This is a genomic window from Pseudomonadaceae bacterium SI-3, assembly GCA_004010935.1.
Classification (GTDB): domain Bacteria; phylum Pseudomonadota; class Gammaproteobacteria; order Pseudomonadales; family Pseudomonadaceae; genus Stutzerimonas.
In genome coordinates this window covers 3500760-3731445 of record CP026511.1, presented here as the reverse complement: position 1 = coordinate 3731445, position 230686 = coordinate 3500760, and the positions used below count along the sequence as shown (strand labels likewise).

Genomic DNA, 230686 nt, shown 5'->3' with positions numbered 1-230686 from the left:
GGTCCTGGCTGGTGGCCATTGGCAACACATTGGTGCCATCGACCATGACGATGAAGCTGGCTTCCTCGCCGTCGAGAAATTCTTCGATCACTACCCGTGCGCCCGCATCACCGAACGCGTTGCCGGAGAGCATGTCGCGCACGGCTTCTTCCGCTTCGGCCAGGGTCATGGCGACGATCACGCCTTTACCGGCCGCCAGGCCGTCGGCCTTGATCACAATCGGCGCGCCTTTTTCTTGCAGATAGGCAAGTGCCGGTTGGACTTCGGTGAAATTCTGGTAGTCGGCGGTAGGAATGTTGTGACGGGCAAGGAAGTCTTTGGTGAACGCCTTAGACCCTTCCAGTTGTGCTGCAGCAGCGGTTGGGCCGAAGCAGTCGAGCCCGCGCGAACGGAACAGATCGACGACACCTTTGACCAGTGGCGCCTCGGGACCAACGATGGTGAGCTGCACGTTCTGCTCGGCGAAGTCTGCCAGTTGTTCGATGGCGAGTACGTCGATTGCGACGTTTTCACACTTCGCTTCAGTTGCCGTACCAGCATTGCCAGGCGCGACGAAAACTTTCCCTACGCGTGGATCCTGCGCGACCTTCCAGGCCAGGGCGTGCTCGCGGCCGCCGCTGCCGATGATTAAAACGTTCATACTCGAGTCTCTCGTCTGAGAGCAGGAAGCCGAAGCAGGAAGCAGGAAGCAGTAGGCTTCAGTCTTCCAGCTTCAAACTTCGAGCTTTTAGTGCCTGAAATGGCGCATGCCGGTGAACACCATGGCGATGCCGGCTTCGTCTGCAGCCGCAATCACCTCGGCGTCGCGCATCGAACCACCTGGCTGGATTACCGCGGTAATACCGGCTTTGGCGGCGTTATCGATGCCATCCCGGAACGGGAAAAACGCATCGCTGGCCATCACCGCACCGGGCACCTGCAAGCCGGCATGCTCGGCCTTGATCGCTGCGATCCGTGCGGAGTTGACCCGGCTCATTTGTCCGGCACCGACCCCGACTGTCTGCCGATTCTTGGCGTAGACGATGGCATTGGACTTGACGAACTTGGCGACTTTCCAGGCGAAAATCAGGTCGTGGATTTCCTGTTCGGTCGGGGCGCGCTGAGTGACGACCTTCAGGTCGGCTTCGCTGATCATGCCAATGTCGCGGCTCTGTACCAAAAGACCACCGTTGACGCGCTTGAAGTCCCAGCCCGGCGCACGATCGGCCGGCCACTGGCCGCATTCGAGCAGGCGTACGTTGGCTTTGCTTGCGACCACTTGGCGGGCTTCGGCCGATATGCTTGGTGCAATGATCACCTCGACGAACTGCCGTTCGACGATGGCTTTTGCCGTTTCGCCATCCAGCTCCCGGTTGAAGGCAATGATGCCGCCGAATGCCGACTCGCTGTCGGTCGCATAAGCCAGTTCATAGGCCTGACGGATGCCGCCCTCAGCATCCGGAACGACGGCGACGCCGCACGGGTTCGCGTGTTTGACGATTACGCAGGCTGGCTTGACGAAGCTCTTCACGCACTCAAGCGCCGCGTCGGTATCGGCGACGTTGTTGAACGACAATTCCTTGCCCTGCAGCTGGCGGGCGGTGGCAACGCAGGCTTCGTCAGCGGTCTCGACGTAGAAAGCCGCAATCTGATGTGGGTTCTCACCGTAGCGCATGTCCTGCGCCTTGACGAACTGGGTGGTGAACGTCCGCGGAAGCAGGCTGCGTCCCTCGGTCGACAGCGTCTCAGCGCTCTGGTCGACGGTCCCCAGGTAATTCGCGATCATGCCGTCATAGGAGGCCGTGTGTTCGAAGGCCTTGAGCGCCAGGTCGAAACGCTGCGCATAGGTCAGGCCGCCGTTTTTCAGGTTGTCGATGACGTGTGCGTAATCGTCGGCGTTGACGACGATGGCAACATCCTTATGGTTCTTTGCGGCGCTGCGGACCATGGTCGGACCACCGATGTCGATGTTCTCGATGGCGTCCGGCAGCGTACAGCCAGGCTTAGCGACGGTAGCTGCGAAGGGATACAGGTTGACTGCGACCAGGTCGATCGGGTTGATGCCATGCTCGGCCATGACTGCGCTATCCATATCACGGCGGCCAAGGATGCCCCCGTGAATCTTTGGATGCAGCGTCTTGACCCGACCGTCCATCATCTCCGGAAAGCCGGTGTAGTCGGCTACTTCGACGGCGGCGATGTCGCTGTCGCGCAGCAGCTTAAAGGTGCCGCCGGTGGACAGGATCTCGACGCCCAGAGTGACGAGTGCGCGGGCAAAATCAACGACGCCGGTCTTGTCGGACACGCTGATCAGCGCGCGGCGGACGGGAAGGCGGGTGCTTTGGTCGGTCATGGACATTTCCTAAGAGCTACAGGCTGCAAGCGGATAGCTCTTAGGAAGACGGCTTGCACCGTTCCATCGGAGCTCACCGCCAATCAGAGAAGGTCGTACTGCTTGAGTTTCTTACGCAGGGTGCCACGGTTCAGGCCCAACAGCTCCGAGGCCTTGGTCTGGTTGCCCTTGACGTAATTCATCACGGTTTCCAGCAGTGGGGCTTCCACCTCGGAAAGCACCAGGTTGTAAACGTCCGTAACGTCCGCGCCTTCTAGGTGCGCGAAATAGTTATGCAACGCCTTCTCCACACTGCCTCGCAAGGTCTGACCTGCTTCGCTCGGCGTATTAAGGTGTTGCTTGAGGTTCACGTTGTCGCTCACGGATGTTGTTCCAGTTAACAAGGTTTCGTTCAACAGCGTCATGCAGCCACCCCTTTTCCTTCCCCCGAATCAGGGCGTGTACGGCGTTCGGCGAAAAATCCCCGAACGCTGGCGCATTGCGCATCCCTGTCTTCCAAACCGTTGAACCGGCCGCGGTAGTCCTGCGCGCCGGGTAGTGTTGCCAGGTACCAACTGACGTGCTTACGGGCGATACGTACACCCATCACATCGCCGTAGAACGCATGCAGTGCCTCGAGATGCTGCAGCAGAATACCCTCGATCTCTCCCAGCGTCGGAGGTGCCATCAGCTCGCCTGTCGCGAGGTAATGGTTTATCTCACGAAAGATCCACGGCTTACCCTGCGCGGCCCGGCCAATGAGCAGTCCGTCCGCACCCGTCGTGTCGAGTACCTGGCGGGCTTTTTCTGGTGTATCGATGTCGCCATTGGCAAATACCGGTATCGAGACGGCCTGCTTGATCGCCGCGACGGTCTCGTATTCCGCGTCACCTGTGTAGAGATCGGCACGCGTGCGGCCATGAACGGCCAGCGCGGCGATCCCGGATTGCTCGGCAATTCTCGCCACCGAGAGCCCGTTCTTGTTCTGCCTGTCCCACCCAGTACGAATTTTCAGGGTTACTGGCACATCAACCGCAGCGATCACAGCCTCGAGTATTTGCGAGACCAGCTTTTCATCTTTCATCAACGCCGAGCCGGCGGCCTTGTTGCACACTTTCTTGGCTGGGCAACCCATGTTGATGTCAATAATCTGCGCGCCCAGTTCGACATTGCGAGCGGCCGCTTCGGCCAGCATTTGTGGGTCGCCGCCGGCGATCTGCACTGAGCGCGGTTCTGGATCCCCGTCGTGCAGCAAGCGCAGGCGCGATTTGCGGCTGTTCCACAAGCGCACATCGCTGGTCACCATTTCCGACACCACCATGCCAGCGCCCAGACGTCGGCATAACTGGCGGAACGGCTGATCGGTCACGCCGGCCATGGGCGCAAGGATCAATCGATTCGGAAGGATATAGGGGCCGATGCGTACCGCTGACATGAAGATTCCCTGCTTGGAGCCTGCTTGTTAGGTCGATCGGGACAGCAAAAAAGGGTGTGCATAATACCCGCTACGGATGACGGGTTAAAGGCTGTTCTGAACAAAATCTGAACAGCTCCGAGCTTATAACCAGCGGTAGCATGCCGCCCCGAAAAAGGGCGGCGGCAAAGGCCACTTGTCGTCTCAGGCTGTGCGGTCGTTAATCGGGTGAGCGAAACGCGAGGCTGTAATTTACTGCCGTAATGCCCGGGTCGAGAATATCCAGCGCAATGTGGATAGGAATCTGCGAAGGCATTTCCCGCTGCCCGGCGAGCTCTCCTGAGAGGTATTCGCCGGGCTTGAAGGTACGCCGCGCAAGTGTCTGGCCCTGAATGTCGGCGAAGCGCACTTCCAATAATGGGAACGGCTGGGCAAAGGGTGCGCGGTTGTAGATGATCGCATCGACCACCAGCGCCCCCGCGAAGTCCGGGTGGCTGCGTACCACTAGATTGCTGCTCTTGATCTGGCTGATGTCGACTCTGGGCGGCAACTCGCAGCCAATAGCAGGACAGATTTTCTCCAGCCAAGGACGGTACTCATCTTGTCTCGCGAGCTCGTCGAAGTTATAGGCCGCATACTGCGCTGCTAACCCAAGCAGGGCGATCAGGTTCAATAAGCCCCAACCCAACCAGCGGCCCCAGGGGCGCCGGCGCGCCTGCCAATCGAGTTGCAACGGCTCATCGTCCAGTTCGAACAGTCGCTCACCACGGCCGTATTCTCGCTCGGTGCTGACTCCGTTTCGGCCCGCCAGCGCAGCCTGCGCACTGTTTTCATCGGAATCGAACGGCCGGTCGAGCAGTGGCTCGGTGCGTCCCGCTGAGTTGAGCTGGCTGATCAATGGATCAGTAGTGCTTGCCAGCGGGCTCGGCGGGGCAGGGTGTTCGGTGCTCACTGGGGTGAAGTGAATATCCGAGATATCGGTGCCGGGCTCGGCGATATGTTCTGGCTCCGCCTTGAGCGGCTCGTTGCGTGTTTGGGGCGCTGATTCCGCGCTCAACAGCTGCTCGGCCCACGCTTCGTCGTCATCAATTGAATGGTCGGTGTGTTCGCGGTGCTGCTGTTCACCAGGTTGCGGTTCAAGCTCCAGGAATTCGCGGGACAGTTCCAGCTCCTGGCGCTCAAGCTTTGCCAGCTCTTCATCAAGATCAAGGCTGTCCAGATCCAGATCGTCATGGATCCAAAACGTGTCGTCTTGATCTACAGGTTTGTCTGGCAGCGCTTGCGCTTTTGGCGCGTCGCTGGCGGCGGAGAGGCGAGTGGCATCTGCGCTCGCGTCGATGTTGCCAGTCGTGTCAGCTTCTTGCAGGTAGCGGGCGGCGTTGAAGAGCTCCATGCACGCACCGCACCGCACCACACCCTGGGCAGCGGCGAGCTGGGTGCGGCTGACGCGGAAGCTGGTCTGGCAATGGGGGCACTGGGTGACGAAGCTGGTCATGCGTTGGTCCGGCCTAAATGGCCGTAGTCTAGCGCATGCACGCCAGTGAGCTGCAGTGGAGAACGGCCGAGTTGAGTGCTCGGCCAGAGACTTTAATCACAGCCGACGGGTGCCGGTAATTCGCACCCAACCGTCCTTGTGCGCGGTCGCGTCAAGCTCGAATTGATCTGCATAGGCGGCACGGACCTCTTCAGCCTGCTCGGCCAATACTCCCGACAGGGCCAGACGGCCGCCGGGCTTGACCCTTTCGATGATGCGCGGTGCCAGTGCCACCAGCGGGCCGGCGAGGATGTTGGCGACCACCACGTCAGCCTGGCCATCGGGAAGCTGCTCGGGCAGATAGAGCGGGAAGCGTGCTGGGTCGATGCCGTTGCGCCCGGCATTGTCACGCGATGCCTCGAGCGCCTGTACGTCGATGTCGGTTCCCACCGCTTGCTTCGCCCCTAAAAGCAGGGCAGCAATGGCCAAAATGCCGGAGCCACAGCCGAAATCCAGCACGTCCAAACCATCTAGCGGCTGCGCGTCCAGCCACTCCAGACAGAGCGCCGTGGTCGGGTGAGTGCCGGTGCCAAAGGCCAGGCCGGGATCGAGCAACAGATTCACTGCGTCCGGCTCTGGAGCAGCATGCCAGCTCGGCACGATCCACAGGCGACTGCCGAAACGCATTGGGTGGAAGCTGTCCATCCAGCTGCGTTCCCAATCCTGGTCCTCGATCCGTTCAAGCTGGTACTCGGGCAACGCGCCGCCCGTTAGGAGCTGCAGGTGGGCCAGGAGGTTGGTTTCGTCGGTATCGCCTTCGAATAGCGCCAGCAAATGTGTGTGCGACCACAGCGGAGTGGTGTTGAGATCGGGCTCGAATATTGGTTGATCTTCGGCGTCCATAAAGGTTACGGACACTGCGCCAACGCCCAATAGTGCGTCTTCGAGGGCTTCTGCCTGTTCCGGTGAGATGGCGAGACGAAGTTGTAGCCAGGGCATTGGGGCCTCTCGGAGCGAACGGCCGGGATAGCCGGCCGGGGAAAAGTCGAAATATTACTGGAGCATGCGTGCAGCTTCCATCCGGCTGAAGCCAGAAACGACAAGGGCTGCCAATCGGCAGCCCTTGTCGATGTCAGCACTGGATCAGTGCTTGTCCATTCCCAGCTTCTTTTCCAGGTAATGGATGTTCACGCCGCCTTTGCAGAAGCCGTCATCACGGACCAGATCCCGGTGCAGCGGGATGTTGGTCTTGATGCCGTCGACAACGATTTCGTCCAGAGCGTTGCGCATGCGAGCCATGGCTTCTTCGCGTGTCGCGCCGTAGGTGATCAGCTTGCCGATCAGCGAATCGTAGTTCGGTGGCACCGAATAACCGCTGTACAGGTGTGAATCGACCCGGACGCCATTGCCGCCAGGCGCGTGGAAGTGCTTCACCTTGCCAGGGCTGGGCAGGAAGTTCGAGGGATCTTCGGCGTTGATCCGACATTCCAGGGAGTGCCCGCGAATGACCACGTCTTCCTGCTTGATCGACAATTTGTTGCCGGCAGCGATGCTGAGCATCTCCTTGACGATGTCGATGCCAGTGACCATTTCGGTTACCGGATGCTCTACCTGAACGCGCGTGTTCATTTCGATGAAGTAGAAGCGACCGTCTTCGTAAAGGAACTCGAAGGTACCGGCGCCGCGGTAGCCGATCTCGACGCAGGCATCGGTACAGCGCTTGAGTACTTCGGCACGTGCTTTTTCGTCGATATAGGGGGCAGGTGCTTCTTCCAGAACCTTCTGATGGCGGCGCTGCAGCGAGCAGTCGCGGTCGCCCAGATGCACAGCGTTGCCCTGTCCATCGGACAGAACCTGAACTTCGACGTGGCGCGGATTGCCCAGGAATTTCTCGAGATAGACCATCGGATTGCCGAACGCCGCGCCCGCTTCGGTACGGGTCAGCTTGGCCGACTTGATCAGGTCTTCTTCCTTGTGGACCACGCGCATGCCGCGCCCGCCACCGCCGCCTGCTGCCTTGATGATCACTGGATAGCCGACTTCGCGTGCGATGCGCAGCGCTTCGGTTTCATCTTCCGGTAGCGGTCCCTCTGAACCCGGCACCACAGGCACGCCTGCTTTGATCATGGCTTCCTTGGCAGAGACCTTGTCGCCCATCAGGCGAATGGTTTCCGCTTTAGGACCGACGAAGGCAAAACCGGATTTCTCCACCTGCTCGGCAAAGTCGGCGTTCTCAGCCAGAAAGCCATAGCCGGGATGGATCGCGGTGGCGCCGGTCACTTCTGCGGCGGCAATAATCGAGGGGATGTGCAGGTAGGAGTTGGTGGCGAGGGCCGGGCCGATGCAGACGGACTCGTCGGCCAGGGCCAGGTGCATCAGCTCTCTGTCTGCGGTCGAGTGAACTGCAACGGTCTTGATCCCCAGCTCTTTGCAGGCTCGCAGAATCCGCAGGGCAATTTCACCGCGGTTGGCGATTAGTACTTTTTCCAACATCGCTGGTTCTCCGCGGTTCAAACGATGGTGAACAGCGGCTGGTCGTATTCGACCGGCTGACCATTCTCCACCAGGATGGATTCGATGGTGCCGCTGGTTTCGGCCTCGATGTGGTTCATCATTTTCATCGCTTCGACGATGCAGAGGATGTCGCCTTTCTTAACGCTCTGGCCAACTTCGACGAAGTTTGCCGATTCCGGCGACGATGCGCGGTAGAAGGTGCCTACCATCGGCGAACGGACCACGGTGCCGTTTAGCTTCGGCTGCACCGGTGCGGCGTCGGCGGCTGGCGCTGCAGCAGCAGGAGCGGCTGCCGGTGCTGGCATCGGTGCCTGGGCGTAGTAGGGCTGCTGCATTGCAACCTGCTTGCTGTGACGGCTGATGCGAACGGACTCTTCGCCTTCGTGAATTTCCAGTTCGTCGATACCGGATTCTTCCAGCAGTTCGATCAGTTTCTTGACTTTACGAATATCCATGAAGCGGTGACTCCCAAGTAGGTTCAAAGGGCATTGCTGCTCGCTTCTTCGAGGCCGGGCGCGTGTCGCGCGCGGTCCTGTCAGGAAGCAGCGAGTTGTTCCAGGGCGGCCTCCAATGCCAGGCGGTAGCCGCTGGCGCCAAGGCCGCAGATCACCCCTACCGCGACATCCGAGAAGTAGGAGTGATGGCGGAAAGGTTCACGCTTGTGCACGTTGGACAGGTGCACTTCGATGAATGGGATGCTCACCGCTAGCAGCGCGTCACGTAAGGCGACGCTGGTATGTGTGAAAGCGGCGGGATTGATCAGGATGAAGTCCACGCCTTCACCGCGTGCGGCATGGATGCGCTCGATCAGTTCGTACTCGGCATTAGATTGTAGGTGCAACAGGTGATGGCCGGCGTCGCGGGCTCGCTGCTCCAGATCCTGATTGATCTGAGCCAGTGTTATGGCGCCATAAACGCCAGGTTCGCGAGTGCCAAGCATATTCAGATTCGGGCCGTGGAGGACCAGAAACGTCGCCATGAGTATTCCTTGTTGTTCTATCCAACCAGCCGCTTGGAGCGCGTCGGTCGGTGAGGGGAAAAACTATGCCCGAAGCAAGGGCTGACTGTCCAGTCATGTCTTGATCGGCGTAAATGCCGACATTATGACTGGAGATTGCCGCAGGGAATCGTCTAGAGAGAGGCTTCTGCGCGGTCCAGTCGTTCAGCAAACTGGCTGGCATCGATTTCACCAACGACCCTGACGTCGGTCAGTTCATTGCCGGCGCGATCGAAGAATAGAACCGCAGGCGGTCCGAACAGCTTATAGCGATCCAGCAAGGCCCGTTGTTCCGGGTTACTGTCCGTAATATCGAAGCGAACCAGGCGGTAGTCTTCCAAGCGGGGTGCAATTTGAGGGGCGGCGAACACTTCGCGCTCTATCACCTTACAGCTGATGCACCAATCGGCGTACCAGTCGAGCATCAACGGCTGGCCGGCTGCTTGTGCCGCTTTGAGCTGGGCGTCGAGTTCATCTGGGGTGGTTATCGTGCGCCAGGCTTCAGTTTCGCTGGCCAAACTGTTGCCGACGGCGGACGTCGAGCGGGGCAATGGGCGAAGCGGATCGGAGCCACCTTGCAGCGCACCGACCCAAGCCGCCAGGGCATAGACCAGCAGGACCAAGCCCAGTAATTGCGCCAGTTTTTGTTGGGGGGTCTTGAGACCGAACTCCAAGGTGCCAAGGAACAATGCCGTGCCGGCAGCGAGCAAACCCCACAGTGCCAGCGCCAGCGGACCTGGCAAAACCCGCTCGAGCATCCATACCGCGACTGCCAGCAGCAGCACACCGAACACGTTGCGCACCGTGACCATCCATGGTCCGCTCTTGGGGAGCAGGGCGCCGCCGCCAATGGCGAACAGAATCAGCGGTGTCCCCATTCCCAGGCCGAGGGCAAACAGTTTGAGTCCGCCACCCAGCGCATCGCCACTGGCGCTGATATACAGCAGAGCGCCAGCAAGCGGTGCCGAGACGCATGGCGAAACCAGCAGGCTGGAGACAGTGCCGAGCAGTGCGGCACCGACGAAGGAGCCGCCCTTGGCGTTACCCGCAATACGCTCGAGGCGGTAGCCCATGGCCTGCGGGACGCGCAGCTCGAACAGTCCGAACATGGCCAGGGCAAAGGCGACGAAAAATAGCGCGAACGGCACTAGGATCCAGGGAGATTGCAGGCGTGCCTGCAGATTCAGCTCGGCTCCGAACATGCCCATGAGCGCCCCGAGCACGGCGAAGCCGGCCGCCATGGGCAAGACGTAGGCGAGCGATAGGCCAAAGCTGCGCATCCCGCCGATCTGTCCGCGCAACACGACCCCGGACAGAATCGGCAGCATCGGCAAAACGCATGGTGTGAAGGTCAGCCCCAAACCCGCGAGAAAGAATAACGCCACCGAGCGCCAGGAGAGACCTGCACTGGCATCGGTCTGACTGTCTGGAGGCGATGCTTTGGGCGGCCCTGTCGGCGCGCCACCAATATCGAGAGATTCGGTTTCCGGCGGATAGCACAAGCCTTTGTCTGCGCAACCTTGGTAAGTCACCTGCAAGGTAAAGGGTTGGTTCTGCGGATTGCGAATCGGTAGCTCGACGTCGAGCACGCCGTAATAGACTTCGACTTCGCCGAAATAGTCATCGGTCTTCTGCTCGCCGGCTGGAAGATTCGCCTCGGCGATCACAACCCCAGGCGTATCGGTCCTGAATTTGAACTGGTGCCGGTAGAGGTAATAGCCTTCCGCCGCAACGAAACGCAGTTTCACCAGCTCCGGCGAGGCGTCGATCAGGTTCAGGCGAAACGCCTCGCGTACCGGCAAGAAGTCCGCGCTGTTGTTCAGGCCTCCAAGCGTCACGCTAGGACGGCTATCAAACAGGCCTGCGGCGGCAGGGAGGGCGAAGAACAGGAGCAGCAGACTCAGCAAACGGCGCATGGTCATCTCACAGGAAGCAGTGACCGCATGATACCCAACGCGGCCAATCGTCGCTCGTACGCAACGTCGCACTAGCGCACGTTCTGTAACCAGATGGTGCCGTCCTGCTCGATGCATGGCAGCGCTCGCAATGCCTGTCCTGCACAGGGGCCGGCTACGCACTCGCCACTATCGATGAGAAACAGGGCGCCGTGGGTGGCGCACTGGATCAGGCTGCCGCTGCTGTCGAGGAACTGGTCCGGCAACCATTCCAGAGGGATTCCGCGATGTGGGCAACGATTCTGATAAACGTAGAGTGTGCCCTCCTTGCGTATTGCCAGCAGGCGCTGCCCTTCTCGCTCGAAACCCTTGCTCTGGCCCTCCGTCACCTCAGAGGCATCACACAGTCGAATCATCCGGACCTCCTTATTTCGAGAGAATTATCACTCAATCAGCAGTCGCTGGGTTGGCTAACGGCTGATAGCGCTGGCGGAGCCGGTGGCTGGCTTTTATTCTTCTGCTCAAATTTCAACTGGCGAAACTTTTGATGAGCCCAGTGCTATCCGCACGCCCGCTGTTTATTTCGCTGGGACTCGTGTGGCTGATCGCGTTCTGGTTGTCGCTGTCGCTTGGGCCGGTCACTCTACCGCTGGGCGATACATTAAAAGCCTTGCTGCAACTGTTTGGCTTATCGATTGCGGGCGAGGGCGCTGACCATGCCGCTCTGATCCTCGGACAGATACGCTTGCCACGCGCCTTGCTCGGTTTGAGTGTTGGGACGGTATTGGCATTGTCCGGCGTTGCCATGCAGGGGTTATTTCGCAATCCATTAGCTGACCCGGGGCTGGTCGGTGTTTCCAGTGGTGCCGCACTAGGCGCCGCCGCCACCATCGTTGGTGGTGAGCTCGTTGGCGGAATCTCCCCGCTGCTGGAGCCTTATCTGCTGTCAATCAGTGCGTTCCTCGGTGGCCTGGGTGTCACCTGGCTGGTTTATCGGCTCGGTCGTCGGGACGGGCGCACCCATGTCGCGACGATGCTGCTCGCTGGCATTGCACTGACCGCTCTTGCTGGAGCGGTGATCGGGCTCTTCACCTACGTAGCGGATGACAAAGCGTTGCGTACGTTGACCTTCTGGAATCTCGGCAGCCTCAACGGGGCGAGCTATGCACGGCTCTGGCCGCTATTGCTGGTGACTGTGGCGGTGACGCTCTGGTTGCCTCGCCGTGCGCGGGCACTGAATGCGCTGCTGCTGGGCGAATCGGAGGCACGTCATCTGGGCTTTGACGTGGAACGACTCAAGCGCGAACTGGTGTTTTGCACAGCGCTCAGTGTCGGCGCTGCTGTAGCGGCGGCGGGCATGATCGGCTTCGTTGGGCTGGTGGTTCCACATTTGGTGCGGCTGATGATCGGGCCCGACCACCGGTTACTGTTACCGGCTTCGGCGTTGGCTGGGGGGAGTCTGTTGCTGCTCGCCGATCTCCTTGCCCGGCTTCTGCTGGCACCTGCCGAGTTGCCGATCGGTATCGTCACTGCATTGCTGGGCGCGCCTTTCTTTCTTTACCTGTTATTGCGGCAGCCACAGTGATGCTCAGTATTCGCGGAGGCTCAGTCCGACGAGGCGCTTCCGTCATCCTCGCTGACGTAAACGTGGCTTTGGATGCAGGTGAAGTCTTAGGGGTGCTGGGACCAAACGGAGCAGGGAAGAGCACCCTGCTGGCCGCGTTGAGTGGCGAGCTGCCAGTAGGTGTTGGCGAGGTGCTGTTGCATCAGAAGCCGCTGCACGGCTGGAGTGGTCCGGAGCGCGCACGCTGTCTAGCGGTTCTGCCGCAAAGTTCAAGCTTGAGTTTCGGTTTTCGCGTCGACGAAGTGGTCGGCCTAGGTCGGTTGCCACATGAAAGCGGTCTCGAAGCCGACCGGGCTATCGTCTCGGCTGCACTGGGTGCTGCAGATGCGCAGCATCTGGCCCAACGCAGTTACCTGTCGCTGTCGGGAGGCGAACAGCAGCGCGTGCACCTAGCCCGGGTGCTTGCGCAGCTATGGCCCGGGCGTACCGGGCAAGTATTGTTGCTCGACGAGCCTACTGCCATGCTCGATCCATTGCATCAGCACAGCATCCTGCACGCGATCCGCCAGTTCGCCAGGCTGGGCGGCGCGGTCCTGGTCATCCTGCATGATCTCAACCTTGCAGCACGCTACTGCGATCGTCTGGTGCTGCTGGCTGACGGACGTGTACATCTGAGCGGTACGCCCGAACAGGTGTTGCAGTCTGAGCCACTGAAGTCGGTGTTCGGCCTCGATGTGCTGATCCAGCGCCACCCGGAAAGAGACCACCCGCTCGTTATTGCTCGCTGAGGATTGATGTATGCGATTGCTATTGCCCCTGTTCGTGATCCTGCTCACCGCCGCTTGTCAGTCAGTACCAGCCTTGCCAGCCTGGCAAAGCCCAGAGGGCCTCGAGCATCCCGACCTGGGGCGGATCGTCGATCTGCGAAGCGGCGAACAGATTTCGCCGAGACGATTGCTCGACGAGCTAGCCAAGGTCGATCAGGTATTGGTGGGGGAGCGCCATGACAACCCGGACCACCATGCGCTCCAGCTTTGGCTTCTCCAGGCATTAGCACAGCGCCGAGCGCAGGGCAGTCTGCTGCTGGAAATGCTCAACCCGGATCAGCAGGACAAGGTCGCTAAGGTGCAAGCACTGGTTGACCGTGGGCTGTGGCCAGCTGACCTGCCTGCTGCGCTGGACTGGCAAAAAGGTTGGGAATGGCGGTTGTACGCCCCGCTGGTCAAGCATGCGTTAGCTCATCCCTATCCTTTGCTATCGGCCAATCTCGACCGTGAGGAAATCATGCGTGTCTACCGCCGTATACCAACGCTCACCGGTGCGGCCGCTGACAAGAACGTGCAGGGGGTCTTGCTCGCACAGATTCGAACGTCCCACTGCGACCTGCTGCCAGAGAAGCAGCTACCCGCCATGCTGGCAGTCCAGCAGCAACGCGACTTGCGAATGGCTGAGCAGCTGGATGCCGCGCCGAAGCCGGCAATGCTAGTGGCAGGTGCTTTTCATGTCCGGCGTGATCTCGGCGTGCCTTTGCATCTCTCGAGTCGCAGTGGCAACCCCGCGACGCGAGTAATGATGTTCGCAGACGTGGGAGACAGGGTGTCCGCCGATCAGGCCGATTTCGTCTGGTTTACCCCGGCTCAGCCGCAGCAGGATCATTGCGTCGAACTTCGTAAGGCAACCGAGTAGCTGGGAATAAAGCTTCAGCGGAGCTAGTAGTTTCGCGGGCAAAAAAAGACCCGGCAAGAGCCGGGTCAAAACCGTGATTAGCCTGATGAGGAGATAACCTGAAAGGCCGACTGCCCGTCCTTTCAGCTTACCGGCTGATCTCGCGACCAGTGGTGCTAATAATAACAATTCTCATTCGTTAGTCAACAGCCGAACTCAAATAAAATTTTCTACCAAGGTAATGGGATCTACGCGCTGGCGGTGAGGGGCATACGCAGCTGCGTAACCTCTTTGTTCAGCAGATCGATGCGCCTGGCCATGCTTTCGATCAGGCTGTGCGCAATCTTGGGGTTGCTCTGCATCAGGCTGAGAAATTGGTCCTTGGGGATAAGCATAACGGTGCAGGCGACAGTGGCGACGACGGTCGCGCTGCGCTTCTCTTGGGTGAATACGGCCATTGCCCCAAAGATCTCATCGCGCTGTACGTCGCCGACTTTCTGTCCGTCAACAAGCGCGTCGGCATGGCCTTCGATGATGATGAACACGTTGTCCGCATCATCGCCCTGTCTAATCAATTCCTCGCCCGCGGCGAAATGCTGAAACCCTGTGGTTGGGTGTATCTCGGGTTGCTTGAGTCGCGCTAACGCATCTGACAACAGCGCTGTCTGCCCAATCAGGTACTGGGTGAAGAGCTCCTGCCGCCGCTGATCCGCATGAATATGGCGAAACACCGCACTACGTGCATAGGGAACCAGACGAATCGATTCATCGCTGCGATAACGACACAGCGGCAGTTCGATTCCTTGGCGTAGTCCGAGCAGGTCGCCTTCCTGCATGTAGAACAATGGTCTTTCATCGACCAGTGCATGCAACAGGCCGCTCTCGATGACGAATAGGTGCTGCTCGGGTAGGTCTACCGCCAGGTCGTCGGAACCCTTGATCTCGATAGGTGGTGCAGAAGGGGTGAGCCCTTCAAGCAGTTGCGCGGGGATCCCCTGCAAACGGTTGATCAGTTGATCGGCATAGGCCGGTTGTTCCCCGAGTAGATACATGTCGGCAATCCTTGGACAAGCGGGCTCACAGAGGTGGAGCGATGCGCGTGCTCACCATAAGGCCGCGCTTGACGAGAGTAAATCGCGCCGAGCGGGCATTGTGAGCTAGCTCTTGTCTCGGTAATCACAGCGGGCCAGGTGCTGGTTCAGCTCGGTTTTCAGGGTGTCCGGCAGTTCCTTCCAATTAATGTCTCGCAACGCCCCTTCGATGGCATAGAGCAACACTCTCGAGGCGCTGAATCCCCGTGACTTAACCGCCTGGTAGGCACTGACCGCGCCGAGTCGACGCAGGTCATCGGCCGTGTGGATGCCCGAGGCGTGCAGCCATTGCGCGGATGTCTTGCCAAGATTTCTCAAGGTCAACAGTTCGTCGTGCATGATTGCTCCTATCGGCCTGGGTAGCCGGCGAGGAAATGAAGCGGCCAGCGAACCCGGCGCTGGTGTTCCGGATTTCCCCATAGACGCTTGAACTCAGATTCGAGTGAAGTGACCGGATCTTGGCCATGGGTCTGCTGCCACTGCTTCACCGCCGACCAAGTGCGCAGGTAGCCAAGCAGCTGTGGCAGGTTCCAGTGGGCTTCGAGGGCAAATTCTGGAGGTTGGAAGGTTGTGAATGGTGCTTGGATATCTCGATAGCCCGCATCGACGCTGGCGCGTCCTGGTGGCCAGTAGCCGCTCAGGGTTTCGCCATGCAGCTGCTCGATCATGGCATCCAGCGGCGGTTCGATACGAAGCAAGCTGTAGCACCACGCGCAGAACAGCCCATCTGCTGACAGCACTCGCTTCGCTTCGTCAAAGAAGGCTGGCGTAGCGAACCAGTGCAATGCCTGTGCGACCACAATCAAGTCGGCCACGCTATCGCGCAGCGGCAACTGCTCAGCTTGCGCAGCGAATCGCTCCGCAGATCGCCAGTCGGTACTGCCGGTCAGTTGGCCAGGGCTGGCATCGCACGCCACAACTCGGTCGAAGTGGTCGATCAATCCCCGTGTAGCCTGGCCAGTGCCAGACGCAACGTCGAGTGCGCAGCTGGGCACCGAGCACTGTTCGGCGAGCCAATTGAACAGGCTGCTCGGATACGTGGGGCGGAACTGTGCGTAGTCGTCAGAACGAATTGAAAAGAGCTGGACGCTATCACCCATGACAACGGTCCAGCGATACCAATGGCAGAACACAGTGAGACATGGCCGACTTCCGCTGACAGACATGTTCAGTATAGAAGCACCGCTGGGTTCTGCCTTCAGCGGTGCCTGGATGGTGCTTTTCCGTACAGGGAGCGTTGTCCTCCCGGGTGTCAGAGACCCGGCAGGCGCTGCCGAATTGCGCTAACCAACGCGTCAAGGCTCCCCGCTTCGGGTGTATTGATCTGCCGGTTAAGCAACTGCTCACTCTCGCTCAGCGGTTCGCGAGATGACTGTTGAGCCTTGATCACAGCCATCGTGGCATCGGACGGATCGCCGCCCTCGGCCTGGCGCTGGGTGAGCCACTGTTCGATGACGGCGTCGGGCGCCTCGCAGCTCAGGATCATAAAGGGTACGCCGGTAGATTCTGCAACTTGCCAGGCCGCTTGACGATACTGATGCTTCAGGTAGGTCGCATCAATGACCACCGAGAAGCCGGCGCTAAGCGCGGTCTCGGCTAGCGAGTGCAAACGCTGATAGGTGGCATCGCCAGCCTCGGTATTGTAGATGCCGGCATTTACCTCAGACGCCAGGGTCTCTGGTTGCTGACCGTAGAGCCGTTTGCGTTCGACATCCGAACGTATACGGATAGCGCCCAGAGCCTCTACCAGGCGCAGCGCAACCTGGCTCTTGCCAACCGCCGATACGCCGTGAGTGATGGCAAGGAAGCGGGAGGGGATAGCGCTGTAGCTTTCGGCCAGATTGGCGTAACTACGATACTGGCGCAGGACGATCCGGCGCTGCACGGCGTCCTCTTCCTGGTGCAGCCGAAATAGGCTGACCTTCGCCCGAACAAGCGCTCGGTAAGCCTTATAGAGGTTGAGCAGTTGCAGCGCGGCGTAGTCGCCAGTGCGTTCCAGCCAGCCGTTGATAAAGCGCCGTGCCTGACACTTCAACCCTCGATCTTCTAGGTCCATCGCCAGGAAGGCTGCGTCGGAAGCGATGTCGATCAGGCGAAATGGCTCGTTGAATTCGATGCAGTCGAACAGCACCACCTCGTTTTTAATGATGGCGGCATTGCCCAAATGCAGATCGCCGTGGCATTCACGAATGAAGCCTTGTTCGCTGCGTTGTTCGAGCAATGGCTGCAAGCGGGTGATGCTGGTTTCGGTCCAGTCCAGCAGGGCATCGAGTTGCTGCAGGTCTGCTTGCTCGGTGAGCAAAGGGCGAATCTGCTCGAAGTTCTGCCGCATCGGCGCGACGATCCCTTCGGCGCTGTTCAGCGCATGATCTGCAGCCACCTGCGGAATGCTCAGGTGGAACCCGGCGATTTGCTCGGCGAGGGCATCAATGTGATTGTCCGTCAGCTCACCCCGTGCCTGTACCTCCGCCATCAGCTGCGTTTGTGGGAACTCACGCATTTGCAACAGGTATTCGATGGGTTCGCCATTCCCCCCGATTTCCGGTTGTTCGACGCCGCCAGTGACAGGCAGAACCTGGAGATACACATCCGGCGCCATACGCTGGTTCAGGCGCAGCTCTTCCTCGCAATAGTGCTTGCGTGCCGCGAGGTTAGTGAAGTCGAGGAAGCCGAAGTCAACCGGCTTCTTCATCTTGTAGGCGTACGCGCCAGTAAGGATGACCCAGGAAATATGGGTCTCGATGACTTTAAAGCCGTCGACCGGGTGGGGGTACAGGGCCGGATTCTGCAGTGCAGCAATCAGTGCTTGGCTCACGGTCACTCCTTGTAGGTTTGTTGGACGGGCGTGTGAGCGCTTCGGGAGCCAGTTCACACAGTCAAAAAACGCTCCATTATGTCCATCCTCGGTAAGCGTGCAAACCGCCAAGAGGCCGTCTTCGGCGCAAATCAAAGTGCGTATAATGCGCCGCCATGACTAAATCACGCTCGTCTCGCTCCCGTTCCAAACGCCGTTCCGGTGCTTCGCGCCCCTGGCTAGGCTGGATTATCAAACTCTCCATCGTCGCGCTGGTACTGCTGGCTGGCGTCGCGGTATATCTCGACGCGGTGGTGCAGGAGAAATTTTCCGGCAAGCGCTGGACGATCCCGGCGACGGTTTATGCCAGGCCGCTGGAATTGTTCGTTGGGCAAAAGCTCGACAAGGATGACTTTCTCAAAGAGGTCGATGCGTTGGGCTATCGCCGAGAGAAATCGGTGAGTGGACCGGGAACCGTGTCGGTCGCCAGCAATGCGGTCGAAATGCATACTCGAGGTTTCCGCTTCTATGAGGGTGCGGAAGAGTCCCAGCGGATCCGTGTGCGTTTTTCTGGAGACTTCGTCGCAGGGCTTGCGTACATGGACGGTGGCGAGCTGCCGGTAGTACGTCTCGAGCCACTGGTCGTGGGCGGGCTATATCCTGCGCACAACGAAGACCGCATTTTGATCAAGCTTGATCAAGTGCCGCCATATCTGGTTGAAACACTGGTTGCTGTCGAAGACAGGGAGTTCTTCGATCATTTAGGCGTGTCGCCTAAATCCATTGCGCGTGCCGTCTGGGTAAACCTTACTGCTGGGGAGGTTCGCCAGGGCGGCAGCACTCTGACACAGCAGCTGGTGAAGAACTTCTATCTCACCAACGAGCGCAGCCTGAGTCGTAAGGCTACCGAAGCCATGATGGCGGTGCTGCTTGAGCTTCACTATGACAAGCCAGAGATCCTCGAAGCCTATCTGAACGAGGTTTTTCTTGGTCAGGATGGTCGTCGCGCCATTCACGGTTTCGGTTTGGCAAGCCAGTATTTTTTTGGAAGGCCACTGGCAGAGCTCAAGCTCCAACATGTGGCCCTGTTGGTCGGCATGGTCAAGGGGCCGACTTACTACAATCCTCGCCGCCATCCTGAGCGTGCCTTGGAGCGGCGTAATCTGATCATTGATCTGTTGGCTGAGCAGCAGGTAATCAGCCCGGAGGAAGCTGCCCAAGCGCGGCAAGCGCCGCTTGGCGTGACGCAGCGTGGCAGCCTGGCTGACAGCTCATACCCGGCATTTCTTGACCTGGTTAAGCGGCAATTGCGAGAGGACTATCGCGACGAGGACCTTACCGAGGAGGGACTGAGGGTTTTCACCAGCTTTGATCCGATCATTCAGTCCAAGGCTGAAAAGGCCATGACGGATACGCTTAAGCGTCTGGGCAAGGCAGCCGAGGGCGTTGAAGGCGCGATGCTGGTCACCAACCCGGAAACCGGCGAGCTGCAGGCCATGCTGGGTAGCCGCCATCCAGGCTTTGCCGGCTTCAATCGGGCGCTGGATGCATCGCGTCCGATTGGCTCGCTGATCAAGCCGGCGATCTATCTCGCTGCGCTGGAGAAGCCCAGTCAATACACCCTGACTAGCCTGCTGGAGGACGAGCCGTTCTCGGTCAAAGGAACCGATGGCAAGGTGTGGAAACCACAGAATTACGGGCGTACCGCTCATGGCACGGTCTATCTCTATCAGGCCCTGGCCAACTCCTACAACCTATCGACCGCGCGGCTTGGCTTGGATTTAGGCGTGCCGCATGTGCTCAATACGCTGGCGCGCCTGGGCGCGTCGCCCGACTGGCCGGCTTATCCATCGATGCTGCTGGGCGCGGGCGGATTGCGCCCGATCGAAGTGGCCGGGGTTTACCAGACGATAGCCAACGGCGGCTTCAACACCCCGTTGCGGGCCATTCGCAGTGTCGTCGCGGCCGATGGCGAACCCCTTAGTCGCTATCCGTTCAAGATTGAACAGCGATTCGATCCAGGTGCTATCTACCTGACGCAATACGCCATGCAACGAACGATGCTCGAAGGCACAGGGCGTTCTGTCTACAATCAGGTCCCGAAATCGCTGGCGCTGGCAGGCAAGACTGGCACTACCAATGATTCGCGTGACAGCTGGTTTGCGGGCTTCAGTCAGGATTTGCTCGCGGTAGTCTGGTTGGGGCGCGACGACAACGGCAAGACCTCGTTGACCGGCGCCACAGGTGCGTTGCAGGTGTGGGCTGATTTCATGCGTCGTGCCGATCCACTGCCCCTGCAAATGCCCGTACCGGATAACGTGTCCATGGCCTGGGTCGATGCACAAACCGGCGAGGGGACGTTGGAAAACTGCCCGGGCGCCGTAGAGATGCCCTACATCCGCGGCAGCGAGCCTGCACCGGGGCCGGGTTGCGGTATGCAGGCCCCGGCTGAATCGGTCATGGATTGGGTTCGTGGCTGGTTGCCATAGGTGGCGGCTGGCCGGTTGGTTTATCAAGAGGTTTGAACTGTGAACAAGCAATGGATGATCGTATTGGTGGCGGCGGTGCTACTGCCGGGCTGCGCCTCGGTCAAGCGCGGCGCAATACCCGTCGTTGATTCGGGGGCGCCGGTATCGGAGGAGGCTTCTGCACGTCAGCCCAACCGCCGGGCTAATGCACCTGCGGCTACCGCGCAATCTGTCCCTGCGGACTCGGGCGTGATGGTCATGGTGCCGCAGCAAAGCTCCGAGCCGTTGCAAACTTTTGGTGCACCTGATGGCGCCTTCTCTGGAGGCTCTGCGCAACCGCCTGCAGGCGGGACTGGCCAGTGGACGCCGCCCGCTCAGTCCGCGCCGATGCCCGCCCCGGTCCAGCGACAGCCAATGCCCAGCGGAATCCCGTCAAGCAGTGGGACCTTGTCAGCAGACGAGCAGCTTGATGGGCCGGTGCTGGCACTGCTCACCACTGCGCAGCAACAACAGGGCGGAGGTGACCTCAACGGAGCTGCGTCCAGTCTCGAGCGTGCTCAGCGAATCGCCCCGCGCGAACCTCAGGTGCTCTATCGTCTGGCTCAGGTACGCCTGGCGCAAGGGGATGCCGTTCAGGCTGAACAGCTTTCTCGGCGCGGGCTGAGTTATGCGAGCGACAGGCCAGCCCTGCAGGCCAGTCTCTGGGAGCTGATTGCCCAGGCACGTGAGCGTCAGGGAAATGCTGCTGGCGCTGCTCAGGCACGCGAGCGGGCCAAGGTCTCGATGTGATGGACAATCGGGTGCCTGCGTTGGCTGACCAGTTGCTACTGATCGAGCGCGAGCTTCGGGTGCTTGGGGTTTGGGCGTCGTCGCCGCCTGCGCCTGAGGCGCTCGCCAGTCAGGAGCCGTTCTGCGTCGATACACTGGCGTTCGATCAGTGGTTGCAGTGGATTTTTCTGCCCCGCATGAAACACATTCTGGAGCAAGGCCAGCCGCTTCCGGCTGTGTCGGGGATTCTGGCGATGGCCGAAATGGTTTATCAAGATCAGCCGCAGCGCGTGGTCGGGTTGTTTGAGGCGCTTGAAACTTTCGATCGGTTGATCAGTGGGGGCGAAGGCTAACCAACGCCCGCTGATAGGCAGGCGTTGATTGCTGTGGTCAGTTGCAGTTGTCGGCAATTTTCTGTTTTGTTTCGCCAATGCGCGCCTGGCGCTCCTCTTCGTTCAGGCGCCGATTGCCACCTTCTTCTTCTACACGCACGCGCGGATTGTTCTGCAGTTGCGCTAGGTTGGTGCGCAGCGTAGTGCAATATCGCTGCCGCTCGGCCTCCTGCTCTGCAACCTGTTGCTTCACCTTGCGATCAATGTCGCGCTGTTCAGACTCGCCTGATTGTTCCAGCGTGGCGCTTTCGGTCACGGCTGGCTTTGGCGGGGCGACGGCCGTATTGAGCGTTTCGGCCGGCTGGCCTTGGGGCGGCTGTGCTCCAAAATGTGTAACGCCTTCAGCGTCGACCCACTTGTAAACCTGGCCGGCCATGATGCTGCTGCTCAATGCAAGCAGCAGGCCGCCTGCGAGAATGGTCAAACGCATGCTTTTCCCTTCAGTGGATGCAAAACCAAGCCGGTACTATACGCAAAAGATAGGGGGCTTCATTCTGCGCTGGATCACAGCTGAATACAGCCGAAGGGCAACAGCAGACTTGACTTGGCCAAGCCTAATCCGAACAATTCCATGCTTGCTGTTCTGAGGGGCCGCCGCAAGCGAGCCCTTCGCTCAATCATGAGGTGCATACCCGCGCCGACCTGCAACACCCGCAACGCGTTACCTCGCGCTGGGAGGGGCGCCCCGCAACACTTTGGGGCTTCCCTAATACTCGCTTTGACAGTAGCTGACGTAGTCGGCGACCACCGTCGCTCATGCACTGCTTGGCAGTAAACCTAATTCTGGCCGGTCCGACGCGGAGCGGCTATCTGGCGTTCTAGAGGTGAACAACGTGGAACTTTTATCCGGCGCTGAAATGGTCGTCCGCTTTTTGCGCGACGAAGGCGTTAAGTACATCTACGGTTATCCCGGCGGCGCCTTGCTGCACATCTATGATGCGCTGTTCAAGGAAAAGGAAGTCACGCATATCCTTGTTCGTCATGAGCAGGCTGCCACTCACATGGCCGATGGGTATGCGCGTGCCACTGGTAAGGCCGGGGTAGTACTGGTTACCTCTGGTCCAGGCGCGACCAATGCCATCACCGGCATTGCAACTGCCTATATGGACTCGATCCCGATGGTGGTTATATCAGGGCAGGTTGCCAGCAATATGGTTGGCACCGATGCCTTCCAGGAAACCGACATGATCGGTATTTCCCGCCCCATCGTTAAGCACAGTTTCATGATCAAGCATCCTTCGGAAATTCCCGATGTGATGAAGAAAGCGTTCTACCTGGCTCAGTCCGGCCGTCCCGGTCCTGTCGTTGTCGACATCCCTAAGGACATGACCAACCCGGCCGAGAAGTTCGAATACGTCTATCCGAAAAAAGCCAAGCTGCGTTCATACAGCCCGGCGGTGCGTGGACATTCCGGGCAGATTCGTAAGGCGGCCGAGCTCCTGCTGGCGGCCAAGCGACCGATCATCTATGCCGGGGGCGGCGTGATCATGGGTGGCGCATCTTCGCAGCTCACTGAGCTGGCCAAGATGCTCAATCTTCCGGTCACCAACACACTCATGGGGTTGGGCTGCTATCCAGGCAGCGACCGTCAGTTCGTCGGCATGCTGGGTATGCACGGTAGCTACACGGCAAACCTGGCGATGCACCATTCCGATGTGATCCTGGCCGTGGGTGCACGCTTCGACGATCGCGTGATCAACGGCGCGACCAAGTTCTGCCCGAACGCCAAAATTATTCACATCGACATTGATCCAGCTTCCATCTCAAAGACCATCAAAGCGGACATTCCGATCGTCGGCCCGGTCGATAGCGTGCTCACCGAGATGGTCGCTATCGTCAAGGAGATCGGCCAGACACCAAACGCCGAGACTGTCGCCAGTTGGTGGAAGCAGATCGAGGAGTGGCGCGGCAGCCGTGGCCTGTTTCCCTACGACAAGGGCGACGGCACTATCATCAAGCCTCAGGCGGTTATCGAAACTCTGTGTGACGTAACCAAGGGCGACGCTTACGTGGCGTCGGACGTGGGTCAGCACCAGATGTTTGCCTGCCAGTACTACAAGTTCGACAAGCCGAACCGCTGGCTGAACTCCGGTGGCCTTGGAACCATGGGCTTCGGATTTCCAGCTGCGATGGGCGCAAAGCTGAATTTTCCTGAAGCCGATGTCGCCTGTGTAACGGGTGAAGGCAGCATTCAGATGAACATTCAGGAGCTGTCGACCTGCCTGCAATACGACCTTCCTGTGAAGATCATCAATCTCAACAACGGTGCGTTGGGCATGGTTCGCCAATGGCAGGACATGCAGTACAACAGCCGCTACTCGCACTCCTACATGGAGTCGCTGCCTGACTTCGTTAAGCTGGTCGAGGCGTATGGGCATGTTGGGATGCGCATCACTGAGCTGAAGGATCTAAAGCCAAAAATGGAAGAGGCCTTTGCCCTGAAAGACCGTTTGGTCTTCTTGGACATTGCGGTCGATACCAGCGAGCACGTCTACCCGATGCAGATCAAAGACGGCGCCATGCGCGATATGTGGCTCAGCAAGACGGAGCGGACCTGATCATGAGACACATCATTTCTCTGCTGATGGAAAACGAACCAGGTGCATTGTCTCGTGTGGTCGGACTGTTCTCGCAGCGCAACTACAACATCGAAAGCCTGACCGTAGCACCAACCGAAGACCCAACGCTGTCCCGGCTAACGCTGACGACGGCGGGTCACGAGGAAGTGATCGAGCAGATCACCAAGAACCTCAACAAGTTGGTCGAGGTCGTCAAGCTGGTCGACCTATCCGAGAGCGCTCACATCGAGCGCGAGCTCATGTTGATCAAGGTGAAGGCAACCGGAGCGCAGCGTGCCGAAGTCAAGCGTACGACCGACATCTTTCGTGGGCAGATCGTCGACGTGACCTCCAACGTCTATACCATCCAGCTGGCCGGTACGACCGACAAGCTGGACAGTTTCATCCAGGCCATCGGTACGACATCGATTCTGGAAGTGGTGCGCAGCGGTGTCACGGGTATATCTCGCGGCGACAAAGTGCTGAGCATCTAATACGACTTATCGAATGGCCCGACCGGCCAGCAACAGGGGTAATTCCATGAAAGTTTTTTACGATAAAGATTGCGACCTTTCCATTATCCAGGGCAAGAAAGTCGCCGTTATTGGTTACGGCTCTCAGGGCCATGCTCATGCATGCAACCTTAAAGATTCCGGCGTAGATGTAACCGTTGGCCTGCGTGCCGGCTCCCCGTCGGTAGCCAAAGCCGAAGCCCACGGCCTGAAAGTGGATAACGTAGCCGCCGCTGTTGCCGCTGCTGACGTCGTTATGATTTTGACGCCCGATGAATTCCAGGGCCGCCTGTACCGCGACGAGATCGAGCCGAACCTGAAGAAGGGCGCTACGCTTGCTTTCGCGCACGGCTTCTCCATTCACTACAATCAGGTCGTACCGCGTGCCGACCTCGACGTGATCATGATTGCACCAAAGGCACCGGGCCATACCGTTCGCTCCGAGTTCGTCAAGGGCGGTGGTATTCCTGATCTGATCGCGATCTACCAGGACGCTTCCGGTAACGCGACGAACGTCGCTCTTTCGTACGCATCGGGCGTCGGCGGCGGCCGTACCGGCATCATCGAAACCACCTTCAAGGACGAGACCGAAACCGATCTGTTCGGTGAGCAGGCTGTTCTGTGTGGTGGTTGCGTCGAGTTGGTCAAGGCCGGTTTCGAAACACTGGTCGAAGCCGGTTACGCGCCGGAAATGGCTTATTTCGAGTGTTTGCATGAGCTGAAGCTGATCGTCGACCTCATGTTCGAAGGCGGTATCGCCAATATGAACTACTCCATCTCCAACAACGCGGAGTACGGCGAGTATGTGACCGGTCCGGAAGTCATCAACGCCGAATCCCGCGCCGCGATGCGCAATGCGCTGAAGCGTATTCAGGACGGCGAGTACGCCAAGATGTTCATCACCGAAGGCGCTGCAAACTACCCGTCGATGACAGCCTATCGCCGTAACAACGCTGCCCATGGCATCGAAGTGGTCGGTGAGAAGCTGCGTTCCATGATGCCGTGGATCGCAGCGAACAAGATTGTCGACAAGAGCAAGAACTGATACCTGGTTTTGCTTGAAAGAACGCGGCCTAGGCCGCGTTTTTTCGTTATGGCGCGTGTCTCTGGTATAAACCGATGCTTGGCTGAGGGGTGAACCCGCTGTGCCAGGGCCTGTCGAAATTATTCAAACCTGCTGTAAGGTGAATTTGCATGAGTGAGCATCCCGAAGAGCCGAACAAACCCATCGAACCGGAAAGTCTTCTGCCAATTGACGAGCACATCGAAGAGAGCCAGGACGCCGAAGGTCGTAAGGTTCGCCATCGTGGTATCTACCTGCTCCCTAACTTGTTCACGACGGCCAATCTGTTTGCCGGTTTTTTCTGCATCATCACGGCAATCAACGGCAACTTCTATGTCGCTGCTGCCACCGTCTTTGTCGCGATGGTGCTGGATAGCCTGGACGGCCGAGTCGCGCGTCTGACCAACACCCAGAGCGCATTCGGTGCGGAGTATGATTCGCTGTCGGATATGGTCGCTTTCGGTCTAGCTCCGGCCGTACTCGCCTATCAGTGGGCACTCTCCAGTCTCGGAAATGTCGGGTTGACCGTCGCCTTCATTTACGTGGCCTGCGCAGCCTTAAGGCTTGCGCGCTTCAACACCCAGATAGGCAAGGTTGATAAAAAGTGGTTCATTGGCTTGGCGAGTCCTGCCGCTGCAGGGGTCGTGGCTGGCTCGGTCTGGGCGGTTTGGGCGCTTGATGAGCCAGGGGTCCGCGGTCTCGATCTGCCATTGGCGGTGATCATGTTGTTTGCGCTGCTGGTTGCTGCTGCGGGCCTGCTGATGGTCAGCAACATAAAGTACTACAGCTTCAAGGATCTCGATCTGAAAGGGCGGGTGCCCTTTGTGGCGATACTGATCGTAGTCCTGGTGTTTGCCGTGGTGTTCAGTGATCCGCCGCGTATTCTGCTTCTGATCTTCCTCGCCTATGCCATTTCTGGACCGGTACAGTTTCTGATGCGTCGCCGCAAACGCGCCGAAAGTTGATTTTTGAAATGATCCGCTGTCTAGTGCTTCTTCATACAGCCTCAGACAGCGGAGTACATCATGCTTATCAGAACGCCGCGTCGCAGTGATTGTCTCGAATCAGAGGTAACCCCGGAAGCGCTCTATCTAAACCGTCGACGGTTCATGCAAGGAGCAGCTTTCTCCGCTGCGGCCGCTGGGCTGCCTGCGTTCGCTCAAGCCGACCCTCGCTACGCAGACGTGGAGCCGGCTAATGCTCCCGCGTGGTTTGACGAAAAGCTACGTCAAGCAAAATGGGGCGCGGTAACGGTTAAAAACGAAGCCATCACCCCTTATCCAGACGCTACGCATTACAACAATTTCTACGAGTTCGGGCCGGATAAAGGCGATCCGGCGCGGCATGCGTCACAGCTTGTTACTGAGCCTTGGGTAGTAACTGTCGATGGAGAAGTGGCAAAGCCGGGGAAGTATTCGATCGAAGACCTTGTTTCAGACGCCGCGCTTGAAGAGCGAATCTACCGCCTGCGTTGCGTCGAAGCCTGGTCGATGGTTATACCTTGGCTCGGCGTTTCTCTGGCTGACTTGATCAGTCGGTTGGAGCCCACTTCCGACGCTAAGTATGTTCGTTTTGAAACCTTGGCGCGCCCCGAACAGATGCCTGGCATGCGTACTGGGTTTTCCCTCATCGATTGGCCCTATGTCGAAGGTTTGAGAATGGACGAGGCCATGCATCCGCTGAGCTTGATCGCTATTGGTATGTATGGACGCGTGTTGCCAAACCAGAATGGTGCGCCATTGCGTCTTGTAGTGCCCTGGAAGTATGGATTCAAAAGTATCAAGTCTATCGTTCGGATCAGTTTCGTTCGTGAGCAGCCTGCGACCACGTGGGAATCGATGGCTCCTCAAGAGTATGGTTTCTACGCTAACGTCAATCCCAATGTTTCCCACCCTCGCTGGTCTCAAGCTCGTGAGCGACGATTGCCAGGGAGCCTGTTTAGCCCGAATGTGCGTGAGACTCAGATGTTCAATGGGTACGAGGAAGAAGTCGCGCACTTATATGCAGGGATGAATCTGAGAAAGAACTATTAATGCGCTATCCCTGGTTGAGGTTGCTGCTTTTTTGCTCCGTTGCCAGCGTGCCGTGCTATTGGCTCTATCTCGCCGCGACCGCCGCGTTGGGTCCGGATCCCGGCAAAGTGTTGGTTGATAATCTCGGGCAGGGCGCGTTGGTTCTTCTTCTAGCCTCACTGGCGATGACGCCTCTACGAACCCTGACAGGATGGTCTGGCTGGATCGCGTTTCGACGGCAGATCGGGCTGTGGGCATTCGGTTACGCCGCGCTTCATTTAGCTGCTTATCTATATTTCCTGTTGGGTTTGGAATTCAGCGAGTTTGCTGCTGAGCTGGTTGAGCGTCCTTACATCGCTTTGGGTGCTATCGCGCTGGTCGGCCTGTTAATGCTCGCAATGACCTCGACGCGCTGGAGCATGCGCAAACTCGGTAAGCGCTGGAAGAAGCTGCACCGCATCGTCTATCCGACGCTGCTAGTCGTATTGCTTCATATGCTTTGGGTCGTGAGATCCGATGCCGGCCAGTGGAGCCTCTACGCAACAGTCGCAGCGGTTCTGCTTGCTGCACGTGTACCGTCTGTTGAAAGACGGTTGGTCAGAACTAGCGCGGTGTGGCGTGGTGAGCAGGCGGCGAATAAACGCCAAAACAACGGTTGACGTGAGTTTCTGAGTGCCTATAATGCGCACCTTCTCCGGCGCAGGTCTTTAGCGAAACCTCTTGTAAATCAAGAAGTTAGCGAAAATAAAGGGTTGCACGGATGGCGAATTCGAGTAGAATGCGCCGGGCTGGCAGGGTGGTGGTTGAGTCCTGTTGGTGGCTTCGGTCAGGTTGATCGGAAGCGGTTGAAAGAGGTGGTTGACAGCGGTTTTATACGCTGTATGATTCGCCTCCCGCTGACGAGAGACGCTAGGTTGATCGGAAGCGCAAGCGGTTGAGAAGAAAGAAAAACTTCTTCAAAAACAGCTTGACGGGACACAAGGCTGCTGTAGAATGCGCGGCCTCGGTTGAGACGAAAGACTTGATCGAAACGCTCTTTAACAACTGAATCAAGCAATTCGTGTGGGTGCTTGTGAGGTAAGACTGGTAGTCAGCAAGATTATCAGCATCACAAATGCTCAACGAGAAATCATTGAGTGCTCTTCTTGAGGGTAACCTTTAGAAGAGATTGCGATTGCTGAGCCAAGTTTAGGGTTTTCTCAAAACCCATGCAGTATTGAACTGAAGAGTTTGATCATGGCTCAGATTGAACGCTGGCGGCAGGCCTAACACATGCAAGTCGAGCGGATGAGTGGAGCTTGCTCCATGATTCAGCGGCGGACGGGTGAGTAATGCCTAGGAATCTGCCTATTAGTGGGGGACAACGTTTCGAAAGGAACGCTAATACCGCATACGTCCTACGGGAGAAAGCAGGGGACCTTCGGGCCTTGCGCTAATAGATGAGCCTAGGTCGGATTAGCTAGTTGGTGAGGTAATGGCTCACCAAGGCGACGATCCGTAACTGGTCTGAGAGGATGATCAGTCACACTGGAACTGAGACACGGTCCAGACTCCTACGGGAGGCAGCAGTGGGGAATATTGGACAATGGGCGAAAGCCTGATCCAGCCATGCCGCGTGTGTGAAGAAGGTCTTCGGATTGTAAAGCACTTTAAGTTGGGAGGAAGGGCATTAACCTAATACGTTAGTGTTTTGACGTTACCGACAGAATAAGCACCGGCTAACTTCGTGCCAGCAGCCGCGGTAATACGAAGGGTGCAAGCGTTAATCGGAATTACTGGGCGTAAAGCGCGCGTAGGTGGTTTGTTAAGTTGGATGTGAAAGCCCCGGGCTCAACCTGGGAACTGCATCCAAAACTGGCAAGCTAGAGTATGGCAGAGGGTGGTGGAATTTCCTGTGTAGCGGTGAAATGCGTAGATATAGGAAGGAACACCAGTGGCGAAGGCGACCACCTGGGCTAATACTGACACTGAGGTGCGAAAGCGTGGGGAGCAAACAGGATTAGATACCCTGGTAGTCCACGCCGTAAACGATGTCGACTAGCCGTTGGGATCCTTGAGATCTTAGTGGCGCAGCTAACGCATTAAGTCGACCGCCTGGGGAGTACGGCCGCAAGGTTAAAACTCAAATGAATTGACGGGGGCCCGCACAAGCGGTGGAGCATGTGGTTTAATTCGAAGCAACGCGAAGAACCTTACCAGGCCTTGACATGCAGAGAACTTTCCAGAGATGGATTGGTGCCTTCGGGAACTCTGACACAGGTGCTGCATGGCTGTCGTCAGCTCGTGTCGTGAGATGTTGGGTTAAGTCCCGTAACGAGCGCAACCCTTGTCCTTAGTTACCAGCACGTTATGGTGGGCACTCTAAGGAGACTGCCGGTGACAAACCGGAGGAAGGTGGGGATGACGTCAAGTCATCATGGCCCTTACGGCCTGGGCTACACACGTGCTACAATGGTCGGTACAAAGGGTTGCCAAGCCGCGAGGTGGAGCTAATCCCATAAAACCGATCGTAGTCCGGATCGCAGTCTGCAACTCGACTGCGTGAAGTCGGAATCGCTAGTAATCGTGAATCAGAATGTCACGGTGAATACGTTCCCGGGCCTTGTACACACCGCCCGTCACACCATGGGAGTGGGTTGCTCCAGAAGTAGCTAGTCTAACCTTCGGGAGGACGGTTACCACGGAGTGATTCATGACTGGGGTGAAGTCGTAACAAGGTAGCCGTAGGGGAACCTGCGGCTGGATCACCTCCTTAATCGAAGACTTCAGCTTCTTCATAAGTTCCCACACGAATTGCTTGATTCACTAGCGAAAAGCGATTGGGTTTCGACCCGAGAGAGACGATTGGGTCTGTAGCTCAGTTGGTTAGAGCGCACCCCTGATAAGGGTGAGGTCGGCAGTTCGAATCTGCCCAGACCCACCAATTGTCATGGGATGTGGCCGATCTGTAGATGGGGCCATAGCTCAGCTGGGAGAGCGCCTGCTTTGCACGCAGGAGGTCAGCGGTTCGATCCCGCTTGGCTCCACCATTATTCTCACCATCGCTTGAAAGCACAGAAATGAATAGATTCCTTAGGGAGTGTATTGATTTCTGGTCTTTGCGCCAGTAACTGTTCTTTAAAAATTTGGGTATGTGATAGAAGTAGATTTGAGTGGTCACTTTCACTGGTGATTATTCAAGTCAAGGTAAAATTTGCGAGTAAAATTGCGGATTTTCGGCGAATGTCGTCTTCACGTTATTAGACAATAACCAGATTGCTTGGGGTTATATGGTCAAGTGAAGAAGCGCATACGGTGGATGCCTTGGCAGTCAGAGGCGATGAAAGACGTGGTAGCCTGCGAAAAGCTTCGGGGAGTCGGCAAACAGACTTTGATCCGGAGATGTCTGAATGGGGGAACCCAGCCATCATAAGATGGTTATCACACACTGAATACATAGGTGTGTGAGGCGAACCAGGGGAACTGAAACATCTAAGTACCCTGAGGAAAAGAAATCAACCGAGATTCCCTTAGTAGTGGCGAGCGAACGGGGACTAGCCCTTAAGCTTCTTTGATTTTAGCGGAACGCTCTGGAAAGTGCGGCCATAGTGGGTGATAGCCCTGTACGCGAAAAGGTCTTAGAAGTGAAATCGAGTAGGACGGAGCACGAGAAACTTTGTCTGAATATGGGGGGACCATCCTCCAAGGCTAAATACTACTGACTGACCGATAGTGAACTAGTACCGTGAGGGAAAGGCGAAAAGAACCCCGGAGAGGGGAGTGAAATAGATCCTGAAACCGTATGCGTACAAGCAGTGGGAGCCTACTTTGTTAGGTGACTGCGTACCTTTTGTATAATGGGTCAGCGACTTATTTTCAGTGGCGAGCTTAACCGAATAGGGGAGGCGTAGCGAAAGCGAGTCTTAATAGGGCGTCTAGTCGCTGGGAATAGACCCGAAACCGGGCGATCTATCCATGGGCAGGTTGAAGGTTGGGTAACACTAACTGGAGGACCGAACCGACTACCGTTGAAAAGTTAGCGGATGACCTGTGGATCGGAGTGAAAGGCTAATCAAGCTCGGAGATAGCTGGTTCTCCTCGAAAGCTATTTAGGTAGCGCCTCGTGTATCACTGCTGGGGGTAGAGCACTGTTTCGGCTAGGGGGTCATCCCGACTTACCAAACCGATGCAAACTCCGAATACCAGCAAGTGTCAGCACGGGAGACACACGGCGGGTGCTAACGTCCGTCGTGAAAAGGGAAACAACCCAGACCGTCAGCTAAGGTCCCAAAATCCTGGTTAAGTGGGAAACGATGTGGGAAGGCTCAGACAGCTAGGAGGTTGGCTTAGAAGCAGCCACCCTTTAAAGAAAGCGTAATAGCTCACTAGTCGAGTCGGCCTGCGCGGAAGATGTAACGGGGCTCAAACCAGGTACCGAAGCTACGGGTTCAACGTAAGTTGAGCGGTAGAGGAGCGTTCTGTAAGCCTGTGAAGGTGAGTTGAGAAGCTTGCTGGAGGTATCAGAAGTGCGAATGCTGACATGAGTAACGACAATGGGAGTGAAAAACTCCCACGCCGAAAGACCAAGGGTTCCTGCGCAACGTTAATCGACGCAGGGTGAGTCGGTCCCTAAGGCGAGGCTGAAGAGCGTAGTCGATGGGAAACGGGTTAATATTCCCGTACTTCTAGTTACTGCGATGGGGGGACGGAGAAGGCTAGGCCAGCTTGGCGTTGGTTGTCCAAGTTTAAGGTGGTAGGCAGAGGTCTTAGGTAAATCCGGGATCTTAATGCCGAGAACTGATGACGATCCTTCTTTTAGAAGGAGAAGTGGTTGATGCCATGCTTCCAGGAAAAGCCTCTAAGCTTCAGGTAACTAGGAACCGTACCCCAAACCGACACAGGTGGTTGGGTAGAGAATACCAAGGCGCTTGAGAGAACTCGGGTGAAGGAACTAGGCAAAATGGCACCGTAACTTCGGGAGAAGGTGCGCCGGTGAGGGTGAAGGGTTTACCCCGTAAGCTCATGCCGGTCGAAGATACCAGGCCGCTGCGACTGTTTATTAAAAACACAGCACTCTGCAAACACGAAAGTGGACGTATAGGGTGTGACGCCTGCCCGGTGCCGGAAGGTTAATTGATGGGGTTAGCGCAAGCGAAGCTCTTGATCGAAGCCCCGGTAAACGGCGGCCGTAACTATAACGGTCCTAAGGTAGCGAAATTCCTTGTCGGGTAAGTTCCGACCTGCACGAATGGCGTAACGATGGCGGCGCTGTCTCCACCCGAGACTCAGTGAAATTGAAATCGCTGTGAAGATGCAGTGTATCCGCGGCTAGACGGAAAGACCCCGTGAACCTTTACTATAGCTTTGCACTGGACTTTGAATTTGCTTGTGTAGGATAGGTGGGAGGCTTTGAAGCGTGGACGCCAGTTCGCGTGGAGCCAACCTTGAAATACCACCCTGGCAACTTTGAGGTTCTAACTCTGGTCCGTTATCCGGATCGAGGACAGTGTATGGTGGGTAGTTTGACTGGGGCGGTCTCCTCCTAAAGAGTAACGGAGGAGTACGAAGGTGCGCTCAGACCGGTCGGAAATCGGTCGTAGAGTATAAAGGCAAAAGCGCGCTTGACTGCGAGACAGACACGTCGAGCAGGTACGAAAGTAGGTCTTAGTGATCCGGTGGTTCTGTATGGAAGGGCCATCGCTCAACGGATAAAAGGTACTCCGGGGATAACAGGCTGATACCGCCCAAGAGTTCATATCGACGGCGGTGTTTGGCACCTCGATGTCGGCTCATCACATCCTGGGGCTGAAGCCGGTCCCAAGGGTATGGCTGTTCGCCATTTAAAGTGGTACGCGAGCTGGGTTTAGAACGTCGTGAGACAGTTCGGTCCCTATCTGCCGTGGACGTTTGAGATTTGAGAGGGGCTGCTCCTAGTACGAGAGGACCGGAGTGGACGAACCTCTGGTGTTCCGGTTGTCACGCCAGTGGCATTGCCGGGTAGCTATGTTCGGAAGAGATAACCGCTGAAAGCATCTAAGCGGGAAACTTGCCTCAAGATGAGATCTCACTGGAGCCTTGAGCTCCCTGAAGGGCCGTCGAAGACTACGACGTTGATAGGTTGGGTGTGTAAGCGCTGTGAGGCGTTGAGCTAACCAATACTAATTGCCCGTGAGGCTTGACCATATAACACCCAAACAATTTGATGTTTGTGTGTCAGACGGTTGAAGTCGACAACAAACCGAAAAGACGCAACGCTCGCAAAGCGAAAGCAACACCGAAACACCATCACATACCCAATTAGGGGAAGCGACTCAACACCGACTCCCCAACCGAATTGCTTGACGACCATAGAGCGTTGGAACCACCTGATCCCATCCCGAACTCAGTAGTGAAACGACGCATCGCCGATGGTAGTGTGGGGTTTCCCCATGTGAGAGTAGGTCATCGTCAAGCTTCTACACCAAACCCCCGATCTTCGTAAGAGGATCGGGGGTTTGTCTTTGGGGGACGAAAAAGTTAACCCTCGTACCACCGTTTACCCCACATGACCCTGTAACTGCTGCCAATGCGTTCAGACTTCAGAACTGGCGAGCCATCGTGGGTCCTCACATTCAATGATGCGACTTCGACAGCTCCGGTGAGACACTCTGCCCGGAGGCATCACAGTGTCGAAGGCTCACGCCGCGTGGCAGGCACAATTATCATGATGCTGGGCGCTGGGATCGGTATGGGGCTAGCCGGTGGTTCTAAATCTGAGCGCTCACGCTGTGGCGAGCTGTATAGCAGTTGCGAATGCTCATGCCGAGGCGTAGCCGGAAAACACCGCTGCGTGAGGTAAACGCGATCCGGGACATCGGGTGACTGACGGTATCGCCTATCGCTCAGTGCCTAGCAGTAGCAGTTGTACTCACTGGCGCGGCGAGCCGCGCAGCTAGTATGTAAGCGCTCGTACTAAAGGCGGCACAGCGGGGGATTTGACGCTGAGCTAAACAGCTCGCGCTATTGGCAAGCTGATTAGTGCTCGATCTTGTGATCAGCTGACTGGCTCGACCTCTTTAGCAGGCCTTTGAGCAGCTGCGACGTCAAATGGCTCGGCTTGCTCACGACGCTTGATGAACTTCCAGTCCGCCTCGTCGATGTAGATTCCGCTCGGGCCGCTGCCGCCTTCCAGGTCGATAGCGACGTGTGCTGAGACCTGCGGTTTAACCGAGGCGAGGATCGGCACGAAGCCAAGCTGCAAGCTGGTTTCGATCAGCGCTTGCTGGTTACGCTCGTCGATATCGGCGGCTTCGTCCAGGTAGTAGGGCAGACGAATGCGCCCTGCTTGCTCACGATCCATCAGGTGCAGTAGCAGGTACATATTGGTCAGCGCTTTGATGGTCATCGTCGTGCCGTTGGACGCCGCCCCGTCGATGTCGGTATGAATCACCGGCTGGCCGCCGACCTTGGTGATTTCGAAAGCCAGCTCGAACAGATCTTTCAAGCCGAGCTGATTGTTGTTGGCAGCCACCAAGCGTGCCAGGTACTCCTTGGCTTCTTCGTTCTTGCTGTCCTGCTCGCTGCTTTGCTGCAGGTCGAAAACCGAGAGCGTCTCGCCTTGCTCGTATTGTCCGGCGCTGTGGATGATCTGGTCGATGTGCTTAAGCGCATCCTTGTTCGGAGCCAGCACGATGCGGAAGCTTTCGAGGTTGGATACCTGACGCTTGTTAATTTCGCGGTTAAACAGGGCCAGTTGATGTTCAAGGCTATCGTAGTCGCTGCGGATATTGCGCAGAGTGCGGGCAATGTCGGTAACCGCTGCGCGGCGCGCCTTGGCCAGTGTGAGGGCTTCGTCCTGGCGATGCGCGTAGGCGTTCACCAGCAGCTGCAAGCGGCGCTCCGGATCCTCTTCGCTGTCGAACTTGGCGACGCCCTTGAGGCGAACCTGCGCATAGAGCGCTTCGATCTGCCCGTCGACGCGCTGCAGCGCTTGCCAACTGTCCTGATAGTCGTTGAGCAGCGGTTGCAGGTTGTCTAGCGAATCGTCCACTGGATCCATGAATGACGTGCCAAAGGGCAAGTCTGCTGGTAGCAGCTGGCGACGACGCAGCGCGTCTTCTAGCGTGCGCTCCTTGGCTTCCAGATCCGCCAGCTGACGGCCGACCAGTTGGAGTTTTGCCGACAGGTGCTGGACGCGTTCGGTAAAGGCATCGCTGGTTCGCTTGAGCTCGTCTTGTGCAGCCTCCGCCTGCGCCAGCTGTTCGAGCTTGCTGCCTTCCTCGGTCGACAGCGTCTGGCAGCGGCGGAAGTCTTCCAGCGCTTTCTGTGAATCGAGGACTTGCTGGTAGAGTTGTTCGGCCTGAGCCTTGCTGGCGGCGCGGTCGACTGCCACCGAGTGCTGCGCCTTCAGCTGCTTCAGCTCCCGCTCGAGACGGTCTTTCTGGTCACGCAGAGCAGCACGGTCGGCCAACGCCTGAAGGGCCGGTGGTTCGATATGCGAAAGGTCGATGGAGACGCCCGGCGCTTCGAATCGCTCGCCCTTAAAGCCGTTCAGGACCGCTTCGAGTGATTTGACCCATGCCTCGCCATCATCCAGCGCGATGCCTTTATCCCCTAGCGGCAGGCTGAACAGCTGCCCGTTGAACAGCCGCATCAGGCGATCGACGTCCGCTTGTGAGAACTCCTCGCGCAGGCGCGAATAGCTGTTGTTGTCCGCATGGTCCAGTTGCTGCCGGACCGATTTCAGGCGTTTCTCCAGATCGCGCAGACGCTCGTCTAGATCTTCGCTGGAGAACTGGCGCGATTGCGACAAAGCGCCTGCCAGCTCGTCATGAGCGTCCTTGGCGGCGAGCAGCTGTTGCTCCAGCACGTGAGCATCGTCGACCAGAGCAAAGCGGTTTTTCAGCACCGCCAGTTCTCCCAGCCAGCGCTGAATCTCGCTGATTTCGCGCTCCAGTCGCATCAGCTCGGCCGTGCTGCCGCGCTGTTCATTCTGTAAACCGTCCTGCTCGCGGCGATAGTGCTCGGCCTGGATGACCAGTTCCTCCTTGCGCGCGCCGGCATAGTCCTGCCAGGTGCCCAGCAGCGAGTCGAGCAAAGGGGACAGCCGATGCAGCTTGCCGCGCAGCAGTTCACGCTGGGCCACGCCCGCAGCAAGGGCCTCGACCAGCGGACCGGCCGCAACTAGTGCCTGATAATCCTGCTCCATCCGGCGCACGTCGCGGAAGGCTTCTTCGGTGGCGGCGATGTAGTCGACGCTGCCGGAGCGCAGGTTGTGCTCGAATGCATCGAGGAATAGCTGCTTGAGCTTGGCTGCGGTGATCTCGCGCATGTGCAGCAGGTTGATGAACAACGCGCGGAAGGTTTTGAGGCTCTGCTCGCTGGTCGAACGCAGTGGGATGAGCGTCATGTCCAGCGGGATTGCGGTGTGGCCACCGACTAGCAGCCGTCGCAGCTCGTCTGGCTTGGCCTCGTAGGCCTTGATGCCCGCCCGCTCAAGATTGGCGAACAGCTCGCGTTGGCGCAGGCAGGTACCGTTCTGCTGGTAGTGATCGAGGTCCAGAGAGCCTTGGTAGACAAAGAATTGATGGCCGAAGCCGCCACCCGGACCGCGGCCGGCAACGCCGATCACGTGAGGGCCATGGGGCAGGGCGACTTCGACGAGGATGTAGCTGGTGTCGCTGGCAAAGTAGAACTTGCGCGACTGCTCCAGGCTGTACTTGCCGAAACTCATGTCCGACATGCGCGCCAGAATCGGGAACTGCAGGGCGTTGATCGATGCGGACTTGCCGAGGTTGTTGGCGCCATATACCGACAGCGGCGTTTCCAGCGGGAACATGCCGAGGCTGTAGCCTGCAGTGTTTAGCAAAGCAAAGCGGCGGATGCCGTAGCGTTCCTGGCTCATGCTTCAAGCTCCTTTTCTTCAGCGATGGCACGCGCAAGGGCATCGTCTTCGGTTTCGTCCGGGTCACGGTCGAGCAGGATAATCTCGTCTTCTTCCTCGTCGGCGATTAGCTGAGGCGCTGGCAGAGACAGATCGCTGCTGTGCAGGCTGGCCGCGAGATCACGGTCCTGCTGGACGGACAGGCAGACATCGAGGAAGCGGTGCATGGGAGGCAGGAAGCGGTAGATCCCATTGCTGTCTTCGGCAAAACCCAGTTGAGTCAGGCGGCGGATGACCTTCTCTTCCAGCTCGTCCTGCGTCGTCACTTCAGCCTGCAGGAACAGGTCCCGGTACTTGTCCAATAGTGCCGGCAGTTCATCCCGGCCCAGGGTGCCGCCGTCCAACACCGCGAGGGGATCGCGACCCTGATCAGCCAAGTGCTCGACCAGGATGAAGGTAAACAGCGCCAGTCGCTGTGCGGTCTTGTTGACCTGTGCGCCCATCTGCTCGGGGACAAAATAGTAGAAGCCGCGCGGATCGCAGACCAGTTCGAAGCCGAGCGCCTTGAACAGAGCGCGGTATTGGTCCTGCATGCTGGACAGCTGGGCGTAGCACTCCGGCTCGCTGCGCGACAGGTGATAGCCCTTGAACAGCTCGCGGAAAATCGGCGCCAGCTGGGTCATTTCTTTCAGATCAATGTTCATACGCAACTCAGTCAATCATCGTGTGAGCAGGCACGAGGCGCTTTTCACGAAAAGGAATCGAATCGGGGCGGGCGATACATCGCCAATGGGGCGCGACCTCAACCATTGGCATTGGCCAGCAGCGCAAAGGAGCTAAGGCTGACCTGATGCTCACGGGTCAGGTACTCGCGCCGCTCCAGGCGGTCGCGTTGAAAGCGCGCATCGCGGGACAGCCGTGAGAACCAGTAGAGCAGCTCATCGGTCGCGCCATCCGGCTCCTGCTCCAGCAGCCATTGCATCAGGTCCGGCAGTGGCAGCGCCTGTTCGCAGCGGTCTAGCATCTCCCGTGCGGTCAGTGGCGACCGCGGTGCATCGGTCTTGCGCTTGCTGCCAGCGCGGGGGAACTGCGCCGGTTTCGGCTCAAAGCGGGCCAGGGCGTAGACGTAGGCTTCAACCTGGCTGGCCGAGCCGAGAAAGGTGCTCTGCGGCCGGGTGAACAATGGCAGTGAGGCCTGCGGCACCGCGTCCAGTCCTTTCTTGCGGATGGCTGACAAGGCCAGCGCGGCGCCTCGCGTCACCGCATTGTGCCGACGGGCTTCCTCGCGCAAGGGCAGCAACAGCTCGCGAGCGTGACGCAGGGTGAGCTGGGCGGTGCTCTGCATTTCCAGAATTCGCGCATGAGTGCGCAGCAACAGGTCGTCGTCAACCAGCTGGCCAAGCCGCTGCTGCTCGCCGAGCAGCTTCATCAGCACCTGCTCGACGCGGTAAACGCCCTGTTCGAAGGCGCCGTCAGCCGCGACCAGCTGGATCATCGGCTCTACGTATTCGTCCCAGGTCGCCAAGACCTCGGCGTAACGCTGACGCAATGGAATTTGCCGGTCACTGGTCTTGGCCCGATCGGCGACACCGATGAGCGCCTGTTCGTCGTTGGCGAGCTTTTTCAGCACGTCACGTACGCGCATGTCGAGCAGGCGCAGCTGGCGGGCGAGATCCTGCCCGTCGCGGATCTCGAAGGCGTCCTGGATGTGGCCGGCTAGGCGTTCGAGATGGCGCAGGTACGCTTCGATTTCCAGGCACAGGCCAAGTCGGTGCTCGCGGCGCAGGTAGGCGAGGAAATCGTGAATCTGCGCGTTCAGCTCGAAGCGGTTCGGGCTCTTCGCCACCGGGACCAATATGTCCAGGCGAATCCATTGATCGAGCAGGGCAGTGATGTCGGTGGGCGTTCCTTCCGGCAGTTGCGCAGCGAGCTGATGACGAAGTTCGATCAGGCTCAGGGTGCCGGCATCGAAGCGCTCGCACAGCGGCTCGAGCAATGTCCAGTGTTCGGCGAGGGCGCGCAATACGCGCTTGGGTTCGATCATCGAGGCGCCAATCCAGCCATGAAAAAAGGCGCAAATTGTACTGCATCACTGCTGGCGTGATGGCAGGCGGAGACGATCGGATGCGCCCTGATCGGCATTTAGATTAGCAAGCAGGACCGTTCACAGGGACGTCATCGATCACAGGTAGCGTGCGGCGCATCGCTGCCGTTCACCGATTTGGTCGCGACCGAACATCATGAAAGTCGACGAAGTGTCGAAATGCTATTTCGGTATGCGCCAGTTATCGGCACAATTCGCCCTTTTTTCCAAACGGGAAGCGGCCGGCTTCCTGTCGGCGACCTTCGCGGGGCACGCACACATGATCAAGACGCCGTACTACCTCATCGACAAACAGAAACTGTTGGGCAATCTCGAAAAGATTGCCTACGTACGCGAGCAGTCCGGCGCCAAGGCGTTGCTGGCTCTTAAGTGCTTCGCCACCTGGTCGGTTTTCGACCTGATGCAGCAGTACATGGACGGTACTACTTCGTCGTCACTCTTTGAGCTCAAGCTCGGTCGGCAGAAATTCGCTGGAGAAGCGCATGCTTACAGCGTGGCCTGGGCCGACGATGAAATTGAAGAAATGGTCGCTAACTGCGACAAGATCATCTTCAACTCCATCGGCCAACTCGAGCGCTTCGAGGCCGCCACCGAAGGCACTATTCGGGGTTTGCGCGTGAACCCCCAGGTTAGCAGCTCCGACTACCTGCTCGCTGATCCGGCACGCCCGTTCAGCCGCCTGGGCGAATGGGACCCAGAGAAAATCGCCGCGGTCATGAGCAAGGTCTCTGGCTTCATGTTTCACAACAACTGTGAGAACGGCAGCTTCGAGCTGTTCGACAAGATGCTCACCACCATCGAGGAGCGCTTCGGCCCTCTGCTCGAACAGGTCGAGTGGGTCAGCCTTGGCGGCGGAATCCACTTCACCGGCGAGGGCTACCCACTCGATGCGTTCTGCGCTCGCCTGAAGGCCTTCTCCGAAAGGTATGGCGTGCAGGTCTACCTGGAGCCGGGCGAAGCGGCGATCACCCTCAGTTCCTCGCTGGAAGTGACGGTGCTCGACACCCTCTACAACGGCAAGAATCTCGCGGTCGTCGACAGCTCGATCGAGGCGCACATGCTCGATCTGCTGATCTACCGCCTGAACGCCAAGATGGCGCCCAGCGACGGCGAGCACAGCTACATGGTGTGCGGCAAATCCTGTCTGGCCGGCGACATCTTCGGCGAGTACCAATTCGATCGTCCGCTGGCCATCGGCGATCGGCTGTCGTTTATCGACGCTGCGGGTTACACCATGGTCAAGAAAAACTGGTTCAACGGGCTGAAAATGCCGTCCATCGTGGTAAAGCAGCTCGACGGCAACGTCGAGGTGGTGCGCGAGTTCGACTTTGATGATTACCTGTCCAGCCTTTCCTGAGGCGGCGACTAAGGAGTGACAAAACAATTGAAGAAAAACGTTCTTATCATTGGTGCAGGAGGTGTCGCTAAGGTGGTGGCCCATAAGTGCGCGCAGCACAACGACGAACTCGGTCGTATTGCTATCGCGTCGCGCAGCATCTCCAAATGCCGGGCCATCATCGACAGCGTGCAGGCCAAGGGCGGATTGAAACAGCCCGGCGAGATCAAGGCCTACGTGCTGGACGCGCTTGACGTAGAAGCGACCAAGGCACTGATCCGTGAAACCGAATCGCAGATTGTCATCAATGTCGGTTCAGCCTTCCTGAATATGGCTGTGCTGCGCGCATGCATCGACACTGGCGCCGCGTATCTCGACACGGCAATCCACGAAGAGCCGAACAAGATTTGTGAAACCCCACCGTGGTATGGCAACTACGAGTGGAAGCACCTGGCCGAGTGCCAGGAAAAGGGTGTCACCGCCATTCTGGGTGCTGGCTTCGATCCGGGCGTGGTCAATGCTTACGCCGCCCTGGCGCAGCAGGAGCACTTCGACACGATCGAGTCGATCGACATCCTGGACGTCAATGCCGGTTCGCACGGCAAATATTTCGCGACCAACTTCGACCCGGAAATAAACTTCCGCGAATTCACCGGTCAGGTCTACAGCTGGCAGAACAGCCAGTGGACGACCAACACCATGTTCGAGGTCAAGCGCACCGACGACCTGCCGGTCGTGGGCGAGCAGAGCCTCTACCTGACCGGCCATGACGAGGTGCATTCGCTCTCCAAGCACCTCGGCGTACCGAACGTACGCTTCTGGATGAGCTTCGGTGATCACTACATCAATGTCTTCACCGTGCTGAAGAACCTCGGCCTGCTTTCCGAGCAGCCGGTCCGCACAGCCGAGGGCCTGGAAGTAGTGCCGCTCAAGGTGGTGAAGGCCGTACTGCCCGATCCCGCTTCGCTGGCGCCTGGCTACACCGGCAAGACCTGCATCGGCGATCTCATCAAAGGCACCAAGGACGGCCAGCCGCGCGAGCTGTTCATCTACAACGTGGCCGACCATGAAGAGGCCTACGCCGAGACGGAAAGTCAGGGCATTTCCTACACCGCTGGCGTGCCGCCGGTCGCCGCCGCGCTGCTGGTAGCGCGCGGAGAGTGGGATGCGCAGCGGATGGTTAACGTCGAGCAATTGCCGGCGCAGCCATTCCTCAAACTGCTCGACGCGATGGGCCTGCCCACGCGGATTAAGGACGAGCACGGCGACCGCGCTTGGGATCAATAAGCCAGCCACGAGCTGCACGTAAGAACGAAAGGCCCCGCTGCTTCAGCAGCGGGGCCTTTTTTGCTTTTGGGGGCTAGGGGGGATGTAAAAGCAACATCCACCTTACGAATGCAGCTGTGCCTTCCCGCCTTGTTCATTTCACGCGACAATCCACCGTCTACAAGCGCCCCCTCAGAGGCGCTCGGCAGCCGTGAGGATTTGACTATGAGCAGCAACGACCGCGTCATCATCTTCGACACTACCCTGCGAGACGGTGAGCAGAGTCCCGGCGCTTCTATGACCGGCGAAGAAAAGCTGCGCATCGCCAAGGCCCTTGAGCGGCTGAAAGTGGACGTGATCGAGGCGGGCTTCGCCATCGCCAGCCCGGGCGATTTCGCCGCGGTCAAAGCCGTGGCGGATCACATCAAGGACAGCACCGTCTGTAGTCTCGCCCGTGCCGTGGATGCGGACATCGAGCGCGCCGCCGAAGCCCTGGCCGGTGCCAATTCCGGTCGCATCCACACCTTTATTGCCACCAGCCCGATCCATATGCAGTACAAGCTGCGCATGCAGCCGGATCAGGTGGTCGAGCAGGCCGTACGTGCGGTGACCAAGGCGCGTAACCTCTGCGCTGATGTGGAATTCTCGTGCGAGGACGCCGGCCGCTCGGAAATCGATTTCCTCTGCCGCATCATCGAAGCGGCCATCGATGCGGGCGCGCGCACCATCAACATTCCAGACACGGTCGGCTACGCCATCCCGCACCAATATGCGGAGACCATCCGCCAGCTGCTCGAGCGCGTTCCCAACGCGGACAAAGCCGTCTTCTCCGTTCACTGCCACAACGACCTGGGCCTGGCGGTGGCTAACTCGCTGGCGGCGGTCGTTGCCGGTGCGCGGCAGGTCGAGTGCACCATCAACGGCCTGGGCGAGCGCGCCGGTAACGCCGCGCTGGAGGAGATCGTCATGGCGATCAAGACGCGTCAGGACCTGCTCAACGTGCACACCCGCATCGAGACCGAGCACATTCTCAGCGCCTCGCGCCTGGTGTCCGGCATTACGGGCTTCCCAGTGCAGCCGAACAAGGCCATCGTCGGTGCCAATGCCTTTGCTCACGAATCCGGCATCCATCAGGATGGCGTGCTCAAGCACCGCGAAACCTATGAAATCATGTCCGCGCAGTCGGTCGGCTGGAACGCCAACAAGATGGTCATGGGCAAGCACTCGGGACGCGCCGCCTTTCGCGCGCGGCTCGAGGAGCTGGGTATCGTTTTGCCGGGCGAAGGCGAGTTGAACGCGGCTTTTGCCCGCTTCAAGGAGCTAGCCGACAAGAAGCACGAGATTTTCGATGAGGATTTGCAGGCGCTGGTTTCTGACACCCTTGCCGAGGACGTGCAGGAACATTTCAAGCTGGTGACGCTGGAAGTGGCGAGCAAGACCGGCGAGGTGCCGGACGCCAAGCTCGTGCTGAACGTGGATGGCAACGAGCAGGCTGCGTCAGCGCAGGGTTCTGGGCCAGTCGACGCAACTTTCAAAGCCATCGAGTCGGTGGCCAACTCAGGCGCCACACTTCAGCTGTACTCGGTTAACGCGATCACCAAGGGCACTGACTCGCAAGGCGAGGTCACGGTGCGGCTGGAGAAGGGCGGACGTATCGTCAACGGCAACGGTGCCGACACCGATATCGTCGTGGCCTCGGCCAAGGCCTACCTCAATGCGCTGAACCTGATGCAGGTTGGCGCCAAGGCTCATCCACAGGTGACCGGGGTTTGATTACCGAAAGCCGGCGTCGTGCCTTCCTCAACGCCATGCAGATCACCACCTGGCTGCCGCGGGCCGAGCTGCCCTTTGCCGCGCCTTCGCGCCCGGAGCTCTTGCAAATCGTCGAGACGGCATCCGAGCCCGCGCCAGTCGTCGAGCTTCAACCAACGCCACAGCCGAGCCGCACAGCGCCCGAGCCGGCAGCGCCTGCGACGGCTGCTTCGGCCAGCCCGGCCGCAGATGCGGTTCGCTCGGTCATGCCACGCATCGCCGTGCCCGAGCCGAAAAAACCTGCGGCGAAGGCCCGCGAAGCGCAGGCGGTTGCCGCCGAGCAGAAAGCCGCCGTACCGCCCCCTCGCTTCGCCTTGCAGCTGCTGCGTGCCGGCAATGTGCTGTTGCTGGTCGAGCTGCCGACGGGTGAGTCTTTCCAGAGCCGCGATCCTGCTTACATCCTGCTCAAGGACTTGTTGCGTGCTGCCAGGCTACCGGACAGCCCACAGCAGGTTGGAGACGGTGAGCCGATTCGCTGGCCGCTGCTCCATCGCGGCAGCCTCGATCAGGGCGGCGAAGCTGCACGTGACTACGTGCAGGGCGTGGTCGCGGCCGAGTTGGAAGAAATGGGTTGTGCCTGCCTCTGGCTGATCGGCTCGCCTGCGCTGCGGTTTGCTGGCGAAGTCGAGGCGGACGCCTGCTATCGCGAGCTGACAATCGAAGGCTTAGGCGTTGCGTTGACGATGCCGGGGCTCGAGCAGTTGATGGAGCAGCCCGGCAGCAAGGCGCAGCTGTGGCGAGCCATGCGCCGTAGCATGCCGCGCTGGGTGATCGGTTTGAGTGGATCCACGAGTAGTGTTCATGAGTGATGCAGTGAGCTTCCGCCCTATGACCGCGGCGGATATCGAAACCGTTCTGAAAATCGAATACGCCGCTTTCAGCCACCCCTGGACCCGCGGCATCTTCACCGACGCGCTCACCGCCTATGAGTGCTGGGTTATGTTCGAGGGCGAGCAGCAGGTCGGCCACGGCGTGATCAATGTCATCCTCGATGAGGCGCATCTGCTCAACATCACTGTCAAACCACAGAGCCAGGGCCACGGGCTTGGCTTGCGACTGCTGGAACACCTGATGCAACGTGCTCAGGAGCGTGGCGGGCGCGAATGCTTCCTTGAAGTGCGCGCGAGCAACACCTCGGCTTATCGCTTGTATGAGCGTTATGGCTTCAATGAGGTGGGGCGTCGCCGTGGTTACTATCCATCTGCCGAAGGGCGGGAGGATGCGCTGGTAATGGCCTGTACGCTGATCGACTGATCAAGCGAAGGTCTGACGCAAGAAGGCCCGACTCGAAAGAGTCGGGCCTTCTTCTTTATCGTCGCCATACATCCATTGCGCACGGCAGACAGTCGGTTGCTTGAGGCTACTGTCCTGGCGCCTTGTCCCGGCCAGAATCCAGCGGGGCGTCACCGCCAAGCTCGTTGTCGTCCATCACTTCGTCATTTTCGTGTAGCACAGCGTCACCGCCGCCAAGATCGGTGTCCGGATCGCCATCTGCCGGGCCGTCCCAGGGCTTACCGTCCAGTGGGTTGGAGCGGCCTTCTTCGGCCTCGTCCAGGTCCACGTCGGCACCGATGCGATGCTCCGAAACTTCACTCAGATCCTGGTCGGCCGGCCCGCCATGGCCCGGCTCGTGTGGCGAGCGGGAGCCATCGTCGGGAATCAGCGTTTCCGGCGCCATGTCGTCCATCGTCGTCTGGCCGCCCGGCACCTCACCCGTTGTCATTCCGGCTTCGGCTACACGCTCTGGCGGAAACTCGTCCTCGAGTTCTTCGGCAGGAACTTCATCCCCGATGCGGCCTTTACGGTCGTCCCGATGCTGGTCGAAATCGAGCTGTTCGATTGAACCCATGCGGTCCTCGGTAGTGTCGATTTCCGATGGGGTGTAAGGCTTGGAATCGTTCATGACAACCTCCTGCTAGAACTCTGGTCTTGCAGTTTGTGACCCGGTGACGATGTGAAGATTCAGGCCGGCCGCTGGCCGGTTCCGCCTTTATGAACCAAGCTGCAGTGGCCGTGCATGTTGAATTACAGGCGGCGGCCGCGATAAAAAACGCGAACCACCACCGTTGATCGGGGGTCCCAGTTGCATGAGTAAACAAAATGATCAACCCGAGCTAGAGGCTCGGAGCTGCGCTTTTTTCTTCGATGTTGATGGCACGCTCGCTGATATCCAACCGCGGCCCGAACTCGTTTTCATCCCCCCTCGTTCACTGGCGGCGCTGGAACAGCTAAGCGCCAATGGCATTCCTGTTGCGGTCGTGTCGGGCCGGCCGATCAGCCAACTCGATGCGCTGCTCACGCCTCTGCAACTGCCCGCTGCCGGCGTGCACGGGGCCGAGCGTCGTACCGCTACTGGCGAGTTGCAAAACCTGACCCTCGATAATGACGTGTTCGACGCCATCCAGCTCGAGTTGGCGCAAGCATGTGCCGAGCATCCTGGCCTGACGCTGGAGAACAAGGGCGTCGCCTTTGCGCTGCATTTCCGCCTGGCTCCTGAGCTTGAAGAGACAGCGCGCGGCGTGGCCGAAGATTTCGTGGCCCGTTATGGTGAGGTGCTGGCGCTACAGCCTGGCAAGTGTGTGTTCGAACTCAAGCCGCGCGGCGCCAGCAAGGGTGAGGTCATCCGGACTTTCATGCAGGAGGCGCCTTTTGCCGGACGGACACCCGTCTTCATCGGCGATGACCTGACCGATGAGGCAGGCTTCTCGGTGGTCAACGAACTGGGCGGGGTCTCGATCAAGGTGGGCGCAGGTCCGACCGAAGCCATGCAGCGGCTGGCGTCAGTAGAAGCCGTCGCCATCTGGCTCGACGGATTGCAGAGCACGCTGTCCGAGCCGCAGCAACATCCAATAAAACCAGACTGAAGCGAGAACTACATGAGCCGACTAGTAGTGGTTTCCAACCGCGTAGCGCCGATTAAGGCGGGGAAGGTCGCTGCTGGCGGGCTTGCAGTTGGCGTTCACGACGCATTGCGCCAGGCCGGCGGTATCTGGTTTGGCTGGAATGGCGATGTAAGCAGCACTCCACAAACCCGTACCGAGACCGTTGGCAATATCACCTACGCCACGATGGGCCTCACCAAGCAGGATTACGACCAGTATTACCGTGGATTTTCCAATGCCACGCTGTGGCCGATCTTTCACTACAGGATCGACCTGGCGCGATACAACCGGCAGGAGTACGAAGGTTACAGACGGGTCAACGCCATGCTGGCGGAGAAACTGAAACCGCTGCTCGAACCTGACGACATCATCTGGATCCACGACTACCACCTGATTCCCTTCGCCGAAGCTTGCCGCCAGCTGGGCATCCGCAACCGCATCGGTTTCTTCCTTCACATTCCGTTCCCGCCGCCGGAAATCCTGACCGTCATTCCGCCGCACAATGAGTTGCTGAAAACACTTTGCTTCTACGACCTCATCGGCTTCCAGACGGAAACGGATCGGCTCGCCTTCCAGGACTACATGACCCGCGAAGTTCGGGGAATCCTTGAGTCCGATGGCAGCTTGACCGCGTATGGTCAGAATTTCCGCGCCGGGGTGTATCCCATCGGCGTTGTCCCGGATGAGATCCAGACGCTCGCCGAGTCCTACAAGGGCCGAAGCAAGCCCATGCGGCGCACCACGGACGTCGATCGCAAGAAGATCATCAGCGTGGACCGGCTGGATTATTCCAAGGGCCTGGTCGAGCGGTTCAAGGCATACGAAGCATTCCTGGACCGATACCCTGAGCATCGTCGCGCTGTCGAATTCATCCAGATTGCACCCACGTCGCGTTCGGACGTAAAGACCTATCAGCACATTCGTCAGCAGCTGGAAAGCGCAGCGGGCCACATCAATGGCTGGCTGTCGGACCTGGACTGGACGCCCTTGCATTACCTCAACAAAAGCCATGATCGGAAAGCCCTGATGGGTTTGTTCCGCCAGTCCGACATTGGCTTCGTCACCCCGCTGCGCGACGGTATGAACTTGGTCGCCAAGGAATTCGTCGCGTCCCAGGACCCGGAAGATCCCGGCGTGCTGGTGCTATCGCGCTTCGCTGGCGCCGCCCGCGAGCTGACCTCAGCGCTGATCATCAACCCCTACGATTGCATCGGCATGGCCGAGGCGCTGGATCGCGCGATGCGTATGTCGCTCACCGAGCGCAAGGATCGCTACGAGCACATGATGCGGGCAATACGCGCCGCTGACCTGGACGCCTGGCGCGACAATTTTCTGCGCGACCTGCGCGCATTTTCCTCCCGCCCGAGAGCCGAAGTTCCTTCGAATCCGCTGTTCACCGTCTAATGCTGTGACGCACCGGTCTGCGTGCTTGTCAAAACGCCGACCGGTTCGTAACGTGCGTGTCGGAATGGAAGGGGCAGGCGATGAGCAACGAGCTTCAACAGTTATTCGAGAACAATGCGCGCTGGGCTGAAGCGATCATCGAAGAAGACCCTACTTTCTTCACCAAACTGGCCAAGCAGCAGCTGCCGGAGTACCTCTGGATCGGCTGTTCCGACGCCCGCGTGCCTGCCAATGAGATTGTCGGCCTGCTGCCCGGCGATCTCTTCGTTCACCGCAACGTCGCCAATGTCGTGCTGCACACCGACCTCAATTGCCTGTCGGTGATTCAATACGCAGTGGATGTGCTCAAGGTGAAACACATCCTCGTCACCGGTCATTACGGCTGCGGCGGTGTTCGCGCTTCGATGCGTGACGATCAGCTCGGCCTGATCGACGGCTGGCTGCGTACCATCCGCGATCTGTACTACGAACACCGCGAGCACATCGCCAGCTTCCCCACCGAAGAAGCACAGGTGGATCGCCTCTGTGAGCTCAACGTCATCCAGCAGGTGGCCAACGTCAGCCACACCAACATCGTCCAGAATGCCTGGCATCGCGATCAACCGCTGTCCGTTCACGGTTGCATCTACGGCATCAAAGACGGCATCTGGAAGAACCTCAACGTTACGATCAGCGGTCTTGATCAACTGCCGCCGCAGTACCGCCTCCGCACGCGTCGGCCGGTCTGATGGACGGGCGTCAGGGATGGGCTTTCGCCGGCCTGCTGCTCGCTGTGCTCTGCTGGAGCGGAAACGCGCTGGTGGCGCGCGCCTTTCACGATGCAATACCGCCGCTGACCTTGTCGTTCTGGCGCTGGGTGCTGGCGACCTGCCTGTTGCTGCCGTTCGTGGCGCGCTCCATCTGGACACACAGGGCCAGGCTACGCGCTGCGGGTTGGCGGCTGCCAGTGATCGCCGCATTGGGCATCAGCAGCTACAACTCATTGCTGTACTCCGCGGCGCAAAGCACCGAAGCCATCAACCTCACCCTGGTCAACACCTGCCTGCCTCTGTTCACCTTCATCGGCGGCGGCCTGCTATTGGGAGAATGGCCCGCGCGTCGCGCCTGGTTCGGCATGGCTATCGCCGCGTGCGGGCTGGTCTACCTCATCAGCCGCGGCAGCTGGGATGCGTTCACCCATCTAGCCTTCAAGACCGGCGACCTCATCATGCTCGCAGCGGTTCTGGTGTGGGCGCTGTATACCCTGTCGCTACGGCGCTGGAGCGCCTTTCTCCAGGTTCCGCCTCTGACACTGCTAGGCGTACTGATGGCAATCGGTACGCCGTTGATCCTGCCGTTCTACCTGTTCGAGCTCAGTCATGTCGGGGGGTTCGAACCAAGCCCGATCAACCTCTCCGTCATCGCCTATACCGCGATCTTCGCGTCGCTGGTGGCTTATCTTTCCTGGAATCACGGCGTCAAAACCGTCGGCGCGGCTAAAGCCGCGATGGCGACCTACCTGATGCCGGTATTCACCGCCATTCTCGGCTGGCTGCTACTGGGGGAAGGCTTGCAGCTGTTCCACTGGGTTGGCGGCGGACTGATTTTTGCCGGTTTGCTGCTGGCAACCCAGACCCGCGTGCGCAGCGTGATTTCGCGTTAGGTGATACACGCTCCGCGCTAGCCGGGCTCCCTGCTCGCTTGCGAGTAGTCCTTCATACGCCTACTTCAGGGGCTACAGATAACGTCGGGTCGGCCCTGGCAAACTGCTTCCAGCGTGGTCAGCCGGTTACAGTCGGCTCCGATGTGAGTTTTCAATCACTCAAGCTACCTCCGACCACTGCGCGAGCCGCGCCGAGCGCCGCCTTATAGGCGCTAACCCTTATGCCAGAGGCCTTGCTTCTGATTGGCCTTACGCTGCCTGAGTCGCTACGCTCGAACCTGCTTTTCATATCCTCCACTTCACGTTGCATCAGAGGCCGAGTTGACTCCGACGATGAACGACTACGCTTTCAAGCTCGCCAGCTACTGGCGGAACTCTCTGGCCGATGCTGAAAACGGCAATGGCGCCTTGTCCTCCAGTCAGGCTGAGAAACTTACCGTTCTGCCTTCGGGTTCTCTTGCGGCAGGGTGCCTTTCCGAGGCGCAGGTCAACCAGCTGTTCGCAAACGAACCCGACGACAGACCTAGTATCGAGATCACCCTGCGCCCCTGGGTTTACCGGGCCCGCCGCGAGCATGGCCGGGTTCGCAACGGCCTGCCGGCAATCATCACTCCGGTTATCTGCCAGGTTTCGGTGAGTCGCGATGGTCGGCTCCATCCGAATGCGCAAACCATGATGCCCCGCGACATTCTCGAACCGCTGGACCGTGACAACTTCGCCATTGGCGCGCAGGCCGACCTGGATGCGTTTCTGTCCGCTGAGGATGCCAAACAGTTCGACCCGCCTGTAGATGCCGAAGCTCTGAGCGACGATCAGCATAAGGAGAACTGGCGCGAATATCTGCAGTTCTGCATGAAGATGCTCCGCGAAATCAGCAACGGGTGGGACGGCAAGGCGGATGGCTTCGAGCTGGCCGATTTTGGTTACCTGTTCAAGGAGGAGAAGGTCGAGGGCTTCAGCCGCCATATCGTTGCGCTCTATGACCATCTGCGTGATACCAGGCCAGAGGTGCCGCTGTTCGAGCGCTTCGCCCAGCGTGAGCGCAGCCCTGACGAACTCTGCCTCCCGGCCAATGGACTGTTTGCCGAACGACTCGCTCATGCGGGCGACGAATACGCCCTGGCGCCTGCCCAGCGGGACAGTCTGACCCATCTGCTGGATGGGCGATCCGGCGGTATTCTCGCCGTCAACGGGCCGCCCGGTACCGGCAAGACCACACTACTGCTTTCGGTCGTCGCGTCGCTTTGGGCCAAGGCCGCTGTGGCGGGCGGGGAGCCGCCGGTCATCGTGGCCAGTTCCACCAACAACCAGGCCGTAACCAACATCATCACTGCGTTCGGCAAGGATTTCTCAACAGGCAGCGGCCCGTTCGCGGGCCGCTGGTTGCCGGATATCAAGAGCTTTGGCGCCTACTTTCCCAAGGCGTCGGCGGAAGCGGAAATGTCCCGCACGTACCAGACTCGGAGCTTCTTCACAGAGCTCGAGTCGCAAGACTACTTGGACAAGGCTCATTTGGTTTATCTCGCGCACGCCGCCGATGCCTTTCCAGACATGCAGAGCCCGAGCGTTGCGGACACGGTCGAGCGCCTGCGCGACGCGATACGCAGCCGCCAACAGCAGCTGGCGAATATCGAGCAGGCCTGGACCAGGCTGGTCGAGGGGCGCAATGCGATCCTGGCACTGCTGAGTGAAGACCCTCAGGCCGCTATCGCACAGCTCGAAGCACAGCAGCGCACCTGTGCCGATCAGGTGGCAGATGCCCAAACGCTGCTGGCTCGTTTCAAGCATTACCTCGCCCATGAGCCGCTGCTCTACACCTTGTTCGGCTGGTTTGGCCCGGTTGCCGGCAAACGGCTGCGTCTGGCGAAACTGCAGTTCGATGAAACCGCGTCCGACCTGCAGAGTGCTGCCAGCGTGGGGGAAATCGAGGCCAGGTTGACCGCCGCTGTAGCGCAAGCCAGCAAGGCGCAGAAAACCGCCGAAGCGAAATTGCAGCAGGCGCAGGGACTGCTGCAGGCCGAACAGCGCCAGCTGGCGAACTGGCAGAGCGCGATAGCGGTATTGCCGATGCCCGCGGACAAGCCCGCCACCGAAGTTACCCTCAACGACTGCGACAGCTGGGCGGATACGTCCCTGCGCTTCGAGATATTCCTGCTGACCACTCATTACTGGGAAGGGCGCTGGCTGATTGAGGTCGCCGAGAACCTGTCGGAGATTCTCAAAAGCCGTAACAAGACGGGTCGCAAGACCCTGGAGCAGAACTGGCGGCGCTGGATGAAGCTCACACCCTGCCTGGTTGCCACGTTCTTCATGCTGCCGAAGGAGCTGCGTTGCAAGCGGCATGACGGCAACGGTTTCGTAGACGCCTATGCACTCGACTTCATCGATCTGCTGATCGTCGATGAGGCCGGGCAGGTACTGCCCGAGGTTGCTGCACCGTCGTTCGCGCTTGCCAGGCAAGCGCTGGTAATCGGCGATACCCAGCAGATCGAGCCGATCTGGTCGATTCCGGCTGCCGTCGATATCGGTAACCTGATCAGCGCGGGTTTACTGGCGCGCGACAACGTGGATGACGATTACGCCGCCTTCTGCGAAGGCGGGCGCAGTGCCGCCAATGGCAGCGTCATGGCGATCGCCCAGGCGACCAGCCGCTATCACTACGACCCTGATCTTGCGCGCGGCATGTATCTCTACGAGCACCGCCGCTGCTACGACTCGATCATCGAGTACTGCAACGCCCTTTGCTACAAGGGCAAGCTGCAACCGCGCCGGGGCCCGAAACCGGATGGCGGCCTGCCTGGGTTGGGCTATCTGCATATCGACGGGATCTGCCAGCAGAGCCACGGCGGCAGCCGCCATAACCTGCTGGAGGCGCAGACGATCGCCGCGTGGCTCAAAGCGAACGAAGCCGATCTGACAGAACGCTATGGAAAGGAACTATGGGAAATCGTTGGCGTAATCACGCCGTTCGGTGCGCAGACGCAATCGATCACCCAGGCGTGTGAAGCGTTGGGCATCAGCACCGGTAAGGGTGATGGGGAAATGACGGTGGGCACTGTCCATTCCTTCCAGGGGGCGGAGCGGCGAGTGGTGATCTTTTCTTCGGTCTATTCCAAACATGCCGACGGCCAGTTCATCGACCGCAAGGACAGCATGCTCAACGTAGCGGTATCGCGGGCCAAGGACAGCTTTCTGGTATTTGGCGACATGGACTTGTTCAGCCAGCAACCAGTCAGCAAACCGCGTGGGCTGCTGGCTCAGTTTCTGTTCGCTGATCCAGCGAGCGAGCTGATTTTCGAGCCGCAGCCCAGGCAGGATTTGCAGACGCCACGTACCGGTCTGATCCACTTGCATGACGTTGCGGAGCACGACGGTTTTCTAAAGCAGACGCTGGAAACGGCTCATCATCAGGTACAGATCGTGACGCCCTGGGTGATCGAGCGATGGATGCAGCAGAGTGGTGCCCTGGAACTCCTGGGCCACGCGGTGCAGCGCGGCGTTCAGGTCACTGTGTATACCGACCTGCGCTTCAACACCGGCATCAAGCGCACCGAGCCCAACGGCGATCCGCAACGCATCGCCGAGTTCAGGGACGCGATCGCCGCGCTCAGGGCTCGCAGTGTCGAGGTACGCATCGTCCATAAAGTGCACAGCAAGATCGTCATGGCCGACGACGAACTCTTGTGTGTAGGTTCGTTCAACTGGCTGAGCGCGCAACGCCATGGCGACTATGTGCACCACGAGACATCCATGGTCTATCGCGGCGCGGATGTCAGTGGCGAACTGGTAGTCAACCGCACCAGCCTGATGCAACGGGTGATTCGCCGTGGCGATATCTGACGGCGGCCAGCCGGGTGTATCACCGAGCCGCGGCACGCTTCCGGGACCCCGGTAGATGATCGATCCCTTGCCTTCGACTATCTGGATGACTGACGCATGATCGACCTTCCGCTGATGCTCGCCTTATCGCAGCCGCCTCACTGCTCACCGTTACACCCGGTGTGGATACCGCCATCGTGTTGCGCACGGCGACGCTGGAAGGGTGGTGTCAGGCGGTGCTGGCCGCGGCGGGGATCTGCCTGGGCTGCCTGGCCTGGGGGTGGCGGTGTCACTCGGGTTGGGCGCGCTGCTGCAGGCATCCGAGCTGGGCTATACAGTGGTCAAGTTCGTCGGCGCCGCCTACCTGATCTGGCTGGGCTCGCGGCTGGTTTTCAAACCGCGCGTCTCGTTCGATGCGGGTGCCGGCACGGCGACTTCCGCCAACGGCCAGTCTTCTGGCGCGGCCTGCTGACCAACCTGCTCAACCCGAAGGTGGGCGTGTTCTACGTCACCTTCCTGCCGCAGTTCGTCCCGCTTGGCAAGGATGTTGCGGCCTACTCGTTCTTTCTCGCATGCCTGCATGTGCTGCTGTCCCTGGCCTGGTTCGCCGTGCTGATCTCCGCGACGATTCCGCTAGGGAAGCTGTTGCGTCGACCCGCACTGACCAAGGCGCTGGATCGCGTGACCGGTGGTGTGCTGGTCGCCTTTGGGGTGAGGTTGGCGACTTCCACCGCCCCGTAGCGCAGCCTGAAGCCGCGCCCTGCGCAGCGGCCCGCCGGATATCGCAGCCCCAGGCCGAACGCATCTGTCGAGCCGTTCAGCACCGCACGATCCGCTGCGCACCTACACCTCGCGCCCATTGTCTATGTTGGTGATAACCGCCCAGCCATTGCGGGGCGGCGGCAATCACAACAATAAGGATGAGCACGATGCGTTTGCTTCAGATCAGCAGATTGACCCTTGCCGTGGCGATCGTCGCCACGGGCCACATCGCCCACGGCGCGCTTCTGGAGGGCGGGGCGGTCGCAGCCCCGGATGAATACAGCGCCAAGGTCGCCGCGCAGGTGCTCAAGGCCGGCGGCAATGCGGTGGACGCCGCGGTGGCGACCGCCTTCACCTTGGCCGTCACCTACCCCGAGGCGGGCAATATCGGCGGCGGTGGCTTCATGACGCTGTACATCGAGGGCAAGCCGTACTTTCTGGATTACCGGGAAGTCGCGCCCAAGGCCGCCAGCAAGACTATGTACCTCGACGACAAGGGCGAGGTGATCGAGAACCTGAGCCTGGTCGGCGCCAGGGCCTCCGGCGTACCCGGCACCGTGTTGGGCATGTGGGAGGCCCATCAGCGCTTCGGCAAGTTGCCCTGGAGCGAGCTCATCACCCCGGCGGTGGGCTATGCCCGTGAAGGCTTCACGGTGGCCGACCAGCAGTACCAGTACCGCGACGACGCCCTCGGCCTGTTCAACGGTACGACCAATTTCGAGGATTACTTCGGCGCCATGAAGGCCGGTTCCACCTTCCGCCAGGCGGAGCTGGCCGAGACTCTGGAGCGCATCGCCGACAAGGGGCCGGATGATTTCTACAAAGGCAAAACCGCTGACCTGCTGGTTGCACAGATGCAGCGTGACGACGGGCTGATCAGCAAGGAGGACCTGGCCGCCTACCGCGTCAAATGGCGCGAGCCGATGCGTGTCGACTGGCAGGGCAACAGCCTCTACACCGCGCCCCTGCCCAGCTCCGGCGGCATCGCCCTGGCGCAGCTGATCGGCATGAAGGAGCAGCGCGCCGCCGACTTCAAGGGCGTCGAGCTGAATTCGGCACGCTACATCCATCTGCTGGCGGAGATCGAGAAGCGCGTCTTTGCAGACCGTGCCGACTACCTCGGTGACCCTGACTATTCCGACGTGCCGGTCGCAAAGCTGACATCGCCGGAGTACCTGAAGCAGCGCGCAGCCGAGATCAACCCCACGGCCATATCCGAAACCGAGAAGGTGCGTCCCGGCCTTGAGCCAAGGCAGACCACCCACTTCTCCATCGTCGATGCCGACGGCAACGCGGTCAGCAACACCTACACCCTCAATCTGGATTACGGCAGCGGTATGGTGGTCAAGGGCGCCGGCTTTCTGCTCAACAACGAAATGGACGACTTCAGTGCCAAGCCGGGCGTCGCCAATGCCTTCGGTGTGGTCGGCAGCGACGCCAACGCCATCGAACCGGGCAAACGCATGCTGTCCTCCATGAGCCCGAGCATCGTCACGCGTGACGGCAAGGTCAGCCTGGTGCTCGGCACCCCTGGCGGCTCGCGCATCTTCACCTCGATCTTCCAGGTGCTGAACAACGTCTACGACTTCGACATGCCGCTGGAAAAAGCCGTGGCCTCGCAACGCGTGCACCACCAGCTACTGCCGAAGGACACCATCTACTACGACGCCCACGCACCGCTCACCGGCAAGGTTGCCGACGAGCTGAAAGCCATGGGCTACACGCTGGAGGATCAGGGCTGGCTGATGGGTGATATCCAGGCGATTCGCGTCGACGGCACGCGCCTGCAGACCGGGTCAGACCCGCGCGGGCGTGGAGTGGGGAAGGTCGTCAAACCCTGATGGGCGAGGGGAGAGAGCAAGCGGAGGGAATCGCTGCCGTCTAGTGAACCGATATGCGCCGCTACAACAAGCGGCGCATGACGTTCAGCTTTCAACGCCGCACATGGGGTGTGCGGAGTTGAGAGAGCGGGGAGGTTACTGCGGGCGGTAGATGGCGCACAGCTTGTTGCCGTCAGGGTCGCGTACATAGCTGAGGTGCAACGCGCCAAGGCTGGTTTCGCGCAGTCCCGGCGGCTCCTCACAGGTGGTGCCGCCATGGGCGACGCCTACATCGTGAAACGCCTTGACCTGCTCGGCCGAGCTGCACTTAAAGCCAATCGTGCCGCCGTTGCCGACGGTCGCTTCCTCACCGTTGATGGGCTCGGTGACACCGAACAGGCTGCCGTCGTGGCGATAGAACAGACGGGTGTGCCCGGACGGGGCCACATTGCGCAGCGGCTCGCCTGCGCCGAGTACGCCGAGCACGGCATCGTAAAACCGCTTCGACCGTTCAATATCATTCGAACCGACCATTACATGGTTGAGCATGGGGGCCTCGCTATGTGGTTGGAGTTGTGCGGCTATGGAGCGCGCACTCTAGCACTGGGGCATGGGCGGGGCTAAATTAGATATCTGGCTCTGAGCGGTAAGTAACGAACCATCCCGCTCCGACGCAACTGGTATGCGCATTTGGTTGATAGCCACCGACGCTGTCCATATCTACCTTGGATGCTCTTCGACGCGTCGGTCCGAACATTACGTAAAATAATTGCCGCTCTCTTCTCCTAAACAAGAGGTCATCCAGGCCGATATGAAACCATAGTCTTAGTCAGAAAACGCTAAAGGCCCACCATATAATAATGGTGCTGAGGGATATGTATAATAATGGTTTAAATATAGTGAACGAACTTATAATGAGCTCTGCTAAATCTTCCCCAAAATAGTTCTCTCTTTGATCAATTTTTTCGGGTGCGGAGTTTACGGTTAGGATTGGGATCCAGTGTTTAATCCAGAATGGATTTATCATATTTTCAAAGTATAGTGAATGACCGCCCACAAAGTATCTGTTTATGAATGAACTTGAGTGTTCTCTAGTAAATCCGACTCTCCCTGCGTCGCCTAAGCCTAGTAGAAAAGTTCTCGCTAGAACTAAAATTATGTCTCTTGTGCCGCATTCATTTATCGTTAATTCCGCCTTTGCGACAATGTGGTCAATGTTTTTACTATGTGGGATAGGGCTGCCACATAGAATAATATTCTTGATTCTCTTGCCTGAATACTTGTGCATGGCTTTAGATAAAATAATGCTTCCAAAGCTATGACATATAATGTGTATCTCTTTGTTTTGGTTGCTTTCAATAATATCTTTAAGGCGAGATGAGATCCTTCGAGCTTTACGCTCCCGCAAGCTGGGGATTGTGAAAGAAATTAGATCAAAGAATCCATATTTAAGGTCGATATAGTCAAATGATCTTGAATACGAGTTAACTGCTGATTTTAAGTCGTCTTGCCATTTGCCGTAAGTTCGGATGCCATGAACTGTAATCAGCAGCGAGTCCTTAAGGCGTGATTGTGCTTTTCTTTCACCATCTACATAACTCTCTATTGTTGTAAGCAAAGTTGTTAACCAGCTGCTAGAGTCTGCTGAGCCGCTTAAGACGGAAGTCGCGTACTTGATAAATTCATCTTGATATGAGGTTAGACCTGATATGTCAGCTGTCAAGCCAATGATGGTCTTCGGGCGAATATATCTCTTAGTCGGATCACAGATATCTTTCAGCAAGTTAATGCTGTGAGAGGAGTGAGGCGTACCATTGTCTTTTTTGGGGAGAAGTATATCTAGAACTAAAATATCAATAGTGTCGAGCAGTTCAATTCTGGCTTTATCTGCTGATACGCAAGTTGTTATTTGTACGAGATTACAAAACTCTGTTTTGCTTACGGCATCAATAATTGCTTTTGGTCGTTTTGGGCTGTCATCAGTTATAAGAATTTTGATCATGCTCTAGAGTCTCTAAAACCTTAGTCAGCTTGTCCTTCCACGATGAGCTGGACGAGTCGTAATGAATAATTCCTTTAAAGCTTGGTTTTAGCTCAGAGAGCAAGTCGCCGATCTGCTCGAAGTCGAGCTTTCCTGAGTCGTCACGAAATTCTCTATATCCTGTAAGTACAACGAAAGGCGGTAATCGGTTGATCTTTTTTAATCTGGTTGCGATCTCTCTGCCTGCAAATACGCGGAATCGTCCACCGCGATCTTCGTCAGTTCTATCGAAGGTCGGCATGCTCATGTCTAGAATTATTAAATCAAATTTTCTTTCTAGAGCGATTGATAATCCTTTATTATAAGAAGCTGCTTCAATTATTTTGAACGCAGTATGTTGCTTTAAATGATCAAAGATTTTTTCTCTCTTTAAATCATTATCTTCGATTAATAAAATATTCATGCTCAAGACCTACAATTGCTGTAAAGTAATTTTTATTGATTTTTATCTCAAAGCAAAAGCCGTCGGAGCTGTTGCTTAACATGTTGCTCATTTTATATAGGCCGCTCCCACCTTCTGCTCTACTTAAGCGTAGCTCTTTATTCAGCCATCTTGCTTTTTGAGAAGAAATAAACGTTTCGGCACATTTTGGTTGGTGCCTAGCGTCAATAACGTTTGTGATCTCGATTATATCTTGCGAACCTATGCAGGAGTGCTCAATGCTAATTGGGGTGCCTGCTGCCCGATATGCCGAAGCATTTTCCATGGCAGTAAAAAGCGAAATGAATAGTGATCTTGCTTCTCTATAGTTAAGTGAGATATTTGATCTTGCCTGTATGAACTGGATTTCTAGATCTTTCCTACCATATATTGATTCAAATGCAGAAACGGTGGCTTCGATGACGACGCCTAGTCGTTCATGGCTATGGCTGTCATTAGATCCGACAAATCTAAACCAATTTATTACTAATTCTACTTCTTTAGAGAAGCTTGAGCGGACAGCTCTAATTTCATCCATCAAATTGACCATTGCAGCATCACCTTTGACAGCTGAAATGCTGGATTCTAATCGCTCTATCTCTGTATTGACTCTTTTTGTAAGTACATCATTAATTATGCTTTGTGCTGACTTGGCAAACTCGCCCGACAAGTCCCACATGTATTCTATAAGCTCGCTAAAAAAAGCTTCAAAACTGTCGCATGAGCTTGCGATGCTTGATACTTTTTGTACTCTGGCGTAATAGGTGGCGAAATTGAAAATGCAATCATCTTCTGCTCTTGTGCTCACTTTGAATTTTTCGTTTATCTCCAATAGTATATTGTCAATGCTGTTCGAGAATGCTTTCAGTACTTCGTCTACGTTGCTGGTAACGTTTTGTGATACGTAATGGTATTTGGTCATCCAGTAAGTGTTAGTGGTATATCCTTGCTCTGATCGCTCCGTAATAAGATTAGCTTTTTCAAAGCATGAGCGTATTTGGCCGACAAACACGTTGTGCCGTATTTCGGCGCTAAGATATTTATCAAGTCCGTAGTCATCGTTGAGGGCAAAGTCTTTTACGCACTGATTATAAATTTTTGTAATTAGTTCGGTTTTATCATTCGCGGCAATTACTAGAGGTATTTCGTCTGAATCGCTTTTTGATATCTGGAAGACGTCATTTGAAGTGGTGACGTTTTCACGATCCTCAATTGTATCCAAAAGCACGCCGCCTTTAATCTGTTTGGCTTTTTCGAAAAGAGACCTATATAAGTGGGTGCGATGTGATTCAAGAGCTTGAACGTCTACATAGAGCTTGCCTGTTTCTATTTTTGCTCTAAGTTTGTCAGCAAATAGACCTTCTACTACTTTGTCTTTTTCAATGTTAAGTGCTTCTACTTCGGCTTCTTGGGTATGTTTTAGTGTTTCTATTAGGAGGTCAATAATGGAGACTCGTTCGTGGATAACCTCATCGTTGTTTGAAAAGTAAATGATGTTGTCAAGTAGCGTCGGAGTACAGATATTCCTTAAGAAATAGATTTCTTTTGAGTTCAGGGTCTGACTTTGAAATATCATTGAAGGTTTATGGGTGTTGCAGGAAATAAGAAAATCTTCAAAAATGTCTGATTTCTGATCGTCAAATTGACTGGCAAGCTCCCTTCCATAGATATCTAAAATGATGAGGCATGATAGGAATTCATCTTGGCTTGATCGAGATATTTCTGATGTCAGCCGGCAGAGATCTTTAATGGGCAAGTGAAGAAACGCATTTTTGTTTCGTAGGTATTCATTGATTGCGAAATCTATCGCCTCAAGAGCCTTCCCTTGGCTTATATATATATTTGATTGGGTTTTAAGGTAGTCCGACTCTATGGGAAAGTCTTTGCGCTTCAGTTCTTTCTTTGCGAGACACAAAGAAAGGTTGTGTTTTAGTAGTCTTCCTTCGGGGATTTTTCTTGAAGTTTCTAATGAAGTCGTTTGTGGCTTGAAATGTTGCTCATATCCTTGGGGGGTGTTGAAACAACCAAGTACCATGGATTGCCTGCGGTTTAACTCTATCTCCTCTTGAGAGTTCATGCATTCAAGTATTTTAGTGAAATGAAAGAAAAGTGATTTAGACCAGCTCTCATTTCTAAATTTTGCGCATATTTTCTTTATGAATGAGATGTCTTCGCTGGATGTTTTACTAAGAGAAAGTATTCGGCCTATTGCGTTTGCGAGCTCGTCATACAAGTTATCGTTGTCGTCTAGGTTGCAATTTAATCTGGCTCGGGCATACAGTTCAATTAGGCCGAATCGCTTCGTATTTATATCTGTCTTGATCTCATTTGCTACAGTTAAATATTCTCCGTTTGTATATTTCTCCAATATATCTTCTAAAAAAGGTTCCTGATGGTTATTTGGTAGTAAAAAATTAGTTAGATATTCATCTTGAGTGGTTTGGGCGATATCTAATATTGTTCTATGGTGCAGCGTATCCAGCGGAAGGCCTCTAGCGTAGGTGTCAGCTACAATTGCTTGGAGAAGTAAGTACTGGTCTAAGATAGACTCTGTGCAAAAATAATAAAGCGAGTTTGTATTTAAATCTCTGCCTTTGTCTTTCGATAGAGGTAAAAATTTGGAAGATAAAATTGCTCCGTAAGCTATTACGTCGCTAAGGCCTGAGCTTCTATATTCCTCTAGTTGTTCTTGTATTAAGCTGTTGAATACGTCTGTAGAGCTGCTTTCCGATAATGTTGTTAGAAGTGCGGATACTCCTGATTTTGGGAATCTAGATTTTATTTTTTCTATACTTGGCTTTGTGTCTAGTGTTTAATTTCTTTTAATAAGTGCAGGCTGTTTTCTGTTGACCACCAGTTAAAGCACAGTTCGTCTATTAATCTGATCGAATTTTCTGCCGCCTCCGTATCGCTATTTAAAAGAGCTATATTAAAAGCTTTTCTCGACTCGTTGAAGCTGCGTAGAATTAAAGCGTTGGCGCGAAATAATCCTGTTATCCAGTAAAAATATGCTTCGGGAGATATGAATTCTGATACGTTGTAGACTTTGTGGGCTTTGTTTTCTGAAAAGATCGGTACAAATAACTTGGGTAGCTGCGGGTTTGTCGCAATTCTTGTTATGGATTTGTAGTCTTTAATTTTGCTGCATTCTTTTAATTTGTTTGAAACCTTAACGTCAATCGAGCCGGGCGAGTCCGTCCAGCCTTTTGAAAATAGGTTGAGGTCGACCGGTTTTTTTTTGCTTCTGTCTTTTTTCTTGTTGCTCATATGGGCTCGGTTTGCCTGGTTCAGGAAGCTCTATAATTGACGGTTTATGCTAATCATCTAAAGCTTGAAACGCTACTTCAATAGTTATAGCTTTTGAAGAGAAATGATTCGGGAAGGTGGGGCTCCAGATTAGGTAATCCCAGACTTGCGAGGTTGTAGATTTAACGTGAAAAATCTCAACTGCAACTGCCAGCGTTCGGCCGAACAAGGCCGGTCCCTAATCCAACCCCGGCAACCCCCTCTCCAACCTCGGACAAACCCACTCCACAAACGCCCGCACTCTTGGCGATAGCTGCAAGGCGTGCGGGTAGACCAGTTGGATCGGCAGATCCTTAGGTTCGTAATCCCTGAGCACTCTTACCAGACGACCATCAGCCAGTTCATCGGCGACCTGATAGTGCATCAGCCGCGTGATGCCGAGGCCTTGCACGCAGGCCAGGCTGGCGGTGCGGATATGGTTGCAGGTCAGGCGTGGGGTGATTTCTTCGGCCTGTTCCTTTTCGCCGTGGCGGTAGTACCAGTGGCGGCCCTGGGCGGCGAAGAGGATGCAGGCGTGGTCCTCCAATGCTGCCGGGGTGTCGATGGCGGGGGCGTTGCTCAGATAGTCGGGGCTGGCGCAGGTGACCAGCCGGGTGCTGCCGATCTGCCGGGCGACCATGGCCGAGTCGGGGAGGTGGCCGATGCGCAGGGCGAGGTCGAGGCGTTCGTCGAGCAGCGGGACGATCTGGTCGCTCAGGTTCAGCTCGACCCGGATCTCTGCATGTTCCTTGAGAAATTCGTTCACCAGCGGCGCGACGTAGCGCTGGCCGAACTCGACCGGCGCGGTGATGCGCAGCAGGCCGCGGACGGCGCCGTCGCTGGCCTCCAGGCGCTGCTCCATGTCGGCGAAGTCCGCCAGCATGCGCCGGCTCCAGGCCAGGTACTCAGCGCCCTCGTCGGTGAGTGCCATGCGCCGGGTGCTGCGGTTCAGCAGGCGCACGCCGAGGTGGCGTTCCAGCGCGGCCAGTGAGCGCACCACCGACGCCACGGATTGCCCGGTGGCATCGGCGGCCGAGCTCAGGCTGCCGTTGTCGACGATGCGAACGAAGTTGGCCATTGCCTTGAGCTTGTCCATTGCCACCCCTGGATTTGTGCGATCGCTGCATAGATGTTGTCAGGCCGGCGGCATAGGTGAAACCCGCAGGGCGGATGACGCTTCAGGGACTGAGGTCTCTTGGAGTTTCGCACATGCATCAATCAGCCAGTCCCGCCCGCATTCTCGCCTACGACCATATCGGCATTCGTGTCAGCGACCGGCCGCGCGCGATGGCCTTCTACCAGGCGCTGGGCTTCGCCGAGAGCGCGAGCTTTCCGCTGTTCGAGGCGAACGAAATGCTCAGCCCGGACGGCGTGCGCATCAACCTGATCTTCAACGGTGCGCGTGCGCCTGATGCGCACAACGTGCTGCTGGATGCGCCGGTCAAGCGGCCCGGTATGACCCATCCGGCGTTTATCGTCGATGACCTCGCGGCGCTCCAGCATTGGCTCGAGGCCCAGGGCATCGTCATCACCGAGGGGCCGCATCCCGTCGGTCCGCGGCGGATCGCGTTGTTCATCCGCGACCCGGACGGCAACGTTCTTGAGTTCAATCAGCTCATCAGAGGAGGTGCGCAATGAAACTGTATGACCTGGGTCCATCCGGCAACTGCTACAAGGTGCGGCTGTTCGCTGCGCTGGCAAATATCGAGCTTGAACTGGTGGCCGTGGATTTCGCCAATGGTGCGCACAAGCATCCGCCGCTGTCCGAGCTGAACCCGCTGGGGCAGTTGCCGATTCTGGACGATGGCGGGCATATCGTCCGCGACTCGCAGGCCATTCTGGTCTACCTCGCCGGCGCATACGGCGGCCTAGCGTGGTGGCCGGACAGCCCGCGTGGGCAGGCGGAGATCGTGCAGTGGCTGTCCTTCACCGCGAACGAGATCCAGCAGAGCCTGAATGCGGCGCGGCTGGTGCAGAAGTTCGGCTATCCGCTGGACAAGGCCGCGGCGCTGGCCAAGGCACCGGCGGTGCTCAAGCTGCTGGACGATCATCTTCAGCGCCACGACTGGCTGGCGATCGACCGACCGACCATCGCCGATTGCGCGGTCTACCCCTACGTGGTGCTGGCGCCGGAAGGGGATGTGGATCTCACGCCGTACAGCCACGTGGCCCGCTGGATGGCGCGCATCGAGAGCTTGTCGGGTTATCTGAGGCCCTGACGTGTGGGCAGCGTTACCTTCTGCGGCGACCGGTGAGCGACCGAGTCGCCGTGCTGGCCTTCAGCCTAAAAGCAAATCACCAGTTTCGGTACACCCATTTCTCGGCCTCGTGCAAGCCGATGGGCTGTTGGAGGCAGTGGGTGTTCGGCTTCACTAGATCAACGACAAAAGGGCGCGCGTTTATGTTCTGAGAACAAGCGTTCCGGTGGGGCTGGGGTTTTTAACCCTGCTTCCCAGCCCACGGCGCAACGATTTGCAAATCTCCAACAAGCAGCTGAGCTGCAACCATCCACACCACCGCACCTATCAACGCCAACGACAGATGCCCAACCACGATGCCGATCGCGATCTGTTTCCAAAGTCCGGCATGTTTGTCAGCGTTGGCGGGAACGGCTAGGTAGGGCGTTTCGCGCTCTGCGCGGAGGTTGTCGAAATCGTCTCTCATGGTGCGCTCTCGGTGCGGTTGGCTAAACGGCGGCCAAAAAAAAAAGGTTCAGCTTTCGCTGAACCCTTTCTTGAATTGGTGGCTACGCAGGGACTTGAACCCCAGACCCCAGCATTATGAATCACTTGTGTAGCGCCTCGCAACACCAGAAAAACCCATAAACCTGGGCTTGCAGCCGTCCTTGAACCTCGTCTTCCCTGAACCTTTCAGAAAAAACCGCCAATGTAGTCACCGCTTGTTGGCGCGGATGCGTATTTGATTTAGTAAGTTTTAATGCGCGCTGAAAAATATTTTGCTGCATATCTGTGCAATATTGGCGCCTCTCATCATAAGTTTTTAAGAAGCTATATATACATCCAAGCCTAGCACCTCACCTTGCTACTATAAAAAACTAGACTTTTGGAAAGCGGTTGGCTATTATTTCTGCTTTTATTTGGAATTGAAAGATGGAGCTTCAGCCTGTTATAAAATGGGCCGGCGGAAAGCGCTGGTTGATCAGGAAGGCTGGTGATCTTTTTCCTACTGAATACCTCAATTATATTGAACCATTCCTTGGGGGCGGGGCTGTTTATTTTCATTTGTCGCCGTCTTCGGCACTGCTTTCAGATATAAATTCTGAGTTGATCAACGTCTATTCTTCTATCAAAGACAGCTGGGAGCTTGTGGTAGAGCTTCTAAAAGCTCATCAGCAGCTGCATTGTTCTGATTATTATTATGAAGTGCGAGCTTTCATACCTGCCTGTCGAATTGCGCAGGCTGCTAGAACCCTTTATCTGAATAGAACTTGTTGGAATGGCCTGTATAGGGTAAATCTGAAAGGCGAGTTCAATGTTCCGATTGGAACAAAAGTCAATGTTCTTGCTGATATTGAGTTGTTTCCTAAAGTGGCTGAGCTGTTAAGGGGTGCGCGCTTTAGGGTCGGAGATTTTGAAGAGAGTATTAATGCCGCAGTTGCTGGTGATTTTGTTTTTGTAGATCCTCCTTATACTGTTAAGCATAATTATAATGGATTTATTAAATACAATGAAATTCTATTTAAATGGGAGGACCAGGTTCGGCTTCGGGATGCAGTGGTTCGGGCTGCTGAGCGCGGGGCAAAGGTTCTTGTTTTAAATGCCAATCATGAGTCGATCTCATCTCTTTATGATGGGTTTGATCAGATAGTTCTTTCGCGAAGCAATGTTCTTTCTGGAAAAAGCGAGTTCCGTGGTGTCTACCAAGAACTCGCTATCAGGTGCTGGTGAGCTCAGCTCTCTAAGGAGCGGCTACTTAGTAGAGCTTTGTATAAAGCTGATTCTCCACTTGTCCCTGGCTTGAAGTTGTCGGTATTGAAATACTCATCATCAAAATTCATCTTATCAAATATTTTTTTGAAATCTGAAATTTCTGGCTTTTCCTTCTTGAGGTGGTAATAAGCATCCCTAAGAAATCGCATAAAAGCCATAAATCCATTCGTTTTGCTTAAAATTATTCCTTTATCATTGCTGGTCCAAGCTATAGGCCATCTGTTCTTCACGGCCTCGAAGTAGTCCCATAAGATGTCCGTAAGGTCATAGTCTTTTTCTTTAATTAAGAATTCTCTAAAGACTAGCTTGTTTAGATCGCCATCATTTAACGATGGTGTCTTTCCTCGCAGATAAGTGTCTCGATCTCGCATGGGGTTGTCTGAGATAAACTTCATCAGCGCTTGTACAAACGCTGCCTGAGTGATGCTACCAGGCAAGTTATGACTCTGCGCTGAACCTAGCCTTTTTATCCTGTTGAAAAACGGGCTCTCCTCGTCTTTATCCAGGGCCACTGCAATCTCGTGGCAAAGCTTTTGAGGGCTGCGTGTGGTGGCTAACTCATATAGGTCATAAACTAGGCTTTTGTTTACCTTTGTCTGTGCCAGGTTTACAGTTGAGAATATATAAGCTTCTGTCGAAACATCTATATCAACAAAGATAGATACGTTAATTTCGAAGTCACTACCAGCGTAGTCATGTAATCCCGCGATTCTATGCTGTCCGTCTATTACATTTGCTAGATGTGTTATAGGAATACTCGGTAGTTCATCGTCGTCTGACTTGTAAGGGGACAGCGTCAGTATTCCGTTTTCATCGTTGAATTCTGCACACTGAGCTTTTACAGATAAAAGCACTGCTGTCGGAAAGCAGGCGTCAACTGTCTTTGTATACTGGGAGATCTCTTTGACACGAGATGGTGACAGCGGTCGCTGAATGCCAAGATAGCTTTCAAAGCCACGCTCGCCTTCCATTCTGCGTACGTCGGAGAACGTGATTTCTTTCAGGTTCTTGCTGTTAATGCTTCCAATGTAAAATTCGCCGATGGGCTGCTTGATCTTAATACATTTAATATGAATTTGTCTGTCGTACAGCGTGCTGTCCAGTAGGTCTTGCTGTTTCATTGTTGACCCCTCCGATGCCGGGAGTAGTTCGCACTAAAATTTTTGTCTGAGTTTTCCATTTCTCGTAAGGGGTCCATTTCAAATATCAGGTTCTTGTAGCAGAACGCTATCAAAAGAAGTACTAATGTAAATGGAAATAAATATATGGAAAAGTAAAATGCAAACTGCTGATTCATGCTTAGCTGCAAGAACTGAATTACAAAGTAAACACATCCGACTATCTGGATGATAAGCGCAAATAATATATGCCAAGGTCTGGAGGGGAATATTTTAGAGTTCGTTGTCCCTTTGGCCTCTTGGGTAGCTATATATATAACTGGTGCTATAAGTGCCGCAGAGTAGATTATCAATGCTCCGGTGTTTATGGAGGATTTTAAGTTTTCCCACATTATCCCAAGGATGTCTATTTCTGCAGACTGGCTTGTACCGGCACTTATTAGTGATGCTGCAAACGCACCTATCCAAAGGGGCGATGTGGAGAGCAGGGCTGTAAAGAAAAGCTCTTTCGCCGCTGACTTAAAATGATCCAACTCCAGATCTGGTAGCCCATCGATCAGCGGCAAAGATCTTATTAATTTTACTAAAATGTTTCTATTTTCCATTGATTTTACGCCCCATTGTTATTCTCTCTCCGCAACTAGGTCCTTAATTACCCATATAGGCTCTGGCCTTGTGAATCGTCCGTGTTCAATAACGCGCTCTAGTTCGGGAATTACTTGATCGGCTCCACATTCGGCCTTAATGATCCATAAAAGGGGCGGTTAGAGGAAGCGATGGCCTCACTACACCCCGCATCTGCATCATCAACTGATAACTCCGGTCATACAGCATCGCGACGTGAAAGAGCCCTTAAATGTTCGTTAGTTATATAAGCTATTTGCCACATGAAAGCCTACCATCTTGTACAGCCGTAAGCTGCCTCAAGCAGCGCTCTACATTCTCATCAGCACTTGGTCTATCTAGCTCGGTTTGCCAAGAGTGACTATTATTTAGATTTATTGTAACTACCGATGGATCGGCTTTCTGATTGGCGTTTCCAGTTTCCATCGTTGCGTTAGTATGATCACTGTGCTGTACAGAAGTCTGCGATTGGGCAGTTTTTGGAGCTGGTTTATAGTCCTGTAGCAGAAATCCAAGTGTTAAAAAAATAGCGGTCATAGGCATATAGAAAAGAGCAATTTTTTTGCTGCTTCTAATCTTATATGTCGTAGGCCATACAGTTACTGCGCTAGCCTTTCCCACTGCGCTAGTCAATCCGGACTCCGGAAAGCCGTGCGAAGCTAAACTACTTTCAATTGCCATCGCATGCGTTACAGAGCCTAACAGGAGCGGGTGATACCAGAAACGATCCGCTGCATAGAAAATTACAGTTAGGAACGCAGCGCAGTAGAGCAATACAGACGCTAGCGAGGTATCAAGCCTTGTTATGTTAAGACCGTCTTTAAGGGCCAGTCCCGCTCCACCTACAAACGCGGAGATCAGCAGGATCGCAAAATTCCGGATCTTCATCTCCAGCTCATTAAAGTGCATCTGCACTTCAATGGTCTTCTTCCATAGCTCAAGCTTTACTTCGACCTCATCCATGTTGCTTACTCGTCGCTTTTATTAAAGAAAGGTAAGATATCCGCGAACGATTCAGCTACTGAATCCGGCTGCGCATGCAGCTTAGTTTCTTTTAAATTCTTTTCTCTAAGAATGTCTTCATCGGACCAGTGACTTACAGCTCTTAGTAGGTTGTAGTCATCAGGCCTGCTTTCAAAATGAAGTGCGCCGTAGCTAGCAAGAACGCTGAACACGCCAACATCATTGGCCATCTGGATATCCTTCATTTCGCTATCGCCAAGGTATATGCACTGCCCTGGTTCAAGTTTGTTCTCTTCCAGAATCGCCCTCAGAATACGAGGATTTGGTTTAAACTCTTGCTTTGGTGTTGTTTTGACTTTTAACGGGGTATCAATCTTCTTGCTTTTAAGCTCGATCAATCTGCTTTCGCTGTCGGGTGGCGAATACAAAACGTCGATAAGGCCATCAATTTCAAGCGCTTTTAGTCGTGCAACCGTGTAGTACTGAAGTGACTCGGTGTACGCGATTATTTTGATGTTGTTTTCTTTTAGCTGTGTTAGACCTTCCTTGACGCCCCTATAAAGTCTCAATGATTTACTTCTCGCCAACCTGAATGCCTGTATCGCTGGGTCGAGACGATCCCGTATATCGTCGCCGAATTTTTCCTTTAGTACCTCACACTCTTCGAGTACGAACGAATATTCAGAAGTGTGGTGTCTTCTGAAAACCTGCTGAATGTCTCGTAAGAGAACCTCTTTAGGCAGTCCAGAAATTTCAATCGTTTGGTCGAGCATTGCGGTAAAGCATGAGTGCCAAATGTCAAACCAGTCATAAAGTGTGTTGTCTACATCGGTAATAAGCGCGATTTTTCTAGTCATATTTTTCCCTGAGTCGATCCGCGTCGCCCTTCGACTATAACTAATAAGCGGAGCCTAATGGGCGCAGCCGGTCCGTGCATTTGTGAGCTAAAAGAATTGTAGCTCGGTCGCTTCGATGGGCGAAAAGGCTACATTTTTACGGTGATCCGATCCTTCGGGCGTACCAGCGCTTAGCTACTATCTGAGTGATCGCTATCCCGCGTTTGGATTGGTCAAGTTTCGGTTGGCCTCTTCGTAGTCGGGGCTTGTCTGGCCATTCTCCGGCTGTACTTCGCCGGTCAGCAACCACCAACGGAAATCAGGAAATACTCGACCGAGGATCTCGATTTCGTTCGCGCCGATTCTGGCTTTCCCTCTCTTAATGTTTTGCCACCGCACGTAGTCCGTGCTGCCGGCTTCAGCCAGGGTTTTGAGGCTGGCGACTTCCAGCAATCGATAGCCTCTATCGGTAATCCCTTCGCTCATTGAAAAATGCCATAGATGTTTTATGTACATTTTGCGCTGCAGGTGTAATATGGACATATGTAGTTAATACATATTCATCAACCGTAGCGCGATAGTGGTCGGATTATAGGGGCAATCACATGGAACAGTCTGGTGTAGCGGGGTTAACAATCGAAGGCCAAGCCGAACGGATCGTCAGCTTCCGAGAAGCGCCGTTCTGCACGCAGCTCGTGCTGGCCGAGATGATGGGTGTCGAGCAGATCACCGAGGACGTGGTTCGCGGGTGGGTGGAAACCTACACCCTCCCGACGGTAAAGATTGGTCGCCGCCGCGTCATCAACCTGCACCGCATCCGCCGCGATATCGAGCGGGGCAAGTCGGTGTTCTGCCAGGGGGATTACGCCGATGAGTAATCGCCCCTGCACCCTGCGCATCGCCTCGCTGCATGGCCCGAGCCAGCTTGTGAAATGGAATGTTCTGGCGCAAGGCAAGTCGCGCACCGAATGCCATCGCCATATAGATGCCGTGGTTTCCGAGATCGTCGCTGACGATCCGCTGGACTCACTGCTTGCCCAGGAAAGCGCCCGCGAGCGCTTCCAGATCATCCGCGAAGGGTGGTACGCCCGATGATGACCATCGTTACGGCTCCCAACGGCGAGGGCATGACCTATGACGTATGGCCGCAAGCCTCTGCACGCACCGGACTGCGGCTGCTCTGTCTGCTGGTCCGGTCGCGAAGTGGCGAAACCCGTTCGCTCCCGGTCCACACCTTGCGCCCAATGCCGCCCCGCATCTGTGCAGCCGATTCGCACAATAAGGATGGGCAAGATCGCTGGTGTCTGGACAGTCCTCGCCTCGGAATGGGCGGTGATACCGGCTTCTACCTGCGAGAAACACACGCCACCCGCCCGACCGCCGAAGTATTGGAGCGTTGTGTTCGACACCGGCAAACCCACGCCCTACGTGCCGATCCACGAACCGTTCGAGCTGGAGGCCTGAGCCAATGAACGCAATCACCACATTGCTGGTGATCAGCCAGCTGCTAACGGTCGTCGCCATCGGTGCGGTCGTCACAAGCATGCCCCTGTTTGAAGCCAGCGGCTCGATCCACGAACCGCTCGAACGAGTAGAGGTGGTCTGTGGCTAATCAGGAACAACACGCTGACTTCTTCTGGCGCGTCTATTTGCCCATCGCCTTGCTCGCGGTGGTGATCTTCGGCTTCCCCTGGTTGGCGATGAAGATCAGTGAGCACCGCGACGGAGCCAATCCCGACCGCGTTCCCGCAAAAACAACCAACACCGAGGCCGAACAGGTCCAGGGCCGCGCTCCCGGCTCGTCGGATCACGCCTCACCGATCCGTCGAACGGAAGCACGGGCGGAGCGCACCCTTGACCCTGCACGAACAGAAAAGCCTTCGCTCGTGAGTGTGGGGCAGCTTCTCCGCCCCGCGCTCCCGAGCCCTCGGCGGCAAGAGTGGGATGACAAGGGCAAAGCCCTTGGTGTTAATCAACTATCGATGAAATTAATAGTACGAAAGTTTAAACACCAGACTATCCCACTGTATTCCATAAACTAACAGCAACTATGAAGTTCGTTTTCCGGTGATAAAAACGCTTTCCAACCGTGTATAACTAGTACCACAAACCCGTTGTAAGCCGCGTAAACCCTGGCGAGAGGGAAACTTTAACAGTTCCTCGGCTTGGGCTCTCTCGGCCCGCAAAAAGGCAAACCCACGCACTAAGCGTAACTAACTGAGGTAACACAACATGGCACGTTCAACTATGGAAGTTGCATTTCTCGGCACTCAGAAGCTCGCATTCAGCCAGAACGGCACCGAAGTAAAGATCGTTAAGGTCTTCTACGGCGATGAGCCGGACGGCCAAACCGAAAACGGCCTGTCCATCGTCAGTATGGACGTTCCCCTGGAAGTGGCCGATGAGGTGTTTGCCTCCGGCGCCAATTTCGAGCCGCTGGAAACCGTGCGCATCCATTTCGAGATCGCACGAGCTGGCAAGCAGAAGGGCAACAATCTCTGCCTCCATCTGGAATCCGCGAAGGCCAACGCCACCCAGGCCAGCAAGCCCACTCAGCAGCCGACCCAACAACCCGGCAAACCTGCGACCGGCACTCAGCCGGAACCAGCCAAAGCCAACTAAGGGAGGGGCGGACCATGCTGATGGGTGACCGCGTTATCTGCGACTGCTGCGGCAACGACATGGGCAAGCTCATGAGCCTGCCTGCACCGCAAAGCGATCTGCTGCCCGATCTGCGGTTGCCGCCCCATTTCGCCGTCTGCCCTGACTGCGAACCCCTCGAACAAGCCGCCGACCTCCTCGAGGCCGGTGCATGAATTTCCTCGCCTGTGACGGTGACTGGCTGCAAGGCGCTGACGGTACGCCTGTCTGCTCCGGGTCGCTGGTTGCCCTCACGGTCGAGGAAATGCAGAGCCTCTACGGCGCTGCACTGTCCTGGGAACAGGTCTCCGAACTCCAGGCAGAAGCCATCGTGCTCTTTGCCACCGTGTTTGGTTTTCTGGTCCTCAAAAAAGTCCTGAAACAGTGAGGTATCACCCATGCAACTGAACAAGCACTTCATCAAGAAAATCGGCGTTGGCGCTGCTGCCGCGCTCTCCACCCTGGCTGGCACCGTGTACGCAGCCGTTCCCCCGGAAGCAACCGGCGCACTGGATGAGGCCGGCACCGACGTCGGAACCATCGGCTGGGCCGTCTTCGCCGTGATCATCGCCGCCATGGCGTTCAAGTACATGCGCCGCGCCCTGTAAGCCGGGGTTGCGCACCGCACGTGCCGAAGCAAACAAACCCCGCTCCGGCGGGGTTTTCACTTCCGAGGGAACGCCAATGAGTTACCAGCTGTACGTCCTGATCCTGACCACCCTGGCGTTCTATCTCGTGTTTTTTGGGCGGGTTTGAGGATGGCTAGGTTTGCATTGGTATTGCTGACGGTCTTGCTTTGGCATACGTCCGTTATTGCAGAGGACTTTCACTGGCGGGTTACGGGCGGCTCTGGTCTTTCCGGTTTCCCTTCCACTGTCACCCTCCCCGAATATTCTTCACCTTCATCTGCCTGCTCCAATACAGGCCCTAAGTACTCTGGTTCGTGGAATTATTCGGGTAGTTCTGTTTCGCAAATCACTGAAACCTCATTCCTTTGCTCCGTCAGGATCAGTTCTGGTGCATCTACTACAACACTAGAGTTGTCAGTATCTCGGTTTGGAACGTCCTGCCCTCCTGGTTCTACTTATAACGCTCAAAATGGCGAATGTGTTGCGGCGCCCAATGCCTGCGAAGCTACTAACGGCCAGACCATCCTTCACCAGCACCTGATCAAGGCTGCTGTTGGCCAACCCTCGACCGAGCCTCCTGGCAGCGTCTGCGCCAATAGTTGCCAATACACCTGGGGCTTCTCCGCACCAACCAACGTGTATGCCTACACCAGCGGTAACCCTCCGGGCGTGTTCGGCTCCTACCAATACACAAGCGCCGGTCTGGAATGCACTGGAGGCGAACCCACTCGCGCCGCGCCTGCTGGAACCTCGGACATAACCAACCCCGACGATACCCCGACACCAGATCCCGACAACGCCTGCCCTGAGGGCTACGCCTGGAACGGCACCTTTTGCAGCAAGGAACCCCCGAAGCCCTGTGATCCTGAGGTCGAGGTGGGCGGTTGCGATGACGCTGAAACTCCCGACCCGGAAGACCCAACTGATCCCGAAGATCCAGGTGACGGCGAAGGGGATGGTGACGGCTCTGGCGATGGCGATGGAAGCGGTGACGGTGATGGCTCAGGCGATGGAGAAGGCAGCGGCGAGGGCGACGGTGAAGGGGATGGCTCTGGGGAGGGAGATGGCGAAGGAGATGGTGAGGCTGAGTGCGACCCTGCCACCGATCCAGATAAGTGCGTGAAGCCCGGCGTAACCGGGGAAGCCTGCGATGTCGAGATCAGCTGCAAGGGCGATGCGGTCCAGTGCGCCATCCTCAAGCAACAAAAGCAGATGCGCTGCAATGCCGAAGAACAGGCCGATTTTACTAAGAAGAAAAGCGATATCGAGGGGCTGTTCCAGGGCGAACAGTTCGAACTGAAAGAAGCCGAGGTCAACGCGCCCAGCTTCATCAACAACGCCGGTCGCTTCCTGCCGTCCGGCTGTCCGTCGCCAGAGGCCATGAATCTGCGCTCAAGCGGTGGCCGCACCCTGCAAATCAAGTACGAACCCCTCTGCCGGGCGGCTACGGACATGTCCTGGCTGATCGTGGCTTTCACCGCAATGTTCTGCGCCGTCTATGTGGGCCGCGCCTTTGGAGGTGCCTGATGCATTTTTACTACCTTGCCATGCTGGCCGTGATGATCGTCAAACCGCTAGTGATGATGGTTTTGCGGGTACTTGGCATCGGAATGGTCAGCTACCTCGGCATTAACTTCGTGATCGGCGAAGCCAAGGATTACATGCTCACCAACATGGGCAACGTCGCACAGTCGATTCAGCTGATCCTGGGGCTGGCGAAGATCGATGTCGCACTGAACATGTACTTCGCTGCGATTACTACGCGCCTGGTGTTGAGTGGCATCGACAAGCTTGCCGATCGCCGCACCAAGCTCGGCAACGTCACTACCTTCACGGCCTGATCCCATGCTCATTATCCGCACGGGCAAGCCGGGGCACGGCAAGACCCTTAACACCATCCGCGAAGTCGACCAGAGCGCCCACGCCCAAGGGCGCGTCGTCTATTACCACAACATCAACGGCCTCAAACCCGAACAGCTCAAGGCGAGCTGGTTCGTGTTTGAAGATCCGGAGAAGTGGTTCGAGCTACCGGCCGACGCGATCATCGTGGTCGATGAGGCCCAAGGCTGGTTTGGCTCACGCGATCCCAGGGCACGGCCACCGGAGCACATCACCCGCTTCGAGACCATGCGCCACCAGGGCCACGAAGTGCATCTGGTGACTCAAGACCCGCGCTACCTCGATGTTCACCTTCGCCGCCTGTGCAACTCGCATATCCACTACTGGCGCGTCTTCAAATCCTCCCAGCTGCTGCGCTTCGAATCCGAAGTGGTGGTGGAAAAGGTCGAGGTGAAATCCAGCTTCAAGGATGCCGACAAGAAGTCGCTCCGGCTGGATAAGAAGTACTTCGGCGCCTACACCAGCACGAACGCTAAGCACCACTTCCAAACGAAGGTGCCGACCAAGTTCCTGCTGGCCGCGGCGGTGATCATCGGTGCTGGCTTTCTCGTCTACCGCGCCTATGCGCGCTATGAGGAGGAAAAGACCGCGCCGGAAGCAGCAGACCAGATCAGCGCGCCGATTGAATCTGAAAGCATGGTCGATCAGGCAAAAAGCGTAGTTGGCTCCTTCATCAACCCCATCGGTGGACAGGGCCAGGAACAGCCGCAAACGCTCGAGCAGTACTTAGGATCTCGGGTTCCTCGAATTCAGGATGTGCCCGGCTCCGCACCGATCTATGACCAGCTGAACACCCCGCAGTCCTTCCCCAAACCCATCTGCATCGCCACCACCGACCGGGATCTGATAGGCCGCAACCGAAGGCGAATGAGCATCGGTGACACCGATGACGGGCTGACCGGCTGCCGCTGCAATACCCAGCAAGGCACGTTGCTGGAGGTGTCGTTCGAGTTCTGCATGACGGTTGTGCAGAACGGCTATTTCGACCCGACCAAGCCCGACCGAGGCTCGATGCAGGACCAGAACCGAAACAACCAGCTACCGGCTCCGCAGCTGGCAGCACAACCACGCCAGGACCAGAACGAAGCCCAGGGGACCCGTTTCACTCGCGTGCCGTACGAGAAGGGGCAATTCCTGTGGTGAAGACCGTCAGCGCGTCCTTGGCACGCACGGCGAGGCACGAGCCGGCGTGCTGCGCGCGCTGACGTCCCTGTAACACGTCATACAAATTCTAGTGAGCAACCAGAGTAATCCATAGTAAAGGGGAAAAAGGAATGGCAAATAAGGACTTCAAACGCATCGACATCCTGACCGGGTTGGAAGATGCCCATAGCCGACTATTCGTCGATCCGAGCACGGTCCAGTTTGTGGATCTTTCATCCGTTCGCCTGCTCCGCTGTGGCGTCGATACAGTTCGCCAGTTGTATCGCGGGCTGATTCGACCGGAAATCATGGCGTTGTTCGAGAGACCGGGCGCTTTAGTCGAGTTCGCTGGGCAGATCTGGCATTCCGGACGGGTAGGGCGGGACTCGGGCTACCAGTACAAGCTGCAAAACGCTGATCTCGGCTTCATCCTGCTCATCAAGAACTTCAACGCCAAGCTCGACAGCATCGGTCCGCACCTGAAAATCGAGGTGTCACCCCATGCCATCGACACGCTGTCGCCTGAGCGTCTGCAAGAGCGCATGGATTATTACGCTGCAGCAGTGCTGACCCATCGAGAGCGTAACCAGTGTGCCGTTCACCTGGCGCTAGATCTGCAGGGCTGGAAGCCTCCGGTTGATCTGGTAGCGCGCTTGCACTGTCGCGCCAGAACGCACCGCGACATCACTGGCATCAACCAGATCGAGTGGGCGACCAAATCCAGCGTTTACGGTCGTGGGGAAACGTCCATGTTCGGTTCTGCTGGGGGCGTCCAGCTCTGCATCTACAACAAGACCGAACAGGCCCGTGCTACCGACAAGCTGGACTTCTGGGAAAGCGTCTGGCGTCGTCGTGATTCCTTCGATCTGGCTGATCCTGACAACTACGACCCGAACGCGGACGTTTGGCGTGTCGAGCTGCGTTACCACCATTCAATCATTCAGCAGTTCGCCAGCGGTTCCGTCGACGTGAAGACCGGAAAAGCCATCGAGACGGATTCCTATGCCGCTTTCTCGGCTCATCTGGACGGCCTATGGCGGTACGGCCTCGGTCAATTCAAGCTGCTTGCACGCCCTGGGTACTTTGAGCCGATCTGGACGCTTATGCGTGATGACGTGCGGGTCGACGTGGCGGTCGATTCCCTGATCGATGACACCGAATACAAGCGCTACTACAAGACCAGCCGTGGATTCAGCGGCAAGAACGTGGAACTGTTCCTGGGAAACTTCGTAAGCCTACTAGCAAGGGAGCGGGTGGGCGCTAAGCAAGCTTTTGACCGGTTGCGCGAGTGGGAATGCTGGCCGGTGATCCGTGATCACTATGCGTCCAAGGATATGACGGAACGTGATCTGTACAAGCACATCAAGAACCTGCTCCAAGAGCGTCATGTTCGATGGGGTAGGGCTGTATGACGGCCCGAAAAGACGGCAAAACCTGGACCGCCGACTTCTACGAGAATGGCCGGGCAGGGCGGCGTATTCGCAAGAAAGGATTTCTGACGAAGGCAGCAGCTCAGCGCTATGAATCCGAGTTCTTTGCGACCTTCAAGCTGACAGGCCGACCGCTCGATGACCGCCTCTCGGACTTGGTAACACTGTGGCACACGCTTCACGGCTGCTCGCTGAAAGACGAGAAAACACGACTGTCACGAACGCTCGCGATCGCTGAACGGCTAGGTGACCCTCTGGCCTCTGAATTCGATGCCCTGGCATGGGCACGCTATCGTCAGCTCAGACTCAAGGAAGCTTCTCCGCATACGGTCAACCACGAACAACGCTACCTGTCCGCCGTGTTCTCCGAGCTGATCCGCCTTGGCGCCTGGGTGGGTAAGAACCCGCTAGCCAGCATCCGCCAGATCAAAACCGACCAAACCGAGCTGACCTTTCTGACGCTTCCACAGATCCGCCAGCTGCTCGATGAGTGTCGCCGGTCGACCAACAACCACACCTATCCGGTTGCGCTTCTGTGCTTGGCTACGGGCGCTCGCTGGGATGAGGCGGAATCCATCTCCCGTGCAGCTCTATTCGGTGGCAAGGCGCATTTTCACCGGACAAAGAACAGGCAGTCTCGGTCCGTACCGATACCGAAGGAGGTCGAGGAAATAGCGTTGAAGCTCGGGATGCCCGGGAACGGACGGCTGTTCATGACGTGTCGATCTGCATTCCGAGGTGCTTACAAACGTTGTGGTTTCGATACACCAGGGCAGCTAACCCATATCCTCCGGCACACCTTCGCCAGTCACTACATGATGGCCGGCGGTGACATTCTCAGCCTGCAGCGAATCCTAGGGCACTCGTCGATCACCATGACGATGCGCTATGCCCATTTGTCACCGGATCACCTGGAGTCAGCCCTACGGCTTTCGCCACTGGCACAGGCTGGGCATTCGATTGGCGCGTCTTGACGACTTTACCAATTGGTATATGATTCATTAACGCTTAACGTTAAGGATTAAAGCGTGATTCTGAGTTTCAGGTGTGATGAAACCCGAGCGTTGTTCGAGTCAGGAGGCTCCCGGCGTTGGGGAAACATCCTGAACGTCGCGACCAGAAAGCTCGCGATGCTCAATGCGGCAACGGAGCTGCGAGATCTACGCTCCCCGCCGGGCAACAGGTTGGAAGCATTGCAAGGCAACCGGGCAGGGCAACATAGCATCAGGATCAACGACCAGTGGCGGATCTGCTTTGTCTGGACAGACGCAGGCCCCACACAGGTTGAGATCGTCGATTACCACTGAGGAGGTGGCTACATGGCAATTAACGGCATGCGCCCCGTTCACCCTGGTGAAGTGCTGCGCGAAGAATTTCTAGAGCCGCTGGGCATCACTCCCGCTGCGCTTGCTCGTGCGCTACGTGTATCGGCCCCAACCATTAATGACATTGTGCGTGAGCGTCGCGGGATAACGGCTGATACCGCTATCCGCCTGGGCCGCTACTTCGATACATCCGCACAGTTCTGGATGAACCTGCAGTCGGACTACGCTCTAGCGACTACCTATGCAGCGAATGGCGAAGAGATCGAGCATGAAGTCGAGCCGCTGCGAGCTACTGGTTAACCACGTAGGCGCGGTGTAGTCATCCTGTAGTCACTGAGCACAACAAAAAAGGGCCTACCTTTCGGTAAGCCCTTGTTTTGTTTGGTGGCTACGCAGGGACTTGAACCCCGGACCCCAGCATTATGAATGCTATGCTCTAACCAACTGAGCTACGTAGCCAAGTGGCGCGCATTATTCGCGCCGCGCAGTTGTGTGTCAACCCTCCTGGTGCGCTTTTTCTGCCTGCTTTTTCAAATGCTTATGCCGCCGGTCCGACCGTTACCGGTGCGCTGTCGATCAAGCCCAATTTCGGCGCGAACGCGAGGCTGACCAAGTGCCCGTTGCGTACCAGCGTGGCGTTCTGTTGGATCTCCTTGATCAGCCAGCCGCAGCCAGGTTGGCGGCGAGGAGGTCGCGCTTGGTGGTCATGCTCAGGGCTCGCTGGACGGGGCCCGTCGGGCTAACGTCAAGTGCTGCAGCCGCTTGGCTGTCTACTTCTGCGTGATCGTACTAACCGCGCGCATCGGCTGTTTTTCCGATTACTGAGCGAGTGCCAGATCCAGCCGGCCTGTGCGCGTCACGGATGACCGGTCCGAACGATGCCGGGTCGGGCCTGCCTAACTTTGGAGACACACCTGCGAGGAGATCATCATGCTCAGCACTACCCATCCAAGCGATCCTCCCCTGTATCCCTGGCTGGCGGACGAATCGCCAATGAACGACCTCGACGACGCCGAGAGTGATACCGAGCTGGACGATGGCGGCGTTCTGCCGGACGAGGTACTTGAACAATTGGAAAAAGAGCCGCCACCGCCGGATCCGATGCCTGACCCAGGCGTGATGTAGCGGTTCGCTTGCCTCCAGCTGCAGGACCCGGCAGTGTCGAGCATCGCCAAAGGCTCTCCAATCGCGAGGGCCGTTACACGCAGCGGGATGTCGTAGCTTGCACGCATCTGGGGTGTTGGTGGGGCGGACTGGTCCGCGGGCCTGGTGCTTCTCTAGATCAGAACGCCAGCTTTTGACTGCGCGCATACGGGCCAAATATCGGGCACACGAACCGCAGGGTTCGTTCCGCTAAAACTCTATGCGCTCGGTCACTTGTCTGCTCGTATCAGGACGGTTGTGCCGTCCCGAGAGGCGAAGTCCAGATGGGCCTGTTCCCGTTGTGATGTTTCGATTTCGAATACGACTGTTATGGGGTAAAAGCTCCGAGGTACCCTGCTTGAGGGCAAGTCGTGAAGTGGTGCGTTTCTGTGATGTTGGCCCTCTCAACTACTTGTCGATACCGATACGCAGCCCGTTCGCTGGAGGCGTAGCAATGCCTCCCCCCTTTGCTCAAGAGACGTAACGCATGAACAGGCGGTTATTGGTTGCGGTCCTGCTGATTGGCTTGCATGTGTTCGTCGGTGTCACGGTGATCCCTGATCTTGCGCTTGGGCTGTTCGGCAGCGTTTTAGCGTGGGGCTATCTGGTGCTTTCGGCTGTACTAATGCGCTACGGCGTGCTGGTGCGAGGGGCGGGCAGTGCGCTGCTGGCGTGGACTGGATTGCTGGCGATGGGAATCTTTTCCAGCCTGGCGATATTCGCATTGCTGCGAGCCTTTGCATTGGTGTTGGCTTCACTGCTGGGCTGGGAGTCGGCTGCAATTGCGCAGGGCTCGGCGCTGGCGGTCCTAGTCGCGGTTGCAGCCGTTACCCTGTTCGGCGTGCTCAACGCCCGGCGCACGGCTCGAGTAGTCGTGCGCGACATCGCCTTGCGAGATCTTCCGCCGGCACTGGAGGGTTTCAGCATTGTGCAGCTCAGTGACATCCACGTTGGGCCGACAATCAAACAGGGATATATCGATGCGATTGTCAGGCGGGTCAATGGACTTTCTCCCGATCTGATCGTTATCACTGGCGATCTTGTAGACGGCAGTGTTGTCGATCTGGCCGATGACATTGCGCCGTTGGCTCAACTGAGCGCCCGTCATGGCACTTACGTAGTGACCGGCAACCACGAATACTATTCCGGTGCCGACAGCTGGATTGCCGAGTTTGAGCGGCTGGGTATGGCAGTGTTGCTCAATCGTCATGTTCAACTCGAACACGACGGTGCTCGCTTGGTATTGGCTGGCATCGCCGACTATTCAGCTGAGCTGTTCCGGCCCAGCCATCGAAGCGATCCGATCGCTGCGTTTGCGGGCGCGCCCGATGACTTGCCGCGCTTACTCTTGGCGCACCAGCCGCGTTCGGCTCAGGCGGCAGTTGAGGCTGGCTGTGATCTGCAGTTGTCCGGCCATACGCACGGCGGCCAATTTTGGCCGTGGATGCATTTTGTGCGCTGGCAGCAGCCCTGGGTGGCGGGGCTGCAGCGCGTTGGTGACATGCAGATCTATATCAGCCGTGGCACAGGTTACTGGGGGCCGCCGCTGCGCTTCGGGGCGCCGTCGGAGATCACCCGGATTCGTCTGGTCAGGGCTGTTTGACTGATGAGCTAGCTCGCTAACAGCTCGCGGCGCAGTAGTACGTAGTCCTGACCCTCCTGTTGCCCACGGCGCGTCGGATTGCGCGTGCAGTGTGCGGCAAAGCCGGCATCGACAAATCGGTACGGCAGGTGCTCGTCACGACCGGCGGGAATGCCGAGGCGGGTGGTCTGGATTATGTCCGGGCGCGCACCAATGTCATCCAAGCGTAGTTTCGTAGGGTCCATGCGCTGGGCATTCCACTCCGTTACCTTCAGCCCCAGCGCCTTGCATAGCAGCGTCTGGCCAGAGCAGAGGCGGGTCAGGGGACGTGGGCCTCCCGCGGCGGCGGGGCTGTTAGTGCGCATGCGTTCGATAGATTCTTCGCATGACAGCGAATCGACCCAGGGGTATCCGGCCTTGATGCAGACCGCATTCCCATCCCCCTGTACGCTGAAGTTCAGTGAGTCCCCGCCACGCGAGTAATACAGATAGAGATGGCCGGCCGGCATGAACATGGCGCGCCGCGAGGGGCTGTGGCCGAGCGAAGAGTGGCTGGCTTTCTCGTCGATGTAATAGGCCTCGGTCTCGATGATGCGCGCCGACAACCACAACCCGTCGACGCAGTGGCGAATTACGGTACCGAGCAATGCCTGAGCGACAATTTGCGCGTCCCGGTTGAAAAAGGTGTCGTCGAGGTGCTGTAGCGGTGGTTCGGTGAGGCTGTTCATCAAGGCTCCGGCTTCGGCAGGTCTGCCTGTTCCGACCGCACAAGCGGGGCGAATATTCCGCGCTTGATCAACAGATTCCGTACCGGTCGTCAGCCGAATGTTTGAAAGCGGACGCTTCCCCGAATTTTTACAGCGACGACTTCTTACCTCGGAACACAAAAAAGCCTCGCGTGAGCGAGGCTTTGAGCGCGGCAATCAATGAATGCCAATGTGGCAATTTCGCTTAAACATTGAAGCGGAAGTGCATCACATCGCCATCCTTGATGATGTATTCCTTGCCCTCCAGGCGCCATTTACCGGCTTCCTTGGCACCGGCTTCGCCTTTGTACTGGATGAAGTCGTTATAGGCGACCACTTCAGCGCGGATGAAGCCTTTCTCGAAATCAGTGTGGATTACGCCTGCGCCTTGAGGGGCTGTAGCGCCGACTTTCACAGTCCAGGCGCGGACTTCCTTCACGCCAGCCGTGAAGTAGGTTTGCAGGTTAAGCAACTCGTAACCGGCGCGGATCACGCGGTTCAAGCCGGGCTCTTCAAGGCCGAGGGACTCAAGGAACATGTCCTTTTCTTCACCATCGTCGAGCTCGGCGATCTCCGCTTCGATCTTGTTGCACACCGGTACCACGAGGGCGCCTTCTTCGGCGGCGATTGCCTTGACCACATCCAGGAGCGGGTTGTTCTCGAAGCCGTCTTCGGCCACGTTGGCGATGTACATGACCGGCTTGCTGGTGAGCAAGTGGAAGCCCTTGGCCAGTTGAATATCATCATCGCCCAGCTTCTTCAAGAGCGTGCGGGCCGGCTTGGCTTCGGTAAAGTGGGGGATCAATTTTTCCAGCAGCTCTTTCTGCGCTACGGCTTCCTTGTCGCCGCCCTTGGCGTTGCGGGTCACGCGCTGCAGTTGCTTTTCGCAGCTGTCGAGGTCGGCGAAGATCAGTTCGAGTTCGATAATTTCGATGTCGCGCTTGGGATCTACCGAGTTGGAGACGTGGATGACGTTTTCGTCTTCGAAGCAACGCACCACGTGGGCTATCGCATCGGTCTCACGGATGTTGGCGAGGAACTTGTTGCCCAGACCTTCACCCTTTGAAGCCCCTTCGACGAGGCCGGCGATGTCGACAAATTCCATGGTGGTCGGCAGGATTCGCTCGGGCTTGACGATGTCTGCCAAGGCCTGCAGGCGAGGATCGGGCATCGGCACGATGCCACTGTTCGGCTCGATGGTGCAGAAGGGGAAGTTTTCCGCAGCGATTCCGGACTTGGTCAGTGCGTTGAACAGGGTGGACTTGCCGACGTTGGGCAGGCCGACGATGCCGCAATTGAATCCCATGGTGTCTTGCCTCGGTGTTGGCTGGCAGCTCTGCGCTACCGGCGTTGCCAAACTGCGTTAAACGGCTTCGTGATGCGCTGTAGTGCAAGCCTTCCGCTCAGCCGTTGCTTTGTCTTGCGTTCCTGCGTCGAGTTCGATCAGGCCTTCTGGCTGTGCAGACGCTGCATTGCACGCGTCCAGTCACCGGCGAGAATTTCGGGTAGCACGTCGAAGGTGAAGTCGATGCTGGCGTCCAGCTTTTCGCGCTCGGCCTGGGGCGCTCGGCCCAGTACGTAACCGGTCACCAGGCTGCTATGACCTGGGTGGCCGATGCCCAGCCGCAGGCGGTAGAAATTGTTCTGATTACCGAGCTTGGCAATGATGTCGCGAAGCCCGTTATGCCCGCCATGGCCGCCGCCTTGTTTGAGCTTGGCGACGCCGGGGGGCATGTCGAGCTCATCGTGGGCAACCAAGATGGATTCGGGGGGAATTCGGAAAAATCCGGCCAGTGCCGCCACCGCTTGACCGCTACGGTTCATGAAGGTGGTGGGGATCAACAGGCGGACGTCTTCGTCTTGGTGGCGAAACTTGCCGACCAGGCCGAAATACTTGCGATCGACGCTGAGATTGACGCCCTTGTGGGCAGCCAGACGCTCAACGAAAAGGGCCCCTGCGTTATGCCGGGTCTGGTCGTATTCAGGGCCTGGGTTACCCAGGCCGACGATCAGTTTAACGGCAGTCACGACAGAGGCCCTTCCTCAGGTGATGGCGAGTGGATTACTCGGCAGCGCCTTCTTCTTTCGGAGTGTCTTCCTTGTTCACGCGCGGCGCGTGAACGTTGGCAACCGGCAGATCGCTGCCGTGTGCCAGGGCGACCAGCTCAACGCCGTTCGGCAGCTTGAGGTCGGTCATGTGCAGTACCTGACCGACTTCAACGTTGGCCATGTCGACCTCGATGAACTCAGGCAGATCCTGCGGCAGGCAGGAGACTTCCACTTCGTTGATGTTGTGCAGGATCTCGCCGCCTTGCTGCTTAACGCCTACCGAAGTTTCCTGGTTCAGGAAGTGCAGCGGTACGGTAGCAGTCAGCTTGTGACCTTCGACGACACGGACGAAGTCAGCGTGCAGAACGAAGCCTTTGGCCGGATGACGCTGCAGCGCCTTGATCAGAACGGATTCGTTCTGGCCGTCGACGTTCAGGGTCAGTACGTGGCTGAAAGAGGCTTCGGTTTCCAGCAGCTTGGTTACGTCTTTCAGCAGCAGGCTGATGGATTGCGGAGCCTTGTCACCACCGTAGATTACGGCTGGAACGAGGTTGGCGTTACGACGAAGGCGGCGGCTCGCACCTTTCCCCAGGTCGGAACGCACTTGGGCATTCAGAGTGAAATCAGTCATTGTGTTTCTCCAGGATAACAACGCACCCGAAACGCTCGCGACCAGCGCTACCGGGCGGTTGGGCAAAAAGCCCCGCACGAGGCGGGGCACATTTTCGTTCTGCGCAAAGGGCTAAGCGTATGGCTTAGCGGAACATCGCGCTGATCGATTCAGCATTGCTGATGCGGCGAACCGCTTCAGCCACCATTGGCGCAATGTCCAACTGGCGAATACGGGTGCAGGCTTGCGCCGCTGCGGACAGCGGGATGGTATTGGTCACGACCAGCTCGTCGAGGACCGAACCTTCGATATTCTCGATGGCGCGACCGGACAGAATTGGGTGTGTGCAATACGCGAAGACCTTGGACGCGCCATGATCTTTTAGAGCGGTTGCGGCATGGCACAGGGTGCCGGCGGTATCGACCATGTCATCGACGAGGATGCAAGTCCGGCCTTCGATATCACCGATGATGTGCATCACTTCGGACTGGTTGGCCTTCGGACGACGCTTGTCGATGATCGCCAGATCCACACCCAGCGATTTGGCGACAGCACGAGCTCGTACCACACCGCCGATATCGGGGGAGACGATCATCAGGTTCTCGAAGCGCTGAGCCTGTATATCGTCGACCAGGACCGGCGAACCGTAGATGTTATCTACCGGCATGTCGAAGAAGCCCTGGATCTGGTCTGCGTGCAGGTCGACCGTGAGTACACGGTTAACGCCGACCACATCGAGCATGTCAGCCACGACTTTAGCGCTGATCGGCACGCGTGCGGAGCGCGGACGGCGATCCTGACGGGCATAACCAAAGTAGGGAATGACGGCTGTAATGCGAGTGGCGGAGGACCGGCGGAAGGCGTCTGCCATCACAACCAGTTCCATCAGATTGTCATTGGTGGGGGCACAGGTCGGCTGAATCAGAAAGACGTCCTTACCACGAACGTTCTCGTTGATCTCGACACTGATTTCGCCGTCGGAGAACTTTCCGACGTAGGCGTCACCGAGAGGGATATGCAGCTGACGTACAACACGCCGGGCCAGGTCGGGGTTGGCGTTCCCCGTGAAGACCATCATCTTGGACACGCGCAGTACCTGCCTGAGGGTGGATCCGATGAAACAAAAAGCTGTTCAAAAGGCCAGGCGTTTTGAACAGCTCTCGTGATGTTTGGCAGGGGCGGCTGGATTCGAACCAACGCATGCCAGGATCAAAACCTGGTGCCTTACCGCTTGGCGACGCCCCTGTAGATGTAACCCTGAAAGTGCTTGTTCGGCTGTATTAACCCCGAAAGGTTATGGCAGGGGCGGCTGGATTCGAACCAACGCATGCCAGGATCAAAACCTGGTGCCTTACCGCTTGGCGACGCCCCTGTAACCTACAACCTCTAACCACTTGCTTCCTGTGCCAGCTGCGCAAGCTTTCGGTGCAACATCGAAATATTGCGGCCTTGAGCGACGAATGCTGGTAAATCGGCTGGAAGTTGGCGGCAAACTTTATCAGCCTCACCCTTGTTTGGGAAGCTCCCAAACACACAAGCTCCAGTGCCGGTCATTCTTGCTGGAACAAATTTGTTCAACAAGCTCAAAGCGTTACGAACTTCTGGGTAACGCCTCTCGACTACCGGCTGACAGTCGTTATGACCGCCCCCTGCAAGAAGGCTGCGAACTGTAATGGCCGGGGTATTGCGTGTCAACTCTGGGTCGGAAAATATTTCCGCTGTACTAACAGAGACTTGCGGGGCGATTACGAGGTACCAGGGTTCGTTCAATTCGACCGGTTGCAGGCGTTCACCAACCCCTTCGGCAAAGGCTGCGCGGCCTCTAACGAATACCGGAACATCAGCACCCAATGCCAAGCCAATCTCCGCCAGCGTGTCTTCGCCCAAGTGGGTCTGCCAGAGGTGATCGAGGCCAAGCAGGGTGGTGGCCGCATCGGAGCTTCCACCGCCAATACCGCCGCCCATGGGCAAGTGCTTGCTCAATTCGATGTCAGCGCCTTGAGCGCAGCCGCTGTGCGTTTGCAGGAGGCGTGCAGCGCGCACGATCAGGTTGCTGTCATGGTCGACGCCCGGGAGGTCCGTATGTAATCGGATCTGTCCATCGGCTCGAGGTCTGAACGTCAGCTCGTCGCCATAGTCGAGAAACTGAAAAAGCGTCTGAAGCTCGTGGTATCCGTCGGCGCGGCGGCCGAGGATATGCAGCATGAGATTGAGCTTGGCTGGCGCGGGGAGTGTCAGTGCGAGCATCAGTGTCCGAGCTGGCGCGGTTGCCAGTCCTTGACCACCAATGTGATTTTCAGGTCACGACCTGCCAATTTGATGCGATTTGGCAGCGGATAACCGTCCTCCTCGGTATAGCCTAGGTACTGAACATCCCAGCCATCTTGCTTCAGGTTGGCTAGCTGCCCGTTGGCGTTGAGGGCGATGCGGCTGCGGCTGTCCGGAGCCGGCAGGCCGCGTACCCACCAGAGCAGGTTGGAGACGGGTAGCTGCCAGCCCAGCTGGCTTTCAACCAGTGCTTCCGGCGAATCGGCCTCGAAGCGTCCCTGGCCGGCGACTTCCAGCGCCACCGCATCGGGGCGTCCCGTCAGGCGCGTAGCGCCCCGACCTAAGGGGCCGGAGAGACGAATATCGAAATAATCCTGGCGCTGCAGCCAGAACAGGGTGCCGCTGCCCGAATCCTGCGGTGCCTGAATACCTATCTTGCCGCTGATCTGCCAGCCATCGATCTCGCTGATATGGGCTTTATGGGCCTTCCAGTCTTCGGCATTGCCGGGGCCTTCAACTGACTCCTGCGGACCGAGGCCGGCGCAGCCAGCTAGCAGCAAGGCGAGGGTGGGGGCCAGCAGGTTACGCATCAGCTTCATGGGTCAGGGTTTCTCCGAGCCTGTCAGTCGTTTGATGGTGTCACGCAGGACTTGGCTGTCGGGCTGCGCCTTCAAGGCTTTCGCCCAGATGGCCCGCGCCTCTCGCTGATCACCCGAAGCCCAGAGCACCTCGCCGAGGTGAGCGGCGACTTCATGGTCGGCAAAGCGTTCATAGGCTTTGCGCAATTGTGTTTCGGCTTCTTCGAGATTGCCCAGGCGGTAATTGACCCAGCCGAGGCTGTCGAGGATGGCGGCGTCATCTGGGTTCAGTTGGTATGCCTGCTCAATGAGAGTTCGAGCTTCATCGTATCGGTCAGTGCGGTCTGCAAGCGTATAGCCGAGAGCATTGATAGCCATGGCATTGTCTGGCTCGCGCTCGATGATGTAGCGCAGGTCTCGCTCCAGCTGAGCGAGGTCGCCGCGCTTTTCGGCAATCATCGCTCGGGTATAGAGCAAGTTCAGGTCGTCCGGAAACTCAACCAGCGCCTGTTCCGCCAGTTTCCAGGCTGCTTCGATCTGTTGCTGGCCGGAAAGCGCTTCCAACTCGATGAGGTACAGCTGTATGGCGTAATCGGGCTGCTCGTCCCGAGCGCTTGCCAGCAGCTGTGACGCTTCCTGGTTGCGGTCGAGGATGAACAGCAGCTCCGCCTGCATCAGTTTCGCCGGCAAATATTCGCTGCCTGGGCCGACCTTGGCGAACGCGGCCAGTGCCTGCTCGTGCTTGCCCAGCTCACGGTAGGCTCGGCCCAGATTGAAATAAGCGGCGTCGAGATGGCTCCCGCGCTCGATCAGTTCCTCTAGATAAACAATGGCTTCACGCCAGGCTTGCGCTTCGAGGCATACCAGGGCCATCGAGAAGCGCAAGTCATCGTCGCTTGGGTATTGTTGAACCAGCGTGGCGAATTCACCCATGGCTTCGTCGAACCGATCCTGTTCCACCAGCAGCCGTGCGTAGGTCAACCGCAAGCGCTTGTCTTCGGGGTGCTGGCGGAGGCTTTTTTCCAATAGCGGCATGGCTTCATCGGTGCGCTCCAAAACCTGCAGCAGACGAGCCTGGAGCAGAATCGACGGGATCTGCTGCTCGCTGGCTGGTTGCTCCTCGAGCAGCGCGAGTGCTTCTTCAGGGCGAGCGTCCTGCTGCAGCAGTACAGCCTTGCCGAATTTCAGCTGGGGATTGTCGGGATGCTTTGCCAACAACTGGTCGAAACTCTTGAGCAGCCCGGTGCGCGTGTCCGGATCGGTTTCAGCGGCGGACAGCGCTAGGAAGTCAAAATGCGTGTCGCCCTGACCCCGGAGCACCTTTTCCATGAACGAGAGGGACTCTTCGTAACGCCCTGAGCGCGCCAGCTGAACGGCTGCAGCTCGCTGGGCGTCGAGATTGTCCGGTGCATTGTTCGCCCAAATGATGGCCGTATCGAGCGCCGCTTGGTCGGCGCCCAGGTATTCGGCGATGCGGAAACCGCGCTCCGCGACGCCGGCATCCTGCGTCGCGTTGGCCTGCTGGACATAGGTGCCCAAGGCGATATCGAAGCGATTTCGCTGGCCAGCCAGTTCTGCCACCAGCAACGCATACAGGGTATCGCCGCTGAACGAGCCATACTCGTTTGGGCCTTTTGCCACAGGCTCCGCCGTGACCTCCTCGATCGGCGGGCCGCTGTCCGGCGTGCTCTGCATGAAGCTTTGGCAGCCACCGAGAAATAGGACGGCGCTGAGGGCGAGGAGTTTTTTCATAGGGAACATTAGGCTGGTCTGCGGTCGCGGCATGATGACACAAGCGACCAGGCAAGCACACGGCTCGGCTTTGGCCCAGTATTTTGTGGGCTTGGTCCGTTACAGACAATGTCTGGCAATGGTTGTTCTGAGGCAGGCGAAGTAGGAGAATCGCGCGCTCCGTTTTCGAATCAGCGATCCTGCATGGCTTTCCTCGCGCTTGGCATTAATCACAAAACCGCATCGGTGGACGTGCGAGAGCGTGTGGCGTTCACGCCAGAACAGATGGTCGAGGCGCTGCAGCAGCTGTGCCGTGTCACGCCCACGCGTGAAGCAGCGATTCTATCGACCTGCAATCGCAGCGAGCTTTACCTGGAGCAGGAGCAGCTCGAGGCCGAGACGGTGTTGGCCTGGCTGGCCAACTATCATCGGTTGAACCTCGACGATCTCAAGGCGTGTGCCTATGTGCACACCGACGACCAGGCGGTTCGGCACATGATGCGTGTTGCGTCCGGTCTGGATTCGATGGTGTTAGGTGAGCCGCAGATTCTCGGGCAGATGAAGTCCGCCTATGCTGTGGCGCGTGAGGCCGGTAGCGTGGGGCCGCTGCTGGGGCGCCTGTTTCAGGCCACCTTCAGTACCGCCAAGACGGTCCGCACCGACACCGCGATTGGTGAAAACCCGGTCTCGGTCGCCTTCGCTGCGGTCAGTCTCGCCAAGCAGATCTTCGCCAACCTCGATCGCAGCCAGGCCTTGCTGATTGGCGCTGGGGAGACCATCACGCTGGTTGCTCGACACCTGCACGAGCAAGGCGTCAAGCGCATCGTGGTCGCCAATCGGACACTCGAGCGCGCCAGCGCATTGGCCGAGCAGTTCGGCGCCCATGCGATCCTACTCGCGGATATACCGCTGGAGCTCTACAACAGCGACATCGTCATCAGCTCGACCGCCAGTCAGCTGCCGATTCTCGGCAAAGGCGCAGTCGAACAGGCGCTGAAGAAGCGCAAGCACAAACCGATGTTCATGGTGGACATTGCAGTACCGCGTGACATAGAGGCGCAGGTAGCTGATCTGGATGACGTCTACCTCTATACCGTCGATGACCTTCATGAGGTGGTGGCCGAGAATCTCAAGAGCCGGCAGGGTGCGGCTCAGGCCGCCGAAGAGCTGGTCGCCGTCGGCACCGAAGATTTTATGGCGCGCCTGCGTGAGCTGGCGGCGGTGGATGTGCTCAAGGCCTATCGACAGCACGCCGAACGTCTTCGTGATGAGGAGTTGTTGCGTGCCCAGCGGCTGCTGGCCAATGGAGGTACGGCCGAGGACGCGTTGGCACAGCTGGCGCGGGGACTGACCAACAAGTTGCTGCACGCGCCGAGCGTTCAGCTTAAAAAACTTTCTGCCGAAGGGCGTGTTGAGGCACTGAGCATCGTCCAAGACCTCTTCGCCCTGCAAGACAGCACGGACAAACCATGAAAGCGTCGCTGCTCAACAAACTCGATACTCTGCAGGACCGCTTCGAAGAGCTGACAGCGTTACTGGGTGACGCTGAAGTGATCAGCGATCAGACCCGTTTTCGCGCCTATTCGCGCGAGTACGCTGAAGTCGAGCCAGTCATCGCCACCTATCGCGAATTCCTCAAGATGCAGTCCGACCTTGAGGGTGCTCAAGCATTGCTCAAGGACAACGATCCGGATGTTCGCGAGATGGCGGAGGAAGAAGTCGCCGAAGCACGCGGCAAGCTCGAGGCGATCGAGGCTCGGCTGCAGCGCATGCTTCTGCCGAAGGATCCCAAGGATGGGCGTAACGTCTTCCTCGAGATTCGCGCTGGCACCGGTGGCGACGAGGCAGCGATCTTCTCTGGCGATCTGTTTCGTATGTATTCCCGCTACGCCGAGCGGCAAGGCTGGCGCGTCGAGATCTTGTCCGAAAGCCCGGGTGAACACGGCGGCTACAAGGAAGTGATCTCGCGAGTCGAGGGCGATAACGTATTCGCCAAGCTCAAGTTCGAGTCGGGCGCGCACCGGGTTCAGCGCGTACCCGAAACCGAATCCCAGGGACGTATCCATACCTCGGCCTGCACCGTTGCGGTCCTGCCGGAGCCGGACGAGCAAATTGCCATCGAAATCAATCCGGCTGACCTGCGCGTCGACACCTACCGCGCCTCCGGAGCTGGCGGTCAGCACATCAACAAGACTGATTCGGCGGTGCGTATTACCCACTTGCCCAGCGGCATCGTCGTGGAATGCCAGGAAGAGCGCTCGCAGCACAAGAACCGTGCTCGGGCCATGGCCTGGTTGGCCGCCAAGCTGCAAGATGTGCAGGACAGCGCGGCGCACAAGGAAATTTCCGATACGCGCAAGTTGCTGGTGGGCTCGGGTGATCGTTCCGAGCGTATTCGGACTTACAACTTCCCACAGGGACGCGTTACGGATCACCGCATCAACCTGACGTTGTATTCGCTCAATGAAGTGGTCAGCGGCGCAGTAGAGCAGGTGATCGAACCGCTGCTGCAGGAATATCAAGCCGATCAGCTTGCTGCGCTGGGCGACTGACCGCTCGCTTATCGGCGAATCCTTCCGGTTGTCGATGGCGGCGTACCACTGAGTCCTGGAAACCCGAACATGGCGACAATCGATTACCTGCTGCGTGCCGCCCAGCTGCCCGACTCGCCGAGCGCCAAGCTCGATGCCGAGTGGCTGCTCGCAGCCGCGCTGGGCAAAGGGACAAGCTATCTGCGCACCTGGCCTGATCGCGAGGTGCTACCCGAGGTCGAGACTCGCTTTGCGGCTTACCTTGAGCGTCGTCGGCTTGGCGAGCCGGTGGCTTACATTCTGGGCCGCCAGGGATTCTGGAGTCTCGATCTCGAAGTGGCGCCACATACCTTGATTCCGCGACCGGACACCGAACTGCTGGTTGAAACGGCGTTGGAGGTGCTTCCAGCTGGCCCGGCGAATGTGCTCGATCTGGGTACGGGGACCGGTGCGATTGCCCTGGCGCTTGCCAGTGAGCGCTCCACTTGGCGGCTTACCGGAGTGGACCGCATCAGCGAAGCCGTTACGCTGGCCGCCCGTAATGCTCAGCGACTTGGGCTCGGCAATGTGGGGTTTATCGAGAGCCAGTGGTTCTCTTCGCTCGCAGGCCAGCGTTATGGATTGATCGTCTCCAATCCGCCCTACATTCCCGCCAGTGATCCGCATCTTTTGCAGGGTGACGTGCGCTTCGAACCGAGCAGTGCGCTGGTGGCGGGAGGAGATGGACTGGATGACATCCGGCTGATCATCGAGCAGGCGCCTACTCATCTGCTTCCGTCCGGCTGGTTGATATTGGAGCACGGTTACGATCAGGCGGTGGCGGTGCGGACCCTGTTGTTCGATGGCGGTTTCGTCGATGTCGCTAGCCGCAAGGATTTCGGTGGCCACGAGCGTGTCAGCTTCGGGCGGCTGCGATGAACCCAATGAGGAGTGGTGCATGCTGAGCGATGACGAGCTGCTGCGTTACAGCCGGCAGATCTTGCTGAGACAAGTTGATATCGAAGGCCAGCTCAAGCTTAAGCAGAGCCGTGTGCTGATCGTCGGGCTTGGCGGGCTTGGTTCGCCCGTCGCGTTGTATCTCGCCGCCGCCGGTGTCGGTGAACTCCATCTGGCGGATTTCGATCAGCTCGATCTGACCAATCTGCAGCGGCAGATTGCTCACGACACGCCATCGGTGGGGTTGCACAAGGTGGACTCGGCAATGGCTCGCCTATCTGCGCTCAACCCTTTGGTCAAGCTGGTGCCACACCGCGCCGCGATGGATGCCGACACGCTTGGTGCCGCTGTGGCAGCAGTCGACCTGGTGCTGGATTGCACGGACAACTTTGCGGTTCGTGAGGCTGTGAACGCAGCGTGTGTAGCGGCCGTGAAACCGCTGGTGAGCGGCGCGGCCATACGGCTCGAAGGGCAGCTATCGGTGTTTGACCCTCGGGTCGAGTCCAGCCCCTGCTATCACTGCCTCTACGGCCATGGCACTGAGGCTGAGCTGACTTGCAGCGAAGCTGGCGTGCTCGGGCCTGTCGTCGGGATGGTGGGTAGCCTGCAGGCGCTTGAGGCAATCAAGTTGCTCGTCGGTTTCGGTGAGCCTTTGATTGGCCGCCTGCTGTTGGTGGATGCGCTGTCCAGTCGTTTCCGCGAGCTGAAGGTCAAGCGCGACCCGGCCTGCGCAGTCTGCGGAAGCGGCCGTGTCTGACAATGGCCCGATTGGGGTTTTTGATTCTGGTGTGGGCGGGCTGTCGGTGCTCCGGGAGATTCGTGCCCGCCTGCCTCATGAGTCATTGCTGTATGTGGCGGACAGCGGTCACGTCCCCTACGGCGAGAAAAGCCCGGAGTTTATCCGCGAGCGCTGCCGGGCTATCGCGGGTTTTTTGCTTGGGCAAGGTGCCAAAGCGCTGGTGCTGGCCTGCAATACCGCAACGGCCGCAGGGGTGTCGGACTTGCGAGAGCAGTATCCGCAACTGCCGTTGATTGGGATGGAGCCTGCCGTTAAACCGGCCGCCCAGGCAACCCGCAGTGGGGTGGTGGGCGTGCTGGCCACGACGGGCACCTTGAAGAGCGCTAAATTTGCGGCGCTGCTCGACCGTTTCGCCAGCGACGTGCGCGTCATCACGCAGCCATGTCCGGGCCTTGTCGAACGTATCGAAGCGGGCGAGCTCGCTACGGCAGGCACCCGAGCGCTGCTTGAGAGCCTGGTCCGGCCATTGATCGAGCAGGGCTGCGATACGCTGATTCTCGGTTGTACCCACTATCCTTTCGTAAAGCCGCTGCTGCGCGAAATGCTTCCCCCTGGGGTCGCCCTGGTCGATACCGGTGCCGCGGTCGCGCGGCATATCGAGACCTTGCTAGCGGCCAGCGGCCAGCTAAGCGACGGTAAAGCCATTGTACGCTTCTGGAGCAGTGGCGATCCCCGGCGATTGGCATGCATTCTACCGGTACTTTGGGGCGAAAACGGTACAGTTTCATACTGTTCTGTTTAGGAACTCCCCGCGCAGGCAGGCCTCTGTATTGGGTGATACTTAACAAAGACAAGCGATGCCAACGTTCCAATAAGGACATTCCGTATGAAAAAACTGATCTCCCTCGCTGCAGTTGCGGCTATTTCTATGGGGCAGGTGGCTGCCGTACATGCACTGGACCTGACTGCTGCCGTTGGCCGCACCGGCGAGTCGACGATGACCTATCGGCTGGGCGCGCAATTCGACTTCAACCGTAGTTGGTTCCAGACCAGCGTAGGTCGGCTAACTGGGTACTGGGATGCAGGCTATACCTACTGGGAAGGCGACGAGACCTCTAGCAACCACAGCATTTCGCTCGCACCGGTCTTCGTCTATGAATTCAACGGCGGGTCAGTGAAGCCTTATCTCGAAGCGGGCATCGGCATCGCAGCATTCGAGAATACCGAAGTGGAAAAAAAAGACCTGGGCTCGTCTTTTCAGTTCGAGGACCGCTTCGGTGCTGGCCTGCGCTTCGCTGGCGGACACGAGGTTGGCGTGCGAGCCATCCATTATTCCAACGCAGGCATCAAGAATCCGAACGATGGTATCGAAAGCTATGCAGTTCACTATCGAGCCTCGTTCTGATAGCTAAACGTGGAGGCTGATGGCGCTGTCGTCAGCCTTCCAGATAAGCGTTTGCTGAGCCCTTGCGCTCGTCCAGGCAGTCATCCGAGCCCAGCTCGAACTCCCGGCAGATAAGCGGCCGCTGAGCGTAGATGGTGCAGCGCATGCTGTCCCGGTCGAGCGCTACGCACCATCCATCGTCGAGGCGGCGCATCACTTGGCCGCCCCAGTCGTCTTCATCGATGAAGCGCTCCGGGACGCCGGTATCGGTCAGCAGCAGTACTTCGAGGCGACAACAGCACGCGGCGCAGCTGATGCAACTAACCGTCTCGTCGGGCAACTGGCGGTGGGGAATGGCAGATTGAGTCATCGCGGCAGTCTACGCGTCTTGCATCGGGATAGCTGCATGCCGCTAATGCCGCTGAGAAGGTAAAAAGCCAGCACTGTCGTGCTGGCGCAATAGGCTAGCTGTTTTCTTCGATTTGCTTGTTTTTCCAGCCTTCACCGCCGGGCAGCACCAAGTTGAGTAACAGCGCGATGATGGCGCATAACGAGATACCGGACAGGCTGAATTCCCCGTAGCCGAACGTCATGCCGCCTATGCCGAACACCAGCGTCACGGACACGATGATGAGGTTGCGCGCTTCGGCCAGGTCCACCTGATGGCGAATCAGTGTGCTCAGGCCAACCACCGCGATTGAACCGAACAACAGGCAGAGGATGCCGCCCATGACTGGCACCGGAATGCTCAGCAGTCCAGCTCCAAACTTCCCAATGAATGCCAGGACAATGGCGAAGACCGCCGCCCAGGTCATGATTTTCGGGTTGTAGTTCTTGGTGAGCATCACCGCGCCGGTCACTTCCGCATACGTGGTGTTAGGCGGGCCGCCGAACAATCCCGCTGCTGAAGTCGCCAAGCCGTCACCCAGGAGCGTGCGGTGCAGCCCCGGTTTCTTGATGAAGTTGTTGCCCGTCACGCCACCAATCGCCACCACGCCACCGATGTGCTCGATAGCGGGTGCTAGCGCGACCGGGACCATGAACAGAATTGCACCCCAGTGGAATTCCGGTGTGACGAAGTTCGGCACTGCCAGCCATGGTGCTGCCGCGATCCCGGTCGTATCCACGACACCAAACGCGAACGACAGACCATAGCCCACAGCGACGCCAGCCAGGATCGGTACTAGCCGGAATAAACCTTTGCCGAGGACAGCCACTAGCAGGGTGGTCAGCAGGGCGGGCATTGAGATCATCATGGCCGTGGTGTAGGACACCAGCTGAGCGCTGCCGTCACCAGCTTTGCCCATGGCCATATTTACTGCGACGGGCGATAGGGCGAGACCGATGGAGATGATCACCGGTGCGATCACTACGGGAGGTAGTAGCCGGTCTATGAATCCAGGGCCTTTCAGGCGCACCGCAAAGCCGAGAAACATGTAAACGATGCCGGCCGCTACCACGCCGCCAAGCACCGCTGGCAGACCAAAGTCACCCTTGGCGGCGATGATAGGCGCGATGAAAGCGAAACTCGACGCCAGGAATACGGGTACTTGGCGTTTGGTGACCAGTTGAAACAACAGGGTGCCAATGCCGGCGGTGAACAGCGCGACGTTGGGGTCCATCCCGGTAATCAGCGGCATCAGCACCAGCGCGCCGAACGCCACGAACAGCATCTGCGCACCGGCCAGCACCTGGCGTCCGAGCGGTTCTTCCATGGGTTGCGACATCTCAGATGTCCTTCTGCTTGGTGCCGAAGATCTTGTCTCCGGCATCGCCCAGGCCGGGCATGATGTAGCCGTTCTCGTCTAGGCGGTCATCAATGGAGGCCGTATAGATGGTGACGTCCGGGTGTGCCTTTTCCACGGCCTCAATGCCTTCCGGTGCAGCCACCAGAACCAGGGCGCGGATTTCCTTGCACCCGGCCTTTTTCAGCATGTCGATCGCTGCAACCATCGATCCGCCGGTCGCCAACATCGGATCGATGATCATCGCCAGGCGTTGGTCGAGATCATCGACGAGGCGCTCTAGGTAAGTGTGCGCCTGCAGAGTTTCCTCATTGCGTGCAATGCCGACCGCGCTGACCTTGGCACCTGGTATCAGGCTGAGTACGCCGTCGAGCATGCCGATTCCCGCACGGAGAATCGGCACAACGGTAATCTTCTTGCCAGAAATCTTTTCAACCTGGACCGGGCCGCACCAGCCGTCGATGCTGTAGTTTTCCAACGGCAAGTCGCGAGTCGCTTCGTACGTCAGGATCGAACCCACCTCCTGCGCCAGTTCGCGAAAATTCTTGGTACTGATATCGGCACGGCGCATCAACCCAAGTTTGTGGCGAATAAGCGGGTGGCGGATCTCTCGAGTGGTCATGGTTGGCTCCGGCGGTCAAATAAACCGGCGTAGATTAATGCATCAGGGTGTTAGCGGCTATTGATGTATCCGAGAGGGCTTGCCCTGTGCCTGGATGCATCGGTATCGTCGCGCCCCTTAATTTGAGGGCGGCTGGTCGAGCTGCTTCATCTTTCAACTGTCTTGGAGCATCGCCATGTCCGTCGATCTTGCACATATCAGCCAGATCATGGCTGAAGCCGACTGCCTTTATTCCGACGCCGAGGTCGAAGCGGCAATCGACGCGGTGGCCGCGAAAATCAATGCTGAACTGGCCGACCGAAACCCTGTGGTGTTCTGCGTGATGAACGGGGGGCTGATTTTCTCCGGCAAGCTGGTTACCAAGCTGAATTTCCCGCTGGAACTCTCCTACCTGCATGCGACGCGTTATCGCAACGAAACCAGCGGAGGGGAGCTGTTCTGGAAGGCCAAGCCAGAAATCTCGTTCATGGATCGTGATGTGCTGATTATCGATGACATCCTCGACGAAGGGCACACGCTCGGCGCAATCATTGATTTTTGCCGGCATGCCGGCGCTGCCGCTGTGCACACTGCGGTGCTGGTCGATAAGGATCATCAGCGCAAGGCGCGTCCAGATCTTAAGGCTGATTATGTTGGGCTCAGCTGCGTCGATCGCTACGTGTTCGGCTATGGCATGGACTACAAGGGTTACTGGCGGAACGCGCCTGGCATTTTTGCTGTTAAAGGCATGTGACGAGTTACCCGCTGGCACTAAAGTCGCGCATCTGTAAGCGTCCGGATCGCGGCTTCGGGGGGATAAACGATAAATAACTGCACGGTAGTCTTTCTCGCCTCGATTTAGAGGCTTCCTTCCGACAGGCTGTCTCGCCCAGTCTTAGCGCACCTCGGCAGCGGTTCTGGTCTCCGTGAACGTTGGCGCTCCATTCCCTTCCGGCTGTTTCGTTTCGCCCCACGCGTTGCGCTTTGGTAACGCTCTTGCGCATCGCTGCGAGTTTGTTCGTCGCGGCGGATAGTGCCTGTGCCCGTGTAAAGCTCGGCTGTTCGAGTAAACGGCGACCAGTTGCGCTCAGCTCCGCCTAAATCCTCGCGAACAGCATCGCAACTGCTCTATTTAGAGGGTTGCGTCTCTTTGACTGGCGGCTAAGCTCTCGGGTAGCTTCGTCGAAGGTCATCCGCTGCGCTGGCAGCTATCCGGTTGCAGGCCAGTACTGGGAAGGCCATTCATACTTAAGAATGACAAAGCAAATCAAACCTTAGTGCGCTTAACCCTCTGCCTTCGTGTGGTTAGGGTGAACGTACTTCGAACCAACCAGGAGCGCCTCATGACAAAAACAACAAGGCAAGGAATCTTCCAGCCCAAGACCCTGGCCCTCGCGGTCGCGTTGGGCATTGCATCACCCGCTTACGCTGTCACATTCAATATTGGGGAAGTGGAGGGGCAGTTGGACTCGGCGATGTCGATCGGTGCCAGCTGGTCGACGACGGACCGGGATATGGATTTGGTAGGTATCAATAATGGTGGTACTGGATACACGCAGACTGGTGATGACGGCCGTCTGAACTTCAAGAAGGGCGAGACCTTCTCCAAGATTTTCAAAGGTATTCACGACCTGGAACTGCGCTATGGCGATAGCGGTGCCTTTATTCGTGGCAAATACTGGTACGACTTCGAACTGAAGGACGAAAACCGTCTGTTCAAGGACATCAGCGACAGCAATCGTAAGGAGGCTGCGCAATCCTCCGGTGCTCAAATTCTCGATGCTTTCCTCTACCACAACTATTACTTGGGTGACCTGCCTGGCACCGTCCGCGTTGGTAAGCAGGTTGTTAGCTGGGGCGAAAGCACGTTCATTGGCAACTCGATCAACTCGATCAACCCGCTAGATGCAGCGGCGTTCCGCCGTCCTGGCGCCGAGATCAAGGAAGGCTTGATCCCGGTGAACATGCTTTATGTGTCGCAGAGTGTTAGTGATCGGTTAAGCATGGAGGCGTTCTACCAGCTTGAGTGGGATCAAACGATTGTCGATAACTGCGGTACGTTCTTCGGCTCGGATGTTGTACAGGACGGTTGTGACAGTAACTACCATGTCGGTAACCCAGCTATCAGGCAATTGCAACCTGTCGCCGCAGCGCTCGGTCAAGGGTTCGATGTGACGTCTGAAGGCGTAGTGATGCCGCGGGGGGGCGATCGCGATGCGCGTGACTCCGGCCAGTTCGGGCTGGCGCTACGCTGGCTCGGCGACGCCACTGAGTATGGTGCGTACTTCATGAATTATCACAGCCGCACGCCGATCGTGGGTACTCAATCGGCAGGTCTAGCGACTGCTGCTGCCCTGCCACGTATCATTGGCGCGGCTAACAGGATTGCGCCTGGTTCTGGGGCCGGGCTGGCTCAGAGCGTGATGCTTGGCCAAGGGCAGTATTATCTCGAATATCCGGAAGATATTCGCCTTTATGGCCTGAGCTTCTCGACCACACTGCCTACTGGAACAGCTTGGTCCGGTGAAGTGAGCTACCGCCCTAACGCTCCGGTTCAGATCAATACCACCGACGTAACCCGTGCCGTGCTCAATCCGATTGCGCCAGGTACATCGCCCGTAGCTAGTCGGTTCGGCGCGGACAATCGGGGTTACAACCGTAAAGAGATCACCCAAGTTCAGACGACGTTCACCCATTTCTTTGACCAAGTTCTGGGCGCCGGGCGGGTGACCGTAGTGGGCGAGATTGGCTACGCTCACGTAGGTGCCTTGGAGAGTACAAGCGAGCTGCGTTATGGCCGGGATTCGATCTACGGAACGCCGGACGACGCTACTCAACTTGCTGCGTACGGTGATGAAGGCTTCGTAACTGCCAATTCATGGGGCTACCGCCTGCGCGCACTTGCGGATTACAGCAACGTATTCGCTGGCGTAAACCTCACGCCAAACGTGTCCTTCTCTCATGATGTGGACGGTTACGGACCGAACGGTCTGTTCAACGAAGGCTCGAAAGCTGTGAGCGTTGGTGTCGACGCTGTCTATCAGAACCGCTATACGGCCAGCCTGTCCTACACCGATTTCTTCGGTGGCGACTACAACACGCTGGTTGATCGCGACTTTCTTGCCCTGAGCATGGGCGTGAACTTCTAAGGGGGCTATTTCAGTATCGCCGTACGGAGCTCTTATGAGAGCTCCGCTACGCGCCAGTCTACATACAAGGCCTCCGGCCAAAACAAGATCAAGAGGAACTGGAAGCGCATGAAAACAACAAAAAAATTATTCAGTGTCTTGGCCTTCTCGCTGCTGGCAAGCAGCGTGATGGCTGCAGTCTCTCCAGAGGAAGCCGCAAAGCTCGGCAATACTTTGACTCCACTCGGGGCCGAGAAGGCGGGTAACGCCGAAGGAACGATTCCAGCCTGGACAGGCGGTTTGTCCACCGATGCCGCACCGCTGGATGACGGGCATCTGACCAATCCCTTCAAAAGCGAACAGCCTGAGTTCGTTATCACCGCGCAGAATGTCGATCAATATAAGGACAAGCTGACGGCGGGCCAGCAGGCGATGTTCAAGCGTTATCCAGAAACGTACAAGATGCGGGTCTTTCCAACCCACCGCACTGCAGCAGTGCCAGACCGCATCTACGAAGCAGCCAAAAAAAGCGCTTTAAATACCGAGTTGGTTGACGGTGGTAACGGTATTGCCAATTTTTCCGATAGCCGCTACTACGCATTCCCTATCCCGAAGAACGGCCTGGAGGTCGTCTGGAACCACATTACGCGGTACCGCGGCGGCAACGTTCGCCGCAACATTGTCCAGGCAACTCCACAAACCAATGGTAGTTACACCTTGGTGCACTTCGAAGACGAAGTGGCTTTCCCCAGCGACATGACGGATCTGGATGCAGAGCGCGCAAAGAACGCGTTGCTTTTCTTTAAGCAGCGGGTAACAGCACCGTCGCGTCTTGCTGGTAACGTTCTGCTCGTACACGATTCGTTGGATCAGGTGAAAGAGCCGCGGCAGGCCTGGATTTATAACGCCGGCCAGCGTCGTGTGCGTCGTGCCCCGCAGGTTGCCTATGACGGTCCAGGTACCGCAGCAGACGGCATGCGGACTACTGACAACTTCGACATGTTTAGCGGTGCGCCTGATCGCTACGATTGGAAGCTGGTCGGTAAGAAGGAGTTGTATATCCCTTACAACAGCTACGAGATCAATTCTAGCGACGTGCAGTACAGCGACATTCTGAAAGCCGGTCACGTCAATCAGGATCTCGCGCGTTACGAGTTGCATCGTGTCTGGGAGATCGAAGCCAACCTCAAGGAGGGTGAGCGCAACATCTACGCCAAGCGTCGTTTCTTCGTAGATGAAGATACCTGGACTATTGTGCAATCCGAGTTGTACGACGGCCGCGGCCAGTTGTGGCGCGTCGGTGAGGCGCACATGTTGCAGTACTATCAGCACAAGGTGCCGGCCTATGCCTTCGAGGCGCTTTACGACATTATCTCGGGGCGCTATATCGCCATCGGCTTGAGTAATGAAGAACCAGCGCACGAATTCGGCTACAAAGCGTCGGCCCGCGACTTTACGCCTGCTGCATTGCGTAATGCCGGGGTGCGCTGATCAAGTAGCATCTGTACGGTGAATAAGGCGGCCAGTTGGCCGCCTTTTTTATTTTCGGCACAGCAGGAGTGATATTTTTCAGCCATTAGAGATCGGTATCCAACCAGTCCGGGCGGTTTTGCTTGCAAGGCGAGTCGACAAAAGAGTCACAATCGTGCAGGTTATTACCGCGCAAGCGCATCGATACGACCATGTCGACTGGCCCTGGAGTGGGTGCTGACGCAGCGCTCAATGCGCTTCTCAATGGACTGATACGAATAAGAGAAACCTCGCTATGTCCGTACGCTTCAACCCTGGTGCCCTCAGCACAGAAGCCGCCGCGCAGGTTCAAGTTGCGACTATTCCACGTCTTCCACCGCTGCATATACCAAGGCCACGACTCGTCGATGCTCTGCTCGAGGCCCGTTGTCGACTGCGTTTGATCTGCGCACCGGCCGGGTTTGGCAAGAGCGTACTCATGAATGAGTGCGCGCGAATGGTGCCTGCCGATACACATCTCGTATGGCTTGATCTCGGCGGCAGGGCTTTCTCTGCTGAAGCTCTGTGTTCACAGCTGCGCCGGGTATTAGGCGGTACAACTTCAGAGAGTGGGGACGTTCAGCAAGATCTCATCAACCTGCTGAATGATTTTCCGCGGCCGCTTTGGATCATGTTGGATGATTATCCGAGAGAGGTGACCGCGCCGTTCGATGCCTGCCTCGACCTGCTTATCGAAAGGGGGCCCGAATCCGTCAGCTGGTGGGTTAGCAGCCGTCGGCAGCCCGCTTGGAAGCTGCCCAGGCTATTGCTGCAAGGTGACTTGTTCGAGCTGGAAGCCGAGGTGCTGGCACTGACGGCTGGCGAGCTGCGGTTGTTGCTCAAAGCACATCGTCTGGAGCTCGCCGATGACACGTTCAAGCAATTGTTGGCGGGTAGCGAGGGGTGGCTGGCCGGTGTCAGCTTGCTGTTATTGAATGCTGATGAGCAGGCGGTTCGTGAGCGATTGATCGCTGGTACTTCACTGTTACGAGATTACGTGCAGCGCGAAGTACTTGAGGGACAGAGTGAGGAGATCTGCCGCGCGCTGTTCGCGTTGGCGCGCATGCCGCGCTTTTCATCGCAGCTGTGTGAGCATGTCCTCGACGGCATAGGAAATGACCTTCTCGATGTACTCAAGACGTCCCAGCTGTTCATTCGTCAAACCGATAACTGTGGTGAATGGTATCGCCTGTGGCGGCCGCTAGCGTTGATGTTGCAACGCATGCCAGGTGTAGCATCACCCACCCAGACGCACCTGCGTGCCTGTCAGTGGTTTGCCAATCGCGGTGAAATGCGTGAGGCGGTGGAGCATGCACTGTGGGCAGGACAGCCAGAAGTCGCAGCCAATTTCTTACAGCGCTACGGGCAGGAGCAGCTGCTCATCGGCGACAACGTTTCGCATTTCATGAAGTGGCGTAGTGAACTTCCGCAAGATTTGTTTAACAGCACGACCCGACTGATCGTGTTGCATGGCTGGGCTTTAATCATTTCGGCTCGGTTAGACGAAGTGGATGACTGCCTCGCCGATCTGGCCAAGTTCTTTCCTCAACCCGATGCTCGACGGCAGGCGCAGCTGCTTGCTCAGTGGCAAGCGTTGCGCGGTTTTCTAGCGCGGTTGCGTGGCGAGCCTGAGGCCAGGGATTATTGCCTTCAGGCTCTGGAGGTCCTGTCTGACCACGCTTGGGCGCAACGGGTGCTTTGTTATCAGGCGTTGTCCCAGCAGGCGATAGCCGAAAGCCAGCTCGAGTTGGCCCAGCATTACAATAGCGAAGGCATGAAGCTTGCGCGGCTTAAGGGCAGCGTGCTGTATGAAGCGATGCTCAGTATCGATCGAATCCAACTGCTGGAAATTACCGGCGAGTTCGAGCGAGCCGTCGGAGTGCTCGAAGAGTCACTGATGGTGCTACGCGACGGTGTCGGCCATAGCCCGATCATCGGCCGATTGAAGCTGCTACGGGGCCATCTGTTGGCCTATCAGGGGCTCGACGAGCCGGCCCGCGAGGCGTTTCAGCAGGGTCGAGTCGAGACGGAAACCTGTGGTGATTCATATGTATTCTTCGGCTATGCCGGGCTGGCGGAGCTGGCAGCTCGCAATCAGGAGTTCCCTACGGCCTACCATTGGCTGCGAGAGGCCGAGCGGCTGGCACAGTGGCGACACGTGCCGGAGGCCCGTTTCCGCGGCATTCTGCCGTTGATAACTGGACTGACGTGGTTGCATCAGGGGCAATTGAAGAAGGCCAGGGCCGTGTTTATACAGGTGCTCGAACTTTACGATGGGCACACGTATATCGCCCCTTCTGGGTTCTACGAGTTGCTGCCGCGGGTTCAGCGCTACCTTGCGGTGATCGACCTACTGTCCGACCGGGGTGCGTTGGCCATCGACACGTTGCGTGAACTTATCGAGCAAAACCTCCGTTCTCAGCGGTTGGGGCTGGCCTGTGAGTGTCGCTTCACGCTCGCCGAAGCGCTTCAAATGGATGGCCAGCATGACGAAGCGGAGCAGGAACTTCGCAAAGCGCTCGGCGAGGCAGCAAGGCAGCATCTGGTCAAGCCGTTGTACGAGTTGCAGCATCGCCAACCACAATGGCTTGCCAAGATGTTGCCTGCAGGAAAGGGGGAAAGCCTGCGCGATCGTTTGCTGCAATTTGAGCGAGAGCCTGAAGAAAGCGCTGCTCCCGGCGATGAGGCCATCCTGAGCAATCGCGAGCTCACGGTCCTGCGTCTCATCGCCCAGGGGTGTTCGAACCAGGAAATTGCCGAGCAACTGTTTATTTCTCTGCATACAGTCAAAACCCATGCCCGACGAATCAATACCAAACTCGGGGTGGCCAGACGTACGCAGGCGGTCGCACGAGCCAAGGCTTTGGCCTGGCTGTGACCCTCGTCAGGGAATGAAGGGCTAGATGCTTGCCGCGAATCATGATGCGCCGGCTGCAAGGCTCCGGCGGAGGGAGGCTAACTTTTGTTCTTGTTTTAGTTAGAAGGTGATCGTCGGAGGTGCAGAGCCTCCCGGCATTACTGTGCGGCTGAGTGCGAATGCTTGGTCAGGCGATAAGAGCTGGTCTGTCCGCCTCGTTCGATGGCGAGGCTGAACTGCAGGCTGGTGATCAAGCGTTCGAGCTGCTGCTGGTCCCGCCATTGGCTGGAGCTGATGAAACGCTTCACCGCCACACCCGCCGTGTCGGTCAGGGTCAGCAGAATACTTCCGTCGGGTTTCTGGATGCTGAAATTGACGTTGTAGTCTGACTGAAACACATCGCTGATTTTTTGGAAAGGACTGTTCATGCCGGTACCTGATTGGATGACTGCCCTCAATGGACCTAGTACCGATTAACTAGTTTCGCCCGCTGGACGTGTCCCTTGCGACGGATCACCGCAGGGCCATAATGTCTCAGGATGGCGTGGCGGAAGCTGGCAGCTCCTCCAATGCCTCCGGATTGTTTTTAAAGGCCTTCGCAAACAGGTCACGGTGTCGGGCCATAAAGATGCCGATGTCGTCGGCCTGCTGTTCGCTCAGTGAAGGCGTAGCCTTCTGCAGTGCCGCAGCCAGGGCTTCGGCCAGCTCGAGCATTTTGTCGTGACGATCGGCTTCGGCTTTATCCATGAACAAGCGCTCCAGGTCCCGGCTGCTGCGGTACACAACTTCGACGGCCATCTGCCACCTCGGCTCAAATGAATGGGATACTGTTTATCCGTACAGCATAAGCTGCCTGGCGAAGATTGAAAAGCGTCGAGGTGTCAAACTGTCAGCTCAATTGGCGAAGTGGCCTCGAAGCCGCTCGGCGCGAAAGTCTAGGTTGCTGCTCCGGTAGCCTGAGCGCAACGGGGGTAGCGGGGCGCAGGATTGCCAGCGTTGGCCGGGTTGCAGGTCCCCCGGGCCACGGTATTGCGGCGCGTCATAGCTGGAGGTCACCAGATTAAGGCTGGAACCGGGAGAGTAGGCGGCTACCTCCCAACTCAGTTTGCGCATTGGCTTGGGGCTATGGTTGTCCAGAATGATGAGCAACGGCTGTCCGGCCGGGCAGCTCGTCGGTGCATACGACATCCGCAGCTGGAGTTGAGCAAGCAGCTGCTCTTCCCTTTGTTCTTGCCAGATCACCCAGGCCGCAACGATACCAAGGCCAAGCAGCGCTCCCAGCGAAATCGGTACCGCTCGAAGGGGGTACCGAATCAATAGGATCAGCCAGGTTGCGACTAGCAACGCGCCGATCAGCATGGCGAGGTGGCGTGCGAATAGTTGACCATGAAAACCTCTTTTCACCGTGATTCGGCAGACATCCTAACGCTGGCTCGCACGGGGGTGCGACTTTCAATTGCCAGGCATGTGGCGGTGGTGCCTGCGGATGCTGTTCAAGCATCTCTGTCGGGGCGGGCGTGGCTGGCGAGCCGCTCAAGCGCGGCCCTGAGCTTGGGGTCCTTAATGCCACGAGCGGTTTCCTGGATATTGTCTGCTGCAAGCGCCGACAGTGCTGGCGGCGGCCCAGGTTTGTGCCGCGGCGTTTCGGGGGGCTGTACCTTGAACTGGATACGGCTCAGGCCGCTGAATTCTTCCATACACAGCAGTTGCCGTTGTAAGCGTCGTTGTTGGTAGCGCAGTCGCGTTGCCCAGTGGCTGTCGGTAACGATCAGCAGCAGTGTCCCTTCGCGCCATGAGGCCACACGACAAAACTCTCGTGCTGCGGGCTGCAACTGACCGTCGACCAGTTGCTGTAGTCGATCCAGTCGCTTCGCTTCGCCAAACAGCGCTTTTAGCGGTTTGGCCTCGCGCAGCAGCGACGCAGAGGCTCGGGCCGGCAAGGGGCGAAACGACATGGTTGACGCTCATGAGTGAAGAGCCGGCATATTAGCAGAACCCTGCAATAGCCTTCTGATCGCGCTGTCACCCGCCAAACCTACGACCGGATCGCCTGGTTCCTGCCGCCATTGGCTGGCTCAGCTGCGCAGTAGGCACCTTTCCTCTCGGACGTTTCCGAGTAGAATGCCCCCTTTGCACGAAGCCGTGGTGGCCCTGCGGCCGTGCCTCCATCCCCAGCATGGAAGTCTTTGTCGATATGTTTGCGCCTTTAATGAAGAAGCTCTTTGGTAGCAAAAATGAGCGTGAGGTCAAGCGCATGCTCAAGGCGGTTCAATCCGTCAATGCGCTCGAAGAGCAGATGCTGTCTCTCTCCGATGAGCAGTTGCGGAGCAAGACCGAAGAGTTCAAGGCCCGCCTCGGCCAAGGCGAGACCCTCGACCAGATTCTTCCCGAAGCGTTTGCCGTTTGCCGCGAAGCTGGCAAGCGTGTGATGGGCATGCGTCACTTCGATGTACAGTTGATCGGCGGCATGACGCTCCATGAAGGCAAAATTGCGGAGATGCGTACCGGTGAGGGCAAGACGCTGGTAGCGACCTTGGCCGTATACCTCAACGCACTGGCGGGCAAAGGCGTACATGTCGTTACAGTGAACGATTACCTGGCGCGTCGTGATGCCAACTGGATGCGTCCGCTGTATGAGTTCCTGGGCTTGACGGTTGGTATCGTCACACCTTTCCAGCCGCCGCAAGAGAAGCGAGCGGCGTACGCCGCCGATATAACCTACGGTACGAACAACGAGTTCGGCTTCGACTACCTGCGCGACAACATGGCGTTCAGCCTCGAAGAAAAGAACCAGCGCGAACTCAATTTTGCGGTCATCGACGAAGTCGACTCGATCCTTATTGATGAAGCCCGCACGCCACTGATTATCTCCGGCCAGGCCGAAGACAGTTCCAAGCTCTATCAGCAAATCAACCAGCTGATCCCTCTGCTCAAGCAGCACATTGAAGAGGAAGAGGGCGTCGTTACCCAGGAAGGTCACTTCTCGATCGACGAAAAGACACGCCAGGTCGAATTGAACGAATCGGGTCACCAATTCGTCGAGGAAATGCTGACCAAGGCAGAGCTGCTCGCCGAAGGCGAGAGTCTGTATTCCGCCCACAACCTCGGCTTGTTGACTCACGTGTATTCCAGCCTGCGTGCGCACAAGCTGTTCCATCGCAACGTCGAGTACATCGTCCAGAATAACCAGGTGCTGTTGATTGACGAGCACACCGGTCGGACCATGCCAGGTCGTCGCCTTTCCGAGGGCCTGCATCAGGCCATCGAAGCCAAGGAAGGGCTGCCGATCCAGCCGGAAAGCCAGACGCTTGCGTCGACCACCTTCCAGAACTACTTCCGTCTGTATAAAAAGCTATCGGGCATGACCGGTACTGCAGACACAGAAGCGTTCGAATTCATGCAGATCTACAACCTGCCGGTAATGGTGATTCCGACCAACAAGCCGCTGGCACGTAAGGACTACAACGACCTTGTCTATCTGACCCAGGAAGAGAAGTTTGCTGCCATCATCGCGGACATCAAGGATTGCCAGAACAACGGTCGTCCCGTTCTGGTGGGCACTGCAACCATCGAAACATCTGAATATGTCTCGCGTCTGCTGGTCAGCGAAGGCATCGAACACAAGGTGCTAAACGCCAAGCACCACGACAAAGAAGCGGAAATCATTGCGCAGGCGGGACGCCCGGGTGCGGTGACCATTGCTACCAACATGGCAGGCCGAGGCACCGACATCCTGCTCGGCGGCAACTGGGAAGTTGAAGTGGCGGCGCTCGAGAATCCAACGGATGATCAGGTCGCGCAAATCAAATCCGACTGGCAGAAGCGTCATCAGGCCGTACTCGAGGCGGGTGGCCTGCATGTGATCGCATCCGAGCGTCACGAGTCGCGCCGTATCGACAACCAGCTACGTGGGCGCGCCGGACGCCAGGGCGACGCCGGTTCGAGTCGCTTCTACCTGTCGCTGGAAGACAGTCTGATGCGCATCTTCGCCTCGGATCGGGTGAAGAACTTCATGAAGGCACTGGGCATGGAGTCCGGTGAGGCGATTGAGCACCGCATGGTGACCAACGCTATCGAAAAGGCCCAGCGCAAAGTCGAAGGCCGCAACTTCGACATGCGTAAGCAATTGCTCGAATATGACGACGTCGCCAACGAGCAGCGCAAGGTGATCTATCACATGCGCAACAGTCTGCTGGCCGCCGAGGAAATCGGAGAGACCATCAGCGAATTCCGCCGCGAGGCACTCGATTACGCCATCAATCAGCACATTCCGCCGCAGTCGCTGCCCGAGCAATGGGATATCAGTGGGCTCGAAGCGGTGCTCTACAGTGATTTCGGAGTGCGGCTACCGGTCCAGCAATGGCTCGACGAAGACGAGAAGCTGTACGAGGAGACGCTGCGCGAGCGCATCCTCGAGGCGCTGATAGCGGCCTACAACGAGAAAGAAGAACTGGCTGGCGCCGAGGCGCTGCGCACTTTCGAGAAGCAGATTGTCCTGCGCGTACTCGACGATCTGTGGAAGGATCACCTGTCGACGATGGATCATCTGCGTCATGGTATCCACCTGCGCGGCTACGCTCAGAAAAACCCGAAACAGGAATACAAGCGCGAGTCCTTTACGCTGTTTCAGGAACTGCTCGAGTCCATCAAGCGCGACAGCATTCGGGTTCTGTCCCATGTGCAGGTTCGTCGCGAAGACCCAGCCGAGGAGGAGCAGCGTTTGCGCCGCGACGCTGAAGAGCTGGCGCAGCGTATGCAATTTCAGCATGCCGAGGTTTCGGCGCTGGAAGCAGACCAAGAGGATCCAGAGGCTGAGGACGATGTAGCGGCAGCTGCAGCTCCCACGCGTACCGAGCAAAAGATCGGGCGCAACGAACCCTGCCCTTGCGGGTCCGGAAAGAAGTACAAGCATTGCCACGGACAGGTTCAGTAAGCTGACCCTTCTGTGTTGACCCGCGCCGCGACCGGCTCTAGCCGCTCGCGGCGTTTTTCTCCCTGATTTTCGGTGGCCGAAGGCCATCCATCCTTTCTGAAGGAGCGCATCAATGGCTGTCGGTCTTGGTCCCCTACCTACACTGCACCCGGTTCCCGGTTTCGAGCTCGGCATCGCTTCGGCGGGTATCAAGCGACCTGGCCGCAAGGACGTCGTAGTGATGCGTTGCGCTGAAGGCTCAGCGGTCGCGGGTGTATTCACCCTCAACGCCTTTTGCGCGGCGCCCGTCATTCTTGCGAAGCAGCGGGCTCAGGGAACGGTACGTTACCTACTGACCAATACAGGAAACGCTAACGCTGGAACTGGTGAGCCTGGAATGCAGGCAGCCATCCGCAGCTGTGCCAGCCTGGCCACGTTGGCTGGCGTGAGCGCCGATGCAATCCTGCCGTTTTCAACCGGCGTCATCGGTGAGTTGCTGCCAGTTGAGAAGATCGAGACGGCGCTTCCCGCAGCGCTGGCCGACCTCAATGAAAATCACTGGGCCGAAGCCGCCACCGGCATCATGACTACAGACACGCTGCCCAAGGGCGCGAGCCGTCAATTCGAGCACGCTGGCGTGACGGTTACCGTGACCGGTATTTCCAAAGGCGCCGGCATGATCCGTCCCAATATGGCGACCATGCTTGGCTATATCGCAACCGATGCGAAGGTCGCTCAGCCCGTATTGCAGGATCTGCTGCGGGATGCGGCCAACAAGTCGTTCAACCGTATCACTATCGACGGCGACACCTCGACCAACGACTGCTGCATGCTGATCGCTACCGGCAAGGCTGACATCGCTGAAATCACTGAAGCCTCTGGTGAGCTGTTCACCAAGCTCAAGCAGGCGGTCTTCGATGTCATCATGGAAGTGGCTCAGTCCATCGTCCGTGACGGCGAAGGTGCCACCAAGTTCGTCACCGTCCAGGTCAACGGTGGCCGCAACCATCAGGAGTGCCTCGATGTTGGTTATGCTGTCGCGCACTCGCCGTTGATCAAAACAGCACTGTTCGCCTCCGATCCGAACTGGGGGCGCATTCTGGCGGCAGTCGGTCGTGCAGGCGTTCCCGAGCTGGACGTGAGCAAGATCGATGTCTATCTGGGCGCCATATGTATCGCCAGCCAGGGTGGACGTTCGCCGAGCTATACGGAAGAGCAGGGCGCCGCGGTCATGGCTGAGGAAGAAATCGAGATCCGTATCGAACTCGGTCGCGGTGACTGCAGCGAGACGATCTGGACCACGGACCTCTCTCACGAATACGTGCGGATCAATGCCGAATACCGCACCTGATCCCTTGGCAGTCGGCATGCTGAATAAGCTGCTGCGGCAGGTCCCGGCGACGGGCGGACCTCCGTTTGGTGTCGGAACATGAAACGGCTCCACGTCGCCGCTGGAGTGGTCCGTGGCGCCAACGGTCACGTGCTGATCGCCAAGCGCCCCTTGGACAAGCACCAAGGTGGGCTATGGGAGTTCCCCGGCGGCAAGGTCGAGGAAGGTGAGACTGCAGAGGTTGCGCTCGCGCGGGAACTGGCAGAAGAATTGGGCATTGCGGTAATTGCTGCGAGGCCCCTGATTCAAGTCCGCCATGACTATCCGGACAAGCAGGTGCTCCTCGACGTCTGGGAAGTGCGTGAGTTTGACGGCGAGCCGCACGGGGCCGAGGGGCAGCCGTTGGCTTGGGTGGCTGCGGAGGATCTGCCGCGTTATGACTTTCCCGCGGCGAACCGGCCGATCATCGCTGCGGCTCGCCTGCCGAAATCGTACCTGATTACCCCGGACAACTTGGCGCCACAGGAGCTGCTTTGCGGTGTGGCGTCCGTGTTGGATGCAGGGGTTCGGATGCTGCAGCTACGCTGCCCCTCGCTGTCGGACGCTCGGTACCGGGCGCTGGCAGCTCAAGTGCTGGAGATGTGTGCCGGGCGTGCGCAGGTGATGCTTAAAGGGCCACTGGAGTGGGCCCATGATTTTCCGGACGCCGGCTGGCATCTAACGGCTTCGCAGCTGCGTAAGTACGCCGGCGCGGGCAGGCCGCTAGAACCGGAGCGATGGCTCGCCGCCTCATGTCACGATTTGGCCGAGTTAGATCTGGCGAAGCAGATAGGGGTTGATTTCATTGTGCTCTCGCCGATACTTGCTACCGCCTCGCACCCCGAAGCGAGGCCTTTGGGGTGGCAATGCGCCGCCCAATTGCTGCTAGGCTTCGCTCAGCCTGCATATCTACTGGGCGGCCTTGGTCCGAGTGATGTGGCGAGGGCAGCTCAGGTTGGTGCGCAGGGCGTCGCTGGAATTCGGGCCTTCTGGCCATGAGCGGTAAGCGGCTAGAGTACGGACCATCGCCTGAATTGTCGGGCGATGATGGTGTCTTACGGGCCGTCGTAGATTGATAGCGATAAGATAGAAATACTCTATCGAATCTATTTTCTCAATCAATTAACCGTATCTGGTTTCGTGCGCTATCTTAGGCGCCGTTAAATTCTGAATCCCAAAAGGAGTTAGTAGATGTCTCTGATCAACACCCAAGTCCAGCCGTTCAAAGTCAACGCTTTCCACAATGGCAAGTTCATCGAAGTCACCGAAGAGTCCCTTAAGGGCAAATGGTCGGTGCTGATCTTCATGCCGGCAGCCTTTACCTTCAACTGCCCGACCGAGATCGAAGACGCTGCCAACAGCTACGCCGAGTTCCAGAAGGCCGGTACCGAGGTGTATATCGTCACCACCGATACCCACTTCTCCCACAAGGTTTGGCACGAGACTTCCCCTGCGGTCGGCAAGGCCCAGTTCCCGCTGATCGGCGACCCGACGCACCAGTTGACCCGCGCTTTCGGCGTGCACATTGAAGAAGAGGGCCTGGCGCTGCGCGGCACCTTCCTGATCAACCCGGAAGGCGTGATCAAAACAGTTGAGATTCATTCCAACGAAATCGCCCGTGATGTCAGTGAGACGCTGCGCAAGCTGAAAGCCGCTCAGTACACCGCCGCTCACCCGGGTGAAGTTTGCCCGGCCAAGTGGAAAGAAGGCGAAGCCACTCTGGCCCCGTCGCTGGATCTGGTCGGCAAGATCTAAACAGCCGTCTGGGCGCTGCGCTTGGTCGCAGCGCCACTGTGCTGTAGTTCGGACGATTCATCGGTCCGAGCCCCAACGCCTGGGCGTAAACCGTCCGGGCGTTTTATTACCTGAATTATGCAAGAAGGGGAACGCTGCTCATGTTGGACTCCAATCTCAAAGCGCAACTGAAAACCTATCTGGAAAAGGTCACCCAGCCGTTCGAGATCGTTGCATCCCTCGATGACGGCGCAAAATCCCAGGAAATGCTCGCCATGCTGGAAGACATTACCAGCCTGAGTGACAAGATCACCCTACGCACCGACGGCAATGACGTCCGCAAACCTTCGTTCGCGCTCAACCGTATCGGTGGCAACACCAGTCTGCGTTTCGCCGGCATTCCGATGGGCCACGAGTTCACCTCGCTGGTGCTGGCCCTGCTGCAGGTCGGTGGTCATCCGTCCAAGACCGCACCTGAAGTCATCGAGCAGATCAAGAATCTCGACGGCGAATACAATTTCGAAACCTATTTCTCGTTGTCCTGCCAGAACTGCCCGGACGTGGTCCAGGCGCTGAACCTGATGGCCGTGCTCAATCCGAACATCCGCCACGTCGCCATCGACGGTGCCCTGTTTCAGGAAGAAGTCACCATTCGCCAGGTCATGTCCGTGCCGAGCATCTACCTCAACGGCGAGCTGTTCGGTCAGGGCCGCATGGGTGAAGAGGAAATTCTGGCCAAGCTCGACACCGGCGCGTCAGCGCGCGATGCCGAGAAGCTCAGCGCCAGGGATGCTTACGACGTGCTCGTTGTCGGTGGTGGTCCAGCCGGCGCTGCCGCGGCCATCTATGCCGCCCGTAAGGGCATCCGTACCGGTGTCGCAGCCGAGCGTTTCGGTGGTCAGGTGCTCGACACCATGGCCATCGAGAACTTCATTTCGGTAACCGAGACCGAAGGCCCGAAACTGGCCCGTGCGCTGGAAAACCACGTGCGCGAATACGACGTCGACATCATGAACCTGCAGCGCGCAGCCCAGCTCATCCCTGGCTCAGATGGAGGCCTGCACGAGATCAAGCTGGAGAATGGTGGCTCGCTGAAGGCCAAGACGCTGATCCTCGCCACCGGTGCGCGCTGGCGCGAAATGAACGTGCCGGGGGAGCAGGAATACCGCGGCCGCGGCGTCGCCTACTGCCCGCACTGCGATGGCCCGCTGTTCAAGGGCAAGCGCGTGGCGGTGATCGGTGGTGGCAACTCCGGCGTGGAAGCGGCTATCGACCTGGCCGGCATCGTCGCCCAGGTCACCTTGATCGAATTCGACAGCCAGCTACGCGCCGATGCCGTGCTGCAGAAGAAACTGCACAGCCTGCCCAACGTCACCGTGATCACCAGTGCACTGACCAGCGAAGTCACCGGCGATGGCAAGAAGGTCACCGGGCTTACCTACAAGGACCGCAACTCCAGCGAATTCCATGAGCTGGAGCTGGAGGGCATCTTCGTACAGATCGGCCTGCTGCCCAACTCCGACTGGCTGAAGGGTACGGTAGAGCTGACGTCGCGCGGCGAGATCATCGTCGATGCGCGTGGCGAGACATCGCTGCCGGGTATCTTCGCCGCTGGTGACGTTACAACCGTGCCGTACAAGCAGATCGTCATTGCTGTTGGCGAGGGCGCCAAGGCCTCGCTGAGTGCCTTCGATCACCTGATCCGCAGCTCTGTCGAAGACTGAGCGTCGAGGTAAAAAGAAAGGGGAGCAGGCCAAGGTCTGCTCCCCTTTTTCGTTTCTGGCTGCTGACGTCCAGACCCACACGGGATGCGATTCGAAGGATAGATAGGCGCTATCCAGGGTCTACTCCTTACACCGGAACCGCTTTGGCTCGGGTGATAACGAGCGAAACGGGCGGCTATCGATCCGCTCGCCGTGCATGTATCAGCAGTCCATGGAGCGAGTCCTCATATGATCAATGCGGATGCGCCGCAAACGCCCCGAGGGGCAGTAGTGACTCTGGCCAACAGGTCCAGAGACCCCAAACATGAAAAGGCCGTGCATGAGCATCTGGCCAAGCGTCTAGCGGCAGTTAAAGGCTTGACGTTTCTCGGTGAATACGACCGATCCATCGAGTATTCGCATCCACTGTATTTCGTGCCGTCTGGCACCATCATCGGTACAGACGCAGCCCGTGAGCTAGGCCTCGATGATGAGGAAGATCTGTTCGGTGGCGTGGTACCGCAGGCATTCATCGAAACCAAGGCCATCACGCATCCGCTGGTGCGTCCGGATGCAGATGCACCAGTTGGTTGGTCTCGTGACTTCGCGGCGCGTGTCAGTGGCAGCGTGCTTCCCGGCTATAGCGTCTTTTCGCTCGCAGATGCCCGCGAAGCCGGGCGGCGGCTGTTGCATGAAGGTTCGCTGCGGCTGAAACCAGTGCGAGCCACCGGCGGGAGAGGGCAGGAGCGCATCAATACCGAGCAGCAGCTGGATAATGCGCTGGAACACGTCGACGAGAAGGAGATGGCTCAGTATGGGCTGGTGCTCGAGGCCAACCTGGAACACGTGACGACCTTCAGTGTTGGGCAAATTCGGGTGGCGGGAAGAACACTCAGCTATTACGGGACTCAGCGCCTGACGCCTGACAATTCTGGCGAGACGGTTTACGGCGGATCCGATCTGGTCGTATCGGACGGTGACTTCGAGGCCCTGCTAGGGCTCGATCTTCCGGAGAAGGCCCGGCTGGCCATTATGCAAGCGCAGGTCTACGACGATGCCGCATCGGCGTGCTTTCGAGGATTTTTCGCGTCGCGTCGTAACTACGATATTGCCCAGGGCGTCGATGGTCGTGGTCGTGCCTGTTCCGGTGTGTTGGAGCAGTCATGGCGGATCGGGGGCGCAAGCGGTGCCGAAATCGCTGCGCTTGAGACACTCATGCAGGGCCAGAGCGGCGCAGTACGGGCGTCTACCGTTGAAGTTTATGGTGAGTCGCAAGTAGTTCCGTCCGGTGCGACCGTACTGTTCCGGGACGAAGACGCCGAGGTTGGCTTTATCACCAAGTACGTAGTGGTGGAGGATTATGGCGACTCAGAGTGAATGCGTAGACATCCTGGTCGACGATGAACATATCGCCGGAACTTTCCTCTCACCGCCAACCAAACTGCCCGGCGTCCTGTTCGTGCACGGCTGGGGGGGGAGTCAGGAACGTGACCTGACGCGCGCTCGAGGTATAGCGGGGCTGGGATGCATCTGCTTGTCCTTCGACTTGCGCGGCCATGCCTTGACGCTGGCGCAACAGCAAACCGTTACGCGCGAGCAGAATCTCAATGATCTATTGGCCGCCTACGATCTGCTGGCGCAACACCCGAACATCGACTCATCGGCGATTGCCGTAGTGGGCACCAGCTACGGCGGTTACCTGTCAGCTTTGCTTACGGCGCTGAGGCCAGTTAAATGGTTGGCCATGCGGGTTCCAGCGCTGTACGGGGACGATGACTGGATGGTGCCCAAGCGCCAGCTGAACCGGGACCTGCTCAACCAACTGCGTGGTCGACGAGTCGTGCCGGAGGAAAACCGTGCCCTGGCAGCCTGCGCCGACTTTCGTGGCGACGTGCTGATCGTCGAGTCCGAGCACGATCACCTGGTTCCGCACAGCACCATCATGAGTTACCGTGCCGCCTTCCATCAGACGCATTCCCTGACGCACCGGATCATTCTCGGTGCTGATCATGCGCTAACCAGTGATTGCTGCCAGAAGGCCTATACCGACATCCTCGTTAACTGGGCGACCGAAATGGTAGTCGGGGCTCGACTCGACCAGCAGGAAGGCGTTGCCGCGGCGAACCGTCGCTAGCCTGGGGGTGAAGGTGGCTGAATGGGTCCGACAAAACGGCTCCAGCGTCGATCCAGAACCTGCTGTTTCAGGACTTCGATGACATCCACCAGCAGCTCTTCGAGCGCCAGGTCGGTGTTCTCATCCTGGTAAACCCAGGCCTCGAAAAACTCGTCGGCCAGGTTTCGTGCAAGTCTCTGGAACTGTGGGCTTTGAAGTCCTTCGGCGGCGCCTTGAAGTAGCTGGGCGGCAATATCGCTGAGCGCTGCATCCAGGGTATCGGCGACTCGTCCCCCCATGGGCAGGCGGCGCAGGCGGATCACCTCCGGGTTGTTCAGCAGGGCCTGGTGAATCAGTCCGCCCACATAGCCTTCGATGGCTCCCCGATTGTCCCGGTAGCCGGTCTCCAACATGCTGTGCATGCGACGGGAAAGGTCGATGAGCAGCCTTTCCTTGCGCGGCCTGACCACCTCTTGCAGCAAGCGGCGGGAGAGGTCGTCGCTGGCTCCGATCTCCTGCTGCATGCGGCTGAACAGGCGAACCATGACGCGATCGGATAGTTCTTCGAGCAGCAACAGGTAATAACGGTTGGCCAGGCCAAACACCGCCCAGCGTCGCATGTCGATCAGCCCCAATCGTTGCAGACGGATCAACAGGCTGCCGACGCGCAGCACCCGCAGCCAGCGGAAGCCGCTCAACGGAATGCAGCCGAGCACGTCATACCAGTGAGCGAAGGGGTAGTAGTACCAGCGTGCGTAGCGGCGTTCAAACAACGCGACGGTCCAGCCGAGCAGCACGTCGAAGACAAAAATCGCGACGAAGGCGAGGTCGATGTGCTGGAAGTTCTGGTGAATCAGCGCGTCGTAGCGTTGATGCAGGGCGGGAGCCCATTCGGCCAGGGCGTCATTGATCGGCTGCAAAATGAACAAGCTATCGAACAGGATGAGCCCAAGGTTGATGCACACCAGCAGGACGATCAGGACTTCCCAAGCCGCGTGCAGCCCGTCGATTAAGCGCTCGCGCCGCCGCGTTTGCTCAGGCATCGGCAGGCGCACTGGCCGCATGCCAGAGGATTTCAGCGCAGCCCTGACGCCGCGCAATCAGCCGGGCCACAACGAAGAAAAGGTCCGACAGGCGATTGAGGTAAGCCAGGCCGACCGCGCGTAGCGGCTCGATCGCATTAAGTTGCTGACAACGGCGCTCGCTGGTACGCGCCATGCTCCGACACAGATGGGCGAGGGCGATCAGTCGTGAGCCGCCCGGCATGATGAAATCTTCCAGCGGTCCTAGCTCCTGATTCCAATGATCGATCGCCTTCTCAAGACGGGCGACCTCGGCGTCGGTCAGTGCCTGATACTCAGGCATCGCCAACTCACCGCCCAGGTCGAACAGGCGATGCTGGCAGGGCCCGAGGACTTCGATCAGTTCGGCCAGATCCGGCCAGCGCGCCTGGGCTTCGGCCAGCTCGGCCAGCAACAGGCCCAGTTGACTGTTGAGGGTGTCTATTTCGCCCATCGCCTCGATTCTTGGGTGATCCTTGGGCACGCGGCGGCCGTCGGCCAAGCCGGTTTCTCCGGCATCTCCGGCACGGGTATAGATCTTCGAGAGTCGGTTGCCCATCTGGATTCCTTGATTCAGCTGTTGTTGGGTTCAGTAGCGGATGACAGCGGCAGGCGCAGCGTAAAGCAGGTGCCCTGGTCCGGCCTGCTCTGCACTTCCATCTGGCCCTTGTGATTGTTGGTGATGATGAAATACGAAACGGAAAGACCCAGCCCGGTTCCCTGGCCCACCTCCTTGGTAGTGAAAAAGGGCTCGAAGATTCGCTTGCGGATATGTTCAGGAATTCCGCTGCCATTGTCTTCGACCTGGATTTCACACCAAGGCGGGTTCAGCCGTGTGCGCAGGATAATCTGCCCGCGGCTTCGCTCCGGTCTCTGATGGATAGCCTGGGCGGCGTTTTTCAGCAAGTTCAGCAGCACCTGTTCGAGCTCGTTGGCGATACAGGGGACGCGGTCCACCTGGGGATCGAAGTCTCGGAGAATTTCAATAGATCGGAAGTCGAAACCGTCCATCAGTGCAAAGTCGTTGCCGGCAATCTCCAACGCCTGGTCAATAAGCACGGCCAGCGGGCACTCCGCCAGTTGCCGGTTGCTCAGGCGACTGAAACTCAACATGTGGCTGACGATCTTGGCCGCTCGCGATCCGGCTTGCTGAATACCGTCGAGCAGTTGCGGGATCTCCCTTTGCTGCAGGTACAGGTTGACGGCCTCCAGCGAGACCCCAGTATCCAGAGCGACGTCACGGTTCCGCTCAAGCTCAGGCGATAGCCGCCGGCGGATGTTCTGTGCGTTGTGCAGGATGGCGCCGAGGGGGTTGTTGATCTCGTGCGCCATACCTGCGGCAAGGCTGCCTACCGAGAGCATCTTTTCCGACTGCACCATGATTTCTTCCATGTTGATCCGCTCGGTAATGTCGTCGATGCGGATCACCACGCCCCGACCGCCACCGCCCATCAGGGGGTAGAGCGTCAATGCATAATGCCGAGGCTCACCATTGAAAGCCCAGGTGACACGTTCGATCTTCTCGACCTGATGATGCTCGGATGTACGACGGATCTGAGTCAGGAACGGCCTTAGCGGCTCGAAGGCGATGAAAACGGGTTGGTTCAAGGCGTCATCGATTGTCGTTCCGGATAGCACACTGGCCTGTTGATTCCACTGGGTCACGTAGAGTTGCTCATCGAGCGCAATGAGCACCGAGGGCATCGAGTCGATGATGCTGTTCAGGTAGTTCTGGAAGCCAGTGAGTTTCTTTTCGATCTTGCTGCGAACCTGGACTTCGAGCTCGAGCTTGCGGTTGGAATGACGGGTCTCCTCTGCCAGGCCTTGGGCGTGATCGAAGGCTTCCTGGGCATCGTCTCGGGCACGCTTGAGCTGCTGCTCGCGAGCCTCCATGCGCGACAGCATGGTGTTGAAAGCATCGGCCAAGTGGCCGATCTCGTCCCGGTTTTTCGGTGTCGCCCTGAGGGAATAGTCTTCTTCTCGGGTCACCTGGCGGGACAGGGCTTCCAGGTCGCGGATCGGCCGGGTGATCAGACGACGAATCTGCCGTGCCACCAGCGCCCATAGCAGCAGGCTGGCGAGCAGGATGGCGAGGCTGGCGGTCAAGGTGCCCGTGTAAAACGCGCCTGGCAGTTCGCTGCTGGCGACCATCAATAGATGACCTGGTGGCCCCGCGGCCTGTGGCAGCTCGATCAACAGATTGGCACGCATCTCGCTCTTTTGCCACTCCGGCAAGTCGCTCACCTGCTGCGGTAAGTCCAGCCGATCGCCACGGTACAGTTCAGCCAGGCTGCGCCCCGTGCGGTCATAGACCACAGCCGCCCGCAGCGGCGCATATTCGTTCAGCTTCCCCAGCAGCTCGTCAGCAGCCGCTTTGGATTCCAGGGCGCGATCACTCAGCTCGGGAGTTGCGAACAGCTCGCCGAGGGTATGCATCGCCTGGGGCGCCACGCTCTGCCGCGATATCCAATAGGCCGCGCTGATAAACGTGAGGTTGGAGACCAGCAGCAAGGCTGCCAGCAGCACGAGCAAAGCGATCAGCAGCTTGCGGCCGACCGGAAGATTTTCAAGGCGCTGGCGCAGGGTCATGGTAGGCACGGGCGAAGGGTGTTTCTGCAGGGTAGCGGTGGCTCAGTCGGCGGGCAATCCGTGACAGCGCAGGAGCGTCTGGAGTCGCTTGAGCAGTTCGTTCAGCTCGGGTGTTGCGAGACCATGCTGACGCGCGGCCCGGCAAGCCTGCCCAAGCAGAAAGCCGACTTCGGTTCGGCGCCCGCTCCCCACGTCCTGATACATCGATGAATAGTTTTGCGCGGTCGCCTCGATGATGCGCAACACTTCCGCCTCGAGCCCATCGGCGGCCGCGCACTGGCCGCACGCCCGCAGCACCTCGCTGAGCTCGCTGCAGAGTCGGTGCAGCGCCTCGGGCTGATTCAGTAATTCGCCGTTACGGCAATCGTTCAGCACGCTAAGCGGGTTGATGGCGCAGTTTATCGCCAGCTTTCGCCAGAGTTTGGCCATGATGTCGTCCGCCCAGACGTACGGAATCTCCGCCATGTCCAGCTCGGCAAGCCAGGGCGGCGCTTGATGATTGACCGGATCGCCGAGCCAGTTCTGGCCCCGACCGGCATGCACGACTCGAAAGTCGGCCTGACGGTAAGCGCCTTCGGTGCTGGAAACGAAAATGCAGCGGCTCTCCGGCCAACGTGTCGCAATGGCCTGCTGGCTGCCCAGGCCGTTTTGCAACAGGAGGATTTCCGACTGTTTGGCAAGTCGCGGCGCTAGTTCCGCGACGGCGGCTTCTGCGTCATAGGCTTTGCAGGCGACCAGTAGCCGTTCTATCGGTGTCGTAGCCCCTGGTAGCTCTGCCGGTATTGGATAGACACGGCTCGCACCATTCTCGATCAGCGTAAGCCCTCCCGCGGCGTCGTACTCGGCAAGCCGTTGAGGATTACGCAAGATGATGCGCAGCGGCACGCCGGCGCGAAACAGGCGCGTCGCCCACAACCCGCCCAGGCTGCCGGCACCCAGTACGTGCCAGGTGCCAGCCATCAGGCGGGCTGCTTGTACCGCATGGGCACGATACGTCCCGTGGCGTATGCGTCAGGTAATAACGATCCAGCCTCTGCGATGACCCGCTTGGGATCGACCGGCAGCGCGCTTGCATCGAGGCTGATCATCGCTATACCGGCCTTGATTGAAATGAAGCCCTCGTCGGTCTTGAACGCCTTGAGGTTGAGTCCTTCATGCAGCCGCTTGAAACTGCTCGGAGCGCACGCGCGCAAGTCCTCAATCAGCGTCAGCACGCCGAAATGGCGATCATCCAGGCGGGTGAGGACGTCGAGCGGGCGTACCAGTTGCTGGAGACGTCTCGCGATACCTCGCAGCAGGTCCTGATGAAACTGTTCACCGTAGCGTTCCCGCTGGCTGGGAACCTCCGGCAAGCCTATCAGCAGAAAGCACAGCGCACCGCCGCGGCTTTCGATCTGGCGCAAGCTGTCGCCAAGGCGCTGATGCAGGTAACGACTGTTTCCGAGCCCGGTGATCGGGTCGATCAGGTTGCGCTTTTCCAGACTGGCGATGTTTTCGGTCAATAGACGGTTTTCGCGCATTAGCCGCTGCAGTGAGCCGCACAGTCGATCGGCGGCAAACACCCTGGGCACGAGCTGGTCGTTCATCACCGACTTGCCGATGAAATCATCCACGCCGTGATCGAAGGCCTTGCTCAGCACGTCTTGGCCGTCGCGGCCGGTCAGGAGAATGATGTAGGTGTAATGATCAGACATCTCGTCCTGCTGGCGGACCTGAGCGGTCAGCTCCAGGCCATCCATTTCCGGCATCAGCCAATCAGCAAGGAGAACATTGGCGGGGCGTTGTTCAATCAGCTCCAACGCCGCGCTGGCACTGTTGGCGAAACGAATGTCTTCGTACCCGGCCTTGCTGAGTGCGCGACCTATCATCACGCTGGAGAACTTGGCGTCGTCGACCACCAGGATGCTGAGTTGGGGGTTGGGCATTCAGGGACTCGGAGAAGGAGAGGGGCTGCAACAGGGAATGGAAAGGCCTGAGCAGCGCGAACAGTTATAATGATGGCGCATTTGAACCGTCAAGCTAAGCGCGTTGGGTCACACCCTTGCGCCGTTTCCACAGGAGGAAGCCCATGCCCTCGTTCGACGTGGTGTCCGAACTGGACAAACACGAAGTAACCAACGCGGTAGATAACGCTGTCAAGGAACTTGACCGGCGCTATGACCTGCGTGGCAAAGGCAGTTTCGAATTCAAGGAACTGACCATCAATCTGACCGCCGACGCAGATTTCCAATTGGAGCAGATGTTGGAAATCCTCAAGTTGAGCCTGGTCAAACGCAAGATCGATATCCAGTGTCTGGAGCTGAAGGATCCCTATCCATCCGGCAAGACCGTCAAGCAGGAGGTGGTGCTGCGCGAGGGTATCGACAAGGAACTGGCTAAGAAGATCGTAGCGTACATCAAGGAGGCCAAGCTCAAGGTGCAGGCGGCCATTCAGGGTGAGCAGGTGCGTGTAACCGGCAAGAAACGCGACGACCTGCAGGAAGCGATCGCCCTGCTGCGCGCCAAGGATTTTGAAATGCCGCTGCAATTCAATAACTTCCGCGATTAATCACCCCGCGCACGTTCGTGCCACTTCCCGCATTTGCCGAGCGGCCCTAGTCCGGGCGCTCGGTGTCCCAAGGAGATTCTTTTTCAATGGATTTCAGTGTCGATTACCTGGGCGAGCTTTCCGAGGCCTGGTTGCCTGTGGTCGTTCAATACGGCGCACAAGTTACGCTGGCGCTTTTCACCTTCCTCATCGGTTGGTGGCTGATCAACAAGCTCGTCGGGAATTTGGGTGGCGTATTGAAGCGCCGCCAGTTCGACGCTTCGCTGCATGGCTTTATCGAGAGCCTGGCGAGCGTCATCCTCAAGGGACTTTTGCTGATCAGCGTTGCGTCGATGATCGGCGTCGAGACCACCTCATTTATCGCTGTAATCGGTGCAGCCGGCCTTGCGATTGGCCTGGCGTTGCAGGGCAGCCTGGGCAACTTCGCTGGCGGCGTGCTGATTCTGATCTTCCGACCCATCCGCGTCGGTGAGTGGATTGAAGCTCAGGGCGTATCCGGGACTGTGCACTCGATACAGATCTTCCACACCGTCCTCAAGTCTGCCGATAACAAAACCATCGTGGTGCCCAACGGCAGCCTTTCGAATGGCCATATCACCAATTATTCCCGCGAGCCGCGTCGTCGCGCGGACATCAATATCGGTATCGACTACGGCGCCGACATCAAACTGGCGCGCAAGATCCTGCTGGAGATTGCTGAAGACGAGCGTGTGCTGCGCGATCCTGAACCGGTGGTTCATGTGGTCGCACTGGCCGACAGTTCGGTGAATCTGTCGCTGCGGGTATGGGTCGCCACCGGTGACTTCTGGCCGGTAACCTTCGGCTTTACTGAGTTGGTCAAGGAGCGCTTCGACGCAGCCGGAATCGGTATTCCATTCCCGCAGCGGGTGGTACACCTGGTCCAGCGTTAAGACCTGTTCTGCAAGATGAAAAAAGCCGGCAGTAGCCGGCTTTTTTTCGTTAGCTATGTTCAGTCGAGGATATCGGCTCTCCGCCGGTGGATTGCGGGCGACTGCGTGTCCATTGCCAGACAATCAGTACCAGTGTCGGAATGCCGAGCAACGCAGTCACAAGAAAGAAGTTGCTGTAACCGAGATGCTCGACCATCACGCCCGAGTAGCCGCCCAATAGCCTTGGCAATAGCAACATCAACGAGCTGAGCAGGGCGTACTGGGTCGCAGAGAACTTCAGATTGGTCAGGCTCGAAAGATAAGCAACGAATGCGGTTGAGGCCAGGCCGCCGCTGAAGTTGTCGCAGGAGATGGTGACGATCAGCATGTTGAGGTTGGCGCCCATTTCCACCAGCAACATGAACATGAGATTGGTTGCGGCCGATGCCGCACCGCCAATGAACAGAATCGGCAAGATGCTGAAACGCACGATCAGCAAACCGCCAAACGCAGCGCCAAGCAGGGTCATGATTAAACCAAAAAGCTTGCTGACGCTGGCGATCTGATCCTTGCTAAAGCCTTGGTCGATATAAAAGACATTCGCCATAACGCCCATTACCGTATCGGACATCCGGTAGGTGGCGATCAGTCCGAGCAGTAACAGCGCCTGCCAACGATAGCGCAGGATGAAGTCGGTGATGGGCGTCAGCACCGGCCCCATCAGAATCCGCCCCGGTCCGGAGAGGCAGCCCCAGCAAATCAGCAGATACATGGTGCCGCGTGGCCAGTAGCCGCCCCAGTAGGACTGGAACATGCCCGTTGTAGAAACCATGAGGATGATCAGGACGATCACCGATACGGCCTGGTGGACAAAATCGAAGCGTGCCGGGCGCTGGCGCTGACCAGCCTGTTGAAGCATCTGGCGCACCGGAACCATCAGCGACCGTCCCCAAGGTGACAGCGAACCGATGATGAACAGCAAATACAGCGTTGCACGTGGCCAGGCCTGGGCGATCAATGCGTTGATCATCGCGGGAACGGAAATCAGCAGCACCAACAGCAGGCCGACCGCAGCCATCTGATGGTTGAAGCTGAATCTGGACGGCCCATGAGGCAGCGGCGCGGTGCATTGGGGTTCGGGAATCAACAGGCTGGTGACAAGGCCCGGCAGGATGAGGAGAGCGAAGGCGATATAGGTCGTGGCCCAGGCGGCCTGGTTGTATTCGACGTTGCTAGAGCCCAGCCACTCAGCCAAAAACAGCGCCCCGGCGCTGGCCAACAGCATGGCGACGCGATAACCGGTCATGTAGCTCGCGGCCAGTGTGGCCTGCAATTTGTCCTCGGCGATTTCCAGCCGATAGGCATCAATGGCGATGTCTTGCGTGGCCGAGGCGAACGCCACCGCCACGGCCAGTGCGATCAACATGGTCAGGTTCTGTTGCGGATTGCACATGGCCATGCCGATCAGGCCGATCGCGATGACCGCCTGCGACAGCACCAGCCACGAGCGCCGCCGGCCCAAGCCGCCAATCCAGGGCAATCGCCATTGGTCGAGCATCGGCGACCAAACCCATTTGAACGCGTACGCGAGGCTGATCCAGCTGGCAAAGCCGATGGTCTCGCGAGACACACCCGCCTCGCGCAACCATACAGAAAGCGTGGAAAAAACCAGGATCGCAGGAAGCCCGGCAGCGAAGCCAAGGATCAGCAGAGTCAGTGAGGCTGGACTGGCATAGGCGGCTAGCGCGGCGCGCCAGGTTTCACGGGACATAAAGGCAAATCAGGGACAGAACATGAAGCGCGCACTCTACCCGCTGTGCTCCGCCGAATGCCAGCCGTGCCGACGTATGTCGACGCGGTCGTTGATCACTTGCACACCCTCGGCGCGAAGTCGGGCACGTTGCTCCTCGCCGGAGACGGTTCCGGCGGCCAGGCTCAGGCGACCGCCTGCGCCCATCACCCGGTGCCAGGGCAGGCGCGTATCGTCAGGCAACTGTGACAGGACCCGCCCGACCCAACGTGCGGCACGGCCCAGCCCGGCGACAGCGGCAAGTTCGCCATAGCTGGTGACCTTGCCTTCGGGAATCTGCGCCAATGCCAGATATAGCGCGGCACGTCGGGTTTCGGCGTCACCGGTGCGCGGATCGCTGTGCGCTGCATCAGAGGGCTGGCGCGTCATGCAAAGGCTCCATTAGTGATTGAGGCTGGGATGATTCGAGGCTCCGTTTGGCGGCCAGCGCTTGTTGTCTTGGGGCGTATAAGGATAATGCCTGCCTTTCTCTTATACCCGCAGACGCCCTCTTGCCTATGTTCTCCCGACCGCTCTCACGAACCTTGCTTTGCGTAACCCTTTCGACGCTTTCTCTGCCGACATTTGCCGACACCGTGTGGCTGAAGAATGGCGATCGGCTGACCGGCAAGATCAGCGTGCTCGATGGCGGCAAGCTGCTTATCGAAACCGAGTACGGTGGCTCCATTCCGGTGAAATGGAGCCAGGTCGCGACACTGGAAAGCAATCAGCAGTTGCTAGTCAAGGAGGGCGATGCCTCTGGCGAGGTCGCGAAATCACTACAAGCGGCCGATGACGGCATGGTCACACTGAGTAATGGCGGCGCGCCGCGTACGGTCCCGCTCAAGTCGATCACCCAGATCATCCATCCGAAGCCACTCATTCAGGACTTGACCTGGAAGGGTAACGTTGACGTAGCGCTGGACTACAAACGTGCCGAAACTGATACGGATGACTATGACATCTCGCTCAAAACCTCTGCGCGCCATGGCCTGTGGCGTCACAACGGTTCCGGCGCCTACAACCGGGAGTACCGCGACGGTGTAACTGCCACCGATAACTGGGAGGCCGAGTACGCGCTGGACCGCTTCCTCGACGAGCACTGGTTCTGGCAGGGCCGCTTGGAATACAAGCGTGACAAGATCGAGGACGTTCGGCGTCAGCGCACTGTGGGTACAGGTCCGGGTTACCAGTTCTGGGACAACGAGCTGGGCGCGTTCTCGCTGGCTTCGCTGGCCAACCGCAGTGACTACGAGTTCGCCAACGGCAACACGGAGCAGTTTTACTCGCTGGCGATGAAGTGGAATTACAACCGTTATCTGGTGGGCAAGACCTTCGAGATATTCAGTAACGGTGAAATCGGCAAGCCACTGGAAAATGTCGCCGACTATCAATTCGACGCTGAAATGGGGCTGCGTTACAAAGTGACCGACTGGGCGTCGCTCAACATGAAGGCCGAGAAGGACATCGTCAGCGGTGCGGAGAACGATATGGACGAAACCCGCTACAGCATCGGATTCGGTGTGGGCTGGTAAGGCATATAGCGTGATCGACCGGGCGCCTCAGTGCGCCCGGTTTCGTTTCTGGTGTTCTACAGCCGCAAGCCTCCGTCGAGCTCCAGGATGCGTCCGGTGTAGTAGTCGTTCTCGAATATGTAGGCCACCGAGTGGGCAATCTCCTGCGGTTTGCCCAGACGCTTCAGCGGAATCCCGGCAGTCATTTTCTCCAGCGCTTCGGGTTTCATGCTCGCGACCATTTCGGTTTCGATGAAGCCGGGTGCAACACCGGCGACACGGATGCCGTAGCGAGCCAGCTCCTTCGCCCACACCACGGTATCTGCCGCCACGCCGGCCTTGGCGGCCGAGTAGTTCGCCTGGCCCATGTTGCCGGCACGGGATATCGAGGAAATGTTGACGATCGCGCCCTGGCGCTTCAGCTCAACCATCTTCGCGGCGACCTCGCGGGTGCAGAGAAATACGCCGGTGAGGTTGACGTCGATCACCGCCTGCCACTGCGCCAGGCTCATCTTCGACAGTTCGCCGTCCTTGAGTTTTATGGTGAGCCCATCGCGGAGTATGCCGGCGTTGTTGACCAAGCCGTCCAGGCCACCAAAGTCGTCGCTGACCTGGCTCACCATGTGGCTAACCTGCTCTTCGTTGGCCACATTGCACAGGTAGGCGCGTGCGTCACCGCCAGCGTGCTTGCAGGCTGCCACGGCTTCATCCAGCCGATCCTGATTAAGGTCGACCAGCGCCAGGCGGGCGCCTTTGCTGGCAAGGTACTCGCCCATTGCGCGTCCGAGCCCTTGGCCACCGCCGGTGATAATGATGACCTTGTCTTTCAGCTGCATGCCTATCTCCTATCTATGCCTGCCGACGTCGGTAAACGACGTCCGCTGACGAAACCGTTATGCTGATGCCCTGCCGAATCGTCCCTGTTGAGGAACACCCGTGAGCGTTCAAGCCGCCAAGCATGCCCGACAACTCCTGCTCAAGGAATACCGCGGCGTGCTCTCGACTCACTCCAAGGCCATGCCCGGATTTCCCTTTGGCTCAGCGGTCCCTTACTGCTTGAACGAAGAAGGCTGGCCGATGATCTTGATCAGTCGGATCGCCCAGCATACGAAGAATCTGCAGGCAGACCCGCGCTGCTCTCTGCTGGTCGCCGAACGTGGCGCCGAGGATGTGCAGGCAACCGGCCGGCTCACCCTGATGGCCGAGGCGGTGCCGCTCACGGACGAAGCAGCGGTCGGCGCCGCGGCCGAACGCTATTACCGTTATTTCCCGGAATCGCGCGATTACCACCGCGTCCACGACTTTGACTTCTGGACGTTGCAGCCGGTGCGCTGGCGCTACATCGGCGGCTTCGGCGCGATCCATTGGCTGGATCAGGTGGCATTGGCTAATCCGTTTGCACGCGCAAGCGGTGGCGAGGTCGACATGCTTGACCACATGAATCGGGACCACAGCTCGGCGATTGCTCACTACGTTCACCAGGCAGGCCTGCCGTCTGCCCCGGAGGCGCGCATGATTGGAATCGATAGCGAAGGCTTTCACCTGAGCATCGGTCAGGCCATTCACTGGTTGGCATTTCCGGATAGCTGTACCAGCCCAGGCGCCGTGCGACAGGCACTGGTGGCGATGGCTCGTCGCTGATTAATACTCGCGTAAGCGCAGCGAAGAATAATCCGGTTACAGCCTATCTGGCGGATGGGTTGAATTCGCTGCAGCCCGCCGTCATCTACACGAAATCGGAAGCCGTTCTTCCGCCAAGGATTATCGATGCGAATATTCTTACTGCTGTTTCTCCTGTTTCCGCTGGCCGAGCTGGCGTTGCTGATCAAGGTCGGCAGCTCCATCGGCGTGTTGCCCACCATTCTCCTGCTGATCATCAGCGGCATGGCCGGCATCCTGCTGATGCGTCTGGCCGGATTTGCCACCGCCTGGCGTGCACGCGAGCGGTTGGCTCGCGGTGAGTTGCCGGAACGGGAAATGCTCCAGGGCTTGATGATGGCTCTTGCCGGGGGGTTGTTGTTCCTGCCCGGATTTCTCAGCGATGTCGTCGCACTGCTGGTGCTGTTTCCACCGACGCGCAAACTGTTCCTCGGCTTTGTCGGGCGGCGTGTCGAGGCGCAGGCTCAGCGTCGCCGAGCCTTTGCCGACGATCTGCGCCAGCAGCAGGAACACCGCGACGGGCCACAGCGGCCTAACGTCATCGAGGGGGAGTGGGAGCGTCGCGACAAGTAGGTCGCATCCGCTCCAGAAAGGCATGCCACGGCATGCCTTTTTATCTTCTGTAAATGCAAAAAATCATCGTCCCGCCCTTGAAATCATTTTTGACGCCCGCATGTAGCGGTCACCGCAAGGTCGCTGTCGCATTTTGACAGTCCGTCTTCTGCGGCTCGCATTGCGGGCCGCAACCGGCACCGCCGGATTTGCCAACCCGCCGATGAGAATGCATCGGCATGGAAACCACTGTACTAGGAGAGATCGACAATGAAGCTTCGTCCTCTGCATGACCGCGTCGTAATTCGTCGCAGCGAAGAAGAAACCAAGACCGCAGGCGGCATCGTGCTGCCGGGCTCCGCTGCCGAGAAGCCAAACCGTGGCGAAATCGTCGCTGTAGGCACTGGCCGCGTTCTGGACAACGGCGAAGTCCGTCAGCTGGCCGTCAAGGTTGGCGATCAGGTCGTATTCGGCCCTTACTCCGGCAGCAACACCGTCAAGGTTGACGGTGAAGACCTGCTGGTGATGAGCGAGAACGAAATTCTCGCCGTCGTCGAAGCCTGATCAGCGCTCGCTTATAGCGAACTGCGTTCCATCAACAGAATTTGAGGAAGAATCAACATGGCTGCTAAAGAAGTTAAGTTCGGCGACTCCGCTCGCAAGAAGATGCTGGTTGGCGTCAACGTCCTGGCTGACGCGGTAAAAGCGACCCTCGGCCCGAAAGGCCGTAACGTCGTCATCGAGAAGAGCTTCGGCGCTCCGACCATCACCAAGGATGGCGTTTCCGTTGCCAAGGAAATCGAGCTGAAAGACCGTTTCGAAAACATGGGCGCGCAGCTGGTCAAGGACGTTGCTTCCCGTGCCAACGATGACGCGGGCGACGGCACCACCACTGCTACCGTTCTGGCTCAGTCGATCGTCAACGAAGGCCTGAAGGCTGTCGCTGCCGGCATGAACCCGATGGATCTGAAGCGCGGCATCGACAAGGCGACCATCGCCATCGTTGCTGAGCTGAAGAACCAGTCCAAGCCATGCGCTGACTTCAAGGCCATCGCTCAGGTTGGCACCATCTCCGCCAACTCCGACAGCTCCATCGGCGCGATCATCGCCGAAGCCATGGAAAAAGTCGGTAAAGAAGGCGTTATCACTGTTGAAGAAGGCTCGGGCCTCGAAAACGAACTGTCCGTCGTAGAAGGCATGCAGTTCGACCGTGGTTACCTGTCTCCGTACTTCATCAACAAGCCGGACACCATGGTGGCCGAGCTTGACAGCCCGATGCTGCTGCTGGTCGACAAGAAGATCTCCAACATCCGCGAACTGCTGCCGGTGCTGGAAGGCGTTGCCAAGGCCGGTCGTCCGCTGCTGATCGTTGCCGAAGACGTCGAAGGCGAAGCCCTTGCGACTCTGGTCGTGAACAACATGCGCGGCATCGTCAAGGTTGCTGCGGTCAAGGCACCTGGCTTCGGCGATCGTCGCAAGGCCATGCTGCAGGATCTCGCCATCCTGACCGGTGGTACCGTGATTTCCGAAGAAGTCGGCCTGAGCCTGGAAACCGCTACCCTGGAGCACCTGGGTAATGCCAAGCGCGTTGTGCTGAACAAAGAAAACACCACCATCATTGATGGTGCTGGTCAGCAGGTCGACATCGAAGCCCGCGTTGCGCAGATCCGCAAGCAGGTTGAAGACACCACTTCCGACTACGACAAAGAGAAGCTGCAAGAGCGTCTGGCCAAGCTGGCTGGCGGTGTTGCCGTGATCAAGGTCGGTGCCGGTACCGAAGTCGAAATGAAAGAGAAGAAGGCCCGTGTCGAAGACGCGCTGCACGCAACCCGTGCTGCCGTTGAAGAGGGCGTGGTCCCTGGCGGCGGTGTCGCTCTGGTCCGTGCTCTGCAGGCGATCTCCGAGCTGAAGGGCGAAAACGCCGATCAGGACGTGGGCATCACCCTGCTGCGTCGCGCTGTCGAAGCGCCGCTGCGCCAGATCGTTGCCAACTCCGGTGGCGAGCCAAGCGTTGTGGTCGACAAGGTCAAGCAGGGCAGCGGTAACTACGGTTACAACGCTGCGACCGACGAGTACGGCGACATGATCGAGATGGGTATTCTCGATCCGGCCAAGGTAACCCGTTCTGCTCTGCAGGCCGCGGCTTCCATCGCCAGCCTGATGATCACCACTGAAGCGATGATTGCTGAAGTGGCTGATGACAAGGCTGCTGGTGGCATGCCGGACATGGGCGGCATGGGTGGTATGGGCGGTATGGGCGGCATGATGTAAGCCACCCGGCTGCCGCTGTAGAAAGCCCCGCCTAGTGCGGGGCTTTTTTATGCCCGTCGTTTCGGTTGATCCGACCGTGGTGTATGCAGTCGCCTCGGCTCCTGTGGCCTCTTTAAGAAATTTGATCCATTTGTCTTTTTTTCAGGCGCGTTGGCAGTACGTCGTCTATGGTGACTTTCTCGATTCACCAAATAACAAAGGCTTGCGCAATGAAACTTGAAATTGCTCGAGGAGTATTCCTAGCCGGCTCGCTCGGCGTCGCATCATTGTGTGCGGCGGCATGGAGCGAACCGGATGCCAGAGTTGTTGCCCAAAGCGACCAGAGCAGCCACTGTGCGGTGCCGCGTATTGCTCGCGCAGAGATACAGAACACCCAACCTGATCAGGATTTGCTGCTGTTCATGTACGGGCTGTCGCAGAGCCTTGTAGGGCGCAGTTGAGTCGATTCCACCTCTACGTTGCCCCTGTGGCGTTGACTGACACTATCGACGGTTAATCTACCGTCGCCGCGTTACCGGCACGCTCAGGGCTTGCCAGCACCGTATAGACGGCTGGTAGCACGAATAGCGTGAACAAGGTGCCCACGGTCATGCCCGTGGCGATCACCATTCCTATATCGAAGCGACTCACCGCACCGGCACCGCTGGCCAGGATCAGCGGAACCATGCCGAATACTGTCGCGGCAGTGGTCATCAGGACCGGTCGCAAACGTATCGCTGCGGCTTCCTCCACAGCCTCTCGGCGGTTTAGCCCTTGTTCACGACGCAGCTGATTGGCGAACTCGACGATCATGATCCCGTGTTTGCTGATCAATCCGATCAGCGTCACAAGTCCGACCTGGGTATAGATGTTCATGCTCGACAGGCCGAGAAACAGGGGAACCAGCGCTCCACAGATGGAAAGTGGCACCGTAACAAGGATGACCAGCGGATCGCGGAAGCTCTCGAATTGCGCCGCCAGGACCAGAAAGATGATGGCCAAGGCGAGTGCAAAGGTCATATACAGGGCGTTGCCTTCCTGGATGTACTGGCGCGAGGCTCCGGCGTAATCGAAGGTGAACCCCTGCGGCGCCTCTTCGCGAGCGATGCTGCGCAACGTCTCGATGGCCTCGCCCATGCTGACGATCGGAAAGCCCTGGATGGTTGCGGCATTGAGCTGCTGGAACTGGCTCAGCTGAGTGGGGCGGGCACGGTCGCTGACAGTGATGAGTGTGGACAAGGGCAGCATCTCGCCCTGATCGTTCTTCACGTAATAGTTGCTCAGCCAGCCTGGGTTGTCTCGGTAGGCCTGTTCGACCTGCGCGATCACCTTGTAACTGCGGCCTTCGATGGTGAAGCGGTTTATCTCGCTTTCGCCAAGCAGTGTCGCCAGGGTCATGCCGAGGTCTTCCATCGTCACGCCCATCTGGGCAGCCTTTTCGCGGTCGATATCGACGACGATCTCAGGCTTGTCGAATGCCAGGTCCACGTCGAGAAAGGCGAACTTGCCCGAGGCCTGGGCTTTCTCCTTGATGCGCTCGGTCACCTGCAGCAGCGACTCGTAATCGGATGCCGTATTGATCACGAACTGGAACGGCAGGCCTTCGCCGGTACCGGGCAGGGAAGGCAGATTGAAGCCGAAGACCTGCAAGCCGGGGATCTTGTCGATTTGCGCCTGAACCTCGGGCAGCACCTCCATCTGCGTCCGCTCTCGCTCGTCCCAGGGCGTCATCAGGAAGCCCCCGATGCCGCTTTGGACGCCGTTGAAGCCGTTGATCTGAAACCAGGAGTAGTACTCGGGAAACGTTTTGAAGATGGTCAGGAACTGATCGGTGTAGGCGTTGAGGTAGTCGAGGTTGGCCGTCTGCGGCGCGCTGGCCATCATGAAGATGATGCCCTGGTCCTCTTCGGGCGCCAGCTCGCTTTCAGTAAAAGTGAGCAGGGCGGGAATCAGACCGAGGACGATCAGCGCAAACACCAACACCACCGGCCGGGTGTCCAAGGTGCCGTGCAGCGCCCGTTGATAGCGAACTTTCAACCGGTCAAAGATCAGGTCCAACCGATGGGCCAGCCCAGTCGGGTTCTCTTCATGACGCAGCAGGCGAGAGCACATCATCGGCGATAACGTCAGCGCCACCACGCCGGAGATCAGTACCGCTCCAGCCAGCGTCAGCGCGAACTCCTGAAACAGCGCGCCCGTCACGCCTTGAAGAAAACCGATAGGTGCATAGACCGCCGCTAGGGTGATGGTCATGGTGACGACCGGCATGGCGATCTCCCGCGCGCCGTCGATCGCTGCCTGAAACGGGGTCTTGCCGTCTTCGATGTGCCGATGGATGTTCTCCACCACCACGATGGCATCGTCGACCACCAGGCCGATCGCTAGCACCATGGCCAGCAACGTCAGCAGATTGATCGAGTAGCCCATGGTCTGCATGAAGAACATCACACCGATCATCGACAACGGAATGGTGACCACCGGGATCAGCACCGAGCGCAGCGAGCCGAGGAACAGGAACACTACGACGATCACGATCACCACGGCCTCGGCGAGGGTTTTTACCACTTCGTCGATTGACGCCTGGATGAAGCGGGTGGCGTCGTAGGCGATGGTGACCTTTAGGCCGGGTGGTAGCTGCGACTCGATCTCCGGCATGACGGCGCGTACTTCGCTGATCACATCCAGCGGGTTGGCGCTCGGGGTGCCCTTGACGCCGATATAGACCGACGGAATGCCGTCGAACGAGCTGATAGCGTTGTAGCTTTCAGCACCCATTTCGACCCGCGCCACATCTCCGAGCAGCACGCGGCTGTCGCCCTGGGTCTTCAGCGGAATGGCGGCGAAGGCCTCCGGGGTCTTCAGTTCGGTATCAGCGTTGATGCTGGTGACAACGTACTGCCCCTTCACCTCGCCGGCCGCCGAGAGGAAGTTGTACTTGCGCACGGCCTCGTTCACGTCCCCCGCCGAGAGTCCGTAGGCGGCGAGCTTCACCGGGTCCAGCCAGAGGCGCATGGCGAATACCTGATTGCCGAGGATCTCTGCCTCGGCCATGCCGGGGAGGGTGGCCAGCTTCGGCTGGATGACGCGCGACAGGTAGTCGGTAATCTGCGGGTTGCTCAGTTGTTCGCTGTAGAAACTGATGTACATGAGCGCCGTGGAATCAGCGGCTTGCTTGTTCAACACTGGGTCTTCGGCGTTCTGCGGCAACTGGTTTTTCACCGAATTGGCCTGGCTGAGCAACTCCGTGTAGAGCCGGTCGGTATCGGCACCGATGCGCGCGTAAACCGAGATGATCGATACGTTCTGCTGGCTGACCGAGGTCATGTAGTCCACGCCTTCGGCGCTGGCCAGGCTCTGCTGCAGCGGTTGGGTAATGTAGCCTTGGATGGTTTCCGCGTTGGCGCCCGGATAGGCGGTGGTCACCGTGATCAGCGCACTTTCCATCTGCGGATATTGGCGAATCACCAGGCTATTGAAAGCCTGTAGGCCAAGCAGCACGATCAGCAGGCTGATCACGCTGGCCAGCACGGGACGGCGTATGAACGGGTCGGTAAAAGCCATGGCGATCTATGTCCCTGTAGTCAGTGCCTCAGTCAGCGGTCGTCCGACGCGCTGTCTGGCTCGAGTTCGAGCGTGCGCTGCTCGGCGATGGCGACATGAGCGCCGTTGTCCAGCTTGAGCTGACCGGCGATAACAACCTGTTCACCAGGCTCCAGACCTTCGAGGATCACGACGCGGCCGTCACGGCGTTCGCCGGTCTCGACGAAACGGCGCTCCACGACCAGATAGGGCTCGTCGCGCTCGGGAGCCTCGGTGGCGTCTTCAGCTCCTTCCTCGGGTCTAGGCGCTTCACCGGCCTTCACGACGAGAACCGAATTGCCGTACAGGGTGTAGGTGAGGGCAGTTTCCGGTACCACGACCCGTGGCGCCTCGCTGGGCAGCAGCACCTGCAGATCGGCGAACATTCCTGGCAGCAGGCGTTCGTCGGGGTTATCCAGCTCCGCCCGCACCTGCACGTTACGGGTGGAGACTTCCACCTTGGGATTCAACGCGACGATTCGTGCCTCGAACTGCTCGCCGGGAAACGCGGCGACCTGGATGCGCACGGCTTGCCCAATGGCGAGCAATGGCACCTGCTGTTCGGCCAGGTAGAAATCGACGAACAGCGTCGAAAGGTCCTGCAGGGTGGCAATCGGCGTGCCGGCGGCAACGAAGTCACCGACGTCAACCTGACGAATCCCAATGGTCCCGGAGAAGGGCGCAAGAATGCGCTTTTTCGCCAGGCTGGCCTTCAGCTGGGCGACCGTAGCGGCGGCTTTCTGCGACTGGGCGTTGAGCCGATCAAACTCACTGCGTGATATGGCCTGTCCGTCGATCAGACTGCGTGCACGCTGGAATTCCACCTTTGCCAGATGCAGGTCCGCTTCTGCAGCTGCCAGGCTCGCCTGCTCGATCTCGCTGTCGAGCAGGACTATGGGCTGACCCTGCCGCACTTTTTCACCCGAGCGGAACTGCACATCGCTGATGGTGCCGGCGATCTCCACCGAAAGGTCGATGCCCTGCGATGCGCTAAGCGTGCCGATGGCCGGTAGACGGCTCTGCCAGGGCTGCTTGCTGGAGGTAACGACCTCGACATTGATCGGCGGCTTCGGCGCCTTGAATTGCTGAATCTGTGAGTAGATCGAGTTGAATTTGAGGGCGGCAAGGATCAATACCACGACGATCACCGCGCCAAGCATCAGCAGCATGCGGCGCAACATTTTCCGTATTCCTTGGAGTAATGAGCCGGCTGACCATGGCTATGAAGCGACGCAGCTCTATTGAACACGCGAGCCACGGCCAGGTGCAGCTATTCGCCGCCATGGCGCTTCAGCCCTGGAGCAGAAGGAGAATGGAAGTTAGCCGTGAAGTGGGTGCAAGTAAAGCGAGATATCAGGCTTCGTCTGAGGGTAAGGGAAGGGACGCTAACGGCGCCCCTGGGACCCTAGATGCCTGTCGACCAGATTCCACCTGGCCCCGGATGGGCAGGGCCTTTCCGTTGAATTGGCAATCAGCCCGCCAGGCGGTGAGTGACTTCGCTGAGCTGAGCGGACAGCCCATGTAGATCCTGGCTGGCCTTCTCGGTGCGCTCAACATTGTCCTGATTGGCTGTGGCGATGGCGGTAATCTCTGTGAGGTTGCGTGAGATGTCCTCTGCGACGGATGTCTGCTCTTCCGCAGCGGTCGCGATCTGACGGTTCATGTCGCGAATCGCTTCCACTTCCAACGTGATGCGCTGCAACATGCCGCCCGCTTCGGTGACCTGTTCGACGCCTTCATCGCTGCGGCTCTGGCCACTTTCGATTGCCCGCACGGCATTCACCGCCCCCGTCTGTACGGTGTCGATGATTTGGTGGATTTCCGCTGTGGAGTCGGCGGTACGCTTGGCCAACGTACGCACCTCATCCGCTACCACGGCGAAGCCGCGGCCTGCATCGCCGGCACGGGCGGCTTCGATGGCTGCGTTCAGCGCGAGCAGGTTAGTCTGGTCGGCAATGCCGCGGATCACTTCCAGCACCTTGCCGATGCGACCGCTGTCGGCTTCCAGCCGACGGATCACGGTGGCGGTATTGCTGATCTCGCCACGCATATGGGTGATCGTCTCGATCGTCGAGCGCATCATGGCCTCGCCTTGTTGCGCTGATTGGTCGGCAGCGTCTGCGGCGTGCGCAGCGTCGGCAGCATGGCGTGCGACCTCTTGCGCGGTGGCAGACATCTCGTGCATCGCTGTGGCGACCTGATCGGTTCGGGAAAACTGCTCGCGGGTGCCTTGGCCCATCAGGGCCGCAATCGCGTTGAGCTCCCCGCTGGCGGTGTCCAAATCTGATGTGCTGCGCTGCAAACGGGTGAAGGTATCGGCGAGGAAGTCGCGTAGCACGTTGGCGGCAACCGCAAGACGACCCAGTTCATCAGCTCGGCTGGTGTCCACACGCTCTTTGAAGTTGCCCTTGCTGAGATTGGCAACATGATCGATCAGATGGCGGATCGGATTGATCAGGTTGCGATTGACCAGCCAGGCACTGAACAGGCCGATCAGCACGCCAGCGGCAAGCATGATCAGGGCCCCAACAGTGATGGTCCGGTCTGCCGCTTCGCTGATAGTTTCCGAGCTGCCGAGGGCCGAATCACGTAGTTGTGCGACCAGTGCGCTGAGCTGCTCGCTGGTGTCACGGTCGATGCCTTTGACAGCCGCGTCGCCTGCAGCCGGATCCGCGCCGGCAGCGATGAATGCATCGCGTCCCGCGCGATAGGCCGTGCCAAGCTTCAGGTGTTCGTCACGCAGGCTTTTGATCTGGCCCGCCAATGCCGGGTCGCCCTGGCTTTGCTGTATCAGGGTGCCAAGCAGCGTCTGTACCTTGCGTTCCTGTTCCTCGAAACTCTGCCAGTATTTGGCCAGGTTTTCCGGAGACTTACCGCGCAGCAATACGTTCTTCCACTCCTGAACCTGCACTTTGAACTCGAGGTTGGATTGATCAATGAGGCGTGAGGCTTCGATCGGTCCTTTGAGAAGACGCTGATACGCCCCGATGTCATCGGAGAGAAACGAAAAGCTGGCGAGCGCGATGGCCAGCATCAACAACAAGCTTCCGCCTATCAGCGCGAGCAGCTGGGCACGCAGGGATTTTTTCAGGAACATCTGGGCGTTCTCGTATCGAAGAGGATGCGCTTGCGCTAGGGGCAAGTTTCCAACGTGCAGTCAGAAAGACTGTTCGCTTGCCGGCTTTTCGGCCGGCTTGTTCGATACTTGAAGGCTTTCAGACCAGTCGCAGATGATTATCCCAAAGCCCTGGGGGTAGCTGCAGCGGGGTACTGACGAACGCCTTGCCGGTGCAGTCTACGAGGCGGCAGCGGCCCTGGCCGGAGCTGACGACAAAACCTTGCTCGACTGCCCCGACGCCAGCACAGTCCGGTAGATGAATTTCCTCACGCAGCGCTGCTGTATCCAAGTCCCAGATGAACACCTTGTTGCCACGTGGCGCGGTCACGGCTAGCAGGCGAAGGCTGTCATTGATCGCCAGGCTAGCGGTGTACTGGTTCATGGTCTGGCGTTGCGCTTCACCCAGCGGGAACGCCTGGAACGCCTGGCCGGGACGCTTGATCGCCAGCAGTGGCACCGGATCTATCGGGTCGCCTTCATACTGCTGGCCCGACACCACCGTGCCGTCCGCCGCTACCGCGAGGTGACGCACGCTATTCGTCTGCTCGGGTAACTGTTCCTTGCTGATCAGCGTGCCATCGCGGTGCAACAGCACCAGGCTGGGCTCCATGGCGTGGAGATTCATCATTTCCCGGCTGTCGGCCTCGGTCCGGATCCCGCCGTTGGCGATCACCAGGGTCTCGCCATCGGGCATCCACAGTAGCTGGTGCGGCCCGATACCGTGGGTCGAACGCTCACCGCTCCGTATCAGTTGGCGGCCCTCGACGCGATAGACGCCAAGCACGCCGCGACCGGCTTCGGCGGTATCGTTTTCGGTGGTATAGAACCAGTCACCGCTCGAGTGGAACACTCCGTGGCCATAGAAATGGCGGTCAGGTGGTGACGTCAGTACCTGAAGCAACGTCCCGTCACGGCTGTCGATCAGATAGCTTTCACGGCTCGGTCGACGCCCGACGAACACCGCAAGCGGCAGATGCGGATGCGCATAGACATCGTGGCAGCGCTCCTTGACCCGCGTGGCAAATACCGGGCTGCCATCGAGCCGGTAGCCGACCGCATAGTGGCGGCCATCGGCATCGTTACGCGCCGAGAGAAGTAGCGGTTGTTCAGTGTGATGGGTCAACGTCCAGCCGCCAACGGCTGACGCGGCCACCAGCGCGCTGCCCAGGCCAAGGAAAGCACGGCGTTTCATATCAGTCTCCGTCGTGAGCGTTGAAGCCGATCTGCACCCCGAGGGCGCGCGCCAGTTCGGTCTGGTGCAGACGGTGCAAAGCATCGATGTCCTGGTACAGCGCATCGAGACGTGCTCGACCGGCTTCGTCGGCAATCAACTCGCTGAACGGCAGCATGATATCCACCAGATGTTGGCGCGCCGTTTCGTACGCGACATCGATGCGTTTGGTCAGATCAGCCTGCTCGGTCGGTACCAGCGCCTTGAGACCGTTCCCATCCGTGCCCAGCCAGAGCTGCTGAGCGCCTGCGAGCGCGGCATCGATGCTGGGCAGAGTGGCGTCGCTGCGCCAGGCTTCGGCCTGGAAGGGCTGCGGAAAGCCTTTGCTCTGGCGACCCAGCGGTGCGCCGAGTTTTTTCTTCAGGCCGTCCAGTGCAGTGACCTGGACTCGGAGCAGGTCGGCAATCGCTTCGGCTGATTCGGCGTAGCGCTCGTTGGGAAATTCGCTTAGCTGGGCGGCCATGCCGTCTTTGGCCCTCCAGGTCTGCAGCATGTCGGCTGCGAGCTTCTGCTGATGCTCACCGATGGCTTGCAGCAAGGGACAATAGCGCGCCTTGGTCGCGCTGTCGGTCAGATCGACGGCCTTGTCGTACAGCACATATTCATAGGCAGATAGCCCTTGCAGCACGACGCTGCCGCTCTCCAGGTCCGCCTGCGTCAGTTGGGGCTTCCTTTTCAGCAGCGAGCCGATCTGGCGACCGACCAGGTTCTTCTTGTCAGGCCAGAACTGTACTTGCCAGGCACGGTTGCCCTCACCCATCGGCCCGATCAGCAAGGACTGCAATCCGGCCCAGGCGAGCTGCGCCTGAAGGAACGCCTCGCGCGCATCGGCCAGCTCCTCGTTGTCTGCACAGAAGGCGATGCTGCTGGCTGCCATACGGCGGTTGGCTTCGGCCCAGTCGGCGTAGGCCGGCAACAGCACTTCCTCGGTCAGTGCCTGGCTCGTCTGCGCGTATGGATCGGATGGTGCACAGGCACCTAATAGCAGGCCCAGTGCGGTGGCAGTGACGGCACGGAAGATTCGGTTGGGGTACATGTTGCTCCTCAGGGCTGGGCACGGGTGCGTCTGGTTCGGCATTAAAGAGACTCGAGAAAGGCCAGCAGGGCGCTGCGCTCATCGCTGTCGAAGCCGAGCACGGCCTGCTTGGCGCGCTCCGCTTCGCCACCATGCCAGAGTATGGCTTCGAGCGGATTGCGCGCGCGACCGTCATGCAGAAGCTGGGTATGCCCGCTGACAGCCTCGGTCATGCCGAGGCCCCAGAGCGGCGGGGTACGCCATTCACGCCCCGTGGCCTCGAATTCCGGACGGTGATCGGCCAGCCCTTCGCCCATGTCATGCAGCAGCAGGTCGGTATACGGGCGGATCACCTGGTTAGCGAGCTCCGGCTCGGCCGCCTCGCCAGTCGTGAATTTCGGGACGTGACAGCTTTGGCAACCCGCGCGGTGGAACACCGTCTTGCCCGCCAGGACCTGCGGGTCGTCCACGTTGCGTCGAGCCGGTACGCCCAGGTTGCGTGAATAGAACAGCACCAGCGACAGAATATGGTCGCTGACTTCAGGTTCGCCGCCGTCGGGCATCGCCAGGCAATCAGTCTGCGCTTGCGTGCAGCTGTTCCCGGACAGCAGGCTGGTAGTCAGACCCATGTCATTGAAGAACGCATCAGCGTTCTGTTGGTTCAGGTTCGGCTGGCCGGCCTTCCAGCCGAAGCGACCCAGGCTGGTCTCCCGTGTGACCTGATCGAACACCCGGTTCGGGCGCCCGGAAATGCCATCACCGTTGCGGTCGTCCGGATCGGCGTTGGCGAGTATCGCCGCTTCCGGGATCGCCTCTAGCAGGCCAAGGCCGACCATTGCGGGCGCCACGCGGACCGAGAACTGCGTGTCGGGATGCATCGGGCCGTAGCCCAGGTCGGTAATTGTCAGCTGCGGCGAACGTAGTTCGACCTCAAAACCGTCGGCGAATCGTTCGGTGTGCATACTGTAGCTGAGGCGAACCTTGCCCTCCGGCGCGACGCCAGGAATCGCCATGTCCTGCAGCTGGCCGCCATAGGTGGGCTCGGGCGCGATGCCTCGCTCATGGACAACCTCGGCGTGCTCCTTGCCTGCCGGAATCGACAGGCGCACCAGCATCGACACTGCATTGCCACGCTCGGCTTCCGCCGGGCGGCCACGGCCATCCTTGATGTGGCAGTTCTGACAGGCGTTGGTGTTGAGCAATGGGCCAAGACCGTCGCGTGCCGTCGTCGAGGAGGGTGCGATGACCCAAGGGTTGCGAAAGAAGCTGTTGCCGACGCTGAAGTCCAGACGGCGAACCGGTGACAGGTTGGCGGATGGCATCGAGAAGGCGTTCTGGTCGGACTTGATGACCGTAGTGCTGCCACCCGATAGCGCCTCGCCTGGTTCGGCCTGTTCAAAGCGTGGCGGGTTTTCATCGCATGCCGTCAGGCCCAGAGCCAGCAGCAGCGCAACGACAGGGAAGAAAAACGGACGCATCGGTAGCCCAAGGCCTCTGAAAGGGCGCTAATGTTAGCAGGCTACGAGTGGTTGAATAAGAGCAATTTGCATTTGGCGAAAAGCCGATTGGCCAGCCAAGCAGTAAAGCTGGCGTCAGAGGGCGCATCAGTGCCAGAGGGGCGGCGTTGCGCCACCCCTTAGGCCGGTGTATCAGAACTCGTGGTCAGCGGTGTCCGGGTTCAGGTCGCTGATGCCCAAAGCGGCAGCTGCCTTCTCGATCGAACCGGTCTGCTGAACCAGCGCGGCGATCGCAGCGCGGACCTTTTCCTGGCCTTCGCTGTTATCTGGGCCGATCAACTGATCGAAGGCCTCGCCGTTTTCGGCGCTTTCGACCAGCACGCGCAGCTTGGCTTCGGTGGTTTCCAGGTCGGTCTTCAGGGTGCTGTTGACCTCAGGCGCAGTGCCTTCGACCAGCGACGCCAGGCTTGGACCGGTCAGCTTGCTGCCATCGATGCGCTCGTACTCGCCGAGGTAGACGTTACGAATGCCTTTGGCGTTGTAGTAGTGGGAGTTGTGCGTGTTGTCGCTGAAGCAGTCGTGCTCGTCTTCTGGCGAGTTGGCTTCAAGTGCGACTTTCATGCGTTCGCCGGCCAGCTCGCCCAGCGACAGGCTACCCATACCGAAGAACATTTTGCGCAGGCCATTTTCGGCCGACTCTTTTTCGAGGCTGGCGCGGTAGTTGTCTGCGCCCGGCTTCCACTCGTTGACCATTTCTTCGAGGTCACTGACCAGCAGCTCGGTGGCGGCCTTCAGGTAGGCGCGACGGCGGTCGCAATTGCCGCCAGTGCAGCCTTCACCTTCGATGAAGTCACTCACCGGACGTTCGCCAGCGCCAGCGTTGGTGCCGTTCAGGTCCTGACCCCAGAGAAGGAACTCGATGGCATGGTAGCCCGTCGCGACGTTGGCTTCGGATCCGGCCAGTTCGTTCAGGCTGGCAAGCTTCTCACCGGTGATCTCGCTGACGTCGATCTTGTCTTCGCCAATCTGCAGCTCTTTGTTGGCGATGATGTTGGCGGTGGCGCCAGGGTTGCCGAGGGCGTGCTGATAGTCGCCTTCGACGTAGTCGATCATGCCTTCGTCCAGCGGCCAGGCGTTGAGCTGACCTTCCCAGTCGTCGACGACCGGGTTGCCGAAGCGGAACACTTCGCTCTGCATATACGGAACGCGGGCGGCGATCCAGGCGGCTTTGGCCGCTTGCAGGGTTTCTTCGGTCGGATTGGCCAGGAGTGCGTCGACGGCATCCTGCAGTTTCAGAGCGGCACTGTGCGCGTCGCTGAAGACAGCATGTGCGATATCGGCGTAGTGCTTGACCACGGCCTGCGCGGCTTCGCTGTTCACGGTCTCTTGGGCAGCCGGTGCCGGTTCGCTCTGGGTTGTGGCGGCTTGCGGGGCAGCGGCCTGTTCGGCCGGTGCTTTGTCTTCGCCGCAACCAGCGAGTGAAATGGCGACAGCCAGAAGGCTGGCGGTAGCCCAGACGGGAGTGCGTAGCATGGCGGGTTCCTTTGCTTGCAGGGTGGTTTGAGTGAGCCGACAGCAGGGCTGCGACAAATGGATGCAGAACATAATGCGAAAGATTTGCATTTTGTGCAAAGAAAATGCGTGTAACAGGTCGCGTATCGCTTCAGCCGGTGCGGCTAGAATGCCACCTCCGAGTCTGGTCATCTTATGGAGTCGCCCTGATGAGCCTGAGTGCCGCCGTTGCATGGGTCCTGCTGTTTCTCGCCGCGGCTTATGCCGTGGTTCTCTATAACGGTCTGGTGCGCCTCAAGCATGGAGTAAGCAAGGCCTGGTCGAACATCGACGTGCTGTTGCGCCAGCGTCATGATGAATTGCCCAAGCTGGTGGAAACCTGCAAGCAGTACATGCAGCACGAACGCAGCACCCTGGAGCAGGTGATCAGGGCGCGCACTGCGGTCTCCGATGCGCGCGAGCAAGGCAACGTTGGTGCGCTTGGCCAGGCCGAAACCGGATTGCGCGCCGGACTCGGACGCCTCTTCGCCTTGGCCGAGAGCTATCCAGAGCTGCGTGCGAACGAGAGTTTTCGGCATCTGCAGCAGCGCATCAGCGGCCTGGAAAGCGGCATCGCCGATCGCCGCGAGCTGTACAACGAATCAGTCAATCTGAACAACGTACGCATCGAGCAGTTTCCCGATGTCTTGCTGGCTCGCGCGTTCGGATTCCGCGCGGCCCCTTTGCTGCAGTTCAGCGAGGCGGAAAAAGCCGATGTCGACCTGAAGCCGCTGTTCAGTTGAGCTGGGGGTTCAGGTGCTGCTAATCGCTGCAGGCGTGGCGATGTGTCTGGTTGGCGGCTGGCTGTGGGTCAGTCGCTGGTCGAAACTGCGCCACTTATTGGATACGCCGACTTCGAGGATTCGCTCGGCGGCGCAAGGTTATGTCGAGCTGGCCGGGGTGCTGCGCGACCTTCCCGATACGCCGCCATTAATGGCGCCGCTGACGGCCACGCCCTGCCTCTGGTGGCGCTATCGTATCGAGGAATACCGAACCGGCAGCAAGCGCGGGAGCTGGAGCGTGTTGGAACAGGGCAGCAGCGAAGGGCTGTTGCGGTTGTTTGATGCGACCGGAGAGTGTCTGATCGATCCTCGAGGCGCTGAAGTGCTCCCCGCACGACGTGATTGCTGGACCGGTGACCAGCGCCACCCTCGAGGTGCGCCGTCTAGCGGTGTGCTGGCCTGGCTCACTGGCCACCGCCAGTACCGGTACCGGTACACCGAGGAGCGGCTGCACGCTGACGAGCCGTTGTATGCGATTGGCGAGTTTCGTACATCTGGCGGTGGCCGGCAGGGCCTCGACCTGCAGGCTGCCCAGGGCCAAGTGGTGCGCGAATGGAAAGAAGACTACGCCGGGCTATTGCAGCGTTTTGACCATAACCGCGACGGCCAACTCGATCAGGCGGAGTGGAGCCGTGTGCGCCTCGCCGCCAGCCTGGAAGCGCAACAACGCCATCGACTAGCCAGCGGCCGGCAAGCGCTGCACCAGCTGGCGCGCCCCGCTGAGGATTTGCCGTTCGTGCTGTCCAGTCATGGTGAGGAAGTGCTCGTTCGGCGCTATCGCTGGCAGGCGGCTGGCGGGGCGATGCTTTGTCTGCTTGGCGCGGCGTTGCTGGCAACCCAGGTCGTAGGTTGAGCCACGACGGCCGAATCAGACAGCCATGCACGTATCGCTTAGCGATGATCTTGATGGGGCGCAATGTCGATGACAGGGCCGTTGTTTGCGCGCTGCTGTGCGCTCGCTGATTTCGCCTGGTACATCGCCTCATCAGCGCGCCTGAGCAGCGATGCTTCGTCAGTTCCGTGTTCTGGAAAGTGGGCCACGCCGATGCTCGGTTGAATCGCCAGGGCCAAGCCGGCGAGTTCTATCGGCGCTTGCATCGCGGCGAGAATGTGCGTGACTACTACTGCCGTATCGGCTGCTGTCGGGCTGCCTTCCAGCAACACGACGAATTCGTCGCCACCCATTCTCGCAACCGTGTCAGTTTCACGGGTGTGTTGGGTAAGCCGACGAGCGAAGGCTTGCAGCAGCAGGTCGCCCACGCTGTGCCCATAGCCATCGTTGACCTGTTTGAACCCATTGAGATCCAGATACAGCAGTGATAACCGCTCGTCATTGCGCCGCGCGCGCGCCAGGGCGGTTTTTAGCCGGTCGAACAGGAATGCGCGACTGGGCAGGCCGGTAAGCTCATCGTATTGCGCCATCCGCTCGAGGCGAGCCTGCAGCTGTTTGCGTTCGATGGCGGTGGCGACCTGGTTGGCGACGAACTGCAGCAGGTCTGTGTCTTGCTCGCAATAGGTGGCGTTCTGTGCCGTATCGTTGAGTAGTAGCGCGCCGATGCAGCCCTGACGGGTCGAGAGTGGCGCTGCTAACCAGCAGAAGCTCTCCGTGGCGGCCAATGCCTTGAGGGTGTCGCAGACGCCTTCGGTACTCGCTGTCAGCAGCAGCGCCTGCCCGGTCCGAGTGACTTCTGCGCACAGCACCGCAGCCGGATCGAGGGGAAGTCGTGCTGGATCGCCATCGGTTCTGACGTAGGGAAATATCGGCCGGCCCTGATCGGGCGCGTTCAAGGCGACGAAAAAGCTCGGCGTCGGGATAAGCCGGCTGGTGATCTGATGGACCTGTTCGAACAATGAGGGCAGATCGGCGGCATTGTGGGCCGCCTCGGATATTGCGTAGACCGCTTCTTGCAGCGATTCGGAACGCTTGCGTCGGGTTATGTCGCGCGCCACACCGACACGTAACTGGTCATCTTCTGACCAGCGGGCCGACCACATGATATCTACCCGTTGTCCGTCTCTGCGGATATAGCGGTTTTCGAAATGCAGGCTGGGTTGGCCTGACATCACCTGCTGCGCCGCCAGCAGGGTGCGCTCGCGGTCTTCGGGCGCCACCAATTCCATCATCTGACGACCGATCATTTCCTCCTGCGTATAGCCAAAAATGCTTTCGCAAGCAGCGCTGACATAGACGAAGCAGCCATCGGCGTCGACCACGCAGACCGCATCAAGCATCAAATCCAGAACAGTTTCCAGCGAGGGGGGAGGCTCGGTTTTCATCGTACGTACCACTCGAGTACTGCGCGGTAATGGGACGGACCGGTCTTGGCAGGATTGAGTGTAGTGGATCGCTTCGGATGCGGACAGCTGCCTTGATGGCCATAAGCTATCACCACTGAGCGCTCCGCGCTTCACTTACGCTTTTCAGCAATCCAGATGGTATGCCGGGTGCCGCGATTCCCGTGCGCGAACACTTGGACTTCTTCGGCGAGGAAACCTGACCTCGCAAGTCGTTGGGAGAAGGCCTGATCTGCACTGGCCGACCATACGGCAAGCAGACCTTTGGGGCGCAGCGCCCTGGCGCAAGCGTCGAGCCCGGTTGAGGAATACAACCAGCTGTTGCTCTTGCGGGTCAGCCCCTCGGGACCGTTGTCTACATCAAGCATGATGGCGTCGTAGCCCTGCGGCTCGCTCTTCAGAACCTCGGCGACATCGCTACGCAGTACGCGGGTTCGTGGATCGTTGATCGGCATGCCGGACTTCGCGCCCAATGGGCCACGGTTCCAGTCGATCACGCCGGGAACTAGCTCAGCGATCTGCACCTCGGCATCATCGCCGAGATGCCTGAGCGCCGAAGCGAGGGTGAAGCCCATGCCCAAGCCGCCAATCAGCACCCGTGGTTGCGGCCGCTGCGCGATCTTGCGGCAGGGTATCTCCGCCAGCGCATCTTCCGAGCCGTGCGTGCGGGTGTTCATCAGCTGGTTACCGTTACCGCCCTGAATCTTGATAACGAAGTCGTCGCCATACTCGAACAGGCACAGGGCACCGCCGCCATCCGGAATTTCGGCGGTGTCGATCAATACAAAACGCTTCATCGTTGACGCTCTTGGGTTGGCATTAGAGGGGCCGCGCTTGGTTCACGGCGCGGCGAGCAGCGTTTATAGGTGCTCGGGGTTGAGACTGTGCTCGAACCGCAGCGATTGCTCGAGCAACGCGGTGAGTTCAGGCGCCGCCACGGGTTTGCTGTAGTAGTAACCCTGGCCTTCATTGCAGCCTTCGTCGATCAGGTAGCGTTCCTGCTCGGCGGTCTCCACACCCTCGGCGATCACCAGCATGCCCAGGCTCTTGCCCAGCTGGATGATGGCTCGAACGATGGTCGTATCGCCTTCAACAGCTGCCATATCGCGAACGAAGCTCTTGTCGATTTTGATCTTGTCCAGCGGCAGGCTTTTCAGATAGCTCAGCGATGAATAGCCGGTGCCGAAATCATCAATGGCGATCAACGCGCCGGAGCGGCGCAGGCAGTGCAGGTTATGGGTGGCGGCGGCGATGTCTTCCATCAGGCCCGTTTCCGTCACCTCGAGCTCAAGCGTCTCGGGCGGGAGCCTGTGACTGCTGAGCAGGTTGCTGATCATCGCCGGCAGCCCGGCGTGGTGCAGTTGAACCGTGGACAGGTTGACGGCCATGCGTAGATCACTGAAACCTTGTTGATGCCATTCGCTCAGCTGTCGGCAGGCCTGGTCGAGCACCCACTCGCCTATGGCGATGATGCTGCCGTTCTGTTCGGCGAGAGGGATGAATATATCGGGCGGAACCATCTTGCCGCTTGGGTGAGACCAGCGAAGCAAGGCTTCGACACCGGTGATGCGTTTGAGGCGGTAGTCGATCTGCGGCTGATAGACCAGGTGAAACTCGCCTCGGGTAAGCGCCTCGGCCAGGTCATTCTGCAACTCCCGGCGCGTCCTCATTTCGCTGTCGATGCTGGCTACGTAGAACTGATAGCGATTGCGTGAGCGGCTCTTGGCCAGTGTCATGGTCTGCTCAGCTTTCTGCAGCAGCTTTTCAGTGCTGCTACCGTCTTCGGGGTACAGCGTGATGCCTATTGTGGCGCGCAACCGTATGTGCTGATCGTCGAGGGTGACGGGCCGCTCCAGATCATCGAGCACCTTCTGCGCCAGCTCGGCGGCTTCGTAGGGTTGCTCGAAACCGACCAGCACCAGTACGAATTGGTCGCCGCCCAGCCGGGCGAGTGCTCCGACACGCCCACTTTGGCTGCGTAGACGATCGGCCAGCGCCACCAGCAGGCGATCGCCGTTCTGGTAGCTGAACTGTTCGTTCATGCCCTTGAAATCGTCCAGCCCGAGGCAGAGCACGGCCACGCGACGTTGCAGTCGGGCGGCTTCGCTCAGGATGTTGTCCAGTTGCTGTTGCAACTGCAGGCGGTTGGGCAGGTTGGTGAGCGAGTCGTATTGGGTCATGCGTTGCAGGTTGCTTTCGGCGGCATGGCGCAACTGCATGTTGTGCTGAATGGAGGCGAGCAGACCATTGGCCGTTTCGACCCAAAGCCCCAGTTCATTGCGCTCATGCCCCTTGGGCATCGGCAGCGAGTGCTCGCCGGGGCGGCCCGGGTTGATGCGCGACATGTGCTCGATGAGCTTGGTCAGCGGTCGTGTCAGCAGCCATTCATAGATCAGATACAGCAGTAAGCCCAGTACCAGCGCACGCAGGATGCCGACGACGAAGAGCACGGCCGAGCTGCTGAGAAACGCTTCGCCATATGGGGCGGTATCGAGTGTGATACGCAGATCGCCGTAGTACTCGTTATAAGGCGGGCGGCCGATCAGGGGGATCGAGAATTCCTGATCGCGGCCTAGTATCGGGTCGGTCAACCAACGCGAGGAGCGTGGCATAAGCGGGCGGGACTTGGCCGCCAGCGGCGCTTCCCCTGGGTGGCCAATCGAGGCTTTACGAATCGACTCGTGCTGGAACAGTCCTTCCATGACCTGCGCGCCCATTTCCCGGTCCAGACTATAGATCGCCTGAGTGGACGGGTCGCGGGTCATGCGCAGGATTCGTTGGGCTTCGGCATCGATCAGCTGGCGGGTCTTGTAAGCATCGAAGACGATCTGCGCGCAGCTCAGTACCAGGCCAACGGCGAGCGCAGACAGCAGAACGATGCGGAGCAGCTTCCTAGACAGACTGTTGCGCAATGCGGTCAATAGAACTTCCTTCTTCCGAGCCGGTACCCAGCGCAAGTATTGGTTGTCGCGAGTGATGCGTCAAAGACGGGTATATGCGCGCGAGGCAAAACGTATCAGATTGTTGGATGTTCTGCCGGGCCCTTGATCGAATCCTGATTGAACCGGAAAGAGATGCCTCAGGGCTATGCCATAAGCTCCAACGAGGTTTGATCTCAGAGTTAGCCAACAGAATTCGCTTCCTTTACCTCGCAACCCTTGATGACCATCCGGATGATCGTTTCCGCGGCGGCTTCATAGTCAGCATCATCGAGTTCGGGCTTGCCGGTAACTGCGGAAATCTGCCAGTCGAAATCGGCGTAGGTCTGGGTCGCCGCCCAGATGCTGAACATCAGGTGATGAGGGTCGACGGTCGCCATCAGTCCCTTTTCAATCCAGCCCCGGATGCGAGCCACATTATGGCTGGCCTGAGCATTGAGCTGCGCGGCACGCTCGGCTGGTAGATGTGGCGCGCCATGCATGATCTCGCTGGCAAATACCTTAGAGGCGCAAGCGTGTTCCCTGGAGATACGAATCTTGGTGCGGATGTAGGCGCGTAACACGTCTGCCGGTTCGCCGGGCTGATTGAACGGGGCAGACGCCTGCAGCAAGGGCTCGACGATGCTGTCCAGTACCTCACGATAGAGGTTTTCCTTGCTTTTGAAATAGTAGTAAACGTTGGGTTTGGGCAGCCCGGCGCGGTCGGCGATGTCGCTGGTTTTGCTGGCGGCGAAGCCCTTCTCGGCGAATTCTTCGCTAGCAGCACGAAGGATCAGTTCTTTGTTGCGTTCGCGGATACTGGACATAGGGCCTGTTCAATTCATGACCACCCAGCCTGGTGGCCTGCCGCGGCATCCTAGCATCGGCTTCTGAACGGCCTCAAGGCAGGACGGCAACCTTGGTGCGAGCGGAACCTGAGCGCTGGAAGACATCGAGCCTATGCCTTCCGCCAAGGCACGTCATAGAAGTCGCAAGTCAAGAGCGCCGGTCCACAGCGCTCAATCGAGCTGGGTCTTCGCAATCCGCCAAACGGTCATCAAGCCTCGGTTGTTTCGACCGATAGAATGTTGGCGTCAAACATTATTTATGTATACACATTGCTCTCAGGGTTGTGTACGTTAACAAAAAACAACAGAGGTAACGCACATGCCTTTCATGCAACGCAGTATCCAATGGCAATTGATCGTCAGCATGGGGGCGGCGTTGCTTACCAGCATCCTGATCGTCATTCTGATTTATTCATCGGCGGTCAATCGCCTTGCCGAGCGCTACCTGGTGGGGCAAGCGTTGCCTGCCAATATTTCGGCAATCCGCAACGATATTGAGCGCACATTGGCGGCGCCGATTACCGCGACGGCCGGGATTGCCGGCAATACGCTGGTTCAGGACTGGCTGCGTGAAGGCGAGAGCGCTGACCAGGCGGACGCGATGGGCCGTTACCTTGAGGGCGTCAAGGCTCAGCAGAACGCGTTGACCACCTCGATTGCCGTGCTCGACAGTGGCAACTACTACTCCGAAGCGGGACTCTCGCGAACGCTCAACCGCAGTGCTGCGGGTGATGGCTGGTTCTACGGCCTGGTCGACAGCGGCATCGAACGGCGCTTCGAAATCGACATCGACAAAGCCTCCCGCCAGCCGACCTTGTTCATCAACCAGCGCATCGAGGCAGACGGCAAGACCGTTGGGGTGGCTGGTCTTGGCTTCAGCCTCAAAAGCATGTCTGAGCTGGTCAGCAACTTCCGCTTCGGCGAGCGCGGTGAGGTGTACCTCATCGCTGCGGATGGCCGCGTCAAGGTTCACCCCAAAACCGAGAACAACGACCAAGTCGAGCTTAGCGCGCTGACAGGCAGCGATGCCGCGCAGAAGCTCCTCAATGGCGCACCCGACGCGGTGCGATTCGAGCGTGACGGCGAAGCCTTCCTGGCGATCGCTCAGCCTCTGGAAAGCCTGGGTTGGGTGCTGGTCAGCGAAGTGCCGGAAGCAGAAATCTTTGCCGAGGCGCGCCGCACGATGTGGATTATTAGCCTGATTGGTGCCTGCATCGCACTGGTGTTCCTCGGCCTGGTGGTGGTGCTAGCGCGCGGGCTGGTGAAGCCTATCCGTCAGGTGACCAGCGCACTCGTTGAAATCGGTGGCGGGGGTGGCGACCTTACCCGTCGTCTGGACGAGAGCCGAGCCGACGAGCTGGGTGATCTGGCGCGTGGCTTCAACCGCTTCATCGGTAGCCTGCGCGAATTGATCGGCGATGTGCTGAACACCAGCCAGCAACTGCGTACGGCTGTCGGACAGGTGGCTCAGGTGGTTGACAACACCGCGACACGCGCCGGTCGTCAGCATGAAATGACCGATATGGTTGCCACTGCGGTGCATGAGATGGGCCTGACCGTGCAGGAGATCGCGCGCAACGCCAGTAATGCCGCACAGGCCTCACAAGGTGCACGCAGCGAGGCGATGGACGCGCGCAAAGTCGTCAGCGACTCGATCGCCCATGTCGAGAAGATGTCAGGCGAGATCGGCCGTGCGGCTGAGTCGGTTACTGACCTGGCGCAGCAGGTCGCGTCCATCGACAAGGTGCTGGCGGTGATCCGGAGCATCTCCGAACAGACCAACCTGCTGGCCCTCAACGCGGCCATCGAGGCTGCACGTGCCGGCGAGATGGGGCGTGGTTTCGCAGTGGTTGCCGATGAGGTACGAACGCTTGCCAGCCGGACCCAGACGTCGACGGATGAAATTCAGCAGATGATCCAGGGGCTCAAGAGTGGTGCCGAGAATGCAGTGAACTCGATGCATGCGGGGCAGGCTGCGACCGGTGCTGGGGTGCAGGCCAGCCAGCGCACGGGGCTTTCCCTCGGTGCCATCACCGAACAGGTCGAGGCGATCAGTGACATGAACACCCAAGTGGCGGCTGCGACCGAAGAGCAGAGCAGCGTTACTGAAGAGATCACCCATAACGTGCAAGGCATCGCCGATCTGGCACAGGCGACTGCCAGCGATGTGCAGGGCTGTCGCGAAGATTGTCAGCAATTGAGTCGTCTTGCGGATGATCTCAGTCGGCAGATGGGTAGCTTCAAACTCTAATAGCCGTGCGCGTCCCACTTGATGAGTGGTTGCGCGCTGACGGTTCGCCTTCACCGGTAGCCATGTAGCAATAAAAAAAGCAGCCATCTGGCTGCTTTTTTTTGTAGCTGGCTGCGGTTAAAAGTGAGCCTTGACCAGCAAGCTGGCGGTGTTCTGGTTGGTGCCCCCGACCAGATCACTCACAAACCCACCGTCTTCTATGCCGTACTTGTCAGACCAGTAGTCGTATTCAATACCGACGTAGAGTTTGCCCGGCTCGCCGTCCAGCGCCTTGCCCAGGTCGTACTTGATCTGAGGGTTGATATGCAGGTTTTTCGACATGAAGTCTCCGCTGCGCTCCGAGCCGGCATCGTTGACTACCCAGTCGATGAAGCCATCGAACAGAATGTCCGATTTGCCGACTGGGAAGGTCATGGCCCAGGTTGGCGTGACCTGCCACTGGCCCGAGGCGCGACGGGTAGTGCCGTCGGGTTTACGGTAGTAGACGTTGATGGCGAGTCGATCGAAGCCGGGCACGTCGAGATCGACAGCTGGGCCGAGCAGGTAGGTCTGATTGGGTCGGCCGGCGCTGCTTTCGCCGCGCTCGTAGGTGGCTGCCAGCAGCACGTCCTTGACTGGGCCGAAGCTCATGTCCTGACCGCTCAGTTTGCCGAACGACAGGCGCGGGCTGAATTCCCCGTAGTAGGTGTGGCCTTCTTCGCCGGATAGGCCGTTGTACCACTTGTTATCGACAAACAGGAACATGTCGCCCCAGCTCCAGCCGCTGGCGTGTTCGAAGGTCACGGTCTGCTGGATCTCGCCAGCGTCGACTTTGAAATCCTTGCCGTAGAGATAGCTGAGGCTGTTGTTCTGCCACTGCAGCATGCCGTCGGCGAAGGCCGGGGCGGACAGCAGGCAGCCGGCCAGCGCCAGCGACAGGGGAGTGCGCTTGAAAGTCATGGAGATACCCTTTGGTTTTGTTGTTGTGATGAATGCGGGTGCAGCGCCCGGCTCGTCTGGCCGGGCGCGGGGTCGATCAGCCGGTAGGTGTCAGCTGAGCCGAAGGGTCCGAGGTGGTGGCTTTCGGATGGACCTTGGAGTAATCGGGGATATTCACGGCCAAAGTGTTAGTGCCGACCGAGTCCTCGATCAGGTTGTCCGGATCGTAATCATCCATTTCTTCCGGCTCGCGCGGGAGGAAGAAGTTGAGCAGGATGGCGCTGAAGGCACCGATGGTGATCGGTGAACCGAAGATGTTCTTCAGGACATCGGGCAGGTTTGTCAGCACCTCCGGAACGGCGGCGACGCCCAGCCCCAGGCCCAGCGAGATCGCCACGATAAGCATGTTGCGACGGTTGAGGCCCGCTTCGGCCAGGATCTTGATCCCGGCGATGGCCACGGTGCCGAACATGATCAGCGTGGCGCCGCCGAGCACCGGCTTGGGCATCAGTTGCAACACGCCGCCGACTACCGGGAACAGCGCCAGCAGGATCAGGATGCCAGCGATGTAGAGCCCGACGTGACGACTGGCGACGCCGGTCAGCTGGATCACGCCATTGTTCTGGCTGAAGGTGGTCATGGGCAGGCTGTTGAAGGTGGCCGCCAGCAATGAGCTGCAGCCATCGCCAAGAATGCCGCCCTTGATTCGCTTCATGTACAGCGGGCCCTTGACCGGCTGGCGCGAAATCATCGAGTTGGCAGTCAGGTCGCCAGCGGTTTCCAGCGGTGTGATCAGAAAGATCACTGCGATGGGGATGAAGGCCATCCAGTCGAAGGCGAAGCCGAATTTGAATGGTTGCGGCACGCTAACGGCCGGCAAGGCGGCGAGGCTGGAAAAATCCACCATGCCCATCATCCAGGCGGCTACATAGCCGACCACCAGCGCGACGATCACTGCTGACAAGCGCAGCAGCGGAATGCCGAAGCGGTTGAGTACGATGATGGTGCCCAGCACCAGTCCGGCCAGTGCCAGATTCTGCAAGGCGCCCGGGTTTTCAGCGCCGTAACCGCCAGCGATGTCGGTCATCGAGACCTTGATCAGCGACAGGCCCATCAGGCTGATGATGGTGCCGGTAACCACGGGCGTAATGATTCGGCGCAGCTTGTCGATGCATCGACTGACAGCGATTTCCACGAAGGCCGCGCAGAAGCTCACGCCAAACAACGTGGCCAGGATGTCTTCCGGCGTTCCGCCGCGGTTCTTGACGATAAAGCCCGCCGCAAGAATCACGCTGAGAAAGCCGAAGCTGGTGCCCTGGAGGCAGAGCATGCCCGCGCCGATCGGGCCAATGCGCTTGGCCTGGATGAAGGTGCCGATGCCGGAGACGAACAGCGCCATGCTGACGAGGTAGGGCACATAATCGCCCAGGCCCAGCACGCTGCCGATGATCAGGGTGGGGGTGATGACCCCGACGAAGCTGGCGAGTACGTGCTGTATCGCCGCGAATGTAGCGGGGATCGGACCCGGGCGATCTTCGAGTTGATAGATCAGGTCCTGGTTGGGAGCGTCACCGCTCCTGGATTCGGTTGCGGTCATGAGTCAAGCCTGCCATTCGTTATTGTTCGGTCATGGGCTTTCGAGGCTGCACGGACCTCGCTACCTGATCGTCGAAAAGCTGTTCGATCGGTCAGGTTGGACTCGACTATAACAACCTGTGAACAGCTGTTGAAACAAGAAATTTGAAAATTGTGCACAATTATGACTGGCGAGCCTCGGGAGCCTGCCAGGCATGGCGCTGCAGCGGTTACCGGTCAGCTGTTGGCTTGCAGTTCGCGGGAGACGTTCTCGGCCAGGCCTGCGCCGGCTTCGCTCATGGTCAGGTAGGTGCGATCTGCGCCGGCCTCCTCAATCTGCTGGGCAATGTCTTCGTACATCGCGTGGGAGACGATCAGCCCTTCGAACCCTTTGCCGCGCAGTTTGCGCGTGGAGATGATCTTAGCTTCGGCATCGTTCATCGCCAGGATCACCGCCTCGACCTTGTTCATCTCCAGGCTCTCCCAGAACATCTGGTCTTCGGCGTCAGCGAACAGTACGTGGCGGCCTTTCTCGCTGCTCTTTTCTACGGTTACCGGGTCCGAATCGAGGCTGATCAATCGCCAGCCCTGATTCTGCAGGTGATCGTAGGCGGCACGTCCGGTGCGGCCCATACCCATGATCAGGATCTGCGCGTCACCCAGCGACACCGGCTGCTCGTCAGGGTGGCGTGTGTTGCGCTCCAGAGGGATCAGGCGTCTGGCAAAGCGGTCGTAGAGCGGGTGGGAGATACGGTTGAGCTGAGCGGAAATGACGAACGACAAAGCCACGGTGATGGCCAGCGGGGTGAGCCATTGCGGGAGCACCACACTGGCAACGATCAGGCCGAATTCGCTGTAGTTGGTCAGGCTCGAGGCGCTGAGAAAGGCACTGCGCGCGCGCAGGCGGAACAGCAGGAACAAGAAGAAGAACAGTGCACCTTTCAATGGCAGTAGCAACGCCGCCGCGCCGGCAAAGAGCATGGCCTCCATGCCCGGCAATCCACCAATGCCAATCTGCAGGAAAAAGCCGACCAGAAAGACTTCCTTGATCGCCCACAGTGAATTGGAAAGCTCGGTGGCGCGCTTGTGCTTGGCCAGCATTGCACCAAAGGCCAGTGCGCCCAGTTCCGAACTGAGGCCCACATACTCGAAGCCGAGACCGCCCGCCACCAGCGCCAGCATCAACCCCAGCAGCACCATCAGCTCCTCGTGGCCACTGTGATCGAGCAGGCGGAATAGCAACGGGCGCAGTAGCGGAAGGCCGAACACCAGCAGCGCCCAGGCTGACGGGACCTTGCCACTCGCGATGCTCATCACCACCAGGGCGATCAGGTCCTGAATGATCAGTACGCCAATGGCCACTCGGCCATGAAAGGCGCGCAGCTCGCGTTTGCCTTCCAGTACCTTGGCTGCCAGCACGGTACTGGAAAACGACAATGCGATCGCCAGCAGCACACTCTCGCGCCAGCTGGTATCGAGAAACACCAGGATCGCCGGTAACACCACTAGGCTAGAAATACCGAAATGCAGCAAGCTGCCGCCGATCACCTCGCGCCGCACCAGGTTGCTCAGTTTGAGCTTGAGGCCGACGGTGAACAGCAGCAGCAGCACGCCCAGGTGCGCCAGGTGTTCGAGAATCACGCTGTCGGTCGGGCCGACTCCGAAATGTCCACCGAACGCGGCCAGGGCAAAGCCCGCGCCCAGGTAGCCGATCAATGGGGGTAGCCCGACCGAACGTGCCGCTAGGCCCAGGATGAACGCGAAGGCGATCCAGGTTGCTTCGATCATCGATCAGTCCTTCTCGGTTAGCGCGGGCGGGGTGACGGCGGGGCATTTTAACGGGGGTATAACGCTTGTCGAGTCTCGGGTGTCGAGTGAGAAAAACAAGGCAGAAAAAAACAAAGCCCGCACATGGCGGGCCTGTTTTTTTCTTGGCGCGCTGCCGTCAGTGGTGGGCGGCGCCGGTCAATGCCTGGCGCTCGGCTCCGCCCAGCACATTGAACAGCAGGTTGAGCGTTACCGCGCTTATGGTGGCTACGGCGATGCCGCTATGGGTAATCGGCTCCATCCAGTGCGGCAGGTGCGCGAAGAATTCCGGACGCACCACCGGGACCATGCCCAGGCCAATGCTCACCGCGACCAGTAGTTGGTTGCGACGATCACCGATGTCGGCTTCCTGCAAGATCTTGATGCCGGTGGCCGCGACCATGCCAAACATGGCGATCCCCGCACCGCCGAGCACGGCGGCGGGAATCGAGGCGACCATGAATGCAGCTTTGGGCAACAAACTCAGGCTGATCAGGAACAGGCCGGCAATGGCAGTGACGTAGCGGCTGCGCACACCGGTCATCTGAACCAGGCCGATGTTCTGAGCGAACGAGGAGTGGGTGAAGGTGTTCATGAAACCGGCCAGAAAGGTCGCGCCTGCGTCACACAGCAGGCCTCGGCGCAGTTGCTTCGGGTCGACCTCCTGCCCGGTGATCTTGCCCAGCGCGAGAAACATGCCGGCTGATTCGACAAAGATGATCACTACCACGAGGCACATCGACAGGATCGGTGCGAGCAGGAACTGCGGCGCACCGAAGTGGTTTGGCGTGACGACCTGGAAGGCCGGCGCAGCACTGATGCCGGACAAGTCCACCATGCCCAGGCTGCCAGCCAGCACATAGCCCAGCGCCATGCCAACCAACACCGACACGTTGACCCAGAAGCCGCGCATGAACTGGTTGATCAGCAGAATCACGGCCAATACCGCTGCGGCCACGCCGAGATAGGGCAGGGCACCGAACTGGCCGGTACCGCTGCCGCCGCCCGCCCAGTTCACCGCGACTGGAAACAGCGAAAGCCCGATCGCAGTGATCACGGTGCCGGTCACCAGCGGTGGAAACAGCCGCACGATCTTGCACACGAAAGGCGCAATCAACAGGCCGAAGAAACCGGCAGCGATGGTCGCGCCGAAAATCCCGGTCATGCCCACGCCGGGCATGCCTGCCATCACCACCATGCTGCTGACCGCGGCGAAGCTGGCGCCCATCATCACCGGCATGCGGATGCCCACCGGCCCGATGCCCATCGACTGCACGAGCGTGGCGATACCCGCCACCAGCAAGTCGGCGTTAATCAGGAAGGCGATTTCCTCACGAGACAGTCCGGCCGCCTGGCCCACGATCAGCGGGACGGCCACCGCTCCGCCGTACATCAGCAGCACGTGCTGAAAGCTCACCAGCAGCATCTGCAGCAAGGGCAGTCGCTTCTCCGCTGGGGCGGTTTCCCGCTCGGTCACATCGTTCATGCAATACACCTCGGACGCTTTTGTTATTGGAGGGTCGCGGTGACCCCGCTGAACGTGCGGGGCCGGGTATAGGGTACTCGGGGTTCGGCTGTCGCCGTCCGCTGGGTTTGATCTCGGGTGGAGCTGACGCCTCGCCTAGTGCTGCGTGGCTTGAGCGTCGAACAGGTGAAAAAAAGCCGCGCCCGGGAGCGCGGCTTGTGGGCGCTGATCAGTCGATCGGTGCGCCCTTGTCGATCCAGGCGCCGAGCAGGTCGCGCTCCTCCTGGGTCATGTTGGTCATGTTGCCCAGCGGCATGATCTGGCTCGCGACGGCCTGGGCGTGGATCTTCGCGGCCTGCTGGCGGATCTGCTCAGGTGTATCGAACATCACCCCTGCAGGCGCTGCGCTGAACAGCGGGCTGCTCGGCTGAGCGGCGTGGCAAACGGTGCAGCGCTCGTTGATGATGCGATGGACTTCGGCGAACTCGCTGTTGCCGGCTTGCTCGGCCGGCGCTGCTGCAGCGGCCTGTTGCGCCTCAATGCTCTGCTCGCGAGGGCTGGTCGGCACGGCGTTGGGAACACCACCCTGACGGTTGGGCGCGGTGACGAACGCCAGGCAGATCATGCCGACTGCCGCAGCCGGCAGCGTCCAGGCGAAGCGGTTGCTGTCATGACGGGTGTTGAAGTAGTGGCGAACCATTACCGCGAGTACCGAAATCCCGGCGAGGATCAGCCAGTTGTACTGGCTGCCATAGGTGCTCGGGAAGTGGTTGCTGATCATGATGAACAGCACAGGCAGGGTGAAATAGTTGTTGTGGCGCGAACGCAGCAGGCCCTTGGCTGGCAGCAACGGATCCGGCGTGCGGTTCTGTTCGATGGCCGCAACCAGCGCGCGCTGTGCCGGCATGATGATGCGGAACACGTTGCCAACCATGATGGTGCCGATCAGCGCGCCGGTGTGGATGTAGGCCGCGCGACCGCTGAATACTTGCGAATAAGCCCAGGCGGCGAAGATCACCAGGACGAACAGGATCAGGCCTAGCAGTGCGGGCTTCTTGCCTAGCGGCGAGTCGCAGAGCAGGTCATAGACAAACCAGCCGACGATCAACGAACCGAAGCCGATGGCAATGGCCATCGCTGGCGCCAGATCACTGCCAGGTGCGATCAGGTAAAGCGACGGGTTGAGGTAGTAGACCACCATCAGCAGGGTCACGCCCGACAGCCAGGTGGTGTAGGCCTCCCACTTGAACCAGTGCAGGTTCTCCGGCATTTGTGGCGGAGCCAGCTTGTATTTTTCCAGGTGGTAGATACCGCCGCCGTGAATCGCCCAGAGATCACCCGATAGGCCATCGCGGGGGTTGGCGCGGTTAAGGTTATTCTCCAGCCAGACGAAGTAGAACGACGCACCGATCCAGGCGATGCCGACGATCATGTGAATCCAGCGAACAGTAAGGTTCAGCCATTCGGTCAGATGTGCTTCCACGATAATTACCTCTTGCACGGCTGGCACGCCAACCGCTGTTTCTTCTTATTCGACTCGTCGCAAGTGTCCCGCTTGTTCCGAAGCACGCATGCCAGTATCGGTTGTGTTTGCCAGCCGTTCCGGTAATGGCCCTTCGGTAATCAATCGATCGCTTGCTCGGAGTCCCGGTGGGGGTCGAGGAGAACCAGCTCGTCCTCGGTGAAAAAATGCTCGTCGCAGTTGTTGCCAGAACCGCTGCGATCGACCACCAGGAATTCATCCCGCTTTTCGATCGTCAGCACCGGGTGGTGCCAGACGCCGCGGTGGTAATTGACGCCCTGCCTGCCGTTGCTGCGGAAGGCGCGGACGTTACCCGGTACAGGTGCATCGCCAAGTGGCGCGACCACGACCAGAAAAGGGTTGCCGAGCAGCGGAATGAAAGCCTGGCTGCCCTGCGGGTGTCTTTCGAGCATGCGAATGATCAGCGGCATGTCCAGCGCGTCGGCGGCGAAAATGCTGATGATGGCCCGATCATCCGGCTGCGCGGTCTCGACCGTCGCCAGCTTGTGGTAGCGGCGGGTGGAACCGTTATTGATCATGAAATAGTCGCTGCCTTCGGTTTCGATCACATCACCGAACGGGGCGAAGGCTTCCTTGGTCAACGGTTCGATCTTGAGTGTGCGCATGCTGTGCCCGTATATGTTTGCTGATTTGTAAGCCACCGTCTTGGGGGCAGGTTTCGGTGGGCTGAAGCCCACCCTACAGAACCTACGAATCCAGCCGTAGGGTGGGCTTCAGCCACCGCTATAGCGGCCGGTCTTCGTCCCAGGCGGGCTGGAGCGAAACGCCGTCCAGCCCGCCAATGGCCGATTGCTACGCCATTGGCGTTGTCGGCTTACTTCACCGCCTTGCCAAACAACCGCAGGCGGCTTACACCACCGTCCGGGAAGATGTTCAGACGTACGTGGGTAATCGGGCCAAGCTTGGCGATCTGCTCGCTGAACTCGTGTTCGGCGTGCATTTCCAGCTTCTGGCTCGGCAGCAGTTCACGCCAGAACAGGCTCTGGGTTTCGATCTGGCTGTCGGTGCCGCCTTTCACGTAGGCCGCCTGGATGCTGCAGCTGTCCGGGTAGTTGCCCTTGAAGTGGAGGGTGTCGACGACGATGCGCTCGATCTCGCCGGGCGCGCCCAGCGCGACGATGACCCAGTCGTTGCCAGGCGTGCGGCGACGTGCGGTTTCCCAGCCGTCACCCATGTTGATGCCCCGACCCGGGTTGAGGATGTTGCTCATGCGACCGAAATGCTCGTCGGAACAGGCCAGCGCGCGGCCGCCGTTGAGCGCCGAGGCCAGGTCGAGCTGCTCGTTGTCGCCAACGCTGCTCCAGTCGCGGTACGGAATGCCGTGCACGCGCAGACGGGCAACGCCGCCGTCCGGGTAGATGTTGAAGCGCAGGTGGCTGACCGGCTTGTCGAACCCGATCTCGTGGTAATGATGGCTGTTGCCCTGCAGCTCTACCGCGGGAAGAATTTCAGTCCACACGGTGTTGTCGTCCGGGTCGCCTTCGGCGAGGAAGCAGGCTTCCAGCGAGGCCGACGGCGGGAAGTTGCCGGTGAAGAAGCTGGTGTCGATGTCGACGCCCTTGATCGAGCCGGGCACGCCGAGGCGAATGACCGCTTGGTCGTAGCCTTCGAAGCGCTTGCGGCGCGACTCCCAGCCGTCCATCCACTTGCCGTTGTCATCGAAAACGCCCTCCTTCCATACGGCCGGCGTCGGCTGGAACAGCCGATTGACGTCGGCAAACCAGTCGTCTGTGACGGAGATAGCCTTGGTGCCCAGGCGGGCGTCGGCCAGGTTGACGTATTTTTCGAAAGGTACGGCGTAGCTCTTCATACGTTGTTCTTCTCTTCGTGTCGTCTGATGGTGCTTGCTTACATCGTCTGCAGACGGAACAGGGCGATTTTGTTGATCTCGGCGAGGGCGCGGGCGAACTCCTGATCCTGCGAGTTGTGCATGCGCTCTTCGAACGCCGCCAGGATCTGGTGCCGGTTACTGCCTTTGACCGCCATGATGAAGATGAAGCCGAACTTGGCTTTATAGGCGTCGTTCAGTTCGGTAAAGCGGGCAAACTCTTCCGGGGTGCATTCATGAATGCCGGCGCCGGCCTGTTCTGCGGTGCTTGAGGCGGTCAGCTCGCCGCGAACGGCAGCCTTGCCGGCAAGGTCCGGGTGAGCGTTGATCAGCGCCAATTGGGTGTCGGGATGGGCCGACAACATGGCCTGGGACATCCGCTCGTGCATCACTTCGATGTTGTCCAGCGTTTCGTCCACGCCTGCCTGATAAACAGTGTCTGCAACCCAGGGCGAATGCTCGTAGACATCAGCGAAAGTCGAGATAAAGGTGTCGCGGTCGAGTGTGGACGGCTTGATGGTCTTGAACGGGGTCATTAGCTGCGTTCCTGAATAAGCGGATGAGTCGAGTGCCAGTGGCGGGCGATGTCGACACGGCGGGCAAACCACACCTGCTCGTGACCCTTGGCGTACTCGATGAAGCGCTGCAGCGCGGCCATGCGGGCAGGCCGGCCCAGCAGGCGGCAATGCATCCCAATGGACAGCATCTTCGGCGCGCCCTCACAGCCTTCGGCGTAGAGCACGTCGAAGGCGTCCTTCAGGTATTCGAAGAAGTCGTCACCCTTGTTGAAACCCTGCGCCTGGGTGAAGCGCATGTCGTTGGTGTCCAGCGTGTAGGGGATCACCAGGTGTGGTTTGGCTGGCGTCGATTCAGGGTCCCAGTAGGGCAGGTCGTCGTCGTAGGTGTCGGAGTCATAGAGGAAGCCACCTTCCTCGCGCACCAGGCGGCGAGTGTTCGGCCCGGTGCGGCCGGTGTACCAGCCCAGCGGACGTTCACCTGTGATGTCGGTGAGGATGCGGATGGCCTCGAGCATGTGCTCGCGCTCTTGCGCCTCGTCCATGTACTGATAGTCGATCCAGCGATAGCCATGGCTGCAGATCTCGTGGCCGTCGGCAACCATGGCTTTGATCACGTCGGGGTGACGCTGCGCAGCCATTGCCACCGCGAAGATCGTCAACGGAATATCGAATTTGCGGAACAGCTTGAGCAGCCGCCACACGCCGGCACGGCTACCGTATTCGTAGAGGGATTCCATGCTCATGTTGCGCACGCCCTGCAATGGCTGGGCTGACACCATCTCGGACAGGAAGGCTTCGGATTCCTTGTCGCCATGCAAGACGCAACGCTCTCCGCCTTCCTCGTAGTTAAGTACGAAGGACAGGGCGATACGGGCCTTGCCTGGCCATTGCGGATGGGGTGGGTTCTCGGCATAGCCGATGAGATCGCGAGGGTAGTCTGCGCTCACTGTTGTTATTCCTTGTTTGATCCGCGGGTCGCCGCTGTGAAGTACCGACGACCATCATGGCTCAATTGTATACAAAACGTTTTGCGGTTTGTAAATCAAAAAACCTGAAAATCTATTCGTCATGATCTGCGAGCGGCGCCTCTTCTCTCATGGTTTGTATCGCCGGCCTGCGAGCCAGCCGCTTCCAGCCAATACTAACCAGCAGGAAGCGGGCCAAAATGGTGATTTATAAACTGTGTACAATTTTATCAAAAACTGTCTTTGTTTTTTTCGGCGGGATGCTATGCTCGATCCATCTCCACCATTCACCACCAAGAGGAGGCGGGCATTGGCGATTGATCGCAGGTGCTGGAATCTATGGGACGTTTGACTACTCATGTACTGGATGCTGCCCACGGTTGCCCAGGCAGCGACATCCGCATCGAACTCTATCGTGTCGAAGGCGAACGCCTCGAGCTGGTTACGACGAGTCAGACCAATAGCGATGGCCGTTGCGACTCGCCTCTGCTGGAAGGTGACGACTATCGTTCTGGCGTGTACCAATTGCAGTTCGCAGCCGGCGACTACTACCGCGGGCGCGGCGTGACGCTTCCCGAACCGGCCTTTCTGGATGTAGTGGTGCTGCGCTTCGGCATCAGCGCCGAGCAGGATCATTACCACGTGCCGCTGCTGATTTCGCCGTACAGCTACTCGACCTATCGGGGTAGCTGATGGCGCATGCCGCGTTTGCAGCGACGCGGCGGTACTTCTCCCATGCGTGAAACCTTGACTCCCCTGAGTCCCCGACCCGCCAGCGATGGCGGGTTTTTTTATTGAGGCAGGTGCATGGTGGGTACGCGCAGCATGCCCGCAGAGCTCCGTAGGGTGGGCGTTAGCCCACCGAAAGAACGCACTTCGCCGCCGGTGGGCTGAAGCCCACCCTACGGTATTCCGTGGGCGCCTGGCAGCGGTGTGGGCGGCGCTGAACTTCAGCCAGCGCGACAAGCGCTTGTCGGCACCGATTCATGGCGTAGGTGCTCGCGTGTATGGACTCAGCGTCCTCAGCGACTCACCAACGAAGCCGCCCCCGCGCCCCCAAACAGCGCAGCGCTGGCGCGGTTGAACCAAACTTGCCCCTTACCCGTGCGAAGGTAACGCGCCGCTCCATGCGCCCCCAACCCGTAGGCCAGCTTGCAACAGAGATCCAGAACCGCCCAGGTCAGGATCATCACCAGCAACTGCGGCATGAACGGCCGATCAGCACTGAGAAACTGTGGCAGAAAGGCGGCAAAGAATAGGATGTCCTTGGGGTTGCTGGCGCCCAGCCCGAAGGCGCGCCAGAACAACTGGCGAAAGCGTGGACTCACTTCGCTGGTTGTCATGCTGGGCCCGCTGGCGGGGCGGCGTGATTCCTGCCAGCTCTGCCACGCCAGATAGAAGAGATAAAACGCGCCGATGATTTTCAGAGCGCTGAACACTTGCTCAGATGCCAGCAGCAGTGCGCCTAGCCCCAGGGCCGAAGCGCTGAGCAGGCAGATTGATGCACTGACCCCGCCGACAAACGCCGGCCAGGAACGTCGCAGTCCGTAGTTGAGGCTGTTGCTGATCATCAGCAGCGATAACGGGCCAGGGATCAGGATGACCACCAACGCCGCACTCGCGAACAACAACCAGGTTTCCAGACTCATCTCTTTGCTCCTCTCATATGGCGCATAGCAGGTATTGCGTGCCGGCAGACGGCCGCGGCGCGCTGGTCATAGGGCTGGCGACAATCGCTCAGCAGGTTTGTCTCAGGGCAGAACGTGCAAAAGCCCCACCGCCGAAGCGATGGGGCTCTGAGCTCGCCTGGCTTACAGGAAGGCGAACTTGGCGATGAAGATTACACACAACACATACAGGCTGATCGAGACCTTGTCGCGCTGGCCGGTCAGCAGCTTGAGCGTCGCATAGGTCAGGAAGCCCAGCGCGATGCCGTTGGCGATGGAGAAGGTCAGCGGCATCATCACCACGGTGACGATGGCCGGTATGGTATCGGTATGGTCCTTCCAGTCGATGTGCGCCATGCCGCTCATCATCAGCATCGCCACATAGATCAGCGCGCCAGCCGTTGCGTAGGCAGGGATCATGCCGGCCAGCGGCGCGAAGAACATCGCGATCAGAAACAGCGCGCCGACGGTGACAGCCGTAAGGCCAGTGCGTCCACCCGCGGCAACGCCCGAAGCGCTTTCCACGTAGCTGGTCACTGGTGGACAGCCAACGAAGGCGCCCACGACGCTGGATGTGCTGTCGGCTTTCAGTGCGCGCGAGAGGTTCTGGATCTTGCCATCCTCGTCCACCAGATGCGCACGGTGCGCAACGCCCATCAAGGTGCCGGCAGTATCGAACATGTTCACGAAGAGGAACGCCAGGATCACGCTGACCATGGTCACGTTCAACGCACCGGCGATATCCATGGCGAGCCAGGTTGGGGCCAGGCTGGGCGGCATCGAGACCAGCCCGTTGTATTCGACCAGCCCCATCGCCCAGCCGATGCCGGTGACGGCCAGCATGCTCAGCAGGATCGCGCCGAACACGTTGCGGTGGCTTAGCACGGCGATCATTAGGAAGCACACCGCGGCGAGCAGGGCGGTGGGCTCGCCGAACGAACCCATGGTCAGCAAGGTAGCGGGACTGTCGACAACGATGCCGGCGGTCTTGAGGCCGATCAGCCCGAGAAACAACCCGACCCCGGCACCCATGGCGAAGCGCAGGCTCATCGGAATGCTGTTGAGCAACCACTCGCGCAGACGGGACAGGCTCATGATCATGAACAGGATGCCGGAAAGGAATACCGCCCCGAGGGCGATCTCCCAGCTATAGCCCATCTCGCCCACCACGGTATAAGTGAAGAACGCGTTGAGGCCCATGCCGGGCGCCAGGCCCACCGGCCAGTTGGCATATAGGCCCATCAACAGGCAGCCGAGCGCTGCACCGATACAGGTCGCGACAAAGGCTGCACCGTGGTCGATACCTGCGTCGGCCATGATGTTGGGATTGACGAAGATGATGTAGGCCATGGTGACGAAGGTCGTCAGGCCGGCGAGCATCTCTGTCTTGATAGTGGTTCGGTGAGCGCTGAGCTTGAAAAATCGGTCGAGCAAGCCGGGGTTTTCTGGCTGCAGGCCGAGGGCCGGCTGTTCCTGCTTGGTGGTTTCCACAAGGTGTTCCTCATCGTTCTTGTTGTCTATCACCCAGAGCAGCGCTCTCGAGGGCAGGTGATGGTGGGGCTCTTTCATTCGGTTTGTTGACCGAAAGGTCAGAAAGGCTTGACGCGATTATGCTTTTGTATACAAGAAATGCAACAGGCAATTCCATAGCCGCCGCGTATTACCTGACTCAGCTTGCGATGTGGCAGGCGAAAGCGTGCGTATTAGCGTGGCTGCTTGAGTTATAGAAATATTCTTGGTGCGCAGATTGTGCACAATAAAACGCGCTTTATTTGCTTGTTTCGTATTGGCGTCTCCCAGCTGCGTTACGAAAGGCAGTAAAGTTCGAACCTGCCGACCCCTCCGACGCGAGTCACCATGAACGAACAGTTGCAGCCTTTGAAAAAGCCGACACGAAGCGGCAAGGCCCGTACCGGGACCCAGGACGACATCGTTTACGCCCATATCTTTGATGCAATCCTTGAACAGCGACTGGCGCCGGGCACCAAGCTCAGCGAAGAGGCGTTGGGCGAGATCTTCGGTGTAAGCCGCACCATCATTCGCCGTGCCCTGTCACGGCTCGCCCATGAAGGTGTAGTGCTGCTGCGGCCGAACCGCGGCGCGGTGGTTGCCAGCCCGAGCGTTGACGAAGCGCGGCAGATCTTCTTTGCCCGGCGCATGGTCGAGCGCGCCATTACCGAACTGGCTGTGCAGCACGCCAGCGCCGACCAGCTGAGCGAACTGCGGCAGATGGTGACCGATGAGCAGGATTGCTTTGCACGCGGTGATCGTGGCGCGGGGATTCGTCTGTCCGGCGAGTTTCACCTGAAGCTGGCCGAGGCCGCTAAGAACGCTCCGCTGGTGAGCTTCCAGCGCAGCCTGGTGTCGCAAACCTCGCTGATCATCGCGCAGTATGAAAGCGGCAACCGCTCGCATTGCTCGTTTGATGAGCACAATGAATTGATCGACGCCATCGCCGCGCGCGACAGCGAAAAGGCGGTGCGCCTGATGATGCATCACATGGATCACATCGACAGCAAACTCAACCTCGATGAAGAAAGCGCGTCGGACGATCTCCATGCGGTGTTTTCGCACCTGGCTTTGGCGAAAAAGAAGCCACGTACCGCTCGCTAGATATTCCACCTGTTCCCGCGCCGATGCGTTCTGCGTCGGCGCTTTTATGGCCACACCCGCCAATTGATTCTGCTGATCAGTGTGCCGAGCGTTCCTGCAGCACCATAGTTACGCTTGTATCCCCTATGCCGCTCTGCGCATAACGCCGCAGCTGCTTGCTGCCACCGCATCAACTCCACACAAACATATTGAATGACGTGTCACGCATTGCACGACAGTTGCTCGATACGCATAGCGTTATGTTATAACTCATACATAAGTGCGGGTTGATGTCGCTCGTTGCCGAGCTGGTAGCAACTGAAGTTGCTGACAGAACAAGAGGTACGTTGTCGATCCGCTGATTTTTAATCTTCGAGGTGATGATGATCGAGTGTCATGGCTTGCAGTGGGGCGCTGGCGGACGCGCCCTTACGCCGCCCCTTGACTTGCAACTGACCGCAGGCAGCCTAACGGCCGTGATCGGTAGCAACGGTTCCGGAAAGAGCAGCCTGCTTAAGGTAATCGCGGGGTTGGATCGACCACTGGCAGGGAACATCAGTCGCGGTGTCCCGCTTATGGGCGGCATGGCCTATTTGCCACAGCAGCAGCATGTGGATCGGCAGTTTCCCATCCGTCTCGCCGAGCTGGTGAGCGCTGGCTTCTGGCGCAGCCGTCTCGGACGTAGCGAACAGCGCAAGCGTCTGCACCAGGTATTGGCGGATTGGGGATTGCTCGAGTTGCAAGCGCAGGGACTTCATGCGCTCTCCGGCGGCGAGTTGCAACGCGCTTTGCTGGCGCGGCTGAGCCTGACCGACGCCAAGGTACTGCTGCTCGACGAGCCGGAAGCGGCGCTCGACGATGTCGGGCTGCGTCTGCTCTGGCAGCACGTCGAGCGTTGGCAGCACGAGGGCAGGACGCTGGTCCTAGTCAGCCATAACCTTGCCGGCCTCAGCCATCGCAACTGTGATGGATTGCTGATCGCTCGCAACGGCTGCATCAAGGCACCGATCCGCCAGTTCGCGGCCGAGCGGCAACAGCTTGGGCAGGTCGCGTGACGCCGGAAATGTTCTGGGCCCCGTTCGGAGAGTTTGCATTCATGCGCCGGGCCTTGTTTGGCGGCGTAGCGCTGGCTTGCAGCGCAGGACCGCTGGGCGTGTTTTTGATTCTTCGACGAATGAGCCTGATGGGTGATGCCATCGCTCACGGCATCCTGCCGGGCGCAGCATTGGCTTTCTGGCTGTTCGGCCTGAGCCTGCCCGCGCTGACCGCAGGAGGCTTGGTGGCCGGCCTGGGGATGGCTGGCGGGGCTGCTTGGGTCACGCGGCGTACTGGGCTGCGTGAGGATGCCAGCCTGGCTGCGCTGTATCCGATTTCGCTGGCCAGCGGCGTGCTCCTGCTTGGATTGGCGGGGCGCAAGCTGGATCTGTTGCACCTGCTATTCGGCTCGGCGCTGGCGGTCGATACGACCACGCTGTACGGGATGCTCGGCACCGCGGTGTTCAGTCTGGTGGTGCTCGCGCTGAGCTATCGCGCCCTGGCGCTGGACAGCCTCGATCCGCTGTTCCTGCGCAGCATCAGTCGCTTTGGTCCATTGGCGCATGCGGCCTTCCTGACGCTGGTGGTGCTCAATCTGGTCATCGGCTTCCAGGCCATCGGCGCGCTGATGGTGGTGGGGCTGATGATGCTGCCCGCCGCCGCGGCCCGTTTCTGGAGCCGCCGACTGCTGGTCCTGCTACCGCTTGCCGCGCTGATGGGCGCGGTGTGCGTGTGGCTGGGGCTGCTGCTTTCCTTCTACGCCAGCTTGCCCAGCGGGCCGTGCATCGTGCTTCTGGCCGGCGCTTTCTATCTGTTTTCGGTGGTAGCCGGCCCGGTTCACGGTCTGCTGCGCTCGACGTCTTTTCCAATGACCGTTTGAGGTGTTGATCATGCGTTACCTGCTTTTTGCGCTGGCCCTGTGGCTCCCATTCTCGCTGCACGCGGCTGACAAACTGAACGTGGTGACGAGCTTCAGCATCCTGGCGGATCTGACCCGCGAAGTGGGTGGTGACCATATCGAGGTCATCAATCTGGTTGGCGCCGATGCGGATGCGCACCTCTACGAGCCCAGCCCGGACGATGCGAGAGCGCTGCTGCGTGCTGACCTGATCATCGCCAACGGGCTGGGATTCGAGCCCTGGCTGGAGCGATTGCTGAAGAGCAGCGAGCCCACAGGCAAGCGCATCGATGCCAGTGCGGGCGTGGTTCCGTTGATGCTGGAGGAAGACGGTGAACGAGTGCCGGATCCGCATGCCTGGCAGAGCCTGACCAATGCCGAGATATACGTACGCAATATCGCCAAGGCACTCGGCGAGTTGGACCCTGCCAATCTCGATGTTTACAACGAACGCCGCGATGCTTACCTGACCCGCCTGCATGCGTTGCTCAAGAAAGCGGATGCCCAGATTGCCGGTTTACCCGCAAGCCAGCGCAAGGTAGTGACCAGCCATGATGCATTCGGTTATCTTGGGCAGGCCTGGCAGTTGGAATTCATCGCACCGCAGGGGTTGTCCACCCATGACGAGCCTTCGGCAGCTGAAGTGGCGGCCTTGATTCGGCAGATACGCAGCGAAGGCGTGCGGGCCGTATTCGTCGAGAACATCCGGGACCCGCGATTGATCCAGCAGATCGCCGACGAGGCCGGCGCTACGGTCGGCGGCACGCTGTATTCGGATGCACTGGCCAGTGAGGGGCCGGCCAGTACCTATCTCGGGATGTTCGAGCACAATCTGGACACCTTGATGGCCGCATTGAAGCCGTAGGGCGGATCGCGCTTCACCGGTCACGCGTCCATTGAGCGTGGCGCAACTTGGTGGTGGATGTGAAAGCGACATCCACCCTTGTATCTCGACTACCACGCTATGTTGGGGTGATAGTTCCCGACTGATCATCGGGGGAAGGTCAGAAAGCCGTATCCACCCTTAGGCTTTGAGCCTGCGACGTAGATAGCGCTGCGGCCTTCCATACTCACTCTTACAGCTCGAACGGTATCCAGAGCCCGCCTCCGGCGAGAGCTCGCATCAGCAAGGTAGAGCTGAGTGAAGTGTTGATCTTTCTGAACCAGCAGGAGGAGTTCTTATGCCCAGCGTCATCGGCATCGATATCGCCAAACGCACGTTCGACATCGCCACCCAGCAACCCAATGGCAAGTACCGCACCAAGGCCAAATTGCCAAACGAGGTGGCCGGTTTCGAAGCGCTCCAGCAGTGGCTGCTCAAGCACGCCAATGCCCAAGCCTGGATCGTGATGGAAGCGACCGGCGCTTACCATGAAGCGCTCGCGACCTGGTTTCACGATAAAGGCTATCAGGTCTGCGTGCTCAATCCTGCACAGGTCGCCTATTACGCCCGAAGCCAGCTCCAGCGCGTAAAGACCGACAAAGTCGACGCCAAACTCATCGCTGAGTATGGCGAGCGGCACCAGAGCGATCTGCGGGCCTGGCAGCCTGAGCCTCCCGCCGTCCGGCGCTTGAAAGCATTAGTGCGGCGCTTGGAGGATCTGCAGGAGATCCAACAAATGGAACGCAACCGCCTGGATCTGGCCGACGCTAGTGTGCAGGCTTCAATCTACTCAGTGCTGCACCATGTCGAGCGGCAGATCGGAGAGACGCTCCGTGCGATCCGAGACCACATCGATGATGACCCGGACCTGCGCAACAAACGCGACCTGCTGACCAGCATTGATGGCATCGGCGAGCGTTCCGCAGCCCTGTTGCTGGCTGAGCTGGGCGATCCGTTACGCTTCGCCAGCTCACGCGCGATAACCGCTTATGCCGGGCTGAACCCCCGCCTTCAGGAGTCTGGCTCCTACAAAGGCCAGACGCGCATATCCCGCACAGGATCGTCTCGCTTGAGGGCTGGGCTCTACATGCCGGCGGTCTGCTCGCTCACACACAACCCGGCCATTAGTGCTCTACGCGAGCGTCTGAGTGCAAAAGGAAAATCCGGAAAACAAATCGTCTGTGCAGCGATGCGCAAGCTGCTGCACATCGCCTATGGGGTACTTAAATCGGGCCAGCGTTTCGACCCTCAACTGGCCCTTGCTCGGTAATGGGGAAGACGGTATCTACGAGCTGCATGCCAGTACAGGCATAGGGTGGACCGGCGGCGTTCCGTTGCCATGAAGTAGGGTGGGCTTTAGCCCACCAATCGTTGGCGGCCCCGTCGCGGTGGGCTGAAGCCCACCCTACAGTGGACGAAGCCCGCGGTGCGTTACGCGGTCTTCACTTGTGGGGCTGCGTAAGGTGGGCCGGGCGGCGCTCCGCTTTAGCCAACCTGTTTCGCGTGTCTCAATACTCGCGGCATCGAAACCCATTTGCACAGCGGTATTCGGCTTACGCTTTCCGGTGCACCGAAACCCCTGCCGCATAGGTTTCCTTCACCGCGCGGTCATCACCCAGAATCATCAGGGCGAAGAGTTTTTCCTGCAGCGTAGTCGCCTGGCTCAGGCGGTAGCTGATCAGCGGAGTGGCCTTGTAGTCCAGTACGACGAAGTCGGCGTCCTTGCCCGGTTGCAGGTTGCCGATCTTGTCGTCCAGATAGAGCGCGCGCGCGCCGCCGAGGGTCGCCAGGTACAGCGCCTTGAACGCATCCAGCTTCTGACCCTGCAGCTGCAGTACCTTGTAGGCCTCATTGAGGCTTTGCAGCTGCGAGAAGCTGGTGCCGCCGCCGACATCCGTACCCAGGCCCACGCGTACGCCGTGACCTTCCAGCTTGGCCAGGTCGAACAGACCGCTGCCGAGGAACAGGTTAGAGGTGGGGCAGAAGGCGACTGCCGAACCGGTCTCGCCGAGGCGCTTGCATTCGTCATCGCACAGGTGGATGCCGTGGGCGAATACTGAGCGCGCGCCGATCAGGCCGTGGTGGTCGTAGACGTCCAGATAACCCTTGCGCTCGGGGAACAGCTCCTTGACCCATTCGACCTCCTGCTTGTTCTCGGAGATATGAGTGTGCATGTAGAGGTCGGGGAATTCGGCGAACAGCTTGCCGGCCAGGGTCAGTTGCTCGGGTGTGCTGGTCGGTGCGAAGCGCGGGGTGACGGCGTAGTGCAAACGGCCTTTGCCGTGCCAGCGCTCAATCAGTTCCTTGCTGTCGGCGTAGCCGGACTCGGCCGTGTCGGTGAGGAAGTCCGGCGCGTTGCGGTCCATCAATACCTTGCCGGCGATCATGCGCAGGTTGAGCTTTTCGGCTGCTTCGAAGAAGGCGTCCACCGATTGCTTGTGCACCGTACCGAACACCAGCGCCGTGGTGGTGCCGTTGCGCAGCAACTCGCCGAGGAACAGATCGGCTTGCTCGCGTGCGTGGGCCATGTCGCTGAAGCGCCCTTCGTTGGGGAAGGTGTAGGTTTCCAGCCAATCCAGCAGTTGCGCGCCATAGGAGCCGATTACCCCAACCTGCGGGTAGTGGATATGGGTATCGATAAAGCCTGGGGTGATCAGCGCGTCGGGGTATTCGACGACTCCAGTGCCGGCGGACAGAGTCGGCAGCAGTTCGGCCGCGTTACCCACCTGGACGATCTTGCCGTCCTCGACGACCAGCAAGCCGTCTTCAAAATACTCATGGGACTGCTCTATGCCCACCTCGCGCGGATCGGCGAGGCAGTGGAGCAGGGCGGCACGGTAGGCTTTGGTTTGGGACATGGTGGTTCTCAAAAATCGTGGTGTAAGTGTTCCGGCCCGGAACCAACGGGTGATTCCAGAGGCTTGGGTTCTATTCGTAGGAGCCAGCTTGCTGGCGATCCTGTCGCGTTGAGTTCATTCGTGAGCAATCGCACTCTTACGCTACGAGCTGTGATGCCTTGGGCATCAACCCATTTGCGAACGCCGCGAGGCCGGAACCAGCATGGGCACCGGTTTTTCGCCATCCGCGGTTTTTTTACCGAAGTTGGCGTTGTAGATGGCGATCACCTCGCCGGCGATGGATACGGCGATCTCCACCGGCAATTTGCCCTTCACTTCGGCAATACCCATCGGGCAGCGCATGCGCTGCACCCTTTCCGGCTGAAAGCCACGGTCGCGCAGACGGTGCTCAAACCTGGCGCGCTTGCTCTTCGAGCCAATCAGCCCGTAGTAGGTGAAATCGTTGCGTTCGAGGATGGCCGCGGTCAGTTCCAGGTCGAGCTGATGGTTGTGGGTCATGACGATGAAATAACTGCCGGCGGGCATGTTTTCCACCTCGTCGACCACGTCGTCATTGACGACCTTTTCCACCCCGGCAGGAATCTGGGCCGGAAATTCGCTTTTCCGCGAATCGATCCAGCGCACCTTGCACGGCAGGCTGGCGAGCAACTGCACAAGGGCACGACCGACATGGCCGGCGCCAAAGACGGCGATATGCGCCTGCGGCTGACCCATGGGCTCGAACAGCAGTACCGTGGCGCCGCCGCAGCATTGGCCCAGGCTAGCACCGAGGGAGAAGCGTTCGAGACGGGTGTCGCGGCTGCGGTTCTCCAGCATCTCCCGGGCAATCTGCTGCGCCTTGTATTCCAGATGGCCGCCGCCGATGGTGTCGTACAGCCGCTCGCGGCTGACGACCATCTTCGAGCCGGCATTGCGCGGCGTCGAGCCGCGCTCCTCGATGATAGTCACCAGCACGCAGGGTTCGCCTCTTTGTTGCAGGTCGGCGAGCGCGTCGATCCAGGCCGTGTTGCTCATGTTTATGTCCCTCGTAGGGTGGAAGACCGCGAAATGGCTTCCACCAAAACGATCAAGTTGTGTCGATGGTGGACAAGCAAAGCGTTGTCCACCCTACGTCAGGCCGGTGTAGCTCGTAGGGTGGGCTTCAGCCCACCATTGAGTTTCAGGCTGGCGTGGTTTCGGTTGCCGGAATGGCCGCAGCAGCCCGCTTCAACTTACGCATCTGCTCCACGCCCCATAGCACCCGCTCGGGGGTGGCCGGTGCGTCGATTTTCGGCTGAACCTTGTAATCAGCCAGGCTCGCCACGGCGTCTTTGATCGCACACCAGACCGAAATCCCGAGCATGAACGGCGGCTCGCCGACAGCTTTGGAATGGAACACCGTGTCCTCGGGGTTCTTGCGGTTCTCCACCAGCTTGACCCGCAGATCCAGCGGCATGTCCGCCACGGCCGGCACCTTGTAGCTGGCCGGGCCGCTGGTCATCAGCTTGCCCTTGTCGTTCCAGACCAGCTCTTCCATGGTCAGCCAGCCCATGCCCTGGACGAAGCCGCCTTCGACCTGGCCGATGTCGATGGCTGGATTCAGCGAGGCGCCCACGTCATGCAGGATGTCGCTGCGAAGCATCTTGTACTCGCCGGTCAGGGTGTCGACGATCACCTCGGAGCACGCCGCGCCGTAGGCGAAGTAGTAGAACGGCCGGCCGCGCGCCAGGCTGCGGTCGTAGTAGATCTTCGGTGTGCGGTAGAAACCGGTGGACGACAGCGACACCTGCCCGAAATAGGCCTGCTGAATTAGCTCGTCAAACGACAGGTACTCGTCGCGAATGCGCACTTGGCCGTTCTTGAACTCAACATCTTCCTCAGTGACCTTGAAATGCCGCGCGGCAAATTCGATCAGGCGCTGCTTGATGGTTTGCGCAGCATTTTGCGCCGCCTTGCCGTTGAGGTCGGTGCCACTGGAAGCGGCGGTCGGTGAGGTGTTCGGCACCTTGTCGGTATTGGTCGCGGTGATCTGGATGCGGTCGATGTCGACCTGGAACACTTCGGCCACCACCTGCGCGACTTTGGTGTTCAGGCCTTGGCCCATCTCGGTGCCGCCGTGGTTTAGGTGGATGCTGCCATCGGTGTAAACGTGCACCAGCGCGCCGCCCTGATTGAGGAAGCTGGCGGTAAAGCTGATGCCGAACTTCACCGGGGTCAGTGCTAGGCCTTTCTTCAGGATCGGGCTCTTGGCGTTGAACGCGCGGATTTCCTCGCGGCGGCGTGCATAGTCGCTGCTGGCTTCAAGCTCGGCCGTCATCTCCTCGAGCATGTTGTGCTCGACGGTCTGGTAGTAGGGCGTGACGTTGCGCTCGGTCTTGCCGTAGTAGTTGCGCTTGCGCACATCCAGCGGGTCCTTGCCCAGCTCGCGGGCCACCGCGTCCATGATCTCCTCGATGGCGACCATGCCTTGCGGGCCGCCAAAGCCGCGGTAGGCGGTGTTCGAAGCCAGGTTGGTCTTGCAGCGATGGCCATTGATGGTGGCATCGCCCAGGTAATAGGCGTTGTCGGAGTGGAACATGGCGCGGTCGACGATGGAACCGGACAGGTCCGGTGAGTAACCGCAGTTGCCGGCCAGGTCGATCTCGATGCCGTGCAGCAGGCCATCGTCATCGAAGCCGACGTCGTATTCGACGTAGAAGGGGTGGCGCTTGCCGGTCATGGTCATGTCTTCCATGCGTGGCAGACGCATCTTGGTCGGGCGGCCGGTGAGGTGCGCGATCACCGCGCACATGCACGCCGGGCCGGCTGCCTGGGTTTCCTTGCCGCCGAACCCGCCGCCCATGCGACGCATGTCGATGACGATCTTGTTCATCGAGACGCCGAGCACTTCAGCGACCAGCTTCTGCACTTCGGTTGGGTTTTGCGTCGAGGTGTAGACGATCATGCCGCCGTCTTCGGTGGGCATCACCGAGGACACCTGGGTTTCCAGGTAGAAGTGTTCCTGCCCGCCGATGTGAAGGCTGCCTTGCAGTCGGCGCGGCGCGGTGGCCAGTGCCGCGCTGGAGTCGCCGCGCTTGTGGGTATGGCTGTCGAGCACGAAGTGCTTCTTGCGCAAGGCATCGACCACGTCGATCACCGGTTCCAGATCTTCGTATTCGATGATGGCGGCCATGGCGGCCTTACGGGCGGTTTCCAGGCTGTCAGCGGCAACGGCGATGACCGGCTGGCCGACGTATTCGACCTTGTCGTCAGCGAGTAGCGGATCACCGGGCAGGACGGCGCCGATGTCCAGCTGGCCAGGCACATCCTTGGCGCTGATCGCGATAGCGACGCCCGGCAAGCTATAGCAAGGGCTGGTATCGATGCTGATGATACGGGCATGGGCACGGTCGCTCATGCGGGCGTACACATGCAGCTGGTTGGGAAACCCCAGACGGTCATCGACATATACCGCTTCGCCGGTGACGTGCTTGGGCGCGCTGTCATGCTTGACGCTGCGGCCCACGCCGGTGACCAGGTCCTGTGTGAACAGGGCTGCGATTTCTTCCTGAGTTTTGGTTGGCTTATGCATAGGAAGTGACCCTCGTCTCGTACGCCGGCGCTTGTTGTTCGTGGAAGCATTTGCGCAGCAGGTTCTGCGCGACCAGCAGGCGGTACTCGCGGCTGGCGCGGAAGTCGGTCAGCGGTGTGAAATCCTGGCTCAAGGCTTCGCAGGCCCGTTCGATGGTGTCTGTATTGAACGGCGCGCCGATCAGGGCGCGTTCACAGGCAACTGCGCGCTTTGGAATGGCAGCCATGCCGCCGAACGCAATGCGGGCGTCATCGATGAGGCCACCTTCAAGTTTCAGATCGAAAGCTGCGCAGACGGCAGAGATATCATCGTCCAGGCGCTTAGAGACCTTATAGGCGCGGAACACCCGGTTCGGCTGGGCGCGCGGCACGATGATCTTTTCGATGAACTCGCCCTGTTCACGTGCGGTGACCTTGTAATCGATGAAGTAGTCCTGCAGCAGCAGAATGCGGCTGTTGGCACCCTTGCGCAGCACTACCTGCGCACCCAGCGCGATCAGTAGCGGCGGCGAGTCGCCGATGGGGGAGGCGTTACCGATGTTGCCGCCCAGGGTGCCCTGGTTGCGGATCTGCAGCGAGGCGAAGCGATGCAGCAGTTCGCCGAAGTCCGGGTATTCCTTCGCCAGCACTTCATAGCAGTCGGTCAGCGGTGTGGCTGCACCGATCTCGATGCTGGTGTCTGTCACTTCGACCTTCTTCATCTCGGCGATATGCCCGACGTAGATCATCACCGGCAGTTCGCGGTGGAACTGGGTGACTTCCAGCGCCAGATCGGTGCCGCCAGCGAGCAGGCGGGCTTCGGGGTTGGCGCCGTAGATCTCCGCCAGGTCGCCTACCGTCAATGGCGACAGGCAGCGCTTGTCGCCGCTGTTCAGCTCGGCGGTTTCGCGCGGCTCGATGGCTTTGAGCTGGGCGATCGTCTCGGCTTCACGGGCATCGAACTGGTCCGGCTGCTTGCCGCAACACGCCTGCTCGGCAGCTTCGAGAATCGGACGGTAGCCGGTGCAACGGCAGAGGTTGCCGGCTAACGCTTCATGGGTGTCCGCCTTGTCGTAACCGTCCGCCGACTTCTGCAGGGCGAACAGGCTCATGACAAATCCGGGCGTGCAGAAACCGCACTGCGAGCCGTGGCAATCGACCATCGCCTGCTGAACGCTGTGTAGTTGGCCTTGATGCTTGAGGTCTTCCACGGTGATGAGTTGCTTGCCGTGCAGCGCGGAGACGAAGGTCAGACAGGAATTGAGCGTGCGGTAGCGCAGCTTTTCTCCGTCCAGCTCTCCGACTACGACGGTACAGGCACCGCAATCGCCGGATGCGCAACCTTCTTTGGTGCCGGGCTTGCCGCGGTGTTCACGCAGGTATTCCAGCACGGTGGTATTCGGATCGAGTGTCTGCTCACGGCGCAGTTCTCGATTGAGAAGAAACTGGATCAAGGCGGGCCTCCGGGGCATTTTTGTTCTGGGCTCTGGCGGTGGAAATTATCGTTATCTGACTTTTCGGTCAAGAAATTACTGACTCAAAAGTCAATGCGTCCGATGGACAGACCTTGGATGACCACATTCAACGCCAAATGGCAGGTTTGAATACGCCTTGAGTGTGGCTCGGGCAGACAGTTCTTGCTGCCTGGGGCGACAGGCGTGGAGTCGGCGAAGCGAGAATGGCTTTGTTGGGGGCGGGTTGGATGAGCCCGCTCCTACGCTTATGCCGCTTAGTCTGTTGGTCTCAAGGATTACCGCATCAGATGCAAAAAGCTGACCAGCTGGACAGTTACGGAAGCTGTTCAGCGCCCTGGCGGCGTTCTAACGCTGCGCTTGGCTCCGCCGAGCCGGAACGGTGCATGCGAAGCGTCGTTTGCTACGGCTTAGTGCGTCGGATCATCAAGCGTCTAGGAAACTACGGTGAGCCTGGCCAAACCCTGAGCAGCGTCCATTTTGGCGTCTTGTCGTAGCCGCATTGCGGCTGCACAGGAAGTTCTGACCACCTTGCGCGACGCCTGGCCAGCCGCAAGCAGTCAGCGGTTAACATTGCGCTTGATGCCGCGCTGTCTACGGTGATTCGGGCAGCCGATCATCGAAGCGTTGGCGCTGTTATAGTAGCCAGCCGTTTCAGGCAGTGATGACGCCGGCGCAGCTAACCGTCGTTCTGATCACTATCATTTTTGCCGTTATCAATTTGAACGAAGGTGAAACTTACGCGATCGAGGGACGACCCTGTTCGTGCTGTTCGCCTCCTTCATTGTGCTTGCGCTGATCGGGCTATGACCTGCTCAGTCGTACGGAAACCTCAATGACGTTGCGTATTTACCTCGCCGGCCCCGGTGTGTTCCGGTCGGACGCGCTTGAACATGGTGAGCGGCTCAAAGCGTTGTGTAGCGAGTTCGGCTTCATCGGTTTGTATCCGCTGGATAAGCAGGTGCCGAACGGGATCGAGGCACCGCGTCAGCAGGCAGCCTGGATCTACCGGGCTAACCTGGACTTGCTCAATCAAGCCGATGCGGTGCTTGCCGATCTGAACTTCTTTCGCGGTGGTGAGCCGGACAGCGGCACCAGTTTCGAAGTCGGTTATGCCGTGGCACAGGGCAAGCCGATCTATGGCTATCTGGAGGGGGAGGGCAGTTATGCCGAACGCTTGCAACGTCAGCATCCGCAGCTCTGTGGCGTGCCTGGCCTCGACTGCGATGGGTTGCAACTGGAAGCGTTCGACCTGCCCCTGAATCTCATGCTGGCTGTGCCCACTACGCTGATTTGCGGTGGGCCGCGTGAGGCTCTGCAGTGCATGGCCAAGGCGCTGCGCCCAACGCCGCATGCATAGACGCGCCTGAGCAAACTGGCCGTCCGACCTGGCCCGGCAGTTTGCTTTTGACCCGCGTGTTTCGCTCAAGATTGGTTTATCGAAGAACTGAGAAGCTGGCTGCTCAGTCCTGACGCCGGCGAGCGTCGTGGCTCGCCGGTCATACGACTCGCCAGCCCTTGAGCGAAACCTCTGCCTCGGGACTAGCCCGCGATCAGTTCGCGTGCGGCCTGACTGTGGTTGGCAATCAGTTCGGCCACGTCCAGACCGTCGATCTGGCCATCGATCACGCGCCACTTCCCGCCGACCATCACCCGATCCGCACGGTCGGCACCGCATAGCAGCAGGGCCGAGATCGGGTCGTGGCTGCCGGAAAAACGCAGTTCGTCGAGTTTGAACAGGGCCAGATCGGCTTGCTTGCCGACAGCCAGCTCGCCCACATCGTCGCGTCCCAGTAGCCGTGCCGAGCCGCGGGTCGCCCAGCCCAGAGCCCGCTCAGGCGTGATCTCTTCGGCACCGTAGCGCAGCCGCTGGATATATAGCGCCTGCCTGGCTTCAAGAATCATGTTCGAGGCATCGTTGGAGGCCGAACCATCCACGCCGAGGCCAATAGGCGCTCCCGCCGCTTCAAGCGCCACGGTTGGGCAGATGCCTGAGGCCAGTCGCATGTTCGAGCACGGGCAATGACAAATGCCGGTGCCGGCCGCGCCGAGGCGGGCGATTTCCTCGTCGTTGAAATGAATGCCGTGCGCCAGCCACGTCCGCTCCGATAACCAGCCAACGCTGTCCAGGTAGTCCACGGTGCGCAGGCCGAAGCGCTGCAGGCAGAACTCTTCTTCGTCCAGGGTTTCAGCCAGGTGCGTGTGCAGACGCACGTCGTGGTGTTCGGCCAGCGCGGCGCTGGCGCGCATGATTTCCGGGGTAACCGAAAACGGTGAGCAGGGCGCTAGGCCGATCTGTATCTGCGCACCGGCGCCTCGTTCGTGATAGAGGCCGATCAGCCGCTCGCTGTCCTCAAGAATCGCTTCGGCTGTCTGTACGGTATGTTGCGGCGGCAGTCCGCCTTCGGCTTCGCCCAGGCTCATGGAACCCCGGGTGAGCATGGCGCGCATGCCCAGCTCGCGGACAACGTCGATCTGTATGTCAATAGCGTTTTCGAGGCCATCCGGAAATAGGTAGTGGTGATCCGCCGCGGTGGTGCAGCCGGACAGCAGCAGCTCGGCCAGTGCCACCTTACTGGCGAGCGCCAGGCGATCCGGTGTCAGGCGGGCCCAGACCGGATACAGGGTCTTCAGCCACGGAAACAGCGGCTGGTTGACCACGGGGCCCCAGGCGCGTGTGAGGGTTTGGTAGAAATGGTGGTGCGTGTTGATCAGCCCCGGCAGCACGACGTGCTCTCGGGCGTCGAAAGTGCTGTCGACGGCGAACGATGGCGATTGCCCGGCGCCGAGCATTTCGACAATGACGCCTTGGTCGATCACCAGCCCGCCTGGGGCTTTGTGATCGTTGGCGGTGTAGAGGGCGAGGGGGTTCTTGATCCAGATACGGCTGGCAGTCATGGCCGGCTTCTCCTGAGTTGAGTTCAGAATTGCCAGCTCAGTTATGCCCTGTCTGCTGATCCAGGGGGCTCGTCGGGACACCCTGGTGGGCGTCGGGAATGACGTGACGCGGAGCACGATAAAGGCTCCGTCCGCGCTTGTCATCCCTTGCGTGCGAACATGAAAAAGCCGGGCAAGTGCCCGGCTTTTTCCCCATCCCAGAATCAGCCGCCCAGGTAGGCGTCGCGGACCTTGGGGTTGACCAGCAGCTCTTCGCCACTGCCCTGCATGACGATATGACCGTTCTCCAGCACGTAGGCGCGGTCGGCCAGCTTGAGCGCCTGGTTGGCGTTCTGCTCGACCAGGAAGATGGTCACGCCGTCTTCACGCAGCTGCTCGATGATGTCAAAGATCTGCTGAATGATGATCGGCGCCAGCCCCAGCGATGGTTCGTCGAGCAGCAGCAGCTTGGGCTTGCTCATCAGCGCGCGGGCAATGGCGAGCATCTGCTGCTCGCCGCCGGACATGGTGCCGCCACGCTGTTGGAAGCGCTCCTTCAGTCGTGGAAACAGCAACAACACCTTGTCCAGCTGCTCCTGGAAATCCGCCTTGTTGGTGAAGAACCCTCCCATGGCCAGATTTTCCTCGACCGTCAGGCGGGCAAAGATGCGCCGCCCTTCGGGCACCACGGCAATGTCCTTGCGCATGATGTCGAAGGTCTGCTTGCCGACCAGCTCTTCGCCCTCGAAGCGGATGCTGCCTTCGGACGCCATGGGCGTACCGCAGAGCGTCATCAGAAGGGTCGATTTACCGGCGCCGTTTGCACCGATCAGGGTGACGATCTCGCCCTTGCGGACTTCGACATTGACGTTATGCAGCGCCTGGATCTTGCCGTAAAAGGTCGAGACGTTTTCGAAATACAGCATGGTTACGCCTCTCCCAGATAGGCTTTGATCACGTCCGGATTGTCACGGATCTGCTCCGGCGTGCCGTCGGCCAGCGGACAACCCTGATTGATCACGACGATGTGGTCGGAAATGCTCATGACCAGTTTCATGTCGTGCTCGATGAGCAGCACCGTGACGCCATGGGTGTCGCGCAGCATGCCGATCAGCGCCTTCAGGTCTTCGGTTTCCTTTGGGTTCAGCCCCGCTGCCGGCTCGTCGAGCATGAGGATGCGCGGGCGCGTCATCATGCAGCGCGCGATTTCCAGCCGCCGCTGCTGGCCATAGGCGAGGGTGCCGGCAGGGCGGTTGGCGATATCGGTCAGGTTGACCTGATCGAGCCAATGCGCGGCGAAATCCATCGCCTGGCGCTCGCTCTTGCGAAACGCCTTGGTCTTCAACAGGCCGGACAGAAAGCCGGTGTTCAGGTGCCGGTGTTGGGCGACCAACAAGTTCTCGATGGCAGTCATGTCCTTGAACAGGCGAACGTTCTGGAATGTACGCACCACGCCCTTGCGGGCAATCTTGTGGCCGGGCAAGCCCTGGATCGCTTCGCCGTCGAGCAGGATCTTGCCGTCGGTGGGCTGGTAGAAGCCGGTAAGGCAATTGAATACCGTGGTCTTGCCAGCGCCGTTGGGGCCGATCATCGAGACCACTTGTTTGTCATGTACGGTCAGGCCAACCCCGTTGACAGCCAAAAGGCCGCCGAAGCGCATGGTCAGGCCGCTTACTTCTAGAATCGGGCGGCTCATCGCTTCAGCTCCATGTGGGGGCGTTGCATGGGCAGCAGCCCCTGCGGACGCCAGATCATCATCAGCACCATCAAGGCGCCGAACATCAGCATGCGGTACTCGCTGAACTCACGCATCAGTTCAGGCAGCAGGATCATCACGATGGCGGCGAGAATCACCCCCAACTGCGAGCCCATGCCGCCCAGCACGACGATGGCGAGGATGATGGCCGATTCGATGAAGGTGAACGACTCCGGGGATACCAAGCCCTGGCGCGCCGCGAAAAAGCTGCCGGCGAAACCGGCAAAGGTCGCACCCAAGGTGAAGGCGGAAAGCTTGATCACGGTGGGGTTCATGCCCAGCGCGCGGCAGGCAATCTCATCTTCACGCAAGGCTTCCCAGGCGCGGCCGATGGGCATGCGCAGCAGGCGGTTGATCACGAACAGGGTCAGCAATACCAGCAGCACGGCGATCAAGTAGAGGAAGATCACCTTGTTGATGGATTGATATTCCAAACCGAAAAACTCGTGGAAGGTCTGCATGCCTTCGGCGGCGCGGCGGTCGAACGAGAGGCCGAACAGCGTCGGCTTGTCGATACCGCTGATGCCGTTCGGGCCGCCGGTGAGATCGGTCATGTTGCGCAGCAACAGACGGATGATCTCACCAAAGCCCAGGGTCACGATGGCCAGATAATCCCCGCGCAGGCGGAGCACCGGGAAGCCCAGCAGGAAGCCGAACAGCGCGGCCATGGCCCCAGCAATCGGCAACGCCACCCAGAATCCGATCCCGTAGTAGTGCGAGAGCAGGGCATAGGTATAAGCGCCAACGGCATAGAAACCGACGTAACCGAGATCCAGCAAGCCTGCCAGGCCGACCACGATGTTCAGGCCGAGGCCGAGCATCACGTAGATCAGAATCAGCGTGGCGATATCCACCGCGCCGCGTGAGCCGAAGAATGGCCACACCAGTGCGAGCAGAATCAGGCCGATGATGATGTAACGCTGGGTCGACGGCAGGGTCAGGAAGTTGCCCGCTCCGGCCGGTATGCTCGGCAGGTTAGGCGACGCCGCCCAGCCGGCCGCCGCGTGGTGACGGAACAGCTGCCAGAAGAACATCGCAACCGCACAGGCTGCGATGATCCAGAAGGTCTGAGCGTCGCTGCCATGAACTTCGAGTCGAATGCCGACAGTGGTGAGTTTCAGACCGAAAACCGGTACCGCTACGGCAAATACCAGCAGTGCGCTGAAAAATGCGGTGCGCAGATTGCGAGTCATACCTTTTCAACCTCCGGACGGCCGAGAATGCCAGTCGGACGGAACAGCAACACCAGCACCAGCAGGCTGAACGCAACCACGTCCTTGTATTGGTCACCGAAGATGTCAGCGCCGAAGGCTTCAGCTACACCCAGTACCAGGCCACCGAGCATGGCACCTGGAATGCTGCCGATACCGCCAAGTACCGCAGCGGTAAACGCCTTGATTCCGGCCAGGAAGCCGATGTGCGGGTTGATCACGCCATATTGCATGCTGATCAGAACGGCTGCGACGGCTGCCAGCGCAGCGCCGATGACGAAGGTCAGGGCGATGATGCTGTTGGTGTTGATGCCTAGCAGGTTGGCCATCTTCAGGTCTTCGGCGCAGGCGCGGCAGGCACGGCCCAGGCGCGAGCGGGAAATGAACAGAGTCAGGCCCATCATGGCGATGATGGTGACGACGAAGATCAGCACCTGCATGTAGGAAATCACCACCCCGTTCATGGCGCTTTCACCAAAGATGAAGTTGCCGGGCATCAGGTTGGGAATCGCCTTGTCTTTGGAGTCCTGGGAGAGCAGGACGACGTTCTGCAGAAAGATCGACATGCCGATAGCGGAGATCAGTGGGATCAGCCGGTTGCTTCCGCGTAGCGGTCGATAGGCGACCCGCTCGATGCTGTAGCCATAGGCGCTGGTGACGATCATGGCTGCTGCGAATGCGCCGATCATGAGGATGGGCAGCGAATCGAGCCCCATCATGGTCAGCCCGACGATGGCGATAAAGGTGACATACGAGCCGATCATGTACACCTCGCCGTGGGCGAAGTTGATCATGCCGATGATGCCGTAGACCATCGTGTAACCGATGGCTATCAAGGCATAAGTGCTGCCAACGGTCAGGCCGTTGATCAGCTGTTGGAAGTAGTGGTAAAGCTCAGGCATTACATTCTCCTGAACACCCAGCAGCCCGTGCTCGACCGCCAAGGCGGACCTGCTTCGAACACGCTGCACGGAGAATGCGGCGCCAAGGGCTATATGCGGATCACGCACGGGCCAGGTTCGAGGCGGGCCAGCTGTGCAGGCCACTCGCTTGGTTGAAGGTGTTGCTGGGGCGTCCCGTGCTTGTGGCCGGGTTGGCCCCGATCAGCTAAAACAAAGCCCACAGCGGATGCCGTGGGCTTCGGATCGGTTGTGGTTATAGGTTTACTTGGCTTCGGTCTTGGTGCCGTCCTGGTGCCATTCGTAAACCACGAAGTTGAAGTCTTTCAGGTCACCCTTCTCGTCGAACGAGAGGTTGCCGGTCGGCGTGTCGAAGGTGTTGCTGCGCAGCGCTTCGGCCACCTTGGCGGTGTCAGTGCTGCCGGCTTTCTCGATACCCTCGGCAATGACTTGAACAGCGGCGTAGGCCGGGAACACGAACGGGCCGCTCGGGTCCTGCTTCTTCGCCTTGAATGCGTCGACCAGCTTCTGGTTGCGCGGATCCTGATCGAAAGATTGCGGGAGCGTGACCAGCAGGCCTTCGGAAGCCGGGCCGGCAATGGCGGAGATTTCCTTGTTGCCTACACCTTCTGGGCCCATGAAACGGACATTCAGGCCCTTCTCCTTGGCTTGACGCAGCAGCAGGCCCAGCTCTGGGTGATAGCCGCCGTAGTAGACGAAGTCGACATTCTCCTGCTTGAGCTTGGAAATCATCGAGGAGAAGTCCTTGTCGCCAGCGTTGATGCCCTCGAACAGGCCAACCTTGACGCCTTTCTTCTCCAGGGTTTCCTTGACCGCGGTCGCAATGCCTTCGCCGTACTGCTGCTTGTCGTGGATAACAGCTACATTCTTTGGCTTGACGGTGTCTGCGATGTAGTTACCGGCGGTCGGGCCCTGCAGGCTGTCCAGACCGATGGTACGGAAGATCAGCTCGTAGCCACGAGAGGTGATGTCCGGGCTGGTCGACGCTGCGGTAATCATCAGAATGCCTTCGTCTTCATAGATATCGGACGCCGGCTGGGTGGAGCTGGAGCAGAGGTGACCAACGACGAAGCTGACCTCGTCGTTAACGATCTTGTTGGCAACCGCCACGGCCTGCTTGGGGTCGCAGGCGTCGTCATAAACGATACCTTCAAGCTGCTGACCGTTGACGCCACCTTCCTTGTTGATTTGCTCGATGGCCATCTGGGCACCGATGAACTGCATGTCCCCGTACTGCGCGACAGCCCCGGTAACCGGACCGGCCAAGCCGATCTTGATGTTGTCGGCGGCCAGCGTGTAGCTCGCTGCACCCGTCAAAGCGATAGCCATGAATAGTTTCGAAAGACGCTGCTTGGTCTTCATATGCGCTCCACTTGCATCATTATTGTTTGGATCCTGCGGGCTGCAGTGTCGTTAAGGGCTCAACGTCCCCAAACGGTACGGCAACTGTACCGGCACAGTGTAGAAGCGTCAGCACCTGTTTGCACAGTCAGGAATTCCATCCGCTTGATGAGATTTACCCGAGCGCTATCATTGCGCCCTTTTAGACCGGGTGGACCTCATGAGCGAAGATTCAAGCACTCTCTATGCCAAGCTGCTGGGTGAAACAGCCTCGATTACCTGGCAGGAGCTGCAACCGTTCTTTGCTCGTGGTGCGCTGCTGCGGGTGGCCAGTGACTTTGATCTGATCGCTGCGGCACAGGCGGTCGCCAAGGATGATCGGGAAAAAGTGACCGCATGGCTAGCAGAAGGCCATCTCGGCAAGCTTGAGGCAGGGCAGGCCCAAGACTGGCTTGAACGCGATCCGTCACTCTGGGCCGTTGTTGTTGCGCCCTGGGTGTTGGTGCAGGAAAGGGCAGCGAAGCCCAGCCTGCACTGATTCAAGTCAGTCGCTAGCTGCGCACCCAGCGCTGGCGCGCCCAGCCACTCAACGCATCGACTGCCAGTACCATCAGCAGCATGGCCAGAATGACTGTCGAGGCCTGGGCCTCTTGGAACAGGCTGAGGCTCATGTAGAGCATCTGTCCGAGGCCGCCGGCGCCGACGAAGCCGAGCACGCTGGCCATGCGGATGTTGTTCTCCCAGCGATACAGCGTATAAGCCATGATTTGCGGCCATAACGTCGGAAGGGTGCCGTAGCAGAATGCACCGATCCGCCCACTGCCGGCCAGCCGCAACGCCTCGCTTGGCGCGCTCGGTGTGTTTTCCAGGGCTTCGGCAAACAATCGACCCAGCACACCAGCTGTGTGCAGCGCCAGGGCCAGGGTGCCAGCATTCGGTCCCAGGCCCGCCGCCAGCACCATCAGCGCCGCCCAGACGAGTTCGGGTATCGCACGAAGCGCATTGAGCAGCAGCCGTGAAGCGCCCTGGGTGACCAATCCGAAGCGTCCGGAGGCTGGCAGCGCCAGTATCAAACCGAGCACAGCCGCGAGAAGCGTGCCGATGGCCGACATCGCCAGTGTTTCCAAGGCGCCGTAAGCGATTGCGCGCAGGTGCGGCGCTGACAGATCGGGGCTGAAGAAAGCAGCAGCGTATTCGCCCATTTGCACTGCGCCATCACGGCTCATCAGTGCGCTGGTGTCGAGCTGCAAGTAGGCGAACGAAGCGACCACCGCCATGATTAGAAATAGCGGTAGCGCATAGCGAGCAAGCGACTTCATACGAACCTCCTGCGCAGCAGCTGGCTGAACAGATCCGCCAGCAGCACCAGCAGGAGGAAGGTCAGCAGCATGCTCGCCACTTCGCCGCCAGCGAACATGCGCATCGACAGATCCATCTGCTGGCCCAGGCCGCCCGCACCGACAAAGCCCATGACGACCGAGGCACGGATGGCGCACTCCCAGCGATAGACCGTGTAGGACAGCATCTCGCCCGTTGCCTGTGGCAGCACGCCGTAGGCAAAGGCCTGCAGACGTGAACCGCCCGCGCCGATCAATGCGCGCGTAGGCAGCGGATCGACCGACTCGAAGATTTCTGCGTAGACCTTGCCGAGCATGCCGGCGTAGGTGATGGCGATGGCCAGCACGCCTGCGGTTGGGCCAAGGCCGACGGCCCGCACGAAGAGCAGCGCCCAGACGATTTCCGGCACGCTGCGTAGCAGGATCAGCAGCCCTCGAACGGGCCAACGAACGGCCTGCGCCCACCAGTGCGGACGGCCGCCGCGACTTAGGGCCGAAATCGACAGCGCGCGTGTTGCCAGAAGCGCGCAGGGAATGGCAACAGCCAGTGCCAGCGCCATACCCGCCGTGGCGATGGCGAGCGTTTCCAGCGTTGCACGCCCCAGCAGAAGTAGAAATTCCGTGTCATGTGCCGGAGGCCAGAAACCGGACAAAAAGGCGCCCATGGTGTCGGCGTTGCTGCCATCGACGAGCACGCTGAGATCCAGCTCGCTTAATGACAGTCCAGGCCAAAGCAGAGCCAGCGCTACCAGTGTCAGCAACAGGCGTGAGCGAGCGGCAGGGTCGCGCTGGGTGAGGGCGGGGTTCAGCATCGAGGAATATGCAGGCTCGGGCCCGGTGTCGGCTCAACGCGTGCGAAGCCATCTAGCTGGTCGTTGGCATAGAGTGCATCGAGCTCGCCCGGCGTCACGGTGTTGGATGCTTTATCGAACAGGATTCGTCCGTCACGAACGGCAATCACCCGAGGGAAATGCTCCAGCGCCAGCTCGACCGCGTGCAGGCTGGCTATGAGTGTGGCCTGGCAATGCGTGGCTTCGCGGTTTAGTACGTTCAACGAATAAGCCGCTAGCACCGGGTCCATCGCGGATACCGGCTCGTCTGCCAGCATGAGCGCCGGGCTCTGGTACAGCGCACGGGCGATGCCGACGCGCTGCAACTGACCACCGGACAACTGATCGCAGCGCTCATAGAGCTTGTCTGCCAGATCCAGCTTACCCAGTACTTCGGCTGCGCCGTTCTTGTCCAGCGGATAGACCAGACTGAGCAGACTGCGGCCGAGCGACCAGTGCCCCAGCCGCCCGGCCAGCACCGAGGTTATCACGCGTTGGCGAGGTGGCAGCGGTGGTGCCTGATGAATCAGACCGATGCGACCACGCAGTTTCTGCCGGGCACCGACTGATAACGTCCAGGGCTGGCAGCCGAGCAGTTCGAACTCACCCTTGCTCGGCTGCACGTGCGTGGCAAGCAAGCGCAACAAGGTGGTCTTGCCTGCGCCAGAGGGACCGATAAGCGCAACGCGCTCGCCTTTCGTGATCTGCAGGTCAACGTCGCGCAGTGCGACGTGACCGTTGGCATGGCAGTAGCTGACGCCGGACAGGCTCAGGGCCGGTTCGGTCTGGTTTGTTAGCGAAGTGCGTGGGCTCGAAGACACCATCGACACGCTCATTCAAGCGTGCTCGCTTGGTACTGCCCGAGCGGTCCGCAGAGTTGCAGCGGACCGACTGGCAGAACTCACTTCAACAGGCCAGCGGCGCGCGCGGCTTCCTCGATGCCTTCGTAATTTTCCGGGCGCGTTTCGATGAAGCGTGTTGCGGCCTGAAGATCAAGAATCTTCTTGTGTTCCGGGTTCTTCGGGTCGAGTTTGAGAAACGCGTTTTTGATCTTCTCGGCCAGCGCCGGCTCCAGGTTGCCGCGTACGGTCCAGTTGTAGTCGTAATAGGGCGGCGTGGTTGAGATCACCCGCACCTTGTCAGTGTCGACCTTGCCAGCCGCGACCAGCTTGTCCCAAACCGAGGCATTGAGTACGCCACCGTCGGCCTTGCCAGCCTGAACCCAGGCGGCCGTGGCGTCGTGGGCGCCGGAATAGGCGATGCGCTTGAAGAACTGCTCGGGGTCGATGCCGTCCTTGATCATGAAGTAGCGCGGCATCAGGCTGCCGGAGGTCGAGGACACGGAGCCAAACGCAAAGGTCTTGCCCTTGAGGTCCTGCAGCGTTTTAACCTCGGGATCGGCAGTGATGAATTTGCTGGTGAATTTCTCGTCCTGCTCACGCTGTACGAGCGGGATCGCATCGCCCGTTTTCAGGCGAGTCTGGACGAAGGTGAAACCGCCGAGCCAGGCCAGGTCGAGGCGGTCGGAAGCAAGTGCTTCGACAACTGCCGCGTAATCGGAGACCGGCGTGAATTTCACCGGCATGCCCAGTTCTTTTTCGAGGTATTGGCCCAGCGGTTCGAACTTGCGAATCAGCTCAGTCGGGGCTTCGTCGGGGATGGCCGATACGCGAAGTACGTCGGCGGCATGGGTGGTGGCAATAGACAACGAGAGGGCAAGGCCGGTGACGGCTGCCAGGGTGCGCTTCAGCATTGTGGTTCTCCGGTTCAATAGCGGAAAAAGCGCGCGGATTATAGAGGTAGAAGGCTGCGTCAACGCAAGCGTCTGGCCGAGATGGCGCTGCCGCTTGGCGAAACGGAGGTAAACGGCGGGGTGTGGCAAGTTTGGTGCGCTGTCTATCCGGCCGGGAACCAACATGTACTGTGCCAGCCCCCTGCGTAGGCGCAGGTGGGAATGACATGGATCAAATGATGCTCAGCTCAGAGCGGCGAATGATGGCTGTAGTGGCATTTAGATATTTAAGTGCCATCAATGTTTGACTAGAATCTCGGGCCTTCAAGGACGAGGGTTGCGGCATGAGTGATTTCAGAGAAGATAAGCGGAAGCTTCATGCGCTGCGAAAACACATCGATGCGCTCTTGGCGAGCGGCGCCGTTATTACCCAGCGGGATCCGTTAATCCTGCTCGATGGCAGTCAGGTCCTGCGGGTCGAGCACGGCATGCTCATCAGTTACTACAAATCGCTCGCACTGATCGAGCCGACCACTGACGGTGAATGGCCGGAGTCATTGCGCGAGATGGCTGCTGACCTCTGCTGCCGTCAGCTCGACGAGGCTATTGACAACGAGCTTGAAAAAAATCCGGAGAATGGCGCTTCGGTCAAGCAAGGCCAAGCGTGCTAATGCAGGACGATCAGCTAGCGGTGATGCACACCCGGGCCGGCAGATGACCGCCATGCGCTCCGAACGTCGTGAAAACCATACGTTGCGCCGGCACATCGATTATCTGATCAGCGCCGGAGCAGGCCTGACCGGGCGCTGTCCGATCACCATCGATTTTCACGAGTGCACACTCACGGTGCGTAATGGGCGGCTCTTCAATGAGACCGGCATTCGGAGCTTGGTTGCCGTCATCGCCAGGCATGTTTGGCCGTGCTCAGAATCACGGCACGTCGCTGTCGAGATTTGCCTGGGTCAGCTTGTTGATACTCGTCAGGATGACTTCGGTACCTCTGGCGAACCGAAGAGAAGCCCCATGATGCATAGCATTTCGAAGCGCTAACGCATAACGCTGCCCCCACAGAGTGACTCTGGGGCGAGTCCATAACGCAAGGTCGGTGCGGCAGATTCGAAATTACATTGTGATGCTTGTCACATTTAGTAGAATCCGCCGCCTTTATGGATGATGTCTTTTTGATATGGATTCGACCCGGGACAAGCGCGCACTCCATGCCCTGCGTAAACACATCGACGGACTGCTCGACGCGGGGGCGGTAATCACCTCGCGAGACCCGCTCACAGTTCTTTCAGCTGGCGAAACCCTAAAGGTGAAGCATGGGATGCTCGTCGGCTATACCGACATCCTGGATATGATCGAACCGGTTACCGACCATGAGTGGCCAGAGTCTTTGCGCCAAATGGCCGTAGACCTCTGCGTCAAGCAGCTCGACCAGGCTATCGAAGCGCTCAACCGCAGCAGTGCGACCGCTAAGGTGCATCTTGCCGCCAACGACGGCTCGATCACTGGCTGAATCCCCGCGCTCCCCAAATCAAAGCACCCCATTTGCGGCTTGCCGACTTGGGCTTTTGCTCTAGCCTGCTGAAAGCAGACATCGAAAACAGCCGGCACGACAACGCTGCGCCTTAATCGGATCAACGTGCGTGGATGCCTTGCAAGCGAGCTGGCTGAAGGGGAACCCATGCATTACTCAACCATGCGCCACGGCTTCATTCCGCCTTACGTACTCAGCCGGATAATTGAGCACGGCTCCGCCCCACAGCGCGAGCGAGCGCTCGACACCCTGTCCCATATTCATCATCTGCTGCCCAACCCCGGGCCACCCAACCGTCAGCCAATCGTCAGCGTGTTGCCTGAACGAGACCTGCCGGGCGAACCGCGACGCAGCATTCACGATGCAGGGCAGCAGATGTTGCTGCCTGGGATGCTGGCAAGAATCGAGGGACAGCCGCCGGTCGGCGATGCAGCGGTCGACGAGGCCTACGATGCACTCGGCAAGGCCCACGAATGCTTCTGGCAGGTGTTCGGGCGCGACTCGATCGACAATCATGGTTTCCCGCTGATCGGCACGGTGCACTACGGGGTCGGCTACGAGAATGCCTTTTGGAACGGCGCGCAGATGGTCTTCGGCGATGGTGACGGCGAGATCTTCAATCGCTTCACGCGATCTCTGGATGTCGTGGCGCACGAGCTGACTCATGGCGTCATCGAAAGCGAGGCCGGGCTGCTGTACTCCGATCAGTCCGGTGCCCTGAATGAATCGCTATCTGACGTGTTCGGCGTGTTGGTGAAACAGTTCAGCCTCAAGCAGGCAGCGGACCAGGCCGATTGGTTGATCGGCGCCGAGTTGCTGACCGACAAGGTGAGCGGCTCGGCACTGCGCTCGATGGCCAACCCCGGCAGCGCCTATGACGATCCGCTGCTGGGCAAGGACCCGCAGCCTGCGCATATGCGCGACTTTATCGACACCCGTGACGACAATGGTGGTGTTCACTTGAACTCCGGCATCCCCAATCGCGCGTTCTATCTCGCCGCTCGGGCGCTTGGTGGTTATGCCTGGGAGAAGGCTGGGCGCATCTGGTATGACACCCTCTGTGATCAGCGTTTGGCCAAGGATGCGGATTTCGTCGCGTTCGCTGGGTTGACGCTCGATAACGCGGTGATCCGCTTCGATGTCGGCAGTAGCGAGGTTCAGGCGGTAAGGCAGGCATGGACAGATGTCGGTGTCCTTGTGCCGTAAACAGGCCCCAACGAGGAGACGTCATGAAACAGCTACCACCGCTGGGCAAAGAAGCAACCGTTCGCCTCTCGCGGCAGGGCGGGTTCGCCGCGATGCAGGCACTCTCTCGGCCGCGTGAGATCGATTTCGCCAGCTGTGACGAACGCCAACGCGGCCAGATTTGCTCCGTGCTGGAAGGCTGCCTTCCGTTGGCGAGTGCTGACGCTGGGCAGGGCGATCGTCGTTACTACCAGATCGAGCTTCATTACCGCGAAAACGAGCATGACGGCGAGATGCTGCTGCAAGTCCCCGAAGAGCAAGCGCCTGGGGAGCTGGTGCGTTTGTGGGACAATGGGGAGCTGCTTTGAGGCCGGCTTGGCCATCGGCGCCAGAGCGGCGCTAGAATCCCGGGCCCGGTTTTACAGGAACCACCCGTATGTCTGATTTGCCAACGATCGCTTTTGCCGGCATCGGCCTGATGGGCCTGCCAATGTGCCGCCGGCTGCTCGCTGCCGGTTATCGATTGACGGTCTGGAACCGTTCCCCCGAAAAGTGCGCCCCCCTAATAGAGGCCGGCGCGCGACAGGCCAGCAATCCGGCCGACCTGTGCAGTGACGCAGACATGGTGCTGCTTTGTCTGGCAGACACCGCGGTGGTACGTGAGGTGGTGTTTGGTTCGGGTGGTATCGTCGAGGGAGCAAAAACGGGCCAATTGCTGGTCGATCATTCCAGTCTGGAGCCAACGGCCACGCGCGCCATGGCCGCCGAACTCGAATCCCGGAGCGGCATGCGCTGGGTCGATGCACCGGTATCCGGCGGTACGGCGGGTGCCGAGACGGGCAGCCTGGCAATCATGGCAGGCGGACGCGGCGAGGATGTCGAGCGGGTTCGGCCCGTGTTGGCACACCTCGGCCAGCGGTTGACCCACATGGGCGATGTCGGCGCCGGCCAGGTGACCAAAGCCTGTAACCAGATGATCGTCGCCTGTAATGCATTGGTCATCGCCGAAGTGGTGGCTTTGGCCGAACGCGCCGGGGTCGACGCCACTCTCATCGCGTCGGCACTGGCTGGCGGTTTCGCCGATTCCAAACCGCTGCAGATCCTCGCCCCGCAAATGGCCCACAGCGAGTTCGAGCCGGTGAAGTGGCGCGTTCGCACCCTGCTCAAGGACCTCGACACGGCCGTGCAGGTCTCTCGTGAAGCAGGCGGAGCCACGCCCATGACCGGCCTCGCCGCACAGCTGATGCGCCTGCACGGTAGTCAGGGCGAGCTGGAAAATGACCCGTCCACGCTGGTCAGGATGTTCCGGGAGCAAGATCAATGAAGATTGCAGCCAACCTGTCCATGTTGTTCACCGAACTGCCGTTGGCCGAGCGCATCATGGCCGCTCGGATTGCCGGGTTCGATGGCGTAGAAATCCAGTTTCCCTACGAGCTCCCTGCCCTGCAGCTAAAGGAGTTGCTGGAGCGTGCGGGTCTGCCGCTGGTGCTGATTAACCTGCCGGCTGGCGATTTCATGCTGGGCGGTGCGGGGCTGGTGGCGGTGCCGTCACGGCAGGCTGAGTTCGATGGGGCGCTTCAGGAAGGCCTGACCTATGCGGCCATGACGCGCCCACTGTGCGTCAACGTCTTGCCGGGCCGGCTGGCCGAAGGTGTCACGCGCGAGCAAGCCTTGGAAACCCTGATAGCCAACCTGCGCAAAAGCGCCGAGGCGTTCGCATTGCTTGGAGTTCGAGTGGTGTGCGAGGCGATCAATCCACTCGACATGCCCGGCTTTCTGATCAATACACCCGCGCATCTGCAAACGCTGCTGGAGCGCGTCGACCATCCCAATTGCCAGGCTCAGCTGGACCTTTATCACATGGCCCGTCAAGGGCTGGACGTCGCCGCGGGTATCCGGCTTCTGGGATCGCGGATAGGTCATGTGCAGTTTGCTGACTGTCCCGGCCGCGGTGCGCCCGGCACGGGTTCGATAGCGTTCGGACCGCTGCTCGAAGCGTTGCAAGCAGTGGGCTATTCCGGCTGGTTGGCGGCCGAATACCGTCCCGATAGCGCCGGCACTTCAAACAGCCTTGGTTGGCTAGAGGCTTGGCGGCAGAGCTGACCCGTCGCATCGGCCGGCATCAGCGAAAGTGATGGTGACAGACAGACGCACGTTAGAACCCTAGAGTCAGTTCCGAGAATCGGTCGGCACACGACCGACGCATAACAATAAATCGAGAGCGACGTCATGCAGCCATCCACCCAAGCCGCGAACGCCTGGCGCGTCCTGTTTCTGCTGTTTCTGGCCAACCTGTTCAATTTTTTCGATCGCACCATCCCGGCAATCATTGCCGAGCCTATCCGCCTGGAGTGGGATCTCAACGATTTCCAGCTGGGCTTGATCGGCACCGCTTTCACCATCATCTATGCGATCGCCGGCGTGCCACTGGGCCGCATGGCCGACATCGGCTCACGGCGCAAGATCATGGGCTGGGGGTTGACTGTCTGGAGCGGGCTGACCGCTGTAAACGGTCTGGCCTGGAATTTCTGGACCTTTCTGCTGGTGCGCATGGGCATCGGCATCGGTGAGGCCAGCTATGCGCCTGCGGCCAATTCGCTGATTGGCGATCTGTTTCCGGCGCACAAACGCGCTCGGGCCATGGGTATCTTCATGCTAGGGCTGCCGCTGGGTCTGCTGCTGGCCTTCTTCACCATTGGCTCGATGGTGGAATATTTCGGTAGCTGGCGCGCACCGTTCTTCATTGCGGCAGTGCCTGGTCTGGTGCTGGCGCTGTTCATCTTTTTCGTCAAGGAACCCCAGCGTGGCGCGGCGGAAACGGTGAAAGTGTCGCAGGCGCGTGTGGAGCAGCCGATTCGCAAGGTGTTCGCGATCCGCACATTCTGGTGGCTGGTGCTGGCGGGGCTGGCGTTCAACTTCGCCACCTACGCCTGCAACGCCTTCATGGTGCCGTTGCTGATGCGCTATCACGCGGTGCCGCTGGTGGAGGCGTCGATCGCCACCGGGGTGATCGTCGGCTTGACGGGTTTGGTCGGTTTAACCCTCGGCGGTTGGGTAGCAGACAAGATCCATCAACGCTTTGCCCGCGGCCGCCTGATCTTCGCCGCGGTGAGCATGCTTATCGCCACCGCTCTGACCGGGTATGCGTTGCTTGCCGGGCGGATTGAAGTGGGCGTGTTCGTCGCGGTCTTCAGTATCGGCTGGCTGTTCTCCTACAACTTTTACACCTGCGTTTACACAGCCATTCAGGACGTCGTCGAACCACGTCTGCGGGCCACAGCCATGGCTCTGTTCTTCGCCGGTCTGTATCTGCTTGGTGGTGGCATGGGCACGGTGGTGGTGGGACTTCTGTCGGACCACTTTGCCGAGTCGGCAATGCTTGCCGCAGGTGCCAGTGAGATGAGCGAAGTCTTCCGCGCCGAAGGTTTACACGGTGCGATGTACCTGATCCCCGGCTCGCTGCTGCTCACCATGGTGTTCCTGTTCCAGGCCTCCCGCACTTTCTGCCATGACGCCAAGCGCATGACGGACGGCATGACCGACTCCGCTGCCGCGGCCGCTGCCGAGCCGTCACTCGCCTAACGGCGCTCCACTGCGGCGGCGCTCGACTGCCGCAGTGGTTTGCCTGGTTGAGCCAGCCCGACGATTGGCCTGCATTTGCTGACGGGCTCGCATAAACTGCGCGGCCGTTTTTAGAAGTCCGGACCGCACATGCATAACCCGTCCCCCGCCCGCGCCTGCGGCATCGACTTCGGTACCTCCAATTCCACCGTCGGTTGGTGGCGTCCTGACGCCGAGCCGCTGTTGGTGCTGGAAGGCGATCAGCAAACCTTGCCCTCGGTGGTGTTCTTTAACACCGAAGAGCGTCGTCCGGTCTATGGCCGCCTGGCCTTGGCCGAATACCTGGAAGGCTACGAAGGGCGTTTGATGCGCTCGCTGAAAAGCCTGCTCGGGTCCAAGCTGCTCAAGAGTGAGACGACCGTGCTCGGCGGCGCCATGCCGTTCAAGGACATTCTCGGGCTGTTTCTCGGGACCCTCAAACAACGTGCTGAAGAGCAGGCCGGGCGCTCGTTCGATGAGGTGGTGCTGGGCCGCCCGGTGTTTTTCGTAGACGACGACCCGGATGCAGATAGGGAAGCGGCGAATACACTCGCCGCTGCGGCCAACAAGATCGGTTTCAAGGACGTCTCCTTCCAGTACGAACCCATCGCCGCAGCGTTCGACTACGAGTCGCGCATCGAGCGGGAAGAGCGCGTGCTGATCGTCGACATCGGCGGCGGTACCTCTGACTTTTCACTGGTGCGGCTGGCACCGGAGCGACGGCAGATCGATGACCGTCAGGACGACATCCTTGCTACCTCTGGCGTGCACATCGGCGGTACCGATTTCGACAAGCAGCTCAGCTTGCAGGGGGTAATGCCCCTGTTCGGCTACGGCAGCCGGATGAAAAGCGATGCACCCATGCCCACCAGCACTCATCTCAATCTGGCCACCTGGCACACGATTAACGCGGTCTACGCTCCAGCTTCGCTGCGTGCATTGCAGAGCATGCGCTACGACATTGTCGACCCCACTGGAATCGACCGGTTGTTCAGCCTGATCGAGCAACGCGCCGGGCATTGGCTGGCGATGCAGGTCGAGCAGGGCAAGATCGAACTGACCGAGCATGAACGCTTCCTGATCGACTTCGCGCGAATCGAATCCGGCCTCGAAGCCACACTCACGCGTCCTGTATTCGAAACGGCGATCAACCCCCTGCTCGAACGAATCCGCACCAATGTCAGTCAATTGCTCAAGAGTGCCGGGCTCAAGCACGAGGACATCGACACGGTCTTCTTCACGGGCGGCTCCAGTGCGATCCCGGCGCTGCGCAATAGCGTCGCCGCCTTGCTGCCACGGGCACGCCACGTTGAAGGCAATCGCTTCGGCAGTATCGGTAGCGGCCTGGCCATCGAGGCGCGCAAGCGCTACGGTTGAATCGCCCGTCATGCCTGCTGTGCGAGTGCGGCAGCGGGCCTGAACGGGAGTTGTCATGGGCTACAAGCTGCGTCCGCAAGACCCTGCCGCCGAGGTGCGAAAAGTCGCCCGGCAGGGCATCGACAAAGCCATCGAGGCGCTAAGCGTTGCACCCGAAGACCGCGCCGAGGGCGTGCATCAGGCGCGCAAACGGTTCAAAGAGTTGCGGGCGCTTCTGCGCCTGGTGCGCAAGCCGCTGGGAAACGAGTTTCAGCGAGAAAATCACCGTTTGCGGGATCTGGGGCGCGCCTTGGCCGAGTCACGTGACGCGACTGCCATGTTGGAAAGCTGGGATGCGCTGGCAAAGCGTTTCCCGGACCTGTTCGCCGAGGCGGATTTCAAGCTGACCCGGCGTCGCCTGCAGGCTCGGGCGAAGCAGGCCGAAAGCGGCACTACCGACCTCGATTCGCGCATCGGCAAAGTGATCGATGAGCTGAAGGATGCGCGAAGCTGCATCGACACCTGGTCACTTCAAGCCAAGGGCTTCGACTTGCTGTCTGGCGGTGTCGAACGCACCTACGCAGACGGTTGCGCTGAGCTGGCCAAAACCAAGCTCGATCTAAGCGACGAACAGCTCCACCAGTGGCGCAAGCGGGTTAAGGATCACTGGTACCAGACCAGGCTACTGACGCCGAGTTGGCCGAAGCTGATGCAGCTGCGCAGCGACTCGCTCAAGGATCTGGCGGATCAGCTGGGCGATGATCATGATCTGGCGGTGCTGACGGAGCTGACGCAGGCTCAGCCGGCATTGTTCGGCGACGACACCCTGCGTGAGCGACTCAACACTGCCATAGCAGAACGTCGTAGCGAGTTGCAGAGCGCCGCGCTCAAGCTGGGGGAGAAGATCTATTCGGAGGCGCCTAAGGAGCTGGTGGCACGCTGGCAGCGCTATTGGGACGTCGCCGCCGACTGACCAAACTCAGCTGCGCTGCACGATGAGCCAGGCATCAGGCGGCCTGGCTGTTGATCTCGTGAATCTTCAGCATTTTTTCCAGCTCCGTGCGGATGAAATCATCGTCGCAGCCGGGCAGGTACTCACGCAACTTGCGGATCACCCACTGCTGGCCGCGGTCAACGAAGGTCAGGCGCTCGTCCAGCGACTCGATGGCCATGGCCTTACCGTAAAACGCGCCGGTTTCGCGGTTGGGCTCGATGTTCAGATGATTCATGCAGTTCAGGACCAGCCGGCAGCTGTCGACCTCGCCCTGGCGGATCTGCTCGAGCAACTTCTGCTGGGTTGGATCGTTACACTGCTGCAGGCTTTCACCGGCGACCTTGGCCCCGGCGCGCTCCGCGCTCAGCAGGTCTTGAAGCAGTTGTGCTTCCCCTTCGGCGGTGTTCAGCATGTTCTGTTCACTCATGTCAGGTCTCCTGTTCAGCAGCCGGTGCACGGCGGGTGCCGTGCACACTGTCGACTGACGTGGAAAGGTCAGAGTTTCTTCGCTGAGACAATCTTGACCGGCGTCAGCGGTACGTTCTGCATCATGCTGCGGTTGCCGGTCGGCACCTGGGCGATCTGGTCGACCACGTCCATGCCGCGCACCACCTTGGCGAATACCGCATAGCCGAAGTCGCGGCTGCCATGGTCAAGGAAGTCATTGTCACGGTGGTTGATGAAGAACTGACTGGTCGCCGAGTCGACGTTCTGTGTGCGCGCCATGGCGAGGGTGCCACGTACGTTGTGCAGACCGTTGTCGGCCTCGTTCTTGATCGGCTCACGGGTCTTCTTCTGGCTCAGGCCCTCGTTAAAGCCGCCGCCCTGGATCATGAAACCAGGGATCACGCGGTGAAAGACGGTGCCGTCGTAGAAGCCGCTTTCGACATATTCGAGAAAGTTCTTCACGCTGACCGGGGCCTTTTCGGCCTCCAGCTCGATTTCGATTTCGCCCATGCTGGTGTTTAGCAGTACGTGAGGATTCTCCGCGGCGAACAGGTTGCCGGCGAGCAGCAGTGAGCAGGCGGCGAGTGCGAGTCGTTTCATGGTCTATTCCTGGTATGGGTAAGCCTGGGTCAGCCCGTTCATGCAGGCCGGTTGCACAGGTGCTTCAGCCGTCGTGCTTGGTGTTGCTCACCGGCTGAACAGGCGATTGCGCTTGTGCATCGTACGTCCTGATCAGGTCAATGAGAATCTGTGTGGCCGGACCGAGCGGTTTGTCGGGGTTCGTGTAGAGGTAGAAGAGTGGCCTGCGAACGCTGCCCTGGACCAGAGGCAGCGGCTTGAGGGCTCCTTCGGCCAGTTCGCGATGAATCATGTGCCGAGGTAGCCAGGCAAAGCCCAGGCCACTGCTGACGAAGCCGACCGAAGTGGCCAGGCTGCCGACCGTCCAGCGTTGTTCGGCCCCCAGCCAGCCGCTGTCGCGCGGCTGGCGCTGGCCGGAATCGCGCACCACCACCTGCATCTGGCTTTGTAGATCCTGGACGCTGAGCTTGCGTTGCAGCTGATGCAGCGAGTGGTTGGGGTGCGCGACAGCGATGAATTCGACAGTGCCCAGTTCCTGGCCAAGGTAGCCGGTGATATCCAGACCGCTGATCGCCAGATCCGCCGTGCCGTCCTTTAGGACCTCTTCAACACCGGACAGCACTTCTTCACGCAGCCGCACCCGGCAACCTCGGCTTTGTGGCATGAACGCGGTCAGCGCACGGATCAGCTTGGCGTTGGGGTAGGCGGCATCGACCACTAGCCGCACTTCAGCTTCCCAGCCTTGCTCCATGTGGTGCGCCAGCTCTTCCAGTTGCCCGGCCTGGTTGACCAGCTGCCGGGAGCGGCGCAAAAGCACCTCACCGGCATCGGTCAGTACCGCCTTGCGGCCATCGATACGTAACAGGGGGACGCCTAATTGCTCTTGCATGCGCGCCACCGTATAGCTCACCGAGGATTGCGAACGATGCAGCATTTCAGCGGCCTGGGCGAAGCCGCCGTGGTCGATCACCGCCTGCAGGGTTCGCCATTGATCAAGGGTCACACGGGGCACTTTCATTCCATTGTTTTCCTGTTGCGTCGGTCTGGTACGCTGGCGGTCGCCTATTCGAGGAGCCCACATAAAAAATGAAAAGACTCTGCTTCGCTGCGCTCGTCATCTTCCCACTGAGTGCGCTTGCCGTCAGCTACCCCGTGGACCTCGAGCAGGAGCTCAACGGCGCCGAGGTGCTGGCGAGCACCGAGACCATCGACCGCGATATGGCTGGCCTGGTACTGCAGAACCTTGGGGACCGCCCGGTCGAGTGTACCGCCTCGTTTCGCAATGGGCCGGAAATGCCGCGCACCCGACGGGTCACGCTCGAGTCAGGGGAACGCAAGCCCATGACCGCCAAGTTCAAGCGCGATGTGATCCGCCTGCGCATCAAGCTGACCTGCGAGCCTCAGTGACGTTGGCCTGACTCGCGCTATCCGCCGAGGCGGCGAGCGAAGCCAATGTCGTTTTTCACGAGCTGAACTTCCGGTTCTAGCTGCCGGCCAGCTTGTCGTCGCGCAGTACAAAGACGACTCTGCGCGCGTCGGACGGGTTACTCTATGCCACGTTTTTTTCGACTTGCTTGAGGTGTCACCCTTGTTTGACCAATTCGCCCTCCACGAACGCCTGCTCAAGGCGGTCGCCGAACTCAAATTCGTCGAGCCGACCCCGGTGCAGGTAGCGGCTATCCCCCCCGCGCTGGAAGGGCGTGATCTGCGGGTGACGGCCCAGACCGGCAGTGGCAAGACCGCCGCCTTCGTGCTGCCAATGCTCAATCGGCTGATCGGCGATGCCGTGGTGCGTACCGATGTACGTGCGCTGATCTTGCTTCCGACCCGTGAGCTGGCCCAACAGACGCTCAAGGAAGTCGAACGCTTCTCGCAGTTCACCTTTATCAAGTCGGCGATGATCACCGGCGGCGAGGACTTCAAGGTCCAGGCGGCGATCCTGCGCAAGGTGCCGGACATCCTCGTCGGCACACCAGGTCGCATGATCGAACATCTCAACGCCGGTACCCTGATCCTCAAGGATGTCGAGTTGCTGATCCTTGACGAAGCCGACCGTATGCTCGACATGGGCTTCGCCGAAGACGTGCAGCGCCTGGTGGGAGAATGTGCCAAGCGTCAGCAGACCCTGTTGTTCTCGGCTACCAGCGGGGGCGCCGCGCTGCGCGAAATGAGCGCCGCCGTGTTGCGTGATCCGTTGCACCTGCAGCTCAACCGCGTTAGCGAGCTCAACGAAGGTACGCGCCAGCAGATCATCACGGCCGAAAACACCGAGCACAAAGAAAAGCTGGTGCATTGGCTGCTGGCCAACGAGACCTACAAGAAAGCCGTGATTTTCACCAACACCCGCGTACAGGCAGACCGTCTCTATGGCCGTCTGGTCGCGGAAGGCGTGAAGGCCTTCGTTCTACATGGCGACAAGGATCAGAAAGACCGAAAGCTGGCCATCGACCGGGTCAAGGAAGGCGGGGTCAAGGTGCTGGTGGCCACCGATGTGGCCGCGCGTGGGCTGGATATCGAAGGTCTGGATCTGGTGATCAACTTCGACATGCCGCGTTCGGGCGATGAATATGTACACCGGATCGGCCGCACCGGCCGCGCTGGGGCTGAAGGCTTGGCCATCTCGCTAATCTGCCACAACGACTGGAATCTGATGTCGAGCATCGAGCGCTACCTCAAGCAGCGCTTCGAACACCGCGTCATTAAAGGCCTGAAAGGCAGCTATATGGGGCCGAAGAATCTAAAGGCCTCGGGCAAAGCCGCCGGCACCAAGAAGAAAAAGGACGACAAGAAAAAAACCGCGGACAAGAAGGGCAAGGCCGCAGCCAAGCCAGTAGCCAAGCGACCGAAGAACGCCAAACGCGAAGCGCCGGCGTCACCGCTCGTCAGTCAAGACGGTCTCGCGCCCCTGCGGCGGAAAAAGCCCGCAGCAGAATGATCTGCAATAGCCGGGGCGGCGTCGCTGCCCTGGCACGTTTCCATGCTTAGCGCTTTTCGGCCGGTGCGATATCGGCCTGCTTCTCCGCCTGCTCCACATGCTTGATGCGCTTCTCGTAGGCTTCGCATTCGCTGCCCAACTGCTCGGCAGTCTGCTTGACCTCCATATCTCTCAACTCTTCATTGATCTCCGCGGCTCGCTTCGGATTGCTTTCCGTAAGGGCGTTGACTCGATCAGCGAGCTGCTTGGCCTTGGCATTGATCTCGTCGGTGGTGCATTGGTCGGCGAGCGCTGGCTGGCTGGCCAGCAGGGCAAGGGTAAAAGGGATGATCAGGCGTTTCATGGCGCGCTCCTTTATTAACGACCTATCTGGTGGATCGCCAGTGGCGCGCTTTAGTTCAGCCTTTAGCGGTTGCGCTGGATCGAACCATGCCGCGGCGGATGGGGTCCGAATAGCAATGGCCGCCTCCCGAAGCGGCGCAACAGGAGAACGGACATGACCTACGACTGGGACTTGATGCTACGCCTGCTGCGCGAAGCGCAGAAATCCGGAAACGAGAGCTTCGCGCCACGTCAGTACGCTGACGAGCATGCTTTGGCGGCGGAAGAGGCCGGCCAGCCAATGCCCAACATGGATTCCTTGAAGGCTGAGGCGCAAAACTACGAGAGCCTGCTGTTCGAAGGTGGTTTCATGGTGACGCGTCCGGAGGAGCAAGGCGGCAATGGCGAGAATTTCGTGCTGACTGATCGAGGCGTGCGCCTGATGGAGATGCTTGAGGGTGGGGCAGGTCGAACCGAGAACCGTCGCCGTCTGGACGAAAAAGGTGAGGCGGCTTTGACCCCGGAAGTATTCGACAGCTTAGCGGCAGCAGGCTAGCTGCCGGTAGGAAGACGCCCCGCCGATGCGGGGCGCCGGTTGGGTCTTTACCGCAGCGGACCAACGGCCCCGCAAGATTTGTTAGCGGCGTGTTTCTGCAATATCGGCAACTGAGGGCGAGGTTTGCCGCTTTTTACGTCCAGCGACAACGCATAGTCGCCCCACCAAGGCCCGGCTGCCCAATACGTACTGGGAATGCAATGCTGGCCCAGGTACTGGAGAAGGTTGTCCATGGCAACCACGGCCGATGGTGAGAAGTCCGGCGCCCCGTGCTCACCGATGAAGCCCCGCAGACGATATCGGGTCAGCCACTCGACGAAGGGTTTTGCGCGAACCACGCCAATCATCGGGTCGTACTTCTCGTAGCGGTTGGTGTAATAGCCCGAGTAATCCTTATCGAAATAAAGATGGGCCTCGAACATCAGGTTGTTGTTTGGGTCGCGCATCCATGAGTCCTTCACCAGCTGAGTGTTGTAGGACGGCCAATGGAAGGCGCTTGACCAGCGATCGCCCGCGATGACGACCCAGTTGTCGGCGTCCAGGATGCGGATACTTTTTGCAGCAGCCAGTGCGGCAGCGGGCCACTTACCATTGGTGGTGTGGGGCTCGTTCATCAAGCCGTAGCCGTAGACTGCCGGGTGGTTAGCGACCTTTTGTGCAATACGCCGCCACGCATCGGCAAACGCGCTCACTGGCACCTCGTTAGATCCGATCATCTTGCCGTGGTAGCGGTAGTAGTTATGCATGTCGAGGATGACCTGCATGTTGTATTTCTTTGCATGGTCTAGCGTTGCCAACATGCGGCCAAGCTCAACGCTGTTCAGCTCGCCGTTGAGTCGCGGCTGAATCCGTTCCCAGCGAAACGGCAGGCGCACCAGCTTCAGATTGCGCTCAGCGTAACGCTTGAAGTCAGCCTCTCCTGGATAGATGTACTGCTTCAGGTACACACCGGGCAGTGCGACATCTGCACCGAACTCCGCGCCGGCCAGGTTGATGCCGACCAGATTGATCGGATTCGCCGGCGCCAGTCCGTCGGCAGGGGGGGCTGTGCTGCCAGCGCTTGGGCTCGTATTGCTGAAGCCGGTGCTGCTAACCGAGACGGTACGGGGATAACCTACAGCCTTGCCGTCGATAGGGCCGCCATCGACCATGACGGTCATGTTGCCGCCGGAATGGTAGATCAGCTTGATGGTGCGCACCTGGCCGCCGAAGAAACGGATTTTCGCGCCCTTGTGGAATGCCGCCTTGTTCTCCGCCGTCGCCTTGACCGAAATGCCGACGAATTTGCTGGTGTTGTACACGCCGTTGACGAAATCGCCGCCGTTAAAGGCGTTGAGTGCAGTCGTCATGGAGGAGCCGGCTGCAGGCTGGCCAGCGACCGGCTCTGGCGCCGGAGTAGCGGGCTTGCTTGGAGCAATTGGCGAAGCCGGGGCACTGCTGCTGGTGGCTGAGAGCAGCTTGTTCGGGTAGCCGAGTTTGCCGCTTAGGGTCGCGCCAGAAAGCATTAGGCTCATGTTTTTGCCGGACACATACACGGCGTTGATCTTGCGCACCTGGCCGTCAGCCAACTTCACCGAGGAGCCGACGTTGAAGGCCGAGCGGTTCGCGCTGCTGGCGGGAATCGAAAAACCTGCCGACCTGCGCCATACACCATTCAACCAGTCGTTATTGGTGTAGTTGTTAATTGCGCTGCTGTGGGATGAAGTATCAGCTGCGACGTTGTTGCTGGGCGCAGTTACGGCACTACCTGCAGCGGCACTTGCGCCAAGGGCCGAGACACTTTTCGGATGGCCATTGTTGGATGCATTCAGCGTCGCCCCCGAGAGCATCACGCTCATGTGGGCGCCTGAAAAGTAAACCACTTTGACGGTGCGGACCTGCCCGTCTGCCGTCCGGACCTGGGCGCCTTTCTTGAACGCTGCTTTATTGGCTGCTGTGGCTGGGATCGAAAGACCGGCCGACTGGCGCCAGCTACCTTTGAGCCATTGCGGACCGGTGAAGTCATTGACCTTGGCAGTGGCGACTGTCTGCAGAGCGGAAGCCGTTGAGGCTGCAGCGGCGTGGGCCGTCTGTATGGGGCTGATCATGCCTAGAGTGGCTGCGAATAACGCAGCACCGAGCAGCACGTTACGTGTGCTAACCGTCGCTTTGACGAGCATTGATATCTCCGAAACTTAATACGACAAAGGGCCGAAGTCCTTTAAAAAGTGCGAAGGCATCCAAAGACCCATGCATCGAACGAAGCACCGACCGTTGACGCCACCAGGCAACGCTTTAGCGCTTCAGGAAGTTCCCGGTCGCTGCGTGCATAGGCTTTATATAGATTGATTATTAAATTTTGAACTTATATTGGCGCCAAAAAATCACACAACGAAAAATATTTAATGGCTGATTGCTATATTGCCATTACATAGTGGCTTATAAATATTGAAATGACAGTATCAAGCAAGTTCCTGATTTAACTGAATTTGAACGCGGGACTACGAAACTTGACGGCTAAATTGGTCGAGCGTTGCTGCTTTGCATGAGCGGTTTGACTTTGAATGGTCATGCGCTTGGTTTTGTTGCAGAGTGTTTCAGAGTGAAGCCGCATTGTTCTAAGCGTCTGCAGGTTGCAATCGTAAGGAAATAAGGTGGGTTGACGGGCCGTGGCCGGCCCGTTGATCAACGAACCTGTTGCAGGCTGTCGACAGTCAGTTCTAATGCTTTGCGCATGTCCAGGCGAGCGGAGCGGCCAATGTCCTGATTGTCGAGCTGGTAGCTGCGCTCAGATGGCAGGATCGGCGCGGTCAGGTCATCGGCTTCTACTGCTTCGAAGTCGCTGTTGCGGCCGATGGTGAGCGCGCTTCGACGCAGCAGTTCACGCAGCTGTGCCGGCTCGAGGGCCGGGTTGATCGACAGCATCGCACCGACGACCCCCGTCACCATTGGCGTGGCATACGAGGTGCCGCAATGCACCTCACCGCGCTTGCCGAGTTCCAGCGTTGCCGCTCGGGTGCATGCCGAAGCGGTGATATCGACTCGCATGTCGATATTGGACGATGGGCGCTTGGTCACGTAGTCCGGGTGGTCAACCGGTACGTTCTTGCCGAAGTCGCGCTGATGCGCGCCCACCACCAGCAGTTGGTCAGTGATAAAGGAGGAGGGCAGCCGATAGTCGTCCTGGCCGGAATGCGCCGATCCGTTACCGGCGGAGTTCACCACCAGCACGTCCGGATGCTCGCGGCGCAACCAGAGGAAGAATTCCTCAAGCAGTTCTTCATAGCCGCTCATCGCCACGCCGGAGCGCACCAGTGAATCGATCTTCTCGCCGTCCACGTCGAGCGTGCCGACGCGGTGAATACCCCAACTCCAGTTCAGCACACGCACGCCGTCCTCGACCAGATTGACCGAGGCCGCGACGTTGGCGGTGATGCCTGCATCCGAGTTGCGCTCGACGATCACCTCGAAGCCGGAGCTGGTCGGTTCCAGGGCGCTAAGGAAGCCGTTGTCGCCTGGGTCGACGCTTCGTGCCGCGAGGATGCCGGTGACGCTGGTGCCGTGATCCGCAGGAGACTCGGCATCACGCGCGTAGACGCAGGTGCGTGGCTTGGCTGGGTCGCAGCTGCCCAGGTAGGCCGCGAATTCGGGCGAATCGAAGTCGACGTCGCGCTCGATGATGCCAATCCGCACCGGATGGGTCTTGATCGAGGGTTTCTGGCCGGGCAACCGATGCAAATAGAAATCCACGGCATCGAGAAAGCGGTTGGCCACCCACTCACTGTTGCGAGGCTTGGTTTGCGTGTCTTCTTCCAGCGGCTCCTCGGCACCGGATTCCTCGATAACCACCGCATCCACGCTCGTTTCGCTACCCAGGCGCAGCACCAGCGCGTCGCGCTCGGTCAGGTTCTTGGCCGGCAACCGCAGCTGATAGGTATTGAGTGGGGCAATGGCGCCAACCACTTCGGCGCCATACTTCTTCGCCAGGCGCCGCGATTCCTCCAGTCCGTCGTGATCCTCTTCGATGATCAGGCTGACCAGGTCCACGTAGGTGGTCAGGCCATCCATGTTCTTGGCTACTTCGTCCGGGCTCGCCGGCACGACGTGGCTACCGTTGAGGGTGAGCCAGACAGGATTGCTGTGGCGATCGCCTTGCTCCAGCCAGAGCGGACCGCTCTGGTGATCCTTTCGGTTCAGTGTCAGGCGGAGTCGCCCATTCTGTTGCTGAGCGGTTTCGACGGGTTTGCCGCCTAGCATCACTTGCAGATCCGCCTTGGCCACGCCTTCGCTGCGCAGGCAGAACGTTAGCTGCTCGGTGGAAAACAGGTCGCCGCAGCGCTGAAGGTCTTTGAGTCGCAGCGGCTGTTCCTCAGCAGCGGCGCTGCCAAGGCCAAGCGCAAAGGTGAGGGCGGATACGTATTGGGTGATGAGCCTCATGGACGACGTTGCAGGTAGTGCACGCTGAACAAATCCTGAGCGTCGGTCCATTGGCCGCTGCAGTCGAAGCCTGCGCTATTGGCCAGGTCGGCAAACGACTGCAAGGTGTATTTGTAGGAGTTCTCGGTATGCAGGCTTTCACCCGCATCGAAATGGAACCGCTGGCCCTCGATCATCACGTCCTGCGCCTCACGGCTGACCAGGTGCATCTCTATCCGCGAGTCCTGCTCGTTGAAAAACGCCCGGTGGGTAAAACGCGACGGGTCAATATCACTTTCGAGCTCGTTGCGGATGCGCTGCAATAGGTTGAGGTTGAACGCGGCCGTGACGTGGGCGCGATCGTTATAAGCCGCCTCCAGGACGCTGCGGTCCTTGACCAGATCGACGCCAATCAACAGGCCACCGCCCGGTGGCAGGATTGCATGCAGATGCCCGAGCAGTTTGCGCGCTTCCAGCGGGGTGAAATTGCCAATGCTCGAGCCCGGGAAAAACACCAGCGGATGATGCAAGGTGAAATCATCCGGCAGTTTCAGCTCGTCTGAAAAATCTGCGCAGGCTGCATGCACTTCGAGCCAGGGATAGTCTGCGGCGAGGCGCTGGGTACTCGTGAGCAGGAAGTCTTCAGAAATATCGATGCCAAGGTAACTGACCGGCCGCAGCCCCTCGAGCAGCAGGCGTACCTTGCGGCTGGCACCGCTGCCCAGCTCGATCAGATCGGTCTGTGGGCCGGCAATTTCCAGTATCTCGTTTGCCGCCTTGGCGAGGATCTTTTCCTCGGTGCGGGTCACGTAGTACTCGGGCTGCAGACAGATCTGCTCGAACAGCTCCGAGCCGCGTCGGTCGTAGAAAAACTTCGGCGAGATGTGTTTCGGCGATGCAGCGAAACCTTCCAGTGCCTCGTCGCGCAGGGAGCTGTCGTGGGTCGGCTGCGTCTGGTCATGAAAGTGTACGGCTAGTGCCATGTTTCATAGCTCCCTGGCCAGGCGCAGCCCGGCGAATTGCCAGCGCATCGCCGGCTGAAAAAAGTTGCGGTAGGTGGCGCGGATGTGCGACTCAGGAGTGGCGCAACAACCGCCGCGCAAGACCATCTGACCGGACATGAACTTGCCGTTGTATTCGCCCAGGCTGCCTTCCAGCGGATGGAAGCCGGGGTAGGGCCGATAGGCACTGGCGGTCCATTCCCAGACATCACCGAACAACTGTGCCGGCCCCTCATGCGGCACGCTGGCACAAACAGGTTGCAGATGGTCGCTTTCCAGAAAGTTACCGCGCCGTGGCTGGTCGGTGGCGGCGACCTCCCATTCGGCTTCCGTGGGCAGCCTGGCGTCGGCCCAGCGTGCATAAGCGTCCGCTTCATAGAAGCTGATGTGGCAGACGGGCGCTTCGAGGTCCAGTGGCTGTAATCCGGCAAGTGTCATTTCGCACCAGCCGCCGTCCTCACGATGCCAATACAGCGGGGCGTTCCAGCCGTGCTGGCGGATATGCGCCCAGCCATCGGATAACCAGAGTTCGCTTCGCGCATAGCCGCCGTCTGCGATGAACGACAGGTACTCGCGGTTGCTGACCAAGCGGTCGGCCAGCTGAAAATCTTCGACGAATTGGCGGTGTCGCGGCGTCTCGCAGTCAAAGGCGAAGCCACTACCAGCATGGCCGATATGACGCACGCCACCGGCATAGCTGTGCCAGCGAACACGGTCGTTATGCCGTGCGGGTGCAGGTTTCAAGTCGCTGCGATAGACAGGGTGCAGCGGGTTCTGCGCAAGGATGTGCTTGATGTCCATCAACAGCAATTCCTGATGCTGCTGCTCGTGCTGCAAGCCCAGCTCGACCCGGTGCATGATTTCGGCGGCGTGCTGTTGTGGCGGATGGGTCAGCAGCTCGCCCATTGCCCGGTCGACATGCTGGCGGAACCGGTAGACGTCCTCTACGCCAGGGCGCGAGATCAGCCCACGCTGAACCCGTGGGAACGGCGTGCTGTGGGTTTCATAGTAGGAATTGAACAGGTGGTCGTAAGCCGCATTCAGTGGCTTGTAGCCTGGCAGACAAGGCTTGAGCAGAAATGCCTCGAAAAACCAGCTGATATGCGCCAGGTGCCATTTCGGCGGGCTGACGTCGGGCATGCTCTGGATGACGTAGTCTTCGATCTGCAGCGGTGCACAAATTGCTTCACTGGTGGCGCGAACTTGCTGGAAACGCTGCAGCAGGTGATCCATATCGGCCAGGACCGGTTGCTGTTTCGGCTGTTGTGCCAGGTTACCCATGGACATCCCCCTGATCGAAGCATGGAGCGGCCAAAAACCGCCTCTATAAGCGACCCGAAGCGAGGCGCAAAAGTTTCTGCGGCGTGCGGCTGGTCGCCTCTTTGAAGATATTCATGAAAGCAGCCCAGCGATGAATCGCCAGGCCGCTCAACGCCCATCCGCCTCCATCATCTGCTGTTCCACAGCTTGGCCGGTCCAGCCTGAAAAAAAACCGACCGGCTAATCGGTCTCCACCGGCGGGACTGGCCGGATCAGAATCTCATTGACGTCGACATGGCCTGGTTGCGATAGCGCATAGACCACCGCGCGAGCAATGTCGTCGGGCTGTAGCGCATAGGGGGGCGGCTGATCGAACAGCGGTGTATCGACCATGCCCGGTTCGATCAGCGTGACGCGCACGCCGGTGCCGCGCAGCTCTTCGCGCACGCTCAGGCCCATGCCGGTCACCGCCCATTTGCTGGCGCTGTACATGGAGCCGGGGATCACGAAGCGGCCCGCGGCTGAGCCGGTCAGCAGCAAATGGCCACGGCTGGCCTTGAGCGCTTCGAGGCTGCAGCGCAGCGTCAGGCCGACGCCGTAGACGTTGGTGAGCAGCATCTCGCGCCAGATTTCGGGATCGGCGCCGCTGAAGCCGCCTTCGCTGCCCGGCATGCCGGCATTGGCGTAGACCGCGTCGAGCTGGCCGAAATGATTGAGCACCTGCTCCACCATGGCCTGTTGCTCGGCGTACTCCTTCACGTCACAGCGGATCGCCAACGCGCGCTCAGGGCCGCCAAGCTCGTTCACCAGTCGCGTCAGCTTGTCCTCGGAGCGCGAGGCGAGGGCAACGCGGTACCCGGCCTCGGCCGCGAGGCGGGCAGTGGCAGCGCCTATCCCGGAGGAGGCACCAGTGATCAGAAGTACCGGATCGCTCATGGTCGTCCTCGTCAGCTGGCAGAAGCCTCAATAGTTCGGCGGGGTTTCCGGGATGCCGGTGTCGTCATCGAGGGCGGGCATGGTCCAGGGCTCGAGGCGCTGATCCTTGTCTTCGACATCCAGCCTGGCTTGCTCGATGACGCTGCCGAGGCGCTGTGGGCTGGTGTATTCCTCGCGTGACACGTTGGCAACGCGTAGCACTTCGGTACCGCTGCCCGACATCACGGTAAAGCCGAAGCTGTCGTCGTCAGGGTTGGCGCTGGTCACGCAACCGCAAGGTAGAAAGGCTTCTGAAACGAGCTGCATCGCTTCGTCCAGGTTCAAGGATTGGTTGCTCATGGGTTTCTCCGTCTTCGGGCTGTATGAAGTGGACCGCCAAGCGGCGCTGCCGTTTCCTTTGACGCGACGGGATGTGCTGAGTCGGCCTTGTGGATGAGCCGCTGCGGCAGCATATTCAGGAGATGACAGACTCTCTCGCCCATGCAGCGCTGGCTGCGTTCCACCCTGCAGTGGCCGGCTGGTTCGGTCGCAGCTTTCCGGCGCCGACTCCCGCTCAGGCCCGCGCCTGGCCTCTGATACGCGCCGGTCAGTCGACGCTGGTAGCAGCGCCGACTGGCTCGGGCAAGACGCTCACGGCCTTTCTCGCCGCCATCGACCAGCTGGTGCAGCAGGGCGTTGCCGAAGGCGGTCTCCCGGACCAGACCTCGGTACTCTACGTCTCGCCGCTCAAGGCGTTGTCCAACGATATCCACGTGAATCTGGAACAGCCGCTGGCGGGTATCTCCGCGCAGCTGCAAGCGCTCGGTCTGCCACCGCTGGAAATTCGCACCGCCGTGCGCACCGGCGACACGCCGCAGGCCGAGCGCGCGGCGATGCGCAAACGGGTGCCGCATATTCTGGTGACCACGCCGGAATCGCTTTATGTGCTGCTCGGCTCCGAGTCTGGTCGGCAAATGCTGGCCGGTGTTCGCAGCGTGATCGTCGATGAGATTCACGCCATCGCCGGTAACAAGCGTGGCAGCCATCTGGCGCTGTCGCTGGAACGGCTGGAGGCGTTGTGCGCACGTCCGCTGGTGCGGGTCGGCCTGTCGGCAACGCAGAAACCCATCGAGGCAGTTGCTGATTTTCTGGTCGGTGCGGGGCGCCGCTGCGAGATCGTCGATGTGGGCCACGGCCGAGCGCGTGACCTGGCGCTGGAGGTGCCACCGGTCCCGCTGGAAGCGGTAATGAGCAACGATGTCTGGGAGCTGGTGTACGACCGGCTTGCCGCGTTGGCGGCTGAACATCGGACCACCCTGGTTTTCGTCAACACCCGGCGCATGGCCGAACGGGCCGCGCGGCATCTCAGTGAGCGTCTCGGCAACGCAGTGGTCGCCGCCCATCACGGCAGCCTGGCGCGCGAGCAACGGCTGGATGCCGAGCAGCGCCTCAAGCGCGGCGAGCTTCGGGTGCTGGTGGCTACTGCTTCGTTGGAGTTGGGCATCGATATCGGTGATGTCGAACTGGTCTGCCAGCTGGGCTCGCCGCGCTCGATTTCCGCCTTCCTGCAACGCGTCGGACGCGCCGGACATCAGGTCGGTGGCGTGTCCAAGGGGCGCCTGTTTCCCAGCTCACGCGACGATTTGATCGAATGCGCCGCCTTGCTCGACAGCGTGCGTCGCGGTGAGCTGGATACGCTGGTGATTCCCAAAGCGCCACTGGACGTGCTGGCGCAGCAGATCGTGGCCGAGGTGTCGTGCCAGGAGTGGCAGGAAGACGCGCTGTTGACGCTGATTCGCCGGGCGATGCCTTACGCACAATTGAGCGAGACGGACTATCAGGCGCTGCTGGCAATGCTCGCCGAGGGCTACACCACCCGTCACGGTGCGCGCGGCGCCTATCTGCACCGCGACTTGGTCAGCCGCAGTCTTCGCGGACGCCGCGGCGGCCGTCTGACCGCGCTGACCTCCGGCGGCACCATCGCTGACAATGCCGACTATTCGGTCCTGCTCGAACCCCAGGGCTTCAATATCGGCACGGTCAACGAGGATTTTGCCGTTGAGAGTCTTGCCGGTGACGTCTTCCAGCTGGGCAATACCTCCTACCGCATCATCAAGGTCGAATCTGGGCGGGTGCGGGTAGAAGACGCGCAAGGCCAGCCGCCGAATATCCCGTTCTGGATAGGCGAGGCGCCTGGGCGTAGCGACGAGTTATCCGCAGCGGTGGCGCGACTGCGAGGGGAGGTTGATGAGCGTCTGACGGAAGCCGAATCTCGTAGGAGCCAGCTTGCTGGCGATGCTTTTACGCAGCCAGGGATCGCCAGCAAGCTAGCCCCTACAAAAGCGGAAGGTGCCGATGCTTCAGCGGGCTCCTCACGGCTCCAGCCCGCCATCGACTGGCTCACCGACACCCTTGGCCTGCCAGACGCCGCGGCGCGCCAGATCGTCGAGTACCTGGCGCGCGCCCGTTCCGCGCTGGGCGCGCTGCCGACGCAGCAGCGGCTGATCATGGAGCGCTTCTTCGACGAGTCCGGCGGCACCCAGCTGGTTATTCACTCGCCGTTCGGCAGCCGGATCAACCGCGCTTGGGGCCTGGCGCTGCGCAAGCGCTTCTGCCGCACCTTCAACTTCGAGCTCCAGGCCGCGGCGACCGAGGACGCGATCATCTTTTCGCTGTCCACCAGTCACAGCTTCCCGCTCGATGAGGTGTGGCGCTACCTGCACCCCAACAGCGCCGAGGCGGTGCTGATCCAGGCACTGCTCGATGCGCCGCTTTTCGGTGTGCGCTGGCGTTGGAACGCGACTACCGCTCTGGCGCTGCCGCGGATGGCCGGCGGGCGCAAGGTGGCGCCGCAGCTGCAGCGAATGAAGAGTGAAGATCTGCTTGCCACCGTGTTCCCGGACCAGGTCGCCTGCCTAGAGAACATCGTCGGCGAGCGGGAGGTGCCGGATCATCCGCTGGTTGCACAGACGCTCAATGACTGCCTGCACGAGGCCATGGACAGCGAAGGCTGGCTGGCGCTGTTGCGGCGCATCGAGGCGGGCCAAATCGAGCTGCTGGCGCGCGACCTGCCGACACCGTCGCCGCTGGCCATGGAAGTGCTGGGCGCGCGGCCGTACGCCTTTCTCGACGATGCGCCACTGGAAGAGCGCCGAACCCAGGCCGTGCTCAATCGCCGCTGGACCGACCCTGAATCTTCCGACGACCTCGGCGCGCTGGATGCCGCTGCGATCCAAGCGGTGGGCGAGGAAGCCTGGCCCCAGGCACGCAATCCGGATGAGTTGCACGAAGCGCTGACGGGGCTCGGCTGCATCGCTGAAGTGGAAGCGCAGGCCGATCCCCAGTGGCTGGCCTGGCTGAGCGAACTGGCTCGTGGCGGGCGCACAACGCGGATGCAGGTCGCGCAGGATCGCGCGCTCTGGTTACCCATCGAGCGTCTGGCGCTGTTGCAGTCGATCTATCCCAGCAGTCATTGCGAGCCGGTCCTCAAACCGTTGCCCGGTTTCGATCAGCACTCTAGCGAAGACGACGCGTTGGTCGAGCTGATCCGCGCGCGCCTGACCGGCTTCGGCCCCTTGCCGGTACCGCTGATCGCCCGGCCGCTGGCCTTGCCGGCCTCGGCGGTTGCGCTGGCGCTGACTCGCCTTGAATCCGAAGGCTATGTGCTACGCGGCCGCTTCACGCTTGGCGCACGTGAAGATGAGTGGTGCGAGCGGCACCTGCTGGCGCGTATCCATCGTTACACGGTCAAGCGCCTGCGCCGCGAAATCGAACCGGTCGAGCGCGCTGATTTCATGCGCTTCCTGTTCGACTGGCAGCACCTGTCCGAGGCGACACGAATGCAGGGCCGCGATGCGCTCGGCACGGTAGTTGAGCAACTTGAAGGCTTTCAGGCCGCGGCAGGCGCCTGGGAGAGCGACCTGCTGCCGGCGCGCCTGAAGGATTACGGCGGCACCTGGTTGGACGAGCTGTGCCGCTCCGGACGCATTGTCTGGACGCGCCTGGCCGGGCGAATCAAAGCCAGCAGCGGGCCGGTGCGCGGTACGCCTATCGTGCTGCTACCGCGCCGGCAACTGGCGGCCTGGTATGCACTGGCCAGTGATGCGCCGCAGCCCGAGCTGTCGTCTCGCGCGCAGCGGGTGTTCGAGACGTTGCAGGGGCAGGGCGCCTTGTTCTTCGATGAGCTGCAGCAGGACGCACGCCTGTTGCGCAGTGAACTGGAGGATGCGCTCGGTGAGCTGGTTGCGGTCGGGTTGGTCAATGCGGACAGTTTTGCCGGTTTGCGGGCGTTGCTGGCGCCCGCTGCGAAACGCTCACGCAGCAGCCGGCAGAGCCGCGGCGGTGCCTTCATCGGCGGCATGGCGGACGCCGGTCGCTGGGCCCTGGTGCGCAAAGGCGCACCGGCTTCGGTCGAAACCGCACCACCGCGCCGGCCTCCGCTCGATCCTGAAGCGCTGGAGCATATCGCGATGACCCTGCTGCGCCGCTACGGTGTGGTGTTCTGGCGCCTGCTGGACCGTGAGGCGGATTGGTTACCGCCCTGGCGCGAGCTGCTGCGGGTCTATCACCGCCTCGAAGCGCGTGGCGACATTCGCGGCGGACGCTTCGTCGCAGGTGTGCCGGGCGAACAGTTCGCCTTGCCGGAGGCGGTGGGCCTGCTGCGCGAGGTTCGCAAGCGAGCGTTGGTTGGCGAGATGCTCGCTGTCTCGGCGGTCGATCCGTTGAACCAGGTCGGCACCCTGCTGCCAGGTGAGCGCGTACCCGCGGTGACGGGCAATCGCATCCTTTATCGCGACGGCGTGCCGCTGGCATTGCTGGTGGCCGGAAAACCCGAACTGCTGGCGGAACTGGACGAAGACGACCAGCGAAAGGCAAGGCAACTGCTGGCAGTGGCGCGACGTTAGTACCGCACCAATACTCGTAGGAAGGCTTGAGCTTGCGAGAGCCGTCGTTCGGGATGCATATGATTGATGCCGATGGACAAGCAACGTCAAGCCTCATGGAGGCAAACAAAAAAGGCCGGCTGCGATCGCTCGCAGCCGGCCTTTTCATGTCGCGGTAAACGTCAGCCGGCGACCAGCACGCGGATCGCCTCCAGTCGCAGACCGGCTTTTTCCAGCATCGCCAGGCCTTCTTCGCGCTGCTGGCGCACGGCTTCGATCTCGCTGTCGCGTACGCTCGGGTTGACCGCTTGCAGTGCCGTCAGCCGTGCCAGTTCCTCGTCGAGGCTGGCCTTCAAACGACGCTGTGCTTCGGCAACACGTTCGCTGTGGCGCGGCGCAATCTTGGCTTCGGCATCGGCGATCTGCACGGCCAGGACATCGCGCTGGGCCTGGATGAATTTATTGGCGCTCGCCCGCGGCACGCTTTCCAACTGGTCGGTGAGGGTTTCGAAGGCGACCTTCGAGGCCAGGTCATTGCCGTTCGAATCCAGCAGGCAGCGCAGCGCCAACGGCGGCAGGAAGCGATTGAGCTGCAGGGTACGCGGCGCCACCACCTCGCTGACGTAGAGCAGTTCCAGCAGCACGGTGCCGGGCTTGAGGGCCTTGTTCTTGATCAGCGCCACTGCGGTGTTGCCCATGGAGCCGGACAGCACCAGGTCCATGCCGCCCTGCACCATAGGGTGTTCCCAGGTGAGGAACTGCATGTCTTCGCGAGCCAGTGCCTGCTCGCGGTCGTAGGTGATGGTCACGGCTTCGTCGTCACCGAGCGGGAAGCTGGCATCGAGCATTTTTTCGCTGGGACGCAGGATCAGCGCGTTTTCGGAATGGTCTTCACTGTCGATGCCGAAGGCGTCGAACAGTTCTTCCATGTAGATCGGCAGGGCGAACTGGTCGTCCTGTTCGTCGATGGCTTCGACCAGCGCCTTGCCCTGTTCACCACCGCCGGAGTTGAGTTCCAGCAGGCGGTCACGGCCGGCGTGCAGGTCGGCTTCCAGGCGCTCGCGTTCGGCGCGGGCCTCCTCGATGAGTGCCTGGAACTCCTCGTCATCGCCTTCCTCCAGTTGGTTCAGCAGGCGTGAGCCGAACTGATGCTGCAAGGCGTTGCCGGTCGGGCAGGTGTTGAGGAACGCGTTCAGCGCCTGGTGATACCACTGGAACAGGCGTTCCTGCGGGCTGGTTTCCAGGTACGGCACATGCAATTGGATGACGTGCGCCTGGCCGATTCGGTCGAGCCGGCCGATGCGCTGTTCCAGCAGGTCCGGGTGCGCTGGCAGATCGAACAGCACCAGATGGTGGGCGAACTGGAAGTTGCGGCCTTCACTGCCGATCTCGGAGCAGATCAGCACCTGCGCGCCGAACTCCTCGTCGGCGAAGTAGGCGGCGGCGCGGTCGCGCTCAAGAATGCTCATGCCTTCATGAAACACGGTGGCCGGAATGCCGGAGCGCACCCGCAGGGCGTCCTCCAGGTCCAGCGCCGTCTCGGCGTGGGCGCAGATGACCAGCACCTTGAATTTCTTCAGCATCTTCAGCGTGTCGATCAGCCACTCGACGCGCGGATCGAAACTCCACCAGCGATTCTGCGCATCGGGCTCTTCCTGCTGGCTCTGGAAGCTGACTTCCGGATACAGCTCAGCATGCTCACCCAGTGGTAATTCCAGATATTCAGCCGGGCAGGGCAGCGGATAGGGATGCAACTGACGCTCAGGGAAACCGCGCACGGCGGCCCGCGTATTGCGGAACAGCAGGCGGCCGGTGCCGTGACGATCGAGCAGCTCGCGGATCAGCCGGCTGCTGGCTTCGATGTCGCCATCGGTGGCGGCGGCAAGCAGCGCTTCACCTTCGGCGCCAAGGAAGTCATGGATGGTCTGGTGCGCTTCCTGCGACAGGCGACCCTCGTCGAGCAGTTCCTGCACGGCGCGGGCGACCGGCTGGTAGCTGGCGCTTTCGGCGCGAAAGGCTTCGAGGTCATGGAACCGGTTCGGGTCCAGCAGGCGCAGGCGGGCGAAATGGCTTTCCTGGCCGAGCTGCTCCGGCGTTGCGGTCAACAGCAGCACGCCGGGTGTGACTTCGGCCAGCTGCTCGACCAGCTTGTATTCAGCGCTGGCGTTTTCCGGATGCCAGACCAGGTGATGGGCCTCGTCCACCACCAGCAGATCCCAGCCAGCCGCGAAGGCCGCGTCCTGAGCGCGCTCGTCATCCTTCAGCCATTCCAGCGAGACCAGTGCAAGCTGGGTGTCTTCGAACGGATTGCTCGCATCGCTTTCGATAAAGCGTTCGTCATCGAACAGGGCGACCTGCAGGTTGAAGCGGCGGCGCATTTCCACCAGCCACTGGTGCTGGAGGTTTTCCGGGACCAGGATCAGCACGCGCTTGGCGCGGCCAGAGAGCAGCTGGCGATGGATCACCAGGCCGGCTTCGATCGTTTTACCGAGACCCACTTCGTCCGCCAGCAATACGCGCGGAGCGATCCGGTCGGCGACTTCGCGGGCGATGTGCAGCTGATGCGCGATGGGTTGCGCACGCACGCCGCCCAGGCCCCACAGCGAGGAGGTCAGCTGTTTGCTCTGGTTTTCCAGCGTGTGATAGCGCAGTTTGAACCAGTTCAGCGGATCGATCTGACCGGCGAACAGACGGTCGCTGGCAAGACGGAACTGGATGAAGTTCGACAGCTGGGTTTCCGGCAGCGTGCGGGCTTCGTTCTGCGCGGTCAGGCCGTGATAGACCAGCAGGCCGTCGACATCGTCGACTTCGCGCACGGTCATCTTCCAGCCTTCGAAATGGGTGATCTCGTCACCGGGCACGAAGCGTACGCGGGTCAGCGGGGCGCTGCGGGCGGCGTACTGGCGGGTTTCGCCCGTGGCGGGATAAAGCACGGTGAGCATCCGGCCATCTAGCATGAGGATGGTTCCCAGACCGAGTTCCGCTTCGCTGTCGCTGATCCAGCGTTGCCCCGGTAGATACTGCTGCGCCATGCCCTGCCTCCCGCTGTAAAAAAGCCCGCTATATTAACGGAACACTGCCAAGAGAGCGACGACAGATACCGACCCGTCAGTGTAGCGTTGCTGTTAAAGCCGTCAGCCGTTTGGTCATCGAGTGGGTCAACCGGTGCAAGCCGGCACAACCGGCACCGATTGATCTGAACCTTGGTTTGCAGGTAGTTTTCAACAGCCTGCCATGGGGAAGCAAAGATGCTGCCAGTTATTCCGCCCGGCACCGTTCAGGTCACCGCGCAACAAGATGTGGTCAAGCCGCGTCCCGATATCGCGCCGGTGACGCCCGTTCAGCCGAGCGCCAACGAAAGCTCGGTGGGGCTCGATCGTCGCCACCCGCAGGAAGCGGAGCAGATGCTGCGCGACGAGCAGCGCAGGCGGCAGCGTCGTCGTGGTTACAGCCCACAGGAGCTGGCCGAAGGCGAGACCGCCGAGGAAGATCAGGACGCTTTGGATGAGTTGCCGCGCCAAGGGCTCTGGGTGGATGTCGAGGTTTGATCAGGCAGCTGCAATGGCGGTGAGCACGCGATGATCGAACTGCCGAACGCTGAACTGCGCTACCTGCCGCACTGGGTGGAGCAGGATTTGGCCGACCGATGGTTGTTGGAGCTGTCGGCTCAGACGCCCTGGTCGCAACCGCAGAAAACAATTTACGGACGTAGCATCGCCGTGCCGCGCTGGGTCGCCTGGTATGGCGATGCCGACGCGTCTTACCGTTATTCAGGCCTGACCCACGAACCTCTGCCCTGGACACCGCTGCTGGCTGACATTCGACAGCGGGTGCTGCAGCAGGTCGATCAGCCGTTGAACGGCGTGTTGCTCAATTTCTATCGTGACGGCCAGGATGCCATGGGTTGGCACAGCGATGACGAGCGAGCACTGGGTGAACGACCGCTGGTGGTATCGCTTAACCTGGGTGCTACGCGGCGTTTCGATTTTCGCCGCAAGGGCGCCAGCCGTATTGAGCACTCGATTGACCTCGAACACGGATCGCTACTGGTCATGAGCGGTGCGACGCAGCATTATTGGCAGCACCAGATCGCCAGAACACGAAAGGTTTGCGCACCGCGCCTCAACCTGACTTTCCGCCAGATCATTCGCGAGCCCATCTTATGAGCAGTGACGAGAAGCTGATCGATTTCAGCGCCGAACGTGAAAAGCGCATCCACGACATCAAGGAAAAGCGCCTCGTCGAGATGCGGCAGGCTTTCGAACAGGTGCTGCCGTTAAGCAAGCCGAAGAAGAAGCCCAAGCCCAAGCCGAAGAAGCGCTGACAGCTCCCCCCTGAAAGACCCTGTCCCAGCTATCCAGACATCTGTCCGCGTGGCTTCTGTCTCGCTGTTTTTTCCCGTCTGATACGCCGATTTTTTTGATCCAGATCAGCTTCCGCGGTGCCTTTTTTCAAAGGCTCAATGGTGATTGACGTCGGTCAATTTTTTTATCGGCAGGGAGGCTGACTATGCAGCCATCAGACAGCGAAACAGCTTCGGAGGTAGGAAATCATGTTCGTCGATAATGTGGTGCTCGCAGGGGTGGTCACGGTCGGCCTTATGGTCGCCTTCCTCGGGGGGTTCGGATATTTCATCTGGCGGGACGCGCACAAGAAGCAGTGATCCCGCTGGTGTTACAGAGCACGCAAGGCATTTGGGCGACTTAGTCGCCCTTTTTTTTTGCCTGCGTTTCGGCGCCGGCGCGCTGGGGTTGGGCAAATACGGCGCTGGTGTGAGGCAAGCCCTCAAGCTCATTCGCAGCAGCCTTGGGACGGCGACTGAGCGCGGCGCTCGGGCCATGCACTCGGGTGACCGATGCGCCTCATGCCGCTGTGATCAGTCAACGTTCAAGGGCGCCAAGCAGGCGCCCTTGAGCGTTCTAAAGCCGATAAGCGATGGGCTTATCAGCGCAATGGCGTATCAACGTTCGGTCTTTCAGCCGATGCTGACCGGTGGCAGGGCTTTGATCTCGACGGTCTGTGCCTTGCGTGGGGCGAGAATTTCGGCTTCGCCGTCAACGACCATCTCGTCGCGCTGGTTGAACACCTGAGTGGCGATACGGACACGAAACTTGGGCAACTTCTCAAGAATCTCCAGGCGTACGGTCAAGGTGTCGCCAAGCTTGACCGGCAGGGCAAAGCGCATCGTCTGGCCGAGATAGATCGTGCCCGGTCCGGGCAACTCACACGCCACGGCTGCGCTGATCAGTGCGCCGCTGAACATGCCATGGGCAATCCGCTCACGGAAGATTGTCGAGGCGGCGAATTCGGCATCCAGGTGGACCGGGTTGTGGTCCCCCGACATTGCGGCGAACAACTGAATGTCGCGCTCTTCCACGGTCTTGCTGTAGGTCGCCTTCTGGCCGACTTCCAGATCAGCGTAGGGGGTGTTGCTCAGCGTGCTCATGCGTAGACCTCTGAATGCGGATATAAACGAAAGATCCCGCCGCGATAGGCTCCGCCGCAGGTCACGAAAGGCGCGCCGTAGAAGGCGCTCGAGTGGCTGCATTCTAGAGATCTGCGATGGGGTTGTCCCGTGCCCGGTCGTCTGGCGCAGTGGCTGGAGATTCACATCACTGATTACACCCGCCTCGCTATTGCGCGGCACAGCGGAGCTGTTAAGTTCGCCACAGCCCGCCGCGAGTGGGCCAGACACTCTCAGGTAAAGAGGCCAATAACAATGCAACCTGATTTCTGGAATGACAAACGTCCCGCCGGTGTGCCCAACGACGTGGACATGGGCGGCTTCCGCTCGGTAGTGGAAGTGTTCGAGCGCTGCTGCAAGACCCACGCAGACCGTCCTGCATTCAGCAACATGGGTGTAACCCTGACCTATGCGGATCTGGAGCGTTACTCGGCAGCGTTCGCGGCCTGGCTGCAGCATCACACCGACCTGCAACCTGGTGACCGCATCGCGGTGCAGATGCCCAATCTGCTGCAATACCCCATTGCTGTCTTCGGTGCCTTGCGTGCCGGGCTTATCGTAGTCAACACCAACCCGCTGTATACCGCGCGGGAGATGCGCCACCAGTTCAAGGATTCCGGTGCGCGGGCACTGGTGTACCTGAATACTTTCGGGAAGCTCGTGCAGGAGGTTGTACCCGACACCAGTATCGAGGTCCTCATCGAGGCGCGTATCGGCGACATGCTGCCTTCGCTCAAGGGGCTGCTCGTCAACGCTGCAGTCAAGCATGTTAAGAAGATGGTGCCGGCTTACAGCCTGCCGCAATCCGTGTCGTTCAAGCACGTGCTGCGTGATGGCGGGCGGCATGGCCTCAAGCCGGTTGCGCTGACGCTGGACGATATTGCAGTCCTGCAATACACCGGCGGCACGACTGGCGTGGCCAAAGGCGCCATGCTGACCCATGGCAACCTGGTGGCGAATATGCAGCAGGTTCACGCCAACATGCAGCAGCTGGACGAGCAAGGGCATACGATCATTAAGGAAGGGCAGGAAATCATGATCGCGCCGCTTCCGCTGTACCACATCTACGCCTTCACAGTTAACTGCATGTGCATGATGGTGACCGGCAACCATAATGTGCTGATCACCAATCCTCGCGACATTGATGGTTTCGTCAAAGAGCTGCAGAAGTGGGAGTTCACAGCCTTCCTCGGACTGAATACCTTGTTCGTCGCGCTCATGTCGCATCCTGAATTCAAGAAAATCAACTTCGCCTCGCTCAAAGGCACCAACTCAGGCGGCACGGCGCTGGTTTCCGCGGTAGCCGAGCGCTGGAAGGGCATGACCGGCGTCACTGTGACCGAAGGCTACGGCTTGACCGAAACTTCACCTGTGGTCTGCGCGAATCCGCATGGCGAACATTCACGTCTGGGAACCGTCGGCCTGCCGGTGCCGGGCACGACGTTGAAAGTGATCGACGATGACGGCAGTGAGCTCCCCCTCGGCGAGCGCGGTGAGCTCTGCGTCAAAGGTCCGCAGGTTATGAAGGGTTACTGGCAACGCCCAGACGCGACTGCCGAGGTGCTGGATGCTGAGGGGTGGCTTAAAACTGGTGATGTCGCGGTGATTGATGCCGATGGCTTCGTCCGCATCGTTGATCGCAAGAAGGACATGATTATTGTGTCCGGCTTCAACGTCTACCCCAACGAGATCGAGGACGTGGTCATGGCGCATCCGAAGGTAGCTGCCTGCGCAGCGATCGGCGTGCCCGACGAGAAGTCCGGTGAAGCCGTGAAGTTGTTCGCTGTGCGCAGCGACGCCAGCCTGACCGTCGATGAGCTTAAGGCGTATTGCAGGGAAAACTTCACAGGCTACAAGGTGCCTCGGCACGTGGTCTTCCGAGATTCGCTTCCGATGACACCTGTGGGCAAGATTCTTCGCCGGGAATTGCGCGATCAGGCTTGAACCGAGCCACGCCTGATAACGCTCTAGAAGTGACCGGCTAATCCAGCTCGGTCACTTTGTGTCCTTTCTGAGCTAGCCGGACACTGTTCGGACAGTTCCAAAACTGCTAACCTCCAGTCCACTTTTTGGCGGGAACTTCCGTACAAAAATTAACAAAACACAACAAAACAGCTGCTATATGCAGTAAAGCTGTCGCTTAGGAGTGGGGTTTCATGACCGATAACTTCTGGAAGGATAAGTATCCTGTCGGGGTCAAGAGCGAGATCAATCCCGATGAGTACCAGAACATTCAGGCTGTGCTCAAACAGTCCTGTGAGCAATTCGCAGACAAGCCGGCCTTCAGCAACCTCGGCAAGACCCTGACCTACGGTGAGCTGTACAAACTGTCCGGTGAGTTCGCTGCCTATCTCCAGCAGAACGCCGATCTGCAGCCCGGCGATCGCATCGCGGTCCAGCTTCCCAACGTTCTCCAGTACCCCATCGTCGTGTTCGGTGCCATGCGCGCTGGTCTTATCGTGGTTAATACCAACCCGCTCTACACGGCGCGGGAGATGGAGCACCAGTTCAACGATTCCGGCGCCAAGGGATTAGTCTGCCTGGCCAACATGGCGCATCTAGCAGAAGAGGTGCTGCCGAAAACCGGCATCCGCCACGTGGTCGTGACCGAAGTTGGCGACATGCTGCCGACCCTCAAACGCATGTTGGTCAATGCTGTGGTCAAGCATGTGAAGAAGATGGTGCCGGCTTACAACCTGCCCAAGGCGGTCAAGTTCACCGATGCCATGGCGCTGGGTCGCGGCAAGGCGCCGCGCGAAGCCAATCCGGCCAGTGATGACGTGGCGGTTCTGCAATACACCGGTGGTACTACAGGCGTAGCCAAGGGAGCGATGCTGAGCCACCGCAACATCGTCGCCAACATGCTGCAGTGCCGCGCGTTGATGGGCTCCGAGCTGGGTAATGGTTGCGAAACCATGGTTGCGCCGTTGCCGCTGTATCACATCTATGCCTTCACCTTTCACTGCATGACCATGATGCTGATCGGCGCGCATAACGTGCTGATCACCAACCCGCGCGATCTGCCGACCTTCGTCAAGGATCTGGGCAAGTACCGCTTCACAGGTTTTGTCGGGCTCAACACCCTGTTCGTGGCGCTGTGCAACAACGAAGACTTCCGCAAGCTGGATTTCTCTTCACTGAAAGCCACGTTCTCCGGTGGTATGGCCCTTCAGTTGGCCGCTGCCGAGCGCTGGCAGCAAGTCACAGGGTGTGAGATCTGCGAGGGCTTCGGCATGACCGAGACCAGCCCAGTGGTTTCGGTCAATCCGTTCGGCGGCATCCAGATCGGCACCATCGGCATCCCGATGCCGTCGACCTTGTGCAAAGTGATCGACGATGAGGGTAACGACCTGCCGATGGGCGCAATCGGCGAACTCTGCGTCAAGGGTCCTCAGGTGATGAAGGGATACTGGCAGCGCCAGGATGCCACTGATGAAATCCTGGATGCTGACGGTTGGTTGAAGACAGGCGACATCGGCATCATCCAGGACGACGGCTACATGCGCATCGTCGACCGCAAGAAAGACATGATTCTGGTCTCCGGATTCAACGTCTATCCCAACGAACTGGAAGACGTGCTCGCCACACTGCCCGGTGTGCTGCAGTGTGCTGCTATCGGTGTACCGGACGAACGAGCAGGCGAGGCGATCAAGCTGTTTGTGGTGGTCAAGCCGGGCGAAAGCCTGACCAAGGAGCAGGTCATGCAGCACATGCATGACAACGTTACCGGCTACAAGCGACCCAAAACCGTCGAATTCCGCGACAGCTTGCCGACCACCAACGTGGGCAAGATCCTGCGCCGCGAATTGCGTGACGAAGAGCTGAAGAAGCTCGGAAAGAAATAACCGTAGTGGTACACAAAAGCCCCGCCTTGGCGGGGCTTTTGCGTTTCTGTCCGGCTGCTTTTAGTCCCTGCTGACGGGCTTACCAACTCCTTTACATGCGACCTTTGGCTGCTGTCTGGCACGCCTGTTACTTGTCACAATGCCGGTATTAATCCATGTAAATAGTGGGGTCAAGCCGATGATTTCCAACCTTCGATTACGAGTGAAGTTGCTGCTGCTGGGGTTGGTGCCGACGCTCATGTTGGCCGTGGTGCTGAGTAGCATCGCAGTCTATGAACTGAACGACCTGGCAAGGCAGCAGGAGAGCAACGCTCGGGAAAGCCTTACGCGGGATCGCCGCGCCGAGCTCAAGCATTACGTGGAAGTGGCGCGCCATGCAATTGGTGCGCTCTACGACCGTTCTGCCGACGGTGACATGGCCGCGAGAGCCGAGGCAGTCAGGCTTCTCGAAGCACTCTCATATGGCACCGATGGTTATTTCTGGGGCTACGACGACCAGGCGGTGAGAGTTTTTCAGGGCGACACACGTGAAAAGATCGGCGAGAGCTTTGCTGGATACCAGGACCCCAACGGTGTCTATGCGATTCGCGAGCTGGTTAAGGCTGGTCAGGACCGCACACATTTCGTCGACTACAGCTTTGAAATGCCGGATAGCAAGGCAGTGGTGCCAAAGATCGGCTATGCCGAATACCTTCCTAAATGGAAGCTTGCGTTCGGCACCTCGTTAAACCTTGATGGGGTCGAGCGGGACGTGCAGGCGGCGCGCATGGCGTTTCAACAACGCATCGATCGTATGACGGCCATCATGCTCGGCTCAGCTGCCGTACTGCTGGTGTTGATCGCGGGGCTGGCGCTGTTCCTGAGCAATGCCATCCTGAGACCGCTGCTATTGGTCAAGCGCAATCTGGATGACATGGCCGCCGGAGACGGCGATCTGACCCATCGGTTGCCGGTCACGAGCCGTGATGAGCTTGGCGAGCTGGCCGGATCTTTCAATCGTTTCGTTGAGAAGATCCACGTCCTGGTACAACAGGTTGCAGGTACCACGACCGAACTGACCGGACTGGTCGGCGCGGTGGCTAACCAGGCGCAGCGCTCGGAACAAGCCATGGCAGACCAGCGGCATGAGACCGACCAGGTAGCCACGGCGATCAACGAGATGTCGGCTGCGGCACACGAAGTAGCAATGAGCGCGCAGCGGGCGGCGGAAGCTGCGCAGGAAACTGACCAACAAGGCCTGGCTGCCAAGCAGGTGGTCGATCGCAGCATTGAACAGATTCACGAGTTGGTGGGAGAGCTGCGGGACAGTGGTTCTTCACTGGAGGGGCTCCAGCGGGATGTCGAGGGCATCGTCGGTGTTCTGGATGTTATCCGTGCGATTGCCGAGCAGACCAACCTGCTGGCGCTGAACGCGGCGATCGAAGCGGCCCGCGCCGGGGAAGCTGGCCGAGGCTTCGCCGTAGTCGCAGACGAAGTACGGGCCCTTGCCAGCCGCACCCAGCAGAGCACCGGCGAAATCCAGAGCATGATCGACCGCCTGCAGGGTGCTACTTCGCATACCGTAGGCACCATGCGACGCGCCAGTGAGAAGGGCGAGGCAACGCAGAAGCAGGCCAATCAGGCCGGCGCGTCGTTGGATGCCATTGCCGCATTGATCGGCACCATCAACTCGATGAACGCTCAGATCGCCAGCGCGGCCGAAGAACAGACCGCGGTGGCTGAGGAGATCAACCGCAGCGTGCACCACATCGCCGATGCGGTGGACGGTGTTGCCAGCGATGCGGCCGAAGGTGCTCAGACCGCACGTGAGCTCGATGGCCTAGGCGGACGCCTGCAGGGACTGGTTGGACAGTTCCGCGTTTAAGCGCAGCAAGCAAACGATTCCGCGCCGGCTGCGTTGCTGCACTCCACACCCGTATGCATGGCCTGCGCATGGCACAGACGAGACAGGTTTCAGCGAGGCGACGGATGGTGCTGCCGTCCGGCTGGAGAGCGAGAACCGGAACGTAACCGTTCCGGTCTAGTCCCCTATGGCCGCGTCCGCTTAAAGCCGTAGGGGACGATGGCGCATGCCATTTTGCGGCCTGCCCATCAATCTCGTTGCAAGGATGAGTTACCCATGCAAAAGAAAAACAATGCACGTCGGGTAGTTGCTTCTTTCGCTTTACTAGCTTCCACCGGAGCCTTGGCTGCACCCACAGCAGAAATCCCTGCGTTTGACGATTACTGGAGTCCGGGCAAGCCCGACTCAAGGGTTTGTCGCACACCGCTGCTGGTCGGCACGCCGCTCGGTCTGCCGCGCTGTATGCAGGCCGGTAACATCATGACGCACCTGCAGAACCTGCAGGACATCGCCTCCCTGAACAACGGCAATCGCGCGTCTGGTCAGCCTGGTTATCAGGCGTCGGTCGACTACGTGCGGACCACACTCGAACGCGCCGGTTACCGCGTAAGGGTGCAGAGCTTTCCCTTCCTCGCGTTCTACCCGGAAGGGCCAGGCTCACTCGCTGCGGTAGCACCCCAAACCGTTCAGTACACCTGGGAGGAAGACTTCACCTATGCCGATCAGACCGACCCCGGGACCGTGACCGCCCCGGTCGTTCCGGTCGACCTTGCCCTCGGCCTGGGCAACACCTCCACCAGCGGGTGTGAACCGGAAGATTTTGCAGGCTTCCCTGCCGGCGCCATTGCCCTGATGCAGCGCGGCGCCTGTGCGTTTGGCCAGAAGGCAACCAATGCAGCAGCGGCCGGGGCAGCAGGAGCAATCATCTTCAATCAGGGCGATACCGAGGACCGTAAAGGGCTCTTGGTTGCCACCTTGGGTGAAGACTACGAAGGCGGCATCCCGGTGCTGTTTTCCACTTATCAAAACGGCGTGACTTGGGCTGGGACCGAGGGGCTGCAGCTGAGTATGAACGTCGACGTGGTGCGCGAGCGGACCGAAACCTACAACGTGCTGGCCGAGACCCGTCGGGGCAATCCTGACAATGTGATCATGGTCGGTGCGCACCTGGATTCGGTGTTCGAAGGGGCCGGCATCAATGACAACGGTTCCGGCAGTGCTGCGCTGCTGGAAATGGCGACGCTGATGAGCAGGGCCTACCCGCTGAACAAGGTGCGCTTCGCCTGGTGGGGTGCCGAGGAATCGGGGCTGGTCGGCTCGACCTACTACGTCAACCAATTGCCGGAGGAGGAAAAGCAGCAGATCAAGGCCTACCTGAACGTCGATATGATCGGCTCGCCGAATTACGCGAACTTCATCTATGACGGCGACGGCTCGGACTTCGGTCTGCAAGGCCCACCCGGTTCGGGGGCTATCGAGCGTCTGTTCCGCTCCTACTTCCAGCTGCGCAACGCGCCGTCCGAAGGCACTGAGATCGACTTCCGCTCCGACTATGCTCAGTTCTTCGATGACGGCATTGCGTTCGGTGGGCTGTTCACCGGTGCCGAAGACATCAAGAGCGTGGAGCAGGCCCAGCGCTATGGCGGTACCGCCGGGCTGGCATACGATCCGTGCTACCACTCCGAGTGTGACGACCTCAGCAATATCTCCACCGAGGCGTTGGAGTTGCACGGCGATGCGTTGGCCTTCACCACCAGCTGGTTGTCGCTGTCGACCAAGGTGATCGATGACGAGATAGCCGCAGCGGCTGAGCAGAGCATCGGCACGATGCGCATTCAGCAAGTGCAGGAGAAATCTCGCTGGGGCCACTGGATCCGTTAACCACCTGAAATCCGCGCCGGTCAGCCGGCGCGGTCTTTCCAACAGTCCCTTTCCCTACGGCCAGCCGGCCAAATCTGCGACATTTGTTAGGAGAGCGGTGGAAGGCCCATGATTGCTGGGTTTCCGGGCGTCGTCAAGGCAGCTTGTGACTCAGTTGTGACCCGCTTGTGACCTCAAGAACCCGTCTGTTTTCCCTCTGTTTTGCTCCTGCATCAGCTGCTTGTGAGCCTCAGCGATCCAAGGGGACCAAGGGCGGCACGGGGGAATTCGGCTGGTGTTCTTTATTGAGATGAGGTCTCAGATTTTTCTCCCAGATTCTCAAGGCAGACCGAGCGCCCGGTGAAACGACCCACGGCGAAATCACTTGCGGTCAAGAAGCAGGCTGTAGCTGAAGATGTGACTCTCCGACCATTTCATCAGCTATTGCAGAAAGCCCAGGAACTGAACTGAACTGGCGTGCAGCTAACGAAAGCCGAGGAGCCATCAAAGTGAAACCCAGTGCCTCTGTTCGACCCTCCCATGGGAAGCCTGAGGGTATCTTGGAGGTAAGCCTTTAATAACGTCAGGATCTGGTCTGCAAGGCGCCTAATAGCGGCGGGTTGCATGTTAGACGCGGCGTGCGCTTGGGGTCGCTGAAGCATCGTTGAATTGATCATAGAGAGCCTGAGGTCACCCTGGGGCTGGTACAGTGGACATGCGTCAAACCACCTCCCGGCCTTTCAGGCGATCCTTGCGGTCCTGAGCAGCGGCTTGCCGTTGGTACTTCTGGAGTTCCTTTTGCTCGACTGTGAGCCTCTTTGGAGCGCTGCGTTTGATTTTCTTTAGAGCCTCCCTGCGGATATCCTTCTCGCGCTCAATCAAATGGGCTACAGCGGCTTGGACTGATACGCGCTCGAAGCCGGAGCCCTCAAGAGCAATCCAGCGTTTCACTATCAGGTTCGATAACTCGAACGAGTAGCGAGACAAAAGGGTGAAGGTCAGCTCTTTGTCGAGGATGGTCAGTGGCTGAAGACGACCGTAGCTGTCGGGAACCTTGGTTTCGACGCACCGAGAGGATGTATCCAAATTTGGATTGATCTTCAAGGCATCAAGCATCTTGCGGATGTCCCTAAGGACATGGAGGTGCTTCTTCCCGGTGATTTCTGCGATCTCCGAGGATGACATCCCGGGCAGCCCATTCAGTGTAGTTGGAGCCACCATGCCAGCCTTCGCAATGCTCTCGAAGATGAGGTTGGTAGGAGTGTTCATTGTCTGTTTTCCTTTTGGTAGAGCCCTTCAGGTCGCACCGACTGTCACCGCCGGTCATCCAGACCCCAGACAAGGGAACCGGCGTGGCATGAAAGGCGCTATCAGAAAGACTGGATTGAGATTGCCAGAGGGAACTGGCGTTTGTGCCCAGCGACGGGCTATGAGGGACAACCGAGGGGTGGTCCTATTAGTGAGGATTTTTAGATCAGTGATGCCCAGGGCGAGCGGAAGACCAGCAGCGGGAACTTGATGTGGAGCTGAGAGCGTGGCCGCTATTTGCCCATCAATTCCGACCCTAAGGAGCCTTGAGGAAATCATAAGGAACCTTGGGGAAGGGGATGATTTTCAATCATGATCCCCCGTTCTTCTGGGTCTTCGATGGCGGAGCCTGGTGGACCTAATGTTGTCTATACATGCGACGTTAATTCAGCGGCGCACCGACGGAGGCACATCAGGTTGCTTCTTATACATGCGGCGTTAATTCAATGGCGTCGATGCCCATCGCTCGGTGCAGCTTGGCGAGGTCCTCAGGGC

204 protein-coding genes, 5 tRNA genes, 3 rRNA genes and 3 pseudogenes (2 of these 215 only partly in view) are annotated in these 230686 nt (G+C 59.1%); 105 read left to right on the top strand and 110 right to left on the bottom strand.

The features are described from left to right. The 11 genes from C1896_17440 to C1896_17390 all read right to left on the bottom strand — a co-directional run. Positions 1-640, bottom strand: partial view of a phosphoribosylamine--glycine ligase gene (locus C1896_17440; protein AZZ46535.1) — the start only. Its footprint begins 650 nt before the window's first position; 640 of the gene's 1290 nt are visible here — the first part of the coding sequence; the start codon lies at positions 638-640; its stop codon lies off the left edge, out of view. An 87-nt stretch (positions 641-727) separates the two neighbouring features. Further along, complete coding sequence (purH, locus tag C1896_17435; GenBank protein AZZ46534.1) at positions 728-2332, bottom strand: bifunctional phosphoribosylaminoimidazolecarboxamide formyltransferase/inosine monophosphate cyclohydrolase; 1605 nt, start codon at positions 2330-2332, stop codon at positions 728-730. A gap of 83 nt (positions 2333-2415) precedes the next feature. Next, positions 2416-2736, bottom strand: coding sequence for a DNA-binding transcriptional regulator Fis (locus C1896_17430; GenBank protein ID AZZ46533.1), 321 nt, complete (start codon positions 2734-2736; stop codon positions 2416-2418). Then, complete coding sequence (locus tag C1896_17425) at positions 2733-3746, bottom strand: tRNA dihydrouridine synthase DusB (GenBank protein ID AZZ46532.1); 1014 nt, start codon at positions 3744-3746, stop codon at positions 2733-2735. The genes C1896_17430 and C1896_17425 overlap by 4 nt, the downstream gene beginning before the upstream one ends. 199 nt (positions 3747-3945) lie before the next feature. Then, a complete protein-coding gene (locus C1896_17420; protein AZZ46531.1) occupies positions 3946-5220 on the bottom strand; it encodes a DUF3426 domain-containing protein in 1275 nt (424 codons plus the stop codon). Between the two features lie 96 nt (positions 5221-5316). Beyond that, the gene (locus C1896_17415) at positions 5317-6198 is read right to left on the bottom strand and encodes a 50S ribosomal protein L11 methyltransferase (GenBank protein ID AZZ46530.1); all 882 of its coding nucleotides are present in this window, start codon (positions 6196-6198) and stop codon (positions 5317-5319) included. 144 nt (positions 6199-6342) lie between these two features. Next, the gene (gene accC, locus C1896_17410; protein AZZ46529.1) at positions 6343-7692 is read right to left on the bottom strand and encodes an acetyl-CoA carboxylase biotin carboxylase subunit; all 1350 of its coding nucleotides are present in this window, start codon (positions 7690-7692) and stop codon (positions 6343-6345) included. Positions 7693-7709: 17 nt separating this feature from the next. Continuing rightward, positions 7710-8168 (bottom strand): acetyl-CoA carboxylase biotin carboxyl carrier protein, encoded by a 459-nt coding sequence (locus C1896_17405; protein AZZ46528.1) that lies wholly within the window; start codon positions 8166-8168, stop codon positions 7710-7712. A gap of 80 nt (positions 8169-8248) precedes the next feature. Beyond that, positions 8249-8692, bottom strand: a complete 444-nt coding sequence (aroQ, locus tag C1896_17400; GenBank protein ID AZZ46527.1) for a type II 3-dehydroquinate dehydratase — start codon at positions 8690-8692, stop codon at positions 8249-8251. A 152-nt stretch (positions 8693-8844) separates the two neighbouring features. Continuing rightward, complete coding sequence (locus C1896_17395) at positions 8845-10626, bottom strand: protein-disulfide reductase DsbD (protein AZZ47718.1); 1782 nt, start codon at positions 10624-10626, stop codon at positions 8845-8847. A gap of 71 nt (positions 10627-10697) precedes the next feature. Then, entirely contained in the window at positions 10698-11021 is a 324-nt protein-coding gene (locus tag C1896_17390) for a Rieske (2Fe-2S) protein (GenBank protein ID AZZ46526.1), read from the bottom strand. A gap of 131 nt (positions 11022-11152) precedes the next feature. On the opposite strand from C1896_17390, the gene C1896_17385 reads away from it, so the two are divergent. From C1896_17385 to C1896_17375, 3 genes are read left to right on the top strand one after another with little or no spacing between them, the layout of a single operon-like run. Further along, entirely contained in the window at positions 11153-12190 is a 1038-nt protein-coding gene (locus C1896_17385; GenBank protein ID AZZ46525.1) for an ABC transporter permease, read from the top strand. Beyond that, positions 12190-12957, top strand: coding sequence for a heme ABC transporter ATP-binding protein (locus tag C1896_17380; GenBank protein AZZ46524.1), 768 nt, complete (start codon positions 12190-12192; stop codon positions 12955-12957). The genes C1896_17385 and C1896_17380 overlap by 1 nt, the downstream gene beginning before the upstream one ends. 10 nt (positions 12958-12967) lie before the next feature. Then, positions 12968-13855, top strand: a complete 888-nt coding sequence (locus C1896_17375; GenBank protein ID AZZ46523.1) for an iron(III) ABC transporter — start codon at positions 12968-12970, stop codon at positions 13853-13855. Positions 13856-14082: 227 nt separating this feature from the next. Here the strand turns inward: C1896_17375 and C1896_17370 are convergent, their stop codons facing one another. The 4 genes from C1896_17370 to C1896_17355 all read right to left on the bottom strand — a co-directional run bounded on the left by C1896_17370 (position 14083) and on the right by C1896_17355 (position 17740). Beyond that, entirely contained in the window at positions 14083-14886 is an 804-nt protein-coding gene (locus C1896_17370) for a cAMP-binding protein (GenBank protein AZZ46522.1), read from the bottom strand. Positions 14887-14991: 105 nt separating this feature from the next. Next, positions 14992-15264 (bottom strand): competence protein TfoX, encoded by a 273-nt coding sequence (locus C1896_17365; GenBank protein AZZ46521.1) that lies wholly within the window; start codon positions 15262-15264, stop codon positions 14992-14994. Positions 15265-15272: 8 nt separating this feature from the next. After that, positions 15273-16025: a class I SAM-dependent methyltransferase gene (locus C1896_17360; GenBank protein AZZ46520.1), complete on the bottom strand. Its 753-nt coding sequence runs from the start codon at positions 16023-16025 to the stop codon at positions 15273-15275. A gap of 152 nt (positions 16026-16177) precedes the next feature. Continuing rightward, the gene (locus tag C1896_17355) at positions 16178-17740 is read right to left on the bottom strand and encodes a hypothetical protein (protein AZZ46519.1); all 1563 of its coding nucleotides are present in this window, start codon (positions 17738-17740) and stop codon (positions 16178-16180) included. 155 nt (positions 17741-17895) lie between these two features. Here C1896_17355 and mrcB point away from each other — a divergent pair, with 155 nt between their 5' ends. Genes mrcB through C1896_17340 form a run of 3 tightly spaced genes read left to right on the top strand, consistent with a single transcriptional unit; the run spans position 17896 to position 21308 of the window. Then, entirely contained in the window at positions 17896-20208 is a 2313-nt protein-coding gene (gene mrcB / locus C1896_17350; protein ID AZZ46518.1) for a penicillin-binding protein 1B, read from the top strand. A gap of 54 nt (positions 20209-20262) precedes the next feature. After that, entirely contained in the window at positions 20263-20976 is a 714-nt protein-coding gene (locus C1896_17345) for a hypothetical protein (GenBank protein AZZ47717.1), read from the top strand. Beyond that, positions 20976-21308 (top strand): pseudouridine synthase, encoded by a 333-nt coding sequence (locus C1896_17340; protein AZZ46517.1) that lies wholly within the window; start codon positions 20976-20978, stop codon positions 21306-21308. The genes C1896_17345 and C1896_17340 overlap by 1 nt, the downstream gene beginning before the upstream one ends. A 37-nt stretch (positions 21309-21345) precedes the next feature. On the opposite strand, the gene C1896_17335 is transcribed toward C1896_17340, so the two are convergent. Beyond that, positions 21346-21777: a DUF4124 domain-containing protein gene (locus tag C1896_17335; GenBank protein AZZ46516.1), complete on the bottom strand. Its 432-nt coding sequence runs from the start codon at positions 21775-21777 to the stop codon at positions 21346-21348. A gap of 403 nt (positions 21778-22180) precedes the next feature. On the opposite strand from C1896_17335, the gene C1896_17330 reads away from it, so the two are divergent. The 6 genes from C1896_17330 (at position 22181) to C1896_17305 (ending at position 28151) form a co-directional block, all read left to right on the top strand. Next, complete coding sequence (locus C1896_17330; protein ID AZZ47716.1) at positions 22181-23905, top strand: acetolactate synthase 3 large subunit; 1725 nt, start codon at positions 22181-22183, stop codon at positions 23903-23905. Positions 23906-23907: 2 nt separating this feature from the next. Then, positions 23908-24399: an acetolactate synthase small subunit gene (locus C1896_17325; protein ID AZZ46515.1), complete on the top strand. Its 492-nt coding sequence runs from the start codon at positions 23908-23910 to the stop codon at positions 24397-24399. A 46-nt stretch (positions 24400-24445) separates the two neighbouring features. After that, positions 24446-25462 carry a ketol-acid reductoisomerase gene (locus C1896_17320; GenBank protein ID AZZ46514.1) on the top strand — a complete coding sequence of 339 codons (1017 nt, stop codon included), beginning with the start codon at positions 24446-24448 and terminating at the stop codon, positions 25460-25462. Positions 25463-25611: 149 nt separating this feature from the next. Further along, positions 25612-26445, top strand: a complete 834-nt coding sequence (gene pssA / locus C1896_17315) for a CDP-diacylglycerol--serine O-phosphatidyltransferase (GenBank protein ID AZZ46513.1) — start codon at positions 25612-25614, stop codon at positions 26443-26445. Between the two features lie 60 nt (positions 26446-26505). Then, positions 26506-27513 carry a protein-methionine-sulfoxide reductase catalytic subunit MsrP gene (locus C1896_17310; GenBank protein ID AZZ46512.1) on the top strand — a complete coding sequence of 336 codons (1008 nt, stop codon included), beginning with the start codon at positions 26506-26508 and terminating at the stop codon, positions 27511-27513. Next, a complete protein-coding gene (locus C1896_17305; protein AZZ46511.1) occupies positions 27513-28151 on the top strand; it encodes a protein-methionine-sulfoxide reductase heme-binding subunit MsrQ in 639 nt (212 codons plus the stop codon). The genes C1896_17310 and C1896_17305 overlap by 1 nt, the downstream gene beginning before the upstream one ends. A 48-nt stretch (positions 28152-28199) precedes the next feature. Here C1896_17305 and C1896_17300 read toward each other — a convergent pair. Then, positions 28200-28601 (bottom strand): annotated as a pseudogene (locus C1896_17300) (hypothetical protein). Between the two features lie 109 nt (positions 28602-28710). Between C1896_17300 and C1896_17295 the strand changes: the two are divergent. The 5 genes from C1896_17295 (at position 28711) to rrf (ending at position 33924) form a co-directional block, all read left to right on the top strand. Continuing rightward, positions 28711-30248, top strand: a 16S ribosomal RNA gene (locus C1896_17295). 90 nt (positions 30249-30338) lie between these two features. Then, positions 30339-30415: transfer RNA gene (locus tag C1896_17290), tRNA-Ile, on the top strand. 30 nt (positions 30416-30445) lie between these two features. After that, a tRNA-Ala gene (locus tag C1896_17285) sits at positions 30446-30521 on the top strand. A 235-nt stretch (positions 30522-30756) separates the two neighbouring features. Next, a 23S ribosomal RNA gene (locus C1896_17280) occupies positions 30757-33671 on the top strand. Positions 33672-33808: 137 nt separating this feature from the next. Beyond that, positions 33809-33924: ribosomal RNA gene (gene rrf / locus C1896_17275) — 5S ribosomal RNA — on the top strand. Together the 16S, 23S and 5S rRNA genes with 2 tRNA genes alongside form the textbook arrangement of a ribosomal RNA operon. Before the next feature lie 580 nt (positions 33925-34504). On the opposite strand, the gene C1896_17270 is transcribed toward rrf, so the two are convergent. The 3 genes from C1896_17270 to C1896_17260 all read right to left on the bottom strand — a co-directional run bounded on the left by C1896_17270 (position 34505) and on the right by C1896_17260 (position 39377). Next, positions 34505-37354: a chromosome partitioning protein ParA gene (locus tag C1896_17270; GenBank protein AZZ46510.1), complete on the bottom strand. Its 2850-nt coding sequence runs from the start codon at positions 37352-37354 to the stop codon at positions 34505-34507. Beyond that, entirely contained in the window at positions 37351-38037 is a 687-nt protein-coding gene (locus tag C1896_17265) for a chromosome partitioning protein (protein AZZ46509.1), read from the bottom strand. Before C1896_17265 ends, C1896_17270 begins: the two co-directional genes overlap by 4 nt. A gap of 98 nt (positions 38038-38135) precedes the next feature. Then, a complete protein-coding gene (locus C1896_17260; protein ID AZZ46508.1) occupies positions 38136-39377 on the bottom strand; it encodes a hypothetical protein in 1242 nt (413 codons plus the stop codon). A gap of 319 nt (positions 39378-39696) precedes the next feature. Between C1896_17260 and C1896_17255 the strand changes: the two genes are divergently transcribed. The 5 genes from C1896_17255 to rimI all read left to right on the top strand — a co-directional run bounded on the left by C1896_17255 (position 39697) and on the right by rimI (position 45105). Beyond that, positions 39697-40794, top strand: coding sequence for a carboxynorspermidine decarboxylase (locus tag C1896_17255; protein AZZ47715.1), 1098 nt, complete (start codon positions 39697-39699; stop codon positions 40792-40794). 27 nt (positions 40795-40821) lie between these two features. Continuing rightward, entirely contained in the window at positions 40822-42060 is a 1239-nt protein-coding gene (locus C1896_17250) for a saccharopine dehydrogenase (protein AZZ46507.1), read from the top strand. 204 nt (positions 42061-42264) lie between these two features. Then, positions 42265-43812: a 2-isopropylmalate synthase gene (locus C1896_17245; protein AZZ46506.1), complete on the top strand. Its 1548-nt coding sequence runs from the start codon at positions 42265-42267 to the stop codon at positions 43810-43812. Further along, complete coding sequence (locus tag C1896_17240; GenBank protein ID AZZ46505.1) at positions 43809-44660, top strand: energy transducer TonB; 852 nt, start codon at positions 43809-43811, stop codon at positions 44658-44660. Before C1896_17245 ends, C1896_17240 begins: the two co-directional genes overlap by 4 nt. After that, a complete protein-coding gene (gene rimI / locus C1896_17235) occupies positions 44653-45105 on the top strand; it encodes a ribosomal-protein-alanine N-acetyltransferase (protein AZZ46504.1) in 453 nt (150 codons plus the stop codon). The genes C1896_17240 and rimI overlap by 8 nt, the downstream gene beginning before the upstream one ends. A gap of 106 nt (positions 45106-45211) precedes the next feature. Here rimI and C1896_17230 read toward each other — a convergent pair whose 3' ends face one another. Then, on the bottom strand, positions 45212-45754 hold the full coding sequence (locus C1896_17230) for a hypothetical protein (GenBank protein ID AZZ46503.1): 543 nt from the start codon (positions 45752-45754) through the stop codon (positions 45212-45214). Positions 45755-45938: 184 nt separating this feature from the next. Between C1896_17230 and otsB the strand changes: the two genes are divergently transcribed. The 7 genes and pseudogenes from otsB (at position 45939) to ggt (ending at position 56201) form a co-directional block, all read left to right on the top strand. After that, a complete protein-coding gene (otsB, locus tag C1896_17225) occupies positions 45939-46715 on the top strand; it encodes a trehalose-phosphatase (GenBank protein AZZ46502.1) in 777 nt (258 codons plus the stop codon). 12 nt (positions 46716-46727) lie between these two features. Next, positions 46728-48137: an alpha,alpha-trehalose-phosphate synthase (UDP-forming) gene (otsA, locus tag C1896_17220; GenBank protein ID AZZ46501.1), complete on the top strand. Its 1410-nt coding sequence runs from the start codon at positions 46728-46730 to the stop codon at positions 48135-48137. Between the two features lie 80 nt (positions 48138-48217). Further along, entirely contained in the window at positions 48218-48865 is a 648-nt protein-coding gene (locus tag C1896_17215) for a carbonate dehydratase (protein AZZ46500.1), read from the top strand. Beyond that, positions 48865-49779 carry an EamA family transporter gene (locus C1896_17210; GenBank protein ID AZZ46499.1) on the top strand — a complete coding sequence of 305 codons (915 nt, stop codon included), beginning with the start codon at positions 48865-48867 and terminating at the stop codon, positions 49777-49779. The genes C1896_17215 and C1896_17210 overlap by 1 nt, the downstream gene beginning before the upstream one ends. A 333-nt stretch (positions 49780-50112) precedes the next feature. After that, on the top strand, positions 50113-53619 hold the full coding sequence (locus C1896_17205; protein AZZ46498.1) for a phospholipase: 3507 nt from the start codon (positions 50113-50115) through the stop codon (positions 53617-53619). A gap of 125 nt (positions 53620-53744) precedes the next feature. After that, positions 53745-54339 (top strand): annotated as a pseudogene (locus tag C1896_17200) (lysine transporter LysE). Positions 54340-54527: 188 nt separating this feature from the next. Further along, positions 54528-56201 carry a gamma-glutamyltransferase gene (gene ggt / locus C1896_17195; GenBank protein AZZ46497.1) on the top strand — a complete coding sequence of 558 codons (1674 nt, stop codon included), beginning with the start codon at positions 54528-54530 and terminating at the stop codon, positions 56199-56201. 135 nt (positions 56202-56336) lie between these two features. On the opposite strand, the gene C1896_17190 is transcribed toward ggt, so the two are convergent. The 6 genes from C1896_17190 to C1896_17165 form a co-directional block, all read right to left on the bottom strand. After that, positions 56337-56729, bottom strand: a complete 393-nt coding sequence (locus C1896_17190; protein ID AZZ46496.1) for a VOC family protein — start codon at positions 56727-56729, stop codon at positions 56337-56339. A gap of 280 nt (positions 56730-57009) precedes the next feature. Further along, a complete protein-coding gene (locus C1896_17185) occupies positions 57010-58182 on the bottom strand; it encodes a hypothetical protein (GenBank protein ID AZZ46495.1) in 1173 nt (390 codons plus the stop codon). Beyond that, on the bottom strand, positions 58160-58624 hold the full coding sequence (locus C1896_17180) for a hypothetical protein (GenBank protein ID AZZ46494.1): 465 nt from the start codon (positions 58622-58624) through the stop codon (positions 58160-58162). The genes C1896_17185 and C1896_17180 overlap by 23 nt, the downstream gene beginning before the upstream one ends. Continuing rightward, the gene (locus tag C1896_17175) at positions 58599-61010 is read right to left on the bottom strand and encodes a hypothetical protein (protein ID AZZ46493.1); all 2412 of its coding nucleotides are present in this window, start codon (positions 61008-61010) and stop codon (positions 58599-58601) included. The genes C1896_17180 and C1896_17175 overlap by 26 nt, the downstream gene beginning before the upstream one ends. A gap of 437 nt (positions 61011-61447) precedes the next feature. Continuing rightward, complete coding sequence (locus C1896_17170; GenBank protein ID AZZ46492.1) at positions 61448-61909, bottom strand: hypothetical protein; 462 nt, start codon at positions 61907-61909, stop codon at positions 61448-61450. 217 nt (positions 61910-62126) lie between these two features. Then, positions 62127-63023, bottom strand: coding sequence for a LysR family transcriptional regulator (locus C1896_17165; protein AZZ46491.1), 897 nt, complete (start codon positions 63021-63023; stop codon positions 62127-62129). A gap of 113 nt (positions 63024-63136) precedes the next feature. Between C1896_17165 and C1896_17160 the strand changes: the two genes are divergently transcribed. Together C1896_17160 and C1896_17155 are read left to right on the top strand one after the other, a co-directional pair. Beyond that, positions 63137-63565 carry a glyoxalase gene (locus C1896_17160; protein ID AZZ46490.1) on the top strand — a complete coding sequence of 143 codons (429 nt, stop codon included), beginning with the start codon at positions 63137-63139 and terminating at the stop codon, positions 63563-63565. Continuing rightward, a complete protein-coding gene (locus tag C1896_17155) occupies positions 63562-64146 on the top strand; it encodes a glutathione S-transferase (GenBank protein AZZ46489.1) in 585 nt (194 codons plus the stop codon). Before C1896_17160 ends, C1896_17155 begins: the two co-directional genes overlap by 4 nt. A 220-nt stretch (positions 64147-64366) precedes the next feature. Here C1896_17155 and C1896_17150 read toward each other — a convergent pair whose 3' ends face one another. Beyond that, positions 64367-64591 carry a hypothetical protein gene (locus C1896_17150; GenBank protein ID AZZ46488.1) on the bottom strand — a complete coding sequence of 75 codons (225 nt, stop codon included), beginning with the start codon at positions 64589-64591 and terminating at the stop codon, positions 64367-64369. A gap of 446 nt (positions 64592-65037) precedes the next feature. On the opposite strand from C1896_17150, the gene C1896_17145 reads away from it, so the two are divergent. Then, positions 65038-65835 carry a DNA methyltransferase gene (locus tag C1896_17145; GenBank protein ID AZZ46487.1) on the top strand — a complete coding sequence of 266 codons (798 nt, stop codon included), beginning with the start codon at positions 65038-65040 and terminating at the stop codon, positions 65833-65835. Positions 65836-65837: 2 nt separating this feature from the next. Here the strand turns inward: C1896_17145 and C1896_17140 are convergent, their stop codons facing one another. The 5 genes from C1896_17140 to C1896_17120 all read right to left on the bottom strand — a co-directional run bounded on the left by C1896_17140 (position 65838) and on the right by C1896_17120 (position 69904). After that, positions 65838-66998, bottom strand: coding sequence for a hypothetical protein (locus tag C1896_17140; protein AZZ46486.1), 1161 nt, complete (start codon positions 66996-66998; stop codon positions 65838-65840). Continuing rightward, positions 66995-67600, bottom strand: a complete 606-nt coding sequence (locus C1896_17135; GenBank protein ID AZZ46485.1) for a hypothetical protein — start codon at positions 67598-67600, stop codon at positions 66995-66997. The genes C1896_17140 and C1896_17135 overlap by 4 nt, the downstream gene beginning before the upstream one ends. 271 nt (positions 67601-67871) lie before the next feature. Continuing rightward, positions 67872-68582, bottom strand: a complete 711-nt coding sequence (locus C1896_17130; protein ID AZZ46484.1) for a hypothetical protein — start codon at positions 68580-68582, stop codon at positions 67872-67874. 5 nt (positions 68583-68587) lie between these two features. Beyond that, complete coding sequence (locus C1896_17125; protein ID AZZ46483.1) at positions 68588-69439, bottom strand: HAD family hydrolase; 852 nt, start codon at positions 69437-69439, stop codon at positions 68588-68590. A 192-nt stretch (positions 69440-69631) separates the two neighbouring features. Continuing rightward, complete coding sequence (locus tag C1896_17120; protein ID AZZ46482.1) at positions 69632-69904, bottom strand: DNA-binding protein; 273 nt, start codon at positions 69902-69904, stop codon at positions 69632-69634. Positions 69905-70023: 119 nt separating this feature from the next. On the opposite strand from C1896_17120, the gene C1896_17115 reads away from it, so the two are divergent. The 8 genes and pseudogenes from C1896_17115 to C1896_17080 all read left to right on the top strand — a co-directional run bounded on the left by C1896_17115 (position 70024) and on the right by C1896_17080 (position 72666). Continuing rightward, on the top strand, positions 70024-70296 hold the full coding sequence (locus C1896_17115) for a hypothetical protein (protein AZZ46481.1): 273 nt from the start codon (positions 70024-70026) through the stop codon (positions 70294-70296). Then, positions 70289-70513: a hypothetical protein gene (locus tag C1896_17110; GenBank protein ID AZZ46480.1), complete on the top strand. Its 225-nt coding sequence runs from the start codon at positions 70289-70291 to the stop codon at positions 70511-70513. The genes C1896_17115 and C1896_17110 overlap by 8 nt, the downstream gene beginning before the upstream one ends. A gap of 39 nt (positions 70514-70552) precedes the next feature. Then, the gene (locus C1896_17105) at positions 70553-70882 is read left to right on the top strand and encodes a hypothetical protein (protein ID AZZ46479.1); all 330 of its coding nucleotides are present in this window, start codon (positions 70553-70555) and stop codon (positions 70880-70882) included. Positions 70883-71193: 311 nt separating this feature from the next. Continuing rightward, a pseudogene (locus tag C1896_17100) lies at positions 71194-71366 on the top strand (DNA cytosine methyltransferase). A gap of 284 nt (positions 71367-71650) precedes the next feature. After that, positions 71651-72040, top strand: coding sequence for a hypothetical protein (locus C1896_17095; protein AZZ46478.1), 390 nt, complete (start codon positions 71651-71653; stop codon positions 72038-72040). A gap of 14 nt (positions 72041-72054) precedes the next feature. Then, complete coding sequence (locus C1896_17090) at positions 72055-72234, top strand: hypothetical protein (protein AZZ46477.1); 180 nt, start codon at positions 72055-72057, stop codon at positions 72232-72234. After that, entirely contained in the window at positions 72231-72446 is a 216-nt protein-coding gene (locus C1896_17085) for a hypothetical protein (protein ID AZZ46476.1), read from the top strand. The genes C1896_17090 and C1896_17085 overlap by 4 nt, the downstream gene beginning before the upstream one ends. Positions 72447-72456: 10 nt before the next feature. Beyond that, on the top strand, positions 72457-72666 hold the full coding sequence (locus C1896_17080) for a hypothetical protein (GenBank protein AZZ46475.1): 210 nt from the start codon (positions 72457-72459) through the stop codon (positions 72664-72666). An 833-nt stretch (positions 72667-73499) separates the two neighbouring features. Here the strand turns inward: C1896_17080 and C1896_17075 are convergent. After that, positions 73500-73790, bottom strand: coding sequence for a hypothetical protein (locus C1896_17075; GenBank protein ID AZZ46474.1), 291 nt, complete (start codon positions 73788-73790; stop codon positions 73500-73502). Between the two features lie 160 nt (positions 73791-73950). On the opposite strand from C1896_17075, the gene C1896_17070 reads away from it, so the two are divergent. From C1896_17070 to higA, 7 genes are all read left to right on the top strand, one after another. Beyond that, positions 73951-74214, top strand: a complete 264-nt coding sequence (locus C1896_17070) for a hypothetical protein (GenBank protein ID AZZ47714.1) — start codon at positions 73951-73953, stop codon at positions 74212-74214. Further along, positions 74214-74528: a hypothetical protein gene (locus tag C1896_17065; protein ID AZZ46473.1), complete on the top strand. Its 315-nt coding sequence runs from the start codon at positions 74214-74216 to the stop codon at positions 74526-74528. Before C1896_17070 ends, C1896_17065 begins: the two co-directional genes overlap by 1 nt. 4 nt (positions 74529-74532) lie before the next feature. Further along, on the top strand, positions 74533-75729 hold the full coding sequence (locus C1896_17060) for a zonular occludens toxin (protein AZZ46472.1): 1197 nt from the start codon (positions 74533-74535) through the stop codon (positions 75727-75729). A gap of 131 nt (positions 75730-75860) precedes the next feature. Further along, entirely contained in the window at positions 75861-77141 is a 1281-nt protein-coding gene (locus C1896_17055; protein AZZ46471.1) for a hypothetical protein, read from the top strand. Continuing rightward, entirely contained in the window at positions 77138-78133 is a 996-nt protein-coding gene (locus C1896_17050) for an integrase (GenBank protein ID AZZ46470.1), read from the top strand. Before C1896_17055 ends, C1896_17050 begins: the two co-directional genes overlap by 4 nt. A 54-nt stretch (positions 78134-78187) precedes the next feature. After that, positions 78188-78466, top strand: a complete 279-nt coding sequence (locus tag C1896_17045) for a plasmid maintenance system killer protein (GenBank protein ID AZZ46469.1) — start codon at positions 78188-78190, stop codon at positions 78464-78466. A 12-nt stretch (positions 78467-78478) separates the two neighbouring features. Continuing rightward, complete coding sequence (gene higA, locus C1896_17040) at positions 78479-78784, top strand: addiction module antidote protein, HigA family (GenBank protein ID AZZ46468.1); 306 nt, start codon at positions 78479-78481, stop codon at positions 78782-78784. An 82-nt stretch (positions 78785-78866) separates the two neighbouring features. Here higA and C1896_17035 read toward each other — a convergent pair. Next, positions 78867-78943 (bottom strand) — tRNA-Met (locus C1896_17035). A gap of 471 nt (positions 78944-79414) precedes the next feature. On the opposite strand from C1896_17035, the gene C1896_17030 reads away from it, so the two are divergent. Together C1896_17030 and C1896_17025 are read left to right on the top strand one after the other, a co-directional pair. Continuing rightward, complete coding sequence (locus C1896_17030; GenBank protein ID AZZ46467.1) at positions 79415-79609, top strand: hypothetical protein; 195 nt, start codon at positions 79415-79417, stop codon at positions 79607-79609. A gap of 505 nt (positions 79610-80114) precedes the next feature. After that, entirely contained in the window at positions 80115-81230 is a 1116-nt protein-coding gene (locus C1896_17025; protein AZZ46466.1) for a serine/threonine protein phosphatase, read from the top strand. An 8-nt stretch (positions 81231-81238) separates the two neighbouring features. On the opposite strand, the gene C1896_17020 is transcribed toward C1896_17025, so the two are convergent. From C1896_17020 to C1896_16975, 10 genes are all read right to left on the bottom strand, one after another. Continuing rightward, the gene (locus C1896_17020) at positions 81239-81937 is read right to left on the bottom strand and encodes a DNA-3-methyladenine glycosylase (GenBank protein ID AZZ46465.1); all 699 of its coding nucleotides are present in this window, start codon (positions 81935-81937) and stop codon (positions 81239-81241) included. A 223-nt stretch (positions 81938-82160) separates the two neighbouring features. After that, positions 82161-83261, bottom strand: a complete 1101-nt coding sequence (locus C1896_17015; protein ID AZZ46464.1) for a redox-regulated ATPase YchF — start codon at positions 83259-83261, stop codon at positions 82161-82163. Positions 83262-83398: 137 nt separating this feature from the next. Continuing rightward, positions 83399-83983, bottom strand: a complete 585-nt coding sequence (locus tag C1896_17010; protein ID AZZ46463.1) for an aminoacyl-tRNA hydrolase — start codon at positions 83981-83983, stop codon at positions 83399-83401. Positions 83984-84017: 34 nt separating this feature from the next. Next, complete coding sequence (locus tag C1896_17005; protein AZZ46462.1) at positions 84018-84635, bottom strand: 50S ribosomal protein L25; 618 nt, start codon at positions 84633-84635, stop codon at positions 84018-84020. A 124-nt stretch (positions 84636-84759) separates the two neighbouring features. Continuing rightward, positions 84760-85701 (bottom strand): ribose-phosphate pyrophosphokinase, encoded by a 942-nt coding sequence (locus tag C1896_17000; GenBank protein AZZ46461.1) that lies wholly within the window; start codon positions 85699-85701, stop codon positions 84760-84762. 83 nt (positions 85702-85784) lie between these two features. Continuing rightward, a tRNA-Gln gene (locus tag C1896_16995) sits at positions 85785-85859 on the bottom strand. Positions 85860-85911: 52 nt separating this feature from the next. Beyond that, positions 85912-85986, bottom strand: a tRNA-Gln gene (locus C1896_16990). Positions 85987-86000: 14 nt separating this feature from the next. Further along, a complete protein-coding gene (locus tag C1896_16985; GenBank protein AZZ46460.1) occupies positions 86001-86861 on the bottom strand; it encodes a 4-(cytidine 5'-diphospho)-2-C-methyl-D-erythritol kinase in 861 nt (286 codons plus the stop codon). Further along, positions 86861-87481, bottom strand: a complete 621-nt coding sequence (locus C1896_16980) for a lipoprotein localization factor LolB (protein ID AZZ46459.1) — start codon at positions 87479-87481, stop codon at positions 86861-86863. Before C1896_16980 ends, C1896_16985 begins: the two co-directional genes overlap by 1 nt. Positions 87482-87484: 3 nt before the next feature. Then, positions 87485-89212 carry a hypothetical protein gene (locus C1896_16975; GenBank protein ID AZZ47713.1) on the bottom strand — a complete coding sequence of 576 codons (1728 nt, stop codon included), beginning with the start codon at positions 89210-89212 and terminating at the stop codon, positions 87485-87487. 183 nt (positions 89213-89395) lie between these two features. On the opposite strand from C1896_16975, the gene C1896_16970 reads away from it, so the two are divergent. The 6 genes from C1896_16970 to C1896_16945 all read left to right on the top strand — a co-directional run bounded on the left by C1896_16970 (position 89396) and on the right by C1896_16945 (position 94802). Beyond that, on the top strand, positions 89396-90664 hold the full coding sequence (locus C1896_16970) for a glutamyl-tRNA reductase (GenBank protein AZZ46458.1): 1269 nt from the start codon (positions 89396-89398) through the stop codon (positions 90662-90664). Then, complete coding sequence (locus tag C1896_16965) at positions 90661-91743, top strand: peptide chain release factor 1 (protein AZZ46457.1); 1083 nt, start codon at positions 90661-90663, stop codon at positions 91741-91743. Before C1896_16970 ends, C1896_16965 begins: the two co-directional genes overlap by 4 nt. Positions 91744-91812: 69 nt before the next feature. Beyond that, complete coding sequence (prmC, locus tag C1896_16960) at positions 91813-92640, top strand: peptide chain release factor N(5)-glutamine methyltransferase (protein ID AZZ46456.1); 828 nt, start codon at positions 91813-91815, stop codon at positions 92638-92640. Between the two features lie 19 nt (positions 92641-92659). Next, on the top strand, positions 92660-93415 hold the full coding sequence (locus tag C1896_16955) for a molybdopterin-synthase adenylyltransferase MoeB (protein AZZ46455.1): 756 nt from the start codon (positions 92660-92662) through the stop codon (positions 93413-93415). Continuing rightward, complete coding sequence (locus C1896_16950) at positions 93408-94199, top strand: glutamate racemase (protein AZZ46454.1); 792 nt, start codon at positions 93408-93410, stop codon at positions 94197-94199. The genes C1896_16955 and C1896_16950 overlap by 8 nt, the downstream gene beginning before the upstream one ends. An 84-nt stretch (positions 94200-94283) precedes the next feature. Further along, complete coding sequence (locus C1896_16945) at positions 94284-94802, top strand: acyloxyacyl hydrolase (protein ID AZZ46453.1); 519 nt, start codon at positions 94284-94286, stop codon at positions 94800-94802. A 31-nt stretch (positions 94803-94833) separates the two neighbouring features. Here the strand turns inward: C1896_16945 and C1896_16940 are convergent, their stop codons facing one another. The 3 genes from C1896_16940 to upp all read right to left on the bottom strand — a co-directional run bounded on the left by C1896_16940 (position 94834) and on the right by upp (position 97148). Continuing rightward, the gene (locus C1896_16940; GenBank protein ID AZZ46452.1) at positions 94834-95151 is read right to left on the bottom strand and encodes a YkgJ family cysteine cluster protein; all 318 of its coding nucleotides are present in this window, start codon (positions 95149-95151) and stop codon (positions 94834-94836) included. Positions 95152-95245: 94 nt separating this feature from the next. Further along, positions 95246-96508, bottom strand: a complete 1263-nt coding sequence (locus C1896_16935; GenBank protein ID AZZ46451.1) for a uracil permease — start codon at positions 96506-96508, stop codon at positions 95246-95248. 1 nt (position 96509) lies between these two features. After that, on the bottom strand, positions 96510-97148 hold the full coding sequence (gene upp, locus C1896_16930; GenBank protein ID AZZ46450.1) for a uracil phosphoribosyltransferase: 639 nt from the start codon (positions 97146-97148) through the stop codon (positions 96510-96512). A gap of 175 nt (positions 97149-97323) precedes the next feature. Here upp and C1896_16925 point away from each other — a divergent pair, with 175 nt between their 5' ends. The 4 genes from C1896_16925 (at position 97324) to C1896_16910 (ending at position 104642) form a co-directional block, all read left to right on the top strand. After that, entirely contained in the window at positions 97324-97881 is a 558-nt protein-coding gene (locus C1896_16925) for a hypoxanthine-guanine phosphoribosyltransferase (GenBank protein AZZ46449.1), read from the top strand. 589 nt (positions 97882-98470) lie between these two features. Next, on the top strand, positions 98471-100276 hold the full coding sequence (locus tag C1896_16920) for a DUF1302 domain-containing protein (protein ID AZZ46448.1): 1806 nt from the start codon (positions 98471-98473) through the stop codon (positions 100274-100276). A 108-nt stretch (positions 100277-100384) separates the two neighbouring features. After that, positions 100385-101746, top strand: a complete 1362-nt coding sequence (locus C1896_16915; protein ID AZZ46447.1) for a DUF1329 domain-containing protein — start codon at positions 100385-100387, stop codon at positions 101744-101746. Positions 101747-102020: 274 nt separating this feature from the next. Next, entirely contained in the window at positions 102021-104642 is a 2622-nt protein-coding gene (locus C1896_16910) for a helix-turn-helix transcriptional regulator (GenBank protein ID AZZ46446.1), read from the top strand. Positions 104643-104779: 137 nt separating this feature from the next. On the opposite strand, the gene C1896_16905 is transcribed toward C1896_16910, so the two are convergent. The 4 genes from C1896_16905 to C1896_16890 all read right to left on the bottom strand — a co-directional run bounded on the left by C1896_16905 (position 104780) and on the right by C1896_16890 (position 106576). Continuing rightward, positions 104780-105049, bottom strand: a complete 270-nt coding sequence (locus tag C1896_16905) for a hypothetical protein (GenBank protein ID AZZ46445.1) — start codon at positions 105047-105049, stop codon at positions 104780-104782. A gap of 106 nt (positions 105050-105155) precedes the next feature. Continuing rightward, positions 105156-105419 (bottom strand): hypothetical protein, encoded by a 264-nt coding sequence (locus tag C1896_16900; GenBank protein ID AZZ46444.1) that lies wholly within the window; start codon positions 105417-105419, stop codon positions 105156-105158. A 96-nt stretch (positions 105420-105515) separates the two neighbouring features. Further along, positions 105516-105980, bottom strand: coding sequence for a multidrug transporter (locus C1896_16895; GenBank protein AZZ46443.1), 465 nt, complete (start codon positions 105978-105980; stop codon positions 105516-105518). Positions 105981-106114: 134 nt separating this feature from the next. Then, positions 106115-106576, bottom strand: a complete 462-nt coding sequence (locus C1896_16890) for a DUF721 domain-containing protein (GenBank protein AZZ46442.1) — start codon at positions 106574-106576, stop codon at positions 106115-106117. A 239-nt stretch (positions 106577-106815) separates the two neighbouring features. Between C1896_16890 and C1896_16885 the strand changes: the two genes are divergently transcribed. The 7 genes from C1896_16885 to C1896_16855 all read left to right on the top strand — a co-directional run bounded on the left by C1896_16885 (position 106816) and on the right by C1896_16855 (position 116473). Beyond that, positions 106816-109554 (top strand): preprotein translocase subunit SecA, encoded by a 2739-nt coding sequence (locus C1896_16885; GenBank protein AZZ46441.1) that lies wholly within the window; start codon positions 106816-106818, stop codon positions 109552-109554. A 112-nt stretch (positions 109555-109666) separates the two neighbouring features. After that, entirely contained in the window at positions 109667-110884 is a 1218-nt protein-coding gene (gene argJ, locus C1896_16880; GenBank protein ID AZZ46440.1) for a bifunctional ornithine acetyltransferase/N-acetylglutamate synthase, read from the top strand. A gap of 78 nt (positions 110885-110962) precedes the next feature. Further along, on the top strand, positions 110963-111901 hold the full coding sequence (locus C1896_16875) for an 8-oxo-dGTP diphosphatase MutT (protein AZZ46439.1): 939 nt from the start codon (positions 110963-110965) through the stop codon (positions 111899-111901). A 192-nt stretch (positions 111902-112093) separates the two neighbouring features. Beyond that, entirely contained in the window at positions 112094-112657 is a 564-nt protein-coding gene (ahpC, locus tag C1896_16870) for a peroxiredoxin (protein ID AZZ46438.1), read from the top strand. Positions 112658-112797: 140 nt separating this feature from the next. Further along, positions 112798-114360, top strand: coding sequence for an alkyl hydroperoxide reductase subunit F (locus C1896_16865; GenBank protein AZZ46437.1), 1563 nt, complete (start codon positions 112798-112800; stop codon positions 114358-114360). Positions 114361-114588: 228 nt separating this feature from the next. Then, a complete protein-coding gene (locus C1896_16860; protein AZZ46436.1) occupies positions 114589-115716 on the top strand; it encodes a DUF3182 domain-containing protein in 1128 nt (375 codons plus the stop codon). Beyond that, positions 115700-116473, top strand: a complete 774-nt coding sequence (locus C1896_16855) for an alpha/beta hydrolase (GenBank protein AZZ46435.1) — start codon at positions 115700-115702, stop codon at positions 116471-116473. The genes C1896_16860 and C1896_16855 overlap by 17 nt, the downstream gene beginning before the upstream one ends. Here C1896_16855 and C1896_16850 read toward each other — a convergent pair. The 5 genes from C1896_16850 to C1896_16830 are packed head-to-tail and all read right to left on the bottom strand — an operon-like array spanning position 116470 to position 122027. Continuing rightward, on the bottom strand, positions 116470-117495 hold the full coding sequence (locus C1896_16850; protein AZZ47712.1) for a preprotein translocase subunit SecA: 1026 nt from the start codon (positions 117493-117495) through the stop codon (positions 116470-116472). The genes C1896_16855 and C1896_16850 overlap by 4 nt on opposite strands. Continuing rightward, positions 117488-118072 (bottom strand): ATP:cob(I)alamin adenosyltransferase, encoded by a 585-nt coding sequence (locus C1896_16845; protein AZZ46434.1) that lies wholly within the window; start codon positions 118070-118072, stop codon positions 117488-117490. Before C1896_16845 ends, C1896_16850 begins: the two co-directional genes overlap by 8 nt. A gap of 14 nt (positions 118073-118086) precedes the next feature. Then, on the bottom strand, positions 118087-120102 hold the full coding sequence (locus C1896_16840) for a PAS domain-containing sensor histidine kinase (protein ID AZZ46433.1): 2016 nt from the start codon (positions 120100-120102) through the stop codon (positions 118087-118089). 42 nt (positions 120103-120144) lie between these two features. Further along, positions 120145-121062: a 2-dehydropantoate 2-reductase gene (locus C1896_16835; GenBank protein AZZ46432.1), complete on the bottom strand. Its 918-nt coding sequence runs from the start codon at positions 121060-121062 to the stop codon at positions 120145-120147. After that, on the bottom strand, positions 121062-122027 hold the full coding sequence (locus C1896_16830) for a response regulator (protein ID AZZ46431.1): 966 nt from the start codon (positions 122025-122027) through the stop codon (positions 121062-121064). The genes C1896_16835 and C1896_16830 overlap by 1 nt, the downstream gene beginning before the upstream one ends. A 143-nt stretch (positions 122028-122170) precedes the next feature. On the opposite strand from C1896_16830, the gene C1896_16825 reads away from it, so the two are divergent. Both C1896_16825 and C1896_16820 read left to right on the top strand, forming a co-directional pair. Next, positions 122171-122650, top strand: coding sequence for a YajQ family cyclic di-GMP-binding protein (locus C1896_16825; protein ID AZZ46430.1), 480 nt, complete (start codon positions 122171-122173; stop codon positions 122648-122650). A gap of 86 nt (positions 122651-122736) precedes the next feature. After that, positions 122737-123561 carry a mechanosensitive ion channel protein MscS gene (locus tag C1896_16820; protein ID AZZ46429.1) on the top strand — a complete coding sequence of 275 codons (825 nt, stop codon included), beginning with the start codon at positions 122737-122739 and terminating at the stop codon, positions 123559-123561. A gap of 49 nt (positions 123562-123610) precedes the next feature. Here the strand turns inward: C1896_16820 and C1896_16815 are convergent, their stop codons facing one another. Continuing rightward, a complete protein-coding gene (locus tag C1896_16815) occupies positions 123611-125311 on the bottom strand; it encodes an AmpG family muropeptide MFS transporter (protein ID AZZ46428.1) in 1701 nt (566 codons plus the stop codon). 36 nt (positions 125312-125347) lie between these two features. Then, positions 125348-125719: a DNA base-flipping protein YbaZ gene (locus C1896_16810; protein AZZ46427.1), complete on the bottom strand. Its 372-nt coding sequence runs from the start codon at positions 125717-125719 to the stop codon at positions 125348-125350. 128 nt (positions 125720-125847) lie between these two features. Between C1896_16810 and C1896_16805 the strand changes: the two genes are divergently transcribed. Continuing rightward, positions 125848-126864 (top strand): DUF481 domain-containing protein, encoded by a 1017-nt coding sequence (locus C1896_16805; GenBank protein AZZ46426.1) that lies wholly within the window; start codon positions 125848-125850, stop codon positions 126862-126864. 56 nt (positions 126865-126920) lie between these two features. On the opposite strand, the gene fabG is transcribed toward C1896_16805, so the two are convergent. Further along, the gene (gene fabG, locus C1896_16800; GenBank protein AZZ46425.1) at positions 126921-127679 is read right to left on the bottom strand and encodes a KR domain-containing protein; all 759 of its coding nucleotides are present in this window, start codon (positions 127677-127679) and stop codon (positions 126921-126923) included. 100 nt (positions 127680-127779) lie between these two features. Between fabG and C1896_16795 the strand changes: the two genes are divergently transcribed. The 5 genes from C1896_16795 to C1896_16775 all read left to right on the top strand — a co-directional run bounded on the left by C1896_16795 (position 127780) and on the right by C1896_16775 (position 131765). Next, positions 127780-128484 carry a heme iron utilization protein gene (locus tag C1896_16795; GenBank protein AZZ46424.1) on the top strand — a complete coding sequence of 235 codons (705 nt, stop codon included), beginning with the start codon at positions 127780-127782 and terminating at the stop codon, positions 128482-128484. Between the two features lie 126 nt (positions 128485-128610). Next, positions 128611-129075 (top strand): membrane protein FxsA, encoded by a 465-nt coding sequence (locus tag C1896_16790; protein AZZ46423.1) that lies wholly within the window; start codon positions 128611-128613, stop codon positions 129073-129075. A 249-nt stretch (positions 129076-129324) separates the two neighbouring features. Beyond that, on the top strand, positions 129325-129618 hold the full coding sequence (locus C1896_16785) for a co-chaperone GroES (GenBank protein AZZ46422.1): 294 nt from the start codon (positions 129325-129327) through the stop codon (positions 129616-129618). A gap of 57 nt (positions 129619-129675) precedes the next feature. After that, positions 129676-131325 carry a chaperonin GroEL gene (groL, locus tag C1896_16780; protein AZZ46421.1) on the top strand — a complete coding sequence of 550 codons (1650 nt, stop codon included), beginning with the start codon at positions 129676-129678 and terminating at the stop codon, positions 131323-131325. A gap of 209 nt (positions 131326-131534) precedes the next feature. Beyond that, entirely contained in the window at positions 131535-131765 is a 231-nt protein-coding gene (locus C1896_16775; protein AZZ46420.1) for a hypothetical protein, read from the top strand. Between the two features lie 52 nt (positions 131766-131817). On the opposite strand, the gene C1896_16770 is transcribed toward C1896_16775, so the two are convergent. From C1896_16770 to C1896_16740, 7 genes are all read right to left on the bottom strand, one after another. Then, positions 131818-134865, bottom strand: coding sequence for a multidrug efflux protein (locus tag C1896_16770; protein AZZ46419.1), 3048 nt, complete (start codon positions 134863-134865; stop codon positions 131818-131820). Positions 134866-134897: 32 nt separating this feature from the next. Continuing rightward, the gene (locus C1896_16765; GenBank protein ID AZZ46418.1) at positions 134898-136064 is read right to left on the bottom strand and encodes an efflux transporter periplasmic adaptor subunit; all 1167 of its coding nucleotides are present in this window, start codon (positions 136062-136064) and stop codon (positions 134898-134900) included. Between the two features lie 290 nt (positions 136065-136354). Next, positions 136355-137980, bottom strand: a complete 1626-nt coding sequence (locus tag C1896_16760) for a methyl-accepting chemotaxis protein (protein ID AZZ46417.1) — start codon at positions 137978-137980, stop codon at positions 136355-136357. A 118-nt stretch (positions 137981-138098) separates the two neighbouring features. Then, positions 138099-139193, bottom strand: a complete 1095-nt coding sequence (locus C1896_16755) for a DUF1513 domain-containing protein (protein AZZ46416.1) — start codon at positions 139191-139193, stop codon at positions 138099-138101. 1 nt (position 139194) lies between these two features. Further along, positions 139195-140268, bottom strand: coding sequence for an imelysin (locus C1896_16750; GenBank protein AZZ46415.1), 1074 nt, complete (start codon positions 140266-140268; stop codon positions 139195-139197). 41 nt (positions 140269-140309) lie between these two features. Beyond that, complete coding sequence (locus C1896_16745) at positions 140310-141725, bottom strand: thiol oxidoreductase (GenBank protein AZZ46414.1); 1416 nt, start codon at positions 141723-141725, stop codon at positions 140310-140312. Positions 141726-141896: 171 nt separating this feature from the next. After that, positions 141897-143237, bottom strand: coding sequence for a peptidase (locus C1896_16740; GenBank protein ID AZZ46413.1), 1341 nt, complete (start codon positions 143235-143237; stop codon positions 141897-141899). A gap of 188 nt (positions 143238-143425) precedes the next feature. Here C1896_16740 and C1896_16735 point away from each other — a divergent pair, with 188 nt between their 5' ends. Together C1896_16735 and C1896_16730 are read left to right on the top strand one after the other, a co-directional pair. Beyond that, positions 143426-143998: a LemA family protein gene (locus tag C1896_16735; GenBank protein ID AZZ46412.1), complete on the top strand. Its 573-nt coding sequence runs from the start codon at positions 143426-143428 to the stop codon at positions 143996-143998. Between the two features lie 40 nt (positions 143999-144038). Next, a complete protein-coding gene (locus tag C1896_16730; GenBank protein AZZ46411.1) occupies positions 144039-144890 on the top strand; it encodes a hypothetical protein in 852 nt (283 codons plus the stop codon). Between the two features lie 38 nt (positions 144891-144928). Here C1896_16730 and C1896_16725 read toward each other — a convergent pair whose 3' ends face one another. The 4 genes from C1896_16725 to C1896_16710 form a co-directional block, all read right to left on the bottom strand. Next, positions 144929-146314, bottom strand: coding sequence for a diguanylate cyclase (locus C1896_16725; protein AZZ46410.1), 1386 nt, complete (start codon positions 146312-146314; stop codon positions 144929-144931). 131 nt (positions 146315-146445) lie between these two features. Then, complete coding sequence (locus tag C1896_16720; protein ID AZZ46409.1) at positions 146446-147129, bottom strand: hypothetical protein; 684 nt, start codon at positions 147127-147129, stop codon at positions 146446-146448. 63 nt (positions 147130-147192) lie between these two features. Then, positions 147193-149253 carry a GGDEF-domain containing protein gene (locus C1896_16715; GenBank protein ID AZZ46408.1) on the bottom strand — a complete coding sequence of 687 codons (2061 nt, stop codon included), beginning with the start codon at positions 149251-149253 and terminating at the stop codon, positions 147193-147195. 200 nt (positions 149254-149453) lie between these two features. Next, entirely contained in the window at positions 149454-150077 is a 624-nt protein-coding gene (locus C1896_16710; GenBank protein AZZ46407.1) for a TetR family transcriptional regulator, read from the bottom strand. 340 nt (positions 150078-150417) lie between these two features. On the opposite strand from C1896_16710, the gene C1896_16705 reads away from it, so the two are divergent. Further along, positions 150418-152349 (top strand): chemotaxis protein, encoded by a 1932-nt coding sequence (locus tag C1896_16705; protein AZZ46406.1) that lies wholly within the window; start codon positions 150418-150420, stop codon positions 152347-152349. 117 nt (positions 152350-152466) lie between these two features. Here the strand turns inward: C1896_16705 and C1896_16700 are convergent, their stop codons facing one another. The 9 genes from C1896_16700 to C1896_16660 all read right to left on the bottom strand — a co-directional run bounded on the left by C1896_16700 (position 152467) and on the right by C1896_16660 (position 162949). Then, complete coding sequence (locus C1896_16700) at positions 152467-153288, bottom strand: hypothetical protein (GenBank protein ID AZZ46405.1); 822 nt, start codon at positions 153286-153288, stop codon at positions 152467-152469. Positions 153289-153364: 76 nt separating this feature from the next. Beyond that, the gene (locus tag C1896_16695) at positions 153365-154864 is read right to left on the bottom strand and encodes a xanthine permease XanP (protein AZZ46404.1); all 1500 of its coding nucleotides are present in this window, start codon (positions 154862-154864) and stop codon (positions 153365-153367) included. A gap of 215 nt (positions 154865-155079) precedes the next feature. Further along, complete coding sequence (locus C1896_16690) at positions 155080-156630, bottom strand: sodium:proton exchanger (GenBank protein AZZ46403.1); 1551 nt, start codon at positions 156628-156630, stop codon at positions 155080-155082. 157 nt (positions 156631-156787) lie between these two features. Then, entirely contained in the window at positions 156788-158134 is a 1347-nt protein-coding gene (locus C1896_16685; protein ID AZZ46402.1) for a purine permease, read from the bottom strand. Positions 158135-158342: 208 nt separating this feature from the next. Next, positions 158343-159596, bottom strand: a complete 1254-nt coding sequence (locus tag C1896_16680) for a hypothetical protein (protein ID AZZ46401.1) — start codon at positions 159594-159596, stop codon at positions 158343-158345. A gap of 140 nt (positions 159597-159736) precedes the next feature. Then, positions 159737-160261: an ureidoglycolate lyase gene (locus C1896_16675; GenBank protein AZZ46400.1), complete on the bottom strand. Its 525-nt coding sequence runs from the start codon at positions 160259-160261 to the stop codon at positions 159737-159739. Positions 160262-160470: 209 nt separating this feature from the next. After that, positions 160471-161466 (bottom strand): allantoicase, encoded by a 996-nt coding sequence (alc, locus tag C1896_16670; GenBank protein ID AZZ46399.1) that lies wholly within the window; start codon positions 161464-161466, stop codon positions 160471-160473. Between the two features lie 38 nt (positions 161467-161504). Continuing rightward, positions 161505-162020, bottom strand: a complete 516-nt coding sequence (gene uraD / locus C1896_16665) for an OHCU decarboxylase (GenBank protein AZZ46398.1) — start codon at positions 162018-162020, stop codon at positions 161505-161507. Further along, the gene (locus C1896_16660) at positions 162020-162949 is read right to left on the bottom strand and encodes an allantoinase PuuE (GenBank protein AZZ46397.1); all 930 of its coding nucleotides are present in this window, start codon (positions 162947-162949) and stop codon (positions 162020-162022) included. The genes uraD and C1896_16660 overlap by 1 nt, the downstream gene beginning before the upstream one ends. 357 nt (positions 162950-163306) lie before the next feature. On the opposite strand from C1896_16660, the gene uraH reads away from it, so the two are divergent. Then, positions 163307-163660: a hydroxyisourate hydrolase gene (gene uraH, locus C1896_16655; protein ID AZZ46396.1), complete on the top strand. Its 354-nt coding sequence runs from the start codon at positions 163307-163309 to the stop codon at positions 163658-163660. Between the two features lie 329 nt (positions 163661-163989). On the opposite strand, the gene C1896_16650 is transcribed toward uraH, so the two are convergent. Both C1896_16650 and C1896_16645 read right to left on the bottom strand, forming a co-directional pair. Next, positions 163990-164616 carry a LysE family translocator gene (locus C1896_16650; GenBank protein ID AZZ46395.1) on the bottom strand — a complete coding sequence of 209 codons (627 nt, stop codon included), beginning with the start codon at positions 164614-164616 and terminating at the stop codon, positions 163990-163992. A 162-nt stretch (positions 164617-164778) separates the two neighbouring features. Beyond that, positions 164779-166125 carry an NCS2 family permease gene (locus tag C1896_16645; GenBank protein ID AZZ47711.1) on the bottom strand — a complete coding sequence of 449 codons (1347 nt, stop codon included), beginning with the start codon at positions 166123-166125 and terminating at the stop codon, positions 164779-164781. 366 nt (positions 166126-166491) lie between these two features. Between C1896_16645 and C1896_16640 the strand changes: the two genes are divergently transcribed. The 5 genes from C1896_16640 to C1896_16620 all read left to right on the top strand — a co-directional run bounded on the left by C1896_16640 (position 166492) and on the right by C1896_16620 (position 171312). Beyond that, positions 166492-167247, top strand: a complete 756-nt coding sequence (locus tag C1896_16640) for a GntR family transcriptional regulator (protein AZZ46394.1) — start codon at positions 166492-166494, stop codon at positions 167245-167247. Positions 167248-167603: 356 nt separating this feature from the next. Next, complete coding sequence (locus C1896_16635) at positions 167604-168281, top strand: manganese ABC transporter ATP-binding protein (GenBank protein AZZ46393.1); 678 nt, start codon at positions 167604-167606, stop codon at positions 168279-168281. Between the two features lie 8 nt (positions 168282-168289). After that, positions 168290-169141, top strand: coding sequence for a zinc ABC transporter permease (locus tag C1896_16630; GenBank protein AZZ46392.1), 852 nt, complete (start codon positions 168290-168292; stop codon positions 169139-169141). Between the two features lie 10 nt (positions 169142-169151). Continuing rightward, entirely contained in the window at positions 169152-170024 is an 873-nt protein-coding gene (locus C1896_16625; protein ID AZZ47710.1) for a metal ABC transporter substrate-binding protein, read from the top strand. A 316-nt stretch (positions 170025-170340) separates the two neighbouring features. Beyond that, complete coding sequence (locus C1896_16620; GenBank protein ID AZZ46391.1) at positions 170341-171312, top strand: IS110 family transposase; 972 nt, start codon at positions 170341-170343, stop codon at positions 171310-171312. 283 nt (positions 171313-171595) lie between these two features. On the opposite strand, the gene guaD is transcribed toward C1896_16620, so the two are convergent. The 4 genes from guaD to xdhA form a co-directional block, all read right to left on the bottom strand. Then, on the bottom strand, positions 171596-172900 hold the full coding sequence (gene guaD, locus C1896_16615; protein ID AZZ46390.1) for a guanine deaminase: 1305 nt from the start codon (positions 172898-172900) through the stop codon (positions 171596-171598). 165 nt (positions 172901-173065) lie between these two features. Further along, positions 173066-173914: a xanthine dehydrogenase accessory protein XdhC gene (xdhC, locus tag C1896_16610; protein ID AZZ46389.1), complete on the bottom strand. Its 849-nt coding sequence runs from the start codon at positions 173912-173914 to the stop codon at positions 173066-173068. A 145-nt stretch (positions 173915-174059) separates the two neighbouring features. Then, entirely contained in the window at positions 174060-176450 is a 2391-nt protein-coding gene (xdhB, locus tag C1896_16605; protein ID AZZ46388.1) for a xanthine dehydrogenase molybdopterin binding subunit, read from the bottom strand. Next, a complete protein-coding gene (gene xdhA, locus C1896_16600; GenBank protein AZZ46387.1) occupies positions 176443-177882 on the bottom strand; it encodes a xanthine dehydrogenase small subunit in 1440 nt (479 codons plus the stop codon). The genes xdhB and xdhA overlap by 8 nt, the downstream gene beginning before the upstream one ends. 853 nt (positions 177883-178735) lie before the next feature. Here xdhA and C1896_16595 point away from each other — a divergent pair. Beyond that, entirely contained in the window at positions 178736-179260 is a 525-nt protein-coding gene (locus C1896_16595; protein ID AZZ46386.1) for a nucleoside 2-deoxyribosyltransferase, read from the top strand. A 182-nt stretch (positions 179261-179442) separates the two neighbouring features. On the opposite strand, the gene C1896_16590 is transcribed toward C1896_16595, so the two are convergent. The 6 genes from C1896_16590 to C1896_16565 form a co-directional block, all read right to left on the bottom strand. Then, a complete protein-coding gene (locus C1896_16590) occupies positions 179443-180798 on the bottom strand; it encodes an 8-oxoguanine deaminase (protein ID AZZ46385.1) in 1356 nt (451 codons plus the stop codon). 203 nt (positions 180799-181001) lie between these two features. Continuing rightward, positions 181002-181703: an ABC transporter ATP-binding protein gene (locus C1896_16585; protein ID AZZ46384.1), complete on the bottom strand. Its 702-nt coding sequence runs from the start codon at positions 181701-181703 to the stop codon at positions 181002-181004. Positions 181704-181705: 2 nt separating this feature from the next. Then, complete coding sequence (gene livG, locus C1896_16580; protein AZZ46383.1) at positions 181706-182473, bottom strand: ABC transporter ATP-binding protein; 768 nt, start codon at positions 182471-182473, stop codon at positions 181706-181708. Next, entirely contained in the window at positions 182470-183726 is a 1257-nt protein-coding gene (livM, locus tag C1896_16575; GenBank protein ID AZZ46382.1) for a high-affinity branched-chain amino acid ABC transporter permease LivM, read from the bottom strand. The genes livG and livM overlap by 4 nt, the downstream gene beginning before the upstream one ends. Further along, positions 183723-184646, bottom strand: coding sequence for a high-affinity branched-chain amino acid ABC transporter permease LivH (locus tag C1896_16570; protein ID AZZ46381.1), 924 nt, complete (start codon positions 184644-184646; stop codon positions 183723-183725). The genes livM and C1896_16570 overlap by 4 nt, the downstream gene beginning before the upstream one ends. A 261-nt stretch (positions 184647-184907) precedes the next feature. Continuing rightward, positions 184908-186026 (bottom strand): branched-chain amino acid ABC transporter substrate-binding protein, encoded by a 1119-nt coding sequence (locus tag C1896_16565; protein ID AZZ46380.1) that lies wholly within the window; start codon positions 186024-186026, stop codon positions 184908-184910. Between the two features lie 199 nt (positions 186027-186225). Here C1896_16565 and C1896_16560 point away from each other — a divergent pair, with 199 nt between their 5' ends. Continuing rightward, the gene (locus C1896_16560; protein AZZ46379.1) at positions 186226-186543 is read left to right on the top strand and encodes a DUF2288 domain-containing protein; all 318 of its coding nucleotides are present in this window, start codon (positions 186226-186228) and stop codon (positions 186541-186543) included. 13 nt (positions 186544-186556) lie between these two features. On the opposite strand, the gene phnE is transcribed toward C1896_16560, so the two are convergent. From phnE to C1896_16540, 4 genes are all read right to left on the bottom strand, one after another. Continuing rightward, a complete protein-coding gene (phnE, locus tag C1896_16555) occupies positions 186557-187324 on the bottom strand; it encodes a phosphonate ABC transporter, permease protein PhnE (protein ID AZZ46378.1) in 768 nt (255 codons plus the stop codon). After that, positions 187321-188154, bottom strand: a complete 834-nt coding sequence (locus C1896_16550; GenBank protein ID AZZ46377.1) for an ABC transporter permease — start codon at positions 188152-188154, stop codon at positions 187321-187323. Before C1896_16550 ends, phnE begins: the two co-directional genes overlap by 4 nt. After that, positions 188148-188996, bottom strand: a complete 849-nt coding sequence (locus tag C1896_16545; protein AZZ46376.1) for a phosphonate ABC transporter — start codon at positions 188994-188996, stop codon at positions 188148-188150. The genes C1896_16550 and C1896_16545 overlap by 7 nt, the downstream gene beginning before the upstream one ends. Positions 188997-189073: 77 nt before the next feature. Then, entirely contained in the window at positions 189074-189925 is an 852-nt protein-coding gene (locus tag C1896_16540) for a putative selenate ABC transporter substrate-binding protein (protein ID AZZ46375.1), read from the bottom strand. A gap of 323 nt (positions 189926-190248) precedes the next feature. Here C1896_16540 and C1896_16535 point away from each other — a divergent pair, with 323 nt between their 5' ends. The 10 genes from C1896_16535 to C1896_16490 all read left to right on the top strand — a co-directional run bounded on the left by C1896_16535 (position 190249) and on the right by C1896_16490 (position 198558). Continuing rightward, the gene (locus C1896_16535) at positions 190249-190575 is read left to right on the top strand and encodes a hypothetical protein (GenBank protein ID AZZ46374.1); all 327 of its coding nucleotides are present in this window, start codon (positions 190249-190251) and stop codon (positions 190573-190575) included. 43 nt (positions 190576-190618) lie between these two features. Continuing rightward, positions 190619-190954 carry a hypothetical protein gene (locus C1896_16530; protein AZZ46373.1) on the top strand — a complete coding sequence of 112 codons (336 nt, stop codon included), beginning with the start codon at positions 190619-190621 and terminating at the stop codon, positions 190952-190954. A gap of 136 nt (positions 190955-191090) precedes the next feature. Then, positions 191091-191423: a hypothetical protein gene (locus C1896_16525; protein ID AZZ46372.1), complete on the top strand. Its 333-nt coding sequence runs from the start codon at positions 191091-191093 to the stop codon at positions 191421-191423. Between the two features lie 183 nt (positions 191424-191606). Next, a complete protein-coding gene (locus tag C1896_16520; protein ID AZZ47709.1) occupies positions 191607-192650 on the top strand; it encodes a peptidase M4 family protein in 1044 nt (347 codons plus the stop codon). Positions 192651-192673: 23 nt separating this feature from the next. Continuing rightward, a complete protein-coding gene (locus C1896_16515; GenBank protein AZZ46371.1) occupies positions 192674-192997 on the top strand; it encodes a hypothetical protein in 324 nt (107 codons plus the stop codon). Between the two features lie 68 nt (positions 192998-193065). After that, on the top strand, positions 193066-193953 hold the full coding sequence (locus C1896_16510; GenBank protein ID AZZ46370.1) for an NAD(P)-dependent oxidoreductase: 888 nt from the start codon (positions 193066-193068) through the stop codon (positions 193951-193953). Continuing rightward, a complete protein-coding gene (locus C1896_16505; protein AZZ46369.1) occupies positions 193950-194732 on the top strand; it encodes a hydroxypyruvate isomerase in 783 nt (260 codons plus the stop codon). The genes C1896_16510 and C1896_16505 overlap by 4 nt, the downstream gene beginning before the upstream one ends. Positions 194733-194858: 126 nt before the next feature. Then, a complete protein-coding gene (locus C1896_16500; GenBank protein ID AZZ46368.1) occupies positions 194859-196211 on the top strand; it encodes an MFS transporter in 1353 nt (450 codons plus the stop codon). Between the two features lie 129 nt (positions 196212-196340). Continuing rightward, a complete protein-coding gene (locus C1896_16495; protein ID AZZ46367.1) occupies positions 196341-197606 on the top strand; it encodes an Hsp70 family protein in 1266 nt (421 codons plus the stop codon). A 55-nt stretch (positions 197607-197661) separates the two neighbouring features. Further along, a complete protein-coding gene (locus C1896_16490) occupies positions 197662-198558 on the top strand; it encodes a CHAD domain-containing protein (protein ID AZZ46366.1) in 897 nt (298 codons plus the stop codon). 34 nt (positions 198559-198592) lie between these two features. Here the strand turns inward: C1896_16490 and C1896_16485 are convergent, their stop codons facing one another. The 3 genes from C1896_16485 to C1896_16475 all read right to left on the bottom strand — a co-directional run bounded on the left by C1896_16485 (position 198593) and on the right by C1896_16475 (position 200623). After that, the gene (locus C1896_16485; GenBank protein AZZ46365.1) at positions 198593-199006 is read right to left on the bottom strand and encodes a diguanylate cyclase; all 414 of its coding nucleotides are present in this window, start codon (positions 199004-199006) and stop codon (positions 198593-198595) included. 68 nt (positions 199007-199074) lie between these two features. After that, positions 199075-199626 (bottom strand): peptidylprolyl isomerase A, encoded by a 552-nt coding sequence (locus tag C1896_16480; protein ID AZZ46364.1) that lies wholly within the window; start codon positions 199624-199626, stop codon positions 199075-199077. Between the two features lie 64 nt (positions 199627-199690). Beyond that, the gene (locus C1896_16475) at positions 199691-200623 is read right to left on the bottom strand and encodes a LysR family transcriptional regulator (GenBank protein ID AZZ46363.1); all 933 of its coding nucleotides are present in this window, start codon (positions 200621-200623) and stop codon (positions 199691-199693) included. Between the two features lie 68 nt (positions 200624-200691). Between C1896_16475 and C1896_16470 the strand changes: the two genes are divergently transcribed. Further along, on the top strand, positions 200692-201012 hold the full coding sequence (locus C1896_16470) for a 3-phosphoglycerate kinase (protein ID AZZ46362.1): 321 nt from the start codon (positions 200692-200694) through the stop codon (positions 201010-201012). Between the two features lie 181 nt (positions 201013-201193). Then, the gene (locus tag C1896_16465; GenBank protein ID AZZ46361.1) at positions 201194-202540 is read left to right on the top strand and encodes an ATP-dependent helicase; all 1347 of its coding nucleotides are present in this window, start codon (positions 201194-201196) and stop codon (positions 202538-202540) included. 46 nt (positions 202541-202586) lie between these two features. On the opposite strand, the gene C1896_16460 is transcribed toward C1896_16465, so the two are convergent. Further along, on the bottom strand, positions 202587-202883 hold the full coding sequence (locus C1896_16460; GenBank protein ID AZZ46360.1) for a hypothetical protein: 297 nt from the start codon (positions 202881-202883) through the stop codon (positions 202587-202589). 153 nt (positions 202884-203036) lie between these two features. On the opposite strand from C1896_16460, the gene C1896_16455 reads away from it, so the two are divergent. Next, complete coding sequence (locus tag C1896_16455; protein AZZ46359.1) at positions 203037-203417, top strand: transcriptional regulator; 381 nt, start codon at positions 203037-203039, stop codon at positions 203415-203417. 47 nt (positions 203418-203464) lie between these two features. Here the strand turns inward: C1896_16455 and C1896_16450 are convergent, their stop codons facing one another. The 6 genes from C1896_16450 to C1896_16425 form a co-directional block, all read right to left on the bottom strand. Next, positions 203465-205576, bottom strand: coding sequence for a cellulase (locus C1896_16450; GenBank protein ID AZZ46358.1), 2112 nt, complete (start codon positions 205574-205576; stop codon positions 203465-203467). A gap of 505 nt (positions 205577-206081) precedes the next feature. After that, positions 206082-207833, bottom strand: a complete 1752-nt coding sequence (locus tag C1896_16445) for a peptidase S8 and S53 subtilisin kexin sedolisin (protein AZZ46357.1) — start codon at positions 207831-207833, stop codon at positions 206082-206084. Continuing rightward, entirely contained in the window at positions 207830-208795 is a 966-nt protein-coding gene (gene egtD / locus C1896_16440; GenBank protein AZZ46356.1) for an L-histidine N(alpha)-methyltransferase, read from the bottom strand. The genes C1896_16445 and egtD overlap by 4 nt, the downstream gene beginning before the upstream one ends. A 3-nt stretch (positions 208796-208798) precedes the next feature. Continuing rightward, positions 208799-210094, bottom strand: coding sequence for an ergothioneine biosynthesis protein EgtB (locus tag C1896_16435; GenBank protein ID AZZ47708.1), 1296 nt, complete (start codon positions 210092-210094; stop codon positions 208799-208801). A 219-nt stretch (positions 210095-210313) separates the two neighbouring features. Next, positions 210314-211009: an SDR family NAD(P)-dependent oxidoreductase gene (locus tag C1896_16430; protein ID AZZ46355.1), complete on the bottom strand. Its 696-nt coding sequence runs from the start codon at positions 211007-211009 to the stop codon at positions 210314-210316. A 27-nt stretch (positions 211010-211036) separates the two neighbouring features. Then, on the bottom strand, positions 211037-211348 hold the full coding sequence (locus C1896_16425; GenBank protein ID AZZ46354.1) for a hypothetical protein: 312 nt from the start codon (positions 211346-211348) through the stop codon (positions 211037-211039). Between the two features lie 122 nt (positions 211349-211470). Here C1896_16425 and C1896_16420 point away from each other — a divergent pair, with 122 nt between their 5' ends. Beyond that, the gene (locus C1896_16420) at positions 211471-215892 is read left to right on the top strand and encodes an ATP-dependent DNA helicase (protein AZZ47707.1); all 4422 of its coding nucleotides are present in this window, start codon (positions 211471-211473) and stop codon (positions 215890-215892) included. A gap of 161 nt (positions 215893-216053) precedes the next feature. On the opposite strand, the gene C1896_16415 is transcribed toward C1896_16420, so the two are convergent. After that, positions 216054-218903 carry an RNA polymerase-associated protein RapA gene (locus C1896_16415; protein AZZ46353.1) on the bottom strand — a complete coding sequence of 950 codons (2850 nt, stop codon included), beginning with the start codon at positions 218901-218903 and terminating at the stop codon, positions 216054-216056. Positions 218904-219119: 216 nt separating this feature from the next. Between C1896_16415 and C1896_16410 the strand changes: the two genes are divergently transcribed. Both C1896_16410 and C1896_16405 read left to right on the top strand, forming a co-directional pair. Beyond that, a complete protein-coding gene (locus C1896_16410; protein AZZ46352.1) occupies positions 219120-219419 on the top strand; it encodes an aspartate-semialdehyde dehydrogenase in 300 nt (99 codons plus the stop codon). 30 nt (positions 219420-219449) lie between these two features. Further along, positions 219450-220037: an alpha-ketoglutarate-dependent dioxygenase AlkB gene (locus tag C1896_16405; protein ID AZZ46351.1), complete on the top strand. Its 588-nt coding sequence runs from the start codon at positions 219450-219452 to the stop codon at positions 220035-220037. Between the two features lie 809 nt (positions 220038-220846). Here C1896_16405 and C1896_16400 read toward each other — a convergent pair. Then, the gene (locus C1896_16400; protein AZZ46350.1) at positions 220847-221317 is read right to left on the bottom strand and encodes a 3-hydroxybutyryl-CoA dehydratase; all 471 of its coding nucleotides are present in this window, start codon (positions 221315-221317) and stop codon (positions 220847-220849) included. Positions 221318-221590: 273 nt separating this feature from the next. Between C1896_16400 and C1896_16395 the strand changes: the two genes are divergently transcribed. The 4 genes from C1896_16395 to C1896_16380 all read left to right on the top strand — a co-directional run bounded on the left by C1896_16395 (position 221591) and on the right by C1896_16380 (position 228904). Further along, entirely contained in the window at positions 221591-223279 is a 1689-nt protein-coding gene (locus C1896_16395; GenBank protein ID AZZ46349.1) for a long-chain fatty acid--CoA ligase, read from the top strand. Positions 223280-223491: 212 nt separating this feature from the next. Beyond that, a complete protein-coding gene (locus C1896_16390) occupies positions 223492-225180 on the top strand; it encodes a long-chain fatty acid--CoA ligase (GenBank protein AZZ46348.1) in 1689 nt (562 codons plus the stop codon). Positions 225181-225358: 178 nt separating this feature from the next. Beyond that, complete coding sequence (locus C1896_16385) at positions 225359-227044, top strand: chemotaxis protein (GenBank protein ID AZZ46347.1); 1686 nt, start codon at positions 225359-225361, stop codon at positions 227042-227044. A gap of 255 nt (positions 227045-227299) precedes the next feature. Further along, complete coding sequence (locus C1896_16380; protein AZZ46346.1) at positions 227300-228904, top strand: aminopeptidase; 1605 nt, start codon at positions 227300-227302, stop codon at positions 228902-228904. A gap of 699 nt (positions 228905-229603) precedes the next feature. Here the strand turns inward: C1896_16380 and C1896_16375 are convergent. Beyond that, positions 229604-230152 (bottom strand): hypothetical protein, encoded by a 549-nt coding sequence (locus C1896_16375; GenBank protein ID AZZ46345.1) that lies wholly within the window; start codon positions 230150-230152, stop codon positions 229604-229606. Positions 230153-230615: 463 nt separating this feature from the next. After that, positions 230616-230686 carry the 3' end of a hypothetical protein gene (locus C1896_16370; protein ID AZZ46344.1) on the bottom strand. The gene runs 571 nt beyond the window's last position, so 71 of the gene's 642 nt are visible here — the last part of the coding sequence; its start codon lies beyond the right edge, outside the window; it ends in the stop codon at positions 230616-230618.

Coding starts and splice junctions, on each gene's coding strand:
- purH (AZZ46534.1), bottom strand. CDS start 2,332: ATGACCGACCAAAGCACCCGCCTTCCCGTCCGCCGCGCGCTGATCAGC.
- C1896_17430 (AZZ46533.1), bottom strand. CDS start 2,736: ATGACGCTGTTGAACGAAACCTTGTTAACTGGAACAACATCCGTGAGC.
- C1896_17425 (AZZ46532.1), bottom strand. CDS start 3,746: ATGTCAGCGGTACGCATCGGCCCCTATATCCTTCCGAATCGATTGATC.
- C1896_17420 (AZZ46531.1), bottom strand. CDS start 5,220: ATGACCAGCTTCGTCACCCAGTGCCCCCATTGCCAGACCAGCTTCCGC.
- C1896_17415 (AZZ46530.1), bottom strand. CDS start 6,198: ATGCCCTGGCTACAACTTCGTCTCGCCATCTCACCGGAACAGGCAGAA.
- accC (AZZ46529.1), bottom strand. CDS start 7,692: ATGTTGGAAAAAGTACTAATCGCCAACCGCGGTGAAATTGCCCTGCGG.
- C1896_17405 (AZZ46528.1), bottom strand. CDS start 8,168: ATGGATATTCGTAAAGTCAAGAAACTGATCGAACTGCTGGAAGAATCC.
- aroQ (AZZ46527.1), bottom strand. CDS start 8,692: ATGGCGACGTTTCTGGTCCTCCACGGCCCGAATCTGAATATGCTTGGC.
- C1896_17395 (AZZ47718.1), bottom strand. CDS start 10,626: ATGCGCCGTTTGCTGAGTCTGCTGCTCCTGTTCTTCGCCCTCCCTGCC.
- C1896_17390 (AZZ46526.1), bottom strand. CDS start 11,021: ATGATTCGACTGTGTGATGCCTCTGAGGTGACGGAGGGCCAGAGCAAG.
- C1896_17385 (AZZ46525.1), top strand. CDS start 11,153: ATGAGCCCAGTGCTATCCGCACGCCCGCTGTTTATTTCGCTGGGACTC.
- C1896_17380 (AZZ46524.1), top strand. CDS start 12,190: ATGCTCAGTATTCGCGGAGGCTCAGTCCGACGAGGCGCTTCCGTCATC.
- C1896_17375 (AZZ46523.1), top strand. CDS start 12,968: ATGCGATTGCTATTGCCCCTGTTCGTGATCCTGCTCACCGCCGCTTGT.
- C1896_17370 (AZZ46522.1), bottom strand. CDS start 14,886: ATGTATCTACTCGGGGAACAACCGGCCTATGCCGATCAACTGATCAAC.
- C1896_17365 (AZZ46521.1), bottom strand. CDS start 15,264: ATGCACGACGAACTGTTGACCTTGAGAAATCTTGGCAAGACATCCGCG.
- C1896_17360 (AZZ46520.1), bottom strand. CDS start 16,025: ATGGGTGATAGCGTCCAGCTCTTTTCAATTCGTTCTGACGACTACGCA.
- mrcB (AZZ46518.1), top strand. CDS start 17,896: ATGACTAAATCACGCTCGTCTCGCTCCCGTTCCAAACGCCGTTCCGGT.
- C1896_17345 (AZZ47717.1), top strand. CDS start 20,263: ATGATCGTATTGGTGGCGGCGGTGCTACTGCCGGGCTGCGCCTCGGTC.
- C1896_17340 (AZZ46517.1), top strand. CDS start 20,976: ATGGACAATCGGGTGCCTGCGTTGGCTGACCAGTTGCTACTGATCGAG.
- C1896_17335 (AZZ46516.1), bottom strand. CDS start 21,777: ATGCGTTTGACCATTCTCGCAGGCGGCCTGCTGCTTGCATTGAGCAGC.
- C1896_17325 (AZZ46515.1), top strand. CDS start 23,908: ATGAGACACATCATTTCTCTGCTGATGGAAAACGAACCAGGTGCATTG.
- C1896_17320 (AZZ46514.1), top strand. CDS start 24,446: ATGAAAGTTTTTTACGATAAAGATTGCGACCTTTCCATTATCCAGGGC.
- pssA (AZZ46513.1), top strand. CDS start 25,612: ATGAGTGAGCATCCCGAAGAGCCGAACAAACCCATCGAACCGGAAAGT.
- C1896_17310 (AZZ46512.1), top strand. CDS start 26,506: ATGCTTATCAGAACGCCGCGTCGCAGTGATTGTCTCGAATCAGAGGTA.
- C1896_17305 (AZZ46511.1), top strand. CDS start 27,513: ATGCGCTATCCCTGGTTGAGGTTGCTGCTTTTTTGCTCCGTTGCCAGC.
- C1896_17270 (AZZ46510.1), bottom strand. CDS start 37,354: ATGAGCCAGGAACGCTACGGCATCCGCCGCTTTGCTTTGCTAAACACT.
- C1896_17265 (AZZ46509.1), bottom strand. CDS start 38,037: ATGAACATTGATCTGAAAGAAATGACCCAGCTGGCGCCGATTTTCCGC.
- C1896_17260 (AZZ46508.1), bottom strand. CDS start 39,377: ATGATCGAACCCAAGCGCGTATTGCGCGCCCTCGCCGAACACTGGACA.
- C1896_17255 (AZZ47715.1), top strand. CDS start 39,697: ATGATCAAGACGCCGTACTACCTCATCGACAAACAGAAACTGTTGGGC.
- C1896_17245 (AZZ46506.1), top strand. CDS start 42,265: ATGAGCAGCAACGACCGCGTCATCATCTTCGACACTACCCTGCGAGAC.
- rimI (AZZ46504.1), top strand. CDS start 44,653: ATGAGTGATGCAGTGAGCTTCCGCCCTATGACCGCGGCGGATATCGAA.
- C1896_17230 (AZZ46503.1), bottom strand. CDS start 45,754: ATGAACGATTCCAAGCCTTACACCCCATCGGAAATCGACACTACCGAG.
- otsB (AZZ46502.1), top strand. CDS start 45,939: ATGAGTAAACAAAATGATCAACCCGAGCTAGAGGCTCGGAGCTGCGCT.
- otsA (AZZ46501.1), top strand. CDS start 46,728: ATGAGCCGACTAGTAGTGGTTTCCAACCGCGTAGCGCCGATTAAGGCG.
- C1896_17215 (AZZ46500.1), top strand. CDS start 48,218: ATGAGCAACGAGCTTCAACAGTTATTCGAGAACAATGCGCGCTGGGCT.
- C1896_17210 (AZZ46499.1), top strand. CDS start 48,865: ATGGACGGGCGTCAGGGATGGGCTTTCGCCGGCCTGCTGCTCGCTGTG.
- C1896_17205 (AZZ46498.1), top strand. CDS start 50,113: ATGAACGACTACGCTTTCAAGCTCGCCAGCTACTGGCGGAACTCTCTG.
- ggt (AZZ46497.1), top strand. CDS start 54,528: ATGCGTTTGCTTCAGATCAGCAGATTGACCCTTGCCGTGGCGATCGTC.
- C1896_17190 (AZZ46496.1), bottom strand. CDS start 56,729: ATGCTCAACCATGTAATGGTCGGTTCGAATGATATTGAACGGTCGAAG.
- C1896_17185 (AZZ46495.1), bottom strand. CDS start 58,182: ATGATCAAAATTCTTATAACTGATGACAGCCCAAAACGACCAAAAGCA.
- C1896_17180 (AZZ46494.1), bottom strand. CDS start 58,624: ATGAATATTTTATTAATCGAAGATAATGATTTAAAGAGAGAAAAAATC.
- C1896_17170 (AZZ46492.1), bottom strand. CDS start 61,909: ATGAGCAACAAGAAAAAAGACAGAAGCAAAAAAAAACCGGTCGACCTC.
- C1896_17165 (AZZ46491.1), bottom strand. CDS start 63,023: ATGGACAAGCTCAAGGCAATGGCCAACTTCGTTCGCATCGTCGACAAC.
- C1896_17160 (AZZ46490.1), top strand. CDS start 63,137: ATGCATCAATCAGCCAGTCCCGCCCGCATTCTCGCCTACGACCATATC.
- C1896_17155 (AZZ46489.1), top strand. CDS start 63,562: ATGAAACTGTATGACCTGGGTCCATCCGGCAACTGCTACAAGGTGCGG.
- C1896_17150 (AZZ46488.1), bottom strand. CDS start 64,591: ATGAGAGACGATTTCGACAACCTCCGCGCAGAGCGCGAAACGCCCTAC.
- C1896_17145 (AZZ46487.1), top strand. CDS start 65,038: ATGGAGCTTCAGCCTGTTATAAAATGGGCCGGCGGAAAGCGCTGGTTG.
- C1896_17140 (AZZ46486.1), bottom strand. CDS start 66,998: ATGAAACAGCAAGACCTACTGGACAGCACGCTGTACGACAGACAAATT.
- C1896_17135 (AZZ46485.1), bottom strand. CDS start 67,600: ATGGAAAATAGAAACATTTTAGTAAAATTAATAAGATCTTTGCCGCTG.
- C1896_17130 (AZZ46484.1), bottom strand. CDS start 68,582: ATGGATGAGGTCGAAGTAAAGCTTGAGCTATGGAAGAAGACCATTGAA.
- C1896_17125 (AZZ46483.1), bottom strand. CDS start 69,439: ATGACTAGAAAAATCGCGCTTATTACCGATGTAGACAACACACTTTAT.
- C1896_17120 (AZZ46482.1), bottom strand. CDS start 69,904: ATGAGCGAAGGGATTACCGATAGAGGCTATCGATTGCTGGAAGTCGCC.
- C1896_17115 (AZZ46481.1), top strand. CDS start 70,024: ATGGAACAGTCTGGTGTAGCGGGGTTAACAATCGAAGGCCAAGCCGAA.
- C1896_17110 (AZZ46480.1), top strand. CDS start 70,289: ATGAGTAATCGCCCCTGCACCCTGCGCATCGCCTCGCTGCATGGCCCG.
- C1896_17105 (AZZ46479.1), top strand. CDS start 70,553: ATGACGTATGGCCGCAAGCCTCTGCACGCACCGGACTGCGGCTGCTCT.
- C1896_17095 (AZZ46478.1), top strand. CDS start 71,651: ATGGCACGTTCAACTATGGAAGTTGCATTTCTCGGCACTCAGAAGCTC.
- C1896_17090 (AZZ46477.1), top strand. CDS start 72,055: ATGCTGATGGGTGACCGCGTTATCTGCGACTGCTGCGGCAACGACATG.
- C1896_17085 (AZZ46476.1), top strand. CDS start 72,231: ATGAATTTCCTCGCCTGTGACGGTGACTGGCTGCAAGGCGCTGACGGT.
- C1896_17080 (AZZ46475.1), top strand. CDS start 72,457: ATGCAACTGAACAAGCACTTCATCAAGAAAATCGGCGTTGGCGCTGCT.
- C1896_17065 (AZZ46473.1), top strand. CDS start 74,214: ATGCATTTTTACTACCTTGCCATGCTGGCCGTGATGATCGTCAAACCG.
- C1896_17060 (AZZ46472.1), top strand. CDS start 74,533: ATGCTCATTATCCGCACGGGCAAGCCGGGGCACGGCAAGACCCTTAAC.
- C1896_17055 (AZZ46471.1), top strand. CDS start 75,861: ATGGCAAATAAGGACTTCAAACGCATCGACATCCTGACCGGGTTGGAA.
- C1896_17050 (AZZ46470.1), top strand. CDS start 77,138: ATGACGGCCCGAAAAGACGGCAAAACCTGGACCGCCGACTTCTACGAG.
- higA (AZZ46468.1), top strand. CDS start 78,479: ATGGCAATTAACGGCATGCGCCCCGTTCACCCTGGTGAAGTGCTGCGC.
- C1896_17030 (AZZ46467.1), top strand. CDS start 79,415: ATGCTCAGCACTACCCATCCAAGCGATCCTCCCCTGTATCCCTGGCTG.
- C1896_17025 (AZZ46466.1), top strand. CDS start 80,115: ATGAACAGGCGGTTATTGGTTGCGGTCCTGCTGATTGGCTTGCATGTG.
- C1896_17020 (AZZ46465.1), bottom strand. CDS start 81,937: ATGAACAGCCTCACCGAACCACCGCTACAGCACCTCGACGACACCTTT.
- C1896_17015 (AZZ46464.1), bottom strand. CDS start 83,261: ATGGGATTCAATTGCGGCATCGTCGGCCTGCCCAACGTCGGCAAGTCC.
- C1896_17005 (AZZ46462.1), bottom strand. CDS start 84,635: ATGACTGATTTCACTCTGAATGCCCAAGTGCGTTCCGACCTGGGGAAA.
- C1896_16985 (AZZ46460.1), bottom strand. CDS start 86,861: ATGCTCGCACTGACACTCCCCGCGCCAGCCAAGCTCAATCTCATGCTG.
- C1896_16980 (AZZ46459.1), bottom strand. CDS start 87,481: ATGAAGCTGATGCGTAACCTGCTGGCCCCCACCCTCGCCTTGCTGCTA.
- C1896_16975 (AZZ47713.1), bottom strand. CDS start 89,212: ATGAAAAAACTCCTCGCCCTCAGCGCCGTCCTATTTCTCGGTGGCTGC.
- C1896_16970 (AZZ46458.1), top strand. CDS start 89,396: ATGGCTTTCCTCGCGCTTGGCATTAATCACAAAACCGCATCGGTGGAC.
- C1896_16965 (AZZ46457.1), top strand. CDS start 90,661: ATGAAAGCGTCGCTGCTCAACAAACTCGATACTCTGCAGGACCGCTTC.
- prmC (AZZ46456.1), top strand. CDS start 91,813: ATGGCGACAATCGATTACCTGCTGCGTGCCGCCCAGCTGCCCGACTCG.
- C1896_16955 (AZZ46455.1), top strand. CDS start 92,660: ATGCTGAGCGATGACGAGCTGCTGCGTTACAGCCGGCAGATCTTGCTG.
- C1896_16945 (AZZ46453.1), top strand. CDS start 94,284: ATGAAAAAACTGATCTCCCTCGCTGCAGTTGCGGCTATTTCTATGGGG.
- C1896_16940 (AZZ46452.1), bottom strand. CDS start 95,151: ATGACTCAATCTGCCATTCCCCACCGCCAGTTGCCCGACGAGACGGTT.
- C1896_16935 (AZZ46451.1), bottom strand. CDS start 96,508: ATGTCGCAACCCATGGAAGAACCGCTCGGACGCCAGGTGCTGGCCGGT.
- upp (AZZ46450.1), bottom strand. CDS start 97,148: ATGACCACTCGAGAGATCCGCCACCCGCTTATTCGCCACAAACTTGGG.
- C1896_16925 (AZZ46449.1), top strand. CDS start 97,324: ATGTCCGTCGATCTTGCACATATCAGCCAGATCATGGCTGAAGCCGAC.
- C1896_16920 (AZZ46448.1), top strand. CDS start 98,471: ATGACAAAAACAACAAGGCAAGGAATCTTCCAGCCCAAGACCCTGGCC.
- C1896_16915 (AZZ46447.1), top strand. CDS start 100,385: ATGAAAACAACAAAAAAATTATTCAGTGTCTTGGCCTTCTCGCTGCTG.
- C1896_16910 (AZZ46446.1), top strand. CDS start 102,021: ATGTCCGTACGCTTCAACCCTGGTGCCCTCAGCACAGAAGCCGCCGCG.
- C1896_16905 (AZZ46445.1), bottom strand. CDS start 105,049: ATGAACAGTCCTTTCCAAAAAATCAGCGATGTGTTTCAGTCAGACTAC.
- C1896_16900 (AZZ46444.1), bottom strand. CDS start 105,419: ATGGCCGTCGAAGTTGTGTACCGCAGCAGCCGGGACCTGGAGCGCTTG.
- C1896_16895 (AZZ46443.1), bottom strand. CDS start 105,980: ATGCTGATCGGCGCGTTGCTAGTCGCAACCTGGCTGATCCTATTGATT.
- C1896_16890 (AZZ46442.1), bottom strand. CDS start 106,576: ATGTCGTTTCGCCCCTTGCCGGCCCGAGCCTCTGCGTCGCTGCTGCGC.
- C1896_16885 (AZZ46441.1), top strand. CDS start 106,816: ATGTTTGCGCCTTTAATGAAGAAGCTCTTTGGTAGCAAAAATGAGCGT.
- argJ (AZZ46440.1), top strand. CDS start 109,667: ATGGCTGTCGGTCTTGGTCCCCTACCTACACTGCACCCGGTTCCCGGT.
- C1896_16875 (AZZ46439.1), top strand. CDS start 110,963: ATGAAACGGCTCCACGTCGCCGCTGGAGTGGTCCGTGGCGCCAACGGT.
- ahpC (AZZ46438.1), top strand. CDS start 112,094: ATGTCTCTGATCAACACCCAAGTCCAGCCGTTCAAAGTCAACGCTTTC.
- C1896_16865 (AZZ46437.1), top strand. CDS start 112,798: ATGTTGGACTCCAATCTCAAAGCGCAACTGAAAACCTATCTGGAAAAG.
- C1896_16860 (AZZ46436.1), top strand. CDS start 114,589: ATGATCAATGCGGATGCGCCGCAAACGCCCCGAGGGGCAGTAGTGACT.
- C1896_16855 (AZZ46435.1), top strand. CDS start 115,700: ATGGCGACTCAGAGTGAATGCGTAGACATCCTGGTCGACGATGAACAT.
- C1896_16850 (AZZ47712.1), bottom strand. CDS start 117,495: ATGCCTGAGCAAACGCGGCGGCGCGAGCGCTTAATCGACGGGCTGCAC.
- C1896_16845 (AZZ46434.1), bottom strand. CDS start 118,072: ATGGGCAACCGACTCTCGAAGATCTATACCCGTGCCGGAGATGCCGGA.
- C1896_16840 (AZZ46433.1), bottom strand. CDS start 120,102: ATGACCCTGCGCCAGCGCCTTGAAAATCTTCCGGTCGGCCGCAAGCTG.
- C1896_16835 (AZZ46432.1), bottom strand. CDS start 121,062: ATGGCTGGCACCTGGCACGTACTGGGTGCCGGCAGCCTGGGCGGGTTG.
- C1896_16830 (AZZ46431.1), bottom strand. CDS start 122,027: ATGCCCAACCCCCAACTCAGCATCCTGGTGGTCGACGACGCCAAGTTC.
- C1896_16825 (AZZ46430.1), top strand. CDS start 122,171: ATGCCCTCGTTCGACGTGGTGTCCGAACTGGACAAACACGAAGTAACC.
- C1896_16820 (AZZ46429.1), top strand. CDS start 122,737: ATGGATTTCAGTGTCGATTACCTGGGCGAGCTTTCCGAGGCCTGGTTG.
- C1896_16815 (AZZ46428.1), bottom strand. CDS start 125,311: ATGTCCCGTGAAACCTGGCGCGCCGCGCTAGCCGCCTATGCCAGTCCA.
- C1896_16810 (AZZ46427.1), bottom strand. CDS start 125,719: ATGACGCGCCAGCCCTCTGATGCAGCGCACAGCGATCCGCGCACCGGT.
- C1896_16805 (AZZ46426.1), top strand. CDS start 125,848: ATGTTCTCCCGACCGCTCTCACGAACCTTGCTTTGCGTAACCCTTTCG.
- fabG (AZZ46425.1), bottom strand. CDS start 127,679: ATGCAGCTGAAAGACAAGGTCATCATTATCACCGGCGGTGGCCAAGGG.
- C1896_16790 (AZZ46423.1), top strand. CDS start 128,611: ATGCGAATATTCTTACTGCTGTTTCTCCTGTTTCCGCTGGCCGAGCTG.
- C1896_16785 (AZZ46422.1), top strand. CDS start 129,325: ATGAAGCTTCGTCCTCTGCATGACCGCGTCGTAATTCGTCGCAGCGAA.
- groL (AZZ46421.1), top strand. CDS start 129,676: ATGGCTGCTAAAGAAGTTAAGTTCGGCGACTCCGCTCGCAAGAAGATG.
- C1896_16775 (AZZ46420.1), top strand. CDS start 131,535: ATGAAACTTGAAATTGCTCGAGGAGTATTCCTAGCCGGCTCGCTCGGC.
- C1896_16770 (AZZ46419.1), bottom strand. CDS start 134,865: ATGGCTTTTACCGACCCGTTCATACGCCGTCCCGTGCTGGCCAGCGTG.
- C1896_16765 (AZZ46418.1), bottom strand. CDS start 136,064: ATGTTGCGCCGCATGCTGCTGATGCTTGGCGCGGTGATCGTCGTGGTA.
- C1896_16760 (AZZ46417.1), bottom strand. CDS start 137,980: ATGTTCCTGAAAAAATCCCTGCGTGCCCAGCTGCTCGCGCTGATAGGC.
- C1896_16755 (AZZ46416.1), bottom strand. CDS start 139,193: ATGAAACGCCGTGCTTTCCTTGGCCTGGGCAGCGCGCTGGTGGCCGCG.
- C1896_16750 (AZZ46415.1), bottom strand. CDS start 140,268: ATGTACCCCAACCGAATCTTCCGTGCCGTCACTGCCACCGCACTGGGC.
- C1896_16745 (AZZ46414.1), bottom strand. CDS start 141,725: ATGCGTCCGTTTTTCTTCCCTGTCGTTGCGCTGCTGCTGGCTCTGGGC.
- C1896_16740 (AZZ46413.1), bottom strand. CDS start 143,237: ATGCTACGCACTCCCGTCTGGGCTACCGCCAGCCTTCTGGCTGTCGCC.
- C1896_16735 (AZZ46412.1), top strand. CDS start 143,426: ATGAGCCTGAGTGCCGCCGTTGCATGGGTCCTGCTGTTTCTCGCCGCG.
- C1896_16730 (AZZ46411.1), top strand. CDS start 144,039: ATGTGTCTGGTTGGCGGCTGGCTGTGGGTCAGTCGCTGGTCGAAACTG.
- C1896_16725 (AZZ46410.1), bottom strand. CDS start 146,314: ATGAAAACCGAGCCTCCCCCCTCGCTGGAAACTGTTCTGGATTTGATG.
- C1896_16720 (AZZ46409.1), bottom strand. CDS start 147,129: ATGAAGCGTTTTGTATTGATCGACACCGCCGAAATTCCGGATGGCGGC.
- C1896_16710 (AZZ46407.1), bottom strand. CDS start 150,077: ATGTCCAGTATCCGCGAACGCAACAAAGAACTGATCCTTCGTGCTGCT.
- C1896_16705 (AZZ46406.1), top strand. CDS start 150,418: ATGCCTTTCATGCAACGCAGTATCCAATGGCAATTGATCGTCAGCATG.
- C1896_16700 (AZZ46405.1), bottom strand. CDS start 153,288: ATGACTTTCAAGCGCACTCCCCTGTCGCTGGCGCTGGCCGGCTGCCTG.
- C1896_16695 (AZZ46404.1), bottom strand. CDS start 154,864: ATGACCGCAACCGAATCCAGGAGCGGTGACGCTCCCAACCAGGACCTG.
- C1896_16690 (AZZ46403.1), bottom strand. CDS start 156,630: ATGATCGAAGCAACCTGGATCGCCTTCGCGTTCATCCTGGGCCTAGCG.
- C1896_16685 (AZZ46402.1), bottom strand. CDS start 158,134: ATGAACGATGTGACCGAGCGGGAAACCGCCCCAGCGGAGAAGCGACTG.
- C1896_16675 (AZZ46400.1), bottom strand. CDS start 160,261: ATGCGCACACTCAAGATCGAACCGTTGACCAAGGAAGCCTTCGCCCCG.
- alc (AZZ46399.1), bottom strand. CDS start 161,466: ATGAAGAGCTACGCCGTACCTTTCGAAAAATACGTCAACCTGGCCGAC.
- uraD (AZZ46398.1), bottom strand. CDS start 162,020: ATGACCCCGTTCAAGACCATCAAGCCGTCCACACTCGACCGCGACACC.
- uraH (AZZ46396.1), top strand. CDS start 163,307: ATGGGACGTTTGACTACTCATGTACTGGATGCTGCCCACGGTTGCCCA.
- C1896_16650 (AZZ46395.1), bottom strand. CDS start 164,616: ATGAGTCTGGAAACCTGGTTGTTGTTCGCGAGTGCGGCGTTGGTGGTC.
- C1896_16640 (AZZ46394.1), top strand. CDS start 166,492: ATGAACGAACAGTTGCAGCCTTTGAAAAAGCCGACACGAAGCGGCAAG.
- C1896_16630 (AZZ46392.1), top strand. CDS start 168,290: ATGTTCTGGGCCCCGTTCGGAGAGTTTGCATTCATGCGCCGGGCCTTG.
- C1896_16625 (AZZ47710.1), top strand. CDS start 169,152: ATGCGTTACCTGCTTTTTGCGCTGGCCCTGTGGCTCCCATTCTCGCTG.
- C1896_16620 (AZZ46391.1), top strand. CDS start 170,341: ATGCCCAGCGTCATCGGCATCGATATCGCCAAACGCACGTTCGACATC.
- guaD (AZZ46390.1), bottom strand. CDS start 172,900: ATGTCCCAAACCAAAGCCTACCGTGCCGCCCTGCTCCACTGCCTCGCC.
- xdhC (AZZ46389.1), bottom strand. CDS start 173,914: ATGAGCAACACGGCCTGGATCGACGCGCTCGCCGACCTGCAACAAAGA.
- xdhB (AZZ46388.1), bottom strand. CDS start 176,450: ATGCATAAGCCAACCAAAACTCAGGAAGAAATCGCAGCCCTGTTCACA.
- C1896_16595 (AZZ46386.1), top strand. CDS start 178,736: ATGACGTTGCGTATTTACCTCGCCGGCCCCGGTGTGTTCCGGTCGGAC.
- C1896_16590 (AZZ46385.1), bottom strand. CDS start 180,798: ATGACTGCCAGCCGTATCTGGATCAAGAACCCCCTCGCCCTCTACACC.
- C1896_16585 (AZZ46384.1), bottom strand. CDS start 181,703: ATGCTGTATTTCGAAAACGTCTCGACCTTTTACGGCAAGATCCAGGCG.
- livG (AZZ46383.1), bottom strand. CDS start 182,473: ATGAGCCGCCCGATTCTAGAAGTAAGCGGCCTGACCATGCGCTTCGGC.
- livM (AZZ46382.1), bottom strand. CDS start 183,726: ATGACTCGCAATCTGCGCACCGCATTTTTCAGCGCACTGCTGGTATTT.
- C1896_16570 (AZZ46381.1), bottom strand. CDS start 184,646: ATGCCTGAGCTTTACCACTACTTCCAACAGCTGATCAACGGCCTGACC.
- C1896_16565 (AZZ46380.1), bottom strand. CDS start 186,026: ATGAAGACCAAGCAGCGTCTTTCGAAACTATTCATGGCTATCGCTTTG.
- C1896_16560 (AZZ46379.1), top strand. CDS start 186,226: ATGAGCGAAGATTCAAGCACTCTCTATGCCAAGCTGCTGGGTGAAACA.
- phnE (AZZ46378.1), bottom strand. CDS start 187,324: ATGAAGTCGCTTGCTCGCTATGCGCTACCGCTATTTCTAATCATGGCG.
- C1896_16550 (AZZ46377.1), bottom strand. CDS start 188,154: ATGCTGAACCCCGCCCTCACCCAGCGCGACCCTGCCGCTCGCTCACGC.
- C1896_16545 (AZZ46376.1), bottom strand. CDS start 188,996: ATGGTGTCTTCGAGCCCACGCACTTCGCTAACAAACCAGACCGAACCG.
- C1896_16540 (AZZ46375.1), bottom strand. CDS start 189,925: ATGCTGAAGCGCACCCTGGCAGCCGTCACCGGCCTTGCCCTCTCGTTG.
- C1896_16535 (AZZ46374.1), top strand. CDS start 190,249: ATGAGTGATTTCAGAGAAGATAAGCGGAAGCTTCATGCGCTGCGAAAA.
- C1896_16530 (AZZ46373.1), top strand. CDS start 190,619: ATGACCGCCATGCGCTCCGAACGTCGTGAAAACCATACGTTGCGCCGG.
- C1896_16525 (AZZ46372.1), top strand. CDS start 191,091: ATGGATTCGACCCGGGACAAGCGCGCACTCCATGCCCTGCGTAAACAC.
- C1896_16520 (AZZ47709.1), top strand. CDS start 191,607: ATGCGCCACGGCTTCATTCCGCCTTACGTACTCAGCCGGATAATTGAG.
- C1896_16515 (AZZ46371.1), top strand. CDS start 192,674: ATGAAACAGCTACCACCGCTGGGCAAAGAAGCAACCGTTCGCCTCTCG.
- C1896_16510 (AZZ46370.1), top strand. CDS start 193,066: ATGTCTGATTTGCCAACGATCGCTTTTGCCGGCATCGGCCTGATGGGC.
- C1896_16505 (AZZ46369.1), top strand. CDS start 193,950: ATGAAGATTGCAGCCAACCTGTCCATGTTGTTCACCGAACTGCCGTTG.
- C1896_16500 (AZZ46368.1), top strand. CDS start 194,859: ATGCAGCCATCCACCCAAGCCGCGAACGCCTGGCGCGTCCTGTTTCTG.
- C1896_16495 (AZZ46367.1), top strand. CDS start 196,341: ATGCATAACCCGTCCCCCGCCCGCGCCTGCGGCATCGACTTCGGTACC.
- C1896_16490 (AZZ46366.1), top strand. CDS start 197,662: ATGGGCTACAAGCTGCGTCCGCAAGACCCTGCCGCCGAGGTGCGAAAA.
- C1896_16485 (AZZ46365.1), bottom strand. CDS start 199,006: ATGAGTGAACAGAACATGCTGAACACCGCCGAAGGGGAAGCACAACTG.
- C1896_16480 (AZZ46364.1), bottom strand. CDS start 199,626: ATGAAACGACTCGCACTCGCCGCCTGCTCACTGCTGCTCGCCGGCAAC.
- C1896_16475 (AZZ46363.1), bottom strand. CDS start 200,623: ATGAAAGTGCCCCGTGTGACCCTTGATCAATGGCGAACCCTGCAGGCG.
- C1896_16470 (AZZ46362.1), top strand. CDS start 200,692: ATGAAAAGACTCTGCTTCGCTGCGCTCGTCATCTTCCCACTGAGTGCG.
- C1896_16460 (AZZ46360.1), bottom strand. CDS start 202,883: ATGAAACGCCTGATCATCCCTTTTACCCTTGCCCTGCTGGCCAGCCAG.
- C1896_16455 (AZZ46359.1), top strand. CDS start 203,037: ATGACCTACGACTGGGACTTGATGCTACGCCTGCTGCGCGAAGCGCAG.
- C1896_16450 (AZZ46358.1), bottom strand. CDS start 205,576: ATGCTCGTCAAAGCGACGGTTAGCACACGTAACGTGCTGCTCGGTGCT.
- C1896_16445 (AZZ46357.1), bottom strand. CDS start 207,833: ATGAGGCTCATCACCCAATACGTATCCGCCCTCACCTTTGCGCTTGGC.
- egtD (AZZ46356.1), bottom strand. CDS start 208,795: ATGGCACTAGCCGTACACTTTCATGACCAGACGCAGCCGACCCACGAC.
- C1896_16435 (AZZ47708.1), bottom strand. CDS start 210,094: ATGGGTAACCTGGCACAACAGCCGAAACAGCAACCGGTCCTGGCCGAT.
- C1896_16430 (AZZ46355.1), bottom strand. CDS start 211,009: ATGAGCGATCCGGTACTTCTGATCACTGGTGCCTCCTCCGGGATAGGC.
- C1896_16425 (AZZ46354.1), bottom strand. CDS start 211,348: ATGAGCAACCAATCCTTGAACCTGGACGAAGCGATGCAGCTCGTTTCA.
- C1896_16420 (AZZ47707.1), top strand. CDS start 211,471: ATGACAGACTCTCTCGCCCATGCAGCGCTGGCTGCGTTCCACCCTGCA.
- C1896_16415 (AZZ46353.1), bottom strand. CDS start 218,903: ATGGCGCAGCAGTATCTACCGGGGCAACGCTGGATCAGCGACAGCGAA.
- C1896_16410 (AZZ46352.1), top strand. CDS start 219,120: ATGCTGCCAGTTATTCCGCCCGGCACCGTTCAGGTCACCGCGCAACAA.
- C1896_16405 (AZZ46351.1), top strand. CDS start 219,450: ATGATCGAACTGCCGAACGCTGAACTGCGCTACCTGCCGCACTGGGTG.
- C1896_16400 (AZZ46350.1), bottom strand. CDS start 221,317: ATGAGCACGCTGAGCAACACCCCCTACGCTGATCTGGAAGTCGGCCAG.
- C1896_16395 (AZZ46349.1), top strand. CDS start 221,591: ATGCAACCTGATTTCTGGAATGACAAACGTCCCGCCGGTGTGCCCAAC.
- C1896_16390 (AZZ46348.1), top strand. CDS start 223,492: ATGACCGATAACTTCTGGAAGGATAAGTATCCTGTCGGGGTCAAGAGC.
- C1896_16385 (AZZ46347.1), top strand. CDS start 225,359: ATGATTTCCAACCTTCGATTACGAGTGAAGTTGCTGCTGCTGGGGTTG.
- C1896_16380 (AZZ46346.1), top strand. CDS start 227,300: ATGCAAAAGAAAAACAATGCACGTCGGGTAGTTGCTTCTTTCGCTTTA.
- C1896_16375 (AZZ46345.1), bottom strand. CDS start 230,152: ATGAACACTCCTACCAACCTCATCTTCGAGAGCATTGCGAAGGCTGGC.